This is a genomic window from Arthrobacter sp. E1SS-5 (assembly GCF_057073715.1).
In genome coordinates this window covers 2,668,371-2,899,056 of the sequence record NZ_CP172703.1, presented here as the reverse complement: position 1 = coordinate 2,899,056, position 230,686 = coordinate 2,668,371, and the positions used below count along the sequence as shown (strand labels likewise).

Here is a 230,686-nt window from a genome sequence, read left to right as displayed (position 1 = left end):
GCGTGACCACGATCATGGTCATGCCTTCCTTGGCGAGCTGGACCATGACGTCCAGGACCTCGTTGATCATTTCGGGGTCCAGGGCGGAGGTGGGCTCGTCGAACAGCATGACCTTCGGCTTCATTGCCAAGGCGCGGGCAATCGCGACGCGCTGCTGCTGGCCGCCGGAGAGCTGGGCCGGGAGCTTGGGGGCCTGGTGGCCCACGCCCACCCGTTCCAGGAGTGCCATGGCGTCCTTTTCCGCGGTCCCCTTGGAAACGCCCTTGACCTTGATGGGCCCCAGGGTCACGTTTTCAAGGATGGTTTTGTGCGCGAACAGGTTGAACGACTGGAACACCATTCCGACGTCGGCGCGGAGCTGGGCGAGTTCCTTGCCTTCCTCGGGGAGGACTTTCCCGTCGATGCTGATGGTTCCGCCCTCGATGGTCTCCAGGCGGTTGATGGCCCGGCAGAGGGTGGACTTACCGGAACCGGAGGGTCCGATGACCACAACAACCTCGCCCTTGCGGACCTGCAGGTTGATGTCCTTCAGAACGTGCAGCTGGCCGTAATGCTTATTAACGGCGTTCAGGGAGACGAGAGTATCGCCGGGCACATGAGTAGTCATAGGAAAGAATCTAGCGAACAACCGTGGGTTATGACGCCAATCACCCCAACTTCATGCTGATCGTGATTCAAGAGATACCTGCAGTTGGAGGTTAGCCTAGGTGAATGAGCATCAACGCAGATCCGGCCAAGAATTCCCAGCCGCGCCGCAAGGGGCCCCTTGAGCTGCGCCGCAAGCAGGCGGCAGTGGAAATGTCGGACCAGCATCTGCTTGATACCAAGGGCCCCGGCCAGTTCGTCCACACCGATCCATGGCGTGTGCTGCGGATCCAGAGCGAGTTCGTGGAAGGCTTCGGCGCGCTCGCGGACATTGGAAAAGCGGTCAGCGTCTTCGGTTCAGCCCGCACCAAACCCGGCAGCATCTACTACGAGATGGGTGTGGAAGTGGGCCGCAAGCTCGCCGAGGCCGGAGTCGCCGTAATCACCGGCGGCGGCCCGGGCTCCATGGAGGCGGCCAACCGGGGAACAGTGGAAGGCAACGGGGTGTCAGTGGGCCTGGGCATCGAGCTGCCGTTCGAACAGGGCCTGAACCAGTGGGTGGACCTGGGCATCAACTTCCGCTACTTCTTCGCCCGCAAGACCATGTTCGTCAAATACGCCCAGGGCTTCATCGTGCTCCCCGGCGGGCTGGGGACGTTGGACGAGCTGTTCGAAGCAATGGTCCTGGTGCAGACGCGGAAGGTGACGTCCTTCCCCATCGTGCTCCTCGGCGTCGACTTCTGGGGACCGATGATTGACTGGATCCGGGGCACACTGGTGGCCGAGGGAATGGTTTCCGAAAAGGATCTGGACCTCATCCAGCTGGTGGACGACCCCGCGGAAGCCGTGGACCGCGTCCTGCACGTCGCGGTGGCCCCGGCCATGAACGGCGAGCAGCGCCCGGAGTAGCCTGGCGCAACGGTTCCAGCCGGCGGTCTGGCACGATGGAACCGTGAGCTTCTTCCTCGTTTTCCTCGCCGTCGTGCTGGTGGCGGCGGTCCTTTGGGCCGGCCTGGGCCGGCGTTCCCGCACCACCGGCAACACCGGGCTGCCTGCACTCCTGGACGGCGGATTCGAAGAGCCGCCCGCGAACCTTCCGCCAGTGCTCCTTCCCGAACACGCCGTTCCGGAAGATGTGACCCGGCTGCGCTTCTCGCTGGGCCTGCGCGGCTACCGGATGGACCAGGTGGACCAGGTCCTGGACGAGCTCCGGGACCAGCTGGCTGCAAAGGACGCGGAAATAGCTGAGTTGCGCAGCCGGCCGGAAGCCCCGGAGGACCCCGCGGAACAGGCGTCCGACGCCGGCTCCGCCTCGGGGGATGAGGCAGGGGAAGAGCCGGGCACAGTAAGCGCCGGAGAGGCCGGGCTCCATGACGGCAGTTCGGGGCAGGTCCCTGAGGATGCAACACCGGGGAAGGGCGGCCTGTGAGTACGGTGGCCCGCCGCAACCCGCTGGCGTCCGCCGGCAATGCAGCCCACCGCGTGGCTTCCGCCCTCCGCCGCTGGCCGTCCTGGCTCCAAGTGATGGCCCTGTATGCGGCGGCGAGGCTGGTTTCCGCCTGCATCTTCATGGCAGCGGCTCTCCACCAGGGCCCCAACCCTTGGTTCCCGCCAAAGCCGGACTACTGGAACTTCATCAACATCTGGGACGCGCGCTGGTACGGCCAGGTCATCGCCAACGGCTACCCGTCGGTTCTTCCCACGGACAGCGCCGGCAATGTGCAGGAAAACACCTGGGCCTTCTACCCCCTCTTTCCGGCACTGGCCGGCGGACTCAGCCGCCTCACCGGCCTCAACCCCGCCGCCTCGCTCACGCTGATCGCCACGCTGGCCGGCTTCGGCGCAGCGCTGGCGGTGTACCAACTGTTCCGGCAGAAGGCCGGCCATGCCACCGCCCTGTGGGGTGTTGCGTTCTTCTCGGCCTTCCCCGTCTCCGCCGTCCTCCAGGTGCCCTACGCCGAACCCCTGTCGCTCCTGCTGCTTGCGTGGGCCCTGCTGCTGGTGGTGCGCCGGCAGTACTTGTGGGCCATGCCCGTGGTGGTCCTGCTGTGCCTGTCCCGGCCGGTGGGTGTCCCCTTTGCCGCCATGGTGGGGCTGCTCCTGGTCTTCCGCGCCGCCGCGTTCCTCCGCGCCGGCCCGCAGCGCGGCAGCGACGAGGCAAGCCACACCGGCCGGGACCTTGCGGCACTTACCGGGCTCACCGCCGTAGCGGGCGTCGCCGCCCTTGCCTGGCCCGCAGTGGCGTGGGCGGCCACGGGTGACCCGCAGGCCTATACCAAGACGGAGACGGTGTGGCGAGGCCAGGACCTGGTGCCTTTCAAACCGTGGTTCGACACCGGCGTCGAACTTTTTGGCCCCGTGCTGGGCATCCTTGCCCCCGTGGTGTTCGTGGCACTGTTCGCCGCGATGCTGTTCCTTCGCCCGGTGGTGCGGCTCGGCGTCGAACTGAGGCTGTGGTGCGCCTGCTACATGGGCTACCTGCTGGCCTTCCTCCACCCGCAGACCAGTACTTTCAGGATGCTGCTGCCATTGTTTCCGCTGGCCCTGGGCGCGGTGTTCCTTTCCCGGTCAAGGGCATACCGGGGGACCGTTGTGGTGATGTTCCTGCTGCTGCAGGTCGTGTGGATCGTGTGGCTGTGGGCGTGGGCGCCACTGCCCGGCGGAGGGGATTATCCGCCCTAGCAAAAGATGCTTCTGCGCAGGTCAGGGCGGGAATAACACGCCCAGGAAAATGTCCATCGATTAGCTACGCGCGGGTAATTCCGCGATAATGATAGGTAAGCAAGGACAAAAGCATTCAGAAGACGCGCAGCCTTGGCGGTGGATCCAACACCGACGCCATAGCCGCCTGATCGACATGCGGACACAGCCCGCCCGGGCTGATCAGTCCTGGGACAAAATGGAGGGGAATTCCTCATGGCGGCGATGAAACCACGCACCGGCGACGGCCCAATGGAAGTCACCAAGGAGGGCCGCAGCCTGATCATGCGCGTCCCGCTCGAAGGCGGCGGACGCCTGGTGGTCGAACTGAACGCTGCCGAAGCAGCCAACCTCAAGGAATGCCTGGTCGGCGTTACCGAATAATCGTGCCGGACAGGGTCCGCAGCCTGCGGGCTGCGGACCCTATCCGTCTTCGGGGGATCCCTATTTCTTGACGGCCACCAGCAGGCCGTCCCCGGTGGGAAGCATTGCTGAAGCCAGCCTGTCGTCGTCGCGGATTGCCTTGCCCACCTGACGCAGGGTCACCGTGTTGGGCTCCCGGCCGGCGGGGTTGGCCACCTTGTCCTTGTCCAGGGCGTCGTTGATGACCAGGAGCCCGGAACGCTTGAGCAGCCGGATGGCCTGTTCCACATATCCGGGGAGGCCGGGCTTGTCCGCGTCGATGAACACCAGGTCATAGGCCCCGTCCGTCAGCCGCGGCAGGACATCGCCCGCGCGGCCGGAAATGGTGCGCGTACGGTTGGCCGGGCTGCCGGCCTCGGCGAATGCCTCGCGGGCCGCCCTCAGGTGTTCGACGTCCACGTCGATGGTGGTCAGGACCGCGTGCGGGCTCAGGCCGCGCAGGAGGCACACGCCGGAGACGCCGGCGCCCGTGCCGATTTCAACGGCGGTCTGGGCCTTGGAGGCAGCAGCCAGCACCGTGAGGACGGCGCCCACACCGGGGCTGATGGCGCTGACGCCCAATTCAAACGAACGCTCCCGGGCCCGAAGCATAACCTCATCCTCAGCGGGCAGATCTTCTGCGTAGGACCAGCTGCTGGACTTGTCGGCGCTCATGGATTTCGCTTTCTGGGCGTAAGGGGGGGAATGTCTCCCCAAGCCTACTGTGTCCGGCCGGGCAGGCCGGGGAAGGACCCATTGCGCCCAAGGCTGAAGTTTGCCTGCAGTCAGGAAATTCCCAGCCAAGTTTGACATGATTGGTATCCGCTCATCCAAAAGGTGACCGGCGCCGAATCAGAGATGTCAACAGTATCCGGGCGTTAGCATTCCACGAGGGGAGTGGACGATGTCATCTTCAGTTGTGGCACCTGTCCCTGCAGTCAACAATCCCGACGATGAGTGGGTCCGTCCCACCTGGGAAGAAGTGGTCACCAACCATTCCGCGAAGGTCTACCGGCTGGCCTACCGCCTGACCGGCAACAAGTTCGATGCTGAGGACCTCACCCAGGAAGTGTTCGTCCGCGTCTTCCGTTCCCTGGACAACTTCAAGCCCGGAACGCTCGACGGCTGGCTCCACCGCATCACCACCAACTTGTTCCTTGACCAGGCACGCCGGAAGACCCGCATCCGTTTCGATGCCCTGGCGGAGGACGCAGAGTCCAGGCTGCCGGGCCGCGAGCCCGGACCCGAGCAAAGCTTCGAACTGAACAACCTCGACCTTGACGTGCAGGCCGCGCTGGAGGAACTTCCGCCGGACTTCCGCGCCGCCGTGGTCCTGTGCGACCTCGAGGGGCTGTCCTACGACGAAGTCGCAGAGGCGTTGGGCGTCAAGCTGGGGACCGTCCGCTCGCGCATCCATCGTGGCAGGACCATGCTCCGGGAGAAGCTGGCCCACCGCGACCCGCGCCCGCAGCAGTCCCGCCGCAAGCTCAAGATGCCGCGCATCGCCGGCATCCTCTGAACGGCACATGAGGTCCCAGTTTCCTTTCGGCGGCAGGCATCAGCGCACGGGCAGCCACCTGGAGGCCTGCCAGGAGTGTGCTGCCACCGTTCGCCGGGAACGCCAGTACCTGGAGCGTCTTCGGGACGCTCCCATACCGCCCGCCAGCGATGACCTGACTGCACGGTTGCTGGCGCGCACCTCGGAACTGGCCGCGCAGCCGGCAGCGTCCGTAGACCACAGCAGCACTTCCCGCCTGGCCGCCCGGGCCCTTGCGCTGACCGCCGGCGGAACAGTGGCTGCTGCCGGGGTACTGGCCGTTGGGGCATTCACGGCGGCTGGAGATCCCACGGCCGGCGGGGCGGTGGGCACGGAGGCGGCCTTTTCGCATGTCTCCTCGCAGACACCGGCGGACGGCAGGACGTTGACCACGGCACAGCTTGCAACACTGCGCTTTGAAGGCTGGGCCTGCCCCGACCTGCAGGCCATGGGATTCCACGTGGAATCGGCCAAGGCGCTGGTTGTTGACGGCCAGCCTGCGGTGGAGCTTTGGCTTACCGACGGCGCGCATCACGCCACCGTCACGGAACAGCATCCCGTCACCGGGCAGGCGGCAGCACAGGTTGCCGCTGCCGGAAATGCGCCGGCGGAAGCCGCCGGAGCTGGCGAGAAAGCGGGCCCGTCGCAGGATTGGGCCACGTCACCAAGGGCCGCCACCTACCGTGCGGAAGGCCTCACCATTACCTACCGCTCCGACCTGCCCGCCGCGCAGTCCAACCAAGCCCTGCCCATCCTCAAACGGCTTGCGGACAGCGCCGCAGAAGGTGTGGCGGCTGCCGTTCCGGACAGCTCCGAGGGGCAGGCAGCCGAGCCGCTGGAGGCACGGCTGGAACGCGGGTTCGGCAAGATCGCGGCGCTGTTTACCCAGTGACGCGAACTGTTGCTCCGTCCGCGGGACGGGAATCGTCACTCGCAGCCCGGAAAGGGTAATCTTCCTAAAGTGTTTGGAATCAACGGCCCGGAGTTCATTCTTCTGCTGATCATTGGCGTGCTGGTGATCGGCCCCCAGCGGCTGCCTGAATATACCCAGAAGCTGGCGAACCTGGTCAAGGAAGTCCGCCGCATGGCCAACGGTGCGCGGGAACAGATCAAGGAAGAAGTGGGCATCGACATCGACGATGTCGACTGGAAGAAGTACGATCCGCGCCAGTACGATCCCCGACGCATCATCAAGGAAGCACTGCTCGACGACGACACTAAGCCAGTGAGCGCGGGCGCTCCCGCCGCCGTGGCTGCGGTCTCCGGCGCAGCGGCAGCAGCCGAGTCAGCTCCTGCACGGCCCGAGAGGGTAGTGGAGAGGTTGGCCCCGGGCGAGGTTGCCCCGTTCGACACCGAAGCCACTTGAGGCCTGCCTGCTCAACGGGGCTTACAGCTCAGCGGGGCTGCAGCCCCAGCTTCATCCCGGCCAGGCCGCGGGGTTTGGCCGCCAACTGCCCTGCAATGGCCGCCAGCGCCGCCGCTCCCGCCGAATCCGGCTGGCCCAGGACGATGGGCACCCCGGAGTCCCCGCCTTCCCGCAACTGGATGTCCAGGGGAATCTGGCCCAGCAGCGGCACGTCAGTACCTACCGTGGCGCTGAGGCGTTCGGTGAGGACTGCCCCGCCGCCGCTTCCAAAGAGTTCCATCCGCCCGCCGTCGGGCATTTCCAGGTAGGACATGTTCTCAATGACGCCCGCGATCTTCTGCCCGGTCTGGGTGGCAATCGCGCCGGCCCGCTCTGCGACGTCTGCCGCTGCCGCCTGAGGTGTGGTGACCACCAGGATTTCGGCCTTGGGCAGCAGCTGGGCAACGGAGATGGCAATGTCACCCGTGCCCGGCGGAAGGTCCAGGAACAGGGCATCCAGGTCGCCGAAGTAGACGTCGGTGAGGAACTGTTCCAGGGCGCGGTGCAGCATGGGTCCGCGCCAGGCGACCGGCTTGTTGCCGGTGACGAACATACCGATGGAAATCACCTTCACCCCGTACGCCACCGGGGGAAGGATCATGTCGTCCACCTGGGTGGGTTTTTGCGTGATGCCCATCAATGCCGGGACGGAGAAGCCGTACACATCCGCGTCCACGATGCCCACCCGGAGGCCCTGGGCGGCCAGGGCGCTGGCCAGGTTGACCGTGACGGAGGATTTTCCCACCCCGCCCTTGCCGCTGGCCACCGCGTAGACCTTGGTGAGCGAGCCGGGGTCATTGAACGGGATGCTGCGCTGCCCGCCCGCGCCGCGCAGCTTCTCCTTGAGCGCGTCGCGCTGAGCCTGGTCCATCACCTTAAGTTCGACGTCGACGGCGGTGACACCGGGGACGGCGGAAAGGGCCTTTTGGGAATCGGCGGTAATGGTGTCCCGCAGCGGGCAGCCCGCGATGGTGAGCAGGACCGCCACGGTGACCTTGCCGTCGTCGGACACCTGGACGGAATCCACCATGCCCAGCTCGGTGATGGGGCGGCGAAGTTCGGGATCGATGACCGTGGCCAGGGCGTCATTGACGGCCTGGTGCAGTGGGGCGGCGCTTGCTGTTGCGGGATCGATGGGGGCGCTCATGGGAGGAGCCTCGGCTTTCATGCGGTTGCGGGCCGCCGGAAAGTGGACGGCCTGGCGGTCATTGGGCAGAGTGGCCGGGTTTGACCCGGGGGATCTGCTGGGTACGCGGGCTGCGCTGCCGGTCCCGTTGTTCACGAAGCTTGTCCTTGACCTTGTCCCGCTGTGACTCGTGCGAGCCCGGCCCGGTGTCGTCGTGGGCGCGCAGCTCCTCCTGGGCTTCGAGCAGGTCCTCAAGGAGGGAACGAAGCTCGGCCCGGACGTAGTCGCGGGTGGCTACCTCGCGCAGTGCGATCCGAAGGGAGGCAAGCTCCCGGGTGAGGTACTCGGTATCGGACAGGTTGCGTTCGGCGCGCTGGCGGTCCTGCTGCAGGGAGACGCGGTCGCGGTCATCCTGCCGGTTTTGCGCGAGCAGCAGCAGGGGTGCTGCGTAGGAGGCCTGCAGCGACAGCATCAGGGTCAGCAGCGTGAAACCAAGGTCCCGGGAGTCGAACTGCCACTCCGTGGGCGCCCACGTGTTCCAGCCCAGCCAAAAGATGCAGAACACCGTCATGTACACCAGGAACTGGGGCGTACCCATGAACCGGGCAAAGGCCTCGGTGGCGTGCCCGAACGCATCGGGGTCCGGGCGGAACGTGGGCAGGATCCGTTGCCTGCCGCTCAGGGGTGTGTCGAGGCTGCCTTTTGATTCCGCTTTGGCCAGGTTCCGCTGGTTGGGGTTCTTCGGAGCACTGATATCAGCCAATGCGGCCACCGAGCTTTCTTATCGGGGCTTCGCCATCATGGGCGCGCCAGTCGTCCGGCAACAAATGATCCAATACGTCATCAACAGTCACCGCCCCCACAAGCCGGCCGGCGTCATTGATCACCGGGAGGGAGTTCAGGTTATACGTGGCCAAGGTCCGAGCCACTTCGCTGATGTGCGCCTGGTCGGACAGCGGTTCCAGGTTCTTGTCCACCAGGTTTCCCAGTGCCTCGAACGGCGGGAAACGCAGCAGCTGCTGGATGTGCACCACGCCCAGGAAGCGGCCGGTAGGCGTTTCCAACGGCGGCCGGGCAATGAAGATCGACGACGCCAGCGCGGGGGAGAGCTCCTCGCGCCTGACATGGGCCAGGGCTTCGGCGACGGTGGCTTCCGGGGGGAGGATCACCGGGACGGGGGTCATCAGGCCGCCGGCCGTGTCCTCGTCATATTCGAGCAGGCGGCGGACGTCCTCGGCGCCTTCGGGCTCCATCAGCTGGAGCAGTTCCTCGGCCTGCGCGGAGGGAAGCTCACCGAGGAGGTCGGCGGCGTCGTCCGGGTCCATCTCCTCCAGGACATCGGCTGCGCGCTGGACATCCAGCGCGGAGAGGATCTCCACCTGGTCGTCCTCCGGGAGCTCCTGCAGGACGTCCGCCAGGCGTTCGTCCTGGAGTTCGCTGGCCACCTCGAAGCGGCGCTTGTCGCTCATCTCCTGGAGCGCCTCGGCGAAGTCGGCGGGTTTGAGGTCCTCGTGGTTGGCCACAAACTGCGTGGCGGCCTGCGGCTCGGTCTTCTGGCCCTGCTGGGCGTCCGCCCAGTCGATGATCAGGGTCTCGTTGCGGCGCAGCCGGCTCAGGGGCGACAGCGAGTGCCCGCGCCGGACGAAGAGCTTGCTGACGAACCAGTCGCGGGACCGGTGCTGGTCAATGGCGATGTCTTCGATGGTGGCGTCGCCGCTGCCGTCGCGGAGCGTGACGCGCCGGTCGAACATCTCGGCCACCACCAGGGTCTCCGCCCCGCGCTGTTCAAACCGGCGCAGGTTGACCAGGCCGGTGCAGATGACCTGGGTCTGGTCGATGGAGGTGATGCGGGTCATGGGAACGAAGACGCGCTTCTTGCCCGGAACTTCCACCACGATGCCCACCACGTGCGGGGCACCCTGGGTCCCGCGGGACAGCACAACAACATCGCGCAACCGGCCCAGCCGGTCGCCCAGCGGGTCGAAGACATCGAGGCCCAGAAGGCGCGCCACGAAGACGCGTGCAGGTGTTGTGCTCACCACTACAGGCTACCGAGTCTGCTCTCTTTTAGCTGAATTTACAGGCAGCACCCACCTTGATGGGCAAGAATGGGGTTATGTCGAACTTATTTGGTGCACCCAGGGCCGGCGCCCCGAACGGACCGGACGATGCCCGGGCTGTTCCCACCGGTGACACCGTTGGCTCCTACACCTCCTACCTCGACGCCCAAAAAGCCGTGGACTACCTGGCGGACCAGCAGTTCCCGGTCCAGATGGTCTCCATCGTGGGCAATGAGCTGAAGATGGTGGAGCGGGTGACGGGGCGGCTGAGCTACCCCCGGGTGGCACTTTCCGGGGCATTGAGCGGCATGTGGTTTGGCCTGTTCGTGGGGGTCATGCTGTCCTTCTTCGCGCCTTCCCCCGGATACTTTTCGATCATGACATCGGTGCTGATGGGCGCCGCCTTCTTCATGCTCTTTGGCATCGTTACCTACGCCATGCAGCGCGGCAAGCGCGACTTCACGTCCACTAGCCAGGTGGTGGCAACGAACTACGACGTCATCGTGGCCCCGGAAGCAGCCCACGAGGCCCGGCGCCTGCTCCAGCAGTTGCCGATGTCCCGTTCCGACGCTGCCTCCGGCCACGGCCCCTACACGCAAAACGACTACTACAACCAGCCTTACCAGCAGCAGCATCCGCAGCAGCAGGGGCCTGCGCGTCCAGCCGGCTGGAACGATCCGTACGGCCAGCGGCCTGCCGGCCCTTCCCACGAAGGGCCCGAGCACGGTGCATCGGCCCAGGACGGACAGGCGTATCCGCACGACGCCGGGCAGCAGCAGGGCAATCAGCAGTATGGCGGCGGCCAGCAGCAGCAGCCCGTCCGTTCGGTCCGCTACCCGGACCTGCCGGACGGCCGCCCGCAGTACGGCGTCAGGGTCCCGCAGGGTCCCGCCGCGGATGCCGGGCAACAAGGACCGGGACATAGCCCGGAACATGCTGCGGACCAGCAGGAACACCATGGTGGAGCGCACCGTGCGGAAGAACATTACGGATCCGAGGGCGACCAGCACCAGGGCGAACACCGGCAGTAGCAGCCGGCACGTTTACCGGGCCTGACATCGGGGCGCACAAAGAGCGGGACCGCCGGAAAGAATCCGGCGGTCCCGCTCTTTGTTCATCGCTGCCCTGGATCAGGCTTCTTCGGTCCGGTAGATCCCGGCCATCCAGTCCTCCACGTCTTCCGCATTGCGAGGCAGGGCGGCACTGAGGTTGACGGGGCCATCAGCGGTCATGAGGATGTCGTCCTCGATCCGGACGCCGATGCCGCGGTACTCCTCCGGGATCGCCAGGTCTTCCTTCTTGAAGTACAGGCCAGGCTCGATGGTGAACACCATGCCTTCGGTCAGGACGCCGTCGAGGTAGAGTTCCCGCTTGGCCTGCGCGCAGTCGTGCACGTCCAGTCCCAAATGGTGGCTTGTGCCGTGCGGCATCCAGCGGCGGTGCTGCTGGCCTTCCGGGCTGATCGCCTCCTCAACGCTGACGGGCAGGATTCCCCACTCGGAAAGGCGCTCGGCCAGGACCGTGGTGGCCGCGGTGTGGATGTCGCGGAACTTGGTCCCCGGCTGGGCGGCGGCGAAACCGGCATCGGCTGCATCGAGGACCGCCTGGTAGACCTTGCGCTGGACGTCGCTGAAGGTGCCGCTGGCCGGAAGCGTCCGGGTGATGTCCGCGGTGTAGAGCGAGTCGGCCTCGACTCCGGCGTCCAGGAGCAGGAGTTCGCCGGCGTGGATGCGCCCGGTGTTGCGGGTCCAGTGCAGCACCGTGGCGTTGTTGCCGGACGCTGCGATGGTGTCGTAGCCGAGTTCGTTCCCCACCTCGCGGGCCCTGGCGAAGAATGCTCCTTCAACCACGCGTTCGCCGCGGGCGTGTGTGAGGGCCCGGGGCAGGGCCTTAACAACCTCTTCGAAGCCTTCCACGGTGGCGGACACCGCAATCTTCATCTGCTCAATTTCCCACTCGTCCTTCAACAGGCGCAGTTCGGAGAGGGCCTCGCTGAGCTTCTCGTCCAGGGCATCCAGGACGCCCAGGTCCAGGTTTTCGGGGTCCCTGGCGGTGTTGTAGCGGGCGGTGTCCACCAGGGCGTCGAGGTTCTCGTCGACCTTACGGACCAGGCGGATCGAGATGCCGCCGATTTCCGGGGCGCCCACGTCCTTGGTGATGGCTGTTTCCAGCTGGTCGATGTGTGCGGTGGCCAGGCCCAGGCGGGCCTCGAACTCTTCGAGGGTGGGACGGGCCCCGATCCAGAACTCACCCGAGCGGGAGTCCGCGTAGAACTGTTCGGTGTCCCTGCCGGCCAGCGGCCGGAAGTAAAGCGTGGCGCGGTGGTTCCCGCCGTCGTCGCCTGTTCCCTCTTCCACCGGTTCAAGGATCAGGACCGCGTCCGGCTCGTGGTCCAGGCCGAGACCGGTCAAGTGCGCGAAGCCGGAGTACGGGCGGAAACGGTAGTCGCAGTCGTTGGACCGGACCTTCAACGGCCCTGCGGGGATGACCAGGCGTTCACCTTTGAACAGGGCAGAGATCGCCTTGCGCCGGTTCGCGGCATAGGGGGCCACGGCGTCCAGCTGGGGAAGCTCCTGGCTGGACGGCGCCCAGTTGCTGGCCATGAAGGCCTTGAAGGCGTTGGAACTGGGCCGCTGGGAGCGGTTGTTGACGCGCTCCTCCAACGGCTGGGAAGCAGAGTTTTGGGTGTTTTCGGCATCGTTCACGGCACCATCGTCTCACCAGCGTCCCGGCTAAGCGAACAGGCCTCCCCGGTCTCTTGTTCCCGGTCCACTACGCTGGATAAGTGAGGATTGACCTGCATGCCCACTCCAATGTCTCCGATGGCACCGAGACCCCTGCCGATGTCATGGCCTCTGCTGCCCGTGCGGGGTTAGACGTGGTGGCGCTGACCGACCACGATTCAACGGCAGGCTGGGCGGAGGCTTCCGCCGCCGCTGCAACATACGGGGTGGCCCTGGTACCGGGGATGGAGGTGTCCTGCCGGACGGAGGAGGGCATCAGCGTCCACCTCCTGAGCTACCTGCACGATCCCACCCATCCCGGCCTCCTGGAGGAGATCACCAAGGCCAAGGATTCCCGGCAGACCCGGGCCGAGCGGATGGTGACCATCCTGGCTGAAGACTATCCACTCACGTGGGACGACGTGATCCACCACGTCGCGCCCGGCGCCACCCTGGGACGGCCGCACATCGCTGACGCCCTCGTTGCCGCAGGGGTGGTGGAGGACCGTTCAGAGGCCTTCGCCTCCATCCTTACCTCCCGCTCGCGGTACTTCATTCCGCACTACGCTCCGGACCCTGCCACCGCCGTCGAACTTGTCCGTGCCGCCGGCGGCGTGCCGGTGTTCGCCCACCCCGTGGCCTCTGCGCGGGGGCGGATCGTGGGGGAGCGTACGTACCGCGAGATGATCGACGCCGGCCTGGCAGGGCTGGAAATCGACCACCGGGATAATCCGGAGGAGGGCCGCGCCTTCCTCCGGAGGCTCGCGGCGAAGCACGACCTGCTGGTCACCGGGTCCTCCGACTACCACGGAACCGGGAAGCCCAACCTGCTCGGGGAGAACCTCACGGCACCGGGCATGCTGGCGCGGATCGAGGAACTCGGCACGGGAGCCGTCGTCGTCCGCCCCTAAGACGCAGGCCGGCCCCGAAGGGCCGGCGGGAACTTAGCTGGGCTGGCGGGTCACCAGGGTGGCGTGCGCACCCAGCCGCTTGGCCATGATGTCGATGGCCGGCTGGTTCTGGTCCACGCACACGAACTTCCGGCCCAGCTTCGCGGCCACTGCCCCCAGGGTGCCGGAGCCGGCGAAGAAGTCCAGGCACCAGTCCCCGGGACGGGACGAGGCAGCGACGACGCGCCGGACCAGGCCCTCCGGCTTCTGCGTGGGGTAGCCGGTCTTTTCCTTGCCGGTGGGCGAGACGATGGTGTGCCACCAGACATCCGTGGGCAGCTTTCCCAGCTCCCGCTTGGCCGGGGTTACCAGGCCGGGGGCCATGTAGGGTTCGCGGTCCACCTCGGCGCTGTCGAAGTGGTACTTGGCCGGGTTCTTGACGTACACCAGGATGTTGTCGTGCTTGGTGGGCCACCGGTTTTTTGCGCGGGCGCCGTAGTCGTAGGCCCAGATGATCTCGTTCAGGAAGCATTCCCGGCCAAAGATGGCGTCCAGCATGACCTTGGCGTAGTGCACCTCGCGGTAGTCCAGGTGCAGGTACAGGGTTCCATCGTCGGCAAGGAGCCGCCAGGCTTCCACGAGCCGCGGTTCCAGGAAGGACCAGTAGTCGCTGAACGCGTCGTCGTAGCGGTGCAGGGCGCCCTTGATGGTGTCGTAGGAGCGGCCCTTGAAACCCACCCGGTCCCCGCTGCCTTCAGCGTTGACCACCATGCGGGTTTCCTGGCGCTGCTGCGGCCGGCCGGTGTTGAAGGGCGGGTCCACGTAAATCAGTGTGAAGGCGCCGTCCGGCAGCGTGGGGAGGTACTCCGCGTTGTCCGCGTGCACCACCAGGCTGCCGCCGTCCGGCGCCCAAACAGTGTCAGTCATCGGGGCAGTTAGCCCTCGGAGATGCCAGGCTGCGTGCCCTTGTCGGCGCCCGCCACCACTTCGCCGTTGCGGCGGCGGGTGCGGGTGCGGGTACGGCGGGCGCGCGACGGCTGGCCGCCATCGGCTGCCGGGGCGGCAGCTTCACCGGCAGGTGCGGCTTCCGGGTTGGACGTACGACGGCGGCGCTCGCCTGATTGGCCGGCTGAATCACTGCTGCGGCCTCCTTCGCGGTTGCCGCCCTTGCTGCGTCCGCGTCCGTCCCGGGACCGGGACGAGTCCCGGCCGCCGCGGCTGTTCTTCTTACCGGTCTCGCCAAGGTCCTCGAGGACCTCTGCGTCGACGCCGGCCAGGGTTCGCTTGTCGCGCGGCAGGCGGCCCTTGGTGCCCTCGGGAATGTCCAGGTCCGTGTACAGGTGCGGCGAGGATGAGTAGGTTTCGACGGGTTCGGGCACGTTGAGGCCCAGTGCCTTGTTGATCAGTGCCCAGCGTGGGACATCGTCCCAGTCCACAAACGTGACCGCGGTGCCCTTGTTCCCGGCCCGGCCGGTGCGGCCCACCCGGTGCAGGTAGATCTTCTCGTCTTCCACGCACTGGTAGTTGATCACGTGGGTGACGTCCTCGACGTCGATGCCGCGGGCCGCCACGTCCGTGGCCACCAGAACGTCCACCTTGTTGTTGCGGAAGGCACGCAGCGCTTGTTCACGGGCGCCCTGGCCCAGGTCGCCGTGGAGGGCGGCGGCAGCGAAGCCGCGGTCCACCAGTTCCTCGGCCACCTTGGCGGCGGTGCGCTTGGTCTTGGTGAAGATGATGGTCCGCCCGCGCCCGCGCGCCTGCAGGATGCGTGCCACCACTTCGGTCTTGTCCATGCTGTGCGCACGGTAGATCAGCTGGCGGATGTCCCGCTTGGTCAGGCCCTCGTCCTCCGGATCCGCGGCGCGGATGTGGGTGGGCTGGGTCATGTACCGGCGGGCCATGGCGATGACCGGGCCGGGCATCGTGGCGGAGAACAGCAGTGTCTGGCGGACGGCGGGGGTGGCAGCGATCAGGGTCTCCACGTCCGGCAGGAAGCCGAGGTCCAGCATCTCGTCGGCTTCGTCCAGGACCACGATTTTGACGTTCTTCAGGCTCAGGTGCTTCTGCTTGTAGAGGTCGATCAACCGGCCGGGGGTGCCGACCACTACCTCTACACCCTTCTTCAGGGATTCAATCTGGGGCTCGTACGCCCGGCCGCCGTAGATGGTGGCGATCCTGGCGTTGCGCTTGCGCGACGCGGTCTGAAGGTCGCTGGCCACCTGGACCGCCAGTTCACGGGTGGGAACGATGACCAGGGCCTGCGGGGCTCCCGGCACGGCCAGCTTGGCGTAGCCGGGGTCGTCCTGGCCGATGACGCGCTGGAGCGCCGGAATGCCGAAGCCCAGGGTCTTGCCGGTTCCGGTTTTGGCCTGGCCGATGATGTCGTGGCCGCCCAGGGCTACCGGCAGGGTCATGGCCTGGATGGGAAAGGGGTGGGTAATCCCGGCGTCGGCCAGGGACTCCACGATGTCGTCGCGGACGTTGTAGTCGGCAAAGGACTTTTCGGCGATCTCGTGCGGCGTCTCGTCCGAGATGATGGTCTCTTCCGGTTCGATGGTCTCCGTACCGGACACGTCGCTCAGAAGCTGGTGGGTATGCAATTCACTCACAGGGGAGTTTCCTTATTCATTTAGGCATTGGCGCTGCCTGCTCAACGGGCCGGCCAGGGCTGGCCGCTCCGGAGCACGCTCTGGCGCGCAAGCAATTCCAGTGGAAGCCGATCGCGGGCTATCTAATGCTGGCACTGGGGACCAGCGGGCAATTCTCAAGATCGCGTAGGGGCGGGCTTGTTGGTTTCAAATGGAGGAAATCAACGACCGGGCATCCAGTTCTACTCCTCCAGTCTAGCCGCATGGGTGCAGAAACACGGTTTCGGCCCGCTTGCGGCGTCCGCTGGTTGCTCAGCGGACCAGTTCGAAGTGGATCTCCCGGGTGGTGATGTCAGAGGACACCAGCCGGACCCGGACCTTGGTGCCGGACTCCAATTCGCCGGCGCAGCGAGCGGTCACCGCGGGTTCTGCGATCTGGATGATCCCGGAGCTCCCGTTGCCGTTCTTCCCATTGCCGTTGCCATTCTTCCCGTTGTTGCCGTTGCCGTTCTGCGGCTTGGACCCGGAGATCACGATCGCGTCGAACTCCTGCCCGATGTGGTTCAACAGCAGCGCCGCCTCCACGGTGTCCAGGGCCAGGCGTTCCATCCGGGATGCCAGCTGGTCCGATCCCGCCATGATGCCCGGCAGCAGCGGCAGGGCTTCGCGTGCCCAACCGGGAACATCGCCGCCGTTGCTCAGGGCCTCGCAGATGACCAGAACGAAGCGGTCCACCAAGCGGCGCAGCGGCGCGGTGGTGTGGGCATAGGCCGCGCCGATGGCGGACTGGATTCCGTCCTCGGGGACGGTTCCATCGAAGGCGGTGTAGGACGCTCCGCGGAACAGCATGCCTGCCGAATGCATGATGGCCAGCTGCCTCGGGTCGGTGGGATCCAGGGAGCGCAGGTATTCGCCGTAGCTGACTTCGCCGTCCCACGGCCTGCCCAGCACCTCCGTCTGCAGCCGGAAGTGCCTCAGGGACCGTTCATCCGGTGCCGGCATGGTGCGCAGGATGCCCACCTTGCCCTCAAGCATGAGCTCAGCGGCCGCCATCCCGGTCATCAGCGAAATCTGCGCGTTCCAGTCCTCCACCGGAAGCTGTGGAACCGCGTCAATCCGGTAGCCGCCGTCGGGCAGTTGGACAATCTCCTGCTCGGGCATGTTGAGGCTGGCGCCTTCACGGGCCCGCTCCAGTGCCACCCGCTTCAGGCCCACCTCGCGGAGCAAATGGAGCACGGGGGAGGCCGTCCCGGCGTCGAGGTCTGCCTGGGCGCCCTTGTAGCTGAGCTTGTCGCGGCTGCGGACACGCGCCCGACGGACGCCTACTGCCAGGACGGTTGCTTCGGCGTCGAGAGTGAAGTCCCAGACGAAGGCAGAACACTCCTGGCCGGGAAGCAGGCTCCCGGCCCCTTCGCTGATGACCTCCGGGTGCAGCGGGATCCGGCCGTCCGGGGCGTAGAACGTCTGGCCGCGCCGCCGCGTCTCGGCGTCCAGGGGACCTCCCGGCGCAACGAAGGCCGGAACATCGGCGATCGCATACATCACGCGGTAGCCGTCCCCGTCCAATTCGATGAACACTGCCTGGTCCAGGTCGGTGGAGGACGCCGGATCGATGGTGACGAACTCTACGGCGGTCAGGTCGTAGGACGGAAGCTGCAGCGCGGCCACGGCAGCGAGGGCGTCTTCCACGGCTTCGGCGGGGTATGGACCCGGAAGTTCAAGTTCCGTCCGCAGCAGGCCCAGCGCCTCTTCCAAGGCGTTCTTATGGTCGTGGACGTTGGGGGCCAGCCGATGATGTGACACAAAATTCAGCGTAGCCCCAAGTTCCGGGATTAAGCAGGCTCAGGAGCCGGCGGCGTCCAGCGCGTCGAGGAGGGAGGCAGCAGCGGCGGCGGGATCAGGGGCTTCGGTGATGGCACGGACCACCACGATCCTGCGCGCGCCCGCCTCCGCCACCTGGTGGACGTTGCCGTGGTCGATGCCGCCAATGGCAAACCAGGGCACCGGATCCCCAGCCTGCCGGGACGCCCCGGCTGCATACTTCACCAGGTCGGGACCGACGGCGGCCCTGCCGGGTTTGGTGGGCGTGGCCCAGACCGGACCCACGCAGAAGTAGTCCAGGCCGGAGGGGCCGGCGGTGGCGGCAAGGGCGGCATCCACCTGTTCAGCCGTGTGGCTGGAAAGTCCGATGGCGGCGTTCCCGTTGACCAGCGTGCGTGCTGCCGCCAGCGGCAGGTCCTTCTGGCCAATGTGGAACACAGGGGCCCCGGAAAGCACGGCGATGTCGGCGCGGTCATTAACCGCCCACAGCTTGCCGTGCCGCACCGCCACTTCCTTCAGCACCGCCAAAAGGTCCAGTTCCTCGGCGGCCTCGATGGTCTTGTCCCGCAGCTGGATGATGTCCACGCCGCCGGCAAACGCCGCGTCCACGAACTCCGCAAAGTCGCCGCGGTCCCGCCGCGCATCGGTGCAGAGGTACAGGCGGGCAGCCTTGAGGGCCTCATTGTCCCGGGCGTTGACAACCTCGGCATTGGCGACTCCGCCGGCTGGAGCGTGGGAACCTGCAGGAAAGGATGGGGTGGTCGCATTCATGCCTGCAAGCCTAATTCCTCTAAACTGGGGAGGTACTGCGGGAGCCCGCGGCAGCTGTCACAAAGCGCCGGGCTGAGAGGGCGTCAGAGCCGACCGCTTGACCTGATCCGGTTAATGCCGGCGTAGGGAAGGAACCCACATGCGTACCCCCGGCACTGCCCATCCCGCGTCCGATGATGCGTCCATCCCCTCCACCCTTCCGGCAACACTACGGGCCGACGTCGCCGTCATTGGCGGGGGAGTGGTGGGACACGGCATCGCCTGGGAGGTGCAGCGTTCCGGACGCTCCGTCGTCCTCATTGACGACGCGCCCGGTTCCGGCGCCAGCTGGGCCGCCGCCGGCATGCTGGCCCCGGTGAGCGAACTGCACTACCAGGAGGAAGACCTCCTGGAACTCATGCTGGAGGCATCGTCGCGGTGGCCGGGGTTCGCTGCCGGTCTCGCCGATGCATCGGGCGCGGATTCCGGATACCTGACGACGCCGACACTCGCCGTGGGTGCCGACGCCGCAGACCGCCGCGCGCTGATGGACCTGCGCACGGTCCAGCAGGCCCACGGGCTGGCGGTGGAACCCCTCACCGTGCGGGAGGCGCGCCAACGCGAACCCCTCCTCAGTCCCGCCATCGCCTGCGCCCTCGACACCCCCGCGGACCACCAGGTGGATCCCCGGCGGTTGGTGGCGGCCCTGCGGCTGGCGCTGGCCCGCGCCGCGCAGGAGTTGCCGGGCCCGGCTGTGGCAGGGGCGGTGGACGGGTACGCCGTGCCGGACCGGGCAGCCGGGCTGTTGTGGGACGGCGGAACGGTGGCAGGAGTCCGGCTCGCCGGTGGCGGCACCGTCCTGGCAACGGAAACCGTGGTGGCCAACGGCCTGCAGTCAGGTGCGCTCGCGGACCTTCCCCCCGGCCTCGAACTGCCGCTGCGGCCCGTGCACGGGGACATCCTCCGGCTGGCAGTTCCCCGCCACCTCCAGCCCCTGGTGACAGCTACGGTGCGGGGGCTGGTCCACGGAATTCCGGTGTACATCGTGCCGCGGCAGGACGGGACCGTGGTGATCGGAGCCACCCAGCGCGAGGACGCCCTGTCCGATGCCGTCAGTGCCGGCGGCGTCTACCAGCTGCTGCGCGATGCCCAGGCCCTGGTGCCCGCCGTCGCTGAACTCGAACTCCTGGAGTCCACCGCCCGGGCCCGGCCCGGAACCCCGGACAACGCGCCGCTGCTGGGACGGGTGCCGGTGGGCCCGACCCCAAGGGGCGAAGGGGCCGGAGCGGAAGCGGGCCACGTCCCGGGGCTCATCATCGCCACCGGCTTCTTCCGGCACGGCGTCCTGCTCACCCCTGCCGCAGCAGCTATCTGCACGGGGCTGCTGGACGGAAAACCCGACCCCCGTTGGGCGCCCTTCAGCCCGGAACGGTTCTCCAGGCCGGCAACGGCCACCCAACGCACCGACATCAAGGAGACAGCGTGAACATCACCCTCAACGGAAACCCGCACACGGTGGCGGACGGCGCCTCCATCACCATGCTCGTCAGCGAGGTCACGGGGCGTCCGCTGGCTGACAATGGGCAGGCGACGGACGGCGGGAAGCTGGGCGTCGCCGTCGCACATAACGCCCAGGTGGTGCCGCGCAGCCAATGGTTCGCCACCGCGCTCGCCGAGGGCGACGACATTGAACTCGTTACCGCAGTACAGGGAGGCTGACGCCATGACCGAAACCAGCACCATCAACCCCGCCGGAAACACCGGTGCCGGCGACGCCCTGGTGATCGACGGCGTGGCCCTCGGCTCCCGCCTCATCATGGGCACAGGCGGGGCACCGAGCCTGGACGGCCTGGGCGCAGCGCTCCTGGCCTCCGGCACCGCCCTGACCACGGTGGCCATGCGGCGCTACTCAACCGCGGAAACCGGATCGCTGTTCCAGCTGCTGGTGGACCACGGGATCCGGGTGCTGCCCAACACCGCCGGCTGCTTCACCGCCAGGGACGCGGTCCTCACGGCGGAACTGGCGCGGGAGGCCCTGGAGACCGACTGGGTGAAGCTCGAAGTCATCGCCGACGAACAGACCCTCCTGCCGGACGCCGTGGAACTCGTGGAGGCCACGGAACAGCTGGTCAACCGCGGCTTCAAGGTCTTCGCCTATACCAACGATGATCCCGTTCTTGCGCTGCGGCTCGAAAACCTCGGCGCCACCGCCGTGATGCCCCTGGGTGCGCCCATCGGCACAGGCCTGGGAATCCTGAACCCGCACAACATCGAGCTGATCGTGTCGCGCGCGTCGGTCCCGGTGGTCCTGGACGCCGGCATCGGGACGGCATCCGACGCCGCCCTTGCCATGGAGCTGGGCTGTGACGCAGTACTGCTGGCCACGGCCGTGACGCGCGCGCAGAATCCCGCCCTCATGGGCGAGGCCTTCAAGCACGCTGTGATCGCGGGCAGGATGGCGCGGGCAGCAGGCCGCATTCCCCGCCGGGAGCACGCCCTCGCGTCGTCGGCCATGGAGGGCAGGGCGGAGTTCCTCTGACGTTAAGCAGCTGTGGCCACCACCCGGGCGGGTGGTGGCCACAGCTCGTTTAAGGACGCTTAGCGCCGCAGGATGGCGGTCAGCCGCTCCATGTCGTGGCGGGCGCGCGTGCGGCCCAGGTAGACCACTGCGCCGATGGCGGCAGCAATGCCCAGGACCATGGGCAGGACCCAGGGAAGCCAGGTCAGGCCGGGCAGGTAGCCGAAGCCGGCCGCCATCAGGATGATCCATGCCAGGGCTGCGACACCCACGGCGATACCCGCCGGAAGCACCGCGCCGTACTTGGCGTGGCGCTTGTCATTGGCCCAGACGATGAAACCGCCGGCGGCGGTGGCCAGCACCACGATGGTCAGCGAAAGCATGGATCTCCTCCTACGCGCGGGCTAGAACTGGCCGAAGCCCACGCGGCGGACCTCTTCTGCTCCGATTTCGACGTATGCCAGGGCATTCCCGGGAACGATAATCAGGCGTCCCTTGTCATCCTTGAGGCGCAGCTCATTGCCTTCGCTGATGGCCTCGCCAACAACCTTGGCCACCGTCTCGGCATCCTGGGTCGATTCCAGTACGATTTCGCGGCCAACGTTCTGAACGCCGATCTTAATTTCCAAGGGGGCCTCCCAGCCTGTGAAGTGCTCGTACTTCTCTACGAGGTGTTGTCTTATTTGTAGTCTAGGACTCTTTGGGGAAGCGAGAGATTCCGCGCCAAGCTAAACGGTAGATGAGGTCGCTGGCCACATCGAGGTCCAGGTTGCCATCGGTTTCCAGCCAGTACCGTGCACTGACCTGCGCCATTCCGGCCAGGCCGCGGCCCAGCAGTTCCGCCTCGAGATGGGGGAGCTTGGTGTCCTCGGCGATGACCCGTGCAATGGCATCGGCGAAGGTCCGGTTGAAAGTCTCCAGCCGGGAGCTGACGTCGGGATCGTTGATCAGGTCGGATTCGAAGACCAGCCGGTGGGCCTGGTCGTCGCTGGCGATGAAGTGGAAGTACGCGCGCATGACGGCCTGGACGCGTTCGTCGTTGTCCGTGGTGGAGTTCAGGGCACCGAGCATCAATTCGGTCAGGGATGCCAGGTGGCTTTCGAGCAGGGCGAGGTACAGGTCGCGTTTGGAAGGGAAGTGCTGGTACAGCACCGGTTTGCTCACATGGGCAGTCTCAGCGATCTCGTCCATGGCAGCGCCGTGGTAGCCGTTGGCAACGAACACTTCCTGGGCCGCAGCAAGGAGTTGGGCGCGGCGCTCATCCCGGGGCAGCCGGGCGGACCGTTGGCCTGCGGGGCGGGAGGGAGTTTGCGGTTCGGCGGCGGGCGGGCGGTCGGCCCGTGCTTCAGGGACCACAGTTGTCCTTCTTTCCATTGCAGTTACCCTTCACTTTACTGCGGGGTAATATGACCCGGCGGTATCCCGGGGCATACATTGAAGTATGGCTTCGTCTTTCACCGCAAATGTTTCAACCCTTTCCCTGGATCCGCTGGTGGAACCGGCTGCGGACCTGACCCCGGACGAGGTGGAGCGGTACTCCCGGCACCTGATCATTCCCGAGATCGGAGCACTGGGGCAGCGGCGGCTCAAGAACGCCAAGGTCCTGGTGATCGGGGCCGGCGGGTTGGGCGCCCCGGCACTGCTGTACCTTGCCGCGGCGGGTGTTGGCACCATTGGCATCATTGACGACGACGTGGTGGACCTGAGCAACCTGCAGCGCCAGGTCATCCACGGGGTGAGCGATGTGGGACGGCCCAAAATCGAGTCGGCGCGCGATGCCATCGCCGAGCTGAATCCGCTGGTGGACGTCCGGCTGCACAACGTGCGCCTGGACTCGTCCAACGCCCTTGAGCTGTTCAGCGGATACGACCTCATCCTGGACGGTGCCGACAACTTCGCCACGCGCTACCTGGTCAACGACGCCGCCGCCATCCTGGGCAAGCCCTACGTGTGGGGTTCCATCTTCCGTTTCGATGGCCAGGTCAGCGTCTTCTGGGAAAAGCACGGCCCCACCTACCGCGACCTCTACCCGGAGGCGCCGCCCGCAGGTTCGGTTCCTTCCTGCGGTGAGGGCGGCGTGTTCGGCATGCTGTGCGCTGCCGTGGGGTCGCTGATGGTGACCGAAGCAGTGAAGTTGATTACCGGCGTCGGACGTTCCCTGCTGGGGCGTGTGGCACTGTTCGACGCCCTGGGCGGCAGCTGGCGCGAGATCCGCGTGTCCAAGGACCCTGCGGCGGAACCCATCACCGAACTGACGGACTACGAGGCTTTCTGTGGCATTGCCCCCGCAGCCGAAGCGGACAAGGAACACACGGTCACCGCCACGCAGCTCGCCACCATGCTCGCCTCGCGGAAAGCCGGGCTCAAGGATTTCGAGCTGGTGGACGTCCGGGAAGCAGGGGAGTACGACATCGTGCGGATCGATGGCGCCACGCTCATCCCGCAGGGCCGCATCCTGGCCGGCGAGGCCTGGGATGAACTTCCGCAGGACCGGGACATCGTGTTCCACTGCAAGGCCGGGACCCGTTCCGCCAACGTGCTGGCGGCGGCGCGGCAGGCCGGCTATCAGCGGGTGAGCCATCTCGACGGCGGGATCCTGGCCTGGGTGCGGGACGTGGAACCCGAAAAGCCCGTCTACTAACTGCGTGCTCTATCAGATATGGCTCCCAAACCGATGGTTTGGGAGCCATATCTGATAGAGCAACTTAGGGGTGGGTCAGGCGGTTTCGCGGCCTTTGTGGTCCACCGGGCACTCGGCCTCAGCGGGTGCAGCGGAAGCAGCGGGGGAGGTGGCGGGCTGTTCGACGGTGATGCCGTACAACGCTTCCAGCGCTGCCACGTAGTCGTCCTGCTGGCCGTTGGCGGCGAGTTCGCGGGCGCGCACCGTAGGCACGTGCAGCAACTGCTTGACCATGCGGCGGAGGGCAAACTCCACTTCTTCGGCGGCGGCGGTGCAGCCGTGCCGGGCCCGGACCTTTTCCATTTCCGCGTCCAGCACGTTCATGGTGTGGCGCCGGAGGGCAACGATGGCCGAATCGACGGAGCGGGCTTCGCGTTCCTGCTCAAAGGCCTTCGCCGCACCCTTAACGATGCCGCTGGCCTGGGCGAGCGATTCCGCCTGTTCCTGCGGTGCCGCGAGCCGGACCGATTCGAGGGTCAGCAGCTCCACGCCGTCCAGCTCGCCGACGGCGGGGTCGAAGTCGTGCGTGAGGGCCAGGTCGATGGCGATCAGGGGCTGCGCGGAATCGGCGCGGACCTGCGCCAGTTCATCCGCCTCAACGCGGGTATCCGAACCGCTGCAGCCGATCATGACGTCGGCAGCTGCCACCGCGGGCCGCAGGGAGTCCACGTCCAGGGCCACGCCGCCGCGCGAGGCCACGAAGCCTTCTGCCCGGCCGGATGAGGAAAAGACGGAGATGTCCGTGCAGCCGCGTTCACGCAGGAGTGCCATGGTGGCCCCGGCGTAGGCCCCGGTCCCGAACAGCACAACCTTCTTGGTTGACCAGTCAGGGTTTTCGGAAAGATCGGTGGCCAGGTCCAGTGCCACGGAGACGATGGAAAGGCCGCGGGAACCAAGGGCGGTCTGGGCGCCCACGTCCTTGGCGGTCTTTGAGGCGGCCTGGAACAGCCGGACCAGGCCGGCGCTGGCGGTGCCATCGTGCTGGGCGTTGATCAGCGCCCGCCGCACCTGCCCGGCAATTTCGCGTTCACCCACGACGGCGGAGTCCAGTCCCGCGCTGACGGCGAACAGGTGCTGGGTCACCTCGGGTCCGGTCCGGGTGCTGAAGGAACGGGACACGAGGGGTTCGGCCAGGCCACTGGCCTCGCTGATCCGGGATACGAGGGCTGCCCGGGCCGCTTCGACGTCGTTCGGGTTGGGCGCCTCACCGTAGATTTCGTAGCGGTTGCAGGTGGCAAGGACCACCGCCCCGGCCACGGCAGGGGATTCGGTCAGCGCGGATGCGGCAATCCCGGAGGAACCGTTGCTCAACTGAGCAACGGTTTCAAGATCGATGTCGGCGTGTGTAGCCACCAATGAGAAAAGAACCACAGCAGACCAATCATAGCTTTTTCGTCGCCCGGTAGAACAACCTCCGGAAAGGATAGTCGCCACACGTCGAGGTGATTCGCGCCACCTCACTTGACCCGGCCCTGGCAGCGACAGGTTGTCGTTATCTTTTGCTGCTCTTTTTGGGCACAATCAAAAGCATGACTCCTAGCCCCGCCGTCTCAGCTGCCGGCGCCCTCGCCGCAGACCATCCACTGATGGACGGCCGCACCGCCGACTCCCCGCTGATCACGGCTTACCGCGGGGGCAAGCCGTCCCGCCGTCCCGTGTGGTTCATGCGGCAGGCGGGCCGGTCGCTGCCGGAATACCTGAAGGTGCGCGAGGGCATCGCGATGCTGGACTCCTGCCTCCGTCCTGAGCTGGCCTCCGAGATTACCCTGCAGCCCGTCCGCCGCCACGACGTGGACGCAGGCATCTTCTTCTCCGACATCGTGATCCCCTTGAAGCTGGCGGGCGTTGGAGTGGACATCGTGCCCGGGGTGGGGCCCGTCCTGGAAAAGCCCGTGCGCACCGCGGCCGACGTTGCCGCCCTGCCGCAGCTCACCTGGGAAGCCCTGGAGCCCATCCGCGAAGCCGTCCGGCTGACCGTGGCCGAGCTGGGCAAGACACCCCTGATCGGCTTCGCCGGTGCACCCTTTACCCTTGCCGCCTACATGGTGGAGGGAAAGCCGTCCCGCGACCACCTTGGCCCCCGGACCATGATGCACGCGGACCCGGAGACCTGGGCCGCGTTGGCCAACTGGGCTGCCGACGCCTCCGGCATGTTCCTCCAGGCCCAGCTCGAGGCGGGCGCCTCCGCCGCCCAGCTCTTCGACTCCTGGGCAGGCTCGCTGGGACTGGCCGACTACACCAAATATGTTGCGCCGGCGTCGGCCCGTGCCCTGGACCATGTCCGCCACCTCGGCGCCCCGCTGATCCACTTTGGCACCGGCGCCTCCGAACTCCTCGTGGCCATGCGCGACGTAGGCGTGGACGTGGTGGGCGTTGACTACCGGCTGCCGCTCGACGAGGCGAACCGCCGCCTGGGCGGAACGGTCCCGCTGCAGGGAAACATCGACCCCGCGCTGCTGTCAGCCCCCTGGGAAATCCTCGAAGCCCACGTCCGCGAGGTCATAGCCGCGGGATCGGCAGCTCCGGGCCACGTCCTGAACCTTGGCCATGGCGTACCGCCGGAAACGGACCCCGACGTCCTGACCCGGGTCGTGAAACTCATCCACTCCATTTCACCGGAGTAAACCCGTGGGCAGCTCTCCGGCAGCGCCCGGCACAGCGTTGGTGGTGGGCGGCGGGATCTCCGGGCTCCTGTCCGCCCGGGAACTTGCCGCCGCCGGCCACCAGGTGACAGTCCTTGAAGCGGGGACGTCATGGGGCGGCTGCGTGGGCAGCCACGTGGTGGCCGGACTCACCCTTGACAGCGGCGCCGAGTCGTTCGCCACAAGGTCCGACGCCGTCGCCCGGCTCTGCGCCGAGCTCGGCCTGGGCGGAAAGATCGTTCCCCCGCGGCCCGGCGGTGCCTGGGTGCAGCTTCCGGACGGGCCCCGCGAACTGCCCCGGACCGGAGTCCTGGGCATTCCGGCGAACCCCTGGGATCCTGAGGTCCGCCGCACCCTGGGCACACTCGGCTCGCTGCGCGCCTCCCTGGACCGCTTGCTGCCTTCCTCCGTAGGAGCCGGCGCGGGGGTTACCAGCGTGGCCGCGCTGGTCCGGGCCCGGATGGGTTCACGGGTGCTGGAACGGCTCGTCTCGCCGGTGGTGGGCGGCGTCCACTCAGCCGACCCCGCCCTGCTGGACGTCGACATGGTGGCCCCGGGTCTCCGTGCGGGCCTGCGGAAGCACGGCTCGCTCGCGGCGGCGGTGCTGGCGCAGCGCCGCCGCGCAGGTACGGCGGCAGCCCAACGGGCCCAGCAAGGACAACCAGCGCACCAAGCCCACCCAAACCAGCCAGGTGAGCCTGCCAAGGCAGGCTCCGCCGTCGCCGGCCTCGAAGGCGGCATGCACATCCTGGTGGACGCCCTGGTGGCGGATCTTCAGCGCCTGGGCGTGACGCTGCTGCCGGGCACTCCCGCCACGGCTGTCGCCCGCACCCGGGACGGCTGGCGCGTGGAAGCGGCCGGAACTTCCTATAGCGGTGCCTTGCTGGCCATGGCCGTGGACGGCCCTGCCGCCGTCGAGCTCCTGGAAGGTGCCGTTCCTGCCATCGCAGGGAAGAAGCCGGCCTCCGGGCCGGACGTCAAGCTGGTCACGCTGGTCCTGGACAAACCGGACCTGGACCGAAGGCCCCGGGGAACCGGAATCCTGGTGGCCCCGCAAACGCCGGGGATTCAGGCCAAGGCCCTGACGCATGCCACCGGCAAATGGGACTGGCTGGCTGCTGCCGCCGGTCCCGGGAGGCACGTGGTGCGCCTCTCCTACGGCCGGGTGGATGGCGCTTCCGCCCAGCCTGCGGGGCCGCAAACCGATGAAGAGCTGTTCGCGGCCGCCGTCCGTGACGCGTCCGCCCTGCTCAGCGTCCGCATTGTGGGTGAAGACGTGCGGGGCTGGGACGTGGTCCGGTGGCGCGGAGCCCTGCCGTTCGCGGCGGTGGGGCACCGTGCCCGCGCAGCGGAAATCCGCCGGGCCTGCACTGCTGCCGGCGGCCTGGCCGTCGTTGGCGGCTGGGTGGCGGGGAATGGATTGGCCGCCGTCGTTGCCGACACACGTGAGCAAATCGGCCAACTGGCCGCCGCCTGAGCATCGCTGCTGGTCAGGCGTCTAAGCGCGGTTTCCTAAGCCCGTCCAGCCCACCTCCGCCGGTCTCTCCGGTTTTCAATCGGCCAACCGTTCTGGTTAGGGTCGATGACTATGGTTTCAAACAGGTCCGAGCTTTCACTGTCCCGGACCGGTATCCATGGGGGAATCCGACGCGGCACCGCAGCAGCGGCCGTCGGAGCGGTACTGGTTCTTTCCACCGGCGTCCAGGCAGCCTTGGCTGACGATGCAGTTTCCCCTCCCCAGGACCCGCCGGTGCAGGCTTCCGCGGCAGCATCCGCGGCGGCGTTCGGACTTACCATCGCTTCCGGTCAAGGCATCCCGGGGCAGCAGGAAGCCAGCCGGGGCGATGAAAACGGTGCACCCGGACATCAGGGTGACGCCCCTGCCGGCACCCCTGCAACCCGGGCCCCGGGGGCCCCGTCCCCGTCCATCTCCCTGCCGGGTACCTTGCTTCCGGTGATCACAGGTTCCGCGACTGCAAGTACCACGCCCTCCCCGTCGCCGACGGCCTCCGGGACGCCGCTGGCACCTGCCACCCGGACCACAGACCCCGCGGCTCCAACCGGCACCGGATCCGCCCCGGCCACCGTCCGGCCGGGATCCCCCTCGGCGTCCGGCGCTGCCCCCGCTGCCGGGAACTCCAATGTGGCAGGCGCTCCCGTTCAGTCCCCGGCTCCAGCCAGTGGGATGGGAACAGGAGGTGTTCCGGGACGGGTCGATCCAGCCGCCAGTGCACGGTCCGCCGTGTCGGGTGCCGCCGGAGCGGATAGCTCTGCGGTCCCGGGAATCTTTGCGGCCAACGTCAATGCTGCGGGCCAGGAGGGCACCACGGGCGCAGGGGCAAGCGGTGCAGGGACCAGCGGCGCAGAAGCAACGCCTGGCCCGGCCCTTCCAACTGCGCTGTCCATCAACGCGCGCCAGTCCCTGCCCACCCGCGCGCCACAGGCTGCCGGTGCACCTGCCGGCCCGGGCCGGGCAGTGTCATCCACCGGGCCGCTGCCGGATGTGCCGGATGCCATGGTGTGGCTGGGGGCGGGCCTGGTGGGTGTAGGAGCCGCCGCGGGGCTGGTGTTCCTGCGGATGCGCCGCTTCTAAAAGCCCTACATGAAGATGACCAAAGGCACCCTTGAATGTGACTTTGCACACTTCTACGAGTTGTAGAACTATTCGGTTTCGTCTTGGGGGCAGGGAAGGGGCAAACTTGTAACCATGAGCCACACTTCTGCCGAATCTGTCACTAAAACCGAAGAATCAGCCGAGCAGTTCTTTACCCTTTGGACGGTCTTCAAGCGGTCGGAGTCAGTGGTCCGCAGCGCCAATGCCGCCGCCGACTTCGAGGCGCTGCTGGAGCGGCTCGCCGCTGCCGGCGTGACCCACCGGGGAAGCTACGACGTCTCCGCCATGCGCGCCGACGCCGACGTCATGGTGTGGCTCCACGGTCCCAAGCCGGAAGCCCTGCAGCAGGCCATCCGCGATATCCGCCGCAGCACGCTCTTCGCCGGCACCGAAATCGTCTGGTCCGCCATGGGTGTGCACCGCGAAGCCGAGTTCGCCAAGAACCACACGCCCGCCTACTCACGGGGCGTGGCTCCGGCCGAGTGGCTTTGCGTCTACCCGTTCGTCCGCTCCTACGAGTGGTACCTCCTGCCCGAGGCCGAGCGCGGCAAGATGCTCCGCGACCACGGCCTGCTGGGACGCGACTTCCCGCAGGTCATCTCCAACACCGTGTCCTCCTTCGCCCTGGGCGACTGGGAATGGATCCTGGGCCTGGAAGCGCCGGAACTGGTGGACCTGGTGGACTTGATGCGGCACCTCCGCTCAACCGAGGCACGGAACCATGTCCGTGAAGAAATCCCCTTCTACACCGGACGCCGGATCACCGCCGAGGAAGTTGCCGAGGTGCTGGCATGAGCCCCGAACAGCAGGCCACTGCCGTCAACCCCGTCACCGAAGCAGGACGCATGGCGCCGAAAAATTACGACGCCGTCCTGCTCGCCTCCTTCGGCGGCCCGGAGGGACAGGAGGACGTCATTCCGTTCCTCCGCAACGTCACCCGCGGCCGCGGCATCCCGGACGAACGGCTTGAGGAAGTCTCGCACCACTACCGGGCCAACGGCGGCATCAGCCCCATCAACCAGCAGAACCGCGAGCTCAAGGCAGCGCTGGAAGCCGAACTGGCCGCCCGCGGCATCGAGCTCCCCGTGCTGTGGGGCAACCGCAACTGGGCGCCCTATATCCCGGAGACACTGCAGGAAGCGTACGACGCCGGCCACCGCCGGGTGCTGATGCTCACCACCAGTGCCTACTCCTGCTACTCCAGCTGCCGCCAGTACCGCGAGGACATTGGCATAGCGCTGACGGAGACCGGCCTGGACGGCAAACTCGAGGTGGACAAGGTCCGCCAGTACTTCGACCACCCCGGCTTCGTGGAGCCCTTCGTGGAAGGCACCGCCGACGGCCTGGCGGAGGTCCGCGCCAAGCTGGCCGAAGCCGGAACGCCCGACGCCCCCGTGCACATCCTGTTCGCCACCCACTCCATCCCCACCCGCGACGCCGAAGCAGCGGGCCGGTCCGAGGGTGAGCCGCGGGAGTTCGAGGAAGGGTCCGCCTATGTGGCCCAGCACCTCGCCAATGCCGCTGCCGTCATCGAGCGCGTCCAGGGCGAATCCGGGCTGACCGCACCGTGGTCCCTTGTGTACCAGTCCCGTTCGGGTGCCCCGCACGTGCCGTGGCTGGAACCGGACATTAACGACGCCATCGAGGAGCTGTCAGGCCAGGGCGTCAAGGGCATCGTCATCGTCCCGCTTGGCTTCGTCAGCGACCACATGGAAGTTGTCTGGGACCTGGACACCGAGGCGATGGAAACCTGCGCCAACCTGGGCCTGGCCGCCACCCGTGTCCCCACGCCGGGGACGCACCGTAAGTTCGTCGACGGCCTGGTGGACCTCATCTGCGAACGGACCGTGGCCAACAACATCAGCGACCGCCCGGCCCTGACGGATCTTGGTCCCTGGTACGACGTCTGCCGGCCGGGATGCTGCGCCAACTTCCGCGGCGAAAAGCCCACCATCGCAGGCGCCGACACCACGGTTGGCACCGGCCACGACCCCTACCCGGCCGCTGCTGCCGGGGAAACGGCCCAGCCGTGACAGTCCGCATTGGAACCCGCGCCAGCAAGCTGGCGCTCACCCAGACACAGCAGACCGCAGACCAGCTGGCCGCCGTCGGAGGTTTCCCGGTGGAACTGGTGCACGTCCGCACCGATGGCGACGTCCTCACCGGGTCGTTGTCCCAGATGGGCGGCACGGGCGTCTTCGTCGCTGCCCTGCGTGATGCGCTGCTGCGCAATGAGTGCGACGTAGCGGTTCATTCGCTCAAGGACCTGCCCACCGGGGCCGCAGTCGGACTGAGCCTTGCCGCCACCCCGCGCCGCGTCGACGTCCGCGACGTCCTGTGCGCCCGCGACGGACTCAAGCTGGCAGACCTGCCGGCCGGTGCCCGCGTAGGCACAGGTTCGCCCCGGCGTGCAGCCCAGTTGCGCGCCGCCCGTGCGGACCTGGACATTGTCGATATCCGCGGCAACGTGGACACCCGCCTGGGCCGTGTTCCCGGATTGCCCGGCAACTCCACGAACCAGGTGGTAGCCGGCAAGTCCTGCGACCTCGATGCCGTCGTCCTCGCCGCAGCCGGCCTGGAGCGGATCGACAGGCTGGACGCCGTCACCGAGTACCTCGAAACCGACGTCATGCTGCCCGCCGCCGGCCAGGGATCCCTGGCCATCGAGTGCCGCACCGCCGACGCCCCGCCAAAGCCTGGATCGGACGAAGGATCCCGGGCGGTCCTGGCCCAGGCCCTGGCCGCGCTGGACGACCCCGACACCCGCTTGGCTGTCACCGCCGAACGCGCCCTGCTGGCCCGGCTCGAAGCAGGCTGCGCAGCTCCCGTCGGCGCCTACGCCTACCGGAAGGGCAGCATGCTGCACCTGGAGGCCGTGGTGTGCGCCGTCGACGGTACGGACACGGTGCGGGACAAGCGCGCTACCGACGGGCTGACCGAAGTCGGTGCCACCCTGCTGGGAATCGAACTGGCTGAAGCCCTCCTGGCCGCCGGAGCCGCCGACATCGCAGACCTGCAGGCGTCCTGACCTGGCAATGACGCAGCCATCCAGCAGATCCGGACCGGACGATCCGAACGGCGGCAAGCCGCTCGGCGGGGTCCGGGTCCTGGTCACGCGCAGCCCCGAACGCTCCGCAGCCCTGGTGGCAGCCCTGCGCGATGCCGGTGCCACGCCGGTACTGCTCCCGCTCATCGACTTCGAACGGGCCCCGGACCAGCACGCGCTGGACGTCGCCTGCGATGCCCTCGCGGCGGGCGCCTTCGATTGGCTGGTGGTCAGCAGTGCCACCAGCGTGCACGTCCTGAAGGAAAAGGCGGCTGAACGCGGCCTGCGCCTGGACCGGCTGGTTCCTTCCCGTACCCGGATCGCCGCCGTCGGTCCCGCGACGCACCGGCTGCTGGAGGCAGGCGGACTGGCCGTAACCCTCACCCCGGACGGAGAACAGTCGGCTGCGGGCCTGCTGGCAGTGTGGCCCGGCGGCGGCAGAGTGTTCCTGCCCCAGGCGGACATCGCCGCACCCGCCCTCGCGGAGGGCCTGGCGGCCGCGGGCAGTTCCGTTGACGCGGTGACCGCATACCGCACCGTGGACTACCCTGCGGCAGCGGAGCGACGGCTCGCCGTGCAGCCGGAGGACAGCGACGCCGGCCCGCAACCGCCGTCGTACTCCCTCCTGACGCCGGAAACCGCCGCAGCGGACATCTCCGCCGGACGAATCGCCGCCGTGATCGCAGCCTCCCCGAGCGCCGTTCGCCGGATCGCCGCGCTGGGGCCGCTGGGCGGCTGCCGACTGGTGGCCATAGGACGTACGACGGCGGACCAGGCCGCCGCCGTGGGCCTGGACGTGGCGGCGGTGGCGGTTGAGCCGACGCCGGACGGGCTGGTGGCGGCCGTGGCCAAAGCACTCAACCCGCCCTGACCGGGACCGGCACTTCCCCAAAAAGGCTTTACAACCAATGCGAAGGACAGGATCCATGACTTTCCCCAACCAACGCCCCCGCCGCCTGCGCACCACCCCCGCCATGCGCCGATTGACCGCCGAAACCCGTCTTGCGCCGGCGGAACTCATCCTTCCAGCGTTCATCCGGGAAGGCCTCACCGAACCCAACCCCATCACGTCCATGCCCGGCGTGGTCCAGCACACCACCGACACCCTGAAGCGCGCCGCGGGCGAAGCCGTTGAGCTTGGCCTGGGCGGCATCATGCTCTTCGGTATCCCCGAAACCCGCGACCCCGAAGGCTCGGCAGCGCTTGACCCGGACGGTGTGCTGAACAAGGCCATCCGGGACGTCCGTGCCGAGGTGGGTGACGACCTGGTGATCATGAGCGACGTGTGCCTGGACGAATTCACCGACCACGGCCACTGCGGAGTGCTCGACGCCGACGGGTACGTGGACAACGACCGCACCGTGGAGATCTACGCCCGCATGGCGGTGGCGCAGGCGGAGGCCGGGGCCCACATGCTGGGCCCGTCGGGCATGATGGACGGCCAGATCGCCGCCATCCGCTCGGCCCTGGATGAGGCCGGCCACGTCAACACCTCACTCATCGCCTACGCGGCAAAGTACGCCTCCGCGTTCTACGGCCCGTTCCGTGAAGCGGTGGACTCCCAGCTGAAGGGCGACCGCCGGACCTACCAGATGGATGCCGGCAACCGCACCGAAGCCCTGCGCGAGGTGGAACTGGACCTGGCCGAGGGCGCCGACATCATCATGGTCAAGCCGGCCATGAGCTACCTGGACATTGTGGCGGACGTTGCCGCCATGAGTCCCGTGCCCGTATCCGCCTACCAGATCTCCGGCGAATACGCGATGATCGAGGCCGCGGCCGCCAACGGTTGGATCGACCGCCGGGCCGCCATCACCGAATCAGTGCTGGGCATCCGGCGCGCGGGAGCCCACACCGTCCTCACTTACTGGGCCGCCGAACTGGCCGGCTGGCTCAAGGACTCCCGGTGACGGACGGGACTGCTGCCTCTCCCACCGCACCGGTGGGGGAGGACCGGATCCTCCTGGGCCTGAACACCTTCGGCGACGTTGGTGAGAATCCCGACGGCAACCCGCAGCCGCACGCCCAGGTCCTGCGCCAGCTGCTGGAACAGGCGGAACTGGCGGACTCCGTCGGACTCCACGCCTTTGGCGTGGGGGAGCACCACCGCAAGGACTACGCCGTGTCCGCGCCGGAGGTCTTCCTGGCCGCTGCCGCAGCGCGAACATCCCGCATCCGCCTGGGCTCCGCCGTCACGGTCCTGAGTTCCGACGACCCCATCCGGGTATTCCAACGGTTCGCCACGGTGGACGCCATCTCCAACGGGCGCGCTGAAGTGATGCTGGGCCGCGGATCGTTCATCGAATCCTTCCCGCTGTTCGGGCTGGACCTGGCCGACTACGAGGTCCTGTTCGAGGAGAAACTCGAGCTGTTCCACAAGGTGCGGGCGCAAAAGCCCGTGCGCTGGGAGGGCCGCACCCGGCCGGCACTCGCCGGCCTGAGCGTCTACCCGACGCTGGAACACCACCTCCTGCCCACCTGGATCGGAGTGGGCGGCACGCCGGAATCAGTGCTCCGCTGCGCCCAGTACGGCTACCCGATCATCTTCGCCATCATCGGCGGCCAGCCGCGCGGCTTCAAGCCGCTGGCGGACCTGTACCGTGAGGCGATGGCCAAGTACGGGCACCCCATGCAGCAGGTTGCCACCCACTCACCCGGCCACGTCGCCGATACCGACGAGCAGGCCCGGGAAGAGCTGTTCCCGCACTGGCTCAAGCTGCGCAACAAGCTGGGGGCCGAGCGCGGATGGGGGCCGGCGGGGCGGGGCGAGTTCGATGCCCTGTGCTCCACCGAGGGCGCCCTGTACGTCGGATCGCCGGAAACAGTGGCCCAAAAGATCGTCCGGCTCAAGCGGAACCTGGGCGTGGACCGCTTCGACCTCAAATACAGCAACGGGCCGCTCCCGCACGCGGCCATGATGCGCTCCATCGAACTGATGGGTACGGCGGTGGCGCCCCGCGTGGCGGAGCTGCTCGCCGGCTAACTGTGCCTTCCGGCTAACTGAGAGAATAGGAACCATGACTTCCAGCAATCCTCGCAACGAGGCACTCTTCGACCGCGCCCGCCAGCTGATGCCGGGCGGCGTCAACTCCCCGGTCCGGGCTTTCGGTTCCGTCGGCGGAACGCCGCGCTTCATGGTCTCCGCCAAGGGCCCGTACCTGACGGACGCCGACGGCAAGGAATACGTCGACCTCGTCTGCTCCTGGGGCCCGGCGCTCCTGGGCCACGCCCACCCTGCCGTCCTGGATGCCGTGCACGCCGCCGTCGACCGCGGCCTGTCCTTCGGTGCCTCCACCCCTGACGAGGCCAACCTCGCGGAGATCGTCAAGGAACGCGTCCCCGCCGTCGAACGCCTCCGCATGGTGTCCACCGGCACCGAGGCCACCATGACCGCCGTTCGGCTGGCGCGAGGGTTCACCGGCCGCAACCTCATCATCAAGTTTGCCGGCTGCTACCACGGCCACCTGGACGGTCTCCTGGCCGCGGCGGGCTCCGGCGTGGCCACCCTGGCCCTGCCCGGTTCCGCGGGCGTCACGGAGGCCACGGCCGCCGAGACCCTGGTGCTGCCCTACAACGACCTCACGGCCGTCAAGGAAGCCTTCGCCGCCCACGGCCAGAACATCGCGGCGGTCATCACCGAGGCCGCGCCGGCCAATATGGGCGTCGTCACTCCTGCCGAGGGATTCAACGCCGGGCTGTCCCGGATCACCCGCGAGCACGGCGCACTCCTCATCGTCGATGAGGTCCTCACCGGCTTCCGTACCGGCTACTCCGGCTACTGGGGCCTCACCGGCGGGGCGCCCGACGCCGAGGACCCCTGGACGCCCGACCTGCTTACCTTCGGCAAGGTCATCGGCGGTGGAATGCCGACGGCGGCACTCGGCGGCCGTGCCGACGTCATGGACTACCTGGCCCCCACGGGCCCGGTGTACCAGGCAGGAACCCTGTCCGGAAACCCGGTGGCGATGGCGGCGGGTGTGGCAACGCTGACCCACGCCACCCGCGACGTCTACTCCTTCATCGACGTCCGGTCGCTGGAGCTCTCCTCGGCGCTGTCCAACGCGCTGGATGCCGCGGGTGTGGACCACTCCATCCAGTTTGCCGGGAACCTCTTCTCGGTGGCCTTCGGAACCTCGGCCCACGGCGTGCACAGCTACGCCGACGCCCAGGCCCAGGAGGCGTTCCGCTACGCCCCGTTCTTCCACTCCATGCTGGAATCCGGGGTCTACCTGCCGCCGTCGGTCTTCGAGGCCTGGTTCCTGTCGGCCGCCCACGACGACGCCGCCATGAACCGCATCTACGACGCCCTCCCCGCGGCAGCGAAGGCAGCAGCCGCCGCACAGGGCTGAGCCCGGGCCGAAAGGCGCATCCCGCCGTCGGGTACTAACCGAAAAATCCCCGTCTTCCAGACAAATCCCCGCCTCTTGTGAGGGGGAAATGTCCGGGAGACGGGGATTTCCCGTTGGTTCGCTACAGGACGTCCGAGAGGAAGCCCTTGAGCCGGTCCGTCCTGGGCTCGGTGAAGAGCTGCTCAGGGGACCCGGTTTCCACCACCACGCCGGCATCCATGAAGGTTACCGAGTCCGAAACGTTGCGGGAGAAGCCCATCTCGTGGGTCACCACCACCATGGTCATGCCGCCCTTCGCCAGGTCCGTCATCAACGCCAGAACGCCCTTGACCAGCTCAGGGTCCAGTGCGGAGGTGGCTTCGTCAAAGAACATGACCTCGGGCTTCATGGCAAGCGCCCTTGCGATGGCCACGCGCTGCTGCTGGCCGCCGGAGAGGTTGGCCGGGCGCGAATCCGCCTTGTGCTTCAGGCCCACCAGGTCCAGCTGTTCCAACGCTTCGCTGCGCGCCTGCTCCTTGGAGAGCTTGCGCAGTTTCCGCAGGGCCAGGGAGACGTTTTCCTCCACGGTCTTGTGCGGGAACAGGTTGAACTGCTGGAACACCATGCCGATCCGGCGGCGGAGTTCGTCCGGGTTGTCCTTCAGCACGGAACGGCCATCCAGCAGGATGTCGCCCTGGTCCGGCTCGATCAGCCGGTTCATCACTCTTAGCAGGGTGGACTTGCCCGAGCCCGACGGTCCGATGACGGATGCGGTGGTGCCCTGCGGAACGTGCAGGTCAATGCCCCGCAGGACGTGGTTACTGCCAAAGGAAAGGTGGATGTTCTTGGCGCTCAGGGTTCCTGATGCGAATTCGCTCATGCCTGGGCTCCCTTTCCAACGACGGCTGCGGCGTCGTCCGGTTCTTTCTTTTCGGGCCGCCCGGTACGCAGCCTGGCGTCGATGTAGTTGACCAGGTGGGTGAGCGGAATGGTCATGGCGAGGTAGAAAATCGCCGCTGCCACGTACGGGGACAAGTTCCCGCTGCGGGCGGCGGCGTCCTGGCCGATCTGGAACAGTTCCCGTTCCGTGGCCAGCAAGCCCAAGGTGAAGACCAATGAGGAATCCTTGATCAGCGCAATGAACTGGTTCATGAGGGCAGGAAGCACCCTGCGGATACCCTGGGGAACCACTACGAGCCGCATGGATGCGCCGTAGCCGAACCCCAGGGCGCGCGACGCCTCAAGCTGCCCTTTGTCCACGCTCTGGATGCCGGAACGGAAGATTTCGCCCGTGTACGCGGCGGCCATGAGCGACAGAGCTGCAACTCCCATGGGGTAGGGGCTGTTGCTACCGGTCATCTCGCGGAAGATTGGTCCGAACCCAAGGCCGATGACCAGGATGGTGAGGACGGCCGGGAGTCCACGAAATACGTCTGTGTACACCCGGGCCGCCCATCGTGCCACAGGATTCCGCGAAATTCCCATGAGAGCCAGGATCAAGCCGGCGAAGGCCCCGATAAGTCCCGAAGTGATCGCAAGGACCAGGGTGTTGGGCAGGCCCACAGTGAACATGCTTGGCAGAACCTCGGCGATCTTCTCCCAGTCAAGGAAGGTCTCTCCGAGTCGTGTCAGGAAATCCATATGGCGTCGCTATCTTTTCTGGGTAGCCGGTGTCTAGTTCGCTGGGACCTTGACGGCCTTGCTGCCCGGCTTCCAACCCTCGGGGGTCTGCTCGGCAGCCGTCGGGCGGTCCGTGTACCACTGGGCAGTCAGCTTGGACCAAGTGCCATCGGCAACTATGGCGTCAAGGGCCGAGTTCAGCGCTTCGAGCAGCGCAGGGTTGTCCTTGGCCACGGCGTACGCGGTGAAGTTCTGCGTGTTGAGCTTCTTCTCGGCGATTTTCGTGCCGTCTCCGGGCTTGACCTGGCCGGTGGCCTGCTGGGAAGGAGCCACCCAGGCGTCCACCTGCCCGCTCTTCAGGCTGGCAAAGACGGTGTTGTAGTCAGGGAAGGAAACGGGCTCAATGTTCAGGGTGTTCTTGACGTAGTCTTCCTGGACACTGCCGCTAACGACGCCGATGCGAAGGCCGCTCTTCAGCTCGGCGAACGTCTGAACCTTGGCGTTTTCCTTGGTTACCAGAGCCATGTAGCCGAAATCGTAACCATTGGTGAAGGCAACCGTTTCACGGCGGGCGTCCGTGGTGGAAATCGAGGAGGAGCCGACGTCGAACTGCTTGTTCTTGACCTGGCTGAGAAGCGCCTGGAACTTGGTGGAGGCGAACTCGATCTTGAGCCCCAGCTTGTCGGCCATGGCACGCAGAAGCTCATTGTCGTAGCCGGTGAACTTGCCGGACGCATCAACAAAGATATTCGGCGGGGCGTCTGACAAGGTCCCCACGCGCAGGGTGCCCTCGGTGGCGAGGCCGAGCTTGCTCTTGTCAATCTTGTCGATCGGGGTCACGTTGGCAGTGGTGTACTTGTCCAGCGTCTGCTGGTCACTGCCCTTCAGCGCATCCGTGGGGGTGCCGCTGGGCTGGGAAGATCCGCCGCCGCAGGCTGCGAGGGACACCGCGAGGGCAAGTGCAACGGGAGCGGTAGTGAGCCACTTCATCGCTTTGATTTTCATCAGGTTGTCACTTTCATGTGAGTCGTAAGTCGACCGGGCCGCAAGGCAGCGCTGTGGCGCCTGGCACCTGCCCGGCACGGGTTGGGCTGTCCGGGGCAGGGGTGACCGCAAAACTTTATTGTCTCACCAAGGCGGAACCGGAGCCTGGGCCGAAGCAACCTGCCCTCTGCTGCCACTGATGCCGAATTTTATGCGCTGGATCGGCTTTAGGCGCAGTATTTGGAGCGGAGCGCGCGCATGAAGGCGAACCAGGCTCGGTGGGTAGCGGCCCGTTTGTTTCGCGGCGTGACTGTGACATGCCTCCCACTTGGAGTAGGCCCGGCGGCCTAGAAGCCACCGGCCGTGGCGTCCTGCGGCGGAAGTACGGGCCAGTCTCCTTCGATGACGGCCGCCGGCTTGGTCTTTCGAAGATACCCCTGGAAGTCCGCCGCCTGGCTGACCGCCCAGTCCACCTGCAGCTGGTGCAGCTGGCTGGCGGGCATCATCAGCTTGGGAAACTTTCCCGCCATCGCATCAAGGACGCGGAGGGTTGCCAGGGCATCGGCAGCCGACGTGTGGGCATTGTCCAGGACCACTCCGTACTCCTCGCAAAGCGCGGTGAGTGTGCGTTTGCCCTTGCGGTACCTGTCAACCTGCTTGTTCATGATGTACGGGTCCAGGACGGGGAAGCGGGTGAGCTGCGGGATCCCGTAGCGGGCCGACTCGGCGGCAAGGACCGTGAAATCATAGCTGGCGTTGAAGGCGATCACCGGGGTTCCGGAATCAAAGAGCTCCTGGAGGACGCCCGCCACTTCCCGCGTGACCTCGTGTGCGGGCCGCCCGTCCCGCCTTGCCTGCTCCGTGGTGATGCCGTGGACGTCGCTTGCCTCGGTGGGGATTTCAACGCCGGGATCGGCCAGCCACTCGTGCTCGGTAATGACCTGGCCTTCGTGGTCCACCACGGTGATGGATGCCGTGACGATTCGTGCCGCCCTTGAATTGCGGCCGGTGGTCTCAAGATCGAAGGCTGCGCGGGGGAGCATGTTCCAGGAACTCATGCTTCAACGCTAAGGGGACCCACCGACAATTTCCGGGAGCGCCACTGCGGCTACATTGGATCAATGCGGAATGAGTACGTCCAAGCGGTCCTGGCCGTTGTCAGGCTGGTGCCTGCAGGGTCCGCGGTCTCGTACGGGGACGTCTCCGAGCTCCTGGGGTCAGGAGGTCCCCGCCAGGTGGGTTACGTCATGAGCCACCATGGCGGAGGTGTTCCCTGGTGGCGCGTCCTGAAAGCCAGCGGCCATGCACCGCAGGGCCATGAAGCCGAGGCTCTGCTCCTTTACCTTGACGAAGGAACCCCGCTTCTGGGGGCCTACAGTTCCTACTTGCGCACCGGGGAGGGGCGGTGGCGGGTGGATCTGGGGACCGCGCGATGGGCACCGGCAGACAGTGATTTTGACAGTATTGATGCCGTTGCCGAGGACCTGGAGCGCCGCCTCCACAGATTGTCGGTGGCTGATGATGGAATGAATTTGTGACCGTAACGATTCCTTTGACCGGCCCTTGGGACCCGCACCGGCAAGAGCCTGGGATTGGCCAGGAGCCCGCCGTACCGGGCACAGGGGACTCCGAAAACAGCAGTGGCCTGCCGGAGACCCCCGCCCTTCGGCTGCTCCCGCCACGGCGGGCGCACGCGGACGCGCCCCGGCTCACACCGGACCAGCAGGCGGCGGTTGACGTCGTCCAGGGCTCGGGGCCCGTCCTGGTGCCGGGCGCTCCGGGCACGGGAAAGACCACCGTCCTCGTCGAGGCCGCTGTCCAGCGGGTCTTGCGTGACGGCGTCGATCCCGAACGCATGCTGATCCTTGCGCCCACCCGCCTTGCAGCGGATTTCCTGCGGGACCGTTTCACCGCGCGGCTGGACAGGAGCCTCAGCACCACACCGGCCAGGACATGGGCTTCCTATGCATTCGACCTGATCCGCCGGGCCAAGGCAGAAGGAGTTATTCCGCTGTCCCGGCCGCCGCGCCTGCTCTCAGGCCCTGAGCAGGACCTCATCATCAAGGAACTCCTTGAGGGCCACCGGCTTCCGGGACTGGAACTGCCCTGGCCCGCGGACCTGCACGGTGCCATGGAAACCCGCGGTTTCCGCCAGGAAGTGCGGCAGCTCTTCGACCGCATCATTGAATCAGGCCGCACAGCCGAAGACCTTGCGCAACTCGCGGTTGACTGCGACCGGCCGGACTGGAAGGCCGCAGCAGCCTTGTACGCCGAATACCGGGACGTCCTGGACCTGCGGATGCCGGAGGCCTTCGATCCCGCTGGAATCATTACCGCGGCCCGGCAGATCTTCCAGGACTCACCCGATTTCCTCGCTGCGGAACGCGCCCGGCTGCAGGTTGTCCTGGTCGACGATATCCAGGAAGCGAACCCCGCCATCTTCGAGCTGCTGGCGGACATCACCGCCGGCAAGGACTGCTACGTGACCTCATCCCCGGACACCGTGGTCCAGGGCTTCCGGGGAGCCCGGCCCGATCTGGTGGCTGAACTGCCCCGGCTGCTCGCGGCCACGGGGGCCGTCAGCGAGCGTCCGCTCTGGAATGCCCACGGCCTCACGCCTGCCGTGGCCCAGGCCTGGTTGAACGTCGCAGGCCGCATTTCCCAGCGCGCGGGCGGGCAGCTGGCCCGCCGCCTTGAGCAACCCTCATGGCCTGATAAGCCTGAACATCCCGTACAGCCTGCACGCCAGCCGGTGACGGGCAGGGTGGAGGCCCACTTGGTTCCTACTCCCGTGCATGAGCTGCGGTACGTCGCGCAGCGGATCCTGGACCAGCACATCAACCACAACCGCGACCTTGCTGACATTGCTGTCATCGTGCGCAACGGTGGCCAGGTCAGCGAGCTGCAGCGGTACCTTTCCGGGCAGGGCATTCCCGTACGCGTACCGGTGGCGGAGTCCGCGGTCCGGGATGAGGTGGCTGTGCGTCCGCTTCTGGATGCCTTCGCTGTCGCGCTGGACCCGGCGCTGTTGACACCGGAAGCTGCGGTTTCATTGCTGACCTCCCGCATCGGCGGGGCCACCTCCATCGAGCTGCGCAGGCTGCGCCAGTCGCTGCGGCGGGAGGAACTCCTGGGCGGTGGGGGGCGCGCCAGTGATGCCCTCCTGGTCGAAGCCCTGCTCGAACCCGGCGCGCTGGGTGCGTTGGGTATTGAGGGCCGCGCCGCCCGCCGCACTGCCCGAATGATCCACGCCGGGAGGGAGGCTGCAACCCTGCCCGGAGCCAACGCCGAGACGGTCCTGTGGGCACTGTGGGACTCCACCGGGCTCTCGTCGGCCTGGACGGCGGCGGCACTGGAGGGCGGACCCCACGGGGCCCGTGCTGACCGCGACCTTGACGCGATGATGGCGCTCTTCCAGACGGCGGAGCGCTACGTGGACCAGATGCCCGGCGCCGGCCCTGAACAGTTCCTCGAATACCTCCTGAACCAGGAACTTCCCATGGACACCCTTGCCGCCCGCGCCCAGCTCGATGACGCTGTTGAGCTGATGACCCCTGCAAGTGCTGCAGGCCGGGAATGGCCGGTGGTGATTATCGCCGGGCTGCAGGAAGGTGTATGGCCCAATACGAGGCTCCGGGGCGAGCTTCTCGGAAGCACGCTGTACGCGGACGCTGTGGAGCATGGTCCCGCCTATGCCCTCCAGCGCGATCCCTTGAGCCGGTTGCGCGACATCCGCTACGACGAGCTTCGAAGCTTCTCCACCGCGGTTTCCCGTGCACGGGAGGTGCTGGTGTGTACGGCAGTGTCATCGGAAGACGACCAGCCGTCGTCCTTCCTGGACTTCGTTGCGCCCTTGGGGCCGGGCCAGGAGGGCCGGGCGTTCACCCAGGTGGAACGGCCCATGACGTTGCGCGCGCTGGTTGCTGAACTCCGGCAGTATGCCCAGCTGGATGGGGACCCGGGGCAGGCGCAGGAAGCAGCCACGGTCCTGGCGCACCTGGCCGCAGCGCAGCCCGCGGTTGCGGGCGCACACCCCGACAGCTGGTGGGGGCTGGCGCCCCTGACGTCCTCCGGCGCGGTTGTTCCCCCGGGCGGAACGGTTTCCGTGTCCCCCTCGAAGGTGGAGACGGTGCAAAAGTCGCCGCTGGACTGGTTCGTCCAGGCGGCGGGAGGGGAACCGGCAACCGATTTCGCCCGGAGCCTCGGGACTCTTGTGCACGCGATCGCCCAGGACATGCCGGACGCGTCCGGATCCGAGTACGTTGCTGAACTGGTCCGCCGGTGGCCGGCGCTGGGCATGAAGGACAACTGGGAGGGAAGGCTGGACTTCCAGCGTGCCGAGGCCATGGTGCGGAAGCTGGCGCAATACGTGCTGTCCATGAGGAGCGAAGGCCGCAGCCTGCTGGGCGTGGAACAGGACTTCGAAGTGCCACTTGGCACGGTGCCGGTGGATGAGGCAGCGCCGCGGGAGGCGGTCCTGCGCGGGCAAGTGGACAGGCTGGAGATCGACGGCGAAGGCCGCCTGGTGGTGGTGGACCTCAAGACCGGGAAGCGGCAGCCGGGCAACGGCGAGTTGTCCCGCCATCCGCAGCTTGGTGCCTACCAGGCCGCGGTGCTGGCCGGTGGCTTCGACACCGGGTCCCCGGGGTCCGGCCAGCCCGGCGGAGCGGTGCTGGCGCAGCTCGGGACCACAGCCAAGAGCCCTGCCATCCAGCAGCAGGAACCACTCGATCCGCAGGAGAACTGGGCATTGGACATGGTCAAGAACGCCGCCGCGGTGATGGGCGGCAGCGAGTTCATTGCCCGGCACGACCCCTCAAAAGGCAGCCATGGCGGCCATGGTTGCCGGCTCCCCGAAGTATGCCCCTTATGTGTGCGCGGAAGGCAGGTGACCGAATGAGCGAGGCACTCTCCACGCTGCCTGTGGAGGACGTTACACCGCACGTACGCTTCAGTCCGGAAGAACTTTCCGTGCTCCTCGGAGAAAAGAACACCCCTACACCCGAGCAATCCGCCATCATCTCCTCGCCTTTGGCACCCCGCCTGGTGATCGCGGGCGCGGGCTCGGGAAAGACCGCCACCATGGCGGACAGGGTGGTGTGGCTGGTGGCCAACGGCTGGGTCACCCCGGAGGAGGTCCTAGGCGTGACCTTCACCCGCAAGGCTGCGGGTGAGCTGGCCAGCCGCATCAGAACAAAGCTCCTGGCCCTGCAGCGCCTGGCCGCCAGGGACACCGTGAAGGGGATGTTCCCCAAGGGCCTGCTCAGCAGTGACGCCCTGGAGCCCAAGGTGTCCACCTACCATTCGTTCGCAAGTGGCATTGTTTCGGACTACGGGCTGAGGCTTGGCGTGGAGCGGGACGTGGTACTGCTGGGCGGAGCGCAGGCCTGGCAGCTGGCAAGCGAAGTGGTCGAAGCGTACGACGGCGAATACGCCCACTTCCGGGCCGCGAAATCCACCCTTGTCAAAGCGGTCATCCAGCTGGCGGGAGAGTGCGCAGAGCACCTCCAGGAACCCGAAGACGTCGAAGCGTGGCTTATGGCGCGCCTTTCGGAGTTTGAGTCCCTGCCGTACCTTGCCGGCAAGATGAAGAACCCGCCCAAAGCGGCCGCGGACCTTGCAGGCATGCTGCGGACCCGCGCAAGCGTCGCCGACATGGTGGGCCGTTACGCCGCAGCCAAACGTGCCCGGGGGGCACTCGATTTCGGTGACCTGGTGGCGCTCGCCGCCAAGGTGGCACAGGATGTTCCGCTGGCGGCCCAGATGGAGCGTCAGCGGTACAAGGTGGTTTTGCTGGACGAGTTCCAGGACACGTCCTACGCCCAACTGGTCCTCTTTTCCCGTCTCTTCGGCGACGGCCATGCCGTGACAGCGGTGGGTGACCCCAACCAATCAATCTATGGGTTCCGTGGCGCTTCCGCGGGACAGTTGTTCCATTTCGTCCGTGAGTTTCCCGTCCGCACCGGCCAGGCGGAATCGGGAGGAGGTTGGGCGCCGGCTCCAACCTCCTACCTGACAACGGCGTGGCGGAATGGCCGGTCCATTCTCGCAGCCGCCAATGTCATGTCCCAGTCCCTCGGCAGGGCAGCTGCACAAAACGGACCCGCCGGGGGCAAGGCCGCCGCCGCCGAGGTCCCTCCACTGCAGCCGAGTCCATTTGCCGTGGAGGGGACTGTGGTTGTTGGCCGTTTTGCCAGCGATGTGGAGGAAGCCGCAGCCCTTTCCGACGATGTCCTCAAATATCGGGTCACCGACTTTGAGGTCAGGTCCGACGGCACTGCCGAGCCTCCGGCCATCGCAGTGCTGTGCCGCCGGCGTGCCCAGATGGAGACCGTCCGGCGGCAGTTCGAAGCCCGGGGGATCCCTTACGAAATTGTGGGTCTTGGAGGGCTACTGGACACCCCGGAGATCGTCGACCTTGTGGCTACCTTGCGGGTGCTCGCAGATCCCGGCCGCTCCGACGCCCTGATGCGGCTGCTTGCCGGCGCCCGGTGGCGGATAGGTCCCGCAGACCTCATGGCGTTGCGCGACTGGTCGCATCAGCTGGCCCGGCACCGGGAAAGGGCAGCACAGGGCTTAGACGTTGACAACCCTGACATCGACAGCGATGAGGCAGACGCGCCAATCCTCGAGGGTGACCTGACTGACGGGGCCAGCCTGGTGGAAGCGTTGGACTTCCTGCCCCGGGACGGGTGGACGTCGCCGAATGGCCGTTCCCTCAGCACGGGGGCGCGCAGCCGGTTGTCGCGCTTGTCCACCGAGCTGCGGCAACTGCGGGCCTCTCTGGGTGACGATCTGACCACGCTTGTGGGTGAGGTGGAGAGGGCCATGCTGCTGGATATCGAGGTGGCGGCCCGCCCGGGGATCAGCATCCATCAGGCCCGCCGCAACCTCGATGCTTTTCAGGATGCAGCTGCCGGTTTCCTTCGCACCTCCCAGCGGGTGGACATCCTCGCGTTCCTGTCCTGGCTGGAGGCTGCATCGGCGGAAGAGAACGGGCTGGAAGCGCCCGCCAGCGACGTCAACCGGGAAGCGGTGCAGCTGCTGACCGTGCACGCATCCAAGGGCCTGGAGTGGGATGTGGTGTTTGTCCCCGGAATGAACGCGGGCGCCTTCCCCAGCGACAGGGACTCCCGCTGGAGCAGTGGTGCCGCCGCGCTGCCGTGGCCCCTGCGCGGGGACCGGGCCGACCTGCCGCAGTGGGACCTTGACCAGCCGGACCAAAAAGGCTGGCTGGACGCCGAAAAGGACTACAAGGCCGGCGTACAGGCGCACGGCGAGTCGGAGGAACGGCGCCTGGCCTATGTTGCCTATACCAGGGCCAAGCACGTGCTGTGGGTTTCCAGCGCCGCCTGGGTTGGTTCACGGGCCGTGCGGGCGGAGATGTCACCGTTCCTTGCCGAGCTTGAAACCCTGACGCAGCCGGGGGACGGTGCCTCGCCTCCGAAAGCGGTGGTCCACCCGCTTTCGCTGGAAGAAGCCGCTCTTCCCGAGCAGAGCCCGCTGACCCTCGAAACAGAAGAAGCAGGCTGGCCGTACGATCCACTGGAAGGGCCGGTGGACCCGCGGAGCGGAGAACGCCTGCGCCTGGCCCGCGGACGCCGGACAGCCATGGAAGCAGCCGCCCAACGAGTGCTGGGGATTCTGGAGGCAGGCGCCGGCAGCCAGGTTCCCGGGGAAGTGGCGGGGCAGCACAACATCCCGGGGCAGGGGAGCAACCCACTGCCGGGGGCCCGGCCGGAACTTACGGGCGCCGCGGCAGGCTGGGCCCGTGAAGCGGCCTTACTGCTGGAGCGCAGGGCAAGAAGGTCCAGCGGCCAGGATGTGCACCTGCCCACCCACATCTCCGCTTCAACCCTTGTTGACCTCGGCGATGATCCCCACGCTGTCTTGGGACGGCTGCGCCGGCCCGTGCCGCGTGAACCCGGTATGTCGGCGCGCAAGGGCACCGCCTTCCACGCATGGGTCGAGGAGTACTTTGGAACGGCAGGGATGCTGGACCTCGGTGAAGCGCCGGGTTCAGACGACCACATCGATGCCGCTTACAACCTCGACGAGATGGTGGCCACCTTCAAGGCTTCCCCGTGGGCCGACAGGTCGCCCGCGTTCGTTGAGGTCCCTGTGGAAACGAGGGTGGGCGAGGTGGTGGTCCGCGGCCGGGTGGATGCGGTGTTCCGGGATGCCGACGGCCGCTGGGACCTGGTGGACTGGAAGACCGGACGCCGCCCGTCCGGGGCACAGCTGAAGACCCGTTCGATCCAGCTCGCGGTGTACCGGCTGGCGTGGGCGCGACTGAATAATGTGCCGCTGGAGGATGTGCGGGCCGCGTTCTTCTACGTTGCCGATAACGCCGTGGTCCGGCCGCACGACCTGGGAACGGCCGCCGAGTTGGAAGGAATTGTTGCTGCGGCGCTCAGCCGGCCCTAGCACGGGCAGGCCTGGACCGTCCGGCCGGGACCGGAGCCAAGGCGCGGCGGCCAGCTCCCGGGGCCGGCCCAAGTGCAGCACCCGCGAAGTTCAGCCCTGTTTGACGTTTATGACTGAGATGGCGGCTGTTGACGTGTCGTCCGGACCCTTTTCTTCCTGCTCCTGGCCCGCCAGGGCTTTGCTTTCCCCAGTTGGCGGTTCCGGCGGAATGGGGGCTACATGAACGGCAGGACTGGCGTGCACGACGTGCTCTGCCTGGGCTGCCCCCTGGCCGCCAGCGGCGGGTTGTGCCTTCACGGCCTGTTGGGAAGCCGCAGGGCTGCCGGGGGCGGATTGGGCAGCCGCAGGGCTGGCAGGACCAGTTTGGCCGGGGCCGGCCTGCGCGGGGACGGGGATGACTGTAACGGCAGGTGTGACGGCGGAACTGCCACTCCCGGTTACGTGGGCTGTCACGGAAGCCCCGCCAGCCGCTGCTGCTCCGGACGTCTCCGGCACGTTCTTGGCCGGCAGCGGCTCAACGCTGATCGGCTGCCCGCCGTACTCGGCGATGTCGCTGGCGAGGCTTTCCAGCATCCCCTCCGCCTCGGTGACCATTTCCGCGTCACCAGCGGCCAGCCCCTTGACCAGGTACTGCGCCAGGGCGAACTCCGCGGACAGGGCGGCCCGGCGCAGCAGGTGCTGGTCCGGGACGTCCCGCCGACTGGACGTGTAGGCCGCCAGTACAGTGTCAATGAAGTCCTGCTCATTGGATGCAACCAGCCAGGCAAAGTCGTCGGCAGGGTCGCCGATGCGCAGGTCGGTCCAGCCAGTGACTGCGGTAACCCGTCCGGACTCCACCAGAAGGTTGTCCTCGTGCAGGTCGCCGTGGACCACGCAGGGGTTGAACCGCCACAGGGACACGTCCTCCATGGCGTGTTCCCAGCGGCGCAGCAGCGTGGCAGGAATCCTCCCGGTGGTTGCTGCCTGGTCCAGTTCGTTCAGCCTCCGTTGGCGGAATTCATTGGGGGTGTAGCTGGGAAGATCGGCGTTGCTGACCAGCGACCGCGGCAGGTCATGGACCGCGGCCAGGGCGGAGCCGATCTCGCGGCCCAGGCCAGCAGGGCCCGACGTCAGTTCCTCCACGCTGCGCGTACTGCCGGACAGGTGCGAGTAAACGAAAGTGCTCAGGGTCCCCAAGCGGACACTGCCGGCCACGGTCGGCATGAGGAACGGCAGTTCCGCCCGCACGCCGGGCGCGAAAGCCCGTAGCACCAGGAACTCTGTTTCCAGCCGGGCGCTGGCCTCGGCGTGCCGCGGCGACCGGACCCGCCAGCGCTTTCCCTCGGAGTCAAGGAGCAGGGCTGAGTCGAAGTCCGCGGGATCATCCGGCGCAGAGCTAACGGCCGTCGGGGTCAGTCCGGGGACTGCCGCGGTTGCAATCGCCGCCAGTTCAATCGGTTTTCTTCTCACCGTTCCACGGTAAGTTGCGTGCCGTCCCGGAGCGCGGTCCGGCCGCGGCGAGTCTTGAGATAGCCGCAAATAGACGGGGGACCCACGCAGGCAATTGCCCGGGAAATGTGAAATGTCCGTGGCAGTCAGTACGGTGGAACCATGAGCCATACGGAGTCCGTAACACCCGTCCAGCAGGCCAAGCCCACGCCTCTGCCGGCAAACCACCTTGTGGACACACTGCTCCCTGTCAGGCCGGCCCTGGTGGACCGCGGATCTGCGGTGCGCGGGCGGCCCGGCATGGTGGATGAGTTGCTGGCCGGACCGGAGGCGATGGCCGCAGTCCTGTCCCGGCGCCAGGGACTTGTGCGGGGCAGCAATCTGGTCCTGACCGGGGCCAGAGCCCTCCTTGCGGAACTCACGGAGGCAGGATCCGCGCCGGAGCTCGTCGTGTATCTGGGATCGGCACTGCCCGCTGCTGATCTCCCAGCCGGTACCGAACTGCTCCTGTTCGTACTGCCTGAACCCCCTGATCCCGGCACTGCCGGGATTCCCGCCGACGCAGCCTGGGCCGGGTTCAGGGAGGTCGCGGCAGGATTGACCGCCACTTCCACTGCCCTTTTCGTGGAGTCCAGCGCCATTGCCAACTGGCATGCAGCCCACACCCACTGCCCCCGCTGCGGCACACCCACCCAGGTGGAAGCCGGCGGCTGGGTGCGCCGGTGCCCGGCAGACAACTCCGAGCATTTTCCCCGGACCGACCCCGCCATCATTGTCACGGTGGTAGGCCGGGACGGCCGGCTGCTCCTGGGCGGCGGCGGCCCCTTGGATGCACGGAATTACTCCACCCTGGCCGGATTCGTTGAGCCCGGGGAGTCGCTCGAAGAAGCGGTGGTCCGGGAAATCCAGGAAGAGGTGGGAGTGCGTGTCACCGCCTGCCAGTACTTGGGCTCCCAGTCGTGGCCGTTCCCGGCCTCCCTTATGCTTGGATTTACCGCCGTTACCGAGGACGCTGAGGCAACGCCCGACGGCGTGGAGGTCACCAGGGCCCGCTGGTTCAGCCGGGAGGAACTCCAGGAAGCGGTGCTCAGCGGGGAGATCACCATTTCCACCAGGCTCTCCATCGCCCGCTCCCTGATCGAGCACTGGTACGGCGGCCGGATCCAGGACCTGGCCGACGCCTAAGTTATTCCATCCACCAGACACCAGCACGCGGTAGTCGAGAAACAAAGCAGCAGAAGTGACTACAGAGATTTTTGATGGATCAGGTTCCCTTGAGGACCGAATCCTTGGAGGGCTGGACGACGAACAGCGTGAGGTGGCCAGCACCCTGAACGGGCCGCTGTGCGTGCTGGCCGGGGCGGGAACCGGAAAGACCCGCGCCATCACGCACCGCATCGCCTACGGTGTGCACTCCGGGGTCTATACGCCGCAGCGCCTCCTCGCGGTCACCTTCACCGCCCGCGCCGCCGCCGAGATGCGCAGCCGCCTGCGGGACCTTGGCGCGGGAAATGTGCAGGCACGGACCTTCCACGCTGCCGCCCTGCGCCAGTTGCAGTTCTTTTGGCCACAGGCTGTAGGCGGCACGCTGCCCAACCTGCTGGACCACAAGGCCCAGCTGCTTGCGGAGGCGGCCCGCCGGCTCAGGCTCAGCACCGACCGCGCATCCATCCGGGACCTTGCCTCCGAAATCGAGTGGGCCAAGGTATCAATGCTGACACCTGCCAACTACCTGGAAAACGCCCAGGGGAGGGGCGCGCCCGGCGGGTTCGACCTCACCGCGGTGGCGCGCGTCTTCCAGGCCTATGAGGACGTTAAGACCGACCGCAACGTGATTGACTTCGAGGACGTCCTGCTGATCACGGTGGGCATCCTGCAGGAGGACGAAAGGGTAGCCGCCACCGTCCGCGAACAGTACCGGCACTTCGTGGTGGACGAATACCAGGACGTGTCACCGCTGCAGCAGCGGCTCCTGGAGCTCTGGCTCGGCGGCCGGGACGAACTCTGCGTTGTGGGCGACGCCAGCCAGACCATCTACTCCTTTACCGGCGCATCGCCCCGGCACCTCCTGGGCTTCAAGGCCCGCTATCCGCAGGCCAACGTAGTCAAGCTCATCAGGGACTACCGTTCAACACCGCAGGTGGTGAAACTGGCCAATGACCTGCTGGCCGGCCGCGCCAGCGGAGGGCCCACCGCCGACGCTGCCTGGGCCACACCCCTGCAGCTCGTGGCCCAGCGCCCTGCCGGGCCTGCACCCCAGTTCACCGAGTGCACGGATGACGAAGCGGAAGCCGCCACAGTGGCGCAGAAGATCAAGGCACTGCTCGACGACGGCACTCCGGCCAGCCAGGTTGCTGTCCTTTTCCGCACCAACGGGCAGTCCGAGGCGTACGAGCAGGCGCTGGCAGCGGCGGGCATCGGCTACCAGCTACGGGGCGGGGAACGCTTCTTTGCCCGCAAGGAGGTCCGGGACGCGATCCTGCAGCTGCGCGCAGCCACCAGGGCTGTGTCCGAAACGGATACCCCCGACCCTCTAGGGCAGCTGGTGCGCGACATCGTTTCCTCCCTGGGCTACACCGAATCCGCGCCGCACAGTGGCGGGGCCCTGCGTGAACGCTGGGAGTCGCTGGCGGCCCTGGTGGCGCTGGCCGATGAGCTGGTGCAGAACCGCGGAGCCCAGTTCGGCCTGGCGGACTTCGTCAACGAACTACAGGAACGCTCACTCGCCCAGCATGCGCCCACCGTGCAGGGCGTCACTCTCGCCTCGCTCCACGCCGCCAAGGGCCTGGAATGGGATGCCGTCTTCCTGGTGGGCCTCAGCGAAGGGCTGATGCCCATTTCCTTCGCCGACTCACCTGAATCGGTGGATGAGGAACGCCGCCTGCTGTATGTCGGCATCACCCGCGCACGCGAACACCTGTCCCTGTCATGGAGCACGGCAAGGACTCCCGGAGGCCGGGCCAATCGCAAACCGTCACGGTTTCTCGACGGCCTGCGGCCTGACTCGGTAGCAAGCTCAAGTACCCGGGGGAAGGGAACGGTGCCCCGCCGCAAGGCTGCCGCCCCCGCCGTCTGCCGGGTCTGCGGCAGCATGCTTGCCACCGGAGCCGAACGGAAGGTGGGCCGCTGCAACGCGTGCCCGCCCACCTACGAGGAACAGACCTTCGACGCCCTCCGCAGCTGGCGCCGGGACGTGGCGCAGTCCGCGGACGTTCCGGCGTTCGTGGTGTTCACCGATGCCACCCTCACGGCCATTGCCGAGGCCCGGCCGGCGTCACTGGAGGAACTGTCGGGGCTCGCCGGCGTGGGTCCGTCCAAGCTGGAAAGGTACGGGGAAGACGTCCTCCGGGTCCTGGCCGAAAGCTCCGTCCTGTGAGGCGCAATCCCAACAGCAGCCCCCGGCAGACACCGGCCCGGCAGCCGGCACCCCAGCCGGCCGCGGACCTGGCCACTGCCGACGGTTCCCCCGTGGAGGTGCGGCGGTCTGCCCGGCGGACTCGCACGGTTGCGGCGTTCTGGGAAGACGGGACGGCGGTGGTTGCCATCCCGGCCCGTTTCACTGCTGCGCAGGAGCGGGAGTGGGTTCAGCGCATGCTGGCCAAACTCCACAAACAGGGGGAGCGGCAGGCAGCATCCGGCCGCCGGCGTCCTGCCACCGACGAGGCCCTTGCAGCCCATGCGGCTCAGCTGTCCGCCCAGTACCTGGGCGGCCGGTCACGTCCTGCATCCGTCCGGTGGGTGGGCAACCAGAACTCCCGGTGGGGGTCCGCCACACCTGCCGACGGAACCATCCGCCTGTCGGACAAGCTGCGGCCAATGCCGCAGTGGGTCATCGACTACGTCCTGCTCCACGAACTGGCCCACCTTTTGGTGGCCTCGCACAACGCGGCGTTCTGGAAGCTGCTGGAGGCGTACCCGGAAACCCAGCGGGCCAAGGCGTTCCTCGAGGGCGTCTCGTTTGCCACGTCCCGTGGCCTGGCACCCCAGGGCCTGGATCGAGGGGATTCGGGCGGAAGCCAAGCACCCGCAGGGCAGCTGCCCGGCGAGTGGTTCGGAGACGCGGACTAGACCCTTCCCCGGGGAATCCGGCCTTTGTTCCGGCGGGTTAAACACCCCGGCGGGCCAGGAATTCCTGGCCCGCCGGCTAAGTGTCAGCCCCTGGGCTGGTCGGTTCCGCCGTCGTCGTCCTTGCCCCGCGAGTCCTTGCCCCCGGCGTCCCCGTCCCCACCCTCGGAGCTGTCGGCTTCGGCGGTGTTCTCGAATCCGCCGCTGAGCAGCTTCTGCAGGGCATCATCCACTTCGCTGTCGCTGGCTTCGGCGAGCTTGCGGCGTGAGCTGAAGCCCTTCGGGTCATCCAGGTCCTCGGCGGTGGGCAGCAGGTCGGGGTGGTGCCAGATGGCGTCACGGCCTTCGATGCCGCGCTCTTCCTTCAGGCTGGCCCACAGGGTGGCGGCGTCGCGGAGCCTGCGCGGCCGCAACTCGAGTCCCACCAGGGAAGCAAAGGCGTGTTCCGCCGGGCCGCCGGTTGCCCGCCGGCGCCGCACTGTTTCGCGCAGCGCGCCCGCGGACGGCAGGACCTTTTCGGTGGCAGCAGCGGTCAGTTCATCCACCCAGCCTTCCACCAGGGCCAGCGCCGTCTCGAGCTTCTCCAGGGCCTGTTCCTGGGCGGGGGTCCGCTGCGGCATGAAGACACCCTGGGACAGGGCCTCCTGGATGCCCTCGGGGTTGCTGGGGTCGAGGTCGCGGGCGAGCTCTTCGATGCGTGAGGTGTCGATGTGGATGCCCCGGGCGTATGCCTCAATGGCGCCCAGCAGGTGGCCGCGCAGCCACGGGACCTGCACGAAGAGGCGTGCGTGCGCGGCTTCCCGTACGGCAAGGAACAGCCGGATGTCGTTTTCGGGCAGGGACAGGCCGGCACCGAACGCGGCAACATTTGTGGGCAGGAGCGCCATTTCGAGGTCGGCGAGGGGAACACCGATGTCGGTGGAGCTCACCACGTCCTGGGAGAGGGCGCCGATGGCCTGCCCCAGCTGCATGCCGAAGATCGCGCCGCCCATGTTCTGCAGCATGGACGAGGCCCCGCCCATCATGGCTTTCATTTCCTCGGGCATCTGCTCGGTCATGGCGGAGGACAGGGCGTTGGCGATGCTGTTGGCCACGGGCTCAGTCAGCCGCTTCCAGGTCCCCAAGGTGGCCTCCACCCACTCGGCGCGCGACCAGGCTTTGCCGATCAGGCCGGTGGAGGGCAGGTCGGTGACGGGGTCCAGCCACAGCTCGGCGAGGCGGAGGGCTTCGTCCACGTCCCGCGACTGCTGGGCAGTGACCGACGGATCAGAATTGCTTGCAGCCACGCGCCGGGCGTTGTCGTGGGCCAGCGTCCAGTTAACGGGGCCTTCGGACGGGGCGCTCATCATCGCCTGCACCTGGGAGAACATCTGTGCCAGCAGGTTGGGGTCGTCCGGAAGGCCGGCGGCCTTGGCGAGTTCGGCGGGGTCGAAGTTTTCCATCCCCTTGCCGCCCATCAGGTTCTGCAGCATTTCGGTCAACGGATCCTTGGGATTGTCGTCGCCGTTGGACGGATTGAGTGGGTTGGAGGTCATGGTCCCGCCGATCGATGGTGTGACTGTTGATCAACCTTCACGGTACCCCGGCGTGGGTCGGCTGTCTGCCGTCCGCCGCCGTCGTTCGCTCTAGGCAAAGCGCTCCCCGGCGCGCCGTCACCGCGTAGTGTTGGGGGGTGACTACAACCCGTGGCGGACATCCCTCCGAGGACCACGTTCCCGACGTTTCCCCCTTCTCCACTCCCGCGCCTGTGGGTGCCGGCGGTCCACCGGAAAGCACCGGTGGAAGCGGCACCGAGGGCGCGGGAGGCGGCTCCGGGTATTACGACGGCGGGCGCCCCCGCAGGCGGCTTTCCACCATGATGGTTGCCGGACTGGCGGCGTTGGGTTTGGGGATTGCCGTGGGTACCGTTCCAGTGCCCTATGTCATCGAGTCTCCCGGGCCCACCTACAACACCCTGGGGGAGAGCCAGGGCCATCCGGTGATTAATGTCAGCGGCCATGAAACCTATCCCGCTGCCGGGAGCCTCGATCTGACCACGGTGTACGTTGACGGCGGCCCCACGGGCTCCGTCAGCATCCTCGACGCCTTCTCCGCCTGGCTGGACGGCTCCAAGGCCGTATACCCGGTGGAGTTGATCTATCCGACCGGCACCACCAAGGAAGAGGCCCAGGAACAGAGCGCGGTGGCCATGGCCACGTCGCAGGAGAACGCCGTTGCCTCCGCGCTGAACGAACTCAAGATCCCGTTCGGCCAGCAGCTCCAGGCCGCGGACCTGTCCAAGGACTCGGCGTCCGCAGGCAAGATCCAGCAGGGCGACATCCTCAAGGCCATCAACGGCAAGGACATCACCTCACTGTCCGTTATCCAGGATGAACTGGCCGCGGGCAAGGGGGCGCCGGCAACGGTGACAGTTGAGCGGGCGGGCCAGCCTGTCACGGTCCAGATCACCCCCAAGGACAATGGCCAGGGCCGCTTCATCCTGGGTGTCATGTTGAAATATCTCTTCACTTTCCCGTTCCAGGTGCAAATCTCGCTGGACAAGGTGGGCGGGCCCAGCGCAGGCCTCATGTTCTCGCTGGGCATTATCGACACCGTCACGCCGGGCGACCTCACGGGCGGCAAGCACATCGCCGGCACGGGCACCATATCCCCGGACGGAGCGGTGGGCCCCATCGGTGGCATCGGCCAGAAGATGCGGGGGGCGCGCTCCGCCGGGGCCACCCTCTTCCTGGCGCCTGCCGGCAACTGTGACGAGGTTGCCGGCCACATTCCAGACGGCCTCCAGGTGGTCCGTGTGCAGAATCTGGCCGAGGCACGGCACGCAGTGGAGCTGGCAGGAAGCGGGCAGGACACCTCCGCACTTCCGGCGTGCACGGGCAAATAGCACCGGCGCCAGCACTAGACTGGGCCCAACTAGACTCGACAGGAACTAAGCTTCACCGCCACTCGTGGCACAGATGACGGACGAAACCAGCCGTTTGACCGGTACCGTACGTCGCTCGCACGCTTCGAATCTCGACGACCAGCTATGAGGTACCCAGTTTGTCCCGTCCCGCCAGCACCATGTCCACAGGCAGGCCCCCTTCCCGGCGCGGCGCCCTGACGCCCACCTTGATCGTCGTCGCCCTGGTGGTGGTGGGGTTCATTTTCTTTGCCAACGTCTGGACCGACGTCCTCTGGTACCGGCAGCTGGGCTTCGTCGAAGTCTTCATCACCGAGAACCTCGCAAAGATCGCAACATTCGTGGCCGGCTTCGGCATTATGTTCGCTGCCGTCTTCTTCTCGATCCGCATTGCCTACAACTCCAGGCCCGTCTACGCGCCTGACTCGGAGGTCCGCGACAACCTCAACCGGTACCAGGCGCAGCTGGAGCCTGTTCGCAGGATTGTCATGGTTGGCCTGCCGGTCCTCTTCGGCTTGTTTGCCGGCAGCGCGGCCGCCAGCCAGTGGCAGAAAGTCCTGCTGTTCTTCAACCAGGTGGGCTTCGGCCAGGCCGATCCGCAGTTCAACATGGACATCAGCTTCTACCTGATGACCCTGCCGTTCCTCGGGTTTGTGACCGGATTCCTGATCAGCGTGGTGGTGATTGCGGGCATCGCCGGCATCCTCACCCACTACCTCTACGGCAGCATCCGCCTGATGGAGCGTGGCGTTTTCACCAGCCGCGCCGCGCAGATCCACATCGCCGTCACGGGCGCCGCGTTCCTGGTGCTCCTGGGCGTCAACTTCTGGCTGGACCGCTACTCTTCGGTACAGAGCAACGGCGGCCGCTGGGCCGGTGCCCTCTACACGGACGTGAACGCAGTCATCCCCACCAAGGCCATCCTCGCCGTGGCCGCCGTGCTGGTGGCCATCCTGTTCATCGTGGCTGCCGTAATCGGCCGCTGGCGCCTGCCGGTGATCGGCACTGCCATGCTGATCATCACATCCATCCTGGCCGGCGGTGTCTATCCGTGGGTCATCCAGCAGTTCCAGGTCCGCCCGTCCGAGCAGACGCTGGAAAGCGAATACATCAAGCGCAACATCGAGAACACGCGCAAGGCCTATGGCTTGGACGGCATCCAGGAAACCCGTTACGACGCCACCAATACGGCCAACACCGGCGCCCTGGCCCCGGATGCCCAGACCACGGCCAACATCCGCCTCCTGGACCCGAACCTGATTTCGGACGCTTTTGCGCAGCTGGAACAGTACCGCCCGTACTACCAGTTCCCCAAGGCCCTTAACGTGGACCGCTACGAGGTGGACGGCAAGATCCAGGACACCGTGATCGCGGTACGGGAACTGAACCCCACCAACGTGCAGACCAACCAGCAGGGCTGGCTTAACCAGCACGTGGTGTACACCCACGGCTATGGGGTGGTGGCCGCCAAGGGCAACAAGTTCACGGCTGATGGCAAACCTGAATTCCTGCAGTCCGGCATTCCGTCAACCGGCGTTCTGGGCAATGACAGCACCTACGAACCCAGGATCTACTTCGGCGAGTCCTCACCCGAATACTCCATCGTGGGCGCCCCCGACGGCGCCACGCCCCGTGAGCAGGACCGGCCCTCCGGCAAGGAAGGGGAGGGGGAGACCCAGTACACCTTCAAGGGCAACGGCGGCCCGAACGTGGGCTCGTTCTTTAACAAGATCCTCTATGCCATCAAGTTCCAGTCCTCGGACCTGCTGCTGTCGGACGGCGTGAACCCGCAGTCCCAGATCCTCTATGACCGCAGCCCCCGCGAACGGGTCCAGAAGGTGGCCCCGTACCTGACGGTTGACGGAGGTGCGTATCCGGCGGTGGTGGACGGCCGGGTCAAGTGGATCGTGGACGGCTACACCACCAGCCAGTACTTCCCGTACTCACAGCAGAAGTCATTGTCGGATGCCACCGCTGATTCGCAGACGAGCTCCGGCCGTGCCGTGGCCCTGCCCAACAGCACCGTGAACTACATCCGCAACTCTGTGAAGGCAACGGTGGACGCATATGACGGTTCGGTCACCCTGTATGCCTGGGACGACACGGATCCTGTCCTGAAGGCCTGGCAGAAGGTCTTCCCCTCAACGCTGAAGCCGTATTCAGAGATGTCCGGCGCCCTGATGAGCCACGTCCGGTACCCGGAGGACCTGTTCAAGGTCCAGCGTGAACTGCTGGGGCAGTACCACGTGACGGATCCCACCAGCTTCTACAAGAACAACGACGCGTGGAGCACGCCTGCCGATCCCACCGTGAGCACGGACGTGAAGCAGCCGCCGTTCTACATGTCGCTGCAGATGCCGGACCAGCAGAAGCCTGCCTTCCAGCTGACGTCTTCGTTCATCCCGCAGATCGTCAACGGAAATGCCCGCAACGTCCTGTACGGCTTCCTCGCCGCCGACTCCGATGCAGGAAACCAGCCCGGCGTGAAGGCAGACGGCTACGGCAAGCTGCGGCTGCTGCAGATCCCGCCGGAGACTCAGGTTCCCGGTCCCGGGCAGGCGCAGAACAAGTTCAACTCAGATCCCACAGTGTCCCAGGCGCTTAACCTGCTGCGGCAGGGCGCCTCGGACGTACTGAACGGCAACCTGCTTACCCTGCCCGTGGGCGGCGGCATCCTCTACGTCCAGCCGGTCTACCTCAAGTCAACAGGTGAGACGTCCTACCCAACGCTGCAGCGCGTCCTGGTGGCCTTTGGAGACAAGGTGGGCTTCGCGCCTACCCTGGACGCCGCTCTCAAGCAGCTCTTCGGCGGGGATTCCGGTGCGGCCGCAGGTGACTCCGCCAACAACGGCCAGACGCCGGCTGGTCCCGCGCCCGCCACGCCGGCCGAGGCGGATGCGAAGGCCCAGCTGAAGGCGGCGCTGGATGAGGCGAATTCGGCCATCCAGGCCGGCCAGAGCGCGCTTGCGGCCGGCGACTTCGCTGCCTACGGTGACGCGCAGAAGAAGGTTGCTGCGGCGCTGAAGAAGGCCATGGACGCCGAGGCCAAGATCCCGGCGACTGTTCCGGAGGCCAACCCGGCCCCCGCAGCTTCCGCCTCGCCTTCGGCCACGCCTTCACCGTCCGCGTCAGCGGGGCGGTAGTACGACGGCGGCAGCCCGGCATTCGAACCCTTGGGGGAGCGGGTGCCGGGCTGGCGTAACGGACGTCACGCCGCTCCGATTTGGCCTGGGGTTCACCTCCCGGTAAAGTAGATCTTGCGACGCGGGGTGGAGCAGTTCGGTAGCTCGCTGGGCTCATAACCCAGAGGTCACAGGTTCAAATCCTGTCCCCGCAACTGAGGAAAGGCCCGGACATTGGAAACAATGTCCGGGCCTTTTGCTTTGCCCGCTGGCCATCACGAATGAGTCATCGGCACTTCACGTCAGGCAGAGACCGTGGTCCGGGCAGCGCCAAAAGTAGGGTAGTGTTGATCAAGCGACGCGGGGTGGAGCAGTTCGGTAGCTCGCTGGGCTCATAACCCAGAGGTCACAGGTTCAAATCCTGTCCCCGCAACTTATGAAGGCCCCGACCGGCAGTTACGCCGGCCGGGGTTTTCCGTTTCCTTGGATGCGCCCAGTTCCTAGTATTCTCTTTCGAAGGGCCCCGCGATCTGCGGGCAGCCCCTGTCCTTCCTGAGAGGTATGTTGTTCGATGGCCACACCCACGAAGAAGCCCGGCGCCGCGACGGGCAAGCGGTCCCGGCTTTACTGGGTGGTTCCCGCCGTCCTCGTGGCCGTGGTCCTGGTGGTGCTGATCGCCAAGCTGCTCATGGGGCTTCCGGCGGTGGCTTCCTTCGTCGCCGACTACCCGGGCCAGTCGAAACTGCCAGACAACGCCCCCGTGGGATTCCCCGCCTGGCTGGCGTGGCAGCACTTCCTCAACGCTTTCTTCCTGCTCTTGATCATCCGTACCGGCTGGCAGGTGCGGACCACCACGCGGCCCAGTGGCCACTGGACCAGGAACAACAAGGGCTTGATCCGCACCAGGAACGCGCCCACCAAGATCAGCCTTGAGCTCTGGTTCCACCTGACTCTGGATGCCCTCTGGATCCTGAACGGGCTCATCTTCGCCGTCCTGCTGTTCGCCACAGGGCAATGGATGCGCATCGTTCCCACCAGCTGGGACATTTTCCCCAACGCGCTCTCGGCCGCACTGCAGTACGCCTCCCTGGACTGGCCCACTGAGGACGGCTGGATCAATTACAACGCGCTGCAGCTGATGGCCTACTTCGTGACCGTCTTCATCGCGGCACCGCTGGCGTTCATCACGGGCCTGCGGATGTCCGGCGCCTGGCCCAGGAAGGCTGCGGGCCTGAACAAGGCGTTCCCCATCGAATGGGCCCGCGCCGTCCACTTCCCGGTCATGATCTACTTTGTCGCCTTCATCGTGGTTCACGTCTTCCTGGTGCTTACCACCGGTGCACTGCGGAACCTGAACCATATGTACGGAGGGAGCGACGACGACGGCTGGTTCGGCTTCTGGGTGTTCCTGGCTTCGGTCGCCGTTATGGTGGCCGCCTGGTTCCTTGCCCGCCCCATCTTCCTGCGGCCCATCGCCTCCCTGATGGGCAAGGTCAGCCGCTGACGGCTCCAGGGCCGATGCGAGGGGTCAGGCGCTTTTGATCTTCTGGTAGGCGTCGAGGGCGCGTTCCCGCGATTCGGGCAGGTCCACGAGCGGCTTGGGATATCCTTCCGCTTCAACCGTCCACGGCTCGTGGATGCCCTTGCCCTTGAGGTCCTGGAGCTCCGGAATGAAGGTCCGCAGGTAGCTGCCGTCGGGGTCGAATTTCTTGCTCTGGGTGACGGGATTGAAGATCCGGTAGTAGGGCGAGGCGTCCGCCCCGGACCCGGCCACCCACTGCCAGTTGGCGGGGTTGTTGGCGGCGTCCGCATCCACCAGCGTGTCCCAGAACCATTCCTCCCCGATCCGCCAGTCGGTGAGGAGGTTTTTGACCAGGAACGATGCGGCGGCCATCCGCACCCGGTTGTGCATCCAGCCCGTCTGCCACAACTGCCGCATCCCGGCATCCACCAGCGGGTAGCCCGTGTTGCCCTGCTGCCAGGCGGCGAGCTCTTCACGGTTGGCGGGGGCCCACTGGAAGTTATCGAAGGCCGGACGGAAGTTGCGGGTGGCTAGATCGGGATTGTGGTACAGCAGGTGCCAGTTGAATTCCCGCCAGCCCAGCTCGGCCCGGTAGGTACCGACGTCGGAAGGGACTTTGTGCGGATGCCGGCGCCGGATCTCCCGCCATACCCGGAACGGGCTGACCTCCCCGAACCGGAGGTGCGGTGACAGTCGGCTGGTGCCTTCGGTGCCGGGGAGGTTCCTGCCCGTTCCGTAGTCCTCGATGGGACCGTCCAGGAAGTCTTCCAGGCGCTGCTGGGCGCCCGATTCCCCGGGCTGCCAGGTGGCAGCCAGGCCGCCGCTCCAGTCGGGGGAGGAAGGCAGGAGGTCCCAGCTGCTGAGCGTGTCGCTGGCAGGGAGGCCGCGTCCCGATGGCGCAGGCTCCGGAAGGGTGTCCGGTGCCTCGAAGGGTTCCCGGATGTCGTGTGACGCGAGGCAGGCCCGCCAGAACGGCGAATAGACCTTGTAGGGGCCGCCTGCCCCGGTCTTGACGGTCCACGGCTCGAAGAGGAGGTTCGCCTGGAAGCTTGACGCCTGCATCCCGTGGCTGCCTGCCCACTCCTTGAGGTCGGCGTCGATGGTCCGTTCCGGCTGCCCGTAGCGGCGGTTCCAGAAGAAGTGGCTTGCCTTCGTCTGGATGGCTAGCGTCCTGATTGTTTCTCCGGCAGGGCCACGGCGAAGTACCAAGCGCGATCCCCGGCTTTCGAGGTCCGCAGAGAGTGCTGCCAGGGAATGGTGCAGCCACCACCGGGCGGCGCCACCGAGGGGCCGCACGCCGTGGGACTCATCGTCGAGGATGTAAACGACAGTGAGCGGCAAGCCACGGCCGGCCGCTTCCGACAGTGCGGGGTTATCGTCCAACCGCAAATCATCGCGCAACCAGACCAGGGACGTTCCTTCGGAAGAAGCCATGGCACCACGCTACACACAGCGGACACAACTATGGCCGGGACCGCGGTCCCGGCCATAGCCGTGTATCACCTGGCGACGTACTGCAGGGCCTTTACAGCTTGTCGAAGTCTGCCTCGTCGACCGTCGATTCTGACGACGCCGGGCTTGCTGCACCCAGGGCAGGCTTGGAATTGCCGCCGGCCTTGAGCGCCGCCAGGCGGGCTTCGATCTCGGTCTGCTCACCCAGGTCCTCCAGCTGGTTGAACTGGGCGTCCAGGCTGGAGGCTGCAAGCTCCTGCTGGCCACGGACCTTGGCCTCTTCGCGGCGGATCTTCTCCTCGAAGCGGCCCACTTCGCTGGTGGGGTCCATGATGTCGATGCTCTTGATGGCATCGTGCACCTGGGTCTGCGCGGCTGCGGTCTTGGATCGGGCAACAAGCTCGTTGCGCTTGCTGGTCAGCTGGTTGAGCTTGTTCTTCATCTGGTCAAGGCCGGTTTTCAGCTTGTCCACTACCTCGCGCTGGGAGGCAATGCTCGGCTCTGCGCCCTTGGCTTCGCTTTCGGCGGCCATCTGCCGCTGCAGGGCCACCTTTGCCAGGTTGTCGAACTTCTCGGCGTCGGCTACGTCGCCGCCCGCACGGAACTCGTCTGCCTTGCGGGAGGCGGCAAGCGCCTTGTTTCCCCAGTCGCGCGCGTTCTTGACGTCTTCGTTGTAGTCGTCTTCCAGCATCCGGAGGTTGCCGATGGTCTGCGCCACGGCGGACTCGGCTTCGGCGATGTTGTTGGTGTAGTCGCGGACCATCTGGTCCAGCATCTTCTGCGGGTCCTCGGCGTTGTCCAGCAAAGAGTTGATGTTCGCCTTTGCCAGCTGTGCGATCCGGCCGAAAATGGACTGCTTAACCATGGTGTTTGCCTTTCGTCCTGCTCTTTGTTGACCACTGGAACCGGTGCACAGTGGTGTACTTCGTCTGTCCGCCCGCCGGGATCATCCGGTGTGTCCGGCGGAAGTCTTTAGAAACTGCCGGAGTCTCCGCCGCCGAAATCGCCGCCGCCAAAGTCTCCACCGCCGAAGCCGCCGGAGTCGCCGCCCCAGCCGCCTCCGCCGTCGCCGCCCCAGCCACCTCCGCCGCCCCAGCCGCCGTGGCCGCCGTTAAGGATGGAGTTGATCAGGATGCCGCCCAGAATGGCGCCGCCCAGTCCGCCGCCGCCTCCGCCGCCGAACATGCCCCCGCGCCCGAACCCCTGGTTCGCGTAGCCGTCGAAGTGCTCGACGTCGGCCTGGGCCAGCTGCGCCGCCTGCGCCGCAAGGGCGTGGGCCTGCTGGGCGTAAGTGAGTGCGGTTACCGGATCGGTCCGCGCGATGGACAGCGCGTAGTCGAGGTTCCGCTGGGACTCCGCCAGGCGTGTGCGCGCCTCGGTTCCCACACCGCCGCGGCGGGCGGTGATGTAGTCGGAGGTGGCGCTGATCTGGGCCTGCGCCGACATGATGGTTTGCTGCAGTGATGCCTGGGCGCGCCGTGCCTGCTCCTGCTGGTTGCGGATGCCGGTCAGGGCCTGGTCCAGGGACTGGTGGGCCGTCTCTACCCGTTGAAGGGTGGCGATGGGGTCGATCTTCCCGCCTTGGATCTCCGTCTTCACCTGCGCCAGGGCCGCTTCCACCGCGGCTACCGGTCCTGCGAGTTCGGCATGCGTGCCGGATTGGATCATGGCCTTTGCCTGGGCCAGGTCCTGGGAGGTGTCCACAACTGCGGCTTCGAGCCCGTTGCGGGCCTCGTCGAGGTTGCCGGCTACCTTGGAGATGGCGTCCAGGAGGACGTTGGTCTGGTGCAGGCTCTCCTCGGCTGCGCGGACGGCCACAGCTGCCATGCTGCTTTCGCCCTCACCGAGCTTTTGCTGCGCGGTTTCGGATGCGTTCTGCACAAAGGCCAGGCGTTCCTTGGCCTGGACGATATTGTCCGAGACCTGCACCAGGGCGCTGTCGGCATACTTGGACCGCATGGCCGCCAGGGACTGTTCGGCGCTGGAGATCTTGGCGTCCGCTTCGCGGGCTCCGGCATTGACGGCCGTGAGGGCCTGTGGAGCGTTCTTCTCCAACTCACGCAGGGAGTCAAAGTCAGCCTTTTGCTCCTGGAGCGATTCCAGGGCGGCCTCGGAGCGGCGGATGATCTCGCCCAGCCAGGTCCGCTGCTGTTCTTCCGTATCCGGAATGTGGTCATCGAGCTGCTGCTGCAGCTTAAAGGACTCCGTCATGTGGGCCTTCGCTTCCGCCAGGGCCTTGGTGAAGTTCCCGACGGCGGCGTCCCCGTACTGCGCCTGGGCGAATCCGAGTTCCTGCTCGCTGGACTTGATGGCGTCATCGGCCTCGATCAGCAGCGAACCGCTCTTGCGGCGAAGTTCCTCAACGCTGAGCGACGCCAGCGGGTCCAGCTCGGCACCCTGGGGTCCATAGCTTCCGCTGGAGGCCGCCTGGCCCGCGGCCTTCTTCCGGCGGTTCCGGTAGTACAGGTAGGCCCCGCCACCGGCCACCACCACGCCTGCGCCCACCAGGACACCGGCGCCGGCTCCGTTCCCGGACGAGACGTTGCCGCTGCCGCCGCCGGCAGCGTCGCCCACGGCGGATGCGGTGTCGATGGCGGCCTGGGCATAGTCCTTTTTGCCGCCGGCGAGATTGGCGACTACCGCGTTCTGGGTGATGTTGCTCCGCTTGGAGTAAATGGCGCTGGCCGAGTTGGGGGAGAAGTAGTACTTACCTTGGTCGGTGGCGATGGCAAGGATGACATCGGCCTTGCCCATGCCCTTTGTCTTTGCCACGGCCTGGCTCCAGGCAGTCGGGTCAGAGGGGTTGTCGAACGACTTCACCGTGACCACGTACAGGTTGTACTTGTGGTCCTTCAGCAGCTTCTGGATGGCATCCTGGACTTCGCCTTTCCGGCTGCCCAGCACGTTGGCGTTGTCAACGATGTTGGTCCCCGAGGGGATGGTGACCGGGTCTTCGGCCCATGCGGCGCGGGCGGGTACCGCCAGCAGCCCGGCAAGGCCGATCACGGCGAGGATACGTTTGAACTTTGACCGCATGTGCAACCCTTCAGCACGCCTGACACCGATTCGGGACGAATCAGTCGTCGAATCCAGCAGCGCCCCCACGCTTGGTGTGAAGCCGCAGGTCGCTGTGGCATTTCATCTTGATTCTATGGTGCACCCCACAGGCAGTCCATGCGACCGAATATGCCTCCAGCGAAACGCCTTGCGGGCAAGGAGCCTTGCTCAAAGCGTTCAGGAAGCTCTCAGCAAACATCCGAGCTTGTTCCAGCGGAACGGTTCATAGTTAATGGCAGACGAGGATGAAAGGAAGTCTCATGACTGAGAATCAAACCCCAGGACCGGTCCCTAAGGACAACGGCGCGCAGAGCCGGAACCCGTGGCACCAGCAGGGCGCGGAACAGCCTGGCGGCCGCCAGTCGGAAACTCAGTATGGGAACGCCGGCGGAGCCGGCACCCCTCAAGGCAACCAGGCCTCCCAAAATAACCCCGGCCCACAGAACAACACGGAGCGGCTGGACCGGCCGCAGGCGGGTGACCACCACACCCAGGAATTGCCGGGCGCACCACGCCCCGTCTACCCGCAGCGGCAGCCTTTTTACGGACAGCCCGCAAACTATGGCCAGCAGCACCAGGACGGCCAGCCTGGATACTACGGCCAGCAGCAGCACCAGAATGGCCAGCCCATGCACGGCACCGGCCACGGCACGCCCAACGGGAGCGTCGGCCTGGCGCCCAACCCCAAGGACGCCCCGCGCCGGAAAGCAACGTTCGGCATCGGCACCCTTGTGGCCAGTATCCTCGCAGCAGGCCTGGTGGGCGGCGGAGTGGCGACGGTTGGCGCGGGCGAGCTCTCCGGACACAACGCCTCCAGCACGTCGACCGTTGGCACCAACAGCCAGCCCGGTACTGTCATCGTCAACAACAAGGACGACGTCAACGCCATTACCGCAGCGGCTGTGAAGGCCTCGCCCAGCGTGGTCACCATCAGCGCCACCAGCGGCAGCTCCGGCGGCACCGGTTCCGGCATTGTCCTTGATGACCAAGGGCACATCCTGACCAACACCCACGTGGTGACCCTGGACGGCCAGACCGCCAATGCCACCCTTGAGATCCGCACCAGCGACGGAAAGGTCCTGCCGGCAAAGCTGGTGGGTACCGACCCCCTGTCCGACCTCGCCGTCATCAAGGTGGACGACACCTCCGGCCTCACCCCTGCCACCCTTGGTGACTCTTCCAAGTTGAACGTGGGGGATACTGCCATCGCCATCGGTTCCCCGCTGGGCCTGACCGGAACCGTCACGGACGGCATCGTGTCCACCCTCAACCGGACCATCAGCGTGGCATCGTCGGCAGCGCCCAAGGGCGGTGACAACAGCCAGGGCGGCGACCAGGGATTCCAGTTCGCACCTCCGGGTGGCGGACAGAGCCAGCAGAACTCCAGTGAGGGTTCCATCGCCATCAACGTGATCCAGACGGACGCGGCCATCAATCCCGGCAACTCCGGCGGCGCCCTGGTGAACAGCAAAGGCGAGATCATCGGCGTGAACGTGGCCATCGCGTCCGCCGGCTCAGGCACCTCCACCTCGCAGAGCGGCAATATCGGCGTCGGGTTCAGCATCCCGATCAACCATGCCAAGCGCGTGGCACAGGAAATCATCGACAGCGGCAAGGCCTCCCACGGGCAGCTCGGCGTCAGCGTCAAGGCCAAGACCACCTCCGGCGCTGCCTCCGAGTTCTCCGTTGGCGCCGACGTAGCCACCGTCGATGCCAATTCCGCAGCGGGCAAGGCCGGCATCAAGGCGGGCGACGTCATCACCAAGTTCAACGACCTCACCATCGGCGAGCCGAACCAGTTGACCGCTGCGGTCCGGGAACAGCCGGCAGGATCCAAGGTGAAGATCACCGTGCAGCGCGGCGGCAGTGAACAGACGTTCGATGTCACGCTGGGCGCGGCAGCCAGCTAAGGCAGGACGGCACTGACCCAGGCCATGACGACGGCGGCGTCCCCACCAAAGGGGGCGCCGCCGTCGTCAGTCCCTGCCCGGGAAGCGGCGCTGAAACAGGCGTTAATGGAAGAGGGCGCGGGGACACGCCGATATGGTTAGCTAGGAGCTACCCGCCTGCCGGGCATTCCGCGGCCAAGCCCACCCGGCTGGCTGTCCACAAGCATGGAAGGCTGCTGTAAACACAGTGGAAGAGACATTGAAGATCGTAGTCCTGGTCAAACATGTACCGGACGCCCAGTTCGACCGCCACCTCAACGGGGCGGGCAACACCGCGGACCGCGACGAAAGCATTCTGTCCGAGCTTGACGAATACGCCCTTGAAGCAGCCCTGCAGCTGGCCGAGGCGCGCGGCGGAAGCAAGGCGGGCAACCAGGTCATTGCCCTCAGCATGGGACCGGCCGGAGCCGTCAACGCAGTCAAGAAGTCACTGCAGATGGGCGCCACCGAAGGCGTGCACCTCACGGACGACGCCTTGGCGGGATCCGACGCCGCGGCCACCTCGCTTGCCCTGGCCGCAGCAGTTCGGCACCTGGGCGACGTGGACCTGGTGATCACGGGCATGGCCTCCACCGACGGCGAGACCTCCCTTGTTCCGGCGCAGCTGGCCGAGCGGCTTGGGCTGCCCCAGGTCACGTTCGCGTCCACGCTCCAGGTGGACGGCGGCCGCCTGACCGCCCGCCGCGACGCCGACACATCGTCTGAAACGGTGGAGTCACCGTTGCCCGCAGTCGTGTCCGTCACGGACCAGATCAACGAACCCCGGTACCCCAACTTCAAGGGCATCATCGCCGCAAAGCGCAAGAGCATCACCACCCTGTCCCTGGCCGATATCGGCGTGCAGCCAGCGCAGGTGGGCTTCGCCGGTTCCTGGACCAGCGTGATCAGCGCGGAGCAGCGGCCGCCCAGGACCGCAGGCACCATCATCACCGACGAGGGCGACGCCGGCATCAAGCTGGTTGACTTCCTGGCCGCCCAGAAGCTGCTCTAAGAGGGACACCGACATGGCAAAAGTACTCGTATTCATCGACAACCCCGGCGCGTCGCTCAAGAAGAGCAGCCTCGAACTGCTGACCCTGGCCCGTTCCCTGGGTGAGAGCACAGTGGCGCTCAACGGCGAACTCTCCGACGGCGTCGCTGCCACCTTCGCCGATTACGGTGTGGGCGGCATCCTGCGCCCGTCGGCCCAGGACCTGGATGACTTCCTGGTGGCACCGAAGGCCGCCTATGTTGCCGCCGCCGCTGAAACCACTGGTGCTGGCATCGTCCTGCTGGACAACTCGCCCGAGGGTAAGGAGATCGCAGCCCGGGTGGGCATCCGGTTGAACGCGGGCGTCATCACCGACGTCGTGGCCGTGGACGCGGACGGCACTGCGCACAAATCGGTGCTGGCCGGTTCCTACAACACCGCCTGCAAGGCCAGCACCCCCGTGTCCGTAGTGACCCTGAAGGCCAACAACGTCACCCCGGAGCCCGCGTCTGCCCCCACAACTCCCGGGACTGCCACGGTGGAGGTTCCCGCGGTAGCCGCAGCGGCCCGCATCACCGAGCGGCAGCAGAAGGTGGCCAGCGGCCGGCCCGACCTCACCGACGCGCGGATCGTGGTGGCCGGCGGACGCGGCATGGACGGCGACTTCGGTCCCGTCGAAGAACTGGCCGATGCCCTTGGAGCAGCTGTCGGCGCCTCCCGCGCCGCCACGGACGCGGGCTGGATCAGCCATGACGCCCAGGTGGGGCAGACCGGCAAGACCGTTTCCCCGCAGCTGTACATTTCCGCGGGCATCTCCGGCGCCATCCAGCAGAAGGCCGGCATGCAGACGTCCAAGGTCATCATTGCGGTCAACAAGGATGCAGAATCCCCGGTCTTCGAGATTGCGGACTTCGGCATCATCGGCGACGTCTTCGATGTCCTGCCGCAGGCCGCCGCTGAGATCAAGAAGCGCAAGGGCTGATTCGTTGACTGCCTCCTCGGCGCAGGCAGGGAGCCCGTTCAACCCGGATACGCACCGGGTTGAGCGGGTGCTCTGTTTTGCGGCCCATCCTGACGACATCGACTTTGGCGCTGCAGGAACCGTCGCCGCCTGGACGGCGGCCGGCGTACAGGTCAGCTACTGCATCATGACCGACGGCGACGCGGGCGGCTTCGACCCGGCCCACCGCGCGGACATCATTGCCATGCGCGACGCCGAACAGCGCCGGGCCGCCAAGCTGGTCGGCGTCACCGACATCCACTACCTCCACCAGCGGGACGGATACCTCGAGCCGTCGCACGAGGTGATGAAGGAGGTGGTGCGCCTGATCCGCCAGATCCGTCCCGACGTCGTCCTTGCCATGCATCCGGAACGGAACTGGGAGCGGATCCAGAAGAGCCACCCCGACCATCTGGCCGTGGGGGAAACGGTGACGCGGGCCGTGTATCCGGCACTCGAAAACCCCTTCGCCTACCCGGAACTGGCCGAAGCCGGGCTCGAGGCCTACAAGCTGCCATGGCTGTGGCTCTACGCGGGGCCCGGGGAACGGGAAAACCACTTCGTGGATATCACGGACCATGTGGACGCCAAGCTGGCCGCAATCCACGTCCATGTCAGCCAGCACCCCGACGTCGCGGCGATGGAGGCCACCGTCCGCCGGGGAATGCAGCACAATGCCGCCAGGGCAGGGCTGCAGGAAGGGCGCAGTGCGGAAGCCTTCCACGTGGTGGCCGTCAACGGGCCTGACACCATCGCAGGTTTCTAGGACGGAAAAGCGCCCCCGGTTCTTCCCATAAAGAACCGGGGGCGCTTTCCTGTTGCCGGGACTCGAACCTCAGGCTCCGAGCGGAGCCGCCGCTACGGTAGGCAGCGTGGGGGCCTTGGACCCGCCGGCCGGCTCGACCGTGATGCCCAGCGACGCGGCAGAATGGATGCCCTGGACCACGGCAGGCTTGGAGAGGGCCTGCTCGTCCATCAGCCCCTGCGACACCGGTGCCGAACCGTCCTTGGGGATCAGCCACATTTGGTAGACCTTGCCCGCAGGGGGAGCGGGTACGCCGCTCATCTTCACTACGGCAGCATCCTCGGATGTTGAAATCAGCAGGGTGGCCTTGCCGCCGCCGGCAACGTTCACGGACGCCTCGCGCAAGTCGCTTGCCCTGGCCACCTGGTTGACGGGATCGTTCTGGTCGGCCATGTAGGCGCCCACGCCCACACCGCCGAGCGCGATGGCCGCTGCTGCCGCAACGCCCACCAGCCAACGCCGGGTGCCGGACGGGCCGCGCCGCTCCTCGCGGCGCTTGCGGGCCTGCGCCAGCTCATCCTGTGTACTGGAGCTGGCAGGGGTGCCCTGCGAAGAAGCCTGCGGCGTGCCTCCGGCCGGCGTCGGTGCGTCGCCTGCTGCCGGTTTATCCTGGCTGGGGAGTTGGGCAGGAAGCTGGGCGACGATCCGTTCGAACAGGTCCGACGGCGGTTCCTCCTCCGCCCGGAAAGTTCGGGCCAGCGTCTCCCGGGACTGCCGGACGCGTGCAAGGAAGGCCAGCCGCTCCGGCTCCGGGGCGGTGGAGATGTACCGGTCGATGGCATCGCGTTCCTGCTCCGTGACCGCGTCAAGGGCGTAGAGCTCGGCGAGGTCCACGGCACGGCCTGCGGCAAGATCCATCGCCACAGTGTCACCGAAGGAACTTGACCGGCCGTTGCGGCCTTCATCCATTCCGCTCATCTCAACTCACCCCCAAACATGTCTTCAATCGGATCAGTCCGTCGCGGATGCGGGACTTGATAGTGGGCACTGCCGCATTCAGCCGTTCGGCCACCTCACGGTAAGTAAGGCCGCCGTAGTAGGCCAGGCGGACGGATTCCTGCTGTGTTTCCGTCAGCGTCCCCAGGCAGCGGACCACAGCTTCCGCTTCCAGCCGGCTGCCCACTTCATCGGAAACGGTGTCGTGGTCGATGTCCTGCGTGCTGGCACCGTACCTGGCTTCCCTGTCCGTGGAGGACTGCGACGAGCGCACCTTGTCCACGGCCCGCCGGTGCGAGATGGTCATCAGCCAGGAGAGCGGGCTGCCTGCCTGCGGATCAAACTTCGCGGCGTTCTGCCAGACCTGGAGGAAGACCTCCTGGGTGGTGTCCTCGCTGAGTTCGGGATCGATCAAGACGCGTCGCGCCATGCCGAAAACCCGCCGGGACGTCAGCTGGTAAAACTCGGCAAACGACGCCTGGTCCCCCCGGGCGATGCCCGCCAGCAGGACCGAGAGGCGTTGGCTAAGGTCAGCAGGTGGGTCAGTCACCGCGGCGGAGCCCTCGGAATTCGGCGCGTTGGGAGTTTCCATTACGTCCAAGCATAAGTCTCCGGGCGGCGAATCCTCAGCAGTGCCGTGCCGGCTGCGGCTGTCCGGCCTGGATCCTGCCTCCAGTAGTGTCACCTGCCGCTCCTTGGTCCTGGTCCGCTCGACTGCCTACAGAAGCTGTTCGGAGCTGGGCAGGGCGCGGATGGGACGGCGGGTAAAGATTTTCCGTGATGCGGAGCGGGATCCTAAAGCCTTGCCCCCGCAAATCCCTGCTGGCGCCAGGCCTCATAGACAGCGATGGAGGCGGCATTGGCCAGGTTGAGGGAACGCAGGGCCGGCAACATGGGCAGCCGCACCGTGGCAGTCACGTGGGCATCGTTCTTCAGTTCCGCCGGCAGCCCGACGGATTCGCGGCCAAACATCAGGACGTCGCCCGGGGCGTAGGCGATGTCCGTGTAGCTGGTGGTGCCGTCAGAGGTGAACGCGTAGACGCGCTCGGGCTGGAGGTGCTGCCAGGCGTCCTCGATGGTCTTGTGCACGGTCACGACGGCGAGGTCGTGGTAGTCCAGCCCGGCCCGGCGCAGCTTGGCGTCGGAAAAGTCGAAGCCAAGAGGTTCCACCAGGTGCAGTTCGGCACCCGTGATGGCGGCGAGGCGGATGGCGTTGCCGGTATTGCCGGGAATCTCTGGTTCATGGAAAAGGATGCGGAACACCTCCCCATCCTAGCCACCACCGTCAGTGCATGCCGCGCAGCAGCCTGGCCAGGACTGCGACGTTCACCGTGTTGGGTGCGGGCCCGGAGGCAAGGAAATCCTTCAGGCCCCGCACCATCCCCGCCGCGTTCACGATCTGGACGGTCTCCAGGGCACCGGCCGGTCGCCGGTGGTGGTCGATCACGGGTTCATGGAGGTTTCCGTCCGGACCGTGCACCACCGTCCATCCGGTGACGTTGAGCTCAGGGAAGATTTCCTGCATGGCCCACACCACTCGCGCCAGCTGCGGAGGCGCCACGGAACGGCCGCCATGGTTGAGCGTCCTGCCGTCCCAGGCGTAGGCGCCCCTGGGCAGGAGCATGGAGTTGACCAGGGCCAGCCGGTAGCCGGCGAGGATCGCATGGTCGATGTGGCTGTTGTCCGCCGGGGATTGCAGTCCGTTGATGAGCCGGGCGGCGGGAATGGCCGGCAGCACCTGCCGGGTCAGCAGCTGCACGGTGCGCATTTCCCGCTGGATCCGGGCCTCAGCACCAAAGACGCCGCGTTTCCGCGGCATCCCGTGAACCTGCTGGCGGGCTTGGGCCAGGGGGATGAGGGGAACGTCGTTTCCTTCGTACGGCGGAACGTAGATCGGCGGATCGCCTGCGGTGTTCCTGCCGTTGCCTGGCCTCCGGACGGTCGCCGACGCCCTGCTTCTGGCGGCCGGGGCATCAAAGTGGGCGCCGTCGTCGGGCGCAGCGCCGCGGACTGGACCGGCGCCGTAGGACCGGTCGTAGGCTTTCCGCCGCTGCGGATCGATCAGGGTCTCGTAGGCAGCAGTCACGCGCCGGAAGGTTGCGGCATCACCGCCGTGGTCCGGATGCGCAACCCGGGCCGCGCGGCGGTAGGCCACCTTGATTTCCTTGTCGGTGGCGGTGACGGCCACGCGAAGGACCTGGTAGTGGGAGCTGCTGCTCTCGGTCAAGCATTCTTCCTTTTCGTCATGCGCGGCTTCCGGTTTTCCGTCGGGGAAAACCGGTGCCCGCCCAGTCTAGCCAGCACTTGAGGCGGCCATGCCGTGACAACGAACGCCGGGTGCTTGCGGGTTCCCGGCGGACCGGAGTCTAGACTCGTGCCTGCGCGGCTGAACGGGGACCCGCGGCCGGAAGGAAACAAACAGGGGTGGAAATGGAAATGCCGACGACGGCTGGGCGGCCCGGCAGGGCACGGCATAGGGGAGTGCCGCTCGCCTTCGCATGCCTCTGCGCTGTGCTCTTGGGCGGCTGCAGCGTAGGTGTTCCGGATCCTTCCGTACCGGCCGCAAAGTCAGACACTCCGGTGCTGGCCACTCCCACCATCACCCCTGGATACGACGCCGCCGCCGTAGCGGCGCGGGACCTGCCCTTCGCTGCCGGCGGGACGCTCGCGCCCGGAGTGCCGGTGGGCATCTCTGATGAGCTGAAAGGCGCGCCGGGCTGGAAGCTCGAAAAGGAAAACGTGGCCGGTGCCAGCCAATACGCAAAGACGGATGGCTGCGTTGTCGCGGCCCGTGTCAGTACAGGCCAGGCTCCGCTGGCGCGGGGCGGGGACAGGGACTCCACCATTGCGCTTTTCCAGTACCTGGACGGCACCATCCAGCCCTCGTATTTGAAGACGGAAACATTGCAGTGGGGCGGCACCCCGGATGCTCCGGGCAAGAACGTCGAAGTGCTGGTGCTGGAGCAGGCGGCCCCGGGCGGACGGTTCACTGCGGTGCTGGCGAGGGTTTTTGGTATGGCGGATTCGTCGGCCTATATATCGGTGTCCTGCCCGGATGCGGCGGCGTTGGCATCAGCGCGCAACGACGTCCGCCGCTACATGCCGCTGCTTCCTCCCGGTGCTTGACGTGGCCAGTTGGCAGGTCGGCCAGCCGGCACAAGGCCGCCGGCGGCTGGAGGGCACAGCTGCCGGCGGATTCTTTGCACGGAACACCCGCTTCCGCGGACAGAACGGGCTACACGGCGGACCGACTGGTCTCCGCTGACAGCCGGTTGAGGGCCAGGGCGCCTACCAGGAGCCCGAAGTCCCGCAGGGCAACGTCGTAGAAGCTTCCCAGCAGCAGCAGGTTGATGATGATTCCAGCCAGCCAGGCGGCCACCAGCAGTGAGCCGTACTTTGGCCGCACCGCCACAACCACGCCAGCGATGATCTCCACCACCCCGACGACATACATGAAGGTCTGGGGAGGCAGCGGCACCACCGCGGTGGCCTGGGGCGCCAGGTAGACGGTCCACTGGGTGAGGATGTTCGTGAACTTGTCCAGGCCGAAAAGGATGGGTGCAACGGTAAAGACGGTGCGCAGCAGCAGGAAGGCCTGCCGTGCCGCCGGCATGGTGGCGAGTGCATGCTGGGTGCGCACTGCCGATGCTGATTTCATGGTGTACTCCTTCTAAAAGTAGGTATCGTAATTTTAGAAAGCTCCTGTTCTATAATCAATAGATCTTGTATTTGGATTTGGAGGCACCATGTACCGACTTCCCTGGGCGGACAGGATCGCCGCAGTCGCTTCACTCACGGATGACAAGAGGTTGCAGCTGTTCGAGCTGGTGGCGGCGTCACGCCGGCCCATGGGGCGGGATGAAGTGGCCGAGGCGGCAGGCATGGCGCGGAGCACCGTTTCCTTCCACCTCGACAGGCTGGTCCAGGATGGACTGCTGGCCGTGGAGTTCCATAAGCCCGCGGGCAGGACGGGGCCAGGGTCGGGACGTCCGGCCAAGATGTACCGGCCGGTGGGCGGTGAAGTGGGAGCCTCCGTGCCGGACCGGAACTATGACCTTGCCGGCGAACTGATGGCGGCTGCCATCGAGTCTTCGCAGGCCGAAGGCGGGCCAGTGGGGGAGTCACTGCGCCACATCGCGTTCCGGAAGGGCCGGGAGCTCGCAGAAGCGGCCGGCGGGCTGGAGGATTTCCTGTCGGAAGCGGGCTACCAGCCACAGCCTGATGGTGAGGGCGGCTACCTGCTGCCCAACTGCCCCTTCCATAGGCTTTCGCGGGCCCACGCAACAGTGGTGTGCGACATGAACGGTGCCTTCCTGCGGGGGGCGGCGGTTGGCTGCGGCAGTCCCGAGGACCGGGTTGCCGGGGCCTCCGGACCCGGTCATTGCTGTGCCCGGATCAAGGGCGCCGGCTAACGGCGCCCCCCGGAGCCGGGGCGCGGGACGATAGAATTGGAGGATGCCCGCCTACCTCGATCATGCCGCCACCACGCCGCTTTCCGGTGCCGCGCTCGCCGCCTTGACCCGGGAACTCGCGCGGACCGGCAACCCCTCATCGCTGCATGGGTCCGGCCGGCGTGCCCGCCGCGCCGTGGAGGATGCGCGGGAGGCCATTGCCGCGGCGGCGGGAGCCCACCCCTCGGAGGTGATCTTCACCTCGGGAGGCACCGAGTCGGACAATCTCGCGGTGAAGGGCATGTACTGGTCCCGGGTGGCAGAAGACCCCCGACGGCGGCGCATCCTTTGTTCCGCCGTCGAACACCACGCGGTCCTTGACACCGTGGAATGGCTTGAGCGCCACGAAGGCGCCCAGGTGACCTGGCTGCCGGTGGACGGCGAAGGGGTGCTGGACCTCAACGCGATCGAAACTGAACTTGCGCGCGACCCGGGCAGCGTGGCGCTGGTGACCGTCATGTGGGCCAACAATGAGGTGGGCACCATCCAGCCGGTCCGGCACATCGTTGAACTGGCCCATGGTGCGGGCGTCCCGGTGCATTCCGATGCAGTCCAGGCGTTCGGCTCGGTGCCGGTGCACTTCAAGGATTCCGGCCTGGACGCCATGTCCATCTCCGGGCACAAAATCGGGGGTCCCGTCGGGGTGGGGGCACTCCTGCTGGGACGGGCGGTGAAATTGACGCCCGTGCAGCATGGCGGCGGGCAGGAACGCGACGTCCGCTCCGGCACCCTGGACACCGCTTCCATTGCTGCCTTCGCTGCAGCCGCGGAAGCTGTCACGGCAGCGCTTCCCACGGAGTCGGCACGGATCGCCGCGCTGCGGGACAGGCTGATCGACGGCGTCCGTGAACGGGTGCCGGAAGCAGTCCTTCGCGGTGCGCCCGGCGGCGGCCGGCTTCCCGGCAACGCCCATTTCACGTTTCCCGGCTGCGAAGGGGACTCGCTGCTGTTCCTGCTTGACCTGGCGGGCATCGAATCGTCCACCGGGTCGGCGTGCACGGCCGGCGTGCCCCGGCCCTCCCACGTGCTGCTGGCCATGGGGCTGGACGAGGAAACGGCGCGCGGAGCCCAGCGCTTCAGCCTGGGGCACGCTTCCACCGAAGCCGACGTCGACGCCCTGCTTGCGGCTCTGCCTGAAGCTTATGCCCGTGCGCGCCAGGCGGGCATGGCTGGGCATGAGTCCTCGATCCAGACCGCAGGGACCGTGGCACGGCAGGTGCCGGGCGGGGCGTGACCTTCACCCATACTTTTTCCGGCCGATTTGCCTGCAGCCGTAGAATGGATAGTCGAAGATCGTTTCCGCCGCCGCTGCGGCCGATTCATTGCGGCCCCGGAGAGCAAGCATCCCCCAACAGAAAGCCAGCATGCGAGTACTAGCAGCCATGAGCGGCGGAGTTGACTCCGCTGTTGCCGCCGCCCGCGCGGTGGAGGCCGGGCACGACGTCGTCGGCGTCCACCTGGCCCTGTCGCGCATGCCCGGAACCCTGCGCACCGGCAGCCGCGGATGCTGCACCATCGAGGACTCCCGCGACGCGTGGCGTGCCTGCGACGTGCTCGGCATTCCCTACTACGTGTGGGATTTTTCCGAGCGCTTCAAGGAAGACGTCGTCCAGGACTTCATCGACGAATACGCGGCCGGCAGAACGCCCAACCCCTGCATGCGCTGCAACGAGCGCATCAAGTTCGCCGCCCTGCTGGAGAAGGCCATCGCCCTGGGCTTCGACGCCGTCTGCACCGGGCACTACGCAAAGGTCATCGAGGACGCCGACGGCAACCGGGAACTGCACCGCGCTGCCGACTGGGCCAAGGACCAGAGCTACGTCCTGGGCGTCCTCACACACGAACAGCTCAAGCACTCCATGTTCCCGCTGGCGGACACCCCCTCAAAGGCCGAGGTGCGGGCCGAAGCGGAGCGGCGCGGCCTGTCGGTGGCCAACAAGCCGGACAGCCACGACATCTGCTTCATCCCCGACGGCGACACCGCGGGCTGGCTTGCCGAAAAGATCGACATGACCAGCGGCGACATCGTGGATGAGACAGGAGCCAAGGTGGGGGAGCACCCGGGTGCCAACGCGTTCACTGTCGGCCAGCGGCGCGGACTCAAGCTGGGGACTCCTGCTGCTGACGGCAAGCCCCGCTTCGTGCTGGAAATCCGGCCCAAGGAAAACAAGGTAGTGGTGGGCCCCGCAGCGCTGCTGGCCATCGATGAGATCCGCGGCATCAAGGTGTCCTGGGCAGGCCTTCCCATCGCAGAAGTGGAAACCGGAGCCGAATTCGACTGCTACGCACAGGTGCGGGCCCATGGGGATCCGGTGCCGGCGACGGCGTGGATGGAGCCCGCCGCGGACGGCACTGCGGCAAGCCAGTTGGTGGTCCGGGTGGTGACACCGCTGCGGGGCGTGGCTCCCGGCCAGACCGTGGTCCTGTACCAGGGCACCAGGGTGCTGGGCCAGGCAACCATTGACGCTGCGCGCTCGCTCCAGCGGGCCGCCCTGTAACTTGTTCGATCCAAGGCACTGTTCCGGGTATCACCGGGGCAGTGCCTTGCCGTCCCCGGAACTTTATGCGGGCCGGCGCCAGCAGGCTCTGTCCGGCCAGTGGGCAACAGTACCAATGAGATAAATTTTGTGTTTCAAGTCACGGAATTGGCGGTCTTGAGGGCTGACTCTCTGATTGAATCAGGGGATCAGCACTGCCCGCCGGGGCAGGGGTACAACATTGCCCGTGTCTCCGGTGGGCGCGTACTCATCGGACAGAAAGTTCACAGATGATCAAGAGCACAACTGGCCTGCACCGCGCCATCGCGCTGGCAGGCATTTCCGCCCTGGCCCTGACAGCCTGCACCGGGCCATCGGGCGGCGGCGGTGGAACGTCGAGCGGCGGAAGCGCCGGTGGCGGTGCCATCACTTTTGGAACGACCGACAAGGTCGTCACCCTCGACCCCGCCGGCTCCTATGACGCCGGGTCCTTCCTGGTGATGAACCAGGTCTACCCCTTCCTGATGAACTCCAAGCCCGGCTCAGCTGAAGTCAGCCCGGACATCGCTGAGTCCGCGTCCTTTACCTCGCCGACGGAGTTCACGGTGAAGCTTAAGCCCAACCTGAAGTTCGCCAACGGGCACGCCCTGACCGCCTCGGATGTGAAATTCTCCTACGACCGCGTGGTGAAGATTGACGATCCCAACGGTCCCGCCTCCCTGCTGTCCAACCTCAAGTCGGTTGAAGCCAAGGATGACACCACGGTGGTGTTCACCCTCAAGGCCGGCAATGACCAGGTGTTCCCCAGCGTCCTGGGTACCAACACCGGGCCGATCGTGGACGAGGAAGTCTTCCCGGCCGACAAAGTGATGAGCGATGAAGACATCGTCGCCGGCAAGCCCTTCGCAGGCCCCTACACCATCGATTCCTACAAGAAGAACGAACTTGTCAGCCTCAAGAGCAACCCGGACTACAACGGACTGCTGGGCAAGCCCGCCAACGACAGCGCCGTCATCAAGTACTACGCGGACTCCAACAACCTGAAGCTGGACGTCCAGGGTGGCAACATCGACGTTGCCGGCCGCAGCCTGACCGCAACCGACGCCGCGGACCTGGACAAGGACTCCAAGGTTAAGGTCTACAAGGGCCCGGGTGGTGAGCTCCGCTACATCGTCTTCAACTTCGACACCATGCCCTTCGGCGCCAAGACGCCGGAAGCCAACCCAGCCAAGGCCCTGGCGGTCCGCCAGGCCATGGCTGACATCGTGGACCGCCAGGCCATCTCCGACCAGGTCTACAAGGGAACCTACGTTCCCGCGTACTCAGTGGTCGCTGACGGCCTGCCGGGTGCAACCCAGCCCATGAAGGAGATGTACGGCGACGGCAGCGGCAAGCCGAGCCTGGACAAGGCCAAGAAGACCCTGTCCGATGCCGGCATCACCGGTCCGGTCAACATCAAGCTGCAGTACAACCCGGACCACTACGGCAAGTCCTCCGGCGACGAGTACGCCATGGTGAAAGAGCAGCTGGAGAAGTCAGGCCTGTTCACCGTGGACCTGCAGTCCACCGAGTGGGTGACCTACTCCAAGGCACGCACCGCCGACGCCTACCCGGTGTACCAGCTGGGGTGGTTCCCGGACTACTCCGATGCTGACAACTACCTCACGCCGTTCTTCATCCCCGGCAACTTCCTGAAGAACCACTACGAGAACCCGACCGTCACGGACCTGGTGCAGAAGCAGCTCACCACCCCGGACAAGACCGAGCGCCAGAAGCTGATCGGCGATGTCCAGACGGCTGTGGCCAAGGACCTTTCCACCCTGCCGCTTCTCCAGGGCTCGCAGCTGCTGGTGGCGGGGAAAGATGTCAAGGGCGTCGAAAAGACCCTTGATCCTTCCTTCAAGACCCGCCTTGGCGTCCTGTCCAAGTAGGCACTCCACCCCCATCGGGCTCTGACAGGCCAGAGGCGGGACGCCGCAACGGTGTCCCGCCTTTTGCCGGTCATCAGCCAGCACCGAGGGGACTGCTGGCTCCCGGTCACCACGAATCCAGGTACCGATGACAACTTTGATTGACGCGCCACCCAGTGACGCGGACGCACTCCTTCCGCCCAAGAAAAAGCAGGCAGGCGGAGGGCTGGGCCAGTACATCCTGGTCCGCTTCCTTCTGATTTTCCCAACCATCCTCATTCTCGTCACGATGGTCTTCTTCCTCATGCGGATCACCGGGGACCCCATCACGGCCGCCATGGGCGGCCGGCTGCCCCCGGACCAGCTGCAGGAACGGATCCACGCCGCCGGCTATGACCGGCCGCTGATCGTGCAGTACTTCGAATACCTGGGCCAGCTGGTCACAGGAAACTTCGGCACAACGCTCTCGGACAACCGCCAGGTCACCGAGATGCTGACCACCTACGGCTCGGCCACACTGGAGTTGGCCATCAACGCCCTCATCGTCGCCCTGCTGGTGGGAATCCCGCTCGGCATGGTGGCCGCGCACCGGCGTGACCACCTCCCGGACGCCGTGCTCCGGATCCTGGCCATCCTCTTCTACGCCACCCCGGTTTTCTTCGCCGGCATGCTGCTCAAGCTGGTGTTCTCGGTGTGGCTGGGCTGGCTTCCCGTCGCCGGCCGAGCCGGCACCAGGACCGAGCTGTCCCTCACCGCACTGGAAGCTCCTACCGGCATCTACTGGCTGGACGCCCTGCGCAGCGGCAACATGGCCGCCTTCAGCGATGTGATGTCCCACGCCGTCCTTCCCGCGCTGGCTCTGGGATTCCTGACGGCCGGCGTCTTCCTGCGCCTGGTCCGGACCAACGTCATCGGCACGCTCGGAAAGGACTACGTTGAAGCCGGCCGCTCACGCGGCGTCAGCGAGTTCCGCCTGGTCACCAAGCATGCCTACAAACCGGCCCTGATTCCGATCATCACGGTCATGGGCCTGCAGATCGCTGTCCTCCTCGGGGGAGCGGTGCTGACCGAGACCACCTTCGAATGGAAAGGCCTTGGTTTCCAGCTGGCCAACTACCTCACGGCGCGCGACTTCGTGGCCGTCCAGGGCATTGTGGTGCTGCTGGCCGTCATCGTCGCCGTCACCAACTTCATCGTGGACATCATCGCCGCGCTGATCGACCCCCGCGTGAGGTACTAAGAATGTCTGCCAATGCAACCCTCGAACCCGTCGCCAATCCGCGGACTTCCATGTTCCGGCGGCTGCCGGTTGTTTCGCACTTCAACAAGAGCGTCGGCCTGCAGCGCTTCATGCTGGTGGTGGGCCTGGTCCTCACCGGCATCTTCCTGATCACCGCGCTGGCCGCACCACTGCTGGCGCCCTACGGCTTCGCGCAGCTGTCCGACGCTGACGGCAGCTTCCCCACCCAGCAGGCCCCAGGGGGCAAACACCTCCTGGGCACCACGGTAGGCGGCTACGACGTCCTCTCGCGGGTCATTTGGGGAACTCAGACGGCTCTCCTGGTCATCATCGTGGCCGTGGTCCTCTCCATTTTCGCCGGCGTCATCCTCGGTTTGGTGAGCGGTTACATCGGCGGGTGGCTGGACCGTGTCCTCGTGGTGGTGGCCGACGCGATCTATGCGTTCCCGTCACTGCTGGTTGCCATCGTGATGGCCATCGTCATTAGCGGTGGACAGTCCAGCCTGTTCGGCGGGATCCTGGCCGCTGCCATCTCCATCACGGTGGTGTTCATCCCGCAGTACTTCAGGGTGATCAGGGCAGAGACCATCCGCCTCAAGGCGGAACCCTTCGTCGAGTCCGCCAAAGTGGTGGGCGCGTCGAACATCCGCATCATGACCCGGCACATCTACCGCAACGCCACCCGCACCTTGCCGCTGATCTTCACCCTCAACGCGTCCGAAGCCATCCTGACGCTGGCCGGGCTGGGCTTCCTGGGCTTCGGCATCGAACCGAGCTCTGCAGCGGAATGGGGCTTTGACCTGAACAAGGCGCTCGCGGACACCACATCGGGCATCTGGTGGACGGGCCTTTTCCCAGGCCTGGCCATCGTCTGGACAGTCCTTGGGTTGACGCTGGTGGGCGAAAGCATCAACGACCTCAACGATCCGCGCCTCCGCGGCCGCAGACGCAGCGGCCGCAAGGGCATCGGCGCTACGCCGGCCGCTCCCGCTGCAACCGCTGCTTCCGGCGGATCCGGCCCCGAAACAGAATTGAGCAACCCGTGAGCGAAAACCTCGGTTCACTGTCTGACCAGCAGGACCAGGACCGTAAAACAGTCCTGGACATCGACCACCTGAAAGTCACGTTCGCCACGGACGGCGGTGACGTGCGCGCCGTCAAGGATGTCAGCCTGGAGGTCAGGGCCGGCGAGGTGCTGGCCATCGTTGGCGAGTCCGGCTCCGGTAAAACGGTGACCGCGAAAACCATCCTGGGCCTGCTTCCGGAAACTGCCGTGAGTTCGGGCGCGGTGCTGATCAACGGCGCCAACGTCATCAGCCTCAGCCCGGGGCGGCTGCGCCAGATCCGCGGCCGCGACGTGGCCATGGTGTTCCAGGAACCGTCCACCGCCCTGAACCCCGTGTTTACGGTGGGGTGGCAGATCGCCGAAGGCATCCGTGCCCATGCGGGAGCGAACGGCGGGGGACGGGTGTCCGCGAAGGAAGCCAAAGCCCGCGGCATCGAGGCCCTGCGCAAGGTGGGCATCCCCGATCCCGAACACCGTGTCAACTACTACCCGCACCAGTTCTCCGGCGGGCAGAAGCAGCGGGTGGTGATCGCCGCGGCGCTGGCGCTGAACCCCGGCCTCATTGTTGCCGACGAACCCACCACCGCCCTGGATGTCACCGTCCAGGCCGAAATCCTGGAACTCCTCCGGGACCTGCGGGACAAGTACGGCACCTCGATCGTATTGATCACGCACAACATGGGCGTGGTGGCGGACCTGGCGGACCGTGTGGTGGTGATGTACCAGGGCGACGTCGTGGAGGAAGCTCCTGCGAAGACGCTGTTCGCCGAACCAAGGCAGGAATACACCCGCAACCTCCTTGCCGCGGTGCCGCACCTGGGCCGCAACTCGGCGTCGGCGGGCCTGACCGAACGCCGCCACCAGGATGAGGAAGTGCTGGTGGCTGCCGACAACCTGGAGATCGAGTACCCGGGGCGGCTTGGGGCGCCCGCCTTCAAAGCCGTGGATGGTGTCAGTTTCACCCTGTCCAAGGGCGAGGTGTTTGGCCTCGTGGGGGAGTCAGGGTCCGGAAAGACCACCATCGGCCGCGCCATCGCCGGGCTCAACCGCACCACCGGCGGGAGCCTCAAGGTGCTGGGCTACGAGATGCTGAACCTTCGCGAGCGCACTTTCAAGCCGCTGCGCAAGGATATTGGCTTCGTGTTCCAGGACCCGGCCGCCTCCTTCAACCCGCAGCTGACCATTGGCGAGTGCATTGCAGAGCCGATGCTCATCCACACGAGGCCAAGCGATGCCCAGGCGCGCAAGCGCGTTGGTGAGCTGCTCGAATCAGTCCAGCTGCCGGCGTCGTACGCGGGGCGTTACCCGCACGAGCTGTCCGGCGGCCAGCGGCAGCGGGCATCACTGGCGCGTGCCCTGAGCCTGAACCCCCGGCTGCTGATAGCGGATGAGCCGACGTCGGCCCTGGACGTTTCGGTGCAGGCGAAGGTCCTGGAGCTGTTCAGGGACATTCAGGAGGAGTTTGGGTTCGGCTGCCTCTTCATCAGCCACGATCTTGCGGTGGTGGACATCCTGTCCTCCTGGGTTGGCGTGTTGTACAAGGGCAAGCTGGTGGAGCAGGGTATCGGCAGCCAGGTGATGGGCAACCCGCAGCATGACTACACGCGGCGGCTGATTGCATCCCTGCCCGTTCCTGACCCGGCCGAACAGGCGAAACGCCGGGAGGAGCACCGGGCGCTCCTGGGCATCTGACCTGCAGTGCGTCACGCAGTGAAGCGCCGGTGCCGGCAGGCTGCCGGCACCGGCGCTTCACACCCCGCGGTGATTCCGTCGGCTCCCATAGACTGGAGCCATGACGCAGCACAACCCCATTCCTCCTGGCTCCGATGATTTCGATCCCACCGCCAGTTCCCTGGCAGGCCACGTGGACGAATCGGTGATGGCTGAACTGCTGTCCATCCGTTCCAGCATTGACAACATTGATGCCACCTTGGTGTATCTCCTGGCTGAACGCTTCAAAGCCACTCAAAAGGTGGGTTTCCTCAAGGCTGCACACCGCCTGCCCGCCGGTGACCCAGGGCGGGAAGCTGCCCAGATCGCACGCCTGCGCCGCCTTGCCGAGGACGCGCACCTTGACCCGGCATTTGCCGAAAAATTCCTCAACTTCATCATCGGTGAGGTGATCCGCCACCACGAGGCCATCGCCGAGGACCACCAGGCCTCCTCCGGCCAACAGTCCCAGACCTCCGCACTGGCGTGAGCCGGGAACAGTACCAAGGTGGGTCCGCCCAGCTTCCCGCTGATGCGGCGGCCCCTTCACACAAAGCCACGGAGGTCACGGCAACGGCACTGAGTCCGTGGCCGGGCGACGACCCTCTCGAGGCAACCCGTATTATCCGGGGCGAGCTCGGCAGCCCACACCTGCCGTACCTGCCCGAGCTTCCGGACCGCGGTGTCGGTTCCGACGCCCTGGGCCGTACCGCCTCCCTCCTGGAGGAACTCGCGGTGGATGTCCAGCCCCATGGGTGGCGCCTCGTGGACCGGCCCGGCAGGGACATGCGGCGCGCCGCATCGGCGCTATCCACCGACCTGAACGTGCTCGCGGATGTGGCGGGGGCGGAAGACGTTTCCGCTGCCGAATTCAAGGTGCAGTTGGTGGGCCCGCTGAGCCTTGCCGCAGGCCTGTACCTGCACAACGGTGAGCGCGCGCTGCTGGACCACGGCGCCCGGCGGGATCTGGCCGCTTCCCTCGCAGCCGGAGTGGGCGGTTACCTCACGCGGGTGGCGGCAGCCGTTCCGGGTGCCCGCTTGGTGGTGCAGGTGGATGAGCCCGCCATCGCCTCCGTGCTGGCGGGAACCATTCCAACCGCCAGCGGCTACCGCACGCTCCGGGCGGTACCTGCGTCGGAAGCGCGCGAGTCCTGGCGCCTGGTGCTGGATGCCCTGCGCGCAGCCGGTGCCGCTGACGTGGTGGTGTCGTTTCCGGAGATCGAGGCGCCGATCGAGCTGGCCCTGGCCGCGGGTGCTGACGGCGTTGCGTTGCCGCTGAGGGCGTTGACCAACCGCCAGTGGGAGCAGGTGGCCGGAGCAGTGGAGGCCGGGAAACAGTTCTGGGCAGGCGCCCTGGAGGTTTCGGGCGGCCCGCTGCCCAAGGTTGCCGACTGCGTGGAGTCCGTGTGGCGTCCCTGGCGCCAGCTGGGCCTTCCGGCTTCGCTGCTGGCCGCCACCAGGGTGACGCCCTCGGCAGGACTGGCCGGTCTCACGCCCGCACAGGCCACAGCGGTCCTGGGCAGGCTGACCCAGGTGGCTGACGGCCTCAACCAGCAGGTACTGGGGTAGGCGCTAGACCCTGTTTTCCCAGCGGTCCGGTTGGGCATAGCGGGGAAGAAAGCTCTGCGCGGAGCTGCCCCCGCTGTAGGGCCGCAGCCGGTAGTCGAAGGCACCCGCGTACACCAGGACCAAGCCGATCTGTGGCTGGATAACTTTCACCTGGATGCGGTGCCGTCCGTTGCTGCCCTCCGCCGGGTCCCACCACTGTTCGGCATAGGCCTTGGCGTCCAGGGCTGCCGGAAGGGGTACCCGGAGCGGGCCCAGGAAGAGCCGGGAAGCTTCTGATACGCCGCGCAGCCTTCCTTCCAGGGTGACGCTGAGGTTCAAGTCAGTTACCAGGCGCCGGTACCGTCCCACGTAGTCCACCAGCTGGGTGGCACCGGCCCGGGTGGTGGCGCTTGTGGTGTCCTGGAAAAGCCGGGTGCGTTCCGCGAAGCGTATTTCGCGCCGGGCGGTGAGGCTGGAGCGGCCGAACGGATCCTGGTGCGCGTGGTTCTCGATCCGGAACGGGATGTTCTCACCGTACTCGGGAAAGAAGGCTTCTTCGCCCCCGGTGAGCCGGAGCAAGGGGCGCAGCCACCGCTGGCGGCAGCCTACGACGTCGAACGTACCTTCCCCCACGCCGTAGTGCCCGGATCCCGGCGCCAGCGAGAAATACTCCTGCAGCTCGGGCTGCAGCCGGGAGAACGCCGTACCCAGGGCCTGCCGGTAGATGGGGACGTTCATGTAGTGGACCTCCGTTTGCCGGTGACGTTGTGCCAAAAGGGGCTGATTGTCTTTCGGGTTCACAATCTACCGGCAGCCTTGAGCCGGATGTACATGTCCGCCAGCCGGGGCGGCAGTTCGTGGGGCTCGGCGTCCACCACCTCCACTCCATAGCGCCGCAGCTCCGCGGTCACCGCCGCACGCTGCAGGAGTGCCCGCTCAGCCGCTGCCGCGCGGAAGACTCCAGTGGCGTCGTTTCGTTCCCTGAGCATGGCACCCAGTTGGGGGTCGCGGACGGCCGCCACTACCACCACATGCTGGCTGGCCAGCCGCTCGGCCACCGGCAGCAGGCCCTCTTCCGGCGCTCCACCGTCCAGTGACGTCAGCAGCACCACGAGGGACCGGTGCGTGGATACGGCCCGGACCTGCGCAGGGACGGCGGGCCAGTCCATCTCGATCAGTTCGGCGTCAAGGGGCGCCATGGCCTGGACCATCCGGCCCAGGATGGTGCCCTGCCCGGCAGAGCCTGCCCGCGCCCGCGTCCTGCGGTCGAAGGCCACGAAGTCCACCCGGTCTCCGCCCCGTTCGGCCAGTACCCCCAGGAGGAGTGCCGCCTCGATCCCGGTGTCCAGACGCGTTTCGTCACCAATCCTGGCCGCGGACGTGCGGGACGTGTCGAGGACCATCACCACCCGCCGGTCCCGTTCCGGGCGCCACGTCCGGACCACCACTGCGGAGCGCCTGGCCGTGGCGCGCCAGTCGATGGAGCGGACGTCATCGCCGCGGACGTAGTCGCGCAGGGAGTCGAACTCGGTGCCGGCGCCGCGGATCTGGACGGCGGCCTTCCCGTCGAGTTCGCGCAGTTTCAGCAGTTTCGAGGGCAGGTGCCGCCTGGAATGGAAGGGCGGCAATACCCGCACTGAGCCGGGGCATTCGATGGTGCGCTGGCGGGCGGCCAGGCGCAGGGGCCCGAACGAGCGAAGCGTCACGTGCGGCGCTGCCAGGTCACCCCTTCGGACCGGCAGCAGCCGGACATCGTAGCGCCTGCCTTCCCCGGCCGGTACGTCGACGTCCTGGACCGGGTTCTGTGCCCCGGCGGACGGTTGCCAGCCATCCCGCAGCGATCCCCGGAGCGCGCGGCTGCCGCTGTTTCGGACCGTGAGGACGGCGTCCACCGACCTGTTAAGCGTCACGTTTTCCGGCTCCGCGCGCACCACGCTGACCCGGCGGAGGGAGGCCGCGAAGACCAGGTCCGCCACCAACAGGGCCGCAAGCACGGCGGCGGTGGCAAGCACGGTCAGCCACCCCGGGGACAGCAGCACCGGCACCAGGCCAAGCAGCACCAGCGCAACGAAGCGTCCCGAGACGGCCATCAGCGTGGGACGGGGACGGACGCCAGGATGCTGCCCAGGACATCGTCCACCCGGACGCCGTCCATCTGGGCTTCGGGCTGCAGGGCCACCCGGTGCCGCAGGCACGGCAGGGCCAGTGCCTTAACGTCGTCAGGGGTGACGAACGGGCGGCCGGAGAGCCATGCCCAGGACCGTGAGGTGTTGAGGAGTGCAGTGGCACCGCGGGGTGATACGCCCAGCTGGAATGAAGGGGCGGCCCGGGTTGCCCGCACCAGGTCGACGATGTACGCGATGATTTCCGGTTCCACGGCCACCCGCGTCACTGCCTCCCGCGCCCGTTCCAGGTCCTCCGCGCCGGCCACCGCCCGGACGCCGGCTGCTGCCAGGTCCCGGGGATCGAACCCGGCGGCATGGCGGCGGATGACTTCAATTTCGTCCCCGCGCTCAGGCAGCGGCATGGTGAGCTTGAGCAGGAACCTGTCCAGTTGCGCCTCCGGCAGGGCGTAGGTCCCCTCGTACTCCACCGGATTCTGCGTGGCCGCCACAAGGAAGGGCGCCGGCAGCCGCCGGGAGGCGCCGTCCACCGATACCTGCCGCTCTTCCATGGCTTCGAGGAGCGAAGCCTGGGTCTTTGGAGGGGTGCGGTTGATCTCATCAGCCAACAGCAGGTTGGTGAAAACAGGTCCCTCCCGGAAACTGAATTCGGAAGTGTGGGAGTCGTAAACCAGAGAACCGGTGACATCGCCTGGCATGAGGTCGGGGGTGAACTGCACGCGCTTGGTGTCCAGGCTCAAGGCGGAAGAGAGCGCCCGGACCAGCAGGGTCTTGGCAACTCCGGGTACACCCTCCAGCAGCACGTGCCCCTGCGACAGCAGGGCAATCAAGAGGCCGGTGACGGTGGCGTCCTGTCCCACCACTGCCTTTGCCACTTCCCGACGGACAGCAAGCAATGCCTGCCGCGCGCCGTCGTCGCCCATGTAGCTGCCGGAGTCCATGGCATTAAGGGTTCCCGGGCCACTGCTCTGTTCGCTCATCGGGTCATGACCTCTTTCTCGAGTTTGTTCAGCGACTGTGACCAGGCCACCAGCCGGGCTTCGGTTGCGGGGTGTTCGTTTATCAGCGCGCGGATGACGGTAGCGTCCATGCCGAGGAACCTGGCTGCCGCGGCTATGGTGTCCTCGGCAGTGGCGCCTGGGCCCAGGCGGAGCTTTCCGGAGAGCCGCACCAGCAGCCCGGCCCGCAGGTTGTCCCGGGCCTGCCCGATGGAGCGGGAATCCTGGTAGAGCCGGGCGCGCCCTTCCGCCGTCTCAACAGCCTTGACCACCACCGGCAGCGGCTCGAACACCAGCGGGCCGTGGCGGCGCCCCCGCCACAGGACTGCGGCCAGTGCCACCAGGACCAGCCAGGGGCCCAGGAAGCGGGCCCAGTCCGGTGCAAGGTCATCGAGTGTTTTCCCGGATCCGGTCACCGCTACGTCCTCCAGCGAGGGCAGGTACCAGACAAGGTCCGGCGACTTACCGAGCATCCGGACCGCGAGCGCGGCGTTGCCAAGTTCATCCAGCTCGTCGTTGCCCAGCACGGCCCTGTTGCCCAGCACGGCCAGGCGTCCGTCGTTGCTGACGGCGAGCATCCCGGCGGTCCCCGCTGCCCGGTAACAGGACGTCCCGCCGTCGTACACGAAGCCACCTTGGCCCGTGACTTGTCCTGCTGCCTCCGCGTCCGGGTGCGTGCATCCGGGCTCCAGGACCGGGAAGCCATCGGGAATCACACCGGCCTGGCGGATCCCGCTGTCAAGGGCCGTGAGGGTTTCCAGCCTGGGGGAAACCACCACCACTTTGTCAGCGGCCGACATCAGGGCAGCCAGTTGCGGCTCACCAAGGATGCCGTTCCTGTCGTACAGCAGGAGGGTAGGGGAGGAGCCGGAGCGCAGGTCCTCCAGCGCTGCGTCGAAGCGGGCGGGCGTGTGGACGGAGACTCCGTGCCGCCCCAGGATTTCGCCCAACGCCCTGGCCCCGTCCGGCCCGGCATTGTGGACGGAGAGGGGAATGGTGTCGCCCTTGGGAGCTAGTTGCGTGCCGATCACCAGTGCCAATGCAGCAGCCACCAAAACACCCGCTGCCGTTAGTCCACGGTGCTGCCGCAGCCACGCGAGGAACTTCCCGGCCCGCAAGGTGGACTGCTGGGGAGCGGCTTCCGAAGTGTCTGCCAGGCTGCCGTCCGGCCCGGGCCGCCTGGTATCAGTAGCGGACCCGCTCATGGCAGCCGTACCGCGCTGCCGGCTGGAACCGGTTTCATGGCGTCCAAGGCGGAGTCCAGACCCGTCATCTCCTGGTAGTCGGCCCTGCCTGCTGCCCTGTTCCCATACCGGATGCCATCAAAGACGGCCGCCGCCCGCAGCAATCGCCCCGATTCAGTACTGAAAGGTATGGACAGTGCCCGCGCCGCTTCATCCGCGGTACGGCCCGGCTGCGGGTCCAGTACAGTGCGGTCTTCAGCGCTGCGGACCACCGCCCGGAAACGGTCGACGACGGCGTCCCCCCACTTTCCGGCCGCGGCTGCGGTGTCTGCCCGGTTCCGGTAGTCCGCGGCTGACATGGAGGCCTCGCTTTCGAAGACGTCCCTGGCTTTCCGCGCGCGGGCGTTCAGCCGGGGGCGGGCGAGGATGATGGCGGCTGCGATGATGGCCGCAATGACGAGGGCGATGACCGGGCTGGGCACCGCTGCCGGGTCCCCGGAGGAGCCGCCCAGAGACTGCAGCCAGTCGAGGAAGTTCCGCCAGAGGGTGTCCAGCCAGGACGGGGCGGCGTCCCGGTATTCCGGTTTGGCCAGCTCCTCCACCGCCCAGCGCCGTGCTTCCGCCGAATCAGGGAGCACCGGAGGTTCAGCGGCCATACGGCCATGCCCCCGGCGACCCTGGTGCCGTCCCGTATCCGGGGTGCGGCGTGCTGCCGCCTGCCTGCGTTCCCCGGCCCGGGATGCCGTCAGGATCAGCGCCGGTCTCCAGCTGGCGCAGCAGGGCGATGTCCAGGCCGTCCTTGCGCATCCGCAGGTCCATGTAAAGCAGCGCCATAACGGACGTTTGGTATGCGTAGGCCACGGCGCCCACCAAGGCACCGATCACTGCCGTGACGAGGCCCATGACGACGCCCATTGTGGCGTCCTGTCCGCTGCCGCCGTGCGGCGAGACAACACCGGAAACGAACGCGGGCAGGATGCTTACCGGAATCAGTACCACCTGCGTGACCACGCCAACCAGGATGGCCACCACCAGGCTGATGCCCAGGATTCGCCACCAGTTGGCCCGCGTTAAATCCCAGGAGCGCCGGATGCCGGCAAGGGCCCCGACTTCCTCGATAACGACGGCGGCAGGCGCCACCATGACCTTCACCGCCACCCATGCAACGGCGACACCAAAAGCAAGCATGAGGGGGAGGACCAGCAGTACGGCCGCGCCCCGGACGCTGGAGAACAGGAAAACAATGATGGCGAAGAAGAGCGCCGTGGTGACCAGAACCGCCGCCACCAGCAAAGCCGCCAACCTGGCGAGCGCGCCGAAGCTTGGACGCGCCAGCGACAGCATGCTGCGGAAGCCGGTGGGCCGGTTCAGGATGGAACGCGCCACGGGCACCACCATGGCGCCCTGCACGATGGCGGAAATGAACACCGACAAGAGGGACATGACGGCAAATCCGGCCGTCAGCCCGAACCCCAGGGAAGTGAGCTCGGCGCTGCTGGCCGTTTCAGCCCAGCCCTCGACGGACCCCGCGGAGGTGGCAAGGAGCGCTGTGACCACCGCAGCGAGGATGGCGGACAGTGATTGCGCGAGCAAACCGGCTCCGAGCATTGCCTTGGCATTGCGCCTGATGGCCTGGAACGATCCGTCCAGGACTTCCCCGAACATCAGGGGCCGCAAGGGAATGATCCCCGGCTTGGGTGGGGCCACATACCGCGGCTGCCCGGCCGGTGAAGCTCCGTAAGGTGATGCTCCATAGGGAGAGGCTCCATAAGGCGCAGATGGATACGACGCAGATGGATACGGCGAGCCCGTGTACCGAGACCCGTTGTCCGGTGAGGCATTCTGGGGCTGACCGCCGTATGCCTGGCCGCCGTAGGCGTTGCCGCCGTATGCCTGCGCCCCGGAGGTGGACGCGCCGGGGTACGGCCCGCCCGCGTACGGGCTATTCCCGGACGGCTGCTGGCCGGCCGGTTGCCGCCATTGCTGCGGCTGCGTTTGCGACTGCTGCTGCCATGGCTGCCGGCGCTCCCAGGGTGATTGCTGCCCGGGCCCTGGTTGCTGGCCTTCGCGTGGCAGGTGTCCCGGTGCCGCCCACGGCTGGTCCCAGACACCCTCGCCTGGTCTGTGCGTCTCCTGTCCGGCCATCCCCGGTCCAGGCGTGCCTGCCGGCGCAGCCGGGCTGCCGTCCGGTGCGTCGCCCGGCTGATCCTGCCCGGGATCCCCGGCCCCTGACTCCTGTGGTGACACTGATTCCTCCCCCAATACCAGTCCGCCTGCCACGCGCCGGAACGTGCGCACCGGCAGCACAGCACATGACCCCAAGACTATAGTTCCGGCGTCGGACGGCCTAGTACTCCCGCCATGCCGGAAGCCGCTCAATAGGACAAACCCATTTCGATAAGGGAATATATAGCTATGAAGGCACGCATTCTGGTGGTAGACGATGACGAAGCGCTGGCCGAGATGATTGGAATTGTCCTCCGTAATGACGGCTTTGAGCCGGTTTTCTGCGCCGACGGCGCCCAGGCGCTGGACATCTTCCGGTCATCGCGGCCGGACCTGGTCCTGCTCGACCTCATGCTTCCCGGCATGGACGGCATCGAGGTCTGCCGGCAGATCCGCGGTGAGTCGGACGTGCCCATCGTGATGCTCACCGCCAAATCGGACACCTCCGACGTCGTCCGCGGCCTGGAGTCCGGTGCTGACGACTACGTGCCCAAACCCTTCAAACCCGCTGAGCTGGTGGCACGCGTGCGGGCCCGCCTTCGCCCCGGGGACCAGAAGGCGCCCGAGACTCTTCGCATCGCCGACATCACCATCGATGTCGCCGGCCACACCGTCAGCCGCGGCAGTGAGCGGATCTCCCTCACCCCGCTGGAATTCGATCTCCTGGTGGCACTGGCCCGTAAACCCTGGCAGGTATTCACGCGGGAGCTGCTGCTGGAGCAGGTCTGGGGATACCGCCACGCTGCCGACACCAGATTGGTCAACGTCCATGTCCAGCGGCTGCGGTCCAAGATCGAACAGGACCCGGAAGCCCCGGAAGTTGTATTGACGGTGCGTGGTGTCGGCTACAAAGCAGGGGTCTGACCCCGCTGCGCAGGGCGGGGAACCGGACCAGCGCACAACCCCGCCCAATGAGGTTGGCGGCCCGAACGGGACCACCGCGGGCCAGGACGACGCCGCGGGGGACATCACCCAACGCCAGGGCGCCGCAAGCGAGGCCGCCGCACAGGGCGCGCCCGGCCCTGGGGACGGCATCGCTCCCGTCCTCAGGCATGTGGCATTCCGGGCAAGGATTTGGCAGCGGCGTGCCCTGATCGTCGCCCTGCGCGTGGCACGCCTGGTCCGCACCGGCGTCCGCCGCTTCCTTCCCGGCCTGAGGTACCTTGGCCGCGCCCTGCAGCAGCGCTGGCGCCGGTCCCTGCAGTTCCGTACGGTCCTCACCACCCTGATGCTGGCTGTGACCTCGTTCGCCGTTGTCGGCGCATACCTGTCCAACCAGATCGCCAACAACCTGTTCCAGGAGCGGCTGACGCAGGCGGAGTCGGAGACCCGGTACAACGTCAAGCAGGTGCAGGACACGTTCGACGGCGCCCAGGTCACCGACCAGTCCAGCGTCATCACCTTGGTTTCGGACACGCTGAGCGCCGTGGAAGGCCGGGGTTCGGTCATCCAGCGACGCTACGTCTTCGAAGCGATGCCAAACCAGACCAAACCCCGGAACCGCTGGGTGGAGTCAAGAGCCTCGGACCAGCTGACCGTCAGTGTCATTCCGGCGGACCTGCGGAAGGCAGTCCAGGACTCCGGCAAAGACCAGTACTGGGCCTCCACGGTCATCCCGGTGGGCACCGAGGACCGCCCGGGAATCGCCGTGGGGAACAAAGTGACCTTCAACGGCACGGTTTATGAGCTTTACCTGATCTATGACCTGAATACCGCCCAGCAGACCCTCAACGAAATCCAAAGCGTCCTGTGGGCCGGCGGTGCGGTGCTTGTCCTCCTGATCGGCGCCGTAGCCTGGTACGTCACCCGCAACGTGGTCAGCCCGGTCAGCCACGCCGCCATGGTGTCCGAGAAACTGGCAGCCGGGCAGCTGCAGGAGCGCATGGTAGTCAGGGGCGAGGACGAAGTGGCCCGCCTTGGCGCTTCCTTCAACCACATGGCAGCCAGCCTGCAGGAGCAGATCACCCAACTTGCAACGCTTTCGCAGATGCAGCAGCGATTTGTCTCCGACGTCTCGCACGAATTGCGGACGCCGTTGACCACCGTCCGCATGGCAGCAGAAGTCCTCTACGACGCGCGGGATGACTTCGATCCCATCAACAAGCGGTCCGCGGAGCTGCTCTACAACCAGGTGGAACGGTTCCAGTCCCTCCTCTCCGACCTTCTTGAAATCAGCCGCTTCGACGCGGGCGTGGCAATGCTTGATGCTGAGCCGGAGGACCTGCTCCAGGTGATCGCCCACGTCATTGAAGGAGCGGCACCCGTGGCCGCGGAGTATGGCTCCGAAATCATCTTCGCTGCCCCCGAAGGTTCCATGATCGTGGAAATGGACGCCCGGCGGATTGACAGGATTTTGCGGAACCTGATCCTGAACGCGGTGGAGCACGGTGAGGGTAAACCGGTCACGGTCACGGTGGCGGCCAATGAAACTGCCGTGGGCGTCGCCGTCCGGGACCATGGCATCGGCATGGACCAGGCACAGGCTGCCCGGGTTTTCGACAGGTTCTGGCGTGCCGATCCCGCCCGCGCCCGCACCACCGGCGGCAGCGGCCTGGGATTGTCCATCGCCATGGAAGACACAAAACTGCACCATGGCTGGCTGCAGGCCTGGGGACGGAAGGGCGACGGCGCCAACTTCCGGCTCACCCTTCCACTGCGCCAGGATGTCGTGATCGCCGAATCGCCCGTGCAGCTGGAACCGAAGGACGTGACCTTTCCGGGGGCACCGGGAAGTATCCCGGCAGAACAGGACTACAAAAACATGCTGGTGCTGCAGACAGCCAACCCCAGGCCTGCTCCGCCGCGGGCTCCCGAGGAGACACCATGAGGCCGGCGGTGTCCCACGCGAAGTACCCGGCGGCGTTGCTGGCACTGCTGATGGTCCTGCTGTCGGGGTGCGCGCGGATTCCCACGTCCGGCCCTGTGGGGAAGAGCAGCGAAAGCAGCGCAGGAAACGTCAGCGCACCGGTGTTCCTTCCCGCAGCGCCGCAACCGGGCGCATCACCGGAAACCATCATCGACTACTTTTACCGTGCCGGCAGCGGCTACGAGGACGACTATGCGGTGGCCCGGCAGTACCTCACGCAGGCATCGGCAGTGTCCTGGAAACCGGACAAGCGCGCGCTGGTGTACCGGGAGGCACGCGTTGTTCCCACGGGCACCGAGAACGTCTTCAACTATGAACTCGACGTCTCCTACTCCGTGAACGCGGATGGCATCGCCACACAATCGCCGCCCGGAACAGTGGAGCGCATTCCCGTGACGGTGACGCAGGTGGACGGGGAGTGGCGGATCTCCGCGATTCCGGATGGGACCGCCATCGCGGAGGAGACGTTCAAGGTGATCTACGGTGCCTACCCCATCTACTTCTACGACCCCACCTTCACCTACGCCGTTCCCGACGTCCGCTGGTTCCTGAAGAACAAGACGGTCAAGGCCATGACCAGCGCACTGCTGGCCGGCCCTGCTCCATACCTGCGCGGCGCCGTCGCCAGCGCCTTTCCCTCGGGCATCAAGCTCGCCCGTGAATCAGTGCCCGTGGTGTCCGGGGCGGCACAGGTGGACCTGACGGCCAAGGAATTGACGGAAACGTCAGCCGAGGACCGGCTGCGCATGCAGATGCAGCTGACGCTCACGTTCCGAAGCCAGCCCGATGTGGTCAACGTTGAGCTGCGTGCCAACCAGGACCTGGTCCGGGTGGAGGACAACGGGAGTGTTCTTCCCCCGGTGCTGGACAAGACCGTGCCGTCGCGGCAGATCGCCATCAGTGGCAATGAGCTGGTGCGGTACGAGAACAACAGGGTGTCGCCGCTTCCCGACATGCAGCCGGTTTCCGCGCTCAATCCCCGGTATCCCGCCGAGTCCCCGGTCTCGCAGACTGCGGCCTTCCTCAACGACGGCCGGACCACCCTGTACAGCATCAGCCCAGGGCAACCGGCGCGTGCGCTGACCACCAGGACCACTCTCAGCCGCCCGTCCATCAACCTCAACGACTGGGTATGGACAGCGGGGCCGGGCGCCACCGGTGCCACTGAGGTAGTGGCGTTCCACCCCGCCGGCGTGGCGGAAGGAGCGGCAGTTCCGTCCGTAACGCTGGCACCAGCATGGCTGGCCGGCCGCACGGTGAAGGAGCTCCGCATCTCGCGCGACGGCGTGCGCGCCCTGGTCATCTCCGAACAAAACGGCAAGTCCAAAGTGCAAATAGCTGGCGTGATCCGGGCGGGGGACGGCACTCCCCGGGAGCTGACGGCGCCCATCACCCTGGTGGCTTCCAGTGATCCCGACCAGGGTGTTTGGGTGAACGGCACCACCGTTGCGGTGATGAAGGGGGCGGCAGGTACGAATGTGACGCCGGAACTGCTGTCCCTGACTTCCGGGCAGCCGCAGCAGCTGGCTCCCTGGCCGGGCGTGGTGGCCATCAGCGCCGGAAACGGCGCCGACGACCTCTACATACAATCCGGGGAAGGGATCTTCCAGCGCCTCGGCAATGGTTGGTCGCCGCAAATCAAAGGCCCTATCGATCCTGCGTTCCCGGGCTGACCCGCTCCTGCCCGCAACTGCAGGCAGCGCAGCGCTTCGCCGCGTTGGTGGCCTTGTCCACATAGCCGCCGCGCGGCTGCCCGCCGGCTCGGGATCTGGGCCAGGGTGAAATGGTGAACACCCTGACCCCAAAGACGGACTCCGATGATCGCGGCCGCAACAGAACCAGGGCAATGGATCCGGATCTTGCCCCGCACCCGCCCTCGGCGGCACTGCACCGCGCTGAACACCACGCCGCCTCCCTGCGACTTCTCGACTGGGTGGCTGGTGCTGCGGAAGACCTCCTCGCTTTGGCGGTCCCGGTGGACTGCGTCTGCTGCGGATCAGAAGACCACAGTCTTTGCCCATCCTGCGCCGGCCGCCTCCGGCAGCTGACCAGGCAGCCCTTCCGTGCGGAAAGGGGGGCACCTGCCCTGATGGACGTCGCGGGGACAGCCATATTGCCAGTGGTGGCGGCAGGAGTGTACCGGGACGAACTGGCGCAGGGGCTGCTGTCGTTCAAACGGCACGGGCAGCACCAGCTCGGCAAAAGCCTTGGCCGCGCGCTGGCCTCGGCAGTCAGGGCGGCAGCCCGTGACGGCGCCGGGTTCCTGCTGGTACCGGTGCCCACCAGCACGTCGGCATACCTCAGCCGGGGGTTCAGCCCCGTCCACCTGTTGCTGAAGCAAGCGGCACGGCAGTTGCCGGGGTTCGATGTCGCCGATGTCCTGCGTAAGACCCCGGCGCCCGGGGGTCGGTTCCCGGACAGGTACAAGGGGCTTGTAAGCCGGAAGGCTTTGGCGGGTCAAAAGGGCCTGGGCAGGGGAGCCCGGTCACGACGGGTCCGGGGATCCATGCAGGTCAAGTCCAGCGTCCGGGCAAAGGTCGCAGGGCGCCCCTGCATCCTCATCGACGACGTCCTGACCACCGGCGCCACCCTTGGCGAAGCAGCCCGGGCGCTGCACCTCGCCGGCGCCCAGGTGAGGGGCGCCGTCGTCCTGGCGGCGACACGCCCGCCCGACGCACCTGACCCGGACGCGGCACTCGCAGGGCCGCCACGGAACCACCATGACTTAGAAAAAAATAAACCGGGAAAGGATGAATAACGGGTGGCTATGAACTAACGTCTGAGGTGGGTACCAAGAACAGAATGTACCTTTCGATGGCGGCTCGGAGAGGGGCTCGACTGTCAGGCAGCAGGGCCCAGGGAAGTGCCGCCGTCGTGTCACCGAAGTCATTTGGAGGGCACCATGGAGTTTATGATCAGCGGACGAAATCTGACAGTTTCAGACCGGTTCCGCGAATACGCCGGGGAAAAGATCGCAAAAATCGAATCGCTGGGTGACAAGATCCAGCGTGTCGATACGAAAGTCTCCAAGGAGACCAATGCCCGGCAAACCGGCGACCAGTTGACGGTCGAGGTGACAGTCCTGGGCCGGGGTCCTGTAATCCGCGCCGAAGCGAGCGCCCCAGACAAATTTGCCGCCTTTGACCTTGCCTACAACAAGCTGCTTGAGCGGCTCCGTCGGGCCAAGGACCGCAAGAAGGTCCACCATGGCCGCCACACTCCCAAGGCTGTCCGTGAAGCAACAGCCACCCTTGAACCAGCCAGCGCGCACGAACCGCTGTACCTTGAAGCCAACCGCAGGAGCGAATCCTCGCCGGCACCGGAAGAAAAATCCCCCTACGACGTTGAAAATGACATTCCGGCCGGGAACTCACCGGTACTGATCCGGCGCAAGGTCTTCCCCGCTGCTTCAATGACGCTCGACGATGCCGTGGACAACATGGAGCTCGTCGGCCATGACTTCTATCTTTTCGTGGACAAGGCGACCAACACGCCGTCCGTCGTGTACCGCCGCCGCGGCTGGACCTACGGAGTCATCACCCTGGACCACGAATGCGAGCCAGGGGACACTGCCGTGGAGGAAAAGGTCCTGGCGTACCGCTCCGATGACGCCGCCGCCAACGCTTAAGGTGGACAAAACCACCGCCAGAGAGGACTGAATTGTCAGCAACGCTGAGCCTTGACCAGGCCCGGCGGATCGCACTGGCAGCACAGGGACTTCATAAAGGACGGCCCGCCGGCCCCGTGACAGCACGGACGGTGGGCCGTACTTTTGCCCGGCTTCAGCTCGTCCAGATCGACTCCGTCAACGTTTTGGTCCGGAGCCACTTCCTGCCCTTCTATTCCCGGCTTGGCGATTACGACCGCGAGATCCTGCAACGCATGTCAGCCAGCCATCCGCGCCGAATGCTGGAGTACTGGGCCCACGAAGCCAGCTACATCCGGCCGGAGCATTACCAGGACCTGCTTCCATGGCAGAAGCGGTCCTGGGTAGGCGCCTCCCGGCTTGACCCCGGTATCCGTGCTGACTTCGCCGGCAGGATCCTGGCAGTCCTCGCCCGGTCCCGGCCCCTGACCGCCTCGGAACTGACAGCGCGGCTTGGCCATGTGGAGGAAAAACAGTCGAACAACTGGGGATGGAACTGGAATGCGGTTAAACGCGTGCTGGAAGATCTCTTTGAAGAGGGTCTGGTATCGGCGGCTTCCAGGACCGGGCAATTCGAGCGCAGGTACACCCTGACAACGAAGGTCCTGCCGTACCCGGCTCCTGAAGTGCGGGAAGTGGACCCAACTGCTGCACTCCAACGGCTCACCGACGCGGCCGCGCTGGCACATGGAATCGGAAGTATCCGCTGCTTCGCCGATTACTTCCGGACGCCGGTCAAGGCAACCGCCCAGGCCGTGGAGCACCTCGTGCAGCAAGGCCGGCTTGAACCTGTCAAAGTGGCTGGTTGGGGGCGGGCCGTCTTTCGGCATGTGGAAGCATCACTGCCACGGCGTGCCACCGGTCGTGCCCTGTTGAGCCCCTTCGATTCCCTGGTTTTCGAACGCCGGCGCCTGTGGGAACTGTTCGGGTTCCATTACCGGATCGAGATCTACACGCCGGCGCCAAAACGGCGTTTCGGGTACTACGTCCTGCCTTTCCTGCTTCGCGACCGGATTGTGGCACGGGTGGACCTGAAAGCGGACAGGGCGGGCGGCCGGCTGCTGGTGAGGTCCGCTTTTGCCGAGCCGGACGCGCCGGTGGACACCGCCGTCGAACTCGCTGCGGAGCTGAAGCTGATGGCCCAATGGCTTGGCCTGCCGGAGGTGGAAGTAGAGGAGGCAGGTGACCTCGCGGCGGGTCTGTCCCAAGAGCTGGCACGCCTGTAGGGAGTATCCGCTCTTAGGGAAAAGGGGCACCGGCCGCGTGTCTCTCCCGTAGACTGAACACGCCAGAATTCGGCGGCATCAGACTGGGAGCATCTTCACGTGGCATCACTTATCGAAAAAATTCTCCGCACGGGTGACAAAAAAACACTCCGGCAGCTGCGGAACTATGCCGATTCCATCAACGCCCTCGAAGATTCGTTCAAGACCTTTACCGACGCCGAGCTGCGCGAGGAGACCGACCGTCTCCGCGAACGCCACCGGGACGGTGAAAAACTCGACGACCTGCTTCCGGAGGCCTTTGCCGCCGTGCGCGAAGCCTCCTCAAGAACGCTGGGGATGCGCCACTTCGATGTCCAGCTGATGGGCGGCGCCGCCCTGCACCTGGGCAATATTGCCGAAATGAAGACCGGTGAAGGCAAGACCCTGGTGGCGACCGCTCCCGCCTACCTGAACGCCCTCACCGGCAAGGGCGTGCACGTGGTCACCGTCAACGACTACCTGGCCGAATACCAGTCCGAGCTTATGGGCCGCGTGTACCGCTTCCTCGGGCTGACCAGCGGCGTTATCCTCGCCAACCAGGATCCTGCCGTGCGCCGCCAGCAGTACGCCGCGGACATCACCTACGGAACCAACAACGAGTTCGGGTTCGACTACCTGCGCGACAACATGGCGTGGGACCGCAATGAACTGGTCCAGCGCGGCCACAACTTCGCCATCGTCGACGAAGTCGACTCCATCCTGATTGACGAGGCGCGGACGCCGCTGATCATCTCCGGTCCGGCCCAGGGCGACACCAACCGCTGGTACAGCGAGTTCGCAAAAGTCGTGCTCCGGCTGCAGCCTGAGAAGGACTACGAAGTCGACGAAAAGAAGCGCACGGTTGGCGTCCTGGAGAGCGGGATCGAGAAGGTCGAGGACTACCTCGGCATCACCAACCTGTACGAATCCGCCAACACCCCGCTGATCGGATTCCTGAACAACGCCATCAAGGCCAAGGAACTGTTCAAGCGGGACAAGGACTACGTCATCCTGGACGGCGAAGTCCTGATCGTCGACGAGCACACCGGCCGCATCCTTGCGGGACGCCGCTACAACGAAGGCATGCACCAGGCGATCGAGGCCAAGGAAGGCGTCGAGATCAAGGCCGAGAACCAGACGCTGGCCACCGTGACGCTGCAGAACTACTTCCGCATGTACAGCAAGCTTTCGGGCATGACGGGCACCGCCGAAACTGAGGCCGCTGAGTTCATGAGCACCTACAAGCTGGGTGTTGTGGCCATCCCCACCAACCGGGACATGCAGCGGATCGACCAGTCCGACCTTGTGTTCAAGAACGAAGTTGTAAAGTTCGACGCCGTGGTCCGCGATATCGCCGAACGGCACGAAAAAGGCCAGCCCGTCCTTGTTGGCACCACCAGCGTGGAGAAGAGCGAATACCTGTCCAAGCTCCTGGCCAAGGAGGGCATCCGGCACGAGGTCCTGAACGCCAAGAACCATGCACGTGAAGCCGCCATCGTGGCCCAGGCAGGCCGGAAGGGCGCCGTCACCGTGGCCACCAACATGGCCGGCCGCGGTACCGACATCATGCTGGGCGGCAACGCCGAATTCACTGCCGTCGCCGAGCTCGCCAAACGTGGGCTGGACCCGGAGGAGAACTCCGAAGAGTACGAGGCCGCGTGGCCCGCTGCCCTTGAAGAAGCCAGGCAGTCCGTAAAGGATGAACACGAGGAAGTTTTGAACCTCGGAGGACTCTACGTCCTGGGCACCGAACGCCACGAGTCACGCCGCATCGACAACCAGCTCCGCGGCCGGTCCGGCCGACAGGGCGACCCCGGCGAATCACGGTTCTACCTCTCGCTGACCGATGACCTGATGCGGCTCTTCAACTCCGGTGCCGCAGAGCGCTTGATGAACAGCTCCGTCCCGGATGACGTGGCACTGGAATCCAAGCTCGTCTCGCGCGCCATCGCTTCCGCCCAGGGACAGGTGGAAGGCCGCAACGCCGAGCAGCGCAAGAATGTGCTGAAGTACGACGACGTCCTCAACCGCCAGCGTGAGGCCATCTACAGCGACCGCCGGCGCATCCTTGAGGGCGACGACCTGCACGAAAAGGTGCAGTTCTTCGTCGAGGACACCATCACCGCACTCATCGACGCCGCAACCGCCGAAGGAAACGGCGACGACTGGGACTTCCACCAGCTGTGGACAAACCTCAAGACGCTCTACCCTGTCAGCGTTACCGCCGAAGACATCATCGATGAGGCCGGCGGCAAGTCCAGGGTCACCGTGGAGATGCTGAAGGAGGAAATCCTTTCCGATGCCCGCCTGGTGTACCAGGCCCGGGAAGAGGTCATTGGTTCCGAAAGCATGCGGGAGCTTGAGCGCCGCGTGGTGCTTTCCGTCATCGGCCGAAAGTGGCAGGAACACCTCTACGAGATGGACTACCTCAAGGAAGGCATCGGCCTCCGGGCCATGGCACAACGCGATCCGCTGGTGGAGTACCAGCGCGAAGGTTTTGCGATGTTCCAAAGCATGATGGAAGCCATCCGGGAGGAAAGCGTTGGTTTCCTCTTCAACCTTGAGGTGGAAGTCACCCCTGCCCAGGATGTGGTTGTGCAGGACGCTGCCGGGGGCCACACCGAGCATATGGACCCCCAGGTGCACGCTGCCGGCCTGGAAGCTCCGGAGAAGCCGGCTCAGCTGCAGTACACCGCTCCCAGTGAGGGCGGTGGAACCCAGACCCGGGTGGAAACCCGGTCCGGGGGCGGACGCTCCGGAAATCCTGCCAAGGCAGCAGCCCAGGACGCAGCGAAACGGCCCGCGAAGAAGAAGAAGCGTTAGCAACACCGCCGGAAAGTATGGCAGGAAGGGCAGGGACGGAAGCGTCGCTGCCCTTCTTGCTGCCTGCCTTGTTACATCTCCCCGCCAACCGTCCCTCAACGGATCAGCCGATGACGAGTTCAACTATCCGCCATACCTGCTTGCTGCGCTCAAGCCGGACAGCAACAGCACGGGCGCGTACATCGTCCACCACCACAGCGCTCGCCTCATAGATACCGTCGGCCACCTCACATACCCGCACCGAGCGGACCACGGAGTTCCGGTGCAGCCGGGCCAGAGCAGGATTTCCCGTTCTCGTCAGTTCGCGCCTGATCAACGCCGCGCGGTGCTGCAGGGACGCCAGGCACCGGGGGTCAAGGCGCCGGGCCAACTGGTGGACGGGACGGATTCCGGCCAGGACTTCCATGGAGGCCTGAATCGTACCCCGCGTGATCGCCCTGACTTCCGCTGCCTCATTGACCGGCTGCAGAGGCGGCTTCGCCCCGGGCGGCTGGGCCATCGGTACCGGCACAGGGCGCGTTTTTGCCGTGCCCCTCCCACCGTTACCCTTAGTGGCGGGCAGCCCCTGGATGGTCCGGACAGGTGTCGCTGCAGTCATTCTGTTCCCCTAGCTTCAAATCGTCTGATGGATTGTGTGGCAGGCTGGACCCGTCGGGCGGCCGGCCGGAATTCGCGGGAGACACCCTGGCTCGGGTGGCCCTCGCTATGACGCCGCAGGCGCCTGAAGTATTTGGCCGGGAAGCAGGACGTCAGGGCTTCCACCGATCAGGGCGCGGTTTGCTGCGTACCACCGCGGCCATTCGAGGGCTACGTCCACGTCCGATGCCTCCGGCCCCAGGTAGGTCGCCACGATGTCCCATAATGTGTCGCCGGCCAGGACGGTTACTGCAGTTGCCTGGCCACCCGAGGCTGGACCGGAGGCACCTCTCGTCTGCGGTCCGGTCAACAACCCGGGTTCCACCACCGGGGGAGCGGGCTGCCAACCGGGGTGCAGCGTGGCGTCAGGGAGATCGCTGCCTAAACTCCGCCCCATTGCAGGACCTTCTTGCACGTCCTTCGCAGCAACCGTTGGCGTTGTGACCTCCGTACCCCCGGCGCCACTGCTCCTGGCTCCCTCCCCAACAGGGCCCACGGCCGCAAGGGGTGATGGCACTGACACCGCATATGCCTGTGTTGGTGCCCACTCAGGCCCTGGCGCGGCCGGCGCGGCATTCGCTGCGGCTCCTGCCACTAACTGCAGCGACAGAGCGGCAACCACTGCCCGCCGCATGAAGGCCGGAGACAGATTGCGGGCGGACGCCGCGGCACGGCGTCGCCCGAGGCGTTCCAGCAGGACAGAGGCGCCTGCGGTCAGGATCGAAAAGACCCACCACAGCAAGATGCCCATGCCGGCTGCCGCTGCTGCCGCCCCCAGAAGAACACCCACAGGTGCGTCCAGGTTGCGGGCTGCGGAGTCCTGCCACTGTCTCAGCAGGCCGGCCCCCAGGAAGCAAAGCAGGACACCCAATGCCAGAACAGCCAGAGCCATGACGGCGTCGGACCACTTTGCCTCTTCGGAGGGTCCCATTACTTCTCCTTTGATGGTGTTTGATGCTGTTTGATAGCGCTTGACCTAGTCTGAGCGCACGCATCCGGATTTGTCCATACGTTGGAGAGGAAAAGGTGAGGCCGTTGACTGGCCGGGCAGGGCAACTTACGCTGACGGGATGCGCTGGGATGCTCTCTTCGATGACATGGAAAGCCAGTTCGCAGAGGCTGACCGTTTGGCGCTCGACAGCGAGATCAATGAGCGGGCCCGGGCTGAGATGGTCAGTCTGCCACTCGAGCACCGGCTGCGTGCGGCCGTTGGATGTCGCATCACTGTTTACCTGCTTTGCGGAGAATCAGCGCGCGGGGAACTCAGGCATGCCGGAGCGGACGCGCTTGTTCTTGATGAAGGGCAGCACCAAGTGCTCATCCCCTACGCGGCTGCGGCGCGTTACGTCGGCCTCGGCAGGCACGCGTTGCCGGAGAACTCACAGGTTCGCCGCTCAATCGGGCTCGCCCACTCCCTCCGGGGCCTTGCCCGCGACCGTGCGGAATTGTCCGTGACGATCGCAGGGGGAGCCGGCCCACAGCGGCTGGCCGGCGTTATCGACCGTGTCGGCCGGGACTATGTAGACCTGGCCTCGGTCACTCCCGGGGAGGTGCGGAGGAGCCGGAGTGTCGGTGACGTGTCAGCTATCCCATTCACTGCCTTGGCCATGATCAGGTCGCCCAAGGCCGGCTGACTCCGGCTGGGGAACCGTGAAGGGTGTACGGCGTCAAACAGACTTGGAGCGTGATTCCTGGATCATGCGGCTGGCCTCGGCGTAGCGTTCCTCGATGTACTGCTCCAGCATCTTCTCCTCCACCCGCCATTGCCCGCGGCCGCCCACCTGGATGGCCTTCAGTTCGCCGCTGCGGACCAAGGCGTATGCGGCAGGGGAGTTTATCTGGAGCTGCTCTGCTACATCGGCAAGCGTGAGGAACCTTGGCATGCATCCATTTTGCCATCAAGTGGCCCCTCATGTGCCTGTTATCCACAGTTTGGCCGTATTTGGATAATTGACTTTTGTTCGCGTGGCCTTGCGGTAACAATGAGGAGTCCGGCCAGAGCGGGCAGGTTCGGTATACCTAGGGGGAGAACGGTATGGTTCCTGATTCAAGCGCCACAGCGGCGCGGCTAAAGCGCCCTTCGTGGAAGGACCCTCGGCTGTTGGTGGGCATCCTCCTGGTCCTGGCATCCATAGCGGGGGTCATCTTCCTGGTTGGCAGTGCAGACCGCGCCACTGAGGTCTATGCGGCGCGGGAGGGCATCGCTGTGGGCGAGCGCCTGACGCGGGAGAATGTGGTGGCCGCCAAGGTCCGGCTGGGGGATACGGAACAGCACTACATCACAGTGGAGGCCGGCCTGCCCCAGGATGTCGTCGCTATGCAGAGGATTGGAAAAGACCAGCTTGTCCCCAGGGCGAGCCTTGGTGCAGTGGACCAGTTGGACCGGAAGCCCGTTGCCCTCAATGTCGAGCAGACCCTGCCATCGCAGGCGGTCGCCGGCGCCCGTGTGGACGTCTGGGTGGCCCAGCCCGACGCGAAAAACGGATTCAGCGAGCCCAAGCTCATCCTTCCCGGAGCGGAGATTGCAGAGGTTGCGAATGGGTCCACCGCCCTAGGGTCATCGAAAACCACCGTGCTCATGGTCCTGGTCGAGGACAAGCAGATGCCTGCCTTGCTGGGTGCCCAGGCAAATGAGGCAAAGATCTCCGTCGTGTGGAACCCGGGTGGTGCCCGATGAACATCCCCGTCGTCACCGTCGGCCAAAGCCGTGAGGATTTGGTTGGCGGCCTTGAACGACTGCACGGTCCGGTCACGGTGGTGCGCCGGTGCGCGGAACTTGCCGAACTGCTGGCGGCCTGCCAGAGCGGACTGGCCCGGGCAGCCGTGGTTGCCGATGGGTCCGAGGGATTGACTGCTTCCCTGGTGGACCGCCTGGGAGCAGTCGGCGTCGCGGTCATCGCGCTGACCGACAGTGCAGAGGAGGCGGCGCGGCTCCGGAAAATTGGTGTCGCCTCGGCGTTGGCGGGGGTCGAATCGGCGGAGCTTTCGGGCAGGATTGCCGACGCCGTCGCCCAGCTTACGGGTGCGGGCCGTCCGGCCAGCCTCAGCGCAGCCGCTGATCCCGGAGCTGCGCTGGCAACCGATCCCGCGGAGCCGGAGCAGGCGGCGGAAGGGCGTGGAAGCGGACGGCTCATCGTCGTCTGGGGGCCGGCGGGGTCTCCGGGAAGGACCACCGTGGCGGTGAACATCGCCGGGGAGATGGCCGCCGACGGGCAGGACGTCCTCCTGGTCGACGCCGACACATACGGCGCAAGCGTAGCCGCAGTACTTGGTCTCCTGGACGAGTCAGCCGGCCTGGCCCAGGCGTGCAGGCTCGCCGATCAGGGGCAGCTGGATACGGATGCACTCCGAAAGATCGCTGCTACGGTCGCTACGGCATCAGGGCAGTTCCGGGTGCTGACGGGAATTACCCGTGCGGACCGATGGACGGAAATCCGTGCCACAGCCCTGGCGCTGGTCCTTGAGCGGGCCCGGGAGATCGCCGATGTGCTGGTAGTTGATACCGGCTTCTGCCTGGAAGCCGATGAGGAACTGAGCTTCGACACCATGGCGCCGCGCCGGAACGCGGCCACACTGCGGCCGCTGGAGCTGGCAGACACTGTCTATGCCGTCGGCGCAGCTGATCCCGTGGGTGTACCCCGGCTGGTGCGTGCGCTCGCCGAGCTTGAAGACGCGGTTCCGCAGGCGTCACCTACTGTCCTGATGAACAAAGTGCGTTCCTCCTCCGTGGGGAGGGATCCTGAGCGCCAATTGCGGGATGCATGGGAAAGGTACGGGCCGGCGCCGGAACTGAAGGCATTCCTGCCCCATGATCCGCGCGCCGCCGATGCCGCCCTCCTGGGAGGATCCCTGCTGCTGGAGGCTGCCCCGGAGTCGGACTTACGCCGGGCGATTCGCGGGCTCGTTTGTGCACCAGACCAGCGAAAGCGCAAATCCTCTGTATTTTCTTCCACACCACGGGGCAGGGCGAAGGACTAGGCTCGCCATAAGAGCTGCAAAGGTGCGGCGAATATCTCTGATGGAGGCGTTGTCGATGTCGTCTGGATCCAGTGTGGAGGACCAGCCCCTCTCCATTGAAGGCCTTGAGGGTTTCATGGGGGACTACTACCAGCACCTGGCTGAGGAGGATGCGCGCACCTACCCGCGCGATGTGCTGGAAACCCGGGCTGAAGAGCACCGCCGCGCAGCTTCAGTGCGGCAACCCGGACAGGCGAGGATCTCGATTGCCGACGAGGAAGACAGCAGCGTCATCTTTGTCGTTACCGACGACATGCCATTCCTGGTGGATTCGGTAAACGCCGAACTTGTCCGGCAGCACGCAGCCATCAAGCTCGTCGTCCACCCGCTTTTCGTGGCTACCCGCAACCGGGAAAGCGGTGAGCTGGTCAAGGTCAACAGGGTTCCGGCACACCTCGGGATTTCCAGCGGCGACACCGCCGCGATGCCCAACCTTTCCCACCTGATCGCCCAGGGTGAGAACGCCTCCCACATGGAGTCGTGGATCGCCGTCGAAATCCAGCGCGTCCCGGACGAAACGAAGACGTCGCTGCTCGAGGGCCTTACCCGCGTGCTGAACGATGTCCGGGCCGCCGTGGAGGACTGGCCCAGGATGCGCCAGAAGGCGCTGGAAATCGCCGAAAGCCTGGACCGGGTGGCAAATTCTGTACAGATTGCCGAACTCCGGCAGGCAAAGGACCTGTTGCGGTGGCTGGACGATGGGAACTTCACGTTCCTCGGCTATCGCGAATACGACCTGCTCAACGTGGACGGGGAAGACGTCCTCGAATTGCGCGAGGACAGCGGACTCGGGCTGCTGCGCGCCGCCGCGGACTCCCCGCACATTCAGCACCTGACCGACACCGGCCGCAAAAAGGCACGGGAAAAGCGTGCGCTCGTCATCACCAAAGCCAACTCGCGTTCCACCGTTCACCGGTCCGCCTACCTGGACTACATCGGCGTCAAAAGCTTTGATGCTGCGGGGAACGTCAACGGCGAGCGGCGCTTCATCGGACTCTTCGCCACCAGCGCCTACGCCGGTTCCGTCCGCGACATTCCCATTGTCCGGGAGAAGGTGGACGCCGTGTTGCAGAACGCGGGTTTCCCGCCGGATTCGCACTCCGGCAAGGACCTGCTGGGAATTTTGGAAACCTATCCCCGCGACGAGCTGTTCCAGATCGAAGTCCCAGACCTTGCCGCCACCGCCCTGGGAATCCAAAAGCTGCAGGAACGGCGGCGCACCCGCCTGTTCCTGAGGCCCGACATCTACGGCCGCTTCATGTCCGCGGTCGTCTACCTGCCCCGCGACCGCTACACCACCAACGTCAGACTCCGCATCGAACAGGAACTGCGGGAAACGTTCCAGGCAGTCTCGATCGACTACGAAGCGCGGATGACCGAATCGGCCCTCGCGCGGCTCTTCTTCCGTATCCGCTTGCCCAAGGACGCCGACGTCAGCCATGTCAACAGCGATGAGCTGGAAAAGCGGCTGGTCCGGGCGGCAAGGTCGTGGAGCGAAGGCATCGCGGAAGTCCTGCGTGAAGGGCGTGACCCGGCCGAAGCCAAGGAACTTGCCGCCGTCTGGGCCGAGGCGTTCCCAGCCAGCTACCGGGTGGACTACGAAGTAGAGGACGCGCTGGAGGATATTGCCCGCTTTGAGAAGTACGGGGCTGCGGCCGAGCGGAGCACCGGCGCACAGCAGGACCGGCCCGGCGTGCATGTGTACCTTCCCGAAGGTGCCGGTGCCACGCTGGAGGAGGATGCCCGGGTCAAGCTATACATGCTGGAGCCCAAGAGCCTGAGCCAGATCCTGCCGTACTTCCACAACCTTGGACTTGAAGTCCTGGACGAGCGCCCGTTTGAAATCGAAACGGCGGACCACCGGGACTTCTTCCTTTATGACCTGGGCCTCAAGTACCCGGGAGCAGTGGACCCGATGTCCACGGGCGAGTTGCTGGCTGAGTCCTTTGGCGCGGCCGTCACCGGTGCCGCGGAATCGGACAGCTTTGACCGGCTGGTGCTTCGGGAAGGCCTGCACTGGCGGCAGATCACCGTGCTGCGGGCCTACGCCCGCTACATGCGCCAGATGGGCAACAGCAGCTCCTTCGGCTTCATGGCGGACACGCTCCTTGCCAATCCGGACGTGACCAGGGGCCTGACCGCGCTCTTTGCGGCCCGCTTTGACCCGGCACTGGGTGAAGACAGCCGTGCAGAGGCCCAGGGATCCGTGCGGCAGGAACTGGCAGCCTCCATCGAAAAGGTTGCAACGCTCGATGCCGACCGCGTGCTGCGGACCTTCGTCAACCTGATTGAGGCGACCCTCCGCACCAACTTCTACCAGGACAAGCCGCACCTCAGCTTCAAGCTGGATCCGGCGCAGATCGAAGGGCTGCCTTTCCCGCGGCCGATGTTCGAAATCTGGGTGTACGCTCCCCGGGTGGAAGGTGTGCACCTTCGGTTTGGCAAGGTGGCGCGCGGCGGGCTCCGCTGGTCGGACCGGCGGGAGGATTTCCGGACCGAAATCCTTGGCTTGGTCAAGGCGCAAACCGTCAAGAACGCCGTGATCGTGCCCACGGGGGCAAAGGGCGGCTTCTTCGCCAAGCAACTCCCGGATCCGTCCACGGACCGTGCCGCCTGGATGGCTGAAGGCGTCGAAAGCTACAAGACGTTCATCCGGGGGCTGCTGGACCTTACCGACAACCTCCTGACCGAAGGTGACGGCCAGCGGCTTGTGCCGCCGTCGAACGTTGTCAGGCATGACGACGACGACTCCTACCTTGTAGTTGCCGCGGACAAGGGTACGGCTACTTTCTCTGACATCGCCAACGGCCTGTCAGCGGAGTACGGCTTCTGGCTGGGCGACGCCTTCGCCTCGGGCGGCTCCGTGGGCTACGACCACAAAGCCATGGGCATCACGGCGCGCGGCGCCTGGGAATCGGTGAAGCGGCACTTCAGCGAGCTGGACCTGGATACCCAGACGGAACCGTTCACCGTGGTGGGGGTGGGTGACATGTCCGGGGATGTCTTCGGAAACGGAATGCTCCTGTCCCGGCACATCCGTCTGCTTGCCGCATTCGACCACCGGCACATCTTCCTGGATCCGGATCCGGATGAGGAATCCTCTTTTGCGGAGCGGCAGCGGCTGTTCGAGCTGCCCCGGTCCTCCTGGGACGACTATGACAAGTCGCTGATCAGCGAAGGCGGCGGGATCTTTGCCCGCCAGGCCAAGTCCATCCCGGTATCCGCGCAGGTGCGCACCGCCCTGGGGTTGCCGGCGGACACCACTGAACTCAGCCCGCCGGAACTCCTGCGTGCCATCCTGCTGGCACCGGCCGACCTGCTGTACAACGGCGGAATCGGGACCTACGTCAAGGCAAGCTCAGAGTCCAACGCCTCTGTGGGGGACAAGGCCAACGACGCGATCCGCGTCAACGGCCGCGACCTGCGGGTCAAGGTGGTAGGCGAGGGTGGGAACCTGGGTATGACGCAGCGCGGCCGCATCGAGGCAGCCCTGCAGGGTGTCATCCTCAACACGGATGCCATTGACAACTCCGCGGGCGTGGACTGCTCGGACCACGAGGTCAACATCAAGATCTTCGTGGACCGGATGGTCGCTGCCGGCAAGCTGCCCGCCGATGAACGGGCGGACTTCCTGGCCTCGATGACCGACGAGGTGGGCCGTCTGGTCCTGGAAGACAACATCGACCAGAACATCCTGCTCCTGAACGACCGCACCCGGGTGGCGGAGTGGAGCCCCAGCTATGAACGGCTCATGGACTGGCTGGAGAAAACCGCGGACCTGAACCGGGACCTGGAGGCACTGCCAACCACGGAAGCCCTTCGGGAGCGGCTGCAGCAAGGCCAGGGACTGACCTCTCCGGAGCTGTCGGTGCTGGCCGCCTACGCCAAGATCGAGCTGGCGTCGGCCCTGCGGGACAGCGACCTCGCGGACGATCCGTGGTTCCGTGGGACGCTGCGTTCCTACTTCCCGCACCAGGTGCGCGAACGATTCGACGCCGAGCTGGACACGCATCCGCTGCGCCGCGAAATCATCGCCACCGTGGTGGCGAACGACATGATCAACCTCGGCGGCATCACCTTCGCCTTCCGGGTCATGGAGGAAACATCGGCCAGCGAAGTGGCGGTGGCCAAGGCTTTCGTAGCCCTGCGCGAGGTGTACGAACTCGACGCGATGGTGTCGGAACTGAACAGCCTGCCCGCTTCGTTCCCCACCGAGCACTGGAGCGCCGTCCACCTGGACATCCGCCGGCTCCTGGACCGGGCAGTCCGCTGGCTGCTCAGCCAGGAAAGTGTCTCGCGCCCCATCGCCGAGGTGGTGTCCGAGTTCAAGCCGCTGATGGATCCGATGCGGGCCCGGCTGCTCGACTATCTGCGCGGCGATGACCGCGAGCGGGTGGCGGCATGGCTGGCCAAGGGCCGCGAGTGGCAGCTTCCCGAAGACCTTGCCCTGCGCTGGGCCGAGCTGTTCGAGAGCTTCGTGCTGCTGGACATCGCCAAGATCGGCCGCTCCCGGAAGGACCCCGTCGAGGAGATTGCGGCTGTTTATTACACAGTATTCAACCGCTTCCACGCGGACTCGCTGCTGGAACGGATCAGCAGCCTGCCCCGGCAGGACAGGTGGCAGGCCCTGGCCCGGGCTGCCTTGCGCGATGACCTCTACTCGACAGTGTCGGATATGACGACGGCGGTGCTGGACGCCACGTCCGCCGCTGAGTCGCCCGACGCGCGGCTCAAGGATTGGGAGGCCCAGAACGCCGAGCAGCTGGGCCGGGCCAAGAGCATGTTCGATGAGGTGAACGCCCTGGAGGCCGACGACATGGCCTCACTGTCGGTAGCATTGAGGCTCTTGAGGTCAATCGTCCGACGCTAGCAAGCCGGCGTCGCAAATGGAGGTGCAGTGGCAATCTTTACGGACCCCATCAGGGAACACGCTGATTTCGGGCCGGGCGATGCCGAATGGCTGCACCTCCTGGTGGGGGACTGGCAGATGGTGGCGGACCTGGCGTTCGCCGACCTGGCGCTGTGGTTCCCCCACCCGGAGCTTGGCTACATTGCCCTGGCACACGTGCGGCCCTCCACCACCCACACCGCGTTCCACAGCGACTTTGTGGGCGAAGGCATCAGGTCCGATCTGCAACCACTTGTGGACAAGGCGTGGAACAGCAGGACCATCGAGCGTTCCAGCGAAACGAACTGGAACAGCGAGATGGCCCTGCGGGTGGAAGCCGTCCCCATGGTCCGCAACGGCAGGACACTTGCGGTGGTCACCACGCACATGGACTTGTCCAGCTCCCGGATGCCGTCCCGGCTGGAACTGACCTACCGCCAGTGCGCGTACGACCTCCTGCGGATGGGAACCCTGGGCCTGTGGCCGGACTTCGCTTCGCCCACGGGGTCACGCCGGGGTGCTCCCCGCGTGGGGGACGGGCTGATCAGGCTGGATGCCGACGGCGTGGTGCAGTACGCCAGCCCCAATGGTGTGTCGGCCTTTCGGCGGTTGGGTGACGGCGAGTCTTTGGAGGGCCGGTCGCTCGCGGAGGTTACGGCCGGCCTGCTGAAGGACCGCCGGATGGTCGATGAAACCCTGCCGCTGGTGGTGACCGGGCGCATGCCGTGGCGCAGCGAAATTGAGTCCCGGGGGGTGAGCCTGTCCCTGCGGGCCATTCCGCTCCGTGATGAGCAGCAGCGGTTTGGCGCGCTGGTGCTCTGCCGCGACGTCTCCGAACTGCGTCGTCGTGAGATGGAGTTGGTGACCAAGGACGCCACCATCCGGGAAATCCACCACCGGGTCAAGAACAATCTCCAGACGGTGGCTGCGCTCCTGCGGATGCAGTCCCGCCGCATGGTGAGCGACGAGGCAAAGCAGGGCTTGGAACAGGCGATGCGGCGTGTTGCCACCATTGCGCTGGTTCACGAGACCTTGTCGCAGGGCCTCACCCAGAGTGTGGATTTTGACGAGCTGATCGGGCGCCAGTTCCGGCTGTCCGCAGAGGTGGCGTCTCCCTCCCAGCAGGTCCGGACCGAACGGGCGGGCACATTTGGCGAACTTCCCAGCGATCTCGCAACCCCGCTTGCCCTGGTCATCAACGAACTGGTGACCAACGCCGTGGAGCACGGGCTTGAGGGAAGGGCGGGAACAGTTTGGCTTGTTGCCGACCGGTCCGAAGGCGAGGACGGCGAGGAGCTGACGGTAACCATTGCCGACGACGGCGTGGGACTTCCCGAAACCCCGCACGTTGAGGGACTGGGCCTGCAGATCGTGCGGACTTTGGTCACCAGCGAACTGGGCGGCACCATCACGTGGCAGCGCCGCGGGGGCGGCGGAACCGAAGTCAAGATCCGGCTGAGCCTGGCCGGCAAGTAGGGCACGGCCTCCCTGCCAGCGCACGCCGGCAGGAAGGCCATCACCGGCAAAAGAACAGACAAAGGCCCCGGGACAATCCAATGCGGATAGTCCCGGGGCCTCTGTCTTAGCTATTCTGGGCTCTTGCCCTGCCGTTGGGGGCCTTACTAGGAGGCGCGGCGTGCACGGGCAGCGCGCCGTTTCAGGGCGCGGCGCTCATCTTCGCTCATGCCGCCCCAGACACCGGCATCCTGGCCGGATTCCAGCGCCCACTGCAGGCACGTGTCCACGACGGGGCACCGCCGGCAGACGCTCTTGGCTTCCTCAATCTGCAGGAGGGCCGGCCCTGTATTCCCGACGGGGAAGAACAGTTCCGGGTCCTTGTCGAGGCACGCTGCGCGATTACGCCAATCCATGCTGATCAGTTGCTCCATTTCTGGGGATTGCCTTTGTGAAATTATTCACTAGTGGCTACAAAGGAAAAGGGCCCTCTGGGCCCCCTTGGTCATCTGCATCAAGCCTGTCATGTTAACGCTGTGTAAACAAGGGGTAATAACGCCCGAAATCCCACGAAACCTGAGCGATGCATCACAGTGTCGGCCGGCGCCTTCACCAGTGTCCGACTATGTCCGGTAGGGTGCCAGTGTGTCAAGACCCCCGGTGAACCCAGCAGGTACCCCCTCTTCTCCCGATAACTCCAGCGGAGGCACCGATCGCCCGGCGACGGTGCCGGGCGGGGCCAAGGTGGTAGCGATTGTGGCAGCTGCCGAGGCTTCCGCGCTCCTGGTGGCAGCGGGGTGGTACGCCTACGAGTTGCTGTCCGGGAGCCCCGTCCTGTCCTTCTGGGGCGCGGTCTTCACCTTGGGCCTCCTGCTGGCCTTCTCCGCCTGGCTCTATGCCGTGGCTGTCTTTCTCTACCGGGGCTTCCGCTGGACCAGGGCGGCCGCCCTGGTGGCCCAACTGTTCGTGCTGACCATCGGAGTACCGGCAATAACCAGCGGCCTGGTCGTCGCAGGGCTCGCAATGGTGGTTCCGGCGGTCATCGCCATCGTTCTCCTGTTCTCCAACAGGGTGATAAACCATGCCTCCCGCACAGGGACCGCGCCGCCCACCCTCTGACCTGCTGCCTTCGCCTTCCCAATCCGTGGCTTTCATGTTTAGGGGTGGTGAAGCCCGCTCTCACGTTCCCGCCCAGGCCACCTGAAGGGGGCAGGACCGGCCGCCTGAGATCAGCACGCCGCGGCCGGGCGGGGGATTCGGCTCGCTTTCGAAGCGGGTCCCGAACAGGTCGCCGTCAGCTGGTGAGCGCGGACAGAGCAGCAGCCCAATGCCCGATGCCCTGGAGTCCATGACCAGCGGAACGCGCTGGAGGAGCGCCGGGCTGAAAGCGGCGGTGACCACGGCTGGGTAGCCGAGGGCATTCAGGCGGCCGAGGTCGCGTACTGCGGGTGGGGTAAGCAAATCCACATCATCAACAAGGAGAATTGACCCTCGGGGCATCTTTCCTGCCTCGGCCTGCACCAGCAGCCCAGCCCAAAAACTTCCGGCCGCGTCCGGCGGGTCGGGACAGGTGCACCAGGACAGCTCCGGGTTGAGCGCCTTGAGTGCGTGCAAGGCATTGGTCTTGCCGCTTCCGGTGCTGCCGAGGATCGCCATGGCACCGCCGCGGGGCAGCCGAAAAGACAGCGGAGCAACTTCGTCCCCGGATACTCCGAGGAGGATCCCGCGCCGGCGTCGGTCGCTTCCGGAGGGCGCTGTTCCTGCCAACGCGGAACGGGGCCCTCTGTCAACCCCTTCCTGGCCTCCGTCAACCCCATCTTGGCTTGGTGATGACTGTTCGGGGACATGACCAACCCGCGTTGACTCTCCCAACGCTGCAACCTGCCTGACCGTGATTGTCGCCGGGAGGGGTTCCACCCGGAATGGGGGCGATGCGGCAGGCAGGTTATTGGGGATGCCGGCGATGCCTGGGGCAGAGGTGCGGTAAAACTGGCACGCTGCGGGGCCTCCGCCGGAGACAGGGCCAAAGACTGCTGCCCGGCCCTGGACGGCCGGGACCGAGGGCAGCCGTGGCCACATCCCCCGGCTTTCTTCCGTGGAACCGGCCGGAAAATAGAAGCGGTTGGGAAGGGTGCCAAAGAACCTGGCCATTACCAGTTCGCGCTCGCCGGAGAGCAGCAGCGTGATTCCTGCCCTGGCGCCGTCACGAACGAGGTCGTGGACCAGGTCCTCAGCCCAGGCCAACGGTCCCGACCGGAAGGCTGAAACCCAGGATCCCCAACCGGAGATGACGAGGACCAGGGGTGTAGGGCTGCCGGATGGACTGCTCAGCCGCTGCCTAAGTTCCCGCGCCAGCCGCTCCAGGATGCGTACTCCCCGCCGCAGCTCATGCAGTCCAGCATGAGCGCCCGTCCTGGCTGCCCGGGCCAGCGGCAGAAAGCCTCCCGCGGCGTCCAGCAGATAAAAGTGTGTTTCAGCAGGGGTGAGCATCAGTTTGTGGACGGCCAGTTCCAGGCCTTCTCCGGCGCCGGATGCGGCACTGCCGATGAATGCAACGTGACCGTGGTGGGCGGGGCTCCACACCAGGGCCTCTACTTTCTGCTTTTCAGGTCGATCCATCAAGCCCAGCGGTACCCGGCGGGCCGACGGCAGAGGTTCCACCCCGCTGGGGTTGGTGGTTGCCGGGCCCCGGAAGGGGAAGGGGTCACCCGGAGCTGGTTCTTCCAGTTGCTCCGGCAAGGGCGGAGCTACAGGCCTCCGTGGCAGGGCCTTTTCCTGGCCGGCCCACAGGTTCCGCACCATGGTTGTCAGCGGTTCCACCACCCCCGCGGGGGTTGGCACAGCGGCTGGCCCAGGGCCGGGTTCGTCGCCGTGGGCGCCGAGGTAGTCAGTTGTCCGGTGGACTGCAACGGCGGCGGGACGGGTCACCCCGGCAGGTGGGGCCAGGGAAGCTGCCTGGAACTCCTCTGCCGCCTCCGCTCCGCGGGTCAGGAAGGCGCGGCCCGGCGAGTCGACACTGATGGCAGCGGCGGCCTTCGAGTTGACGATATCCACCGACTCCATCTCCGACTGCACGCGAAGGGCAATGCTCGAGGTGACGTTGGCACGGATGTCCGCCGTCAGGGCGCCCTGCGGTCGCTGCGTTGCCATCACCAAGTGGATGCCGAGCGACCGCCCGATGGCTGCAATCCGCAGCAGTTCACGCAGTGCTTCCGGGGCGTCGTCAACCAGCATCCGGAACTCGTCGATGACAATAACCAGATGGGGGAGGACAAAGTCCCGGGCCGCAGGTGTGGAGCGGTAGGCGGAAATGTCCGGGACGCGGGCGGCTGAAAGGCAACTCTCCCGAAGTCGCACTTCGGCGCGGAGTGACGTCAGCGTCCGGTCCATTTCGCCATTGGAAAGGTCCGTCTGCAAGCCGACACAGTGCACAAGGTTGCCCAGCGGGCCCAGTCCTGAACCGCCCTTGAAATCGATGAAGAAGAAGTTGACCCGTTCCGGCGGGTGGCTCAGGGCGAGGGCAAGGGTGAGGCTCCGGAGCAGTTCCGACTTTCCCGAACCGGTGGTTCCTGCGACCAGAAGGTGGGGTCCGTCGGCATGGAGGTCGATGTACTTCGTTCCGGCTGCACTCAGTCCCAGTGGTGCAGCCAGCCCGTCATCCTGTTCGCTGGAGTTCCAGCGGTCGGCGGTGGCCTCCGGAGTGAGGGTCAGGACCTGTTCGAGGCTGCACGCAGCCGGCACACCCGTGCCCGGTTCCCTGCCCCGGGAGTGTTCGCCTGCCAGTCGCCGGCAAAAACGGGTGAACACTTCTTCCGGCACCAGGTCAGGGACGAAGACCGTCTCGCGGAGGTCCAACAGTGCCACCGAGTGTCGTTCGGATAGAAGGACATCGGGTGCGGGCCGTTCCCCTGCGTCCGGAAGGAAATGCAGAACCTGCCACCCGTGCCGGAGTGCTGCTTCGCGGACCCGGTTTTCAGCCTCAAGGGTGGAGGTTTCTCCCCGAATCAACAGAACCCCGCGCTCGCAGCCCGACGGATGGTTGCTGGTCACGACCCTGAGCCCGGCACTGGCTGTTGCCGTGAGCGTCACCCGGGAAAGGTACCGGGCAGCGAGTGGAAGGGTTCCCGCCATCCCGTGGACGACGACGTGGGTGGTGCACGCGCGCGGGTACCCCGCCAGTTGCATGAGGAGGGCGCGGATGACCCCGTCGGTGGCAAACCGCGGGCCGCCCACCGTGGTGAGCGGGCGGCCCGGGTCGAGCAGGAAAGGCGCTGTTCCAGCCGATGGAACCACTTGGGCAGCGCCAATCGGATCGACCCGGACGTTCGGTGCCTGCTCTGCCTGGCCCACCCGCAGCCAGATGCCATCCGTGCCCGAACCGTCACAGGGCATCTCCTTTCCCCGGTCCCCTGCCAACGCTACGAGCGACAGGGGAGGGGCGCACCGCCGTCGGCGTTCTCTGTCTTCCTCGACAGCAGCATCCACGGCGTCGGACAGTTCCCGCTTCTGCCGCCTTCCGGTGAGTGCGGTAACCAGGACTGGGAACGCGGACGCCAGGGAAAAGGCGAGGAACATCCACATGCCGGTGAGCGTAGCGAGCAGCACCCCGATTGCCAGGGGCAGAACTGCGGTGACAAGGACTACAGGACGGTTACCGGCGTCGACCCGGCCCGCTACCACGATCGGGTCAGCCACCGACTTTCCAGCATCTGCCAGGACCCGGACAGGCAGTTCTGCAAAGACCAGTGACAGGTTCGACTGCCCACACCTGATGCTGGAGTCCGTGGAGATGACCGTGCTGCGGATCCGCTCTCCGTTGACGTATGTCCCGTTGGCACTGTCCAGGTCGACCAACATAATGTCCGTCTCCGTAACGACCACGCGGGCGTGTTCGCGGGAAAGCTCCGGATCCGGAATGACTATCCTCGTGCCGCTGCGGCCAATGCTGTAGCTGCCACGCTGGAGCCGGACAATCGTCCCCGCTGCCGCGCCGCTGTCAACCGTGAGGGCCAGCGGAGCCGAAGGACCGCCGCCCCGTGGACGTTGAGGCCGAAGCCTCAAAGGTGCGGTGCCGCCATCGACAAGGATGGCCGCCTCCACCAGCGGTGGTACGCCCAGCACCAGGGAGCATAGATCTTTCCCGTCCACAGTGACAGCGCCTGTGCCGAACTTGCGTACCAACTGCTGGTGAATCACGGAGCCGGACGTGCCAAACGGGGCATGGATGGATAGTTCCACAGGTGGCTGGACCTCCGGTGATCCCGGGGCGCCAACCAGCGTGCAGTTGAATGTCATGGTGGGGATCCTTCATGTATTTACCCACACGCTAGCCACGGCCGGTATGACGGGGCAGGCACTTCACGTGCTATGTGGATAAACGTGTGGTTTCCGGTCTCCCCGTAACGTGAGAGGGCGGTTAAGATCGCTACACCCTGGACCTGGCCACCGCGGTCCGAGAGCTGCGAAGGAGTCCCCTTGACCACGATCGCTGACAGCGCGGATGTTGATGCCGGAGCCCGTATCGGGGCAGGCAGCAAGGTGTGGCATCTGGCACAAGTGCGGGAGGCAGCACGCCTGGGGGAGAACTGCGTCATCGGCCGCGGCGCTTATATCGGGCCTGGGGTGGTCCTGGGGGAGAACTGCAAGGTCCAGAATTACGCGCTGGTGTACGAGCCCGCAGTCCTGGAAGCAGGTGTCTTTATTGGTCCGGCAGCGGTGCTGACCAACGATGTCTTTCCCCGCGCTGTTACCCCCCAGGGCGCCCTCAAGACCGAGGACGACTGGAACAAAGTGGGTGTTACCATCCGGCAGGGGGCCGCTATCGGGGCGCGGGCAGTCTGCATAGCACCCCTTACCATTGGCGCGTGGGCCACGGTGGCGGCAGGCGCCGTCGTCACCAAGGACGTGCCGGACTTTGCGCTCGTTGCCGGGGTACCCGCGCGTCGTATTGGCTGGGTGGGGAGGGCCGGCCAGCCGCTCCGGCAGGAGGGCGGGCAGTGGATCTGCCCCGGGACGGGGGAGGCCTACATCGAAGACGACGGGACACTGCGCCTTGCCTGACGGACGGCTGTGTCCCGGCTCACAGCCGACGGGCTGATTCGACGGCCTGTGCAGTCCCTCGGGTAGGCTAGAGCAGCAGACAATGCGCACCATTGCGCTGCCCGCATTCGAACCAGGAGATTTTGTGACCGCTGACCTCGTCATCGTAGGGTCCGGCTTTTTTGGCCTGACAATCGCAGAACAGGCCGCCACTGAGCTCGGCCTGAAGGTCGTCGTCATCGACCGTCGCCATCACATCGGCGGAAACGCGTACAGCGAAAAGGAAGAGCAGACCGGGATTGAAATCCACCGGTATGGCGCCCATCTTTTCCACACCTCCAACGAGCGGGTGTGGGAGTACGTCAACAGGTTTACCACCTTCACTGACTACGTCCATAAGGTCTATGGCGTCCACAAGGGCGAGGTCTATTCGCTGCCGATCAACCTGGCCACAATCAACCAGTTCTTCCGGGCCAACCTCACCCCCGGCGAGGCCAGGGACCTCATCAAGGAACAGGCCGGCGAACTGGCCGGAACGGACCCGCAAAATCTGAATGACAAGGGCATCCAGCTCATTGGCCGCCCGTTGTACGAAGCGTTCATCAAGCACTACACCGGCAAGCAGTGGCAGACGGACCCCAAAGACCTTCCGGCGGGCATAATCTCCCGGTTGCCCGTCCGTTACAACTACGACAACCGGTACTTCAACGACAAGTACGAGGGCCTGCCGACCAACGGCTACACCGCATGGATCGAAAAGATGGCGGAGCACCCCAACATCGAGGTGCGGCTCAACACGGACTTCTTCGACGAATCCCACGAGTACAGCAAGAACAAGGTTGTGGGCAACATCCCGGTCGTCTACACCGGCCCTGTTGACCGCTACTTCGACTACGCCGAGGGCGACCTGTCCTGGCGCACCATCGACTTCGAGGAAGAAGTCCTGGAGATGGGTGACTTCCAGGGCACGTCCGTTGTGAACTACAACGACGCCGATGTTCCCTACACCCGCATCATCGAACCCCGCCACTTCCACCCGGAGCGCGACTACCAGACCGAAAAGACGGTCATCATGCGCGAGTTCTCCCGTTTTGCCGAAAAGGGCGACGAGCCCTACTACCCTGTCAACACCTCCGCGGACAGGGAGCGCCTGCTCAAGTACCGCGACCTGGCAGCGGCAGAGAAGGATGTTCTGTTCGGTGGCCGGTTGGGCACCTACAAGTACCTGGACATGCACATGGCCATCGGAGCCGCGTTGAGCATGTTCGATAACAAGATCAGGCCGCACTTCGAAAGCGGCGTACAGCTTGAAAGCGGGGGAGTCGACGCATGAGCGTCCCTACCGACAACAAGACGAAGAAGTCCGTGAAGTCTGACCGGGCGGGAAGCCCGCAGGCGTGGCAGACGCTTCAACGCGTGATCCTGCCCAGTGCAAGCCAGATGGATACGGTTCCCCTGTACATGGACATGGGCACCGCTACCGGTATCCAACTGCCTACTGCCGGGGACCGTGACGGGAAGGCCAGCAAGGCCCGGACCATCAGCAGCCCCACCAAGGAAGCCCACGTGGAAGACTTCCTTTCACGCCACTCAACGTCTGTCCGCTCAGGCGAGCGGGTGTCCTTCGGTTCCTACTTCAATGCATTCCCGGCCAGCTATTGGCGGCGGTGGACCACCGTGGACAAGGTCAGGCTGCAGGTCCGGACCCAAGGGACCGGCTCCGTCATCGTGTACAAGTCGAATGCGCGCGGGTCCCTGCAGCGGGTGGACACCCGCAGGGTTGAAGGCACGGCGGAAAGCACCTTTGAGCTTTCGCTCGCACCCTTCGGTGATGGCGGATGGTACTGGTTTGACTTGCTCGCTGGTACAGAGCCGTTGATCATGCTCGACGCCGAGTGGCAGGGAGCAGCGGTTGAAACAACTCCGGGGTCCGTCACGCTCCAAATCACCACGCTGAACAAGACGGACTTCTGCCTGAACAACCTGCGCCTCCTTGCGGAAAGCGAAGAAGCACTTGCCCACGTGCAGGAAATTCTGATTGTGGACCAGGGGACGCAGAAGCTTGCCGACGCAGAAGGCTTCGACGAAGTTAAGCGGTCCCTCAACGGCAAGCTGCGCATCATCAACCAGTCCAATCTGGGTGGCTCGGGCGGGTTCGCCCGCGGCATGTTTGAAGCCGTAGAGAACGGCAGCGACTACGCCCTGTTGATGGATGATGACGTGGTTGTCGAACCGGAGAGCATCATTCGACTGCTGACTTTCGCGGATCGGTGCAAGACGCCGACTCTCGTCGGCGGTCATATGTTCGACCTCTACAACCGCACCGTGCTGCACACCTTCGGCGAGGTGGTCAATCCTTACAGGTTCCAGCCATCGCTCCCCAGCGAGGACATGATCCTGGGTCACGACTTCCTGTCGTCCAACCTTCGCCAGACCCCCTGGCTGCACCGGCGTTGCGACGTCGATTACAACGGCTGGTGGATGTGCCTCATCCCCACCCAGGTAATCCGCGAAATCGGACTGTCACTCCCGCTGTTCATCAAGTGGGACGATTCCGAGTACGGGCTGCGGGCCAAGGCCGCCGGCTACCCGACAGTGTCCTTGCCCGGCTCGGCTGTCTGGCATGTTTCATGGATCGACAAGGACGACCTTGTTGGCTGGCAGGCCTACTTCCACGCCCGCAACAGGGTGGTCGCCGCGCTCCTTCACAGCCCCTACGAGTTCGGCGGCAGGGTCATCAAGGAGTCGCAGTACGCCGACGTCAAGCACCTCGTCTCAATGCAGTACGCCACTGCGCAGGGCCGGCAGTGGGCGTTGGAAGATGTGCTGAAGGGCCCGGATGCCCTGCCAGGGCTGCTGTCTGCCAAGCTGCCGCAGATCCGCGACATGATGTCTGCACACTCTGACGCTGTTTTCCGGCCAGACCCGGAGGACTTCCCTGCGCCGAAGATGGATAAGCCGCCACGCCGCGGCCACGGCCCCTCCCAGCCGGGCAAGCTGACGCTCCTTCCCTGGGCCGCAAAGACCGTTGTCAGGCAACTGGCGAGCCCGGTCAAGGGCACCAGCGCCGAGCGCCCGCAAACGACAATTGCGCACCAGGACAACCGGTGGTGGCGGATGGCACAGTATGACAGTGCCGTGGTGTCCAATGCCGAGGGGACAGGGGCCTCCTGGTACCGGCGTGATCCCCAGCGGCTGCGGAAGATGCTGGCCGAAAGCGCCAAGCTCCACTCTGCCCTGCTGAAGGAGTGGCCTGCTCTCAGTAAGAAGTACAAAGCCGCCGTTTCCGAGCTGACCTCCATGGAGTCCTGGAGGAAGACGTTCGAGCAACACACCCAGAACGAGATCAAGTGAGCGCAATCGCATCCGGGGAGTTGACCACTCCCGGGCTGGGCGGTGGGCTGCGCGACATCAGGCAGTCCGGGTTCCTGCTCAAGCTGCTGGTCCGCAAGGAACTCAAGGTGCGTTACCGGGGCTCTGTGCTGGGCCTTCTCTGGTCGTACGTGAAGCCAGGGGTGCAGTTCATTGTTTTCTATGTGGCCTTGGGGGTTTTCCTCGGCCTTGAGCGGAGCGCGCGGAACCCGGAAGGGCTTTCAAACTATGCGGTCTACCTGTTCTCCGGCATTGTTCTCATCAACTTCTTCACCGAGGCCCTGGGCAACGCTGCGCGGTCGATAGTCAATAACGGAAACCTCATCAAGAAGATCTACCTTCCGCGCGAGCTCTTCCCCGTTGCTTCGGTCTGGGTGTCGGCTGTGCACTTCTTCCCACAGCTGGTGGTGCTGGTCATCGGGTGTGTCCTGGCCGGCTGGCATCCCAACCTCATTCAATTGCTGGCTGCGGTTGCGGGTTTCGTTATCGTCGCTCTGCTCGCCACTGGACTTGGTCTCCTGTTCGGGGCGGCCAACGTCTACTTCCGGGATTCGGAGAACCTGGTGGACATGCTCCTGATGGTCGCCACCTGGGCTTCCCCCGTGATGTATGCATGGTCCATGGTCCAGGCCAAGCTTGGTGCCGGGTGGTTCGCCGTCTACCAGGCAAACCCGATCACTATCGGGGTGGAGCTTTTTCATTATGCGTTCTGGTTCCCCACAACGGACGGATCCGTGGCCATGCCGCCGAATCTCTTCAGTCTCTGGCTCTTTGTGGGACTGGGCGTGGCGCTGGTCATCCTCCTCTTGGGCCAATTCACCTTTCGGCGCCTTGAGGGCCGTTTCGCGCAGGAGCTCTAAGTGGTCAAGGCAATTGAAGTTTCGGATATCAGCAAGCAGTTTGTCCTGCGCCACACACGGTCTATCAAGGAAGCCGTCGTTTGGCTGATAAAAGGGCGCAAGGGGGATCTTTCCGAAAAGTTCCATGCCCTGAAAAACGTATCTCTTGACGTCGAGGCAGGGGAGACTGTGGCGCTCCTGGGCCTGAACGGTTCAGGCAAATCCACTCTCCTCAAGCATATTTCGGGAGTAATGCTTCCCGACACCGGAACGGTGAAGACGCGGGGCCGGGTTGCCGGACTCATCGAAGTAGGTGCCGGCTTCCACCCCGACCTCTCCGGGCGGGACAACGTGTTCCTTAACGGTGCCATCCTGGGAATGACCGAGCAGCAGATCAAGGAGAGGTTCGACGATATTGTCGAATTTTCCGAGATCGGCCAGTTCATCGATACCGAGGTCAAGTTCTATTCTTCCGGGATGTACCTGCGCCTGGCTTTTTCGGTTGCTGTGCACACAGACCCGGAAGTCTTCCTGATCGACGAGATCCTCGCGGTGGGTGACGAGCCTTTCCAGCGCAAATGCATCGATAAGATCCAGGAACTGGCGCACGAGGGAAAGACGCTGGTTGTGGTAAGCCATGACTTGGACCTCGTTTCCCGCATTTGTGACCGGGGAATCCTGATGGAGCACGGTAACGTGAAATTCGATGGACCCATCCATGAGGCCGTCTCGATTCTGAGGGCCTGACGGGCGTTGTCCGCAGCAGGGCAACGGTTGCGTTCACTTTTTGATTGACCACAGCGGCACGAGGTGCCGCTTCGGCTGGCGTGCCGACAACTTTTCGGAGGATTTTTGTCCTGGTTTGACGCAGTACCGCAGTTTCTCCTTGCAGTGGCTCTGCTATTCATTCCGGGACTTGCCGTTGGCTTGGCTGCGCGGCTTGGCACACCGCGGGCGGTCGCGGCAGCTCCGGGCGTTAGCGTCTCTGTCATCGGTGTGGCTGCCATCGCCGCACCCTTTGTTGGAGTCACGTGGTCGCTGTTGCCGGTGGTGGCGGTAACCATCGGGATGGCCGCAGTAGCCTTTGCAGCTTCCGTTTTGCTTCGAAAGAGAGCCAAACCGGTTGAGTTTGCTGCTGACGACAGGCCGCGCCACTGGATCGTCGCATCTTTAGCGGCAGCAGCCTTGGCAGCATTCCTGATAGGGCGCAGGCTCCTGAACGCCATCGGGTCGCCTGAGTCGTTCTCGCAGACCTTCGATAACGTCTTCCACTTGAATGCGGTACGGTACATTCTCGATACTGGGTCCGGTTCCTCCCTCACCCTCAACGCCATGACAGGTGCGGGGTCGTATCCCGCCGCATGGCACGACGTGGTGTCCCTGCTCGTGAGCGCCGGTGGTGGGGAAATTACGTCGGCGGTGAATGCCGTCAACATCATCGTCGCTGCCCTGGTGTGGCCGCTTGGATGCATTTATCTCGCGCAGACGTTCTGGGGACGCCGTCCCGCGGTCAGCATCACGGCAGGTGTGCTGTCTGCCGCCTTTGGCGCGTTCCCCATCTCCCTCCTGGATTTCGGAGTCCTCTACCCGAATTTCCTGGCGGTGGCCCTGCTGCCCCTGGTGTTGGCCCTGGGAGTGGACGCCCTTGGCTTGTCCGCCGTGTCCTACGGTTCCAGGATTATGAGCCTGCTTCTGTTGCTGGCTGTTCTTCCCGGTATGGCCCTCGCCCATCCCAGCGCCGCCATGGCCTGGCTTGCGTTGATGTTGCCTCCCGCCTTTTACGTCTACGTCCGCGTCTTCGCGGAAACCATCAGGTCCCGGAGGGGCAGGGGGCGGCTGATGGTGTCGGCCGCCTTGGGGCTGGCTCTCATTGCCGCCGTCGTACTGATCCGCCTTCTGTGGGACGTCGTGCGTCCCCCTGCGGAGGCTGCCTTCTGGCCACCGGTGGAGACGACGGGCCAGGCCCTCGGGGAACTGATTGCCAGCTCAGCGATCGGGCGCCCTGTTGCATGGGCCGTCATGGCGCTGACGCTCCTTGGCGTCTACCTGATCATCCGTTCCGGCCGCAAGGTATGGCTGCTGGGAACTTACCTTGTCGCGGCAGCTCTCTTCGTCGTCGTCAGTTCCTTTCCTGCGGACGACTTCCGGCTGTCTCTCACCGGTATCTGGTACAACGACCCGCCACGCCTGGCCGCACTCCTGCCATTGGTGACCATCCCGCTGGCCTGCAGGGGCGCCGTCGAGGTCTGGTGCTGGTTGTCCTCCGCCCTGGCGCTGGCTGCCGGCTTCCTGAACAAGAGGCGGCCAAGCCAAACCTTAGAGGGGGCAACCACGAGGAACAGGCTGCGTCCCGCGGTTCTCCTCACCGCTGCGGGGATCGTCATGGTTGTGGCTTTGGCAGCGGCCACTCAACGCGGCAACGTCAGCCAGGCGCAAGCTTCGATGGCAGGATCCTATCGGTTGTCGGAGAATTCGCCGCTGGTCTCCACTGATGAGCTGGCGCTCATCAAACGCCTGCCCGGAGAAGTACCCAAAGATGCCCTCATGGTCGGGAATCCCTGGAATGGCAGCTCGCTCGCCTACGCCTTCGCTGACCGCAAGCTCGTCCAGCTGCACATCCTAAGTGCTGTTCCGCAAGGCGCAGCGCCGCTACTCAACGGGCCTGTCCCTTCCAAGGACGATCCTGCCGTGTGCCCCACGGTAGAAAGCCTGAAGATCGAGTACATCCTCGACTTCGGGCACCGTGAAGTACACGGCCGGGACAGTGGCTACAAAGGACTGGACGCTCTCATAGCTGCAGGTTTGGCCACGCTCGAGGACTCACAGGGTGAAGCCAAGCTCTACAGGCTTGACCTGTGCCCTGCTCCTTAGTGCTGGCAGCGGAAGTTTGAGGATTGGTCCTCAAAGTAGCGTTCCGGCCCACTGTTTGAGGCCTTCCCGGACCATGGGTGGGGCGCCACTTGTCGCTATCTACGAAGATAACGCTGGAGTACATAAACCTGGAATGCGGCAACCGCCACTTCCGAAACTGCCATTCCCCAGATCACTCCGGCCACACCAAAGTTTGCTGCCCCCAACAGGATTAATGGGGTGCCAAGAACGGCCCCAACCAAAGTTGACCTCGCCAACTCCCTGGCCTTGCCAATGGGTACCAGGCATGCAAGCCCAATGACTTGTGACACGGCAACGGCTGCAAAACTCATACCAACGGGAACACTCAGGTTAAAGCCGAAATTGTTTGGTCCAGGAACCAAGAGCTGAGCGGCCCAGGGTCCTGCCGCCGCGAGAACAGAACCACCGACAATCCCCAGTACTGGGGCAAGTTGCGCCGCCCGTCTGATCCTATGGGTCGTGGAGCCAGTACCCGCCTCCGGAATCCAACCTTGAACGAACTGCAGAACCGGGGAGAAAGCCGTGACCGAGAAGCGAAAAAGACGATCTGCGATGGCGTAGCTCGCCAATTGCGCGGGAATTACCATATTCACCGCCACCATGGGCAGGTTGACGTAGAAGCTTCCAGTGGCTGCCGTGATGACCCCGTGCCGCTGCTGCGCCATTTGGTGGAAAGAGTTCCGCGGGGAAAAGTTGGGCACCAGTTGGCCGCGACCATCCCGAAGTATCACACTGGAACTGATCACAACAGCGCAAATGTTGAAGACCAATTGCGTGATGACCAGTAACGTGAAATCCCCGGTCATCACCAGAACGCCCACGCCTGCCACCGTACCGAGCAGCTGGGGAAGGGCATCAAAGAGGAACAGCCTCATGGGCCTGCCCTCGCCGACAAAGTACCAGGAAGCTCCGACGAATGGCATGAGGTAGGCGGCTGAAGCGATGGAAACAAACACAGCTTCCCGGGGGCGCAGCACTGCCAGGACGACCATCATGACAGGAGCCACCGCGAGCAGGAGGTAGGTGCGGGTAATGAGCGAGTCCAAAAAAAGCTGAGGCCGATCCTTGCGGTCATGGGAGGCTACAAGACCTGGACCTATTGTTCCCCAGCCGAAAGCAACGATGACACCAAACAGGGTTGCGAGCGTCTGCACGAGAACCTGCACCGCCCACGCATCGGCACCCACCACCCTCGTGATGATTGGAATCGCGAGAAGACCGACGACAGTTCCTGCTCCAACGGTGAGAGCGAAGGTACCCATGCGAAACAGGGCGGCCATGATTGCCTTCATGACGCTTAGACCAACCTTTCGATCCCAGGCGCAGGTTAAGCGCCAAAGTCTCCAGCTTAGAGCAGCGAGGGCTCTGCCGCTCCGCAAGCCCACGCCGGTCCACTAAGCTGTATTGGTAACTCGCACCGCAAAGTCAGGATGGTCCATGTCCGTAGCAGCCGTAGTTGTGTCCTTCAATAGACTGGATTATCTGAAGAAGTGCCTCACGGCATTGGAGGAGCAAACTCGGCCACTGGATGAGATCATCGTGGTCGAAAATGGCTCCACTGACGGCAGTGCCGATTACGTACGGCAAAACCACCCAGGCATCACACTCTTTGAAACCGGGGCGAATCTGGGTGGGGCCGGCGGATTCGCTTGGGGTCTTGAGCTTGCCTTGAAGCATGGGCACAGTCTCGCCTGGTTGATGGACGACGACGCCGAGCCCAGAAGGGATGCATTGGCGCCCCTCGTTGCTGCGATGGAGAGCGAACCGCGGCCAGGATTTGCCGCGCCGCTTGTTGAAGACGAGACCGGAGCGGTTGTCCAAGGGAACCTTCCAGCAGTGTCGACAGACGCGAATGCTCAGCTTGTCGCCCGGAAGCTGGGGGGCATTGCGCTGACGCACACCACGTTTGTAGGAGCCCTTGTCGATCTCAAGCTTTCGGCGGCGATGCCCCTTCCCTATGCAGACTTCTTCATTTGGTTTGACGACGTTGAATACACCAAGCGCTTGGCCCGTACCTCCTTCGGCATCCACATAGTCGAGGCGCGCATGAAGCACCCCAATAACGCCGGTAAAAAGGACATGGGCGGGCGCCTTTACTACTACCTGCGAAACCAGTTGTGGATCACCCGCCTCAACCCTCGGCCGTGGTCGCTTACTCAGCGTCCGCTCTTCAGGCTTGCGGAGTTGTCAGTACTGGCGCTCCATCAGTTCAAGATTGCTGGAAACAAGCGGCTCTGGGTCTCGAGCACCGCACGGGGCCTCGCCCATGGGATGGTCCGCATGCCCGAAGCGCTCCAGCCGGGCGACCTGTTCGCCACCCTGCCGCCCGAGAAACAGAAGCAGTTCAGTTCCCGGCCCTAGCGGCACCAAGGCCGGACAACGGTGCCGAGCAGGATCTCCAGGACCCTCATCATGGGTACGTTCCTGCGACGCCAACCGCCGGCCAGAAGCTGCACAAGCCGTATGCTGCGGGGCTTGGCATATACATCCAAGGCTTCGGTCAGGTCGGCCGGGAAGGGTTGCCCCGCTGGCTGACCACGCTGCAGGAGCGTACGGGCCATTAGCGTCCGCCAGCCCAGCCCCGTCTTGTAAATGATCCTGCAAATACTCCGGGGGGAGGCCTTGCCTTCGTAGCGGCGGACGAACCGGAAGGTGTTCCGGACCGAGCCGACAAGGCTCTGGCTGGATTCCCCGACTACGTTGCCGCCATGTTGGACGTAATCCTGCAGCACGGAGTCTTGGATCCGGATGCCATTTCCGGCCATGGCGCAAAGTGCGATCCAGTGGTCGTGGTACTGGGACGGCGCAGCCAGGGACGGAAAAGGCAGCGCCAAGTCGAGGACTTCGCGGCGAAAGGCACACAGCGAGCCGGTGACTTGATTGTTGGCGAAAAGATCGGCTGCGCCAACATTCTTCCGGTCTGTCAACTCGCCTTTGGCTGGGTCGGGATCCGTCATTGAAATTTCCGCTGACACTACCCGCGCCTGACAGGTCACAAGCGCGCAATCGTCCAGGTACGGCAATAGCTTGGTCAGCTTCTGGGGATACCAGTAGTCATCCTGGTCGCTGAGGGCAACCCAGCGGGCTTCCGCCGGAACTTTCTGCAGCGCCCGCTCAAAGTTGTGATGGAACCCGAGCCTGTTGTCGTAACCGAGTACGCGGAAACGGTCATCGTCGCCGCACGTGCGCTTCACGATGTCCTGAACCCGTTCGAAGTTGCCGTCAACTGAGATAAGGCATACGAACTCTTTATGCGTCTGTGCCTGGATGGACAGAAGTTGGCGCGCGAACATCGCTTCATCAGGCTCGTAGGCGGCTAGAGCCACCGCTCCGTATGATCCCGCAAAGGTTTGGGCAGACAAGGGCGGAGTTGAAGGCAAACCGGTCATTTGGTCTGGAGCTTTCGACTTAGGGCAACGAAGAAGGCACGGAGCAGCATGATCCTTGCCCGGATAATAACGGAAACCGGCCGCCGCGATTTGGGGGTGGTATTTTGCTCGTGCAAACGGCGTGCCACGGTGGCGGATTCCACGTGTGCCATTTCCCGGTTGAGGTTCGCCACGATTGCTATCCACTGGTCATGCGTTTCCGTCAAGAACGGCGGGAAAGGAAGGATGAGCCGTTTTGCGTCGGCGCGGAAAGCCATGGTGCAGCCGTAGTAGGGCCGGATGCCGATCCACGTGGTGACCAGGTTGGATAGCCACCGCCGGCTGTCGGCCTCCTTCAATTGCACTTTCTGCAGTTTGTTGGCAGGGCCGCCGAACACGGTGAAGTTGCTTGCCGCGAATGCCTTGGTTTGCAGGGATTTCAGCAGTTTGTCCAGCCGCCCGGGTATCCAGACGTCGTCCTGGTCAGAGAGCATGATGTAGGCGCCTCTGCTCGCCGCGATAGCCTTCTCGAAGCTGGCAACATAGCCCTGGTTTTCCCGGCTCGGAAGGAGCACTATGCGCGGATCATTGATGCTGCGGACGACGTCGGTCGTTGCATCCTTGGAGGCATCGTCAACGATGATGAGTTCATCCTCCGGCGAGAGTTGGTCGAGGATGGACGCTATTTGCTCCCCAACGTAGTCCTGGCCATTGTAGGTGGCCATGCAGACAGATACCCTGACAGCCTCTTTTGTGCTCATGAACTGATCCGTTCCTGCAGCGAAGGATCGATTTTCCCAAGCCGTCCCGTCCAGCCATCCCAGCAACCCCGGGCGAGCGCGCGCAGTTGGCCTTTGCGGTTGGCGCCGTACAGCAGCCTGAAGATGTCGCTTTCCAATTGGAAGCGGAGCCGGCGAACGAGCCAGCCCGGAAAGCGTGCACCGTATTGGCGCCACAGGTAAATGCTGTTCCGGGTTATGTAATAGACCCGGAACGGCGCATGCGAGTGGACGTGCCGTTTGATGCCCAAAACCGTTACGTGCCACCCGAACAACATCATCGGCTGTGCGTGCCCCAGTGAGTGGGTCATATTGCAGCCTTTTCCTATTAAAGTCGCAAGGCCATGCGACCGTACGCGCAGGTTGAATTCCGAGTCCACGCAGTCGATGAAGAGCCGCTCGTCCATCATGCCAACGGACTTAAGGGTGGAGACGGGTATCAGGGCGCCGGACTGCAGGGGATCGAACGCCTCGGGAAACTCCGCCCTTCGGGTGAGCAGGGGAACGTTGAGTCCATTGTGCGACTGGGCGCTGATGAGCCCCGGCTCGATTCCCTTGGCCTTGGCTTCTGCAAAGGTCTCCAGTGCCGCAGCGACGTAGCCGGGATCCAGCGCGGAATCCTGGTCCAGGGTCAACACAAAGTCGGGGGACCAGTTCTTGAGCGCCAGATCGATCCCGGCGTTGAGGGCGGCGGCAATGCCGACATTTCCTGGCATCCGGATTACCGAGCAGCCCATCCCTTCGAGCTCCTGCAATACGGGGCTGGAGCGGTTTACGTCGGAACCATCGTCCACCACCACGGTCTGTGCCACTTGCTTGTTGAGCTCCAGAACCCTTTCGGGCAGGTCCTCAGGGGGGTGGAATGCTGAAATAATGGCCACCACTCGGGCGTCACTCTGGAGCGTCACGTCTCACTGTTCCTTTTCGCTTATCCGGATTGACCGACCCGCATGCGAGGGGACTGTCAGGCAGCACGGCCCAGTCTATCGTTGGCTGGTAGAGCCCTTCCATTCGCCCCCGCTGACCGTGGTCTGTCCAGACGCCCGACGAGGGTGACAAGCGGTGACGGGGTAGCATTATCGGGGTGCTCATTACCGGGCAGACAGATCCCACCTGTGTTGATTCAAGAAAAGGACCTACCTGGCACATGGCCATTGACGTATTGCTTCCCTACTATGGGGATGTCGACCTGATGAAACTTGCTGCCCAGAGTGTCATGAGCCAGCAGTTTGAAGACTGGCGCCTCATAGTGGTGGATGACGGGTTTCCAAGCCCGGAACCCCAGCGTTGGTTCGAATCCATCTCCGATCCCCGGGTGACGTACCAGAAGAACGAAACGAACCTCGGTGCCAACGGCAATTACCGCAAGGCGCTGGAATTGGCGGATGCGCCGATCGTGGTTGTTATGGGTGCTGACGACATCATGCTGCCCAACTACTTGTCCGTCGTTTCCAAGGCATTCGAGGCCTTCCCGCAAGCCAGCGTGGTCCAGCCCGGCGTGCAAGTGATTGACGAGAAAGGCCGTGCCTGCTCGCCCCTGGTCGACATCGTAAAAAAGGTCTACGCGCCTACCACCAAGGAACCGGTTCTCCTCCAGGGCGAAAAGATGGCCACCAGCCTCGTGCGCGCTGACTGGGCTTACTTCCCGTCTCTCGCCTGGCGAACGGACGTGATCCGACGCATCGGCTTCACGGAAGGACTGCACGTCGTGCAGGACCTCGCACTGCTGCTCGACATCGCCGCCGAAAACGGCTCGATGGTGGTTGACCCCACCCTCGCATTCCTTTACCGGCGCCACTCGGCGTCAGACTCCTCCGTGAAAGCCCTGGACGGGCGGCGCTTTGATGAGGAGCGGGCATTCTTTGAAGGGCAGGCGCGCCGCTTCCGTGAGCTCGGCTGGCAGCGGACAGCACGGGCTGCGGCTTTCCACACGACCTCACGGCTTAACGCTGCCACCCTCGTCGCCCGTTCACTGGCTGTCGGTAAAACAGACTCCCTGCCCCGGCTGCTGAAGCACGTGGTCTCGTAGGAGGCTTTAAATCAGTCAGGTGGCTGCCGGCTTAGGCCGGCAGCCACCTGACGTGTTTTAAGCCGTGGTTTCGGGCGGTTTCCCGACACTACCAGCATCACTGCCCGGAGCAGGTTGGTCCCTTGTTGCACGGGTCTCCAACTCCTGCATCTTGAGGCGGAGAATACCTACTTCCTCGGCCAGGACCCGAATCTCGTCCTCCGCCTGGGACTGTTCGAAGGACAGGTGAAGGCAGACCAACACGAGCAGCAGCAGCGCCATCGTGAAAAGGAGATTGGAAGGTACCTGGACGCCAAGCAGTCCACTGGCCCAGAACAGGAGCTGTGGGAAGGCAACCAGGACGAGCACTCCGACGCCGATGATGATCCATAGGACGGCATACTTTTCCCGCAGGTGCCGGCGGCGGAGCATCTCGAAAATGATCAGCAGGATGCCCAGCACAAAGATAAAGCCAACGAGGGTGGCCATGGAAACTCCTAGTTGGATGACGGGTCGTTCTTCTTGCGCGTCAAAGCGAAGAGAAGGGCAAAAGCTGAGCGGCCCAGGTAGATGGCAGCCTTCAAGGGGTCATGGCTTGGTGTTCCGCCCTGCCGTTCCCGCATGGAGACTCCAACCTGGCGCACCGTGCATCCGGAGCGGATAGCAACCACCAGGGAATCGATGGTGTCGCCGAGGTACTCAGCCGGGTAGTGGTCCACATACTGCCGGATTGCTTTTGCGTTGGCAGCGCGGAAGCCCGAGGTTACATCGGTAAGCGTGGTCCCGGCGATCCTGGAAATGGTCCAGGCAAGGACGTTCATGGCCCACTTACGCGGTCCACGGACGGTGTAATTGCCTTTGTCTGCGAAGCGGGCACCGATGACGATATCTGCTTCGTTAAGGCCGTCAAGAACGGCCTTAATATCGCGGGGATCATGCTGGCCGTCCGAGTCGACCTGGATGACCTGGTCATATCCGTGCATCTTGGCGTACTTGAACCCGGTCCGCATGGCGCCGCCCACCCCCATATTGAAGGGAAGCTGTACGACCAGTGCGCCGGCGTCGCGGGCCACCTGTGCTGTGTTGTCCCGTGAACCGTCGTCCACTACGAGCACATCGCAGGCAGGCCCAAATTCAAAGACCTCACGGACAGTGTTGCCGATGGCCTCCGATTCGTTCCAGGCCGGCATGATGACAAGAGTGCGCTTGGCTGGCTCTGCAGGTGTCATGCCTTATCGTTTTCCAATTTGAGGTATGTTGCCAGCCGCTGATCGGCGTCGACAACTTCGAAGCCCGTCGACCGTACCTTCGTCAGGTCAAGGCCACTGTTAAGTGGACGGGGAGCCGCCGCTTTGTCCTTGAAGTACTCGGCGGTCGTGATGCCGGTGACGTCAGCCCGGGCTGCTCCGGATTGCTCGTAGACGTCTCCTGCGATATCCGCCCAGCTTTTCACCGGGCCGCCATTGCTGAAGTTGTACGTCCCATGGGCCGCGTCCCCATCCAGCAGGTGTCGAATGAAGGCCGCGATGTCTTCTGTGAAACTCAGCCGGCCCTTTTGGTCGTTGACCACTGAGGGTTTGACGCCCTTGCGCGCGAGGCTGGCCATGGTGCGGACAAAGTTATTGCCTTCCCCAATGACCCAGCTCGTCCTGACGATGTAGTGGCGCGGAACGACGCTGACCACCGCGTCGCCGGCGGCCTTGGTCTGCCCATAGACGCCCAGGGGCGTGAAGGACTCATCCTCGTCGTGGCTGTCCGAAGTTCCGTCGAAGACATAGTCCGAGGAGACATGCACCAGAGTGAGGTTATGCTCGACGGCGGTGCGCGCCAGGTGCGCCACGGCGGCAACGTTGATTGACCAGGAGGCGCTGCGACCCTCTGCCGTTTCTGCAGCGTCGACGGCAGTGTAGGCGGCAGCGTTGATGATGGTGGAGTAGTTCTTCCAGTTCCTGCCCGTGTAACTGGCCTCGCTGGTGAGGTCAAACTCTGCCCGGCTTGCGAACTCAACCGTTGCGTCGCCGTCGTACGTCCTGCGCAGGGCTTTGCCCAGCTGCCCGTCCGCACCCACCACAAGGATCTTCCTCGCGGGCATCGGTGCGACGTCAGCCATCCGTGGGTGTGCCTTGTCCTTGTCGGAGAGCTCGGCCTGGGCAAGTGGAATCGGCCACTCGATTGCCGCTGTCTCATCCGCGAGGTTGAGGAAGGTGTACTGACCCTGTGCGTCCGCGGACCAGTGGTCATTTACCAGGTAGGTGTACGCCGTGTTGTCCTCAAGTGTCTGGAAGGCGTTGCCGACCCCCCGTGGAATGAAGATGGCCTGGCTTGGATCAAGCTCTGCCGTGTAGACAGCCCCAAAGGAGGGCCCTTCACGCAGATCGACCCATGCCCCGAAAATACGGCCGGTGGCAACAGAGATGAACTTGTCCCAAGGTTCGGCGTGGATCCCGCGGGTGGTGCCGGCTTTTTCGTTGTAGGAAATGTTGTTCTGGACCGGCCGGAAATCGGGCAGCCCGAGGGCCACCATCTTTTCCCGCTGCCAGTTCTCCTTGAACCATCCCCGGTTGTCGCCGTGCACCGGAAGGTCGTAGAGGACGACGCCGGGAATCGGGGTTTGGTGGGCAGCAAGCTTCTTTGAGAACTCCAGGGACATTTGTTACTGGCCCTGTTCCTTGTACTTGGCCTCGGTGGCAGCTTTCTGTGGACGCCACCAAGCCTCGTTTTCCCGGTACCACGCGATGGTGTTTTCGATTCCCTCATCGAAATTGGAGAACCTGGGCTCCCAGCCGAGCTCATTGCGGAGCTTGGTGGAGTCAATGGCATACCGCAGGTCGTGTCCGGGGCGGTCAATCACGTGGTCGTACGCGTCAGGGGACTGGCCCATGTGCTTAAGGATCAGTTCGACAACTTCTTTGTTGTTCTTTTCGCCGTCGGCCCCGATCAGGTACGTTTCGCCGATGGTTCCCTTGGCGATGATGGCAAGTACGGCCGAGGAATGGTCGTTGGCGTGGATCCAGTCCCTGACGTTCTCGCCCTTGCCGTAGAGCTTGGGGCGGATTCCGTCGATTACGTTGGTGATCTGCCGGGGGATGAACTTCTCCACGTGCTGATACGGACCGTAGTTGTTGGAGCAGTTGCTGATGGTGGCCTGCAGGCCGAAGGACCGTACCCATGCCCGAACCAGAAGGTCGGATCCGGCCTTGGTGGAGGAGTAGGGGCTGGATGGATTGTAGGGAGTTTGCTCCGTGAAGCGCTCCGGGGCATCCAGTTCCAGGTCTCCGTAGACCTCGTCAGTAGAAATATGGTGGAAGCGCTTGCTGTGCTTTCGGGCTGCTTCAATCAGCGTGTAGGTGCCGACAATGTTGGTGTCCAGGAACGGGCGGGGGTCGTGGAGGGAGTTGTCGTTGTGGGACTCAGCAGCATAGTGGACAACTACATCGGCGTCGGCAACCAGGCCATCTACAAGCGCCGCGTCTGCGATGTCTCCCTGTACGAAGTTGAAGCGTTCCTGCGGAAGGCCCTTCAGCGACTCAAGGTTGCCCGCGTAGGTCAGCTTGTCCAGAACAGTGACATGGTCTTCGGTGTTTTCGATAACGTAGTGGACAAAGTTTGAGCCGATAAAGCCGGCTCCGCCGGTCACTAGAAGTCGCTGCATAATTCCCTAGACTACCGGATTTGCTGCTGCCCTAAGCGAAGGGAAAGATGGGGGCATGCGCGGAATAATACTTGCCGGCGGAACCGGCTCCAGGCTTCATCCCATCACGCTGGGTGTCAGCAAGCAGTTGGTACCGGTCTACGACAAGCCAATGATCTACTACCCGCTGTCAACGTTGATCCTTGCAGGTATCCGGGACATCCTCATCATCACGACGCCGCACGACGCGGAGCAGTTTGAACGCTTGCTGGGGGATGGCTCACGGTTCGGCGTTTCAATCACCTATAAGCAGCAGCCTTCGCCCGATGGATTGGCCCAGGCCTTTGTCCTCGGTGCCGACCACATTGGCGATGACAGCGTGGCACTGGTGCTGGGCGACAACATCTTCTACGGCCAGGGCATGGGGACCCAGCTGCGCCGCTTCAAGACCATCGACGGTGGGGCCGTCTTCGGGTACTGGGTCAAAGATCCCTCCGCTTACGGTGTGGTGGAATTCGACGACAATGGCAAGGCCCTCTCGCTGGAGGAGAAGCCGGCGGCTCCGAAGAGCCATTACGCGGTTCCTGGCCTGTATTTTTATGACAACAATGTGGTTGATATCGCCAAGAACCTGAAGCCCTCTGCCCGGGGGGAACTGGAAATCACCGACGTAAACCGCATCTACCTGGAAGCCGGGAAGCTGCAGGTCGAGATTCTGCCTCGTGGAACTGCCTGGCTCGATACCGGTACCTTCAATGACCTCAACGATGCCTCCAACTTTATTCGGACCGTCGAAAACAGGCAGGGCCTGAAAATTGGTGCCCCGGAGGAGATTTCGTGGCGGCTGGGCTTCCTGACTGACGACGAACTCCGTGAACGGGCCGAGCCGTTGGTCAAGAGCGGTTACGGCGCTTACCTGTTGGAGCTCCTGGCTGGCAAGTAGTCCCTAGGGCCCGGACACGAATAAGGGGGGTGAAGCCGCGGCTTCACCCCCCTTATTCGTGTCCTAGTAGGTCAACGTGCGGCATCCTAACTGGGAGTTGTACGCAGCAAATATTGAGACCGCAACCCCGTAAGTGCAGACGCGGTATTGGCCGCGGGCGGTGATGGGGACCGATGTCGAATAGCCGTGGTCACCGACTGTCTGCAGGGCGCTGTTGACATCCGGCCGCTTCAAATTCGCGGTGAACGCGTAGCCTTTAGTGCTTCCGTCAGGATAGGTGATGTAGGCGTGTACCGGATTGGAAATGGCGGGCAAGGCAGGGTCCAGGGTCCAGCCTTGCGTTACGACGGCAGTCTGTCCATTGGACACCTGGATGCCGGCGCTGTCGAGGAAACCCATGGTGGGCGGCGTAGAACTGACCGTGAAGTTCTTGCAACCAAGCAAGGTGGGCCCGTTGGAGACGGGTGCCACGCCCACAGCCTGGGCACAGACCGAATACGTGCCGGTTGCGGTGATGGGGAGCCCGGCTTGGAAACCATGATCACCCACTGTCCCCAAGGCGGAGTTCACATCCGGCCTTTTCAGGTTTGCCGTGACGTTCAAGGGCGCAGGAGTCGTCACGGTTGTTCCGTCTTTGGCGGAAATGTACACGTTGACCGGAATGCTCGTGGCGGGCTGGGTGGGATCCAGAGCCCAGCCAGTGACCTGAAGGGCCGCAGAGTTGGCCGCCTGGGATATGGACAGGGTGTCGTAACTTCCTATGGGCGATGGATTGGCGTCGATGCTTACAGTCCTGCACCCCAAGGGAGTGTTTGCATTCTGCCCTATCGCATATGTGCAGACCTTGTAAGACCCCGGCGCTGTTACGGGGACCTGATAGTCAAAGCCGTGGTTGGAGCCCAGTCCCGTCGCTGATTGCACGTCTGGCCGGGAGGTGTTTGCCGTCATGCGGTAACCGGTAGTTGTCCCATTCGGTGCCGTTACGTAGGCGTCTGCGTACGACGACGCGGATGGATTGGCCTGGTCGACTGCCCAACCTTTGAGTTGCAGTGTGACTTTGTCGACCGCAACGACGCTTGTGAGGCTGTCAAAGCTGCCTACAGGCACACCGATCCCTGTAGCGGTGACGCTCTTGCAGCCAAGGGGCGTATTGCCAAAGGTGCCAATCGAATAGGCGCATGCAGTGTATGTGCCCGAGCGGCTGATAGGGATAGATCCGTCGAAACCGTGGTTCGGTCCATAGCCCAGGGCCTGGTCGACATCGGGTCTGTAGGCATTGGCCGTCCACGCATAACCCGTGGTGGTGCCATCCGGCGACGTGACGTACACGTGTGTCTGGTTTGAAGCGGCGGTGTTGGCAAGATCAACCGACCAGCCACGCGCACGCAGCGAAAACTGGGTTCCGCTGCCTGTTATCGACAGGGAATCGAAGCTTCCCGTGGGAAGCGCTGACCCTGCCAGCCGCTGCAGCGATGGATAGTCACCGTTCCAGACGTTCGAGTCGCCCGCGAACGGTCCAGTGCTGCTGTACTGCCAAATGCTGTAGGTGCTCCAACTGCCTGTTGGAATCGGCCCGGCATCGTTAGTAGGCGCCCCGGGGTAAGCGGCAACCCACAGAGGATAGTCACCGAAGCCCGACGGGTTGCCGAGGCACTGGTTCCACCAGCTTGTGTTTGTGTAAATTGCCGGAAGCCGGCCGGTCAAGGACTTCATGGTGTTTCCAAAGTCCTGGACCCAGGAGGTCAGCTGCCCGGGCGTCATGTTGTAGCAGGTATTTCCGAAGTAGAAACCGTTGATGGTCCGGCCCTCATACGGATTGAACTCGAAGTCCAGGACGGGCGGCATGGTGTAACCGTCCGCTGACCAGCCACCGCCATTCGCTACGAAATACCGTGCCTGGTCGGCTCCTGACGACCAGTTCGGAATCGCAAAGTGGTAGGCGCCGCGAATCATTCCGACGTTCCGGGAGCCCTGGTACTGCGCGCTGAACTGGTCGTTGGTCATGTAATTGCCCTCGCTGGCCTTTACATATGCAAATCTCGCACCCATGTTCCACTGCTGCTGCCAGTCGACGTTGGGCTGGTAGCCACTGACGTCGAGTCCCTGGACCCCGAATGTGGGCATCCATGTTCCTTGGGTTGAGAGGGACTCCAAACTCGGGCTTTTTTTGGCGGTAGTAGCGGATGAAGCTGTCACCCTGGCGGAACGTTGGCCCATTTCAGCGCCGCGACCGACGGCTTCGGCCATGGTTTGCGTTGCCGACGCGGACGGGGTCGGGGTGGAGGGAGCTGACGGGGTGGGCGCTGGGACCGGGGCAGCGGTTCCAGCGGTAACGGAAGGACTGGGGCTGGGGGTCGCCGCGGTTGCATTACCCGGCACGGCACTTTGAGATGATGACGGCGACGGAGAGGGCGTTGGCTCTACTGCGGCCGCAAGCCCGGTAAGACCTGGACCCGTCAGCAGGGAGGTGGCGAGTACGACGATCCCGATGGATTTCAGGGCTTGGTGACGGGACTGAGACAGGTTCCGCTTCATATGTGCTCCGGAGACAAACAAGCGCTCCGCTGAGCGCTCATTCTTGATTACTGCTCAGGTGCTTCCCCCCCAGGGAAGACACGTGGGACAGGTGGTGCCGATAATTAACGCGCTCACCATAGCATCGCGGGGTGCCATGTAACCAGTGGTTCTGATGTTGCCCCTGTGACTCAGGAGCTCAAGCGTTGAAGGTAGACCTGGAAAACAGGGCTGCGAAGACGCCGGGAAGTGTGCTCCAAAAACAGAAAGTCCAGGAGCGGTGGCCCAGCCCTGCCGGGGGGGAGTCTAGGCGCGGGACTTCTCCAAGGGCGCTACCTTGTTCTTGAAGATCCATTCCCTGTAAAGGAAATAGTTCCAGACTGTGGTGAGCACGGTCGAGGTTCCCTTGCCGATGATGTAGTACCACCCCAGCGCGTCAAAGCCAGTGACGATGAAATCGCTTACAACGACATTGAATATCACCAGGGAGATGTACTTTGCGGCACTAATACCGTGATGATTGGTGGCCTGGAAGGTGAAGATGCGCTGCAGAAAGTAGTTGAAGACCAGGCTTACCAGGAAGGCGATTGGGGTCGCTATGACGAGATCTACGCCGACCACCTCGTGAAGGAGTACAAGAAGCCCCAAATCCAAAGCAAAGGAGAGCCCGCCTACAAAGAGGAATCTGAGCACGGAGTTCTGGTACAACTTGCGGACCCGGGTGCGCAGGACACTACTTTGCCCGGGTGTTCTGCTGGCTGGTGGTGTGGTTCTTGAAAATCGCACGCGCCTTGGTGTCCTCCCCGGCATAACGGAGACTCCAGACGTTACGAGCTGACCTCCTAGTAACATCAAATTATCATGCCAAGAACCCATTCAAAACGACTCGCCATCCCCGGACCAGCCTCTGCCGGCCGCCCGGAACGCCCTTCTCCCGTCAAAGTGCTGGTTGTCGCTTGGCTGTTGATCGGACTGCTGGGCACTGTCTGGTGCTTCGCTTCCCCTTTGATGTCCGCACCTGACGAGCCGGCCCACACTGTGAAAGCCGCGGCGGTGGCACGGGGACAGTTCACCGGCAGCTCCACCGGTGTCCAGGGCGAGCGTCTCGCGGTTCAAGTCCCGGGCTACATCGCGAAACTGGAAAGCAACCTTTGCTTCGCGCACCATCCGGAAGTAACGGCAGACTGCACCCTGCCTATTGATGCCGCTGATCGGGGTACAACAACCGCATTTACATCAGCAGGTAACTACAACCCCGTCTACTACGGGATTGTCGGGCTGGCAAGCCGTGGATTGAGTGGCGAAACAGCTCTCTATGCCATGCGGCTGGTAAGCACCTGGGTGTGCGCCTTTTTCCTTGCCACCATGTTTTGGGCGGCCTCCAGTCTTCGGCGCTTCGTTTGGCCTTCGCTCGCGGCAGCCGTCGCCATAACGCCCGCGGTACTCTTCCTGTCGGCGAGCATCAATCCCACCGCCCTGGAAATCAGCACGGCTGCCAGCGTCTTTATGTGCCTTTGCTCTTTGCTGGAGCGGAGCCGCGCGCTGCAGGACTCGCACGCGAAAATTTGGTGCCTGGCTGTTGCGGGAGCACTTCTTGCCAACACACGACCAGTCTCATTGCTGTGGTTGGCTGTGGTGGTAGCTGCTGCTGTCCTCGCCTACAACCTGAAGGCGCTCGGACGGGTCTTCCGTTATCGTCCAAGCTGGGCTCCGGTGGCCTTTCTCGGGGCGGCCTGTGTCTTTGCACTTGGCTGGGTCGTAGGCTCCAACAGCTTTGACAGCCTCCTTGCCGGAACACCCGTTCCCAGCGATGTGGCAGCGGTGACCATGATGGACCACACCTTTATTTACGTCCCGGAATACGTGGGGGTCCTTGGCTGGCTGGATACTCCTCCACCACCTGCCGTGGTGTATGCGTGGGTCCTGGCCATGGGCGTTGTTCTGATTGTCGGCATGACGGCCAGGCCCCTGCGGGCTAGGTGGTCTGTAGCTCTGCTGACCGTGGTTGTGCTGGTGGCGCCTGTGGCGCTGCAAGCGTCGTCAAGCGAGAAGGTGGGGTGGATCTGGCAGGGTCGCTACATCCTGGCGGTGCTGGTGGTCCTGCTTCTGGCATGTGGAGTCGCGGGACGTTTCGCTGCATTCCGAACTTCGACGCGTACTTTGTCGATAGTCAGGTGGGGTCTCGTGGCCGGAGCACTTGCCCATACTTACCTTTTGCTTCAAGGGTTGAGGCGCTACACGGTCGGAATTGCGGAGGGACACGTCAACTGGACTGAAATGTTCGCCCCCCACTGGCAGCCGCCCTTTTCATGGCAAGGGCTGACACTTGCATACATTGTTGTTTTGGGTATAGCCGGATACTGCCTCTACCAGTTGCTGGCTTCGCCGCAGGGAAACGGCAGGGGCACTGTGCTTAAACAGGCAAATCATAGTCCGTCGGTGCTGAGCCGGTAGGTCCCGACGCCGCGTCAGCTCAACACCAGTAAGCCGTAAGGTCTGCGACCCGCCAACGTGGTGACGGGCAGCTGTGCGTAGTGCTGATAGAATTCCCGCTGGCCGCTGCCAACCATTTCGGTTTTGGTGATGCCGGTCATATTGGGGACAACGGCTTATGCGCAACAACCCCAATCTCCAGCTGCCACTCCTTTGGGTCGGCCAAGTCAGTGAAAGGGTGTTATGCCAACAAGAAGCATATCTACAGGCATTCGTCCCCTTGGCGGCACGCTGTACTCGCTATTCGATCCTCATCGGAATTCGCTGAACGCAATCCGCCTGCTTCTGGCAGCCTCCGTAATTGTTTCTCATTCGTTGGTGATTGGAAACCTTGGGGCAGAACCGGAGGCTGGCGGGGAACACCTCGGTACGTGGGCGGTCCTCGGGTTTTTTGCTGTGTCCGGTTACCTTATTACCCGTAGCCGGCTCAACGGGCAGTCGCAGTGGTCCTTCTACACTGCGCGCTTCCTTAGGATTTATCCTGGGTTCCTTGTCTGCTTGCTTGCTGTCGCCTTTGTTTTTGCCCCCCTGTCTTTGCTGGTTGGATCTTCGGGCACATTTACTCTCCTCGACTCGCTGAGTTACCTGGCGCGCAATTTCCTTCTGTACCCCCCATTCATAAGTCAAACCAACATCGGTACGACTGTGCCAAACGTGCCAGTGCCGGGTATCTGGAACGGCTCCCTCTGGACGCTTTTCTGGGAGGCTTCCTGCTACGTCGGCGTGGGAACGGTTTGCTATATCAAAAATGAGAAACTCCGAGCGGGGCTGATCGGTGCTGGATTCCTCGCTGCCAGTGCCGTTTCGGCGGCAAAGCTGGAGGGATGGATTCCCGCCAGTCTGTACACTCTTGTGGCACCACTTGTTGCAGCATTTTGCGCCGGAGCCCTGCTGTTCCAGTACTCCGACAGGGTCCGTGTTCGGCCTGCTGTTGCACTGTCCGCGGCTCTACTTGTGTTGGGCATCTTCACGGAGACCGCTTCTGTTTTGGCCCCACTGCCGTTGGCCGTGATCATCATGGCTCTGGGCTCCGTTCTGCCCTTCCAATCGATAGGCGCCAAAACGGATCTTTCGTATGGGGTTTATATTTACGGCGTCCCAGTTCAGAACATTCTGGAAATAGGAAGGCCTGACCTTCCCTTGATCCCGTACATATTGCTGAGCCTTGGTCTGACATTGCCTTTGGCCTGGCTCAGCTTCCGTTTCGTAGAAGCCCCGGCACTTGCCTTAAAGTCCCGGCTGAGGAATAACCCGTTCAAGTCAGATGTAGCGACAGGATCAAAATAACTAGTGGACGCAGAATTCCCGTAACGTAGCCAAGGCTGTACCTGCGCTCCCACGGGGCCGCTTCTGCTGACCACTTGTTGCGCGGCAGCGGAGACGGACCCGATAAGCATAACGAGCAGGGATCAGCTAAACGGTCTGATGCCGGCGGAACTCCTTTGTCCACAGCTTTATCCGTATGACTTGGCAGCCTGTTCCCTGCTCTTTAGGCTGGACCTCAGTCGCACTGCCTCCGCCGGGGGCGGCAGTTGTATGGGGGAACATATGGACGCGCTGGGAATAGTCGAGGACGAAGTCCGCGAGCTCATTCGCCGCCGCGGGCTGGACCCGCTCAGGCAGGCGGGCGAGGTCCGTCGATTGGTCGAAGCCGCGGTCACCGACTACGACGAACGGGCCCTGATGGGACCCCTTCCGCCCCTTGGTCCCCTTGACGCGGCCCGTCGGTTCCTTTTCGATGCGGTCGCAGGGTTCGGTGTACTCCAACCCCTCCTTGATGATCCATCCATTGAGGAGATCTGGCTCAACGCCCCCAACGAAATCTATGTGGCGCGCAACGGTGAGTCAGAGCTGACGTCGATAAGCCTTTCGGAGCAGCAGGTGCGGGACCTGGTGGAGCGCATGCTCAAGAGCTCCGGCAGAAGGCTGGACATGTCTTCCCCTTTTGTCGACGCCGCTTTACCTGACGGTTCCAGGCTGCATGTTGTTATTCCGGACGTGACCCGCCGCCACTGGGCGGTGAACATCCGCAAGTTCGTTGTGAAAGCAAGCCGTCTCGAACATCTGGTGGAGTTGGGGACGCTGACGCCACAGGCCGCACGGTTTCTCGGCGCGGCGGTCTCCAGCGGCCTCAATATCCTCGTTTCCGGGGCGACACAGGCAGGTAAGACAACCATGCTGAACTGCCTGGCGGCCAGCATCGGAAGCCGGGAGCGCGTCATCACTGTTGAGGAAATATTCGAGCTTCAGTTCCCGCTCCGGGACGTCGTAGGACTGCAGTGCAGGCAGCCGAACCTCGAAGGCGAGGGGGAAATTCCACTTCGTCGGCTGGTGAAGGAGGCTCTGCGGATGCGTCCGGACCGGTTGGTGGTGGGGGAGGTGCGGGAAGCCGAGAGCCTGGACATGCTGATCGCTCTCAATAGCGGCCTCCCGGATGTCGCACAAAACGCAGCGCACGATAGGCTGGCGGGATGGAGCACTCGAGAGCGGCGATCTACGCTCGGATATCTGACGACAAAAAGGGCGAGGGGCTCGGCGTGCAGCGCCAAACCGAAGACTGCCAGGCGCTTGCGGAGTCGCTGGGCTTCAAGGTCGTGGCCGTCTTCAGTGACAACGACGTCAGCGCCTACTCAGGCAAGCCGCGACCGGGATACCGAAGGCTGCTGGCGTCCATAAAGGAGGGGCTACTGGATGTGGTCATTTATTGGCACTCGGACCGATTGCACCGTAGCCCGATAGAGCTTGAAGAGTACATAGCGCTAACGAAGCAGCACTCGATAAAGAATTACGCCGTGAAGGGTGGAGAGGTTGACCTCACCACACCGGAAGGAATTCTCAGGGCTGGTCTGCTCGGGCAGGTGGCGCGATATGAATCAGCACACAAGGCCGACAGGGTGCGCAGGGCGCAGGAGCAAAATGCGCTGGAAGGTAAGTGGCTCGGCGGGCAACGGCCGTTCGGATGGCAAATTGTTGGCGGCGTCCCAACGCTGGATGACGAAGAAGCCCAGGTGGTCAGGGACGCGCACTCCCACGTTCTTGCTGGCTTGTCCCTGGGTTCTTTCATTCAAAGCCTTGCGGAGGTGGGTGTTAAGACCACGCGTGGCGGGGCCTGGTCCTACGCCACTCTCCGTCAGATGCTATTGCGACCCCGGAACGCCGGTCTCGCGGAGTGGAAGGGCGACATAGTGGGGGATTCGCAGTTTCCGCCCATCGTGGAGCGTCATATCTGGGAAGCGACGAAGTCCGTGTTGACCGATCCGTCCCGTCGGCGGTCACAAACAAACAAGGTCAAGCACCTGCTGGCGGGCATTGCGCTATGCGAGTGCCTGCGCCCTATGAAGTCTGGGCAGATCGTAGACCGTAAAGGTGTTAAGCACATGATTTACCGGTGCGCTGAAAGCGGGCCGGGGCATGTCAACAAGCGCATGTCATACGTGGACGAGCACGTGGAGCGTCAAGTCCTTTTCTTCCTCGCAATGGCTGCACACAGGGCGTCTAATGCGCCAGTGGACCCGGCTGTGATTCAGAGTCTGCGGACGGAAGAGGTTGCCCACCGTGAGAACCTGAATCATGCTGCCCGCCTCTTCGGAGAGGGCGTCATTGACGCTGAGCAACTGACCGTAATGTCTCGAATCAGTAAGCAGAAGCTGTCCGACATTCAGGCGAAATTGGCAGAACTGGATGAAGAGCGGGCACGTCGGCAAGAGGTTGAATTGTCCGATGAAGTTGACTGGTCTGATACTTCCTCTGCCGAAGCGTGGTACGGCCTGCACGTGGAGCGCAAGCGTGCATGGATTAGGGATCACTTCATCGTGATACTGCACCGTCATTCCCGGGGGAGCGCTAGAGTCTTTGACCCCGGAAGCGTGCAGATCGTGGTGAAGTCAGGGGCAGCGCTTCACGCGACGGCTGAGATGGTGGAGCAGTGGAAGGCGGAAGCGGGGTCCTGGGACAAACCCATGCCCTACGGCTTCATGATTCAGCCCGTGCTTGGACCGGACCGTCCGACGAATGTTGAACCGGCAGGATAAGGCTGCCTTCCGACAGCGATGTAGCAGGAAGGTCTAGGAGGCGCTAAAAGCTGACTCAGGCAAGTTAGTGCCACCCAACCCCTGTTAGGCCCTCCCAGGCCGTCAGGGGGCGGTGGATACAGGTGCCTCGTGGGGTTGCCCTGGCCGTTCACTCCTAAGCGAGGGCGCGTGCCACGTCGTAACCCGCAGCCTTAGCCAAGGTGCCCCGCGCCCGGTCATAGCGGCGAGTGGTCCGGGGATCAGCATGGCCCATGCTGTCCTGAAGGTCATGCAAGGTGGTTCCCGCGTCCAGTGCCAGCGTTGCGAACGTGTGCCGCAGGGAGTGGGGACTGATCTTCCCCTCCACACCAGCCACTTTTGCCAGCCGCTGCACGGTACGGAATGCCTCCGACGCCGCCCAGCGTTTCCCGGTAGCCGTGGTGAACAACGGCAGGCCCGTGCCTTCCGTGCCTGTCACCAGCTCACGGCCAGACGTTCCCAGGTAGGCATTCAGCGCCTCCACAGCAGGGGCCGGCACGGCCACCTTCCCATCCTTGCCACCCTTGCGCCGGATGCTCAGCGTCCGGTGGCCGGTGTCGTGGCCGTAGTCCGTTGTGCTGGCATTCAGAGCCTCACTGAGGCGGACGCCGGTGAACAGCAACAGCGACACAAGAGCGTGGGAGCGCGGGCCGTCAGCCCGTGCCGCCGCCAGCAGTGCCCGTGCCTGGTCTTTCGTCATGCCCTCAGTGCTGGAGTGGTCAGCGTCCACCGTGGGACGCTTCACCAGCTCCACCGGATTACCGCCCGTAATCACGTCAGCCGATACTGCGTAACGATAGAAGCTGGACAGCGCCGCCAGCTTGGCCGCGACGGTGGCCGGGCTACCGGCCAACGTGTGGCGGTAGCCGTCGATAATGGGACGCTTCACTGTCAGGAGGTCCATTGCCCTGGCATCCAGCCAGGAACAGAAGTCCGTCATGCTCTTGCTGTACGCACGCAGCGTGTGGGGTGAAGTCTGCGCCAGCTTCCAAGCCGCAATGATGTGGCCGTGCCGTTGCTCATTGCCCGCTGGGTGAGTGATCGGTTCAAGTTCCATACCCACATGATAACTGACATTATCGTGTGTCCCTTCGGGCATCATCGCCGTCAAATGCCAGGTGCCCCACCTTTACAGATTGGTACGTGACCAGCCCATCCACTGGCGGGCCCGCCCTGAGGCGCCCGTCGGGGGCCTGGACGCATAGAGAAGGGTGAGCGGCCGGGCATGAGCCTGGCCCGGCCGTCCTGTCACGTCAACCGAAAGCAGTGGAACCAGTAGTGATAAAGAAAGACCTTGCCGAAACGGTGGCCGCTCTCGCCGCCCTTGCAACGCTCCCCGAGATGAACGGGTACCAGTTTTTCTGTTTGGTGGTACTGGTGGTACTGCTCCGCAGCAAGGACGACCCAACCAACAAAGTGAAGTAGACACACCCCCCGGGGGGGTGACCCCCAAAGCGATCTCGACCTCTCCCCGGTCGTCTCAGCGTCTCAGGTCGCGTACATGTTGGGGAGTGACGGGTCCGGGATTTGAAGGCTCATTGGGGCCCGGCTGTATCCCAGGACGAGCGACAGCTAATCAGGGCTGTCGTGCCGTCGGGAGGCTGCGATCAGCGGGAGCGCGAGCCCCGGTGTCCATAGCCCCCCTCCGTCTGTACGGGATACCGCTTATCGCCTCAGTAGGTGATCCGGCGTTTCTTCAGCGTGGATTCTTCGGTGTTCAGCTTCGGTAACCATAAGGAGGTGGTCAACGTTGACGCAGGGCGGCACCCAGCAATCGTGGTGGAGGTCGTGGCCTGCTGGGACAGGGCCACGCTTGGCAATCCAAACGACACGATGTGCGGCGATCCCCGTGTACCACGGATGCAACCTGCCATAATCGACGCGGTATTCGTCCGAATCGAAGAAGAACAAGCAACCCGTGATGGGGTGTTCGAGGACGTGGGGGAGTATGTCACGGTTGGCAATGACCTCGTACGGCTCCATGCCCAACCGCTCACGGTTCATCTCCTGCTCACTAAGGTGTTGCATCTCCTGCACACGTCGTTGTCGTGGTCGGAAGCGTCCTTCCAGGCCGCTCAAGTGATCAAGGATCACTGCTTCCACCTCAGGTGTGAGTTCGTCGAACACCCATAGCTTCCGCTGGCGGTGGGAAGGATCGGGCTGGCTCGAGACCAGGGGAATGGGGAGGGACTCCAACTTCATCAACTGGCCAACCACTCCACCGCGAGAGCGGGTTACACCCAGTTCCATAATCTCGCCCACCGTCAGGGCGGTACCTTTGGGGGCTTGCTCATACAAGCGCCCAGCGCCATACAAATCCTGGCTCCTGAACACGTCGCGAACGCCCTCAAAGCCTGGTTCGGGGCTCCTATTGTTGTCAGGGTTTTGTATAGGTTCTTGTCGGGGTTGGAGCACGCGATAGCGGGCACTCTGTATGCCTCGTGAGGACCTCACAACTTCGATATGTCCGCTTCGGACAAGTCTCCCCAGAGACCTTGCTGCTGTTTCTCTGCTCCGGCCGATGTGCTCAGCCAGCCTCCTGGCTGAGATTGCTATGCCGTCGCTTTGGGCCAAGGCATTAAGTGTCTCCAGGGTTGCCTGGTCGGTTGGGTTCACAGAGGATCTTTCAGGAGTAGGGCGCGGAGCCTAAGCGGAGCGGCCAGGTAGTCAGGGCGCACGTGGCCTTGCCAGCATTTAACCTTATCCAGAAAGCTCGGCCATCGAGTTCTACCAGTGCTGGTGAGGTTCGGCAGGCACCATAAAGTGCCTCCACCCCTGGTCACTTCCTGGGCCACCAGAAGGTATGTCTGGGCCGTCATACTCCCAACGATCATTTGGAGCCTCCATGGCTCCAATGCCGAATACCCATCCCGTTATCGTTTGTCGCCAGGCCCACCATTGTTGCCCATCATCTGAAACCTTCATGGTTAGCAGCGCCCCTTCGGGCAGCCCTTTCTGGGCAAAGGTGTCTGATCCTATGATGTCGAGAAGGTCTATCCTGTACCGCCCCCCGCTACGGTAGTGACCCGCCTGGCACATGTGAAGGTAGCGCAGAGCTTCTTTGGTGCCCTCGAACTCCCTCTGATCCAGGCGTTGGCCGTCCGGGCCAGCGCCTGGTAGACCAGCATTGTCGATGAGTCGCTGCTGCTTGTCCCTCAACTCCTGCTGGCGGGCACTCTCTAAAGCCCTGCCCTCGTCAAATGCTTCCGATGCTGCGCGCCAAGACGAAGTTTCGGCCATGAGCATCCGGGTGCGGGGCGTTACCTCTGCGATTCGTCGCACGCTGAACCGTGTCTTCGTAACAAGGGCGATCATCGGCCACTTGAGGGAAGTTCCTGGTGGTCTTACCCGCTGCATGTGCTTTGCAGCCGCCTGGTATGAGGCGTACAAAGTGAGTCCATACAGAAATGGCACGAACAGGAGCGTCATGACGATGGGGACAGCGAACTTAGCTCCTTCGCCTGCGAAGTCGATGCGTGACCAGTTGGTCACTATCTGAATGACACTGTTGGCTGCGACCACCAATCCGGTTCCGTAGACGACGAACTCAAGGACGCGCCTGACGCTGCGGTATTCAGGCATTGCCACAGCAAAGCCAAGTAACACTCCAAGAACCAGGAGAGCGCCCTGAAGGACGATCTCAACCGGTAGGGAGAATGGGTACAAATCCACAAGGAACTGAACAGTCGGAGGAAGGCTGACGGCCTCCAGCAAGACCTTCCGGAAGTAGCGCCTTTCTTTCATGGCCCGGTTCAGCTGGAAAAACGACACCACGGCTACGGTTGCGAACCAAACAATCGTCGGCGTCGCGAGCTTGAGATTCCAAAGCTGTGCCTGCCAGGCGAACGTTACGAGGGCAGCGACGTACAGAACCATAACCGCAAAGGGCACCAGTATGTAGCGGGTGCGAAGTGCCTCCAGCACTGGCGCAGCAAGCCTACGGGCAGCGGGAATTAGGATGACTGCCGCCAAGGCAGCAGCCCCCCAGAACGCTAGGGCCCACTCCCTATTGTTCACATCCATCGAAGCACTTCCTTAGCAATGCGACTGGCGGGATGGACTCAGGACTACACAGAACCTGGGTCAACCACCGGGTCGAGTTGCGCCTCAAGCGACAACTCCCACTGTTTGTCCAAACCCTTTGTTGACCTGGCCGAACGAAGATCAATCGTCTATAGGGATTCCTTCTTCAGCCCTGCGATACCTTTCTCGGCGTCGGATTACGTCCGCCTCTAGGTCTTCCGCAAAGCGTCGCCACGAAACGATCTTTTCACTTGACGGGGCGGGGGTGATTAGGAGTGATTTGGCTACCAGCCGGCCCTTGTCCGTCAGGACGTATTTCGGCTGGCTGCTCCAGCTGACGCGTTTCCGCCGGACTAGTCCCGCTTTGTGCAGAACGGCATCACCGTTTATCGCACCCATGCCTGCTTGCCCCGCTCGGCCTGCTTGTTCGGCAGACAACAAGTCCTGTCCGAGTCGGTACAGGCCCATGATGGGAAGGAGGTTTGACCTGGTTGGCCCAAGGTCAAGTGACTCCACCAAGCGCTCGACCTCTTCGACCTCGGCTTGAGTTAGCGGCCTGTCGATGAGCGGCTTAGCGGGCGGCTCATTCGATGGGGTCAAGGGAGACGGCGAGACGTTTGCGTTCCCTGTTGTCGTTGAAGGAGGCGTTCCGTCAGTGCTCTTGTCTTCGATAATTCCCTTCGCCATCGCTAGTACCTTGAGGGCTGGCTGAGGGGTGCTCGAGGACTCGGCCTCGAGGCTTGCCTTAGTAAACGCGAACTCGAATAGGCGGTCGTTCATCTTATTCACCGTTTCACGAGTACCCTCAGACTTTGCCTCGATGGTGGCCAATGCCCTGAGCGTCTGAGCGTTGAGCGCCGCCGCGTCCGCCGCCTGCTGAGAGGCGGCGTTGCCTTGGACGATGAACACGATGATCTGCACAACAAAGGCCAGGACGGCGAGAGCTAGCGCGACGACTGACAGAGTGTCCGCCTGTGTGATTGTGGCGACTATCGCAAGCGCTGTCAGAGAGACGAGTGCGAAGGTGACGGCCCATAGGGCGAGAGTCTTCCACTGAAAGCGAGCCTCGCCCGGGTCGCTGGTGGGGGCTGGGGAGTCACTCATGCTTGCCATTCCTTGCGCTCGATTCCATTGGGGCGGATCCCCAGGCAACAAAAGGAAATGCTACGTCTAAGCGGGCTGCCACCAGCTTCATGTCAAGACCGTGTTGCCTGAGGCAAAGGAAGGGGGTGCGCGAGTGAGTTGCGTTTCAAGTAAACCGGGGCTTCCTGGCATGTGTACCGTCCACGCCAATTCGGCACACGATGCAGTAACCAAAATCTGCACGCTCCCGTTGCTTGCCGGAGAGAACATTTCCAGCGCTTTCGTCGTCCCCACTGTTGCGTCTTGCATAGACCTCGTGGTGCATTGCAGCCGGCACGCCGACGGGCGGCGGCAGGTAACCCAAGTCCTGTCATTGGGACGCCGCGTTGAAAACGGAATTATCGAATCGTCTCTGGTCTTTGCCCTGGAAAACGGAGTCCTGCAGCCGCGTGCCAACGCCATGCCCGCAGCGGAGAAGTTTTCGAAGGCAGGGTACGACGTCGCCGCGCTGCTGGATCCGCGATGATCGCGGCGATGGTGGGAACCGCGGCAGGGGTTGGCTTCTTCCTGATTTGGTGGTCCTGCTGGGATACGCCGGACCATGGAAAGCGGGAGCGGAAGCCGGGCCGGCTCGCAGACCTGCTCGCGGGCGCCGGAGTAGATAAAGTCTCACCCCGCGGTTTCGTTGGGACTTGCCTCGGGCTCGGGGTATTCGTGGCCCTGGTCTTCTATGGTCTCAGCCGCTCCTGGCCTATCGCCTGTTGCTTCGCCCTTTTCGGCGGCTGGCTGCCAGTCACCCTCCTCCGGTGGAGGGCTAAAAAGAGGACGGCTATGCTGCGTCAACTCTGGCCAGACGTTGTTGATCACCTTCGCTCCGCAATCCGCGCAGGCCTGCCCTTGCCTGAAGCCCTTATCCAGCTTGGTGACAAAGGGCCCGAGGACCTGCGGCCAATCTTCCGGGAGTTCGGGGCTGACTACCGGGCCGGTGGCCAATTCGACGGTTCTCTCAACAAGCTGAAACAGCGGCTTGCCGATCCCGTGGCTGACCGCATCATCGAAGCACTCCGGCTGACACGGGAAGTGGGCGGGGCAGACCTGGGAAAGCTTCTGGGGACCTTGGCAGAATTCCTGCGCGAAAATGCCCGCACCCGCAGTGAACTTGAGGCACGCCAGTCCTGGACCATTAATGCGGCCCGGCTCGCCGTTGCTGCCCCCTGGATTGTCATGATTCTGCTGGCCACCAGACCGGAAGCAATTCAGGCCTACAACACGCCCGCGGGCGCCGCCGTGCTGCTCGGTGGGCTGGTGGTTTCCCTGGTTTGCTACACAGTGATGTTGAAAATCGGGGCACTGCCGCAGGACGAAAGGGTGCTGCGTTGATGACTGTTTCCCCTGCCGCCGTAATCTGTGGGATTGCCTTGGGCCTCGGATTATGGCTGGTTATCTTCCGGTCTCCTCCCATGCGCCCCATAACGTTGTCTGAACGGATCGAGCCGCAGCTGAAGTCCCAGAACCTGGAGTCGCGGCTCCTGCGCGCCGGGGAGCAGAACCTCACTCCGTTCGGCCCGCTTGAACGGATTCTCCGGCCGGTCTTCCGGGACTGGCTCACCACCTTGGGAAAGCTCAACCCTTCGCCCGGGGCCACCGGTAGGCGACTCGCCCAAGCGGGAATCAACAAATCTCCCCTTGATTTCCGCGCAGAGCAATTGCTGTGGGCTGCGGCCGGTTTTGTCGTCTCACTGATCGTCGTCCTGATCGGAGCATCAGCCGGCAGGTTCAATCCGTTTTTTGCGGCGGCGGTGATCATCGGCAGTGCTGCAGCAGGTTTCGTGCTGCGGGACTACTGGCTTGGCGCCCAGGTTCGCCGGCGGGAAACACGGATAATGGCGGAGTTTCCCAGTCTTGCCGAATTGATGGCCCTGGCCGTTGGCGCCGGTGAGAGCGCCACGGGCGGTCTGGACCGTGTGTGCAGGAGTGCGAAGGGTGAACTGTCCAAGGAGTTTTCAAAGATCCTCGCGGAGACAAGAGCCGGCAAGCCCTTGGTGGCGGCCCTCCAGGAGTTTTCTGCACGAACGGACCTTGCACCGCTGGTCAGGTTCGTCGACGGGATCATTGTGGCGGTGGAAAGAGGAACGCCGTTGGCGGACGTGCTTCGCGCGCAGGCGCAGGACGTACGCGATTCAGCGAAGCGCGACCTTATGGAAGCTGCCGGGAAAAAGGAGATCGCGATGATGGTGCCCCTGGTTTTCGGGGTGCTTCCCCTAACCGTCGTCTTCGCGGTATTTCCCGGCATCGCCGCCATCAACCTGGGCTTCTGATGGTCGCCAAACGCGATACCGCCCTCCAGCAACAACTGCATGTCCCCTCTAGGAAACAGGAATAGGACGCAAGATGAAAACCATGGGAACCCGCTTCGTGATGCTGCTTCTTGGCCTTGCGGCCTTGCTCCAGTTAGAGGTGAAACGGACGGCCCGGCCGGGCCGTCTTGGGGGTGGACAATGCCGCGATGAACAGGATAACGGCGACTTGACCGCGACGAACCCAGGCGATGATCCTGAACGCGGTGACGTTCCGGGCTGGGTGATGATAACCCTGATGTCCGCCGTCCTGGTCGCAGCCCTGCTGGCGCTCGCAGGCCCCGCGCTGGAGGCGATGTTCAACCAGGCAATGGACAAGGTGGGGAACTGAACCATGAGGGCGTCCGCTCCCGGGCCGGCTGTGCAGCCTGAGTTGTCCCGGCACGGTGAGCGGGGTTCGGCCGTTGTGGACTTTGTCCTGGTCGGCGCGCTGCTGACAATGTTCTTCCTGGCGATCATCCAACTGACGCTGGTATTGCACGTCAGGAATACCCTCATTGACGCGGCTGCATCGGGGGCGCGGTATGGAACCCTTGCTGACCGCACCGCTTCCGACGCGGAGGAGCGAACCCGCAGCCTCATAAGCATGGCGTTGAACCAAGGCTTCGCGGAGCAGATCAATACCCGGGAAGTAAACGTGCAAGGGATGCGCACACTGGAGGTGACGGTCCGGTCTCCAATGCCCGTTATCGGTCTGATCGGACCGCGGGACATGCTGGAGGTGAAAGGGCATGCGGCCATTCAGCCCTGATGCGTCCTGTTCCACATCATCGCGCGGGGCCACAGTCCGGTCCTGTTCCAACGTCCACCTGCGCTTTTGGGCGCGGTTGGCAATAGCGCTGTGCCTGCAGAGACGGGCAGAATACGAGACGGGTTGCGCCTTTCAAGGGCCTGGGCAGGGCGCCGTATCCAAACTTTCCCTACGGGCCCACGGTGCCCGACAAACGGGCCGCCCGCATGAACACGGAAGCGCGGTAGTCGAGTTCACCTTCCTTGCACTCCTGTTGATGGTCCCGCTCGTGTACTTCGTGATTACGGTTGGCCAGATCCAGGGAGGCTCTTTTGCGGTGGTGGGCGCCGCGGACCAGGCTGCGAAGGTTTTTGTCGCGCAGCCCGATTCCTCGACGGCGCAGGCCGCCGCAGAGCAGGCGGTGGCCCTTGCCCTTTCCGACTTCGGGCACCAACCGGACCGCGCCACCGTGACCACCGCCTGCAATCCCGCAGACTGCCAGGCGGCGGGTACTGCGGTAACAGTGACTGTCAGCCTGAATGTGCCCTTGCCGTTCATGCCGTTTGCCGAAGGGTTGTCCGCAACAGAGGTGGAAGCGTCTTCCACCCAGCTCGTAGGTCGGTACCGGTGACCCGCGGGGAAGCGGACGAAAGCGGACAGCTGATGGTGATGATCCTCGGCTATGTGCTCCTGGCGCTCTTGGTAGCTACGGTGGTCATCGGCATAACGGGGGTGTCCCTGGAGCACAAGCGCCTCCTGTCCTTGGCCGACGGGGCCTCGCTGGCGGCGGCCGACAGCTATACACTGGGCGAAGTCTCAGCAGATGGCGGAAGCCCGTCCGCTATCCTCAATTCGGCCCGGGTCCGAAATGTGGCCGCAGATTTCGTCGCCAGGAGCCCCGCCTCCCAGCGCTTTTCCGGCCTTGCCGTCGCCGGGGCAACGGGCACACCGGACGGTTCCACCGCCGTCGTGGTGCTCACTGCCGCCGTGCACCCGCCCGTAGTGAATTTCCTGGTTCCTGACGGCATCCGCATCGAGGCGACCTCCACCGCGCGTTCACGCCTTACCCGCTAAGAACGACCCGGTGAAGCTTTGTCCGGCCAACCGTCACGACAACGGGCATAGAAGCAGCTCACGCGCCGAGCCGGGCGGTATGCCCCGATAGCGTAGGCTTAAACCACCATGGCCAATATTGATTTTTCCGCTGAAATCCGCGCGCTCCGCGCCACCTACGAGTCCATTGAACGCGTTACCGACGTGGAGGCACTCAAGGAAGACATCGCCGAACTCAGCGAGCGGGCAGGGGAGCCGGACCTTTGGGACGACCCCGCGGCCGCGCAGAAAATCACCTCGCGGCTCTCCCACCGGCAGTCGGAACTGGAACGCCTCACCAATCTTGCCGCCCGGATCGATGATCTGGAGGTCCTGGTTGAACTCGGACAGGATGAGGACGACGCCGACTCGATGGGGGAGGCCGCGGCCGAACTTGAGTCCATCAAGAAAGCCCTCAAGGACCTGGAAGTCGTGACGCTGCTCTCGGGCGAGTACGACGAGCGCGAAGCCGTGGTTTCCATCCGCGCGGGCGCGGGCGGCGTGGATGCCGCAGACTTCGCGGAGATGCTCATGCGCATGTACCTCCGGTGGGCGGAACGGCATGGCTATCCCACTACTGTCATGGATACCTCCTATGCGGAGGAGGCCGGGCTCAAGTCCGCCACCTTCGAGGTGAAGGCGCCCTACGCGTACGGGACCCTCAGTGTGGAAGCCGGGACGCACCGCCTTGTCAGGATCAGCCCGTTTGATAACCAGGGCCGCCGGCAGACCTCCTTCGCTGCTGTTGAAGTCATCCCGCTGATCGAACAGACCGACTCGATCGACATCCCCGACAACGAAATCAGGGTGGATGTGTTCCGTTCGTCCGGGCCCGGCGGCCAGTCGGTGAACACCACCGACTCCGCTGTCCGGCTTACCCATATCCCCACGGGCACCGTGGTGTCCATGCAGAACGAAAAGTCGCAGCTGCAGAACCGTGCAGCTGCCATGCGCGTGCTGCAGTCCCGCCTCCTGCTCTTGAAAAAGGAGCAGGAGGATGCGGAAAAGAAGGCGCTGGCGGGGGACGTCAAGGCGTCCTGGGGCGACCAGATGCGCTCCTACGTGCTGAACCCGTACCAAATGGTGAAAGACCTGCGCACCGAGCACGAGGTGGGCAACACCGCCGCAGTGTTCGACGGCGAAATAGACGACTTTATCGACGCGGGCATCCGCTGGCGTACTGACAACCGGAACGCCGAAAAGTAGCCTCGGCTCCAAGGCGGGGGGAGCGCTGATCCGGCGACACGCCCCACAAGCCCGGCCAACCACCGGACGTTTTGCGTATAGTCAAGGGGCCGGGGCCCTACTTTCCCCCAAACGAAGACCCGTGCACCGGCTGCAGAACTGGGCTGCATCAGAAGAATCAGCCATGCCCTGCAGGGTACTTAGGGCCATGATCCGATTCGAAAATGTCACCAAGGTTTACGACCAGAAAGCCCGACCGGCGCTGGACTCCGTCACCCTTGAGATTGATCGCGGCGAATTCGCCTTCCTCGTCGGTGCGTCCGGCTCCGGAAAGTCCACCTTCCTCCGGCTCGTGCTCAAGGAAGACCGCGCCACCTCCGGCGCCGTCTATGTCGCCGGCCAGAACGTAGCCAGGATTTCCAGCTGGCGCGTTCCGCGCCTTCGCCGGGGCATCGGCGTGGTCTTCCAGGACTTCCGCCTCCTGCCCCAAAAGAACGTGTTCGCCAACGTTGCCTTCGCCATGCAGGTCATCGGCAAGAGCCGCAGCGTCATCCGCGATACGGTCCCCGAGGTCCTCAAAACGGTAGGACTTGAGGGCAAGGAACACCGCATGCCGCACGAGCTCTCCGGCGGCGAGCAGCAGCGCGTCGCCATCGCCCGCGCCGTGGTCAACCGCCCCGGGATCCTCCTCGCCGACGAACCTACCGGAAACCTGGACCCCACCACCTCCATGGGCATCATGGGTGTGCTGGACAAGATCAACCAGAACGGAACCACCGTGGTGATGGCCACGCACGACGACGACATCGTCAACGAGATGCGCAAGCGGGTGGTCGAGCTCAAGAACGGCGTGGTGATCCGCGACGAAGCCAAGGCCCTGTACACCTCGATGATTCCCGTCGTCGGCCAGTCCCGGCGCCTGAAGGACGCCAGCGGCAGGGAGACGCCCGACGGCGCCCTGCCGGGCAAGAGCGACGAAGGCGAGGCCCAGCGATGAGGCTCGCGTTTATTCTGTCCGAGATCGGCAGCGGCCTGCGCCGCAACCTTTCCATGGTGGTCTCGGTCATCCTGGTGACGTTCGTTTCCCTCACCTTCGTGGGCGCTGCAGGCATGCTGCAGATGCAGATCAACCAGATGAAAGGCTACTGGTACGACAAAGTCCAGGTAGCCATCTTCCTGTGCAGCGAAGGTTCGACGGCGCCCGGTTGCGCGTCCGGGCCGGTCACCCCCGAGCAGCAACAGGGCCTCAACGCACTCCTGGAGTCCCCGGCCGTGGCGCAGTACATCAACGACTTCCAGTTCGAGTCCAAGGATGAGGCGTACAAGCACTTCAAGGACCAGTTCTCCAATTCGCCCATCGTCGATTCTGTGACGCCGGACCAGCTGCCGGCATCGTTCCGGATCAACATGAAGGACCCGGAAAAATACCAGATCATCAGTGAGACGTTCTCGTCCCAGCCTGGCGTTGAAACGGTGATTGACCAGCGCCAACTGCTTGAACGCCTGTTCTCGGTGATGAACGGGGCCTCCCTGGTGGCCGTGGGCATCGCAGGCGTCATGATCGTCTGCGCCATCCTGCTGATCGCCACCACCATCAGGCTCTCCGCGTTCAGCCGGCGCCGGGAAACCGGAATTATGCGGCTCGTCGGGGCCTCCAAAACCGTGATCCAGCTGCCGTTCATCCTGGAAGGCGTCATCGCAGCAGTCATCGGCGCCGCCCTTGCGTCGGCCACGCTCTGGGCGGTGGCGCGGTTCTTCCTGGGCGACTACATGTCGCGCCAGTACCCCGATACGGCCTTCATCTCCTCCGGCCAGACGCTGATCCTCGCTCCGGCGCTGCTGGTCCTTGGCGGATCCTTGGCAGGAATTTCGTCTCTCTTGACCTTACGTAGATATTTGCGCGTTTAGGCTGTGCACACCGACCAAGGAATGCCCATGAACGTAACTGATCAAACCTTGCCCCGTCCACGGCACAGCCGGGGGCGGGCCGCTACGCGCCGCTTGGGGATCGTCAGCGGCGTGCTCACCGTCATGCTCTCCGCCGGCATGGCCGTTGCCACGCCCGTCGCCTTCGCCGACGACCTCGAGGACCGCAAAGCCGCGCTCGAAGCAGAAGCCGCACGCGTGCAGGCTTCCCTCGAATTTGTCGATTCCCGGATTGCCAAGGCCGCCGGCGACCTGGTGATCTACCAGGGCCAGTTGCCGGGTGCCCAGCAGGCGCTGCTCGACGCGCAGGGCCGCGTGGCCAGCGCGGTCAAGGAGTCTGAGGCACTGGCCGCGCGTGTGGACATGGCCCAGCAGAACAAGGCCAAGATTACCCAGCAGCTGGAAACGGACAAACAGAAGATCGCCGACACCAAGAAACTGATCGGCCAGATCGCCACGCAGGCCTACAAATCCGGCGGCGTTCCCTCCAACCTGTCACTGTTCTTCGGTTCCAACAGCGGCAGCAGCCTGACTGAAACCATGGACCTGGCGGACCAGGCCATGCGCAGCCAGAACGCAGCCATGGACAAGCTCAACCAGCAGAACGCCACCAACGTCAACTCCGAAGCCCGCCTCCAGGCCGTGGAAGCGGAGATCAAGGACCTCAAGGCCAAAGCCGACGCCGCGCTGGAACGGGAAAAGGCCGCGCGCGACGAAGCAGCGGCCAAGAAGGCCCAAGTGGACCAACTGATCGCAGACACCACGCGCCTTGACGCTGAGCTCCAGGCCGCCAAGCCGGGAATCCAGGCCCAACTGGCCGGTGTCCAGGCCAACCAGAACCAAGTGGCCAACGAGATCGCAGAACGCGACCGCAAAGCCCGGGAGGCGTGGGAAGCGGAGCAGCGCCGGCAGGCAGAGGCTGCGGCTGCGGCTGCCGCTGCCGCTGCCGCTGCGGCCGCGGCAGCGAACCGCCCGGCCCCGCCCGTCCAGCCGTACGTACCGCCGGCGGTAGGGTCGCCGTCGGCCTTTGGCCTTCGCCACCCCTTCGACGGCAGCATCCCCATCACCTCGGGCTTTGGTTACCGCACCACCCCGCCGGGAACGATCGACTTCTACGGCACCGGCGGCTACATGCACACCGGAATCGACTTCGGTGCCGCCTGCGGCACCCCCGTATATGCGGCCGCGGCGGGGGAGGTCTTCAGCTCCGGCTGGAACTCCGCCGATGGCGGCGGGTGGCGCGTCAAGATCGATCATGGCCTGGTGCAGGGGAACACCCTGACCACCATCTACTACCACAACTCCAGCATCGTCGTCTCGAACGGGCAGCACGTTTCCCAGGGCCAGCTCATTGCCTACTCCGGCAGCACCGGCAACTCCACCGGCTGCCACGCCCACTTCGAAACCTGGCTCAACGGCAAGGCCGTAGACCCTATGGGCCTGCTGTAGGGCAGAACAGCGCTGCCGTAGACTGGGATAGCTCCGCGCCGCCAGGCGGGGAGCTGCCAACCTGAACTTGAGGAGTTTTTCCGTGCCTAAAGAAAGTGGCCGTAAGGTGGTGGCCACCAACCGCAAGGCCCGGCACGACTACCACGTGCTGGACACTTACGAGGCCGGCATCGCGCTGATGGGTACCGAGGTGAAGTCCCTGCGCGAGGGCCACGCCTCGATGGTGGACGGATTCTGCACGTTTTACAACGACGAACTGTGGATGGAAGCCGTCCACATTCCCGAGTACAACCAGGGCAGCTGGACCAATCATGCTGCCCGCCGGCGCCGCAAGCTGCTGCTGCACCGCGAGGAGCTCATCAAGATCTCCCGCAAGGTTCAGGAAGCCGGCTACACCATCGTGCCGCTGCAGCTCTACTTCGTGGACGGCCGCGCCAAGGTGGAAATCGCTGTTGCCCGCGGTAAACGCGAGTACGACAAGCGGCAGACACTGCGGGAGCAGCAGGACAACCGCGAGGCTCAGCGCGAGATGCGCGAACGCAACCGGCGCCGGTAGGAATTATTTCGCCGGGGCATGCGTTAGTATGGATAGTCCGGCAGGCTTGCCAGCCGGTTTGGTAACAAAATACGGGGATGATCGGTTTCGACGGTGTTAGTCGCGACAGGTGAAGCGGGCCGAGGATGCAGAATTATCTCGTAAACGCTTTCTGCAAACCAATAAGTGCCGAATCTAAGCGCACTGACTTCGCTCTCGCTGCCTAAGCAGTAAGACAGTCCGTCAGCCCGGGGTTGCTATCGCCCCGGATCCTGGCGTCATTTAGATAGCCACTGCTGTTTGCTCCCGTCATCGGAGTAAACGGGACTTTTAGATGACTGGGCCCGGATCAGCCAGCTGTTTGCAGCATGGCTGGGGCCGAGAAAATCCGACGCAAACTGCGCCCGGAGAAGCCCTGACAACACGACATCGGACGGGGGTTCAATTCCCCCCATCTCCACCCCACGGTTCGGGCCATCCTCTACGGATCGCCCGACGCTCGAAAGCACCCCGGACTTCGGACCGGGGTGCTTTTTCTTTGCCCTGCACCGGTGATCGCGTGCCGGGAGTGTGCACGGAAACGCGGCTCCTCGGCTGGGACGAAATGCTCTAGCATTCGGGCCGGAGCGCCGCTATTTTCGGATCATGCACAATGACGCGCCGCAAACGCCCACCGAAGTCCTGGATGCCGGAACATGCTGGGACCTCCTCCGGGGAGTGTCCGTCGGCCACTTGGCGGTACTGGTGGACGGGTATCCGGAAGTCTTTCCGGTCAACTTCAAGGTGGACCAACAGTCTGTTCTTTTTCGCACCGGGGAAGGAACCAAGCTGCGTGCAGCCGGGGGACCACTCGCCGTCGCGCTCGAAGCCGACGGCCATGACACGTCCCGGGCGTGGAGCGTACTGGTCAAAGGCAGGGCCGTCATCCTGGATCCTTCGGAGGAACTCCTCTCCGGGGCCGGACTGACCCTCTTTCCCTGGCAGGCGGGCGAAAAGGATCACTTCGTCCGAATTGTCCCCACCTCCGTCAGCGGCAGGCGCTTCACCATCACGTCGCCGCTGACGTGGTGGAACCATGTGGGACACGCCGCAAGCCGAGGCACTGCGTAGCCGGCGCCGGGCCCATCGGCCCTTTCCGTAACGCAGGCTTGCTGGTACCACTGTCCTATGATCGGGTCGCCCACCGCCGCTGCCGCCAAGCCACCATTCGACGCCGTCATTTTCGACCTCGATGGTGTGGTCACCAACACGGCGCTGGTCCACCAGGCTGCGTGGAAGGATGCGTTTGACCGGATCCTGCACGATCCACGGGTTCCGGCGGGCGCCAACCGTGCCACCCTCAGCAGGGCGGACTATCTCACCTTCCTTGACGGGATGCCGCGTGAGGAAGGGGTGGTGAGGTTCCTGGCCGCCCGCGGAGTGCGGGTCGAAAAGGGAAAAGAGACCGACGAGGCCGGAGCCTGGACCGGATTCGGCTTGGGCGCGTGGAAGAACGAATACTTCCTGCAGCACCTCCGGGACGACGGCGTCCAGAGCTATCCCGGGACGCTCGAACTGCTGCAACGGCTTGCGGGCGCGGCGGTTCCAACCGCCGTGGTCACCTCAAGCCGCAACGCCGCATTGGTCCTGCAAACGGCAGGCATCCACGATCTGTTCCACGTAGTGATGGATGGAACGACGGCGGCCGGGCTGGGCCTGCGCGGAAAGCCTGCACCGGACGTGTTTCTCGCGGCCGCATCTCGACTCGGGGTGGCCCCGGCACACGCCGTGGTGGTGGAGGATTCGGCGGCGGGGGTTGAAGCCGGCCGGCGGGGCGGGTTCGGCCTTGTGGTGGGAATCGACCGCACGGGCAACCGCCGCCAGCTCGAAGCAGCCGGAGCCGGAATCGTCCTCAACGACGTGAGAGAGCTGGACCTGGGGCAAGTCATCGGCAACGCATGGCACCTCGTCTACGAAGGGTTCGACGCGGCGCATGAGGGACACCGGGAAGCCCTGACCACCCTGGGCAACGGCTACATGGGCGTGCGGGGTGCGGCACCAGAGGGCGGCCCCTTCAGCTACGCCGGAATGTACCTTGCGGGCGTGTACAACAGGGTCCTGGCCAAGGCAGCCGGTGAGACGCTGCTGGAAGAACACATGGTCAACGCACCCGACTGCCTGCCGCTTGATCTGCGCCTGCCCGGCCAACCGTGGTGGTCAGAGGGAGGGATGACCGCAGTCCGGGAGCGCCGTGTCCTGGACCTTAAGAAAGCGCTGCTTGAGCGCAGGCTGCTGTTGGAGGGTGCGGACCACCGGCGGCTGGAAGTGGTGCAAACCCGCTTTGTATCCATGGCCGAACCCCACCTGCTGGTCCTCGAAACGGTGATCACCGCGCTGGGCTGGACCGGTGACCTGGAGGTCCGTAGCGGCATCAACGCCGCAGTGCGTAATGCCAACCTGCCTGAACGCGCCATGGGCTCCGACGTCCATCTCGCCGACAGGACTGCGCCGCGTGGCTCCGGCCCGGAGGTGCCACCCGCCACCACCTCCGTCGTGGAAGTGGAAACGACCCAAAGCCTGATCCGCATCGCCGCAGCCCACCGAACAATCGTGTCCCAGGAGGCGGCCGGAATCGAGGAGGGCAGCAAAGGGGCGTACCACTTCCACATCCTCCTGCTTCCCCTTGAGGCGGGCAAGGCGGCACGGATCACCAAGACAGTGGCAGTGGTGACCTCCCGGGACCGCGCCATCTCCTCCCCGGAGACGGGGGCCAGGGCCGTGCTGGAGCGCATGGGCGGAGACTATGATGCGTTGCTGGCGGCGCATGAGGAGGCCTGGCGGCGCGAACTCCGGCCATTCCTGGTGGACATAGACGCCCCGGTCCAGGTGCAACTGGTTCTCAACCTGCACATCTTCCACCTGCTGCAGACATTGACGCACCATACGGCCGAACTCGATGCCGGCGTCACCGCACGCGGCCTGCACGGCGAAGGCTACCGCGGCCACGTCTTTTGGGATGAGCTGTTCGTCCTGCCGGTACTCACCTCAAGGACGCCCGACATTGCCCGCTCCGTGCTCGATTACCGGTGGCGGCGGCTTCCCGCTGCCCGGCACGCTGCAGTGGTGGCCGGGCTGGCGGGGGCCAAGTTCCCATGGCAGAGCGGCAGTGACGGGACCGAGGAGACCCCGAAATGGTTGTTCAACGAAAGATCCGGAAGGTGGGTGAAAGACCACTCCCATCTGCAGGTCCACTCTGGCCTGGCCGTTGCCTTCAACGCCTGGCAGTACTTCCAGGCCACCGGCAACAAGATTTGGCTCCTGCAAAAAGGGGCTGAGTTGGTCATCGAGGTTGCCAGGTTCTTCCGTTCCCTGGCCTGCTACGACGAGCAGGGCGGCCGGTACCACCTGTGTGGCGTGGTGGGACCGGACGAATACCACACAGGCTACCCTGGCCGGGACAAACCAGGCCTGGACGATAATGCCTACACCAACGTTATGGCGGCGTGGGTCTGCTCCCAGGCGGTGGGCATCACGTCCTTCCTCCATGGCAGCGAGCGTGCCGGACTCATGGAACGCCTGGGTGTCACCGATGAGGAAACAGCCGGGTGGGCGCACATGGCAAGCGCGATGTACGTCCCCTTTCACAGTGACGGCGTCATCAGCCAGTTCGAGGGCTACGGGGACTTGAAGGAGCTTGATTGGGAACATTACCGGGACGAGTACGGCGACATTGAACGCCTGGACCTGATCCTGGAAGCCGAAAACGATGCGACCAACTGCTACAAACTGGCAAAACAGGCGGATGTCCTCATGCTGCCCTACCTGCTGGGCCACGAAGGACTGGTCACCATCCTCCAGCGGCTGCATTACGGATTTTCCCAGGAACAACTCAACCGGACCATCGAGTACTATCTGGCCAGGACTGCCCACGGATCCACGCTGAGCAGGGTTGCGCACGCATCTGTCCTGGCAGGCCTGGACGCGGACAGGGCCTGGGACAGCTTCCGGGAAGCGCTCGACGCCGATCTGGACGACACCCAGCACGGCACCACGCGCGCGGGGATCCATTTGGGTGCAATGGGCGGCACGATCGACGTGGTCCAGCGCAGCTTCGCGGGCCTGCGGTTCAGCGGGGAGACTATTGTGTTCGCGCCCAACCTGCCCACGGGTCTTCGCGCGGTGGCCTTTGAGGTCCTGTACAGAGGCCACCGGCTTCGGGTGCACCTCAAGGACGGCCGGATGAGCATTGCCTCCGCCCCCGGCGACGCCGGCCCCATCAAAGTGCATGTGTACGGCACCGATGTTGTCTTGCCTCCCGGCCGGACCCGGCACTTTCCGATGCCTGCCCGGGCCCCTGGATTGGCGGCGTCGTGAAGCGGCTGGGGATCCTCACCAGTGGTGGTGACTGCCCGGGGGTCAACGCCGTCATCCGGGGAGCGGTACTGGGTGGGGATGTCGCCCACGGGTACGAATTCGTTGGATTCAGGGACGGGTGGCGGGGTGTCCTGGAACAGGACGCCGTTCCCTTGCCCCGGACGGGCGTCCGTGGGATCTCACGCCTGGGCGGGACCATCCTGGGAACGTCCCGGACCAACCCGCTGGTGGGCAAGGGAATCGACGGGGTACGGGCCTGTTTTCGGCGCAACGGACTGGAAGGCCTGATCGCCATCGGGGAGAGGGGACGCTGGCGGCTGCCCGGGAACTGTGCGCCCAAGGCATCAATGTGGTGGGGGTGCCCAAGACCATCGACAACGACCTCGGCGCCACGGATTACACCTTTGGCTTTGACACCGCAGTCCAAACTGCTACGGAAGCAATAGACCGCCTGCGGACCACGGGAGAATCCCATCACCGCTGTATGGTTGCCGAAGTGATGGGCCGCAACGCCGGATGGATAGCGCTGCATTCCGGGATGGCTTCTGGCGCGCACGCCATCCTGATACCGGAACATCCCGTATCCCTGGACCAGGTCTGTTCGTGGGTGCTGTCCGCCCGTGACCGCGGCAGGGCGCCCCTTGTGGTGGTGGCCGAAGCCTTCGCACCCGAGGGGCACGCGGCGCCTTACGCCCCCCGCGGCCTGGATACTTTTGGCAGGCCACGCCTGGGCGGCATTGGACTGCTGCTTGAAGGTGAACTTCAGATCAGGACCGGCATCGAAACCCGGGCCACGGTCCTGGGCCACATCCAGCGCGGCGGCGAACCCACGGCCTTCGACCGTGTCCTTGCCACCCGCCTGGGCCTGGCCGCCGTCGAATCCGCAGCGGCGGGGAGATGGGGAACTATGGTGTCGCTGCGTGGCACGGACATCGTGAATGTCGGGCTGGAGGAGGCGCTGGGGGAACTGAAAGTGGTGCCGGAGGCGCGCTACCAGGAAGCCGCCGTCCTGTTCGGCTGAAGTGCCCCAGTGACGGGAAGCGCGCGGGTTCCTGGGCGGGCCTTCCCGGGTGCGCGGATTCCTTGGTTTGAGCGCCCTGCAAAACTATCGGGCATCATGTTCCGATCGGACCCGCAGGACCGCCGATCCGGTAACCCTGTCCGCTGCCAGGTCTTCCAGAGCTTTGTCCGCGGCGTCAAACGGGTAGACCGTGGTGGTGAGGGCCAGCGAAAGCCGGGCTGCGAGGGTCAGGAACTCATGCCCGTCCTTCCTGGTGTTGGCAGTCACGCTCCGCACTTGCCGTTCGAAAAAGAGTTCCCTGGCGTAATTCAGGGCCGGGATGTCGCTAAGGTGGATCCCGGCAATGGCCAGCGTCCCGCCACGGTCCAAGGCACGCAGCGCGACGGGAACCAGGTCGCCTGCCGGGGCAAACAGGATGGCGGAATCGAGAGGTACCGGCGGTTCGGCGTACGCGTCGCCGGCATACTCCGCTCCCAACTCCAGTGCCAGTGACCGCGCGCTCGCCGAACGCGTCATCACGAACACGGAGGCGCCCTGTTTGAGCGCCAACTGGGCCGTGATATGGGCTGAACTGCCAAACCCGTAGATGCCCAGGCGTCCGCCGACCGGCAGCGCGGCGCGTTTCAGGGCGCGGTACCCAATGATTCCGGAACACAGCAAGGGTGCAGCCTGTTCGTCGGTGAACGAGGCAGGCAGAGGATAGGCGAAGTCCTCCGCCACCGTGAGGTGCTCCGCGTAGCCGCCGTCCCGGTCCCAACCGGTGAAGACCGGTGACGTGCAGAGATTCTCCTCACCTCGGCTGCAGTAGGGACACTTGCCGCAGGTCCCGCCGAGCCAGGCCACCCCAACCCTGTCTCCTGGCCTGAAGCGGGAGCAGTCCGTCCCTGTTTCAACGACGACGCCGACTGCTTCGTGGCCGGGCACCACGTGCGGATGCTGCGGTGCCAGGTCTCCTTCAGCGAGATGGAGGTCTGTGCGGCAGAGGCCGCAGACGGTAACTTCCACCAGGAGTTCGCGGGCGGCCGGCCTGGGGGTGGCCCTGTGTCCCAGCACCAGGGGATGGGTGGATATGGGCCCGGGCTCGTTCACCCACCATGCGCGCACAGCGCCTCCTGCCCCGGTGCCTCCGCCCCCCGGCCGTTTATTCGAAGCCCGCCCGGGTTGCGTCATCCAGCGGGGTCTGCCAAAGCAGCGGCGCGCTTACGGTAAAGCGCCTCCCCGTGATGGACTCCGGCGTGATGCGGATGAAGTGCTCCTGCCCGACGCCCTGCCACGGAAACAGGGCACGGCGGATGTCATCCAGGTCAGGGCCTGTGGGCGTCGTCTCCTGTGCCTTGCCCTTGATGACAACGCTCCAGGCAAGGCCGAACTGTGAGCTGACCGCATCGGCTTCCAGTGCAACAACGGCATTCGATTGGATCGCCTGCTGCTTGGTGCCGCTGCCCGTGCGGAAAACCAGCGATTGGCCGTCCACCTTGTAGTTGACGGGGAAGACGTCGGGATGGCCGTCGGCGATGACGGCCAGCCGTCCCACCCCGGTCTGGGAGAGGAGTGCCCAGCATTCCTCCGCGTCAAGGATTTCCGGCGCCGGTACGTTCGTGTTGTCAGTCATACGCCACAGCGTAGGCAACCCTCCTGCCTCCGAAAAGGGCACAAAGGCCCGGCCTGAAGGGAAGGACCTAAGGCCCTTGGAGGCCGGGAGGGCCGATGGGACGCTGGGGAGGCAACGCGGGAACCGGATCTTCCCTGCGAAAGGTGGCCATGCTGGTGAACCTGCGGCGGGGGGCTGGTTACGCCCCTGTTCGGGGCAGCGCCAAACGGGGCGGAGTTCCTGCAGGCGCTTGCCCTCTCGGCGCTGCGCCGGCCCTCACACTAAGGAGAAGCCCATGAAAGCCCTCGTCTACGGCGGACCCGGCGAGAAGTCCTGGACCGACGTCCCCGACCCACGCATCCAGCAACCCGGCGACGCAATCGTCAAAGTCGATACCACCACCATCTGCGGTACCGACCTCCACATCCTCAAAGGTGACGTGCCCGCCGTACAGCAAGGGCGGATATTGGGGCACGAGGGAGTGGGCACGGTCGTGGAGACCGGACCCTCTGTGGCCGGCCTCAAGGTGAACGACCGCGTCATCATCTCCTGCATCAAATCCTGCGGACACTGCGCCAACTGCAAGTCGGGCCTGTACTCACACTGCCTTGGAGCAGAAGGCCAGCAGGGCACCGGATGGATCTTCGGCCACCTGATCGACGGCACCCAGGCCGAATACGTCCGCGTGCCCTACGCTGACAACTCTCTGCACCTGTTGCCTGCGGGCGTGAGCGATGAACAGGCTGTCATGCTCTCGGACATCCTTCCCACCGGATTCGAAATCGGGGTCCAGTACGGCAGGGTCAAGCCCGGCGACAGCGTGGCGGTGGTGGGTGCAGGGCCGGTGGGTCTGGCGGCTATCACCACGGCAGGGCTTTATGGCGCCGCCACTGTGGTGGCCATCGACTTGGACGCCAACCGCCTCCACAAGGCGAAGGAGTTCGGGGCCACGGACACGGTCCTCTCCGGCAGCGCTGACTGGAAGGAACAGGTCCTGGCCCTCACAGGCGGACACGGCGTCGACGTGGCCATCGAAGCGGTGGGCGTACCGGCAACGTTTGCGATGTGCACCGACATTGTCCGGCCGGGCGGTTCGGTGGCCAACGTAGGAGTGCACGGAAAACTGGTGGAACTGCACCTCGAGGATCTTTGGATCCGGAACATCAACATCAGCATGGGACTGGTGAATACCAACACCACGCCCATGCTGCTCAAGCTGGTGTCACAGGGAAAAATCCGGGCGGAAAAGTTCGCCACACACCATTTTGGCTTCGATCAGTTCCTCGACGCCTACGACACCTTCTCACGCGCCGCCGAGACCAAGGCACTCAAGGTGGTCCTCCAACCCTGAAGCGCCCAGTAAAACCGAAGCGTGAGTGACAAAGCAGGCCGGCGACGAAGGTCAATCCCTATAGCCAGTCGGCGGAAAAATCCACCGGCGGCCACCACCGGGTGCGCGATCTGACCGCGAACCTGCGCCCGGTGAGGTCCGTCGGCGTGAGGGCCACCAGGTGGTCCTTGATACCGGGCTGCCACGGTTCGCGGTCTGCGTCACCGTCCGGCAGGGACATCCGGGTCTCGTCAAAGGGTTCGGGCCTGCCCTTCGCAACCACGCTCCAGACTTCCGTGGCATAGGGATTAAGCCCGTCCACCTCGAAGGCGGCAACCGCACCGCTGAGCAGTGCGCGAAGCTTGGTGCCCGGCGCGGTTCGGAATATCAAAGTTTCCCCGATCACGGAGAAATTCACGGGAAAGATCTCCGGAATGTCGCCGTTGATGACCGCCAGCCTGCCGATGTAGGAGGACCGAAGATACTTCCAGCACTCATCGGCGGGCAGGATGTCCGTTTGGGACCCTGCAGGGGAATCAGTCATGGTACCGATCCTAGAGCCTGGTCAGCAGGCGCGCACGGGTGGAGACCCCGCCCGGGGCCGCGCCGGGACGCTGGAAGAGGAAGGCGAGCCCGCACTTCCTGAGGAGGTATTCGCAGCCTACGCAGGCTGCGATGACTCCGCACGTCAGCACCAGGGGGTACAGCAGGGCGATGGGCACAGAGCTTGAGATGGCCGGCGCAACCGGTGACAAGGGCCCATGGAAAGCCAGGACCAGGAAGTCCATGATCGGCGTGTGCAGGAGGTAAATGCCAAGGGTCCGGCGGCCCACCCACGACCCTGCCGCGGCAATGGGCCGGTACCTGGTGACGGCACTGATGAAGGCCACAAGTGCCGCGGCCGCCGCCAATCCCTGCAGGATATAGACGGCCTGGTCGATGCCGGGATGTATCTCCGGCAGCGCCATCAGGGCGACGAAGACTGGGGCCGCCACAGCGAAGCAGAGCACCCTGCGCGCCTCGGCAATGTGCAGGAAGAGCTTCTTCCCGTACACACCTGCCGCGAAGAAAACGGCCAGCTCCGGCACCTTGCCCCACTGCCCCGCGGTGCTGTCCATAACCAGGGCAGTGAGGACGCTCAGGACGGCAAGGGCGGCCAGAACCACCGACGGCGGGAGCTTCCGGCAGAAGGTCAGCAGTGGTACGTAGACGGCCAAGGCGAAAATAAACCACAGCGGAGTATCCGGAGCTATCAGCTGCAGGAAGAAGTCACCGACGGATACCACCCGCTGGGGCCGCGGGGAACCTGCCAGGACGATGCTGAGAAGCGCATAGACAAGCAGCCAGACAGCGTACAGGTAGTAGTTGCTCAGGCTGGAGCTCCACGCCTTTCCGTTGCCGAACCCGTGGCGGACCTTGGAAGCGGCAAGGATCCCGGAAACCGCAAGAAGGAGCGGCATCCGCACGGATCCAAGTCCTGTTGCCACCGCGTCCCAGAACGTGAAGGCCACACTGCTGTCGTGCTCAAACTTCAGGAAATGCCACAGCCCTACGTGGAAAAGGACCACCGCTGCGACGCAAAGCCCGCGTGCCGCGTCGATCCACTCGATGCGGGCTTTTTCTGCGTGCTTAACCGGCGCCGAACCGTGACTTCCCCGTGACATTGCATCAAGCTAGCAGCGCCGGCATAGCCAATTCCTCAACTTGATGGAATTTTGAGGCTGGAAGACAACCGCTCGTGAAGTTTGCGTTCACCCAAGGCGTAGCGAAGGCGGGACTGGGCGGGTCTCGGCCGTCGTTGTTTTTCATAAGGCCCCTCAGGGGCAAACCGCCGCCCCGGCTGACTATGGCGGAACAGGGCGGAACGCAGGCAGGAGGTGCGCCATGGAAGCGGCGCCGGAGTTCCAGCAACCGGAGGACGACGACGTCCTGGACGCCTACTCCCGGACCGTCATGCGGGTAGCGGCAGCGGTGACCCCGCACGTGGCGGCCATCGAGATGACTGCCCAGCGCCGCAACGGCCGGGTCAGGGTGGGAGCCGGCTCGGCGGTGCTCTTCACTGAGGACGGCTACCTGCTCACTAATTCGCACGTCGTGGCCGGTACGCGGCAGGGCTATGCGGTCTTTGGCGACGGCAGCAAGATGGAACTCGAGCTGGTGGGCGCAGACCCACTGTCCGACCTCGCAGTAGTCCACGGTTCCCGGCCCAAAGTCCGGCCTGCCGAGTTCGGTGCGGCGGAGTCCCTGCGCGTGGGACAGCTGGTGGTGGCGGTGGGGAACCCGCTGGGGCTTGCGGGCTCCGTAACCGCGGGGGTGGTCAGCGGCCTGGGCCGTGCCATCCCTGTCTGGTCAGGGGGTAACAGGCGCGTCATCGAGGATGTCATCCAGACGGACGCGGCCCTAAACCCCGGAAACTCCGGCGGTGCGCTGGCAGACACGCATGCCAGGATCGTGGGCATCAACACCGCGGTGGCGGGCGCCGGACTGGGACTGGCTATCCCCATCAACGCCACCACGCGCAGGATCATCTCCGCGCTCCTGGCGGACGGTCGGGTGCGCCGCGCCTACCTTGGCCTGGTCAGCACGCCGATCCAGCTTACGCCCAGCGCGGTGATCTGGACCGGGCTGCGCGAAGGGCTTCGCGTGGTGGAGGTGCTGCCCGGTTCACCCGCGGACAAGGCGGGCCTGTCGGCAAGGGACATCATCGTCACAGCCGGGGGCCGCGCTGTAAACAACGCCGAGAGCCTGCAGCGGCTCCTGTTTGCGGACGCCATCGGGCAGCCGCTCGAGGTGGCAGTGCTGCGCGACGGCGCGGAACTGCACCTCACCGCTGTTCCGGAGGAAATGACAGCCAGCGGCACGGCTTAGGGTTCGACGGCGGACCGGCATCTTGCGCAGACATGCCCGGTGACCTATTGGCGAACCGGTGGCGCTTCCACGTCCGCAATGCCCACGAAACGCGTCCCCACGCCGTCGTACTCGCTGCGGACGCAGCCGGCGCGGACGGGCGGGATGTCTGCCGGGGGGTGGTGTCCGCACACCACGTACGTGAAGTCGGGCCACCACTTCTTGGGGCGCGCCGCTTCCTCATAGCCGCAGACGGCGCATTCCAGGTGGACCCATACCGGCCGCTTCCCCGTCCGGTTGGCGCGCGACTGCACCAGCCAGGGCGGGGGATTGTCCAGAATGCTGCGGAGTTCGGCCTCCGTCATCCACTTGGGCAGGCCGTGGCGCTGTGCCATTTCAAGGGGAACATCAAGGGTAATTGCCGCGTCGCGTCTGCTGATCATCACCTTCAACCATACGGGAGGCGGCCAAATCGCCGGGCTGGAGCCGGGTGGCATCGCAGGGTCAGGGTTTGTCCAGGAGGCAGCCCGGGTGGGGGGTGTCGCTGGAGACCCACAGCGCTGAGGCGATTTCATCGGCAAGGTCGAAGTCCCGGGGTGCGTCGGACCTGCCGATCCGGACCACCAGGGCGCCGCCGAACGGGCGCCGTCCCAGCACTTCCACGTCAGCGTCGAGGTCGATGTCCTGGGCGGCGAGGTACCGCAGCAGCTCAGGGTTGTCATCGCTGATCCGGGTGATTCGGCCGCTGTGGCCTTCGTCCAGTTCGGCGAGCAGGTGGGCGCGCGGCATCAGCACCTGGCCGTCGGCAGTGGGGATGGGATCGCCGTGCGGGTCCCGCTTCGGGTCTCCGAGCTTGGCCGCGACGCGTTCAATGAACGTGTCAGAGACCGCGTGCTCCAGCTGTTCAGCTTCATCGTGGACCTCGTCCCAGCTGTAGCCGAGGCGCTGGACAAGGTAGGTCTCGATCAGCCGGTGGCGGCGGACCATGGCCAGGGCCAGCCGCAGTCCGGCGTCGGTGAGGGTGACGGCGCTGTACGGTTTGTGGTCCACCAGGCCCTGGTCCTTGAGCTTGCGGACCATCTCGGAAACCGAGGAATTGGCCACTCCCAGCCGCTGTGCCAGCTGCGAGGACGTGATGGGCTTGTCCTGCCATTCAGTGAACGAATAGATGACCTTGACGTAATCCTCGATCGAGGAGGAGGGCGCGCTGGTCTTCACAGGTCCAAGCCTACCGGTTGAGCCGCAGCGGCAGCATGTGCTGCGCCGGTCACGCCTTGACGGCGCGCCAGGCCAACGTGAGGTAGGGGAGTTCCAGCTGCTGGTCGGGGGCGTACGCAAGGTGCTCGTGCAGGTACCAGTCCAGGTTTCCCAGGACTTTCGCCCGTGTGGCCTCATTGGCACGCAGGTAGTAGCTGCGGGACTTGGTGAGCTCCATCAGGTCCGTGGTGGTCACCGTGTCCAGCCAGTGGGTGACATGTCCTTCGAGCCCGTGGAATTCAGGCCCCACCGCGGGTTTGTGGCCCGGCCGGTACACGTCACCTGCGTGCATAATGCGCGAGAGCCGGTGTACCCAGGGCACCGAGGTGTCCAGCTGGTTCCAGACCAGGCCCAGGGTTCCGTGCGGACGCAGTACCCGGGCGAGTTCGGTGCTTGCGGCCAGCGGGTCGCACCAGTGCCAGGCCTGGGCAACGGTGACGACGTCGAAGCATGAATCGGCCAGGCCGGTCGCCTCGGCGGTTCCCACCACAGCCCTGGCGCCAGGGCAGTGGGCCTTCAGCTGGGCAAACATGTCGGCGGAGGGGTCGACGGCGGTGACGTCCAGGCCCTGGTCCAGCAGCAACGCGGTGAACTTCCCGGTACCGGCACCGACGTCCAGTGCGTCGTGGGCATCGGTGGGCACCAGCCAGCGGACCGATTCCTCCGGGTATCCCGGGCGGATGCGATGGTACTGCCTGCCGCCGTCCTGGAAGCTCTGCCCGAGCTCCCGGCGCCGCCCGTGATCGAGCCTGGGGCCACCCCGAACCACGCGTGGCCTCCTTCTGTTGCTGCCGGTGATCTCCCTTCGAATTTACCGCACAGACGGTCACCGGTGGCTGCCTGGAAGGGTGGCCCCTTCCCTGAAGCTGCCTAGTCGTCGATGCAGGGGGCGGCGCCGGCCGTTCCCGGGGTGTTGGGTGCCCAGTGCGGGTAGGTGCGGGCGTCGTTGGCCGGCACCCACCGGCCGGCGTCCACCACGTAGTCCCAGCCCAGCCCCTTGCTGCGCAGCGCGCGGATGCCCGCGAGCAGGCGTTCGGCATCCTCCAGCCGGGATCCGACGCCGAAGCTGGCCCGAAGCGAGCCGGACGGCAGGCCGAGGCGCTTCAGCAGGGGATGGGCGCAGAAGCGTCCATCGCGCAGGCCCACGCCGTGCTCGGCGGCGAGGTAGGCAGCCACCAGTCCTGCGTCGTAGCCCTCGACGGAGAAGTTGACCACGCCGATGGTGTCCGTTTCCGGGTTGCTGTCCTTAAAGATCTGGTGGACCGTGACCCCGTTGATGTTTTGCAGGCCCTCCACGAGGAAGGAGCGGATGGCCGATTCGTGGGCGTGCCACCGGTCCTGGTCCAGCCCCGCGAGGACCTGTGTGGCGCGGGCCAGGGTGGCGGCTCCGAGGACGTTCGGTGAGCCCCCCTCGTGGCGTGCCGGCCCGCTGGCCCAGCTGACGCCGTCGAGCCTTGCTTCCTTCACCGCGCCGCCGCCGGCAAGGTGCGGGACGCCCGCGTCCAACCAGTCAGGGCGTCCCACCAGGACGCCGGCGCCGAACGGTGCGTACAGCTTGTGGCCGGAAAACGCGAGGTAGTCGATGCCGTCGGCGCTGATGTCCACCCGGCGGTGCGGTGCGAGTTGGGCAGCATCCACCACGATCCGTGCCCCGTGCTGGTGGGCCAGCGCGGCCAGGGCCCGGATGGGAAGGATCTCGCCGGTGACGTTTGAAGCGCCGGTGACTGCCAGCAGGCTGACCCCGCCCTGCTCCAGCTCCGCGCGGACGGCGTCAACGGTGCCAGCGACCGTCTCTGCCGCCACGATGCTCCGGTGCGGTACGCCCTGCCAGGGCAGCAGGTTGGCGTGGTGTTCGATGTCCAGGTAGAGCACATCGCCGGCGGGCCGGCCATCTCTGATGGGAAGACAACCTGCCAGCAGGTTGAGCGAATCCGTGGTGTTGCGCGTGAAGATGACCGAGTCGTCCGGGCGGCCCCCAACGAAATCGCGGACAATGCTGCGCGCGTTCTCGTAAACCGAGGTGCTGATCTGGGAGGCGTACCCTGCCCCGCGGTGGACGCTGGCGTAGTAGGGCAGGATCTCGTTCAGGTAGGCGGACACCACGGAGAGCGCCGGGGCGGATGCGCCATAGTCAAGGTTCGCGTAGCGCACGTGGCCGCCGGTAATGAGCGGCGCCTGGATTTCCGCGCCGGTGACCGCCGCGAGGGGCCGTCCGGCAACGGCGTGGCGTTCAGCAGCAACGGCCGATTCGGTGGTGGCGGGCTGGGGGGAGACGGTGGCAGTTGTCACAGAGACCTCACTTGAATACAGGACTCCGGCATAGTGGAATCCGCGCTTGCCGCATCCGCTCCGGACCGGCCTGGTCGTCACCCGGGGCACCCCACCGCGAATGGAGGGTTGCCGGCCAGCAAACCGGGGTTTAGCGCTGGCACTCGTGACCTGGATAAAAGCGTAGGACATGCGGCGGCCAAGGCTGAACCTGCAGCGATTGTTAAGCCCTTTGTTACGCGCTGCCGAATAAACGACGGCGGCCACCTCCTTTGGGAGGTGCCCGCCGTCGCTTTATTCGTTTTCCCGTAGAAAAGTCAACCGTTACAGCAAATCATCCAGGTAAGGGTTCAGGCGGTGCAGCACCTCTGAGTGCAGGATGGAGTTGGTGGCCAGGGCGTTCCCGCCAAAGGGGCCGTCCTCGCCTTCCAGGGACGTGAAACGGCCGCCGGCCTCCACCACGATCGGCACCAGGGCGGCCATGTCGTAGAGGTTCAGCTCCGGTTCACAGGCAATGTCCACGGAGCCCTCGGCCACCATGCAGTACGACCAAAAATCGCCATAGGCGCGTGTCCGCCACACGTCTTCGGTGAGGCCCAGGAACTCGTCGAGGTTTCCCCGTTCCTTCCAGCCGGTGAGGCTGGAGTAGGAGAGGGAGGCATCGGCGAGGCTGGAGACGTTGGAGACGCGGAGCCGTGTGGCAGCCGCCAGGGACCTGCCCATGTACGCGCCCATCCCCTTCGCCGCCCACCAGCGCTTGCCCAGGGCCGGGGCGCTGACCACGCCCACCGCCGGCTCTCCCTCGTCAACCAGGGCGATCAGGGTAGCCCAGACCGGAACGCCGCGGACAAAGTTCTTGGTCCCGTCGATGGGGTCGATGATCCAGCGCCGCGAACCGTGGCCAGTGCTGCCGAACTCTTCGCCCAGGACCGCGTCACGGGGGCGGGAACGCGAGAGCTGCCCGCGGATCGCTTCCTCGGCGGCCTTGTCCGCATCGGTGACCGGCGTCAGGTCCGGCTTGGTCTCAACGTGGAGGTCCAGGGCCTTGAAGCGGCTCATGGTCTGGTCATCCACGGAGTCGGCCAGGACATGTGCCAGGCGCAGGTCATCGTTGTAGCTCGAAGCGGGTTGGATCATGGTTCCAAACTACCGTCTGCCCACGCTTCTTCCGGGGAGAACGCGTCAGTTGACGCTGCCGAGCTCCTTGGTTTCCTGTGCTTCCATCCTCGGATCGGTGCCGAGCAGCCGCCGCAGCGACGCGAGCCGTGCGGGACCAGTGGGACCTGCGTGTCCGTCCGCCACCCAGTCGTCGAGGCCGCAGTCCACTGCAGTTGCCGTGTGCTTGCAGCCCCGTTCGCAGTTCTCGATGCCGGGGGAGAGGTCCGGGAACGAGCGCAGGATCCGGTCAGGGTCCACGTGGGCCAGGCCGAAGGATCTGATGCCCGGGGTATCGATGATCCAGCTGCCGGCCGGCGCGTCCGCCAGCCGCAGCGCCAGGGCCGACGACGACGTGTGCCGGCCCCGGCCGGTCACCGCGTTGACTCCGCCGGTGGCCCGCTCGGCCCCGGTCAGCGCGTTGACCATGGTGGACTTGCCCACGCCCGAGTGTCCGAGCATCACCGTGACCTGGCCGTCCAGGTGCGCGCGAAGCTCGGCAACGGCGGCGCTGTCCAGCCGGGCCGAAAGGCCGTCGTCGGAGCGCGCGTCGATGCCCGAGGCCTGGGCGTCAGCAGTCCGGCTGATGATCACCGGGAAGTCCAGGTGGGTGTAGTTGGACAATAGATCCGCGGGGTCCTTGACGTCGGCCTTGGTGACCAGCAGGATCGGTTCGATTCCGGCATCGTACGCGGCCACCAGGGCACGATCGATGAATCCGGTCCGCGGCTCCGGATTGGCCGCCGCCACCACAATCACCAGCTGGTCCGCGTTGGCCACCACGGCCCGTTCGATCGGGTCCGTGTCGTCCGCGCTGCGGCGCAGGAGCGTTTTGCGGTCCTGGATCTTCACCAGGCGGGCCAGCGTGTCCGGCGCTCCCGACACGTCTCCCACAAGCGAGACGAAGTCACCGGCAACCACCGGCGAGCGGCGAAGTTCTCGGGCGCGTGCCGCTATGACCACGCGTTCGTTCTTCGAGTCCTCACCCACCACTGCCGTGTACCGGCCACGGTCCACGGTGATGATCCGTCCGGTGACGGCGTCGTCGTGGCTGGGCCTGTCCTTGGTGCGGGGCCTGGAACCCTTTTTGTTGGGCCGGATACGGACGTCTGATTCGTCCCAGGAGTCAGTGCGCCGCGCCACCGCTGGGCTCCTCCGGTCCGGATGCCGCTGCGGCGTCCTGGGCCAGCATGCCTGCCCACAGCTGGGGAAAATCAGGCATGGTCTTGGCGGTGGTGGCAATGTCCTCCACCTGCACGCCCTTCACTGCCAGGCCCAGGATGGCGCCGGCAGTTGCCATGCGGTGGTCGGCGTAACTGCGGACGACGCCGGCATGCAGACGGGCGGGGCGGATGACCAGGCCGTCGCTGGTTTCCTCTGCGTCTCCGCCAAGCCGGTTGATTTCCGCCACCAGCGCCGCGAGCCGGTCCGTCTCGTGTCCGCGCAGGTGGGCGATGCCCGTGAGCCGGGAGGGACCGGTGGCGAGCGCGCACAGGGCTGCGACGGTGGGGGCCAGCTCACTGGTGTCGGCAAAGTTGCCGCCCTTGATCTCCTGGCCGCCGGTGACGGTCAGGACGCCGTCGGCCAGGGTGACGTGTGCGCCCATTTCCGCGAGGATGTCGCGCCACAGGTCTCCCACCTGCTGGGTTTCCGCCGGCCAGTTGGGAATCCGCACCGTACCCTTCGAAGCCAGTGCGGCCGCCAGGAACGGACCGGCGTTGGACAGGTCCTGCTCGATCCGCTGGTCGAAGGCACGGATGGGCCCGGGCGCCACCACCCAATGGTTGGGAACGGAATCGTCAACGGACACGCCCGCACCTCGCAGGACAGCCACGGTCATGTTGATGTGGTCCAGGCTGGGCACCGGCTTACCCACATGTTCCAGGTGCAGCCCTTCGTCAAACCTCGCCCCCACCAGGAGGAGGGCGGAAACGAACTGGGACGAGGCGCTGGCGTCGATCACCAGATGGCCGCCCCGCACCGTGCCCTTGCCTTCCACCACGAACGGGAGCGACGACGCCGCGGAGCCGTCCTCGGACGCAACAGCCACGCCCAGCGCCTTGAGGGCCTCGATGATGGTGCCCATGGGACGCTTCCGGGCGTGCGGGTCGCCGTCGAACACGCTGGTTCCGTTGCGCAGCGCCGCCAGCGGCGGAACGAACCGCATGACGGTGCCGGCCAGCCCACAGTCGATCCTGGTGAGGGATGCCCCGGCGGCTGCCGGCAGCGGAACCACCTCCAGGTCAGGGCCAAAGTCGCCGTCCCCGGGCACCTCGGTAATGGTGGCACCAAGCTGCCGGAGCGCGTCGATCATCAGTGCGGAATCCCTGGAGTGCAGGGGTGCCCGCAGCCGGGATGGACCCTCTGCCAGGGCGGCCAGGACCAAGTACCTGTTGGTCAGGGACTTGGATCCAGGCACCGTCACGGTGGCATCGACGGGCCGGGACGCAAAGGGGGCGGCCCAGTGCTCCACAGGTGTTCCTGACCCGTCCCGGGTGGCAGCTGTTGCGGTCATTCGTGCTTATGCTCCCGTGGCGTGTACTGCACGGCGTACAACTTTGTCCGCCTTGTCCAGCTTCTTGGTGGTGGTGCGGCGCGCATCGGCAGCAAGGTGCGAGGCGTTCCTGCGGGCATCGGCGGCCAAGTGCTCGGCACGCCAGGCCAGGCCCGGCTTGCCGGCGGTGTCCACGGAAGCCAGCAACGCCCCGCCGCTCAGCGAGAGGTTCTTAAGCAGCTGGTTCCGGCGGTTCTCGCGCCCTTCCTTGCTGCTGATGTCCGCACTGCGCCACTCAACAAAGGTATTGAGGAGCGAGACCACGGTCAGAAGGCCCGCCGAGAGCCGGGAGAACTTGCCAAGGCCGAACAGGACGCCGGCTCCCACCTGGGTACCACCGATCACGCGCGCCAGGGTCTTCTCACTCGCCTGGAAGGGGAGTGAGGCCGCCGCCTTGCGCAGGAGCGGCGAGAGCTGCCGGGCAGTGTCGTCGGAGTTCTTGAGCTTGTCCAGTCCGGCAAGAACGAAACTGGAGGCAAGCATGGGGCGGGCGAGCGTGCGGACAAAGGACATGGATTTCCTCCTGGATGGACGAGCCGCGGCGAGCGGCGGAGTCGGTCCTAGTCTTGCACTTTTGGGGAATATTTGCCCGCGGGGGGCGGTTATCGATGTCGGGTTCGTGACAGGGGCCCAGGCGATCATTCACCCGATACGGAGCGGAGTTGGGCCTTGGGGAAGGTGTTGGACGGAACCAGACCGGCGGGGCCGGTGGCAGTGGATAGTCTTGCCGCGGAGCCGCTGGAGTACGGCATGCCCCGGGCGGGAAGCCGGACAGTAGACTTGAAGGCAATGAGCACCTTGGATCCGGCCGTCGCGGCCATGTATGAGGCTACCCCCGCCGAAGTGAACGGAAAGGCGGGAGCCGCGCCCCTGCCGTCCGGCCAGGGCGGTCCTGGTTCGGAGACCGCCGAAGCCGGCCCGAATGACGGCTCCGGACTGGATGTCTCCACGGAGACCATGGAGGAGCGCCGCCTGCGCTTCGAGCGGGACGCCATGCAGTATGTGGACCAGTTGTACTCGGCCGCCATGCGCATGGCCCGGAACCCGTCGGACGCGGAGGACCTGGTCCAGGAGGCCTACACCAAGGCCTTCTCGGCGTTCCACCAGTACAAGCCGGGAACCAACCTGAAGGCCTGGCTGTACCGGATCCTTACCAACACGTACATCAACCTGTACCGCAAACGGCAGCGCGAGCCGTTGCAGTCCAATTCGGACAGCATTGAGGACTGGCAGCTGGCACGGGCGGAGTCGCATACGTCGAGCGGACTGCGTTCGGCTGAGGCCGAGGCCTTGGACCACCTTCCGGATTCTGACGTGAAGCGGGCCCTGCAGGATATCCCTGAAGAGTTCCGCCTGGCGGTGTATTTCGCCGACGTGGAGGGCTTCGCCTACAAGGAAATTTCAGACATCATGAACACCCCCATCGGCACCGTGATGTCCCGGCTGCACCGCGGCCGGCGAATGTTGCGGGACATGCTCGCGGAATACGCTGCCGAGCGGGGATTCAAAACAGCCGCGGATTCGTCGGAAGCGGCAGGAAGCAAAGCACAGGAGAACAGGAAATGAGCGACTGCCAGGGATTGGGCGATTGCGACGACACCCGGATGCAACGCATCTACGAATACCTTGACGGGGCGTTGACCCGTGAGGACCTGACCGAGATCAAGAACCACTTGGATGAGTGCCCTGAGTGCACGCAGCAGTATGACCTCGAGTGCGTCATCCGCAACATGGTCAAGCGCTCGTGCACCGAGTCCGCGCCGGACAACCTGAAGAACGCCATCCTGGACAGGATTCACACGATCCGCCCCGTGGAGGCGTAGGCATATAGCTTCAGTGTGCGGACCTGGGCCGCAGACAGCAAAGGACCCCGCAAGCCGAGTGGCTTGCGGGGTCCTTCGCTTGAACCGTAGTTCCTGGCATGTGCCTAGGTGTTGGGGCGCTTCCCGTGGTTCGCGCCGCCACGCTTACGGTCACGACGCTTGCGTGCACGCTTGCTCATAGCTGGCCTCCTTACTGTTGGTACTCAAAAGAGCTGCCCTCCAGTCTCCCACATGATCTGGCGCCCCGCGAACCGGGAAACGGCGGATGACCTGCGGCAGTGCGTTCGGCCCCTGCCCCCTAGCGGCGCAGGGTGCTGTGGATGGCTGCCCGGGCGTCTTCCAGGACTGCACGGACGGTTTCCAGGGTCGCCGGGCCTATGGGCCCGCGCAGGGCGTACCGGCTCAGCTCTGCACGGAGGTCCTCACTGAACTGCTGCAGCATCAATTCAACGTCACGGCGTTGCATTGAGGCTGCGATGCCGTTCTCCACGCCCGCCACGTCGTCCCGGCGCCGGTCCAGCTCTGCGAGGCCCGCTGCGGTGATGCGGTAGTTGGTGCGCCGCCCTGCCGGTTCGGTGGACACCAGGCCGTCCTCCTCGAGTTTGCCCAGCCTTGGGTAGATGGTTCCGGCGCTGGGCGCATAGGTTCCGCCAAACCGGTCCTTGAGCGCCTTGATGAGCTCGTAACCGTGTTTGGGCCCGCCTTCGAGGAGGGCCAGGAGGTAGAGGCGCAACGCTCCATGTGCGAAGACGGGCGGCATCAGCGTTCCGCTTTGCCGCCGTCAACGGGTGCGGGAGCGTGGAAGATCGAGGTCTTGCCGGACACGGAGTTGGTCCGCACCAGCATCAGTTGCCCATCCGGCCCGGCAATGGTCTCCACCTTGCCGTTGGCCAAGAGGCACTGCTGGCCGTCAAGGACCACCGCACCGCCGGCCGACTTGGCCACAATGTCCACGCCTACGTCATGGGGCAGTCGGATGGTGAGGTCGCCGGATACCGAATTCGAGCCAAAGTCGCGGGTGAAATCGAGCAGGTCGAAGCTGAGGTGGCCGCTGACGGTGTTGGTGCGCACATTGGTGAAGTGGCCGGACGCCGTAACCTCCCCGGAGACGCTCTTCGCGGTGAGTACGCCGCGGTGGTCCCGGACGGCCACGCTTCCGCTGACGGTGTTGACCTGCAGTTCGCCGGACGTACCTTCTGCGGCGACCGTCCCGGAGACGGTGTTGAGGCGCACGTGGGCGGAAGTGCCGGACACCAGTCCGTCCCCGCTCACAGTTCCCGCTTCCACCTCGACGTTGCCTGGAACTGCAATGGTGATGACGGCGGAGTTCCCGCTGTTGTGGTTGACCGTCTCCATCAGGTTCTTGAACCAGCCCTGGGCACCGTGCAGTTGGTGCCGGACCTCCAGCCTGCCGCCGCTGAGGGAGACGGCCACCGGGTCCCCGTGGACCTCGGACACCTCGAGCCGGACCACGGGTTCGGCGTGCGCGACGACGTGGAAGCTGCCGCGGACCATCCCCAGCTTGAGGGACGCCACGTCCGCTATGACGATGGTCTGCGGGTTCTCAACAGTCCAGGTTTCCTCGGTCACGGTCCCCTCCAAAAGGCGATATATCGCGTTGCCACTTCAACCTATCGGCGCCGCCGGGCAGGGTCAAGATATATCTCGAAAGCCTACTGCGGTGCCTCCAGGCCCAGCCACTGGAACCACCCGCGGTGCAGCACCAGCCAAGCCATGAGGCCGTAACCGGCCTGGCCCGGTGTACCGCCGTTGGCGGCGAGGTCCTGGCGCCACTGCTCGTGGTTCAGGAGGGGTGAGAAGGTATCGACGTAAAGGTGCTTGCGCCGCGTGGTGACATCCGCGAAGGCGGTATTCAACTCGTCAAGCCGCCGGTTTTGGGCTGGATCGAGCGTGGGGGGCGGTCCCACTACGAAAACCTCGATGCGGTTCTGGGAAGCCGAGTCCAGGATGTTGGCCAGGTTCAGCCTGCTCCGTGCGGTGGACAGGCCGAACTCGATGTCACGTCCGGACAGGCCGATCACCAGCCGGTTCTCCGCCTGGGCGCTGAAACGGCGGCCCGCTTCGTCGAGCCAGCGTGCCGCCAGTCCCTCGGTGCCTTCCTGCGGGCAGGGGAGCGCATAGCTTTCCAGCAGCATGCCGTCCTGGGGAGTGCGGGCCAGCACCCGGCCCAGCCAGCCAAGCGCCCGGGGATCGCCCAGTCCGGCCAGCAATTCATCTCCTACAGCTGCGATCCGCAGCTTCCTGTCTTCCACGCGTTCCTCTTTACTTCGGTACGGGTCTACTTCGGACGGCCGCTGCCACCGCCGCCGCGGCTGCGGAGGTTGAAGGCGGCGCTGTCAGTCCATTAAACAGAACTGCCCGGCCGGAGTCTGGTATTTCGACGTCCGGCCGGGCAGCCTTACTGCTTACTTCCGTTCAAATGCCTGCTTCAGGAGGGCATCCTGTTCCGCAGCGTGGCGCTTCATGGAACCGGCGGCGGTGGAGGCGGATGCCGGCCGGGACACCAGCCGCACGCGCCGGTCAAGGATCTCCGGCAGGTGCAGGCCGACGAACGGCCACGGTCCCTGGTTTGCGGGCTCGTCCTGTGCCCACACCACTTCGGCGTTGGGGTACTTGGCGAGTTCCGCTGCGATCTCCTGGTGCGGCAGCGGGTACAGCTGCTCCACGCGGACGATGGCAGTGGTCTGGTCGCCGGTCTTCTGCCGGGTGGACAGGAGATCGTAGTACAGGCGGCCGGAGACCAGGAGCACGCGTTCGACGGCGGTGGCCGGCAGCTGCTCATGCTCACCAATGACCGGGCGGAACGTGCCGCTGGTGAAGTCCTCCACGGACGAGGCGGCGGCCTTCAGGCGAAGCAGCTGCTTGGGCGTGAAGATGATCAGCGGCTTGCGGGGGCGGCTGTACGCCTGGCGGCGCAGCAGGTGGAAGTGCGAGGCGGCTGTGGTGGGGTTGGCCACGATCATGTTGTCCTCCGCGCACAGCTGCAGGAAGCGCTCGATCCTTGCCGAGGAGTGGTCCGGACCCTGGCCTTCGTAGCCGTGCGGAAGCATCAGGACCAGCGAAGAGCGCTGTCCCCACTTCTGCTCTGCCGAGGAAATGAACTCATCGATGATGGTCTGTGCACCGTTGACGAAGTCACCGAACTGGGCCTCCCAGAGGACCAGGGCATCCGGGCGCTCCACGGAGTAGCCGTACTCGAAGCCCATGGCCGCGTATTCGGACAGCAGGGAGTCGTAGATCCACAGCTTGGCCTGGCCGTCAGAGAGGTTGCCGAGGGGCAGCCATTCCTTGCCGTTGGCGCGGTCGTGGAAGACAGCGTGGCGCTGGACGAACGTACCGCGGCGGGAGTCCTGGCCGGCCAGGCGTACGGGGACGCCTTCCATGATCAGCGAGCCGAAGGCAGCGATCTCGCCGAAGCCCCAGTCGATGCCGCCCTGGCGGGACATCTGCTCGCGCTTTTCGAGCAGCTGCTTCAGCTTGGGGTGGACCGTGAAGCCCTCGGGGATCTCCACGTGGGCCTTACCGATTCGGGCCAGCGTTTCGGCGCTGATGGCCGTGGAGGCCGGCGCGCTGACGCTGGAATCGGACTGCTGGGACTTTGGCCGTTCAATATCGGACACGGCGGCGGAATCCGCGGTCACGATCGGAATCGGTGAGGTCTGGGCGGCGTGGGTCTCGGCGAAGACCCGCTCCAGCCGTTCCTGGTAGTCGCGGAGCAGCTGCTCGGCTTCTTCCTCGGTGATGTCTCCGCGGCCGATGAGCGACTCGGTGTACAGCTTGCGGACGGAGCGCTTGGCTTCGATCAGGTTGTACATCAGCGGCTGGGTCATCGAGGGGTCGTCACCCTCGTTGTGGCCCCGGCGGCGGTAGCACACCATGTCGATGACGACGTCCTTGTGGAAACGCTGCCGGAACTCGTAGGCCAACTGGCCGATGCGGACAACGGCTTCAGGGTCGTCGCCGTTCACGTGGAATACGGGCGCCTGGATCATCTTGGCAACGTCCGTGGAGTACGTGGACGAACGCGACGACGACGGGGCGGTGGTGAAGCCCACCTGGTTGTTGACCACGATGTGGATGGTGCCACCGGTGCGGTAGCCGCGGAGCTGGGACAGGTTGAGGGTCTCGGCCACCACACCCTGTCCGGCGAAGGCTGCGTCACCGTGCACCATGATGGGCAGGACGGGGAACGATTCGCCCTGGTCCAAGCGGTCCTGCTTGGCCCGGACGATGCCCTCAAGGACGGAGTCCACGGCTTCCAGGTGCGACGGGTTGGCGGCGAGGTAGACCTTGGTTTCCTTGCCGTTGTCCGAGGTGAACGTGCCTTCGGTGCCCAGGTGGTACTTGACGTCGCCGGATCCCTGGACGGAGCGGGGATCCTGCGTACCCTCGAATTCGCGGAACACCTGGGCGTAGGTCTTGCCGGCGATGTTGGTCAGGACGTTGAGGCGGCCACGGTGGGCCATGCCGATGGCAACCTCGTCCAGGCCGTCGTCGGCGGCATCGGACATGATCGCGTCCAGCAGCGGGATCAGGGACTCGCCGCCCTCGAGGGAGAAGCGCTTCTGGCCCACGAACTTGGTCTGCAGGAAGGTTTCGAATGCCTCGGCAGCGTTCAGCTTGGAGACGATCCGCAGCTGCTCTTCCCGGCTGGGCTTGGAGTAGGGGTGTTCCAGCTGGTCCTGGAACCACTTGCGCTCGGCAGGTTCCTGGATGTGCATGTACTCGATGCCCGTGGTGCGGCAGTAGGCATCGCGGAGGACGCCAAGGATGTCGCGGAACTTCAGCATCGGCTTGCCGCCGAAGCCGCCGGTGGGCCATTCGCGGTCCAGGTCCCAGAGGGTCAGGCCGTAGGTGAGGACGTCAAGGTCCGGGTGCTTGCGCTGCACGTATTCCAGCGGATCGGTGTCAGCCATGAGGTGGCCGCGAACGCGGAAGGAGTGGATCAGCTGCTGGATCCGGGCCACCTTGTTGATCTCGTCGGCCGGGTCCACCTGCAGGTCGGGGCTCCAGCGGACGGGCTCGTAGGGGATGCGCAGTGCTTCAAAAATCTCGTCGTAGAAGTTCTGTGCACCCAGCAGGAGCTGGTGGACCAGCTTCAGGAACTCGCCGCTGCCGGCGCCCTGGATGACGCGGTGGTCGTAGGTCGAGGTCAGGGTGAGGACCTTGCTGATGGCGTTCTGGGCGATGATCTTCTCGCTGGCGCCCTGGAACTCAGCGGGGTAGTCGAGGGCGCCGACGCCGATGATGGCTGCCTGGCCCTTGGAAAGGCGCGGCACCGAGTGCACGGTTCCGATGCCGCCGGGGTTGGTCAGGGACACAGTGGTGCCCTGGTGGTCCTCAGCGGTGAGCTTGCCGTTGCGGGCCCGCTTGATGAGGTCCTCGTAGGTATGCCAGAACTCGGCGAAGTTGAGGGTCTCGGCCTTCTTGATGTTCGGGACCATGAGGAGGCGGGTGCCGTCGGGCTTAGGCATATCGATGGCGATGCCGAAGTTGACGTGTGCCGGCTGGACCGCGACGGGCTTGCCGTCCACCTCGTCGTAGTACACGTTCATCGACGGGAACTGGGACAACGCCCGGATCACGGCATAGCCGATGAGGTGCGTGAAGGACACCTTGCCGCCGCGGGCGCGGGCCAGGTTGGAGTTGATGACCACGCGGTTGTCGATGAGCAGCTTTGCGGGAATGGCGCGCACGCTGGTGGCCGTGGGCACCTGGAGGCTGGTGACCATGTTGGTGGCGATGGCCTTGGCCGGGCCGCGGAGGACGGAGACGACGTCTTCCTCCGGGGCGGTGGGGGCCTTGACGTTCTTGGGCAGCTGGGCCGGGATGGGCTGCGAGCCGGTGGCCGCTTCAGTCTTCTTGCCGCCGTCGCGGGCCTCGGTTGCCGGGGCCTTCTTGACGGGCGCGGGGGCTGCTGCAGGGGTGGCCGGGGCAGCGGCAGGCGGCGCCGCCGGGGGAGTTGCAGGGGCAGCTGCCGGCGACGGTGCCGGAGCCGGTTTCACGACGGGGAGTTCCCTGGTGGGAGGGTTGGCAGTGTGCGCGGAATTTCCGTTGGAAGAAGAACCGTTGCCCGAGTCGAAGGATTCAAACAGCGGCCACCACTTGGCATCCACCGCGTTCTTGTCCTGCTGGTACTGCTCGTACAGTTCGTCAACGAGCCACTCGTTCCCGCCAAATTCCTCTGGTAGACGGTGGCTTGGCTGCTCTGGCACTTGAAATACGCCTCTTCCATGAGTTTGATTTCTCTTTGGCCCCCCGGTGCTTCAGCACTACGTTCGAACCAGTCTCTGTCCTCTGAACCCGGACCTTTGCAAGTCTAGTGAGCATTCCGTGTTAACTGCCAATAAGGGTGACCCAAATCATGACGCGGCGTACGGGGCCGGAAATATACCGGCCATTCCGGCTCCGCCGGCGACCCCCGGCCACCACCGCAACGGCTCCCGCAGGCCGGAAGCAGGGCGCTTTCCACCGCAGTGCCGCCCCTCCGGCAGAGGGGTGCTCCTGTAGACTGAAATTCTTATGGACAGTAAATCTAGGTGCCGGCCTGGGCGCTGTCAGCGCAGCGTGAACAGAAGCGCCGCGCAGTCCGCCCACAGAGCCGGCAAACCCCGACAACGCGCCCATCACCAGCCAACGGCCCAGCTTGCCGCCACCCGCACGGACCAGGCATCGGTATCTGCCGACCATCCTCCGCCGGGACGTAACAGCTTCCCAACCTTCCTATTGAGCACGCTTGAGGCAGCTTCCGCACGTCGGGCGGGATGCTGAATGGAGTGGCTTCTCCTTGCAGCAGGCTTGCTGCTGATCGCCGGCACAGGGTTCTTTGTTGCCGTCGAATTCTCCCTCATCGCACTGGACCAGCCCACGGTCCAGCGCGCAATCGACGACGGCGACACGGGGGCAGTGCCCCTGCTCACCTGCCTTAAGTCGCTGTCAACCCAGTTGTCCAGTTGCCAGCTCGGCATCACCTTGACCACGCTGCTCACCGGTTACGTCATGGAACCGTCCGTGGGCCGCCTCCTTGAGGCGCCGCTGGCCGCCGTCGGACTTCCCGCTGTGGCGGTGCAGTCCGTCTCACTCATCCTGGCAATGGTCCTGGCGACGCTGCTGTCCATGCTCCTGGGTGAGCTGGTGCCGAAAAATATGGCGATCGCGCTGGCCTTCCCCGTGGGCCGGGCCCTGGCGGGGCCGCAGCTGGTCTTCACCACGATCTTCAAGCCGGCCATCCTGGTCCTCAACGGTTTCTCCAACCGGATCCTTCACATCTTTGGGCTGGAAGCCAAAGAGGAGATTTCGGGTGCGCGGACGCCGGCAGAGCTTGCCTCGCTGGTCCGCAGGTCCGCGGCGATGGGAACGCTCGACGCCGGGACTGCCAACTTCATTGCCCGAACCTTGAATTTCTCCTCACGGACAGCGGCGGACGTGATGACGCCGCGCATCCGGCTGGAGACGATCGACGCCGACCAGCCGGTGTCCGACGTGGTGGACGCGGCACGCCGGACCGGGTACTCGCGGTTCCCCGTCATCGGTGACTCCGCCGACGACATCCGCGGCCTGGTGCACGTCAAGAAAGCCGTTGCCGTTCCGTGGGAACGCCGGCAGAACCTCGAAGCCGGCGCCATCATGACCGAGGTACTGCGCGTTCCGGAGACCATCCACCTGGATGCGCTGCTGGCCGAACTGCGGGAAGGCAACCTGCAGTTGGCTGTGGTGCTGGACGAGTACGGCGGAACCGCCGGAATCGCCACCCTGGAGGACCTGGTGGAGGAGATCGTGGGGGAGGTGGCGGACGAACACGACAAGGTCCGCCCGGGACTCCTGCAAAGCGCCTCCGGCGACTGGTATTTCCCCGGGCTCCTCCGGCCCGACGAATTGTCCGAGCAGATCCCGGGCCTGAGTGTTCCGGATGAGGCGGCCTACGAAACCGTGGGCGGCTATGTGATGAGCAAACTGGGCAGGATCGCCCTCGTCGGCGACACAGTGGACGTCAACGGCGGAACACTCAGCGTCACCAGGATGGACGGCCGCAGGATTGACCGCATCTGCTTCCACCCAATGGCGGAACCGGCTGCGCATGATGCCAATGACAGGAGCAAGCCATGAGCGACTGGGCCGGAATTTTCTGGCTGGGGTTCCTCCTGCTGGGCAACGCCTTTTTTGTGGCCGCTGAATTCGCCATCATGTCAGCGCGCCGCAGCCAGATCGAGCCTCTCGCCGACACCGGATCCAAGCGCGCCCAGACCACCCTGCGGGCCATGGAAAACGTCTCCCTGATGCTGGCCTGCGCACAGTTGGGGATCACTGTCTGTTCGCTGCTGATCCTGCTGGTGGCCGAGCCGGCAATCCACCACCTGCTGGCTGTCCCCATGGAGACCGTGGGCCTGCCGGCGGAAGCGGCCGACGTTGCGGCCTTCGCCGTGGCCCTGATGGTGGTGACGTTCCTGCACGTAACGTTCGGCGAGATGGTGCCCAAGAACATCTCGGTGTCCGTGGCCGACAAGGCGGCCCTGTTCCTGGCCCCGCCACTGCTGTTCATCTCACGCCTGGTCCACCCTGTGATTTCAGCACTCAACTGGTCCGCCAACCACATCCTGAAGCTGATGCGGATCGAGCCCAAGGACGAGGTCACATCCTCCTTCACGCTGGAAGAGGTGCAGTCGATCGTGCAGGAGTCCACCCGCCACGGACTGGTGGACGACGACGCCGGGCTGATCACCGGTGCACTCGAGTTCTCTGAGCACACGGCGGAGGACATCATGGTGCCGCTCGAGAAGCTCGTCATGCTGGGGGCTTCGACCACGCCGGTGGAGTTTGAGAAGGCCGTCAGCAGAACCGGCTTCTCGCGGTTCCCCATGCTGGATGACGAGGACATGCTGTACGGCTACCTCCACGTGAAGGATGTGCTGTCCATTCCGGAGTCGGGCTACGAGCTGCCGATTGCCGAGAGCCGCATCCGCTCGCTGGCCAACCTTTCCCTGGGCGACGAGATCGAAAAGGCCATGTCCGTCATGCAGCGGACAGGATCCCACCTGGCGCGGGTCATCGGCCCCGATGGCAACACCAGGGGTGTCCTTTTCCTGGAGGACGTCATCGAACAGCTCGTCGGCGAGATCCGGGACGCAACCCAGGCCACCGGAATCCGCCGGCTGGGACAGCCGAACGGGAGCTGACATCCCGTGGCCCCTCCGCTGTGCAGAGGGGCCACGGGCCACCCGACCCCGTTCCAGAATCTAAATAGGAATCATTCGCATTTAGGTATAGGCTTGGCTGTGTTGCCTTTCCTTTCTGTGTGAACTGAGGTTTTCCGTGCGCCGTACAGCCACCGCCAGCTCCTTCCTTGCTGCCCTGACAGGCGTCGGGCTCCTGCTCAGCGCATGCAGCCCCCAGCCGTCGCAGGCCCCGGACGCGGCGCAGGGCATCAACGTGGTGGCGTCAACGAACGTATACGGGGACATCGCACGGACCGTAGGCGGTGACAGGGTCAGGGTCACCTCGATCATCAACAATGCCGGGCAGGATCCGCACTCCTACGAGGCGAACGCCCAGGACCGGCTGGCCGTGTCCAAGTCGAAGTTGGTCATTGAGAACGGGGGCGGCTACGACGACTTCATCCATACCCTGGTGGAGAGCAGCAAAATTGACAGCGCAAACGTGTTGACCGCCGTCGAGATTTCCGGCCTTGCCCACCCGGAGGAAGCCACGGCCGGTGCGTCGGCAACAGCCGCAGAGGGAGCCGGCGGCCACGACGAACACGATCACGGCGGCCTGAATGAGCATGTCTGGTACAGCCTGCCGGCCATGGAGCGAGTGGCCGACGCCATTGCGGGTAAGTTGGCGTCGCTGGATCCTGCCTCGGCTGCCTCCTTTACTGCCAATGCGGACTCCTTCAAGTCCTCCCTGTCGCAGCTTCAGTCCAAGGTGGAGGCCATGAAGACGGCCGCGCCGGGCAGCCGTGTTGCAGTCACGGAACCTGTCCCGCTGTACCTGTTGGAAGAGGCGGGACTGGTGAACGCCACGCCTGGGCAATACACCGCTGCCATCGAAGAGGGCAGCGACGTTCCTCCCGCAGTGCTGAAGGAGGCCACGGACCTGGTTGGCTCGAAGTCCGTCCGCTTCCTGGCCTACAACGCCCAAACGGAAGGCCCGCAGACGGAGGCATTGAAAAAGGCGGCCGAATCCGCAGGTGTTCCGGTTGTCGATTTCACTGAGACCCTGCCTGAGGGCAAGACCTACCTGCAGTGGATGACGGACAATGTGAACAACATCAGCAAGGTTTTGGAGACAAACTAGGTGAAATCCGTCGTAAGCCTAAAAGGGGCGTGCCTCGCATTCGGCCAGCGCATACTTTGGGAGGACCTGGACCTGGACATCAGGCCCGGGGAGTTTTTCGCCGTGCTGGGCCCCAACGGCAGCGGCAAGACAAGTTTCCTTAAGGTCCTGCTGGGCCTGCAAAAGCTGCAGTCCGGACAGGCAACACTGGACGGTCATCCGGTGGAACGCGGCAGCAGCCTGATCGGCTACATTCCCCAGCAGAAGTCGTTTGCCCCGGATACCCCTATGCGCGCCCGTGACCTGGTGGCCCTCGGGGTGGACGGCCACAAGTTCGGGATCCGGCTTTCAGCCCGCAAAACCAACCGCAGGGTGGACGAGTTGCTGGAACTGGTGGGAGCCTCTGACTACGCCAAAGTCCCGGTCGGCCAGCTCTCCGGCGGAGAGCAGCAGCGGCTCAGGGTGGCACAGGCGCTGGCGACGGATCCCAAGGTGCTGCTCTGCGACGAACCGTTGCTGTCCCTTGACCTCCACCACCAGCAGGCAGTCAGTGCCCTGATCCACCAGCAAAGCCGGGAACACGACAGTGCCGTCGTCTTCGTTACTCACGAAATCAATCCGATCATCGACTACGTGGACCGGGTGCTCTACCTGGCGGGGGGACGTTTCCGGGTCGGGGCGCCGGAAGAGGTCATGACCACGGAAGTACTTTCAGACCTTTACGGCAGCCACGTGGAGGTAATCCATGCCAACGGCAGGATCGTCGTGGTCGGCCTGCCGGACGCCACCACCCACCACCACCACGACGCAGACTCGCTGGCAGGGGAGGTGGCCTGATGGACGCCAACAGCATTTTGGGTGCCATCTTCAATTTCGACAACTATGGCGAACTGTTGGTCCTGGTCCAGAACTCGATCTGGGCAGGGGCCATTTTGGGCCTCCTCGGCGGCCTGGTGGGAACGTTCGTCATGAAGCGGGACCTCGCCTTCGCGGTCCACGGCATCTCCGAACTTTCCTTCGCCGGGGCCGCCTTCGCCCTGCTGGTTGGCGCGGACGTGGTATTTGGCTCGCTCATCGGATCGGTGGCGGCTGCCCTGCTGCTGGGCCTGATGGGGGTCCGGGCCAGGGATAAGAACTCGATCATCGGCGTCATCATGCCGTTCGGCCTGGGACTTGGAATCCTCTTCCTATCCCTGTACCAGGGCCGTGCCGCAAACAAATTCGGCCTGCTGACCGGCCAGATCGTCTCCGTGGACACCGTCCAGCTGCAGGCGCTGGCGGGGACCGCCGTCGTGGTTGTGCTTGTGCTGGTGGCCGTCTGGCGCCCGCTGAACTTCGCCAGCGTGGACCCCGAGCTCGCCGAAGCCAGGGGAGTCCCAGTCCGCACGCTGGGGCTCGTGTTCATGATTGTCCTGGGCGTCAGTGTGGCCCTGTCCATCCAGGTTGTGGGGGCCCTGCTGGTACTTGCCCTGCTGATTACGCCCGCAGCAGCAGCGCTGCGGGTCACGTCATCACCGGTACCGGTGGTAGTCCTGAGCGTGGTGTTCGCCGTGACAGCGACCGTTGGCGGCATCCTGCTGGCGCTGGGTGGACGGATCCCGATCAGCCCGTACGTCACCACATTGTCGTTCCTGATTTATGTGGTGTGCCGCATCATCGGCTCTGTGCGCGACGCCCGCGGCATCAACGGCCGGGTCCTTACAGTTTCCCGGCAGCCCTAAGGGCAGTGCAGTCCGGGCAGAGGCCGAAAATTTCCACGGTGTGGTCCACTTCGGTAAACCCGTGTTCAGCCGCCATGCGCACCGCCCACGTTTCCACGGCCGGTGCTTCCACCTCCACTGCCTTTCCGCAGTTCCTGCACAGCAGGTGATGGTGGTGGCCGGTCACGGCGCAGCGCCGGTACACAGCCTCACCGTCGCCGTTGCGCAGCACGTCCACCAGGCCTTCGTCCGCCAGTGACTGCAGGATCCGGTAGGCAGTGGCCAGTGAAACGGAGACGCCCTGGTTCTGCAGGATCCGGTACAGCTCCTGCGTGCTGACAAAGTCATCGAGGCTGTCCAGGGCTGCGCTGACGGCTTTCCGCTGTTTGGTAACGCGCTGTTCCTTGCCGCCTCCTGCCGGGGATGGGGCGGCGGAATCAGCCTTGACGCCGATCGGCATGGACGAACTCGCTTCCGTGGGGGGCAGACATCAAGATTACCAGCCGGCGTCCTGCAGCCGGATTTGCCGGCCGCGTTCGTGGACACCCTTCCGGAACGGACCCTAGGCTGGCGCTATGAAGCTGACCAAATACACCCATGCCTGTATCCGGCTCGAGAAGGAAGGCGGCGTCCTGGTCCTTGATCCGGGCACATTCTCCGAATCCGCCGAGGCACTGGCAGGAGCCCAGGCCGTCCTGGTAACCCACGAACACGCAGACCACCTTGACACCAAGGCGGTGGTGGAAGCGCTGGAAAGGGATAATGACCTGGAGCTGTACGCGCCCGAGGGCGTCGCCGGCCAGCTGCGCGGGGAAGCTCCGGACGCAGCGGACAGGATCCATACCGTGGAACCGGGATCGTCGTTCCAGGCTGCCGGCTTCGACATCCGCAGCTTCGGCGGCCAGCATGCCCTGATCCACCCCCAGATTCCCATGGTGGCCAACATCGGGTTCCTGGTGGACGGCAACGTGTACCACCCGGGGGACTCGTTCATCATCCCTGACGGTCTGGAGGTCCAAACCCTCCTGGTCCCGCTGCACGCACCGTGGAGCAAGTCCGCGGAAGTAGTGGACTTCGTGATTGGAGTGCGGGCGCCGCGCGCGTTCCAGATCCACGACGGGCTGCTCAATGACAACGGCCTGGGCATCGTTGAAGGGCACGTCAAGCGGATCGGTGCCAAGTACGGCACGGAGTACCGGCACCTGGCCCCGCGGGAGTCCGTGGAAGTCTAGCCCGGCGCGCCGGTCCATTCCCCGGTGTCCAGGAAGCGCGCGATTGCCGCTTCGTAAGGCGCCGGATCCAACCCCTGGGAAGCAAGCCACTCCTGGTTCCAGTGCGTGCCCGCATACCGGTCGCCGCCGTCGCACATCAACGAAACGACGCTGCCCTGCCGGCCTTCGGACAGAAGTTGGGCTACGGTTTCCCACACGCCCCAGAGATTGGTGCCCGTTGACGGGCCGGCATGCAGGCCCGCGTAGGAGTCCAGGTGCCGCATCGCGGCAACCGAAGCCGCGTCCGGTACCCGGACCATCCGGTCGATAACGGTGGGGATGAAGCTCGGCTCCATCCGGGTCCGGCCAATGCCTTCGATCCGCGACGGCAGGCCGGTGGGCTGCCCGTCCGCCCCACCCAGCCAGCCGGGGTAAAACGCGGAGTTTTCGGGGTCCACCACCAGCAGCTTGGTGGGATGCGAGTGGTAGCGCAGGTACCGGCCGATGGTGGCGCTGGTTCCGCCCGTGCCCGCGCCCACCACCACCCACTCCGGCACGGGGTGCGGTTCCTGGCTGAGCTGGCCGAAGATCGATTCGGCAATGTTGTTGTTCCCGCGCCAGTCGGTGGCCCGCTCCGCGTACGTGAACTGGTCCATGTAATGCCCGTTGCAGGTGGCGGCTACGTCTTCTGCCACGGCATACACGTCCGATGCGTTCTCCACCAGGAGGCAGGAGCCGCCAAACTGCTCAATCAGGGCGATTTTTTCCTGGCTGGTGGTGCGGGCCATGACGGCGATGAAGGGAAGTCCCAGGAGCTGGGCAAAATACGCTTCCGACACCGCAGTGCTGCCGCTGGAAGCCTCGACGATGGTGGTGTCCTGCCGGATCCAGCCATTGACCAGCCCAAACAGGAAAAGTGACCTTGCCAGCCGGTGCTTGAGGCTGCCGGAACGGTGCGTCGACTCGTCCTTGAGGTACAGCTGGATACCCCAGTGCTCCGGCAGCGGCACCGCGTAAAGGTGGGTGTCCGCGGACCGGTTGTTCTCCGCTTTGATGGTGCGGATGGCGCTGTCAGCCCACTCCCGGTCTGTTCCGTTGCTGCTGTTGCCGGCCCTGCCCTCGATCGTCACCAATCAAGCCTACCCGCGGCCCACGGGCCATCCGTCTAGAGTGGGACCCGTTGGCAGTACTGCCCTCAGTGGCAGTACTTAAGCGTGGTTCGCAGTACAAGGCGTAGGGAGTCCAATGAAGCCGTTGATCGACGTAGCGGAACTCGAGGCCAGGCTTGCCGCCGGGCACCGGACGGTGCTGCTGGACGTGCGCTGGGCTCTGGGTGATCCGCACGGCCGTGAACACTACCTCGCGGAACACCTGCCGGGCGCGGTCTTCGTCGACCTGGCCACTGAACTTTCTGATCCGGCGGTTCCGGACCACGGGCGGCATCCCCTGCCGACGCCGGAACAGTTCCAGGAGACGGCCCGGCGCTGGGGAATCCGGAACGGCGACGCGGTGGTTGGCTACGATGACAGCGGCAACATGGCAGCAGCGAGGCTGTGGTGGATGCTGCGTGACGCCGGCCTTTCCAATGTCAGCCTGCTCGACGGCGGTTTGGCAGCTTGGCGGGCGGCCGGACTCCCGCTCCAGTCGGGCCCGGTCCAGCCCAAGCCCGGTGACGTGGAGCTGGGCAGTGGGCACATGCCCGTGGCCGACGCCGGTGCTGCCGCCGGCTGGGCGCGCAGCGGCCTGTTGCTCGACGCGAGGGCAGGGGAGAGGTACCGGGGCGAGATTGAGCCCGTGGATCCGCGCGCCGGCCACATTCCCGGTGCGGTTAGTGCCCCCACGACGGACAACGTGGATGCCGCCGGGCGGTTCCTGCCGGCGGCGGAGTTGCGGCGGAGGTTTGAGGATCTCGGGGTCCAGGAGGGAACGCCGGTGGCGGTTTACTGCGGGTCGGGAGTCACTGCAGCCCATGAGGTTGCTGCGTTGGAACTTGCCGGGTTCCGGGCGGCGTTGTATCCCGGCTCTTTCTCGGAATGGTCCAACCGCCCGGAACTGCCGGTTGCCGTCGGCCCGGAACCGGCCGGCGGGACGGATGCCGGGGCGGGCAGGTCGCCGGCTGGAAACTCCGCAGGAGCCGGGGGTAGCGTCGCACTATGACACCAGGACGCCCCGTACCACCGCCCCTTGCCAAACCCATTGTTCCTGCCCCCAAAGCCGGTGCCGCAGCGGAAGCCGGCACCCTTGCCGCGGCCTGCGGTGCAGTATCCGGAGACAGCGGATTGGTCCCACTGACCGTGGCGAGGCGCGCGCCCAAACCGGACGACGTTGAGATCGGCATCGATTTCTGCGGGCTCTGCCACTCCGATGTGCACGCGACCCGGGGCGAATGGGGCGGCCAGACCTACCCGCTGGTACCAGGCCACGAAATCGTGGGAACAGTCAGCAGGATCGGGTCCGACGTCACCGACTTTGCCGTGGGCGACAGGGTGGGCGTGGGCTGCATGGTGGACTCCTGCCGCGAGTGCGACAGCTGCCTGGACGGCCTGGAGCAGTACTGCGAAAAGGGAATGACCGGAACGTACGGTGCGAAGGACCGCAGGAACGGCGACGCCATCACCCAAGGCGGCTACTCCTCGTCCATCGTGGTGGACCGCCGCTATGTCCTGCGCGTTCCGGACTCACTGGACCCGGCCGCCGCCGCGCCCCTCCTGTGCGCGGGCGTCACGACGTTTTCCCCGCTGCGGCACTTCGACGTCGAAGAAGGCGACGTGGTGGGCGTGGTGGGCCTCGGCGGACTGGGCCACATGGCCGTCAAGCTGGCCAAGGCAATGGGCGCGAAGGTGGTGGTCTTCACCACCTCGGAGTCCAAGGTTGCCGCTGCGCTGGAGTTGGGGGCCGACGAGGTGGTCCTCTCCCGGGACGAAACCGCGATGGCTGCCGCGGAGCGCACCATCGACATCATCATCGACACCGTTGCCGCCCCGCACGACCTGAACCCGTTCTTCCGCACCCTGCGCGTGGATGGCGCCCTGTTCCAGCTGGGCCTGCCGTCGGAAGCCATGCCACCGGTCAACCCGGGCTCGCTGATCCGCCGCAGGATCGCCTACGCGGGATCGCTGATCGGCGGCATCGCCGAAACCCAGGAGATGCTGGATTTCTGCGCGGAGCACGGGGTGGTGGCCGATATCGAGATGGTGTCCGCCGGACAGCTGAATGAGGCCTACGACCGGATGGTCGCTGGAGACGTAAAGTACCGGTTCGTGCTGGATACCAGCACACTGCCGGCAGCCGCCGAGGAGGCAAACGCATGAGCACGCTGTTCACGAAGATCCTGAAGGGTGAGATTCCCGGCCGGTTCGTCTGGCGCGAGGACGACGTGTCCGCGTTCCTGACCACCGGCCCGCTCGCCGACGGCCACACCCTGGTGGTTCCCACCGAGGAAGTGGACCGCTGGACTGATGCGTCGCCGGAAACCCTTGCCAGGGTCATGGAGGTGGCGCGACGCATCGGGGCGGTCCAGGTGGACATCTTCGGGGCCCGACGGGCCGGGCTGATCGTGGCAGGCTATGAGGTGGACCACCTGCACGTCCACGTGTGGCCGTCGCGCAGCATGGCCGACTTCGACTTTGGCTCAGCGGACCAGAACCCGGCCCCCGAGGTCTTGGACACCAACGCGGAGAAGCTGCGCGAAGGCCTCCGCGCGGCCGGCTACGGCGAGTTCGTTCCGGCGTCCTGACCAGTTCCGTGCCCGCTGCTGCTGTGGCGGGCACGGGCGGCGCGGGCGTATACAGTTTTAGTGCCCGCGCGGCGTCATGGCCACCATGCCCGCGTACGTGAATCCGCCGCCAAATCCAAACAGCAGCGCGGGAACGTCCGCCGGGATCTTCCCGGCGTGCCACCATTTGCTCAACCCCAGCGGCACGCTGGCGGCGGAGGTGTTCCCCGACTCCGTCACGTCGGTGATGACGATCCTGTCCGTCAGGCCCAGGGCTTCCGCGAGCGGTTCGATGATGCGCAGGTTGGCCTGGTGGGCGGCGAGGACCTGGATGTCGTCCAGCTCCAGCCCGGCGCGGGCTACGGTTTCGCGGGCGCGTTCCGGGGCCCTGGTGAGGGCCCAGCGCAGCACTTCACGGCCGTTTTGTGAAAAGCGGCCCGAGGGCGGGGAGATGGTGACAGCGTCAGCCATGCCGCCCTCCGAGCCCCAAACCACTGGACCGATGCGGGCAGTGTCGGAGGGGCGCACGACGGCGGCGCCGGCACCGTCGGCGGTCAGCACCGCCGTCGCGCGGTCCGTCCAGTCGGTCACGGCTGAGAGGGTCTCCGCGCCGACCACGATTGCGTGGGACGCGCTTCCGCAGCGAATGGCCTGGTCCGCCACGCCCAGGGCGTACTCGAACCCGGAGCAGGCTGTGTTGACGTCCATGATCGCGGGTCCCCGGCCGTCCCTGCCCAGGCAGAGCGCCTGGGCCACCCGGCCCGCAGTATTCGGGGACCGCTCGGCCGCCGTCGTCGTGGCCACCACCACCAGGTCAATGTCCTGCGCAGTGACTCCCGAATCGGCCAGCGCCATCCGGGCGGCGGGAATCGCGAGGTCCACCACGGTTTCGCCCTCGCCGGCGATGTGCCTGGTGACGATGCCGGTCCGTTGGCGGATCCACTCATCGCTCGTGTCCATCATGCCTTCGAGCTCATGGTTGTCCATGATGCGTGCCGGCTGGGCATGGCCGAGCCCGGCAATTTCCGTCCCTGCAGGTCCTTGGGCAAGCGTGAGCTTCATGTGTTCCTCTCGTAGGGGCCGCTGCTAGGCCGGTGCCAGCGCCTTGTTGAGTACGGCGCGGATGCGTTTCTCGGAGACCGAATAGGCCGTGCCGAGTTCGACGGCGAACAGGCTCACCCGGAGTTCCTCGATCATCCAGCGCACCTGGGTTAACTCCCGTCCGGCACCCCGTCCCGGCAGCAGCGCCGAAACAGCGTCGTCGTAATCATCTTCGAGCCGCTGCACCACCGCCATGTTCAGGGCATCCCGCTGCACGTTTCCGGGGAGGCGCTCCAGCCGCTTCTCTATAGCAGCCAGGTAACGCGGCAGCTGGCTTAATTGCGCGTAGCCCGTCCGTGCTACAAAGCCGGGATACACCAGCTGCTCAAGCTGGCTTTTGATGTCGTTCAGTGCGCTGATCAGGGCCAGGCTGGTGGTGCCCTTGAGCTGCTTTTCGATCCGCCGGGTGCTGGACAGGATGCGCTCCACGACGGCAGTGACCGAAAAGACCGTGTCGATCAGTTCCGCGCGCACCACCTCGTACAACGCATCGAAAGCCTTGCGGTCCCACGGCAGTTCCACGGGCGTGAGCTTGTCGATGGCCGCCAGCGCGCAGTCCGCGATGAGGGCGGACACCGAACCATGAGGGTTCTGGCTGAAGGTGAGCTTCTCGGTGTTGCTCAGGTGCTCCAGGACGTACCGGTCAGGTGCCGGAACACGAAGGGCCAGCAGCCGGATCACGCCGCCGCGCATTGCATCGAGCTGCTCTTCGGCGGTCTGGAACACACGCAGGGACACGGACTTGCCCTGGTCCACCAGGGCCGGATAACCGGTGACAGTGTGGCCCTTGACCATGCTGCTCACCCGGCGCTCGATGGTGCCGACAGCCCATTCCGTCAGCCCTTCCTGCTCCACGAACCCGGCCCCGGCAGGGGCTGCCGGCACCCTGGCACCCTGCTGGCGTGCGGCCGGTCCGCCGTCGGACACCTTGCCGTTGTGCCGCTTGGACGTGCCGGCAGCTGCGGAGGCCGGGGTAGCGCCGAGCGATTCGGCGATGGCGCGGCGGGTGGCGGGGGCAAGCCGCTCCTGCAGTTCCGCCAGGTCCTTGCCTTCGCCCAGGACTTCGCCCTTGCTGTCCACCACTTTGAAACTCACCCGCAGGTGAGGGGGCACGGCGTCCCAGTTCCAGGAACCGGGCGGGATGATGGCGCCGCGAATCCGCCGCAGCGCAAGTTCCAGCGACGGTTCCAGCTCGTCCCTGGCAGGATCGAAGTCCGATTCGAGGAGGGCCACCGCCTGCCGTGCAACATCGGGCGCGGGAACAAAATTCTTCCGGACCTGCTTGGGCAGCGACTTGATCAGGGCGGTTACCAGCTCCACACGCTGGCCTGGAATCAGCCAGCGGAACGGCGCGTCATCCAGCTGGTTCAGGAACAGGACCGGCACTTCGGCCGTGACGCCGTCCGACGGGTCGGGGGCAGAACCCGGCGCCACCGGATGGAATTCGTACGTCAGCGGGAGCTCGAAGCCCTTGTGCAGCCAGGTCTTCGGGTACTTGGATTCGTCCAGGTCGTCAGCGTCCCCGCTCAGGAGCAGCGACTTGTCGTAATCCAGGAGGTCCGGGTTTTCCCGACGGGCATCTTTCCACCATTTGTCGAAGTGCCGCTCGGAGACGACGTCCGGACCGATCCTGGCGTCGTAGAACTCGAACAGCGTCTCGTCATCCACCAGCAGGTCCCTGCGGCGCATGCGGGCCTCAAGTTCCTCGACCTCATGCAGGAGGGCGCGGTTGCGGTGGAAGAATTTGTGGTGGGTACGCCAATCGCCTTCCACCAGGGCATGCCTGATGAAGAGTTCACGGGCCACCACCGGATCCACGCGGCCGTAATTGATGCGACGCTGCGCGATGATCGGAACGCCGTAAAGGGTGACCTTTTCGTAGGCCATCACGGCGCCCTGCTTGGTGGACCAGTGCGGTTCGCTGTAGCTGCGCTTGACCAGGTCCGGAGCCACCTGTTCGGCCCACAGGGGATCGAACTTTGCGGCCACCCGGGCCCAGAGCCTGCTTGTTTCCACCAGCTCCGCCACCATGACGAACGTGGGGGACTTCTTGAACAGCGCGGACCCCGGGAAGATGGCGAACCGGCTGCCCCGGGCGCCGGCATATTCGCGCTTGCGCTCATCCAGGATGCCGATATGGCTCAGGAGCCCGGAGAGCAGGCTGATATGGATGCCGTCATGGTTGCCCACGGGGTCGGCCAGGCGCTTGTTGTCCAGCGTGATGCCCAGCGGCCGGGCGAGCTGGCGCAGCTGGGTAAAGAGGTCCTGCCATTCCCGCACGCGCAGGTAGTTGATGAATTCGGCACGGCACAACCTGCGGAAGGCTGACGACGACAGTTCCTGCTGCTTCTCCTGCAGGTAGTTCCAGAGATTGAGGTAGCCGGTGAAGTCGGAATTCTCATCGCGGAAGCGGTTGTGCTTTTCCGCTGCCAGCTGCTGCTTGTCCGTGGGCCGTTCGCGCGGGTCCTGGATGGTGAGGGCGGCAGCCAGGACCATGACTTCCCGGACGCACCCCCGTTTTCCGGCTTCCACGATCATGCGGCCAAGGCGCGGATCCACGGGCAGTTGGGCGAGTTTCTGTCCGACGGCGGTTAGGCCGCCACCCCTTTGCCCGCCCCGGCCTTCGGCTGCTTCGGTCCTGCCGCCTTTGCCCTGGGGGCGCGGCGGGGCGAGGGCGCCCAGCTCGCGAAGGAGGGTGACGCCGTCGTTGATGGCCCGGGTTTCCGGCGGTTCGACGAAGGGGAATTCCTCAACATCCTTGGGGCCTTTCGCCACGCCCATCGCCGTCATCTGGAGGATGACGGCGGCCAGGTTGGTGCGCAGGATTTCCGGATCCGTAAACCGGGGCCGGGACTCGAAGTCTTCCTCGGAGTACAGCCGGATCGCGATGCCGTCGGACACACGGCCGCAGCGGCCTGAGCGCTGGTTGGCCGATGCCTGCGAGACGCGTTCAATGGGCAGGCGCTGGACCTTGGTGCGGTGCGAATACCGCGAGATGCGCGCCGTACCGGTATCGATGACGTACTTGATGCCCGGCACGGTCAGGGATGTTTCCGCCACGTTGGTGGCCAGCACGATCCTGCGCTTGCTGCCCGGGTGGAACACCTTGTGCTGCTCCTGCAGGCTCAGCCGGGCGAACAGGGGGAGGATCTCCGTGTTGGCCAGCCTCCGGTTGGACTGGATCCGGGACTGCAGGGCGTCGGCGGCGTCGCGGATCTCCCGTTCGCCCGAAAAGAACACCAGGATGTCCCCGGGCGCTTCCGCTGCCAGTTCGTCCACCGCGTCGCAGACGGCATCCAGGGGATCGCGGTCCTCTTCGAGCTCATCGTCAGAGGCCTCCTCATCGTCTGCGGCCGCCTGCGTGAGGGGGCGGTAGCGGATCTCCACCGGGTAGGTCCGGCCGGAGACTTCGATAATGGGTGCCGGATTTTCCGGGGTACCGAAGTGGTTGGCGAACCGTTCCGGATCGATGGTGGCCGAGGTGATGATGACCTTCAGGTCCGGCCGCTGCGGCAGGATCCGCTTGAGGTATCCCAGGATGAAGTCGATGTTGAGGCTGCGTTCGTGCGCCTCGTCAATGATGATGGTGCTGTACTTGCGCAGCAGTTTGTCCCGCTGGATCTCGGCGAGCAGGATGCCGTCGGTCATCAGCTTGACCTTGGTCGCCTTGCTGACCTCACCCGTGAACCGGACCTGGAAGCCGATTTCCTGGCCGATCTCGACGCCGAGCTCCTCCGCGATGCGCTCGGCCACCGTCCGGGCCGCCAGCCGCCGGGGCTGCGTGTGCCCGATGAGGCCCTTCTCGCCCAGGCCCAGCTCCAGGCACATCTTGGGGATCTGGGTGGTTTTCCCGGAGCCGGTCTCGCCGGCGATGATGGTCACCTGGTTGGCGGCTATGGCGGCCATCAGGTCCTCGCGGCGCTCGGAAACCGGCAGCTCGGCGGGATAGGAGATATGAAAAGTCATGGCTGCAGACCAGTCTACTGCCGTCGCCAACGGGCCTTTATGCGACGTCTGCGTGCGGCCGGCCCTTCAGCTTGGGCTGCCGTCCCCCGCATCATCGTCCGGCCCGGGACGGTGCGCACCGGCAGACCCCTCAGAGGCAGCCCGTGCGGTGTCCACCAGGATGCGCCACGGGCCTGTGACGGCCTGTTCGGGGAGGGCAGCCCTCCGCTGCCCGGCCGTGATGGAGTAGATGAAGCGGTCCGGCTGCGGCGCCTCGAAGGCGGCCGCCGCTGCCCGCGCGGTGCTGGGAACCGCATCCCATGGGCAGGCCTCCAGAATGGGCTGCCATTGGCTCAGGTCGCTGTCCGTGCGGGCGTCAACCGTCCACACCCTCGTCATCGCCGCGATCCCGCCGGTGCGCTCCACCTTGATCTTCATGGCTTGGCCCCTGGGCTTCCAATTGGCCCCGCTGCCACGGACGGGCAGCAGGGCAGTGGTTAAACCTTGACCTTTACAGTTTCCCACGCAGCCCTTACGGCGTCATGCTCCGGGGAGGCGGCGCCGAAAAGGTCTGCGGCGGCACGCACCGTGGCGCGGGCAAAGACCGTGAAGGTGGCCGCGGCGGGCAGTGAGCCGTTGGTCAGGGTCTCGTACCAGATCCGGCCCGGTGCCTCCCAGGCGCAGCCGCCCAGGGCATCGGCCACGAGGTAAAAGGCGCGGTTGGGGATGCCGGAGTTGATGTGGACGCCGCCGTTGTCTGCACTGGTCCGCACATACGAGTCCATGGAGTCCGGCTGCGGGTCCTTGCCCAGCACGTCGTCGTCGTACGCCGTTCCGGGCGCTTTCATGGACCGAAGGGCGAGTCCCTGCACCTTGGCCGTGAAGAGGCCTTCCCCAATAAGCCAGCTCGCCTCGGCGGCGGACTGGTTCTTCACGAACTGTTCCACGAGGGCACCGAAGACATCCGACATTGATTCGTTCAAGGCACCCGCCTGGTTCCGGTACGCAAGTCCCGCCGAGTACTGGGTTACCCCGTGTGCCAGTTCGTGTCCAATGACGCTGACCGACTTTGTGAAGCGCTGGAAGACGTCTCCGTCGCCGTCGCCGAATACCATCTGGCTGCCGTTCCAGAAGGCGTTGTCATAAAGCTTGCCGAAATGCACCGTGGCGTCCAGCTTCAGTCCGCGCCCGTCCACGGAATCGCGTCCGAACGCGTCAGCGTAGAGTCGGTGCGTGTTCCCCAGCCCGTCGTAGGCTTCATCCGCTGCGGCGTCACCGGTGGCCTTCCCGCCTTCGTCCCGGACCAGCCTGCCGGGGAGCGTTTCCTCGCCGGCAGCATCGTAGATGGTGCGGCTGACTGGTCCTGGTTTCACCTGCCGGAGGCCGGGCGGGAGGGCCGGTACAGCCTGGGCCCGCGCGGCCTGGAATGATTCGACGTGGCCCAAGGCCTTCCTGGCGGCGCTCGCCGCCGAAGAGAATCCGGGCGCATCCTGCTGCGCGAGGCGCCGCAGCAGGTAGGGCGGAACGATGGAACAGAACTGGACGTTCATGGCGTACTCCCTCAGCTAGGTGGTTTCAGCCTAGGAGCGGGCACTGACAATCGCCGGGAACCCGCCGCAGGAATTGTGCACCCTCCCGGGTGCTGTTGCCGGTCCTGGTGGGTACGGTAACGGCATGGCTGAAACCGAAAAGCGAGAAAAGTCCGGCTCCACCCTGTTCACGGTCATCATCGCCTTCGCCGCGAACACCCTGGTGGCAACTGCGAAGTCGGTAGCGGCCGTCCTTACGGGCTCAGCCTCAATGGCCGCGGAGGCCGCCCATTCCTGGGCGGATACCGGAAACCAGGTGTTCCTTTTCCTTGCGGAGCGGCGCTCCGCCCGGCCCCGGGACAAGAGCCACCCGATGGGCTACGGCCGTGAAGCCTACGTATGGTCGATGTTCGCCGCTTTCGGTCTCTTCACCGCCGGCGCCGTGGTGTCCATCATGCACGGCGTCCAGGAAATCATTGATCCGCAGCCGGCAGCTGACTTCGCGGTGGCGTACGTGGTCCTGGCCGTGGCCTTTGTCCTGGAAGGGATTTCCTTTGTCCAGGCCTTTCGGCAAACACGGAAGGCGGCCCATGAGCTGGAACGGCACACGCTCGAACAGGTCCTCATCAGCTCCGACCCCACCCTGCGCGCCGTCTTCGCCGAGGACGCGGCAGCGCTGATCGGCCTCGTCGTGGCGTTCGCGGGCGTGTTCCTGCACCAGGTCACCGGATCACCGCTGCCGGACGCGATCGGTTCGATCGTCGTCGGCGTGCTGCTCGCCGTCGTCGCCGTCGTCCTGATCGACCGCAACAGGCGCTTCCTGGTGGGGCAGGGCGTCACACCTGATATTGAGCGGTCCATGGCCCGCCGGGTACTGGAGCACCAGGACATCGCCCGGCTCACCTACCTGCACCTGGAATTCGTGGGCCCGCGCAAGCTGTACCTCGTAGCGGCCGTGGATCTCCAGGGGAACCATCCGGAGCACGAGGTCGCGGTGGTGCTGCGGCGGATCGAGCGTGAGCTGGAGGACCACGAAACGGTGGAGGAAGCCGTGCTTACCCTGGCCACGATGGACGAGGCAGCGTTGCGTTTCTGACGGCATGCCCCGGACGGCAAACGAAAAACCCCGCCGCTTCACTGAAGCGGCGGGGTTTTTCTTTGTGCCCTCGGTAGGATTCGAACCTACGGCCTTCTGCTCCGGAGGCAGACGCTCTATCCCCTGAGCTACGAGGGCAATCCGGATATCCTGCCGTTCCCGGCGGGACGTCCTAGAGCTTAGCAGGAAGGTGGCCCGCAAGGGAAAACCGTCGCCGGGACCCACCCCGAACGGGGCAGAGCGGCCTCAGTTCGGGCGCAGCCGCTGCCGCCAAATTCTTTGCTGTCACTGGCCCCCGGTAGGCTAGAGGGGTGACTCCCGAAGAACTTTCCCTCGCCATATCCGCCTGCCTCAAGGACGCCGTCGCCGCCGGCGATATTGCCCTTGCTGTGTCAGCTATTCCGGCCGACGTGCGCGTAGAGCGACCCAAGAACCGGGAGCACGGCGACTGGGCCACCAACATTGCCCTGCAGCTCGCCAAGCAGGCGGGAACCAACCCGCGGGAGTTCGCCTCCATCCTTAGCAGCCGGCTCAAGGCCATCGACGGTGTTTCTGCCGTTGACATCGCCGGCCCGGGCTTCCTGAACATCACCGTGGACGCCGCAGCCGCCGGTGCCCTCGCCAAGGCCATTGTTGAGGCGGGCACGGAGTACGGCACCAACACCGCGCTCGCCGGGCACACGGTCAACATGGAGTTCGTCTCCGCCAACCCCACCGGGCCGCTGCACATCGGGCACACCCGCTGGGCCGCACTGGGCGACTCCATTGCGCGCGTGCTGCGCGCCTCCGGCGCCGACGTCACGGCGGAGTACTACATCAACGACGCCGGCTCGCAGATGAACACCTTCGCCAACTCCGTGTACTCCCGGCTGCACGGCCTTCCCGTGCCCGACGGCGGCTACCCCGGCCAGTACATCGCCGACCTGGGCCATGAGGTACTTTCGGCGCATCCGGACATCCGGGAACTCACCGAGGTTGCCGCCCTGCCGGTGATCCGCGCCGCCGCCTACGAAGCCCAGATGAAGGACATCAAGGCCACCCTGGCAGACTTTGGCGTTGAGTTCGACGTCTTCTTTTCCGAGCAGGAACTGCACGACGCCGGCGCCATCGAAAGTGCCGTGGCGCGCCTGCGCGAACAGGGCCACGTGTTCGACGACGGCGGGGCGGTCTGGCTGCGGACCACGGACTTTGGCGATGACAAGGACCGCGTGATGATCCGCGCCAACGGCGAGCCCACCTACTTCGCCGCCGACGCCGCCTACTACCTGTCCAAGAAGGACCGCGGGTTTACGGAAAAGATCTACCTCCTGGGTGCCGACCACCACGGCTACATCAACCGGCTGAAGGCCATCGCCGCCGCCGCCGGCGACGATCCCGAAGTCAACATCGAGGTGCTCATTGGCCAGCTGGTGTCCGTCAACGGCGCCAAGCTGTCCAAGCGGGCCGGCAACATCATTGAGCTCAAGGACCTGATCAACTGGCTTGGCAAGGACGCGGTGCGCTACTCGCTGGCACGGTTCCCCGCCGATTCGCCGCTGACGCTCGATCCGGAACTGCTGAAGAAGCACAGCAACGAGAACCCGGTGTTTTACGTCCAGTACGCCCATGCGCGCTCCCGCGGCGCAGCCCGCAACGCCGTGGCTGCCGGCGTCGAACGGCAGATGGATGGCCAGGACAGCTTTGACGCTGCGCTCCTGGACCATGCAACCGAAAACGAACTGCTGTCCCACCTGGGCAGCTACCCGTCGATTGTGGCCAAGGCCGCGGAACTGCGTGAACCGCACCGGGTGGCACGGCACCTTGAGGCCATCGCCGGTGCTTACCACCGCTGGTACGACGCCTGCCGGATCGCCCCCATGGGTGAAGAACCCGTCACCGACCTCAACCGCACCCGGCTGTGGCTCAACGACGCCACCAGCCAGGTACTGGCCAACGGCCTTGACTTGCTCGGCGTGTCCGCGCCGGAACGGATGTAAGCACCATGACTGCACAGGACACCAGCACTGCCGCCTCCCCGCTTGCCCCGGAATGGCTTGCGGTCCCGAAGGACCTGAATGCCCTTCAGGAACCGATGTGGGCCGAGACCGTGAAGCGGAACGACGACGGCGCACTCGCCGTCGGGGGAGTTTCCGTCGATGCCCTTAAGCAGCAGTTCGGCACGCCCCTGTTCGTCATGGACGAGGCCGACTTCCGGGCGCGTGCCCGCGCCTTTAAGGACTCTTTCGGCGCTGCCTTCGCCGATATCTGCGGCGGCGTGGACGTCTATTACGCCGGAAAGTCCTTCCTCTGCACCGCCGTGGTGAAGTGGGTGGAGGAGGAAGGGCTGCGCCTGGACACCGCCTCCGGCGGCGAACTGGCGGTGGCAGCACGCGCCGGCATCGCGGGGGAGCGCGTTGCGCTGCACGGCAACAACAAGTCCGACGCCGAAATCAACCGGGCGCTCGACATGAGGCTGGGCCGCATCGTGGTGGACAGCCTGGACGAACTCGCGCGTGTTGGTGCCCTGGCGCAGGCCCGCGGGGAGCAGGCGAAGGTCATGCTGCGGCTCACCCCCGGCGTCCACGCCCACACGCACGAATTCATCGCCACAGCCCACGAGGACCAGAAGTTTGGCCTCTCCATGGCAGCGGACACCACGGACGAGGCTGGGGTCTCCGCCGCCGAGGAAGCGGTGGCAGCGGCAGCGGCGCACCCCGGCATCGATCTGCTGGGCCTGCACTGCCACATCGGCTCACAGATTTTCGAGCCGGACGGCTTCGCCATGGCCGCCGAGAAGCTGCTGCGCTTCCTGGCCGCCATGCAGGAAAAGTACTCCATCACCATGCCGGAACTGGACCTCGGCGGCGGCTACGGCATTGCCTACACCCCCGTGGACACGCCCCGGCCCGCAGCCGAGATCGCGAACGCCATGGCCGCCGTCGTGCGTTCCACCTGCGCCGAGCTGGGCATCGGCGCGCCGCGCATCTCCATCGAGCCCGGACGCGCCATCGTGGGCAGCACCACGTTCACCCTCTATGAAGTGGGCACCCTGAAGACCGTCCGCGTGGACGCTCCCGGGGCTTCCGGCGACGGTGACGCGGGCAACAACGTTACGTATCCCCGCCGCTATGTTTCGGTGGACGGCGGTATGAGCGACAACGCCCGTCCGGTGCTGTACGACGCGGATTATTCGGCTGTCCTGGCTTCCCGCGCCTCAGGCGCGGCCCCGCAGCTGTCCCGCGTGGTGGGCAAACATTGCGAGAGCGGCGACATAGTTGTTAGAGATGTATATCTGCCCGAGGACGTGGCAGCCGGTGATCTGCTCGCTGTCCCGGGAACCGGCGCCTACTGCTGGGCCCTCTCGAGCAACTACAACTATCTGGCCCGGCCGGGCGTTGTCGCGGTGCGCGATGGATCTGCCCGGCTGATTGTCCGCGGGGAAACCGAAGAAGATTTGCTGAGCCGCGACATGGGAGCCTGAATGACGGAAATGCGAACGCTGAAAGTAGCCCTGCTGGGCTGTGGCAACGTTGGGGCCCAGGTTGCGCGGATCCTGATTGAGGACGCTGATGCCCTTGCCGCCCGCACCGGAGCCCGACTCCAGCTCAGCGGGATTGCAGTGCGCAACGTCAACGCCCCCCGCGACGTGGACCTGCCCCAGGAGCTCTTCACCACCGACGCCGACACCCTGGTTAAGGACGCCGACCTGGTCATCGAGCTGATGGGCGGCATCGAACCGGCCCGCACGCTGATCCTCTCCGCACTGCGCAATGGTGCCTGCGTGGTCACCGGCAACAAGGCGCTCCTGGCCCAGGACGGCCCCACGCTTTACGAAGAGGCCGACAAAGCAGGCGTCCAGCTGTCCTACGAGGCCGCCGTCGCCGGAGCTATCCCCATCCTCCGGCCCATCCGCGACAGCCTCTCCGGCGACCGGATTACCCGGGTGCTGGGCATCGTCAACGGCACCACCAACTTCATCCTTGACCAGATGGACACCACCGGCGCACAGTTTGCCGACGCCCTCGCCGAAGCCCAGCGGCTTGGCTACGCGGAGGCGGACCCCACCGCCGACGTCGAAGGCCACGACGCCGCCGCGAAGGCTGCCATCCTCGCCTCGCTGTCCTTCCACACCCGCTTCTCCCTGGACGATGTCCACTGCGAAGGCATTACGTCCGTCAGCGCCTCCGACATCGCCGCGGCCAAGGACGCCGGCTTCGTCATCAAGCTGCTGGCCATCGCGGAGAAACTCGTTGATGCAGACGGCAAGGAAGGCGTGTCCGTCCGCGTGCACCCCACCCTCCTGCCCCGTGAACATCCCCTCGCTGCAGTCCGTGGTGCATTCAATGCTGTGTTCATCGAGGCTGAGAACGCCGGTGAACTGATGTTCTACGGCCAGGGCGCCGGAGGAACCCCCACCGCCTCCGCCGTCCTGGGCGACCTTGTCTCCGCAGCGCGCCGGCTGGTCCTGGGCGGTCCCGGGAGAACCGAAACCACTACGGGCCACGTCCCCGCCCTGCCCATCGATGCAGCCACCACCAGCTACTACATCGGCCTGGATGTCGCGGACCAGCCCGGCGTGCTGGCCAAAATCGCGCAGCTCTTCGCCGAGCACGGCGTCTCCATTGAAATCATGCGGCAGACCATCCACCGCGATGCCGGTTCCAAGGTGGAATCGGCCGAACTGCGGATCGTCACCCACCGCGCGTCAGAGGCTGCCCTTGCAGCCACCGTCGAGGCCGTGAAGGGCCTGGACGTCATCAATTCAGTTACATCCGTTTTGCGGGTAGAAGGAGTCTAAGTGGCTCACCAATGGCGCGGTGTCATCCGCGAATACGCTGACCGTCTGCCCGTGACGGAGTCCACCAGGGTCATCACCCTGGGCGAGGGCGGCACCCCGCTGGTGCACGCACAAAAGCTCTCTGAACTGACCGGTTCCGAGGTCTACCTCAAGGTGGAAGGCATGAACCCCACCGGCTCCTTCAAGGACCGCGGCATGACCATGGCCATGACTGCAGCCGTCGCTTCAGGGGCCAAGGCAGTGGTGTGTGCTTCCACCGGCAACACGTCCGCATCCGCCGCCGCCTACGCAACCGCTGCCGGCCTGAAGTGCGCCGTCCTGGTGCCGGAAGGCAAGATCTCCATGGGCAAGCTCAGCCAGGCGATCGCCCACGGCGCCACCCTTCTGCAGGTGGACGGCAACTTTGACAACTGCCTGGACATCGCCCGCAAGCTGGGGGAGTCCTACCCCGTTTTCCTGGTGAACTCCGTCAACCCTGCCCGCATCCAGGGCCAGAAGACAGGCGCCTTCGAAGTGGTGGACGCCCTGGGCGACGCACCCGACATCCACGTCCTGCCCGTCGGGAACGCCGGCAACATCACCGCGTACTGGAAGGGCTACAAGGAATACTCTGCTCCCTTCGAGTCCGACACCGCCGGCACCCTGCCCGCGGTGTCCACCAAGACCCCCGCCATGTGGGGCTTCCAGGCCGCCGGGGCTGCACCCTTTGTTGCGGGCCACCCCATCACCGAACCGGATACCATCGCCACCGCCATCCGCATCGGAAACCCCGCCTCCTGGGACGGGGCGGTGGGCGCCCGTGACGAATCGGGCGGGCTCATCGATGCCGTTACCGATGAAGAGATCCTGAATGCCCACCGCTGGCTGTCATCGAAGGAAGGCGTCTTCGTGGAGCCCGGTTCCGCCGCCGGCGTGGCAGGCCTGCTCAAGAAGCATGCCGCCGGCGAGGTTCCCAGCGGAAAGAAGATCGTCATCACCGTTACCGGGCACGGACTCAAGGACCCCCAGTGGGCCCTCCGTACCGAAGACGGCAGTGACGTCCAGCCGGTCAAGGTTCCGAACGACGTCGTCACCGTAGCCGCTGAGCTGGGACTGGAAGAAAAATAGCCTTGGACACCACCTCGCAGGCCGCCGTCGGACTGCAACTGATTGAGCCGGGCCAGCGCGTCACCGTCCGCGTTCCCGCTACCACGGCCAACCTTGGGCCCGGCTACGACAGCCTTGGGCTGGCGCTGGCACTGCACGACACACTGACGGTGGAAAGCCTGGATACGGACGAACTCGTGTTCGAGCTCAGCGGCGAGGGTGCCGACACCCTGCCGCGGGACGCCAGCCACCTGGTCATCAGGGCCATGGACGCGGCGTTTGAGCGGCTGGGCTACCGCCACGGCGGCCTGAAGGTGACGGCCCGGAACGTCAACCCGCACGGCCGTGGGTTGGGCTCCTCCGCGTCGGCCGTGGTGGCCGCAGTCTCGGCTGCCAACGCCATGGTGCCCGCGGAAAGCCGCCGCGGAAAGGACTGGATCCTCCAGCTCACCAGCGAACTGGAAGGCCACCCGGACAACGTCGCACCCGCGATTTTCGGCGGACTGGCGCTGTCATGGCAGGACAGTGAGCAGTACAGCAGCACCAGTGCCACGGTTGCCGGGTCCGTCATCCCCGTCGTGGCGGTGCCGGACTTCGAGCTCTCCACCGAAGCCGCCAGGGCACTGCTGCCGGCCTCGGTGGGACACCACGCCGCGGCAATGAATTCCGGCAGGGCAGCGCTGCTGATCCACGCACTCACACAGCAGCCGGAATTCCTGCTGCCGGGCACGGAAGACTACCTGCACCAGAGCTACCGCGCGGAGGCCATGCGGCCCAGTGCGGCACTGATTGCCGCCCTCCGCAAGGCAGGCTATGCCGCAGTGGTTTCCGGTGCCGGGCCAACCGTCCTGGTGCTTGCCAACGGAGAGGCGCAGGCCACGGACGCTGTGGCCTTCATCGAAGCCTTCACGGCGGAGAACACGCCGGACATCGGCTGGCGCGTGCTGAAGCTCGCAGTGGACGTCGAAGGTGCTAAGGTGGACTTGCACCGGCGGTAATTCCGCCTACCTGATCTGCTCCTGCATTCAGTTGCTGTTTGATCTACCACTGTGAATGTATTCCGGTGCCGCCTGCTTGGTCTGTCGCAGGAATTTGCAGCATCCAACTGCCCCTGAACCGTCAGCCCGGCGTTGTGCCATGGGCGCAGCGCAAGGTGAATCAGTATCCGGCCCTGCTGGCCGAAATCCAACCGGCAAGGCCGAACAATACCGGCTGCAGATCTGAACTGCAGCCCAGATCAAATCATCGCGTCCAGCTCCCAGTCTGGACGCCGTCGAGGGGGAAGGATCCTTCGTGACCGAAACCACTGAGCTGTCACCAGCTGTGGAACACACAACTTCTGCTGCCGAATCAACGGCCGCACCCGCCAAGAGCAGCGGCCTCGCCGGCCTGAAGCTCGCCCAGCTGCAGGCCCTTGCCAGCCAGCTCGGTATCTCCGGCGGATCCCGCATGCGCAAGGGGGACCTGGTCTCGGCCATCTCCGCCCATCGCGCAGGGACCCTCACCGCCAAGGCCCCCGCGAAGTCAGCGGAAAAGGCTCCGGAAAGCACTGTGGCTCCGGCTGCTACCGCACCTGTTTCCGCTTCGGAGGCCCCTGCCGCAGAAGCTCCTGCAGCGGAAGGCACCCGTGCACGTGGACGCGGCCGCAGCCGCCGCGCCGTCAGCGACGGCGTGGTTGCCCCGGCAGCCGAAGCTCCCGTTGTGGAGACCGCCGCACCCGCCGCCGCAACTGTCGAGGCGCCGTCGGCCGCTCCTGCCGAAGCACCCGAGGCAACGGAAGGTGCTGCTGAGCGCCGCCAGCCGCGCACCCGCAACCGCCGCCGCAGCGAAGCCGCTGCCGCCTCCGTCCAGGAAGCCCCGGTGGAGACCCCGGCAGAGCAGCCGTCCGCGGAACAGCGTTCCGGCGAGCAGCGCACCGAAGCCCCCGCAACTGAAGCAGGCGACGCCGGCCAGCGCACCGAACGCCGCGAAGGCGGCCGTACCCGCGGCCGCGACCGCGACTCCGACGGCGGCCGCGACAACCAGGGCAGCCGCGAGGCAGGCCAGCGCGAAGGCGGCCGGGACAACCGCGACAACGACGATTCAGACGGCGGAAGCCGCCGCAACCGCCGCAACCGCCGCGACCGGAACGACCGCTCCGGCGGCCAGGACCGGGACAACTCGCGCAACGACCGCTTCCGCGACCGCAACGACCGCCGCCGCGGCCGCAACCAGGGCCCGGACGTGGACGACGTCGAGGTCACCGAAGACGACGTCCTGCTGCCGGTTGCCGGCATCCTGGACGTCCTGGAGAACTACGCATTCATCCGCACCTCCGGCTACCTGCCCGGCCCCAACGACGTTTACGTCTCCCTCGCCCAGGTCAAGAAGTACAACCTGCGCAAGGGCGACGCCGTAGTCGGCGCCATCCGTGCACCCCGGGAAGGCGAGGACCGCAACCAGCAGTCCAACCGCCAGAAGTTTAACGCCCTGGTCCGCGTCACCTCCGTCAACGGCAAGACGCCCGAAGAGCTGAAGGATCGCGTCGAGTTCGCCAAGCTCGTTCCGCTGTACCCGTCCGAGCGCCTGCGCCTGGAGACCGACCCCAAAAAAATCGGTCCCCGCGTCATCGACCTTGTGGCCCCGATCGGCAAGGGCCAGCGCGGCCTGATCGTCTCCCCGCCCAAGGCCGGCAAGACGCTCATCCTGCAGTCCATTGCCAACGCAATCACCACCAACAACCCTGAGGTCCACCTCATGATGGTGCTGGTTGACGAACGCCCCGAAGAAGTCACGGACATGCAGCGCACCGTCAAGGGCGAGGTCATTGCCTCCACCTTCGACCGTCCCGCCGACGACCACACCACCGTGGCCGAACTTTCCATCGAACGCGCCAAGCGCCTCGTGGAGATGGGCATGGACGTGGTGGTCCTCCTCGACTCCATGACCCGCCTGGGCCGTGCCTACAACCTGGCAGCCCCGGCCTCCGGCCGCATCCTGTCCGGTGGCGTCGATTCCGCAGCCCTCTACCCGCCCAAGCGCTTCTTCGGCGCCGCCCGCAACATCGAGAACGGCGGCTCGCTCACCATCCTGGCCACCGCCCTCGTCGAGACCGGTTCCAAGATGGACGAGGTCATCTTCGAAGAGTTCAAGGGCACCGGCAACATGGAGCTCCGCCTGTCCCGCCAGCTGGCCGACAAGCGCATCTTCCCCGCCGTGGACGTCAACGCGTCCGGCACCCGCCGCGAGGAAAACCTGCTCTCGCCCGAAGAAGTCAAGATCATGTGGAAGCTGCGCCGCGTCCTCTCCGGACTCGAAACCCAGCAGAGCCTTGAACTGCTCACCAACAAGATCCGGGAAACCCAGAGCAACGTCGAGTTCCTCATGCAGGTGCAGAAGACGACGCTTGGTGCGAAGTCGGATAACGACAAGTAACGCATCGGGGAGCGGCTGATCTGCTGCCCCGGTGCTGACGCCGCACGGATTTTTCCGCCCCCGCCCCTACGCTGGGAGGCTTTCGATCTTCGATCGTCAGCCTCCCAGCTTCGGCAGGCCCGATGCCACTCCCGGGGCGGAAAAATCCGTGCGGCTTCCTCGTTAAGTCACCAGCCGCTTTCCCGTTTTTGTTTGTCATTAGACTTGTACAAGTCGAAAGAGGTTTATAGATGTTTGAGTCCGTACAGGGCCTGCTTGATGAGCATGACTCCATTCAGGCGCAGCTCGGGGATCCTGCTGTTTATGCTGACCAGCGGCTGGCCCGGAAGCTTGGGCGGCGGTCGGCTCAGCTTAATGGCATTGTTGAGGCCTACCACAAGTGGGAGGGCCTTCGGGATGACCTTGCCGCTGCCAAGGAGATGGCTGCCGAGGATCCCGAGTTCGCTGCCGAGGTGCCCGAGCTGGAGGCCTCACTCGAGACCGCCGCGGCCAAGCTTCGCCGCCTCCTCATTCCGCGCGACCCTGACGATGCCCGCAACGTGATCCTTGAGGTCAAGGGCGGTGAAGGCGGCGACGAAGCTGCCCTGTTCGCCGGCGACCTGCTGCGCATGTACACCCGCTACGCGGAGTCCCGCGGCTGGAAGACCGAAATCATCTCCGCCACCGAATCCGACCTTGGCGGGTACAAGGACGTCCAGGTGGCCGTCAAGGGCAACTCCAACGACCCCGCCGAAGGTGTTTACGCCCGGCTCAAGTTCGAAGGCGGCGTGCACCGCGTCCAGCGCGTGCCCGTGACCGAATCGCAGGGGCGCATCCACACGTCCGCCGCAGGCGTGCTGGTCCTGCCCGAAGTGGACGAGCCCGAAGAACTCGAGATCAACCAGAACGACCTCAAGATCGACGTGTACCGGTCCTCGGGTCCGGGCGGGCAGTCCGTGAACACGACGGACTCCGCCGTCCGCATCACGCACCTTCCCACCGGCATCGTGGTGGCCATGCAGAACGAGAAGTCGCAGCTGCAGAACCGCGAAGCCGGCATGCGCGTCCTGCGGGCACGCATCCTGGCGCACCAACAGGAGCAGATCGACGCCGAAAACTCGGCCCAGCGCAAGTCGCAGATCCGCACCATGGACCGCTCGGAGCGCATCCGTACCTACAACTACCCCGAAAACCGGATCGCGGACCACCGCACCGGCTACAAGGCGTACAACCTGGACCAGGTCATGAACGGCGACCTGGAACCGGTCATCCAGTCCGCCATCGAGATGGACGAGCAGGCCCGCCTGGACGCCATCGGCGACTGACCGGATCCATGCCCATGACCGAGCCCACCTCCGCGGCGCCGTCCCGGACCCTGGCAGCGGCTGTCCGGGAGGCGGCGGCGCTCCTGGCGGAAGCCGGCGTCCCCAGCCCCCGGGCCGATGCAGAGCTGCTGGCGGACCACCTGCTCAACGTCGGGCTGGGGCGCCTTCGCTCTTTGATGCTGGGTGACACTCCCGAGCCGGAGGGTTATACCGAACTCGTGGCCGACCGTGCCCGCCGCATCCCGCTGCAGCACATCACCGGGGTGGCGCATTTCCGCTACCTGGAGCTGGCCGTGGGACCCGGCGTGTTCATTCCGCGGCCAGAGACAGAAACCGTGGTGCAACTGGCCATTGACCATGTCAAGGGAATGCCGCAGCCACGCATCGTAGACCTGGGGACCGGGTCCGGCGCCATCGCGGGCTCCATGGCCCACGAAATACCCGGCGCAGAGGTCCACGCCGTCGAGTACAGCCCCTTCGCGCACGCCTGGGCGTCGAAAAACCTGGCGCCGTTGGGGGTCAACCTCATCCTGGGGGACCTGCGCGACGCTTTCGCGGAACTCAACGGAACCGTCGACGTCGTCATTTCCAACCCGCCGTACATCCCCGCCGAGGCCATCCCGAATGAACCCGAGGTAGCCCTGCACGATCCTCCCGAGGCCTTGTACGGCGGGGGAGCGGACGGCATGGAACTTCCGACGGCGGCGGCCGCCTCCGCTGCCCGGCTGCTGCGGCCCGGGGGCTACTTCGTGATGGAACACGCCGAAGTCCAGGCCGGCTGGATTGCCGCCATGCTTGGCAGGAGCGGAACTTGGACAGCCATCACCACGCACCTGGACCTGAACGGCAAGGAGCGCGCCACCAGTGCCGTGCTCGCGGACCAGTCCACACGGAAATGAAAGAATGGGCCAGTGACCACAACTTATGACTGCACCAGTGACGACGAGCGGGCCCGGGGCCTGGAACACGCCCAGCGTGCCATCAGCGAAAAGAAGTGCGTCGTGCTCCCCACGGACACGGTTTACGGCATCGGCGCGGACGCATTCTCGCCGCAGGCCGTCACCATGCTGCTGGTATCGAAGGGACGCAGCCGCACCATGCCGCCGCCCGTCCTGATCCCGCGCATCAACGCACTGGACGGCCTGGCCACCGAGGTTTCGGCGGACGCCCGCAAGCTGGCCGAGGCATTCTGGCCCGGCGGCCTGACCCTCATCCTGCACGCGCAGCCGTCGCTGGACTGGGACCTTGGCGAAACCAAGGGAACCGTTGCGCTGCGGATGCCCGCCGACGAAGTTGCCCTGGAACTGCTGACCCTGACCGGTCCGCTTGCGGTTTCCTCCGCCAACCGCACCGGCCAGGCCCCTGCCGGGACGGCCGCGGGCGCGCGGGAACAGCTCGCCGACTCGGTGGAGGTGTACCTGGAAGGCGGCCAGCGCCCGCTGGAAGGCGAAGCCGGCGTGCCCTCAACCATCGTGGACGCCACGGGACCCGTCCTGCGCGTGGTCCGCAACGGCGCCGTGAGCCTGGACCGGCTGCGCGAACACGTCCCGGGAATCCTGGGCCTGGGTGAGATCGCCATGGCCGAAGAGGAACCCGCGCCGGAGCAGGCGGGCGCGGGGGAGGCGGTGGACGACGCCGGTCACGCACCTGCCGCCTCTGGCTCCACCGCTGTCCCGGCTGCCGACGCAGAGCCCACCGCGCCGGCCGGGAACCAGCAGCCTTGATGGCGCTGGACCGGCAGCAGATTCCCGTCCTGGACGTCCACGCGACACCCCTGCGCGTTCCCGAGTTGGTCGAGGAACTCAACCGGTTCATCGAGGACGGGTCCACCCGGACAGTCCTGGGCCATAACCTGCACAGCGTCACGCTCACCTTGTCCGACGACGGCTTCCGCCGGCTGTACGAGGAAAGCGACATCGTGCTCCTGGACGGCGCCCCGGTGCTGTGGCTCTGGGGGAGGACCGGCAACGCCGAGGGCCCGGTGATGGATTACCGGCTTGGTTCAACCGACTGGCTGCCTGCACTTCACCAGGTGCGCGGCCTTGAACGGATTGCCGTGATCGGCGCCGGCGCCGATGCCAATGCAGGCGCTGTGAGCAGGCTGAAGGACATCGTTCCGAGCGCCCATGTCGCCGGCTTCCCGGGGGAGGGCTGGGGTGCTGCCCTTGAGGACGCCGCCGTGGCTTGGCTGCACCGCGAACAGCCGCAGCTTGTCCTGCTCGGCCTGGGCATGCCGCTCCAGGAGGAAGTGCTGCAGCGGCGGCTGGGCGACATGCCCCCCGCTGTCTACTGCGCCGTGGGCGGGGCCATCGAACAGTTGGCGGGAGTCCAGAAACTCGCTCCGCGCTGGCTGGGCCGGATGGGGCTGGAGTGGGCCTGGCGTTTGCTCCTGCATCCACGCCGTGTTGCCTACCGCGTGTTGGGGGAACCCTGGGTCCTGCTGTGGCTCCTGGTTGCCCGGCGGATCAAAGACCGGGGCCCGGCCTAGAACTTCTGGTCCTCCAGCGGGGCAAAGCCCTTGCCGCGCAGGCCGGTGGTGAACGAACGCGCCCAGCCCAACAAGCCCCGCAGGTCACGGCGCTGCAGGAAGTAGCCCAGGTAGCCGCCCACGTCGGCCACGAACGAGCGCACCCGGAAGTACCGGCGGATCAGGTAACCGCGGTTCCGGTAGTAGTAGAACCGCTTGAAGGCGGAGTCCGGAACGATCACATGCCAGCGGGCGCCGTAGACATGCTGGGTTTCCGAAAAGGCATGCGGGTGCGTAATGGCGGTGGTGGTCACCGTGCCGAAACGGATCCCCGCCTTGCGGAGCCGAATGGTGAAATCCACCTCGTCGCCGCGGATGAACAGCCGCATATCCGGCAGGCCCACTTTGAAGAACACGTCCGACCGGATCAGCGCGCCGTTGAAAAAGTGCCCGTCGTTGGGCAGGAAGCCGAGCTTTTCAACCTCCGCGCGGTCGTGGGTGACCTTGCCGTCAAGGCGGAAGAAAAAGGACAGCCGGTCGGGATGGCCCGGTGCTGTCACCAAGGGGACCACGGCTTCCAGGTCGCGGGCCTCGGCCTCACGAAGCAGCGTGGCGAGGCATTCCGGATCGGCCGGCTCGGCGTCGTCGTCCATCATCCAAACCCAGCGGGCGCCGCTGGCGACCGCCTTTAGCGCTGCCAGCGCAAACCCCCCGGCGCCGCCCAGGTTGGCCTCGGAGCGTACATACTCAACGTTCGGGTGCGCCGCCGCAACCTCCGCGGCAGGGGTTGTGCCGCTGTCCACAAGGCAAATGGTGTCCACCTGCCGGCTCTGCGCGTTGATCGAATCCAGCAGGACCGACAGTTCCTTGGGCCGGTCAAACGTCACGGCGGCAACCGCAATGCGGGGGGTCATGGGGGTCCTTTCCGCATGGCCGCCAGGGAGTTCCCCACCTGTTGTGCGCCCGTGTGGCGCGGAGCCATGGTGCCGATGGCACTAGTATCTTTGACTAGAGTCCACTGTAATACAGCCCTGTAAGGCGCTGCGCGTAAGTCTGGCGCACTGCCTGCTGCGCGCTCGGCGACGGAGAAGTTTCATTTATCGAAGAACAGATTCCCGGCCAGTGAGCCCTTCCACCATGGACCGGCTGCCGGCGCAGCTGAACGGCTTCGACAGCATTACTCCCCGGACGGTGCCTGCCGCATGATCATGTACCTGCTTATGGGGCTGACGGCTGCCATCGTGTCCTACGCCGCCACATGGGGCGCCCGGGTGGTCGGCCACAGGCTCGAGCTGCACCTGCCAATCCGCAGCCGGGACATGCACTCCATCCCCGTCTCCAGGTTGGGCGGCGTCGCGATCTTCCTGGGCATCATGGTGGCGCTGGTTGTGGCCAGCCAGTCGTTCTTCGTCAAGGACATTTACCGGAACAATTTCTCACCCTGGGGCGTCCTGGCCGGCGCCGCCGTGATCGTCCTGGTGGGCGTGGCGGATGACCTGCTGGACATCCGGTGGTGGGTCAAGCTGATCGGCCAAAGCGCGGCCGGCCTGACCGTGGCCCTCTGGGGTGTCCGGATGACCATCGTTCCCTGGATTCCGGAGCCCATCTACCTGCAAAACGAAACGCTCCGGGTGGTGCTGACAGCGGGACTGATCGTGACCACCATGAATGCCTTCAACTTCATCGACGGACTGGACGGCCTCGCCGCCGGGGTGGCCATTATCGGCGGCACGGCATTCTTCTTCACCGCCTACTGGGTGCACCGGAACGCGGTACTGCTGGACTACTCGGACCTGGCAACCCTCATCACGGCCGTGCTGGTGGGCGGCTGCCTGGGGTTCCTGCCGCACAACTGGTTTCCGTCAAAGATCTTCATGGGCGATTCCGGCGCCATGTTGATCGGACTGCTCATGGCCTCGGCCGGCGTCGTCTCCACGGGGCAGATCTCCTCGGGCCTCTACGACCGCGCCAACGGCATCTCAACGGTGATCCCCATCCTGCTTCCGTTCGCCGTCCTGTTCCTTCCACTGCTGGACCTGGGGCTTGCCGTAGTGCGCAGGACGGCCCGTGGACGTTCGCCGTGGTCTGCGGACCGCGGCCACCTGCACCATAAGCTCCTGGACATCGGCTACTCCCACCGCACCGCCGTGATCCTGATGTACCTGTGGACGGCAGTGCTGTCCTTCGGCGGCCTCGCGTTCGCAATCTTCCCCTGGCAAATCGTGCTAGCGGTCGATATCTTTGCCACGTTGGTCATGGGACTGGTCACGGCGTGGCCCTACCTGTCGCGCGGCAACGGGGAGACGACGGCGTAACGCCGGTTCTGAATTATTTCTATCTCGTGTAGAATTTAGGGGCAGCCCAAGCTGCCACTCCACCCCCTGCCTCCTGGCCATTTGCCACGTGGTGCCGACGATTGGGATCGAATGACCTCCAACGCCGAATCCGGACCTGCCTCCGGCAATGGTCCTGTTGGCGCTTCCGGTCCCACGCCCTCACTGTGGCTGAACCTGCTCAAGCGCAGTTCCATCGCCGCAGCGGCGGGACTTGTGTTGTGTGCCATCCCGGCCGCACTCCTAAACGGGTTCACCGGCGCCGTATCGAGCGTCCTCGGTGGCCTGCTGGTGATGCTTTTCTTTGGCATCAGCCTGTTGGTGGGGCACTTCGTGGGACGCAGCAACCCGTCGGGGGCGATTGGCATGTTTGTCGCCACCTACTTCATCAAGGTGGTGGGCTTTGCCGTGGTCCTGTTCGCCATCGGTGCTCCGGAATGGCTCCACGGCCGGTGGTTCATCATTGGCGCGGTGGTTGCCGTCGTCCTTTGGCAGGTTGCAGAGATCCATGGCTTCAGCCGGGCCCGCCTCCAGATCTACAACGATCCAGAAGACAGGGGAGCAACTGATGCGTGACCCGAAGAAGTCCGCAGGCGCCGCCCACGGCAAACGGGGATCCAAAGCCTCCGCGCCCGCTGCTTCCGACGCTTCCACCGATGGCGGCTACAACGCTGGAATGGCTGTATTCAGCTACATCATTGGCGGAATCATCGTCTGGAGTTTGATAGGGTGGGGACTGGATTATCTGTGGGGAACGCGCTGGATTGTGCTCGCAGGCGCTCTGCTCGGAGCCGTCGGAGGTTTCTACCTTTCCCACATGCACGGCCTCACCAGTTCCCGTAAAAATGCTGATGAGCGCCATGCTCCCAGCGCACCGTCCCAGGACGGAGAAGATAATGCCAAATAATTTCACAGGGGGAACAGCAGGCTGTCAGGCTGCCGGACCCCGCCCAACGCCCAATGATGGACACTGCAGAGAGGAAACGCGTTGATCGCGCTTGCGCTCCCGGCCCAAGATTCAGGAGAGTTCACTCCTCCTGGTATTAACGAAATGCATTTGCCGGCAATCCTGCCGTGGGGTGCCGCAGAAGGATTCTCCAAGCAGATGCTGCTGGTCCTCCTCTCTGTCGTCTTTATCGCCGTCTTCTTCGTGCTGGCCGCACGCAAGCAGCAGCTGGTACCCGGCAAGCTCCAGTTCGCCGGCGAGGCCGCCTACGGCTTCGTCCGCAACGGCATCGCCAAGGACATCATCGGCGGCAGGGACTTCATCAAGTACGTCCCGCTGCTCTTCAGCCTGTTCTTCTTCATCCTGGTCAACAACATCTACGGCGCCATCCCGGTGTTCCAGCTCCCCACTTTCTCGCACGTGGGTGGAGCGTACGTGCTGGCCGGACTGGTCTACGTCACCTGGATCGCCATCGGCATCAAGAAGAACGGCCTGCGCTACTTCAAGCTGGCCACCGTCCCCTCGGGTGTTCCGTGGTACATCCTGCCGATCGTCATCCCCATTGAGATCATCTCGAACTTCGTGGTCCGGCCCGTAACGCACAGCCTCCGTCTGTTCGCCACCATGCTCGCCGGCCACCTGATCGTGATGATCGCCGGCTCCGGCATCGAGTACCTCATCATGCAGGAGAACGTCCTGCTGAAGGGCACCTCGGTCCTGGTCCTGGCAGGTGCCATCGCCATGTACATGCTCGAAGCCCTGATCATGGTCCTGCAGGCCTACGTCTTCACGCTGCTGACCGCGATCTACATCGAAGGCGCGCTGCACGCCGACAGCCACTAGGCACCCCGCCGGGGGAGCCATGCTCCGCCGGCACACCACAGTCTTCCCCTCGCGGGGATGAAGCAACCCAAACAACCTGCCGCACAAAGCGGCATCTTGAAAGGAAAAAAAATGGAAGGCTCCATCAACGGCTCCCTCAACCTCATCGGCTATGGCCTCTCGGCTATCGGCGGTGGTATCGGTGTGGGTCTCGTGTTCGCTGCCTACATCAACGGCGTTGCACGCCAGCCGGAAGCCCAGCGCGTCCTGCAGCCGATCGCATTCCTTGGCCTGGCGCTGACCGAAGCACTCGCCATCCTGGGCCTGGTCTTCGCTTTCGTTCTCAAGTAAACCTTCAGAACGTCAGCGAACATTCAGAACCGAGTAGATAAGGACGGGTGAAATATGCATCAGCTGATCATCTCAGCCGCCGCTGAAGGCGACGTCAACCCCCTTGTTCCCAATGCCTGGGAAATGCTGGTTGTCTTCGTGGGCTTTGCCATCCTCTTCTTCATCGTGGTCAAGTACGTTGTCCCGATGTTCGAGAAGACCTTCGCCGAGCGTGCCGAGGCCATTGAAGGCGGCATCGCCAAGGCTGAAAAGGCCCAGGCTGAGGCGTCTGCTGCACTCGAAGAGTACAAGCAGCAGCTGACCGACGCCCGCACCGAAGCCAACCGCATCCGTGAGGAAGCCCGCGCCGAAGGTGCCCAGATCCTCGCGGATCTCAAGGAGAAGGCGGCAGCAGAGTCTGCCCGCATCACCGCACAGGCCCACGCGCAGATCGAATCCGAGCGCCAGGCGGCAGTTGTGTCCCTGCGCTCTGAGGTAGGCACCCTGGCCACCACCCTTGCCGGCCGCATCGTGGGCGAGTCCCTCGACGACGACGCACGGGCAGCACGGGTAGTGGACCGCTTCCTGGCAGATCTGGAGTCCCAGAACGCAGGTGCAGCTAAGTAATGGCAGGCGTATCGAGCGAATCGCTGGCAACAGCCCTGGCCGCGTTGGAAGCAAAGCTTCCTACGGCGTCGCTGCAGCTGGCAAAGGAACTCTTCGGAATTCTGGGAATGGTGGACAGCTCGGCTGGCTTGCGCCGGGCCCTGACTGACCCCTCCCGCAGCGGCGATGAAAAGTCGGCGCTGGTCAGGCAGCTGGTTGGCGGAAAAGTCTCCGCTGATGCTGCTGAGATCGCGGGCGGACTGGCCAGCTCACGCTGGGCATCGGCGCGTGACATCGGCGATGCACTCGAGACTCTTGCCGCAACGGTGGTCATTTCCGTTGCTGAAAACAAGTCGGCCGTTTCTGCCTCCGGAATCACTGGCCTGGAAGAACTGGAAAACGATCTGTTTTCCTTCAACCAGGCTGTTGCCTCCAGCCACGAGGTACAACGTGCTCTGTCCGAACCGCAGGCAAGCGCAGCGGCCAAGTGCGCCCTTGCCGGGAAGCTGGTGCCCGGCGTCAGTGAGGAAGCCAAAGTCCTCATCACGCAGGCAGTCAGCCAGCCCCGCGGGATCAAGCCCACCCGGCTTGTGGAACGGTTTGCCGAACTGGCGGCCAAGCGGCAGCAGCGCTGGATTGCAACGGTCAGTGTGACCCGTCCTTTGTCGCAGTCGCAGCTGGCACGCCTCCAGGCAGGCCTGAACAATCTGTACGGGCGGGAACTGAAGGTCAACATCAACGTTGACCCGGCGCTCATTGGCGGCATCCGTGTCCAGGTAGGTGACGAGGTGCTCGACGCTTCGGTCCTCACCCGGCTGGGCGAACTGCAACGCCAGCTGGCCGGCTAGCCGGACAAGCACAACACAACTGATAGAAACCCCGGTCACCGTTTGCGGTGATCACAAACAGGAGAGCAGGGACTGCAGATGGCCGAATTGACCATCAACGCCGACGACGTCCGTAATGCGCTGAACGAGTTCGCGGCGTCCTACGAACCCGGGAACGCAGAGCGCGTAGAGGTCGGCCGCGTAACCACCGCTAGTGACGGCATCGCCCGTGTTGAGGGCCTTCCCTCGGTCATGGCGAACGAGCTGCTGCGCTTTGAGGACGGCACCCTGGGCCTGGCCCAGAACCTCGACGTCCGCGAAATCGGCGTCATCGTCCTCGGCGACTTCACCGGCATCGAAGAAGGCCAGGAAGTCCACCGGACCGGACAGGTTCTGTCCGTTCCCGTTGGCGATGCCTTCCTTGGCCGCGTTGTCGACCCGCTGGGCGTGCCCATCGACGACCTCGGCGAGATCAAGGCCGAGACCACCCGCGCACTGGAGCTTCAGGCCCCCGGCGTGACCCAGCGCAAGTCGGTCCACGAGCCGATGCAGACCGGCCTCAAGGCCATCGACGCGATGATCCCGATCGGCCGCGGCCAGCGCCAGCTGATCATTGGCGACCGCCAGACGGGCAAGTCCGCCATCGCGATCGACACCATCATCAACCAGAAGGCCAACTGGGCCTCGGGCGATGTCAACAAGCAGGTCCGCTGCATCTACGTCGCCATCGGCCAGAAGGCGTCCACCATTGCCGCCATCCGCCAGACTCTTGAGGACAACGGCGCGCTGGAGTACACCACCATCGTGGCTTCTCCCGCGTCCGACCCCGCAGGCTTCAAGTACCTGGCACCGTACGCCGGCTCGGCCATCGGCCAGCACTGGATGTACGGCGGCAAGCACGTCCTGATCGTGTTCGATGACCTGTCCAAGCAGGCCGAAGCCTACCGCGCCGTGTCGCTGCTGCTGCGCCGCCCGCCGGGACGCGAAGCCTACCCGGGCGACGTCTTCTACCTGCACTCCCGCCTGCTGGAGCGTTGTGCCAAGCTCTCCGACGAGCTCGGTGCCGGCTCCATGACGGGCCTGCCGCTGATCGAGACCAAGGCGAACGACGTGTCCGCCTACATCCCGACCAACGTCATCTCCATCACCGACGGCCAGATCTTCCTGCAGTCCGACCTCTTCAACGCCAACCAGCGTCCCGCTGTTGACGTGGGTGTGTCCGTGTCGCGCGTTGGCGGTGCCGCCCAGGTGAAGTCCATGAAGAAGGTCTCCGGTACCTTGAAGCTGGACCTGGCACAGTACCGCGACATGCAGGCGTTCGCGATGTTCGCGTCCGACCTGGATGCTGCGTCCCGCCAGCAGCTGACCCGTGGTGCCCGCCTGATGGAACTGCTCAAGCAGGGCCAGTACTCGCCGTTCCCGGTCGAGGACCAGGTCGTCTCCATCTGGGCCGGCACCAACGGCTACCTGGATGACGTTCCCGTCGAGGACATCAGCCGCTTCGAAGCCGAGTTCCTGGAGCACCTGCGCCACAAGTCCTCGATCCTGACCACGCTGGCCCAGACCAATGTGCTGGACGACGACACCGTTGCCGCTCTGAAGTCCTCCATCGTGGACTTCAAGAAGGGCTTCTTCGGCGAGGGTGACAACCACCTGGTAGGCGCCGGCCACGAGGAGCATGACGCTATCTCCGAGGGCGAAGTCGACCAGGAAAAGATCGTCAAGCAGAAGCGCTAGTTCCGCACCGCCGGTGTGCCGGGCCCCAGGGCCCGGCACACCGGCTACGGAATGTTAGGAAAGGATAAGTATGGGAGCCCAGATCCGGGTCTACCGCCAGAAGATCAGCTCGACCACGTCGATGCGCAAGATCTTCAAGGCGATGGAACTGATCGCTACGTCGCGCATCGGGAAGGCCCGTGCGCGCGTAGCAGCTTCACTGCCTTACGCGAACGCGATCACGCGCGCCGTTTCTGCTGTCGCCAGCCAAAGCGAAATCGACCACCCGCTGACCACTGAGCCGGAGCAGATCCGCCGTGCCGCCGTCCTGGTAATTACCTCGGACCGCGGCCTGGCTGGGTCCTACTCTGCCGGTGTCCTCAAGCAGGCGGAAGGTCTCAACGAGCTGCTCCACGCCGAAGGCAAGGAAGTCAAGACCTACCTCGTGGGCCGCAAGGCCCAGGCCTACTTCGATTTCCGGAACCGCGAGTATGCGCGGGTCTGGACCGGAGGAACCGACGCCCCCGAGTTCAGCACCGCCCGTGAAATCGGCGCGGCACTGCTCAACGATTTTGCCACGGACTTCGCTGAGGGCGGCGTGGACGAGATCCATGTTGTGTACACGCGCTTCAAGTCGATGGTTACTCAGGAGCCCACGGTTATCCGCCTCCTGCCGCTGGAGGTAGTGGAAGAGCAAGCCGCCTCCGAATCGGAGCTGCTGCCGCTGTACGAGTTCGAGCCGGAAACCGAGCGGGTCCTTGACGCACTGCTGCCGCGCTACATCGAATCGCGGCTGTTTGCCGCGATGCTGCAGGCCGCAGCATCGGAGCTGGCTGCCCGCCAGCGGGCGATGAAGTCGGCAGGCGACAACGCAACGGAACTGATCAAGAAGTACACGCGTCTGCGCAACACGGCCCGCCAGGCCGAAATCACGCAGGAACTCTCCGAGATTGTTGCCGGTGCCGACGCCCTTGCGTCGTAGCCTCCAACGCCCCGGTTTACGCGGAACCAGCACCACCACAGATAAACTTAACCCCACGCCATCTACTGAGTGAAGTGAGAGAGATGACTGCCACTGCTACCGAACGCGTAGCCGCAACGGCCGGTGCCACCGGCCGTATTGCGCGCGTAATCGGCCCGGTTGTCGACGTCGAATTCCCGGCTGACGCAATCCCGTCGATCTACAACGCCCTCACCACCGAGATTACTCTCAACGGTGAGACCAAGACCATCACGTTCGAGACCTCCCAGCACCTGGGTGACAACCTCGTCCGCGCCATCTCCCTGCAGGCAACCGACGGCCTTGTCCGCGGCACCTCCGTGGTGGACACCGGCGCGCCCATCTCCGTTCCCGTCGGTGACGGCGTCAAGGGCCACATCTTCAACGTGCTGGGCCAGCCCCTGGACGTTGCCGAGTCGGAGCTGGAGGTCAGCGAACGCTGGCCCATCCACCGCAAGGCCCCCAACTTCGCTTCGCTCGAAGGTTCCACCGAGATGCTGGAGACCGGCATCAAGGTCATCGACCTCCTCACCCCGTACATCAAGGGTGGAAAGATCGGCCTCTTCGGCGGCGCCGGCGTGGGCAAGACCGTTCTGATCCAGGAAATGATCACCCGTGTTGCCCGCAACTTCGGTGGTACCTCCGTGTTCGCCGGTGTTGGGGAGCGTACCCGTGAGGGCAACGACCTCTGGGTTGAAATGGAAGAGGCAGGCGTCCTCAAGGACACCGCCCTTGTCTTCGGCCAGATGGACGAGCCGCCGGGAACGCGCCTCCGCGTGGCCCTGTCCGCGCTGACCATGGCGGAGTACTTCCGCGATGTGCAGAACCAGGACGTGCTGCTCTTCATCGACAACATCTTCCGGTTCACCCAGGCAGGTTCCGAGGTCTCCACCCTCCTCGGCCGTATGCCTTCGGCCGTGGGTTACCAGCCCAACCTGGCGGACGAGATGGGCCTCCTGCAGGAGCGCATCACCTCCACCAAGGGGCACTCCATCACCTCGATGCAGGCCATCTACGTTCCCGCAGATGACTACACCGACCCCGCCCCGGCCACCACCTTCGCGCACCTGGATGCCACCACGGAACTTTCCCGTGAAATCGCCTCCCGTGGCCTCTACCCGGCCGTTGACCCGCTGACGTCCACTTCCCGCATCCTGGATCCCCAGTACATCGGCAAGGACCACTACAACACGGCCGTCCGGGTGAAGCAGATCCTGCAGAAGAACAAGGAACTCCAGGACATCATCGCCATCCTCGGTGTCGATGAACTCTCCGAAGAGGACAAGATCGTCGTGTCGCGTGCACGCCGCATCCAGCAGTTCCTCTCGCAGAACACCTACACCGCCAAGCAGTTCACCGGTGTTGAAGGCTCCACGGTTTCCATCAAGGACACCGTTGAAGGCTTCGCGGCGATCTGCGACGGCGAACTGGACCACATCGCGGAGCAGGCGTTCTTCAACGTCGGCGGCCTCGATGATGTCGAGCGCCAGTGGGCCAAGATCCAGGAACAGACCAAGTAATATGGCTGAGCTTGAGGTTGAGATTGTCGCAGCGGACCACTTTGTGTGGTCCGGAGCGGCCAAGATGGTCAAGGCCCGCACCAGCGATGGTGAAATCGGAATCCTGCCCGGCCACTCGCCCCTGCTGGCGATCCTGGCCGAGGGTGAACTGGCGATCCAGCCGGTTTCCGGGGACCGTATTGCGGTGGACGTCGACGGCGGGTTCTTCTCCGTCGACAACAACCGCGTGGTGATCGTTGCTGACAATGCCCAGTTGGGCGGCTCGGCTACCGCTGGGATCCGCTAGCAAGACCTTGATGGACGCACCGGGTATTTCGTTCATCGCACTGGCAATCGCGTTCGGATTGCTGATTTTTGCACTGTGCCTTTCGGGGGTGCGCCGCTTCAACCTGCGGCGTGCCCTCGGCACGGTGGACGCCTCCATTTGCGTAGCTGGAAACAGCTGGCAGATGGGGGTTTGTCGTTATCAGGACAATGACCTTGAATGGTTCAGGCTCATCTCCTTGAGCGTCCGCCCCAAGTACACATTCAAACGCAGCTCGCTGGAGCTGCTGGGCCGCCGGAAGCCTACCGAAGCGGAGGCGGTGAAGGTCCAGCCGGACGTGGTGATCGTCGAACTCCGCTACGAGGGGCAGGACCTGCACCTGGCCATGAAATTCGACGCCTACACGGGACTGTCATCCTGGCTGGAAGCAGGTCCCGTCATTGGTGTGGGGACCTGGCGCTAGCCAACGTGGACTGGCTTTTAGACATCCGGCTCACCGACGGTCCGCTCTATGGAACCGTGCTGGTATTGGGAATGGGCGGCGCCGCCTATCTCCTGGTGCCACCCTGGCGCGCCGCCGTGGTTCCGGTCCACCGCGTCCGGGCATGGGCTGTCCGCATCCTCATCGCCGCTGCAGCCGCATTTGCCCTGGTTGGTACCGTGCACTGGGCGCTCATCAACATCTTCACCATCTTTCCTGAGGACCTGCCCGACCCCGTCCTGCTGTGGCTGGTGCCGGGTGTGGCGGCACTGCTCCTGTGCCTGCTCCGGCTGCCCCGGACCAGCTGGGGCGGCCGCGGAGGAGGGCTCCTCGCCGCGCTGCTGGTGATGCTGCTGTCTGCGATCCAGATCAACGCCTACTTTGGCCTGAACAGGACCGTCAGCGACCTGCTGGGCACGGCACTGGCCCGCATTCCCGCGCCGGAGCAGGACCTCATGCGCCACCCCGGGGAAGCCGACGGCCTGCCGCTGCAGGGCTGGAAGCCGCAGGCTGAGCTGCCGGCCGGAGGTGAACTGCGCAAGGCCGCGATTCCCGGAACGATGTCAGGGATGAACACCCGCGATGCCTACATCTACCTTCCGCCGGCCTACTTTGCCACCAACCGGCCCGCCCTGCCCGTGCTGGTCCTGGTGGCCGGGCAGCCCGGCGGTCCCGCCGACTGGCTCACCGGCGGCGCCATCCGCGGCCATATGGATTCCTTTGCCGCCGCCCACGGCGGGGTGTCACCCGTGGTGGTCATCCCGGATCCCAACGGCTCACAGTCCGCCAACACCATGTGCATGGACAGCCGCATCGCCAAAGCGGATACCTACCTTTCACAGGACGTGCCACAGTGGATCGGATCCACCCTGGCGGTGGACACCAACCACAGCCACTGGGCCATTGGCGGCTTCTCCTTCGGCGGCACCTGCGCGGTGCAAATGGGAACCAGGCACCCTGACATCTACGCCGACGTGCTGGCCTTCTCCAGCGAAGCGGAGCCGGCAATCGCCAAGGAACGGCAGAAGACCATCGACGCAGCCTTCCCCGGAAACCCCGATGATTTCACGCGGCAGACTCCACTGGAGATTATGAAACACCAACGGTTCGAGTCCCACGGGATGTACCTCACGGCAGGCCAGAACGATCCGGAGTTCGTGGCAAATCTCCAGACGCTGGCCGCGGCAGCGGAGGGCGCCGGCTTCACGGTGCAGGCGCACGTAGTGGAACATACCGGCCACTCCTGGGACACCTCATCCAAGCGCTTTGCCGACGCCCTGCAGTTCCTCGGCAGCCAGTGGGGGATGCAGTGGTGACCGCCAGGAACCCCAACCGCACGGCCGCCCTGATGTGGGCCGCCGTCGGACGCCCCGCGGTGCAGCAGGCGCTGAGCACGCTGAGGTCCATGCCGTTCACTCTCGGGGTGGTTATTGCCTTCCTCGCCACCGCCGCCCTGACCGGAAGCTTCCTGGACGGGCCGCCGGAGCAGCTCCTGGGGCTCGCCTCCGTCAGTGGCCCCGGCCTGCGCGGCGGG

The 230,686-nt window shown here is 65.1% G+C and carries 200 protein-coding genes, 3 tRNA genes, 1 other RNA gene, 3 pseudogenes and 2 riboswitches (2 of these 209 only partly in view); of the genes and pseudogenes, 129 read left to right on the top strand and 78 right to left on the bottom strand.

Translation table 11 applies throughout. The annotated features are described in order from the left end of the window. Positions 1-607, bottom strand: the 5' portion of a protein-coding gene (locus tag ACIGJD_RS13415) for an amino acid ABC transporter ATP-binding protein (protein ID WP_483686608.1). Its footprint begins 149 nt before the window's first position; only the first 607 of its 756 coding nucleotides appear in the window; the start codon lies at positions 605-607; the stop codon falls past the left edge of the window. Between the two features lie 104 nt (positions 608-711). On the opposite strand from ACIGJD_RS13415, the gene ACIGJD_RS13410 reads away from it, so the two are divergent. The 4 genes from ACIGJD_RS13410 (at position 712) to ACIGJD_RS13395 (ending at position 3,669) form a co-directional block, all read left to right on the top strand. Then, the gene (locus ACIGJD_RS13410) at positions 712-1,494 is read left to right on the top strand and encodes an LOG family protein (protein WP_483686607.1); all 783 of its coding nucleotides are present in this window, start codon (positions 712-714) and stop codon (positions 1,492-1,494) included. A gap of 43 nt (positions 1,495-1,537) precedes the next feature. After that, positions 1,538-2,014 (top strand): DivIVA domain-containing protein, encoded by a 477-nt coding sequence (locus ACIGJD_RS13405; RefSeq protein ID WP_483686606.1) that lies wholly within the window; start codon positions 1,538-1,540, stop codon positions 2,012-2,014. Next, a complete protein-coding gene (locus tag ACIGJD_RS13400; RefSeq protein WP_483686605.1) occupies positions 2,011-3,267 on the top strand; it encodes a hypothetical protein in 1,257 nt (418 codons plus the stop codon). Before ACIGJD_RS13405 ends, ACIGJD_RS13400 begins: the two co-directional genes overlap by 4 nt. Positions 3,268-3,501: 234 nt before the next feature. Continuing rightward, positions 3,502-3,669: a DUF3117 domain-containing protein gene (locus tag ACIGJD_RS13395; RefSeq protein WP_009357720.1), complete on the top strand. Its 168-nt coding sequence runs from the start codon at positions 3,502-3,504 to the stop codon at positions 3,667-3,669. A 60-nt stretch (positions 3,670-3,729) separates the two neighbouring features. Here the strand turns inward: ACIGJD_RS13395 and ACIGJD_RS13390 are convergent, their stop codons facing one another. Further along, positions 3,730-4,362 (bottom strand): O-methyltransferase, encoded by a 633-nt coding sequence (locus ACIGJD_RS13390; protein WP_142133214.1) that lies wholly within the window; start codon positions 4,360-4,362, stop codon positions 3,730-3,732. A 229-nt stretch (positions 4,363-4,591) separates the two neighbouring features. Here ACIGJD_RS13390 and sigE point away from each other — a divergent pair, with 229 nt between their 5' ends. The 3 genes from sigE to ACIGJD_RS13375 all read left to right on the top strand — a co-directional run bounded on the left by sigE (position 4,592) and on the right by ACIGJD_RS13375 (position 6,590). Then, on the top strand, positions 4,592-5,206 hold the full coding sequence (sigE, locus tag ACIGJD_RS13385; protein ID WP_286398004.1) for an RNA polymerase sigma factor SigE: 615 nt from the start codon (positions 4,592-4,594) through the stop codon (positions 5,204-5,206). Positions 5,207-5,213: 7 nt separating this feature from the next. After that, entirely contained in the window at positions 5,214-6,116 is a 903-nt protein-coding gene (locus tag ACIGJD_RS13380) for an anti-sigma factor (RefSeq protein ID WP_483686604.1), read from the top strand. Positions 6,117-6,185: 69 nt separating this feature from the next. After that, positions 6,186-6,590 (top strand): twin-arginine translocase TatA/TatE family subunit, encoded by a 405-nt coding sequence (locus ACIGJD_RS13375; protein WP_142133217.1) that lies wholly within the window; start codon positions 6,186-6,188, stop codon positions 6,588-6,590. 28 nt (positions 6,591-6,618) lie between these two features. On the opposite strand, the gene ACIGJD_RS13370 is transcribed toward ACIGJD_RS13375, so the two are convergent. From ACIGJD_RS13370 to ACIGJD_RS13360, 3 genes are read right to left on the bottom strand one after another with little or no spacing between them, the layout of a single operon-like run. After that, entirely contained in the window at positions 6,619-7,776 is a 1,158-nt protein-coding gene (locus tag ACIGJD_RS13370) for an Mrp/NBP35 family ATP-binding protein (protein ID WP_483686603.1), read from the bottom strand. Positions 7,777-7,834: 58 nt separating this feature from the next. Then, positions 7,835-8,527, bottom strand: coding sequence for a DUF1003 domain-containing protein (locus tag ACIGJD_RS13365; RefSeq protein WP_483686602.1), 693 nt, complete (start codon positions 8,525-8,527; stop codon positions 7,835-7,837). Then, the gene (locus tag ACIGJD_RS13360) at positions 8,511-9,794 is read right to left on the bottom strand and encodes a magnesium transporter MgtE N-terminal domain-containing protein (protein ID WP_483686601.1); all 1,284 of its coding nucleotides are present in this window, start codon (positions 9,792-9,794) and stop codon (positions 8,511-8,513) included. The genes ACIGJD_RS13365 and ACIGJD_RS13360 overlap by 17 nt, the downstream gene beginning before the upstream one ends. 77 nt (positions 9,795-9,871) lie before the next feature. Here ACIGJD_RS13360 and ACIGJD_RS13355 point away from each other — a divergent pair, with 77 nt between their 5' ends. Next, a complete protein-coding gene (locus ACIGJD_RS13355) occupies positions 9,872-10,846 on the top strand; it encodes a YflT domain-containing protein (protein WP_483686600.1) in 975 nt (324 codons plus the stop codon). A 99-nt stretch (positions 10,847-10,945) separates the two neighbouring features. Here the strand turns inward: ACIGJD_RS13355 and ACIGJD_RS13350 are convergent, their stop codons facing one another. Beyond that, the gene (locus ACIGJD_RS13350) at positions 10,946-12,520 is read right to left on the bottom strand and encodes an aminopeptidase P family protein (RefSeq protein WP_483686599.1); all 1,575 of its coding nucleotides are present in this window, start codon (positions 12,518-12,520) and stop codon (positions 10,946-10,948) included. Positions 12,521-12,600: 80 nt separating this feature from the next. Here ACIGJD_RS13350 and ACIGJD_RS13345 point away from each other — a divergent pair, with 80 nt between their 5' ends. Further along, positions 12,601-13,449: a PHP domain-containing protein gene (locus ACIGJD_RS13345; protein WP_483686598.1), complete on the top strand. Its 849-nt coding sequence runs from the start codon at positions 12,601-12,603 to the stop codon at positions 13,447-13,449. Between the two features lie 33 nt (positions 13,450-13,482). Here the strand turns inward: ACIGJD_RS13345 and ACIGJD_RS13340 are convergent, their stop codons facing one another. The 4 genes from ACIGJD_RS13340 to thiE form a co-directional block, all read right to left on the bottom strand. Further along, the gene (locus tag ACIGJD_RS13340) at positions 13,483-14,355 is read right to left on the bottom strand and encodes a DNA-methyltransferase (protein ID WP_142133224.1); all 873 of its coding nucleotides are present in this window, start codon (positions 14,353-14,355) and stop codon (positions 13,483-13,485) included. Between the two features lie 8 nt (positions 14,356-14,363). After that, entirely contained in the window at positions 14,364-16,037 is a 1,674-nt protein-coding gene (locus tag ACIGJD_RS13335; protein ID WP_483686597.1) for a DEAD/DEAH box helicase, read from the bottom strand. Positions 16,038-16,328: 291 nt separating this feature from the next. Continuing rightward, entirely contained in the window at positions 16,329-17,819 is a 1,491-nt protein-coding gene (locus ACIGJD_RS13330) for an RNB domain-containing ribonuclease (protein ID WP_483686596.1), read from the bottom strand. Between the two features lie 39 nt (positions 17,820-17,858). Continuing rightward, the gene (gene thiE / locus ACIGJD_RS13325) at positions 17,859-18,608 is read right to left on the bottom strand and encodes a thiamine phosphate synthase (protein WP_483686595.1); all 750 of its coding nucleotides are present in this window, start codon (positions 18,606-18,608) and stop codon (positions 17,859-17,861) included. A gap of 27 nt (positions 18,609-18,635) precedes the next feature. Continuing rightward, positions 18,636-18,754: riboswitch (TPP riboswitch) on the top strand. Between thiE and thiO the strand changes: the two genes are divergently transcribed. The 3 genes from thiO (at position 18,748) to ACIGJD_RS13310 (ending at position 21,126) form a co-directional block, all read left to right on the top strand. Further along, positions 18,748-20,073, top strand: coding sequence for a glycine oxidase ThiO (gene thiO, locus ACIGJD_RS13320; protein ID WP_483686594.1), 1,326 nt, complete (start codon positions 18,748-18,750; stop codon positions 20,071-20,073). Its footprint overlaps the riboswitch before it by 7 nt. Next, entirely contained in the window at positions 20,070-20,306 is a 237-nt protein-coding gene (gene thiS, locus ACIGJD_RS13315) for a sulfur carrier protein ThiS (RefSeq protein ID WP_142133229.1), read from the top strand. The genes thiO and thiS overlap by 4 nt, the downstream gene beginning before the upstream one ends. A 4-nt stretch (positions 20,307-20,310) precedes the next feature. Next, positions 20,311-21,126: a thiazole synthase gene (locus ACIGJD_RS13310; protein WP_483686593.1), complete on the top strand. Its 816-nt coding sequence runs from the start codon at positions 20,311-20,313 to the stop codon at positions 21,124-21,126. A gap of 59 nt (positions 21,127-21,185) precedes the next feature. On the opposite strand, the gene ACIGJD_RS13305 is transcribed toward ACIGJD_RS13310, so the two are convergent. From ACIGJD_RS13305 to ACIGJD_RS13295, 3 genes are all read right to left on the bottom strand, one after another. Then, the gene (locus tag ACIGJD_RS13305; RefSeq protein ID WP_483686592.1) at positions 21,186-21,488 is read right to left on the bottom strand and encodes a hypothetical protein; all 303 of its coding nucleotides are present in this window, start codon (positions 21,486-21,488) and stop codon (positions 21,186-21,188) included. 21 nt (positions 21,489-21,509) lie between these two features. Then, entirely contained in the window at positions 21,510-21,734 is a 225-nt protein-coding gene (locus ACIGJD_RS13300; RefSeq protein ID WP_142133232.1) for a DUF3107 domain-containing protein, read from the bottom strand. A 61-nt stretch (positions 21,735-21,795) separates the two neighbouring features. Further along, positions 21,796-22,461, bottom strand: coding sequence for a TetR/AcrR family transcriptional regulator (locus ACIGJD_RS13295; RefSeq protein ID WP_236798967.1), 666 nt, complete (start codon positions 22,459-22,461; stop codon positions 21,796-21,798). 85 nt (positions 22,462-22,546) lie between these two features. On the opposite strand from ACIGJD_RS13295, the gene moeB reads away from it, so the two are divergent. Continuing rightward, the gene (gene moeB, locus ACIGJD_RS13290) at positions 22,547-23,746 is read left to right on the top strand and encodes a molybdopterin-synthase adenylyltransferase MoeB (protein WP_483686591.1); all 1,200 of its coding nucleotides are present in this window, start codon (positions 22,547-22,549) and stop codon (positions 23,744-23,746) included. Positions 23,747-23,821: 75 nt separating this feature from the next. On the opposite strand, the gene ACIGJD_RS13285 is transcribed toward moeB, so the two are convergent. Next, positions 23,822-25,156 carry a glutamyl-tRNA reductase gene (locus tag ACIGJD_RS13285; RefSeq protein WP_483686590.1) on the bottom strand — a complete coding sequence of 445 codons (1,335 nt, stop codon included), beginning with the start codon at positions 25,154-25,156 and terminating at the stop codon, positions 23,822-23,824. Between the two features lie 158 nt (positions 25,157-25,314). On the opposite strand from ACIGJD_RS13285, the gene hemE reads away from it, so the two are divergent. The 10 genes from hemE (at position 25,315) to hemL (ending at position 36,436) form a co-directional block, all read left to right on the top strand. Next, positions 25,315-26,409: a uroporphyrinogen decarboxylase gene (gene hemE / locus ACIGJD_RS13280; protein WP_483686589.1), complete on the top strand. Its 1,095-nt coding sequence runs from the start codon at positions 25,315-25,317 to the stop codon at positions 26,407-26,409. Between the two features lie 4 nt (positions 26,410-26,413). Then, a complete protein-coding gene (gene hemG, locus ACIGJD_RS13275) occupies positions 26,414-27,904 on the top strand; it encodes a protoporphyrinogen oxidase (protein ID WP_483686588.1) in 1,491 nt (496 codons plus the stop codon). A 105-nt stretch (positions 27,905-28,009) separates the two neighbouring features. Then, entirely contained in the window at positions 28,010-29,020 is a 1,011-nt protein-coding gene (locus tag ACIGJD_RS13270) for a hypothetical protein (protein WP_483686587.1), read from the top strand. A 114-nt stretch (positions 29,021-29,134) separates the two neighbouring features. After that, positions 29,135-29,836: a hydrogen peroxide-dependent heme synthase gene (gene hemQ, locus ACIGJD_RS13265; RefSeq protein ID WP_483686586.1), complete on the top strand. Its 702-nt coding sequence runs from the start codon at positions 29,135-29,137 to the stop codon at positions 29,834-29,836. Then, a complete protein-coding gene (locus ACIGJD_RS13260; protein WP_483686585.1) occupies positions 29,833-31,074 on the top strand; it encodes a ferrochelatase in 1,242 nt (413 codons plus the stop codon). Before hemQ ends, ACIGJD_RS13260 begins: the two co-directional genes overlap by 4 nt. Then, positions 31,071-32,069, top strand: coding sequence for a hydroxymethylbilane synthase (gene hemC, locus ACIGJD_RS13255; RefSeq protein ID WP_483686584.1), 999 nt, complete (start codon positions 31,071-31,073; stop codon positions 32,067-32,069). The genes ACIGJD_RS13260 and hemC overlap by 4 nt, the downstream gene beginning before the upstream one ends. Before the next feature lie 7 nt (positions 32,070-32,076). Continuing rightward, on the top strand, positions 32,077-32,958 hold the full coding sequence (locus tag ACIGJD_RS13250; RefSeq protein WP_483686583.1) for a uroporphyrinogen-III synthase: 882 nt from the start codon (positions 32,077-32,079) through the stop codon (positions 32,956-32,958). Between the two features lie 55 nt (positions 32,959-33,013). After that, a complete protein-coding gene (hemB, locus tag ACIGJD_RS13245) occupies positions 33,014-33,997 on the top strand; it encodes a porphobilinogen synthase (RefSeq protein WP_483686582.1) in 984 nt (327 codons plus the stop codon). Further along, positions 33,994-35,070: an LLM class flavin-dependent oxidoreductase gene (locus ACIGJD_RS13240; RefSeq protein WP_483686581.1), complete on the top strand. Its 1,077-nt coding sequence runs from the start codon at positions 33,994-33,996 to the stop codon at positions 35,068-35,070. Before hemB ends, ACIGJD_RS13240 begins: the two co-directional genes overlap by 4 nt. A 34-nt stretch (positions 35,071-35,104) precedes the next feature. After that, positions 35,105-36,436, top strand: a complete 1,332-nt coding sequence (gene hemL, locus ACIGJD_RS13235; protein ID WP_483686580.1) for a glutamate-1-semialdehyde 2,1-aminomutase — start codon at positions 35,105-35,107, stop codon at positions 36,434-36,436. 121 nt (positions 36,437-36,557) lie between these two features. Here hemL and ACIGJD_RS13230 read toward each other — a convergent pair whose 3' ends face one another. The 4 genes from ACIGJD_RS13230 to ACIGJD_RS13215 all read right to left on the bottom strand — a co-directional run bounded on the left by ACIGJD_RS13230 (position 36,558) and on the right by ACIGJD_RS13215 (position 40,077). Continuing rightward, entirely contained in the window at positions 36,558-37,295 is a 738-nt protein-coding gene (locus ACIGJD_RS13230) for an amino acid ABC transporter ATP-binding protein (protein WP_483686579.1), read from the bottom strand. Next, positions 37,292-38,056, bottom strand: coding sequence for an amino acid ABC transporter permease (locus ACIGJD_RS13225; RefSeq protein WP_483686577.1), 765 nt, complete (start codon positions 38,054-38,056; stop codon positions 37,292-37,294). The genes ACIGJD_RS13230 and ACIGJD_RS13225 overlap by 4 nt, the downstream gene beginning before the upstream one ends. Positions 38,057-38,089: 33 nt before the next feature. Then, a complete protein-coding gene (locus ACIGJD_RS13220; RefSeq protein ID WP_286397969.1) occupies positions 38,090-39,040 on the bottom strand; it encodes a substrate-binding periplasmic protein in 951 nt (316 codons plus the stop codon). Positions 39,041-39,366: 326 nt separating this feature from the next. Further along, positions 39,367-40,077 carry an exonuclease domain-containing protein gene (locus ACIGJD_RS13215; RefSeq protein WP_483686576.1) on the bottom strand — a complete coding sequence of 237 codons (711 nt, stop codon included), beginning with the start codon at positions 40,075-40,077 and terminating at the stop codon, positions 39,367-39,369. A 63-nt stretch (positions 40,078-40,140) separates the two neighbouring features. On the opposite strand from ACIGJD_RS13215, the gene ACIGJD_RS13210 reads away from it, so the two are divergent. The 3 genes from ACIGJD_RS13210 (at position 40,141) to ACIGJD_RS13200 (ending at position 47,446) form a co-directional block, all read left to right on the top strand. Next, the gene (locus ACIGJD_RS13210; RefSeq protein ID WP_483686575.1) at positions 40,141-40,557 is read left to right on the top strand and encodes an MGMT family protein; all 417 of its coding nucleotides are present in this window, start codon (positions 40,141-40,143) and stop codon (positions 40,555-40,557) included. Positions 40,558-40,664: 107 nt separating this feature from the next. After that, on the top strand, positions 40,665-43,919 hold the full coding sequence (locus ACIGJD_RS13205; RefSeq protein WP_483689499.1) for an ATP-dependent helicase: 3,255 nt from the start codon (positions 40,665-40,667) through the stop codon (positions 43,917-43,919). Further along, positions 43,916-47,446 (top strand): ATP-dependent helicase, encoded by a 3,531-nt coding sequence (locus ACIGJD_RS13200; RefSeq protein ID WP_483686574.1) that lies wholly within the window; start codon positions 43,916-43,918, stop codon positions 47,444-47,446. Before ACIGJD_RS13205 ends, ACIGJD_RS13200 begins: the two co-directional genes overlap by 4 nt. A gap of 90 nt (positions 47,447-47,536) precedes the next feature. Here the strand turns inward: ACIGJD_RS13200 and ACIGJD_RS13195 are convergent, their stop codons facing one another. Next, positions 47,537-48,895 carry a macrolide 2'-phosphotransferase gene (locus tag ACIGJD_RS13195; RefSeq protein ID WP_483686573.1) on the bottom strand — a complete coding sequence of 453 codons (1,359 nt, stop codon included), beginning with the start codon at positions 48,893-48,895 and terminating at the stop codon, positions 47,537-47,539. Positions 48,896-49,036: 141 nt separating this feature from the next. Here ACIGJD_RS13195 and nudC point away from each other — a divergent pair, with 141 nt between their 5' ends. From nudC to ACIGJD_RS13180, 3 genes are all read left to right on the top strand, one after another. Beyond that, positions 49,037-50,059, top strand: a complete 1,023-nt coding sequence (gene nudC / locus ACIGJD_RS13190) for an NAD(+) diphosphatase (RefSeq protein ID WP_483686572.1) — start codon at positions 49,037-49,039, stop codon at positions 50,057-50,059. 55 nt (positions 50,060-50,114) lie between these two features. Next, a complete protein-coding gene (locus ACIGJD_RS13185) occupies positions 50,115-52,250 on the top strand; it encodes an ATP-dependent helicase (RefSeq protein ID WP_483686571.1) in 2,136 nt (711 codons plus the stop codon). Between the two features lie 68 nt (positions 52,251-52,318). Continuing rightward, a complete protein-coding gene (locus ACIGJD_RS13180; RefSeq protein WP_483689498.1) occupies positions 52,319-52,942 on the top strand; it encodes a YgjP-like metallopeptidase domain-containing protein in 624 nt (207 codons plus the stop codon). Between the two features lie 83 nt (positions 52,943-53,025). Here ACIGJD_RS13180 and ACIGJD_RS13175 read toward each other — a convergent pair whose 3' ends face one another. Beyond that, positions 53,026-54,474: a zinc-dependent metalloprotease gene (locus ACIGJD_RS13175; RefSeq protein WP_483686570.1), complete on the bottom strand. Its 1,449-nt coding sequence runs from the start codon at positions 54,472-54,474 to the stop codon at positions 53,026-53,028. A gap of 137 nt (positions 54,475-54,611) precedes the next feature. On the opposite strand from ACIGJD_RS13175, the gene ACIGJD_RS13170 reads away from it, so the two are divergent. From ACIGJD_RS13170 to ACIGJD_RS13150, 5 genes are all read left to right on the top strand, one after another. Then, complete coding sequence (locus tag ACIGJD_RS13170; protein ID WP_483686569.1) at positions 54,612-55,823, top strand: YlbL family protein; 1,212 nt, start codon at positions 54,612-54,614, stop codon at positions 55,821-55,823. 179 nt (positions 55,824-56,002) lie between these two features. Continuing rightward, on the top strand, positions 56,003-58,984 hold the full coding sequence (locus ACIGJD_RS13165) for a UPF0182 family membrane protein (protein WP_483689497.1): 2,982 nt from the start codon (positions 56,003-56,005) through the stop codon (positions 58,982-58,984). A 120-nt stretch (positions 58,985-59,104) separates the two neighbouring features. Further along, positions 59,105-59,178, top strand: a tRNA-Met gene (locus ACIGJD_RS13160). Between the two features lie 144 nt (positions 59,179-59,322). Next, positions 59,323-59,396: transfer RNA gene (locus ACIGJD_RS13155), tRNA-Met, on the top strand. Between the two features lie 138 nt (positions 59,397-59,534). Continuing rightward, the gene (locus ACIGJD_RS13150) at positions 59,535-60,467 is read left to right on the top strand and encodes a cytochrome b/b6 domain-containing protein (protein ID WP_483686568.1); all 933 of its coding nucleotides are present in this window, start codon (positions 59,535-59,537) and stop codon (positions 60,465-60,467) included. Positions 60,468-60,491: 24 nt separating this feature from the next. Here ACIGJD_RS13150 and ACIGJD_RS13145 read toward each other — a convergent pair whose 3' ends face one another. The 3 genes from ACIGJD_RS13145 to ACIGJD_RS13135 form a co-directional block, all read right to left on the bottom strand. Beyond that, positions 60,492-61,919 carry a cryptochrome/photolyase family protein gene (locus ACIGJD_RS13145; RefSeq protein ID WP_483686567.1) on the bottom strand — a complete coding sequence of 476 codons (1,428 nt, stop codon included), beginning with the start codon at positions 61,917-61,919 and terminating at the stop codon, positions 60,492-60,494. Positions 61,920-62,010: 91 nt separating this feature from the next. After that, a complete protein-coding gene (locus ACIGJD_RS13140; RefSeq protein ID WP_483686566.1) occupies positions 62,011-62,802 on the bottom strand; it encodes a PspA/IM30 family protein in 792 nt (263 codons plus the stop codon). Between the two features lie 107 nt (positions 62,803-62,909). After that, complete coding sequence (locus ACIGJD_RS13135) at positions 62,910-64,973, bottom strand: TPM domain-containing protein (RefSeq protein WP_483686564.1); 2,064 nt, start codon at positions 64,971-64,973, stop codon at positions 62,910-62,912. A gap of 281 nt (positions 64,974-65,254) precedes the next feature. Between ACIGJD_RS13135 and ACIGJD_RS13130 the strand changes: the two genes are divergently transcribed. The 4 genes from ACIGJD_RS13130 to ACIGJD_RS13115 all read left to right on the top strand — a co-directional run bounded on the left by ACIGJD_RS13130 (position 65,255) and on the right by ACIGJD_RS13115 (position 69,679). Then, the gene (locus tag ACIGJD_RS13130) at positions 65,255-66,904 is read left to right on the top strand and encodes a S1C family serine protease (protein ID WP_483686563.1); all 1,650 of its coding nucleotides are present in this window, start codon (positions 65,255-65,257) and stop codon (positions 66,902-66,904) included. A gap of 238 nt (positions 66,905-67,142) precedes the next feature. After that, positions 67,143-67,934, top strand: coding sequence for an electron transfer flavoprotein subunit beta/FixA family protein (locus ACIGJD_RS13125; RefSeq protein ID WP_483686562.1), 792 nt, complete (start codon positions 67,143-67,145; stop codon positions 67,932-67,934). A 13-nt stretch (positions 67,935-67,947) separates the two neighbouring features. Further along, positions 67,948-68,895: an electron transfer flavoprotein subunit alpha/FixB family protein gene (locus ACIGJD_RS13120; RefSeq protein ID WP_483686561.1), complete on the top strand. Its 948-nt coding sequence runs from the start codon at positions 67,948-67,950 to the stop codon at positions 68,893-68,895. A 4-nt stretch (positions 68,896-68,899) separates the two neighbouring features. Next, positions 68,900-69,679, top strand: a complete 780-nt coding sequence (locus ACIGJD_RS13115) for a PIG-L deacetylase family protein (protein WP_483686560.1) — start codon at positions 68,900-68,902, stop codon at positions 69,677-69,679. A gap of 69 nt (positions 69,680-69,748) precedes the next feature. Here ACIGJD_RS13115 and ACIGJD_RS13110 read toward each other — a convergent pair whose 3' ends face one another. The 4 genes from ACIGJD_RS13110 to ACIGJD_RS13095 form a co-directional block, all read right to left on the bottom strand. After that, positions 69,749-70,627, bottom strand: a complete 879-nt coding sequence (locus ACIGJD_RS13110; RefSeq protein ID WP_483689496.1) for an anti-sigma factor — start codon at positions 70,625-70,627, stop codon at positions 69,749-69,751. A 10-nt stretch (positions 70,628-70,637) separates the two neighbouring features. Next, positions 70,638-71,246 (bottom strand): sigma-70 family RNA polymerase sigma factor, encoded by a 609-nt coding sequence (locus tag ACIGJD_RS13105; protein WP_483686559.1) that lies wholly within the window; start codon positions 71,244-71,246, stop codon positions 70,638-70,640. A 203-nt stretch (positions 71,247-71,449) separates the two neighbouring features. Continuing rightward, positions 71,450-71,917: a tRNA (cytidine(34)-2'-O)-methyltransferase gene (locus tag ACIGJD_RS13100; RefSeq protein WP_483686558.1), complete on the bottom strand. Its 468-nt coding sequence runs from the start codon at positions 71,915-71,917 to the stop codon at positions 71,450-71,452. Between the two features lie 22 nt (positions 71,918-71,939). Beyond that, positions 71,940-72,881, bottom strand: a complete 942-nt coding sequence (locus tag ACIGJD_RS13095) for a J domain-containing protein (RefSeq protein WP_483686557.1) — start codon at positions 72,879-72,881, stop codon at positions 71,940-71,942. Between the two features lie 353 nt (positions 72,882-73,234). On the opposite strand from ACIGJD_RS13095, the gene ACIGJD_RS13090 reads away from it, so the two are divergent. Next, positions 73,235-73,780: a hypothetical protein gene (locus ACIGJD_RS13090; protein WP_483686556.1), complete on the top strand. Its 546-nt coding sequence runs from the start codon at positions 73,235-73,237 to the stop codon at positions 73,778-73,780. A gap of 109 nt (positions 73,781-73,889) precedes the next feature. Here the strand turns inward: ACIGJD_RS13090 and ACIGJD_RS13085 are convergent, their stop codons facing one another. Then, a complete protein-coding gene (locus ACIGJD_RS13085; RefSeq protein ID WP_483686555.1) occupies positions 73,890-74,312 on the bottom strand; it encodes a hypothetical protein in 423 nt (140 codons plus the stop codon). An 88-nt stretch (positions 74,313-74,400) separates the two neighbouring features. Here ACIGJD_RS13085 and ACIGJD_RS13080 point away from each other — a divergent pair, with 88 nt between their 5' ends. The 9 genes from ACIGJD_RS13080 (at position 74,401) to ACIGJD_RS13040 (ending at position 85,077) form a co-directional block, all read left to right on the top strand. Further along, the gene (locus ACIGJD_RS13080; protein ID WP_483686554.1) at positions 74,401-75,066 is read left to right on the top strand and encodes a helix-turn-helix transcriptional regulator; all 666 of its coding nucleotides are present in this window, start codon (positions 74,401-74,403) and stop codon (positions 75,064-75,066) included. 43 nt (positions 75,067-75,109) lie between these two features. Further along, on the top strand, positions 75,110-76,339 hold the full coding sequence (locus tag ACIGJD_RS13075; protein ID WP_483686553.1) for a cysteine desulfurase family protein: 1,230 nt from the start codon (positions 75,110-75,112) through the stop codon (positions 76,337-76,339). A gap of 130 nt (positions 76,340-76,469) precedes the next feature. Beyond that, positions 76,470-77,603 (top strand): tRNA 2-thiouridine(34) synthase MnmA, encoded by a 1,134-nt coding sequence (gene mnmA / locus ACIGJD_RS13070; RefSeq protein WP_483686552.1) that lies wholly within the window; start codon positions 76,470-76,472, stop codon positions 77,601-77,603. A gap of 269 nt (positions 77,604-77,872) precedes the next feature. Next, entirely contained in the window at positions 77,873-79,513 is a 1,641-nt protein-coding gene (locus ACIGJD_RS13065; RefSeq protein WP_142133274.1) for an ABC transporter substrate-binding protein, read from the top strand. 127 nt (positions 79,514-79,640) lie between these two features. Next, the gene (locus tag ACIGJD_RS13060; protein WP_483686551.1) at positions 79,641-80,732 is read left to right on the top strand and encodes an ABC transporter permease; all 1,092 of its coding nucleotides are present in this window, start codon (positions 79,641-79,643) and stop codon (positions 80,730-80,732) included. A 2-nt stretch (positions 80,733-80,734) separates the two neighbouring features. Further along, the gene (locus ACIGJD_RS13055; RefSeq protein ID WP_483686550.1) at positions 80,735-81,778 is read left to right on the top strand and encodes an ABC transporter permease; all 1,044 of its coding nucleotides are present in this window, start codon (positions 80,735-80,737) and stop codon (positions 81,776-81,778) included. Next, positions 81,775-83,490 carry an ABC transporter ATP-binding protein gene (locus tag ACIGJD_RS13050; RefSeq protein WP_483686549.1) on the top strand — a complete coding sequence of 572 codons (1,716 nt, stop codon included), beginning with the start codon at positions 81,775-81,777 and terminating at the stop codon, positions 83,488-83,490. Before ACIGJD_RS13055 ends, ACIGJD_RS13050 begins: the two co-directional genes overlap by 4 nt. Positions 83,491-83,590: 100 nt before the next feature. Next, a complete protein-coding gene (locus tag ACIGJD_RS13045; RefSeq protein WP_483686548.1) occupies positions 83,591-83,998 on the top strand; it encodes a chorismate mutase in 408 nt (135 codons plus the stop codon). 89 nt (positions 83,999-84,087) lie between these two features. Beyond that, positions 84,088-85,077 (top strand): uroporphyrinogen decarboxylase/cobalamine-independent methonine synthase family protein, encoded by a 990-nt coding sequence (locus ACIGJD_RS13040; protein ID WP_483689495.1) that lies wholly within the window; start codon positions 84,088-84,090, stop codon positions 85,075-85,077. A 3-nt stretch (positions 85,078-85,080) separates the two neighbouring features. On the opposite strand, the gene ACIGJD_RS13035 is transcribed toward ACIGJD_RS13040, so the two are convergent. Genes ACIGJD_RS13035 through ACIGJD_RS13010 form a run of 6 tightly spaced genes read right to left on the bottom strand, consistent with a single transcriptional unit; the run spans position 85,081 to position 91,068 of the window. Continuing rightward, a complete protein-coding gene (locus ACIGJD_RS13035) occupies positions 85,081-85,794 on the bottom strand; it encodes a DUF4166 domain-containing protein (protein ID WP_483686547.1) in 714 nt (237 codons plus the stop codon). Positions 85,795-85,853: 59 nt separating this feature from the next. Then, the gene (locus ACIGJD_RS13030) at positions 85,854-87,146 is read right to left on the bottom strand and encodes a DUF58 domain-containing protein (protein ID WP_483686546.1); all 1,293 of its coding nucleotides are present in this window, start codon (positions 87,144-87,146) and stop codon (positions 85,854-85,856) included. After that, the gene (locus ACIGJD_RS13025) at positions 87,146-88,159 is read right to left on the bottom strand and encodes an AAA family ATPase (RefSeq protein WP_483686545.1); all 1,014 of its coding nucleotides are present in this window, start codon (positions 88,157-88,159) and stop codon (positions 87,146-87,148) included. The genes ACIGJD_RS13030 and ACIGJD_RS13025 overlap by 1 nt, the downstream gene beginning before the upstream one ends. After that, on the bottom strand, positions 88,156-89,382 hold the full coding sequence (locus ACIGJD_RS13020; RefSeq protein ID WP_483686544.1) for a DUF4350 domain-containing protein: 1,227 nt from the start codon (positions 89,380-89,382) through the stop codon (positions 88,156-88,158). The genes ACIGJD_RS13025 and ACIGJD_RS13020 overlap by 4 nt, the downstream gene beginning before the upstream one ends. Beyond that, a complete protein-coding gene (locus ACIGJD_RS13015; RefSeq protein WP_483686543.1) occupies positions 89,379-90,017 on the bottom strand; it encodes a DUF4129 domain-containing protein in 639 nt (212 codons plus the stop codon). Before ACIGJD_RS13015 ends, ACIGJD_RS13020 begins: the two co-directional genes overlap by 4 nt. Continuing rightward, a complete protein-coding gene (locus ACIGJD_RS13010; RefSeq protein ID WP_483686542.1) occupies positions 90,007-91,068 on the bottom strand; it encodes a DUF7847 domain-containing protein in 1,062 nt (353 codons plus the stop codon). The genes ACIGJD_RS13015 and ACIGJD_RS13010 overlap by 11 nt, the downstream gene beginning before the upstream one ends. A gap of 708 nt (positions 91,069-91,776) precedes the next feature. Between ACIGJD_RS13010 and mtrA the strand changes: the two genes are divergently transcribed. From mtrA to secA, 7 genes are all read left to right on the top strand, one after another. Further along, positions 91,777-92,451: an MtrAB system response regulator MtrA gene (gene mtrA / locus ACIGJD_RS13005; protein WP_483686541.1), complete on the top strand. Its 675-nt coding sequence runs from the start codon at positions 91,777-91,779 to the stop codon at positions 92,449-92,451. A gap of 190 nt (positions 92,452-92,641) precedes the next feature. Beyond that, entirely contained in the window at positions 92,642-94,414 is a 1,773-nt protein-coding gene (gene mtrB / locus ACIGJD_RS13000; RefSeq protein ID WP_483689494.1) for an MtrAB system histidine kinase MtrB, read from the top strand. Further along, the gene (locus tag ACIGJD_RS12995) at positions 94,411-96,126 is read left to right on the top strand and encodes an LpqB family beta-propeller domain-containing protein (RefSeq protein ID WP_483686540.1); all 1,716 of its coding nucleotides are present in this window, start codon (positions 94,411-94,413) and stop codon (positions 96,124-96,126) included. Before mtrB ends, ACIGJD_RS12995 begins: the two co-directional genes overlap by 4 nt. Positions 96,127-96,299: 173 nt before the next feature. After that, positions 96,300-97,211: a ComF family protein gene (locus ACIGJD_RS12990; RefSeq protein ID WP_483686539.1), complete on the top strand. Its 912-nt coding sequence runs from the start codon at positions 96,300-96,302 to the stop codon at positions 97,209-97,211. Between the two features lie 144 nt (positions 97,212-97,355). Beyond that, entirely contained in the window at positions 97,356-98,081 is a 726-nt protein-coding gene (hpf, locus tag ACIGJD_RS12985) for a ribosome hibernation-promoting factor, HPF/YfiA family (protein WP_483686538.1), read from the top strand. 32 nt (positions 98,082-98,113) lie between these two features. After that, positions 98,114-99,325, top strand: coding sequence for a winged helix-turn-helix domain-containing protein (locus ACIGJD_RS12980; RefSeq protein WP_483686537.1), 1,212 nt, complete (start codon positions 98,114-98,116; stop codon positions 99,323-99,325). A 99-nt stretch (positions 99,326-99,424) separates the two neighbouring features. After that, a complete protein-coding gene (gene secA / locus ACIGJD_RS12975) occupies positions 99,425-102,166 on the top strand; it encodes a preprotein translocase subunit SecA (RefSeq protein ID WP_483686536.1) in 2,742 nt (913 codons plus the stop codon). Positions 102,167-102,269: 103 nt separating this feature from the next. Here secA and ACIGJD_RS12970 read toward each other — a convergent pair whose 3' ends face one another. Beyond that, the gene (locus ACIGJD_RS12970; protein WP_483686535.1) at positions 102,270-102,764 is read right to left on the bottom strand and encodes an Rv3235 family protein; all 495 of its coding nucleotides are present in this window, start codon (positions 102,762-102,764) and stop codon (positions 102,270-102,272) included. Between the two features lie 105 nt (positions 102,765-102,869). After that, a complete protein-coding gene (locus ACIGJD_RS12965; protein WP_483686534.1) occupies positions 102,870-103,016 on the bottom strand; it encodes a hypothetical protein in 147 nt (48 codons plus the stop codon). 856 nt (positions 103,017-103,872) lie between these two features. On the opposite strand from ACIGJD_RS12965, the gene ACIGJD_RS12960 reads away from it, so the two are divergent. Beyond that, positions 103,873-104,436, top strand: coding sequence for a hypothetical protein (locus ACIGJD_RS12960; protein ID WP_483686533.1), 564 nt, complete (start codon positions 103,873-103,875; stop codon positions 104,434-104,436). A gap of 33 nt (positions 104,437-104,469) precedes the next feature. On the opposite strand, the gene ACIGJD_RS12955 is transcribed toward ACIGJD_RS12960, so the two are convergent. After that, positions 104,470-104,685, bottom strand: coding sequence for a helix-turn-helix domain-containing protein (locus ACIGJD_RS12955; protein WP_018768505.1), 216 nt, complete (start codon positions 104,683-104,685; stop codon positions 104,470-104,472). Positions 104,686-104,837: 152 nt separating this feature from the next. On the opposite strand from ACIGJD_RS12955, the gene ACIGJD_RS12950 reads away from it, so the two are divergent. The 4 genes from ACIGJD_RS12950 to ACIGJD_RS12935 are packed head-to-tail and all read left to right on the top strand — an operon-like array spanning position 104,838 to position 113,183. After that, entirely contained in the window at positions 104,838-105,479 is a 642-nt protein-coding gene (locus ACIGJD_RS12950; RefSeq protein ID WP_483686532.1) for a hypothetical protein, read from the top strand. Further along, positions 105,476-106,780, top strand: coding sequence for a CpaE/TadZ family protein (locus ACIGJD_RS12945; protein ID WP_483686531.1), 1,305 nt, complete (start codon positions 105,476-105,478; stop codon positions 106,778-106,780). The genes ACIGJD_RS12950 and ACIGJD_RS12945 overlap by 4 nt, the downstream gene beginning before the upstream one ends. Before the next feature lie 55 nt (positions 106,781-106,835). Continuing rightward, positions 106,836-111,689: an NAD-glutamate dehydrogenase gene (locus tag ACIGJD_RS12940; protein WP_483686530.1), complete on the top strand. Its 4,854-nt coding sequence runs from the start codon at positions 106,836-106,838 to the stop codon at positions 111,687-111,689. 27 nt (positions 111,690-111,716) lie between these two features. Continuing rightward, positions 111,717-113,183: a sensor histidine kinase gene (locus ACIGJD_RS12935; RefSeq protein WP_483686529.1), complete on the top strand. Its 1,467-nt coding sequence runs from the start codon at positions 111,717-111,719 to the stop codon at positions 113,181-113,183. Positions 113,184-113,329: 146 nt separating this feature from the next. Here ACIGJD_RS12935 and ACIGJD_RS12930 read toward each other — a convergent pair whose 3' ends face one another. After that, the gene (locus ACIGJD_RS12930) at positions 113,330-113,578 is read right to left on the bottom strand and encodes a WhiB family transcriptional regulator (protein WP_003804966.1); all 249 of its coding nucleotides are present in this window, start codon (positions 113,576-113,578) and stop codon (positions 113,330-113,332) included. Positions 113,579-113,807: 229 nt separating this feature from the next. On the opposite strand from ACIGJD_RS12930, the gene ACIGJD_RS12925 reads away from it, so the two are divergent. Beyond that, the gene (locus ACIGJD_RS12925; RefSeq protein ID WP_483686528.1) at positions 113,808-114,281 is read left to right on the top strand and encodes a hypothetical protein; all 474 of its coding nucleotides are present in this window, start codon (positions 113,808-113,810) and stop codon (positions 114,279-114,281) included. Positions 114,282-114,341: 60 nt separating this feature from the next. Here the strand turns inward: ACIGJD_RS12925 and ACIGJD_RS12920 are convergent, their stop codons facing one another. After that, positions 114,342-118,457, bottom strand: coding sequence for an FtsK/SpoIIIE domain-containing protein (locus tag ACIGJD_RS12920; protein ID WP_483686527.1), 4,116 nt, complete (start codon positions 118,455-118,457; stop codon positions 114,342-114,344). A 180-nt stretch (positions 118,458-118,637) separates the two neighbouring features. On the opposite strand from ACIGJD_RS12920, the gene ACIGJD_RS12915 reads away from it, so the two are divergent. The 6 genes from ACIGJD_RS12915 (at position 118,638) to ACIGJD_RS12890 (ending at position 126,283) form a co-directional block, all read left to right on the top strand. Beyond that, the gene (locus ACIGJD_RS12915; RefSeq protein WP_483686526.1) at positions 118,638-119,222 is read left to right on the top strand and encodes an acyltransferase; all 585 of its coding nucleotides are present in this window, start codon (positions 118,638-118,640) and stop codon (positions 119,220-119,222) included. Positions 119,223-119,346: 124 nt separating this feature from the next. Next, the gene (glf, locus tag ACIGJD_RS12910; RefSeq protein WP_483686525.1) at positions 119,347-120,534 is read left to right on the top strand and encodes a UDP-galactopyranose mutase; all 1,188 of its coding nucleotides are present in this window, start codon (positions 119,347-119,349) and stop codon (positions 120,532-120,534) included. After that, positions 120,531-122,555 (top strand): glycosyltransferase, encoded by a 2,025-nt coding sequence (locus tag ACIGJD_RS12905; RefSeq protein WP_483686524.1) that lies wholly within the window; start codon positions 120,531-120,533, stop codon positions 122,553-122,555. Before glf ends, ACIGJD_RS12905 begins: the two co-directional genes overlap by 4 nt. Continuing rightward, complete coding sequence (locus tag ACIGJD_RS12900; protein ID WP_483686523.1) at positions 122,552-123,433, top strand: ABC transporter permease; 882 nt, start codon at positions 122,552-122,554, stop codon at positions 123,431-123,433. Before ACIGJD_RS12905 ends, ACIGJD_RS12900 begins: the two co-directional genes overlap by 4 nt. After that, a complete protein-coding gene (locus tag ACIGJD_RS12895; RefSeq protein ID WP_142133299.1) occupies positions 123,434-124,159 on the top strand; it encodes an ABC transporter ATP-binding protein in 726 nt (241 codons plus the stop codon). 63 nt (positions 124,160-124,222) lie between these two features. Then, positions 124,223-126,283 (top strand): DUF6541 family protein, encoded by a 2,061-nt coding sequence (locus ACIGJD_RS12890; protein ID WP_483686522.1) that lies wholly within the window; start codon positions 124,223-124,225, stop codon positions 126,281-126,283. Between the two features lie 95 nt (positions 126,284-126,378). Here ACIGJD_RS12890 and ACIGJD_RS12885 read toward each other — a convergent pair whose 3' ends face one another. Continuing rightward, positions 126,379-127,596 (bottom strand): lipopolysaccharide biosynthesis protein, encoded by a 1,218-nt coding sequence (locus ACIGJD_RS12885; RefSeq protein WP_483686521.1) that lies wholly within the window; start codon positions 127,594-127,596, stop codon positions 126,379-126,381. 145 nt (positions 127,597-127,741) lie between these two features. Here ACIGJD_RS12885 and ACIGJD_RS12880 point away from each other — a divergent pair, with 145 nt between their 5' ends. Next, positions 127,742-128,665, top strand: coding sequence for a glycosyltransferase family 2 protein (locus ACIGJD_RS12880; protein ID WP_483686520.1), 924 nt, complete (start codon positions 127,742-127,744; stop codon positions 128,663-128,665). Here ACIGJD_RS12880 and ACIGJD_RS12875 read toward each other — a convergent pair. Genes ACIGJD_RS12875 through ACIGJD_RS12865 form a run of 3 tightly spaced genes read right to left on the bottom strand, consistent with a single transcriptional unit; the run spans position 128,662 to position 131,359 of the window. Continuing rightward, entirely contained in the window at positions 128,662-129,666 is a 1,005-nt protein-coding gene (locus tag ACIGJD_RS12875; RefSeq protein ID WP_483686519.1) for a glycosyltransferase, read from the bottom strand. The two genes, ACIGJD_RS12880 and ACIGJD_RS12875, sit on opposite strands and share 4 nt — an antisense overlap. Before the next feature lie 23 nt (positions 129,667-129,689). Next, on the bottom strand, positions 129,690-130,433 hold the full coding sequence (locus tag ACIGJD_RS12870; RefSeq protein WP_483686518.1) for a glycosyltransferase: 744 nt from the start codon (positions 130,431-130,433) through the stop codon (positions 129,690-129,692). Then, positions 130,430-131,359, bottom strand: coding sequence for a glycosyltransferase (locus tag ACIGJD_RS12865; RefSeq protein ID WP_483686517.1), 930 nt, complete (start codon positions 131,357-131,359; stop codon positions 130,430-130,432). The genes ACIGJD_RS12870 and ACIGJD_RS12865 overlap by 4 nt, the downstream gene beginning before the upstream one ends. A 239-nt stretch (positions 131,360-131,598) precedes the next feature. On the opposite strand from ACIGJD_RS12865, the gene ACIGJD_RS12860 reads away from it, so the two are divergent. Beyond that, on the top strand, positions 131,599-132,480 hold the full coding sequence (locus ACIGJD_RS12860) for a glycosyltransferase family 2 protein (protein ID WP_483686516.1): 882 nt from the start codon (positions 131,599-131,601) through the stop codon (positions 132,478-132,480). 57 nt (positions 132,481-132,537) lie between these two features. Here ACIGJD_RS12860 and ACIGJD_RS12855 read toward each other — a convergent pair whose 3' ends face one another. From ACIGJD_RS12855 to rfbB, 4 genes are read right to left on the bottom strand one after another with little or no spacing between them, the layout of a single operon-like run. Next, entirely contained in the window at positions 132,538-132,948 is a 411-nt protein-coding gene (locus ACIGJD_RS12855; RefSeq protein ID WP_483686515.1) for a DUF2304 domain-containing protein, read from the bottom strand. A gap of 8 nt (positions 132,949-132,956) precedes the next feature. Further along, entirely contained in the window at positions 132,957-133,688 is a 732-nt protein-coding gene (locus ACIGJD_RS12850; protein WP_483686514.1) for a glycosyltransferase family 2 protein, read from the bottom strand. Further along, positions 133,685-135,109 carry a sugar nucleotide-binding protein gene (locus ACIGJD_RS12845; RefSeq protein ID WP_483686513.1) on the bottom strand — a complete coding sequence of 475 codons (1,425 nt, stop codon included), beginning with the start codon at positions 135,107-135,109 and terminating at the stop codon, positions 133,685-133,687. The genes ACIGJD_RS12850 and ACIGJD_RS12845 overlap by 4 nt, the downstream gene beginning before the upstream one ends. Positions 135,110-135,112: 3 nt before the next feature. Then, on the bottom strand, positions 135,113-136,111 hold the full coding sequence (rfbB, locus tag ACIGJD_RS12840) for a dTDP-glucose 4,6-dehydratase (RefSeq protein ID WP_483686512.1): 999 nt from the start codon (positions 136,109-136,111) through the stop codon (positions 135,113-135,115). Between the two features lie 55 nt (positions 136,112-136,166). On the opposite strand from rfbB, the gene rfbA reads away from it, so the two are divergent. Then, complete coding sequence (rfbA, locus tag ACIGJD_RS12835) at positions 136,167-137,033, top strand: glucose-1-phosphate thymidylyltransferase RfbA (protein WP_483686511.1); 867 nt, start codon at positions 136,167-136,169, stop codon at positions 137,031-137,033. Positions 137,034-137,096: 63 nt separating this feature from the next. On the opposite strand, the gene ACIGJD_RS12830 is transcribed toward rfbA, so the two are convergent. Next, the gene (locus ACIGJD_RS12830) at positions 137,097-139,157 is read right to left on the bottom strand and encodes a lysozyme (protein WP_483686510.1); all 2,061 of its coding nucleotides are present in this window, start codon (positions 139,155-139,157) and stop codon (positions 137,097-137,099) included. A 696-nt stretch (positions 139,158-139,853) separates the two neighbouring features. Next, entirely contained in the window at positions 139,854-140,240 is a 387-nt protein-coding gene (locus tag ACIGJD_RS12825) for a GtrA family protein (RefSeq protein ID WP_483686509.1), read from the bottom strand. Between the two features lie 168 nt (positions 140,241-140,408). Between ACIGJD_RS12825 and ACIGJD_RS12820 the strand changes: the two genes are divergently transcribed. From ACIGJD_RS12820 to ACIGJD_RS12805, 4 genes and pseudogenes are all read left to right on the top strand, one after another. Continuing rightward, on the top strand, positions 140,409-142,001 hold the full coding sequence (locus ACIGJD_RS12820) for a DUF2142 domain-containing protein (protein WP_483686508.1): 1,593 nt from the start codon (positions 140,409-140,411) through the stop codon (positions 141,999-142,001). Between the two features lie 222 nt (positions 142,002-142,223). Continuing rightward, positions 142,224-143,327 (top strand): acyltransferase family protein, encoded by a 1,104-nt coding sequence (locus tag ACIGJD_RS12815; RefSeq protein ID WP_483686507.1) that lies wholly within the window; start codon positions 142,224-142,226, stop codon positions 143,325-143,327. 261 nt (positions 143,328-143,588) lie between these two features. Beyond that, positions 143,589-144,500, top strand: a pseudogene (locus ACIGJD_RS12810) (TadA family conjugal transfer-associated ATPase); the annotation flags it as partial. 77 nt (positions 144,501-144,577) lie between these two features. Then, positions 144,578-146,071, top strand: coding sequence for a recombinase family protein (locus tag ACIGJD_RS12805; RefSeq protein ID WP_483686506.1), 1,494 nt, complete (start codon positions 144,578-144,580; stop codon positions 146,069-146,071). 154 nt (positions 146,072-146,225) lie between these two features. On the opposite strand, the gene ACIGJD_RS12800 is transcribed toward ACIGJD_RS12805, so the two are convergent. Then, positions 146,226-147,146, bottom strand: coding sequence for a tyrosine-type recombinase/integrase (locus ACIGJD_RS12800; protein ID WP_483686505.1), 921 nt, complete (start codon positions 147,144-147,146; stop codon positions 146,226-146,228). 221 nt (positions 147,147-147,367) lie between these two features. Between ACIGJD_RS12800 and ACIGJD_RS12795 the strand changes: the two genes are divergently transcribed. Beyond that, the gene (locus ACIGJD_RS12795) at positions 147,368-147,514 is read left to right on the top strand and encodes a hypothetical protein (RefSeq protein WP_483686504.1); all 147 of its coding nucleotides are present in this window, start codon (positions 147,368-147,370) and stop codon (positions 147,512-147,514) included. A 240-nt stretch (positions 147,515-147,754) separates the two neighbouring features. On the opposite strand, the gene ACIGJD_RS12790 is transcribed toward ACIGJD_RS12795, so the two are convergent. From ACIGJD_RS12790 to ACIGJD_RS12780, 3 genes are all read right to left on the bottom strand, one after another. Next, entirely contained in the window at positions 147,755-148,387 is a 633-nt protein-coding gene (locus ACIGJD_RS12790; protein ID WP_483686503.1) for an HNH endonuclease signature motif containing protein, read from the bottom strand. Between the two features lie 429 nt (positions 148,388-148,816). After that, positions 148,817-150,112, bottom strand: coding sequence for a hypothetical protein (locus ACIGJD_RS12785; protein WP_483686502.1), 1,296 nt, complete (start codon positions 150,110-150,112; stop codon positions 148,817-148,819). Between the two features lie 141 nt (positions 150,113-150,253). After that, positions 150,254-151,216, bottom strand: coding sequence for a hypothetical protein (locus ACIGJD_RS12780; protein WP_483686501.1), 963 nt, complete (start codon positions 151,214-151,216; stop codon positions 150,254-150,256). 154 nt (positions 151,217-151,370) lie between these two features. Here ACIGJD_RS12780 and ACIGJD_RS12775 point away from each other — a divergent pair. From ACIGJD_RS12775 to ACIGJD_RS12700, 16 genes and pseudogenes are all read left to right on the top strand, one after another. Next, positions 151,371-151,721, top strand: a pseudogene (locus ACIGJD_RS12775) (CpaF family protein); the annotation flags it as partial. Continuing rightward, entirely contained in the window at positions 151,718-152,575 is an 858-nt protein-coding gene (locus ACIGJD_RS12770; protein WP_483686500.1) for a type II secretion system F family protein, read from the top strand. The pseudogene ACIGJD_RS12775 and the gene ACIGJD_RS12770, both read left to right, overlap by 4 nt. Next, positions 152,575-153,513, top strand: coding sequence for a type II secretion system F family protein (locus ACIGJD_RS12765; RefSeq protein ID WP_483686499.1), 939 nt, complete (start codon positions 152,575-152,577; stop codon positions 153,511-153,513). Before ACIGJD_RS12770 ends, ACIGJD_RS12765 begins: the two co-directional genes overlap by 1 nt. 73 nt (positions 153,514-153,586) lie before the next feature. Next, positions 153,587-153,883, top strand: a complete 297-nt coding sequence (locus ACIGJD_RS12760) for a hypothetical protein (protein WP_483686498.1) — start codon at positions 153,587-153,589, stop codon at positions 153,881-153,883. Between the two features lie 3 nt (positions 153,884-153,886). Further along, positions 153,887-154,303 (top strand): TadE family protein, encoded by a 417-nt coding sequence (locus tag ACIGJD_RS12755; RefSeq protein WP_483686497.1) that lies wholly within the window; start codon positions 153,887-153,889, stop codon positions 154,301-154,303. A 256-nt stretch (positions 154,304-154,559) separates the two neighbouring features. Then, a complete protein-coding gene (locus ACIGJD_RS12750) occupies positions 154,560-154,913 on the top strand; it encodes a hypothetical protein (RefSeq protein WP_483686496.1) in 354 nt (117 codons plus the stop codon). After that, the gene (locus ACIGJD_RS12745) at positions 154,910-155,356 is read left to right on the top strand and encodes a pilus assembly protein TadG-related protein (RefSeq protein WP_483686495.1); all 447 of its coding nucleotides are present in this window, start codon (positions 154,910-154,912) and stop codon (positions 155,354-155,356) included. Before ACIGJD_RS12750 ends, ACIGJD_RS12745 begins: the two co-directional genes overlap by 4 nt. Before the next feature lie 108 nt (positions 155,357-155,464). Next, positions 155,465-156,580 (top strand): peptide chain release factor 2, encoded by a 1,116-nt coding sequence (gene prfB / locus ACIGJD_RS12740; protein WP_142133318.1) that lies wholly within the window; start codon positions 155,465-155,467, stop codon positions 156,578-156,580. A 187-nt stretch (positions 156,581-156,767) separates the two neighbouring features. After that, positions 156,768-157,556, top strand: coding sequence for a cell division ATP-binding protein FtsE (gene ftsE / locus ACIGJD_RS12735; protein ID WP_483686494.1), 789 nt, complete (start codon positions 156,768-156,770; stop codon positions 157,554-157,556). Continuing rightward, positions 157,553-158,467: a permease-like cell division protein FtsX gene (gene ftsX, locus ACIGJD_RS12730; RefSeq protein ID WP_142133320.1), complete on the top strand. Its 915-nt coding sequence runs from the start codon at positions 157,553-157,555 to the stop codon at positions 158,465-158,467. Before ftsE ends, ftsX begins: the two co-directional genes overlap by 4 nt. 27 nt (positions 158,468-158,494) lie before the next feature. Then, positions 158,495-159,934, top strand: a complete 1,440-nt coding sequence (locus ACIGJD_RS12725; protein ID WP_483686493.1) for a peptidoglycan DD-metalloendopeptidase family protein — start codon at positions 158,495-158,497, stop codon at positions 159,932-159,934. An 82-nt stretch (positions 159,935-160,016) separates the two neighbouring features. Next, positions 160,017-160,490, top strand: a complete 474-nt coding sequence (gene smpB / locus ACIGJD_RS12720) for an SsrA-binding protein SmpB (protein WP_483686492.1) — start codon at positions 160,017-160,019, stop codon at positions 160,488-160,490. 73 nt (positions 160,491-160,563) lie between these two features. Further along, positions 160,564-160,932, top strand: a transfer-messenger RNA (tmRNA) gene (gene ssrA / locus ACIGJD_RS12715). Positions 160,933-161,114: 182 nt separating this feature from the next. Next, a complete protein-coding gene (locus ACIGJD_RS12710) occupies positions 161,115-161,579 on the top strand; it encodes a pyridoxamine 5'-phosphate oxidase family protein (RefSeq protein WP_483686491.1) in 465 nt (154 codons plus the stop codon). A 57-nt stretch (positions 161,580-161,636) separates the two neighbouring features. Continuing rightward, positions 161,637-164,822, top strand: coding sequence for an HAD-IA family hydrolase (locus ACIGJD_RS12705; protein WP_483686490.1), 3,186 nt, complete (start codon positions 161,637-161,639; stop codon positions 164,820-164,822). Further along, positions 164,819-165,843: pseudogene (locus ACIGJD_RS12700) on the top strand (ATP-dependent 6-phosphofructokinase). The gene ACIGJD_RS12705 and the pseudogene ACIGJD_RS12700 overlap by 4 nt, the downstream one beginning before the upstream one ends. Before the next feature lie 84 nt (positions 165,844-165,927). Here ACIGJD_RS12700 and ACIGJD_RS12695 read toward each other — a convergent pair. Both ACIGJD_RS12695 and ACIGJD_RS12690 read right to left on the bottom strand, forming a co-directional pair. Further along, entirely contained in the window at positions 165,928-166,947 is a 1,020-nt protein-coding gene (locus tag ACIGJD_RS12695; RefSeq protein WP_483686489.1) for a zinc-dependent alcohol dehydrogenase family protein, read from the bottom strand. Between the two features lie 37 nt (positions 166,948-166,984). Next, a complete protein-coding gene (locus ACIGJD_RS12690) occupies positions 166,985-167,455 on the bottom strand; it encodes a pyridoxamine 5'-phosphate oxidase family protein (RefSeq protein WP_483686488.1) in 471 nt (156 codons plus the stop codon). 274 nt (positions 167,456-167,729) lie between these two features. Between ACIGJD_RS12690 and ACIGJD_RS12685 the strand changes: the two genes are divergently transcribed. Next, a complete protein-coding gene (locus ACIGJD_RS12685; protein ID WP_483686487.1) occupies positions 167,730-168,785 on the top strand; it encodes a zinc-dependent alcohol dehydrogenase family protein in 1,056 nt (351 codons plus the stop codon). Between the two features lie 58 nt (positions 168,786-168,843). Here ACIGJD_RS12685 and ACIGJD_RS12680 read toward each other — a convergent pair whose 3' ends face one another. Both ACIGJD_RS12680 and ACIGJD_RS12675 read right to left on the bottom strand, forming a co-directional pair. Further along, the gene (locus tag ACIGJD_RS12680; RefSeq protein WP_483686486.1) at positions 168,844-169,308 is read right to left on the bottom strand and encodes a pyridoxamine 5'-phosphate oxidase family protein; all 465 of its coding nucleotides are present in this window, start codon (positions 169,306-169,308) and stop codon (positions 168,844-168,846) included. 10 nt (positions 169,309-169,318) lie between these two features. Further along, positions 169,319-170,428 (bottom strand): acyltransferase family protein, encoded by a 1,110-nt coding sequence (locus ACIGJD_RS12675; RefSeq protein WP_483686485.1) that lies wholly within the window; start codon positions 170,426-170,428, stop codon positions 169,319-169,321. A gap of 220 nt (positions 170,429-170,648) precedes the next feature. Here ACIGJD_RS12675 and ACIGJD_RS12670 point away from each other — a divergent pair, with 220 nt between their 5' ends. Further along, a complete protein-coding gene (locus ACIGJD_RS12670) occupies positions 170,649-171,632 on the top strand; it encodes a S1C family serine protease (protein ID WP_483686484.1) in 984 nt (327 codons plus the stop codon). A 44-nt stretch (positions 171,633-171,676) separates the two neighbouring features. On the opposite strand, the gene ACIGJD_RS12665 is transcribed toward ACIGJD_RS12670, so the two are convergent. The 8 genes from ACIGJD_RS12665 to ACIGJD_RS12630 form a co-directional block, all read right to left on the bottom strand. Continuing rightward, positions 171,677-172,054 (bottom strand): hypothetical protein, encoded by a 378-nt coding sequence (locus tag ACIGJD_RS12665; protein WP_483686483.1) that lies wholly within the window; start codon positions 172,052-172,054, stop codon positions 171,677-171,679. Positions 172,055-172,115: 61 nt separating this feature from the next. Beyond that, positions 172,116-172,829, bottom strand: coding sequence for a metal-dependent transcriptional regulator (locus ACIGJD_RS12660; RefSeq protein WP_483686482.1), 714 nt, complete (start codon positions 172,827-172,829; stop codon positions 172,116-172,118). Between the two features lie 49 nt (positions 172,830-172,878). Further along, positions 172,879-173,637: a class I SAM-dependent methyltransferase gene (locus tag ACIGJD_RS12655; protein WP_483686481.1), complete on the bottom strand. Its 759-nt coding sequence runs from the start codon at positions 173,635-173,637 to the stop codon at positions 172,879-172,881. 101 nt (positions 173,638-173,738) lie between these two features. Then, a complete protein-coding gene (locus tag ACIGJD_RS12650; protein WP_483686480.1) occupies positions 173,739-175,157 on the bottom strand; it encodes an aminotransferase class V-fold PLP-dependent enzyme in 1,419 nt (472 codons plus the stop codon). A gap of 37 nt (positions 175,158-175,194) precedes the next feature. Continuing rightward, positions 175,195-175,308, bottom strand: a riboswitch (SAM riboswitch). Positions 175,309-175,460: 152 nt separating this feature from the next. Continuing rightward, positions 175,461-176,273 (bottom strand): histidinol-phosphatase, encoded by an 813-nt coding sequence (hisN, locus tag ACIGJD_RS12645; protein WP_483686479.1) that lies wholly within the window; start codon positions 176,271-176,273, stop codon positions 175,461-175,463. A 45-nt stretch (positions 176,274-176,318) separates the two neighbouring features. Continuing rightward, positions 176,319-177,434: a ribosome small subunit-dependent GTPase A gene (gene rsgA, locus ACIGJD_RS12640; protein ID WP_483686478.1), complete on the bottom strand. Its 1,116-nt coding sequence runs from the start codon at positions 177,432-177,434 to the stop codon at positions 176,319-176,321. Further along, positions 177,418-178,806: a 3-phosphoshikimate 1-carboxyvinyltransferase gene (gene aroA / locus ACIGJD_RS12635; protein WP_483686477.1), complete on the bottom strand. Its 1,389-nt coding sequence runs from the start codon at positions 178,804-178,806 to the stop codon at positions 177,418-177,420. Before aroA ends, rsgA begins: the two co-directional genes overlap by 17 nt. A 6-nt stretch (positions 178,807-178,812) precedes the next feature. Further along, positions 178,813-179,358, bottom strand: a complete 546-nt coding sequence (locus ACIGJD_RS12630) for a DoxX family protein (RefSeq protein ID WP_483686476.1) — start codon at positions 179,356-179,358, stop codon at positions 178,813-178,815. A gap of 237 nt (positions 179,359-179,595) precedes the next feature. Between ACIGJD_RS12630 and ACIGJD_RS12625 the strand changes: the two genes are divergently transcribed. Together ACIGJD_RS12625 and rsrA are read left to right on the top strand one after the other, a co-directional pair. Beyond that, on the top strand, positions 179,596-180,411 hold the full coding sequence (locus ACIGJD_RS12625) for a sigma-70 family RNA polymerase sigma factor (protein WP_483689493.1): 816 nt from the start codon (positions 179,596-179,598) through the stop codon (positions 180,409-180,411). After that, a complete protein-coding gene (gene rsrA, locus ACIGJD_RS12620; RefSeq protein WP_483686475.1) occupies positions 180,408-180,668 on the top strand; it encodes a mycothiol system anti-sigma-R factor in 261 nt (86 codons plus the stop codon). Before ACIGJD_RS12625 ends, rsrA begins: the two co-directional genes overlap by 4 nt. Positions 180,669-180,772: 104 nt before the next feature. On the opposite strand, the gene ACIGJD_RS12615 is transcribed toward rsrA, so the two are convergent. The 5 genes from ACIGJD_RS12615 to ACIGJD_RS12595 form a co-directional block, all read right to left on the bottom strand. Then, the gene (locus ACIGJD_RS12615; RefSeq protein WP_369299106.1) at positions 180,773-180,847 is read right to left on the bottom strand and encodes a 50S ribosomal protein bL37; all 75 of its coding nucleotides are present in this window, start codon (positions 180,845-180,847) and stop codon (positions 180,773-180,775) included. A gap of 119 nt (positions 180,848-180,966) precedes the next feature. Continuing rightward, on the bottom strand, positions 180,967-181,428 hold the full coding sequence (locus tag ACIGJD_RS12610) for a PadR family transcriptional regulator (protein WP_483686474.1): 462 nt from the start codon (positions 181,426-181,428) through the stop codon (positions 180,967-180,969). Next, positions 181,428-182,258, bottom strand: coding sequence for a DUF4097 family beta strand repeat-containing protein (locus ACIGJD_RS12605; RefSeq protein ID WP_483686473.1), 831 nt, complete (start codon positions 182,256-182,258; stop codon positions 181,428-181,430). Before ACIGJD_RS12605 ends, ACIGJD_RS12610 begins: the two co-directional genes overlap by 1 nt. An 83-nt stretch (positions 182,259-182,341) precedes the next feature. Beyond that, on the bottom strand, positions 182,342-182,941 hold the full coding sequence (locus ACIGJD_RS12600) for a GDSL-type esterase/lipase family protein (RefSeq protein WP_236798827.1): 600 nt from the start codon (positions 182,939-182,941) through the stop codon (positions 182,342-182,344). A gap of 153 nt (positions 182,942-183,094) precedes the next feature. Further along, positions 183,095-186,904 carry a multifunctional oxoglutarate decarboxylase/oxoglutarate dehydrogenase thiamine pyrophosphate-binding subunit/dihydrolipoyllysine-residue succinyltransferase subunit gene (locus ACIGJD_RS12595; protein ID WP_483686472.1) on the bottom strand — a complete coding sequence of 1,270 codons (3,810 nt, stop codon included), beginning with the start codon at positions 186,902-186,904 and terminating at the stop codon, positions 183,095-183,097. 556 nt (positions 186,905-187,460) lie between these two features. On the opposite strand from ACIGJD_RS12595, the gene ACIGJD_RS12590 reads away from it, so the two are divergent. From ACIGJD_RS12590 to ACIGJD_RS12570, 5 genes are all read left to right on the top strand, one after another. Then, on the top strand, positions 187,461-188,795 hold the full coding sequence (locus ACIGJD_RS12590) for a hemolysin family protein (protein WP_483686471.1): 1,335 nt from the start codon (positions 187,461-187,463) through the stop codon (positions 188,793-188,795). Next, entirely contained in the window at positions 188,792-189,862 is a 1,071-nt protein-coding gene (locus ACIGJD_RS12585; protein WP_483686470.1) for a hemolysin family protein, read from the top strand. Before ACIGJD_RS12590 ends, ACIGJD_RS12585 begins: the two co-directional genes overlap by 4 nt. A 136-nt stretch (positions 189,863-189,998) precedes the next feature. Beyond that, entirely contained in the window at positions 189,999-190,982 is a 984-nt protein-coding gene (locus tag ACIGJD_RS12580; RefSeq protein WP_483686469.1) for a metal ABC transporter solute-binding protein, Zn/Mn family, read from the top strand. Beyond that, positions 190,983-191,798: a metal ABC transporter ATP-binding protein gene (locus ACIGJD_RS12575; RefSeq protein ID WP_483686468.1), complete on the top strand. Its 816-nt coding sequence runs from the start codon at positions 190,983-190,985 to the stop codon at positions 191,796-191,798. It abuts the gene before it with no gap. Next, positions 191,798-192,682 carry a metal ABC transporter permease gene (locus tag ACIGJD_RS12570; protein ID WP_483686467.1) on the top strand — a complete coding sequence of 295 codons (885 nt, stop codon included), beginning with the start codon at positions 191,798-191,800 and terminating at the stop codon, positions 192,680-192,682. Before ACIGJD_RS12575 ends, ACIGJD_RS12570 begins: the two co-directional genes overlap by 1 nt. Here the strand turns inward: ACIGJD_RS12570 and ACIGJD_RS12565 are convergent. Further along, complete coding sequence (locus ACIGJD_RS12565; protein WP_483686466.1) at positions 192,660-193,121, bottom strand: Fur family transcriptional regulator; 462 nt, start codon at positions 193,119-193,121, stop codon at positions 192,660-192,662. The two genes, ACIGJD_RS12570 and ACIGJD_RS12565, sit on opposite strands and share 23 nt — an antisense overlap. A gap of 115 nt (positions 193,122-193,236) precedes the next feature. Here ACIGJD_RS12565 and ACIGJD_RS12560 point away from each other — a divergent pair, with 115 nt between their 5' ends. Next, positions 193,237-193,893 (top strand): MBL fold metallo-hydrolase, encoded by a 657-nt coding sequence (locus ACIGJD_RS12560; RefSeq protein ID WP_483686465.1) that lies wholly within the window; start codon positions 193,237-193,239, stop codon positions 193,891-193,893. Here the strand turns inward: ACIGJD_RS12560 and ACIGJD_RS12555 are convergent. Further along, the gene (locus ACIGJD_RS12555) at positions 193,890-195,002 is read right to left on the bottom strand and encodes a PLP-dependent cysteine synthase family protein (protein ID WP_483686464.1); all 1,113 of its coding nucleotides are present in this window, start codon (positions 195,000-195,002) and stop codon (positions 193,890-193,892) included. The genes ACIGJD_RS12560 and ACIGJD_RS12555 overlap by 4 nt on opposite strands. Before the next feature lie 115 nt (positions 195,003-195,117). Here ACIGJD_RS12555 and ACIGJD_RS12550 point away from each other — a divergent pair, with 115 nt between their 5' ends. The 3 genes from ACIGJD_RS12550 to ACIGJD_RS12540 are packed head-to-tail and all read left to right on the top strand — an operon-like array spanning position 195,118 to position 197,608. After that, the gene (locus ACIGJD_RS12550; protein ID WP_483686463.1) at positions 195,118-196,029 is read left to right on the top strand and encodes a sulfurtransferase; all 912 of its coding nucleotides are present in this window, start codon (positions 195,118-195,120) and stop codon (positions 196,027-196,029) included. Continuing rightward, a complete protein-coding gene (locus ACIGJD_RS12545; protein WP_483686462.1) occupies positions 196,026-197,183 on the top strand; it encodes an NAD(P)-dependent alcohol dehydrogenase in 1,158 nt (385 codons plus the stop codon). The genes ACIGJD_RS12550 and ACIGJD_RS12545 overlap by 4 nt, the downstream gene beginning before the upstream one ends. Next, entirely contained in the window at positions 197,180-197,608 is a 429-nt protein-coding gene (locus ACIGJD_RS12540; RefSeq protein WP_483686461.1) for an HIT family protein, read from the top strand. Before ACIGJD_RS12545 ends, ACIGJD_RS12540 begins: the two co-directional genes overlap by 4 nt. A gap of 57 nt (positions 197,609-197,665) precedes the next feature. Here the strand turns inward: ACIGJD_RS12540 and ACIGJD_RS12535 are convergent, their stop codons facing one another. From ACIGJD_RS12535 to ACIGJD_RS12520, 4 genes are all read right to left on the bottom strand, one after another. Further along, a complete protein-coding gene (locus ACIGJD_RS12535) occupies positions 197,666-198,649 on the bottom strand; it encodes a beta-ketoacyl-ACP synthase III (RefSeq protein ID WP_483686460.1) in 984 nt (327 codons plus the stop codon). 24 nt (positions 198,650-198,673) lie between these two features. Beyond that, positions 198,674-202,654, bottom strand: a complete 3,981-nt coding sequence (gene hrpA, locus ACIGJD_RS12530; protein ID WP_483686459.1) for an ATP-dependent RNA helicase HrpA — start codon at positions 202,652-202,654, stop codon at positions 198,674-198,676. A gap of 66 nt (positions 202,655-202,720) precedes the next feature. Continuing rightward, complete coding sequence (locus tag ACIGJD_RS12525; protein WP_483686458.1) at positions 202,721-203,071, bottom strand: protealysin inhibitor emfourin; 351 nt, start codon at positions 203,069-203,071, stop codon at positions 202,721-202,723. A gap of 59 nt (positions 203,072-203,130) precedes the next feature. Beyond that, on the bottom strand, positions 203,131-204,183 hold the full coding sequence (locus tag ACIGJD_RS12520; RefSeq protein ID WP_483686457.1) for a M4 family metallopeptidase: 1,053 nt from the start codon (positions 204,181-204,183) through the stop codon (positions 203,131-203,133). A 124-nt stretch (positions 204,184-204,307) separates the two neighbouring features. On the opposite strand from ACIGJD_RS12520, the gene ACIGJD_RS12515 reads away from it, so the two are divergent. Next, a complete protein-coding gene (locus tag ACIGJD_RS12515; protein ID WP_483686456.1) occupies positions 204,308-205,258 on the top strand; it encodes a cation diffusion facilitator family transporter in 951 nt (316 codons plus the stop codon). A 65-nt stretch (positions 205,259-205,323) separates the two neighbouring features. Here the strand turns inward: ACIGJD_RS12515 and ACIGJD_RS12510 are convergent. Further along, positions 205,324-205,396: transfer RNA gene (locus tag ACIGJD_RS12510), tRNA-Arg, on the bottom strand. Positions 205,397-205,569: 173 nt separating this feature from the next. Between ACIGJD_RS12510 and argS the strand changes: the two genes are divergently transcribed. The 10 genes from argS to ACIGJD_RS12460 all read left to right on the top strand — a co-directional run bounded on the left by argS (position 205,570) and on the right by ACIGJD_RS12460 (position 218,327). Continuing rightward, entirely contained in the window at positions 205,570-207,234 is a 1,665-nt protein-coding gene (gene argS / locus ACIGJD_RS12505) for an arginine--tRNA ligase (protein WP_483686455.1), read from the top strand. 5 nt (positions 207,235-207,239) lie between these two features. Continuing rightward, positions 207,240-208,718, top strand: coding sequence for a diaminopimelate decarboxylase (gene lysA, locus ACIGJD_RS12500; protein WP_483686454.1), 1,479 nt, complete (start codon positions 207,240-207,242; stop codon positions 208,716-208,718). Further along, on the top strand, positions 208,719-210,035 hold the full coding sequence (locus ACIGJD_RS12495; RefSeq protein ID WP_142133417.1) for a homoserine dehydrogenase: 1,317 nt from the start codon (positions 208,719-208,721) through the stop codon (positions 210,033-210,035). After that, a complete protein-coding gene (gene thrC / locus ACIGJD_RS12490) occupies positions 210,036-211,142 on the top strand; it encodes a threonine synthase (protein ID WP_142133418.1) in 1,107 nt (368 codons plus the stop codon). It begins immediately after the preceding gene. Positions 211,143-211,144: 2 nt separating this feature from the next. After that, positions 211,145-212,119, top strand: a complete 975-nt coding sequence (gene thrB / locus ACIGJD_RS12485; protein ID WP_483686453.1) for a homoserine kinase — start codon at positions 211,145-211,147, stop codon at positions 212,117-212,119. Positions 212,120-212,414: 295 nt separating this feature from the next. Further along, positions 212,415-214,535 carry a transcription termination factor Rho gene (gene rho / locus ACIGJD_RS12480; RefSeq protein WP_483686452.1) on the top strand — a complete coding sequence of 707 codons (2,121 nt, stop codon included), beginning with the start codon at positions 212,415-212,417 and terminating at the stop codon, positions 214,533-214,535. A 230-nt stretch (positions 214,536-214,765) separates the two neighbouring features. After that, complete coding sequence (prfA, locus tag ACIGJD_RS12475; RefSeq protein ID WP_286397780.1) at positions 214,766-215,839, top strand: peptide chain release factor 1; 1,074 nt, start codon at positions 214,766-214,768, stop codon at positions 215,837-215,839. A gap of 14 nt (positions 215,840-215,853) precedes the next feature. Continuing rightward, positions 215,854-216,738, top strand: a complete 885-nt coding sequence (prmC, locus tag ACIGJD_RS12470; RefSeq protein WP_483686451.1) for a peptide chain release factor N(5)-glutamine methyltransferase — start codon at positions 215,854-215,856, stop codon at positions 216,736-216,738. A 12-nt stretch (positions 216,739-216,750) separates the two neighbouring features. Then, entirely contained in the window at positions 216,751-217,563 is an 813-nt protein-coding gene (locus tag ACIGJD_RS12465) for an L-threonylcarbamoyladenylate synthase (RefSeq protein ID WP_483686450.1), read from the top strand. Continuing rightward, complete coding sequence (locus tag ACIGJD_RS12460; RefSeq protein ID WP_483686449.1) at positions 217,563-218,327, top strand: WecB/TagA/CpsF family glycosyltransferase; 765 nt, start codon at positions 217,563-217,565, stop codon at positions 218,325-218,327. Before ACIGJD_RS12465 ends, ACIGJD_RS12460 begins: the two co-directional genes overlap by 1 nt. On the opposite strand, the gene ACIGJD_RS12455 is transcribed toward ACIGJD_RS12460, so the two are convergent. After that, positions 218,324-219,220 (bottom strand): glycosyltransferase, encoded by an 897-nt coding sequence (locus ACIGJD_RS12455; protein WP_483686448.1) that lies wholly within the window; start codon positions 219,218-219,220, stop codon positions 218,324-218,326. The genes ACIGJD_RS12460 and ACIGJD_RS12455 overlap by 4 nt on opposite strands. Positions 219,221-219,508: 288 nt before the next feature. On the opposite strand from ACIGJD_RS12455, the gene ACIGJD_RS12450 reads away from it, so the two are divergent. The 14 genes from ACIGJD_RS12450 to ACIGJD_RS12385 all read left to right on the top strand — a co-directional run. Continuing rightward, entirely contained in the window at positions 219,509-220,621 is a 1,113-nt protein-coding gene (locus ACIGJD_RS12450) for an MraY family glycosyltransferase (RefSeq protein ID WP_483686447.1), read from the top strand. 111 nt (positions 220,622-220,732) lie between these two features. Then, complete coding sequence (locus ACIGJD_RS12445; RefSeq protein WP_483686446.1) at positions 220,733-221,215, top strand: Cg1360 family ATP-synthase-associated protein; 483 nt, start codon at positions 220,733-220,735, stop codon at positions 221,213-221,215. Further along, positions 221,208-221,546: an AtpZ/AtpI family protein gene (locus ACIGJD_RS12440; RefSeq protein WP_483686445.1), complete on the top strand. Its 339-nt coding sequence runs from the start codon at positions 221,208-221,210 to the stop codon at positions 221,544-221,546. The genes ACIGJD_RS12445 and ACIGJD_RS12440 overlap by 8 nt, the downstream gene beginning before the upstream one ends. A gap of 81 nt (positions 221,547-221,627) precedes the next feature. Next, positions 221,628-222,428: a F0F1 ATP synthase subunit A gene (gene atpB / locus ACIGJD_RS12435; protein ID WP_483686444.1), complete on the top strand. Its 801-nt coding sequence runs from the start codon at positions 221,628-221,630 to the stop codon at positions 222,426-222,428. Positions 222,429-222,539: 111 nt separating this feature from the next. Continuing rightward, complete coding sequence (gene atpE, locus ACIGJD_RS12430; RefSeq protein ID WP_003804776.1) at positions 222,540-222,758, top strand: ATP synthase F0 subunit C; 219 nt, start codon at positions 222,540-222,542, stop codon at positions 222,756-222,758. Positions 222,759-222,812: 54 nt separating this feature from the next. After that, on the top strand, positions 222,813-223,364 hold the full coding sequence (locus tag ACIGJD_RS12425; RefSeq protein ID WP_142133430.1) for a F0F1 ATP synthase subunit B: 552 nt from the start codon (positions 222,813-222,815) through the stop codon (positions 223,362-223,364). Next, positions 223,364-224,191 (top strand): F0F1 ATP synthase subunit delta, encoded by an 828-nt coding sequence (locus ACIGJD_RS12420; RefSeq protein WP_483686443.1) that lies wholly within the window; start codon positions 223,364-223,366, stop codon positions 224,189-224,191. Before ACIGJD_RS12425 ends, ACIGJD_RS12420 begins: the two co-directional genes overlap by 1 nt. A gap of 78 nt (positions 224,192-224,269) precedes the next feature. Then, complete coding sequence (atpA, locus tag ACIGJD_RS12415) at positions 224,270-225,907, top strand: F0F1 ATP synthase subunit alpha (protein WP_142133432.1); 1,638 nt, start codon at positions 224,270-224,272, stop codon at positions 225,905-225,907. Between the two features lie 70 nt (positions 225,908-225,977). Next, on the top strand, positions 225,978-226,868 hold the full coding sequence (locus ACIGJD_RS12410; protein WP_483686442.1) for a F0F1 ATP synthase subunit gamma: 891 nt from the start codon (positions 225,978-225,980) through the stop codon (positions 226,866-226,868). Positions 226,869-226,951: 83 nt separating this feature from the next. Then, the gene (atpD, locus tag ACIGJD_RS12405) at positions 226,952-228,406 is read left to right on the top strand and encodes a F0F1 ATP synthase subunit beta (protein ID WP_483686441.1); all 1,455 of its coding nucleotides are present in this window, start codon (positions 226,952-226,954) and stop codon (positions 228,404-228,406) included. Position 228,407: 1 nt separating this feature from the next. Further along, positions 228,408-228,692: a F0F1 ATP synthase subunit epsilon gene (locus tag ACIGJD_RS12400; protein WP_018760117.1), complete on the top strand. Its 285-nt coding sequence runs from the start codon at positions 228,408-228,410 to the stop codon at positions 228,690-228,692. A gap of 10 nt (positions 228,693-228,702) precedes the next feature. Beyond that, positions 228,703-229,134 carry a DUF2550 domain-containing protein gene (locus tag ACIGJD_RS12395; RefSeq protein WP_142133435.1) on the top strand — a complete coding sequence of 144 codons (432 nt, stop codon included), beginning with the start codon at positions 228,703-228,705 and terminating at the stop codon, positions 229,132-229,134. Between the two features lie 5 nt (positions 229,135-229,139). Next, positions 229,140-230,468: an alpha/beta hydrolase gene (locus tag ACIGJD_RS12390; protein WP_483686440.1), complete on the top strand. Its 1,329-nt coding sequence runs from the start codon at positions 229,140-229,142 to the stop codon at positions 230,466-230,468. A 32-nt stretch (positions 230,469-230,500) separates the two neighbouring features. Further along, positions 230,501-230,686: the beginning of a phosphatidylglycerol lysyltransferase domain-containing protein gene (locus ACIGJD_RS12385; RefSeq protein WP_483689492.1), read on the top strand. The gene runs 2,373 nt beyond the window's last position; the window shows 186 of its 2,559 coding nt (coding positions 1-186); its start codon is at positions 230,501-230,503; the stop codon falls past the right edge of the window.

Coding starts and splice junctions, on each gene's coding strand:
- ACIGJD_RS13410 (WP_483686607.1), top strand. CDS start 712: ATGAGCATCAACGCAGATCCGGCCAAGAATTCCCAGCCGCGCCGCAAG.
- ACIGJD_RS13395 (WP_009357720.1), top strand. CDS start 3,502: ATGGCGGCGATGAAACCACGCACCGGCGACGGCCCAATGGAAGTCACC.
- ACIGJD_RS13390 (WP_142133214.1), bottom strand. CDS start 4,362: ATGAGCGCCGACAAGTCCAGCAGCTGGTCCTACGCAGAAGATCTGCCC.
- sigE (WP_286398004.1), top strand. CDS start 4,592: ATGTCATCTTCAGTTGTGGCACCTGTCCCTGCAGTCAACAATCCCGAC.
- ACIGJD_RS13380 (WP_483686604.1), top strand. CDS start 5,214: ATGAGGTCCCAGTTTCCTTTCGGCGGCAGGCATCAGCGCACGGGCAGC.
- ACIGJD_RS13370 (WP_483686603.1), bottom strand. CDS start 7,776: ATGAGCGCCCCCATCGATCCCGCAACAGCAAGCGCCGCCCCACTGCAC.
- ACIGJD_RS13355 (WP_483686600.1), top strand. CDS start 9,872: ATGTCGAACTTATTTGGTGCACCCAGGGCCGGCGCCCCGAACGGACCG.
- ACIGJD_RS13340 (WP_142133224.1), bottom strand. CDS start 14,355: ATGACTGACACTGTTTGGGCGCCGGACGGCGGCAGCCTGGTGGTGCAC.
- thiE (WP_483686595.1), bottom strand. CDS start 18,608: ATGAATGCGACCACCCCATCCTTTCCTGCAGGTTCCCACGCTCCAGCC.
- thiO (WP_483686594.1), top strand. CDS start 18,748: ATGCGTACCCCCGGCACTGCCCATCCCGCGTCCGATGATGCGTCCATC.
- ACIGJD_RS13310 (WP_483686593.1), top strand. CDS start 20,311: ATGACCGAAACCAGCACCATCAACCCCGCCGGAAACACCGGTGCCGGC.
- ACIGJD_RS13305 (WP_483686592.1), bottom strand. CDS start 21,488: ATGCTTTCGCTGACCATCGTGGTGCTGGCCACCGCCGCCGGCGGTTTC.
- moeB (WP_483686591.1), top strand. CDS start 22,547: ATGGCTTCGTCTTTCACCGCAAATGTTTCAACCCTTTCCCTGGATCCG.
- hemE (WP_483686589.1), top strand. CDS start 25,315: ATGACTCCTAGCCCCGCCGTCTCAGCTGCCGGCGCCCTCGCCGCAGAC.
- ACIGJD_RS13270 (WP_483686587.1), top strand. CDS start 28,010: ATGACTATGGTTTCAAACAGGTCCGAGCTTTCACTGTCCCGGACCGGT.
- hemQ (WP_483686586.1), top strand. CDS start 29,135: ATGAGCCACACTTCTGCCGAATCTGTCACTAAAACCGAAGAATCAGCC.
- ACIGJD_RS13260 (WP_483686585.1), top strand. CDS start 29,833: ATGAGCCCCGAACAGCAGGCCACTGCCGTCAACCCCGTCACCGAAGCA.
- ACIGJD_RS13250 (WP_483686583.1), top strand. CDS start 32,077: ATGACGCAGCCATCCAGCAGATCCGGACCGGACGATCCGAACGGCGGC.
- hemB (WP_483686582.1), top strand. CDS start 33,014: ATGACTTTCCCCAACCAACGCCCCCGCCGCCTGCGCACCACCCCCGCC.
- hemL (WP_483686580.1), top strand. CDS start 35,105: ATGACTTCCAGCAATCCTCGCAACGAGGCACTCTTCGACCGCGCCCGC.
- ACIGJD_RS13230 (WP_483686579.1), bottom strand. CDS start 37,295: ATGAGCGAATTCGCATCAGGAACCCTGAGCGCCAAGAACATCCACCTT.
- ACIGJD_RS13225 (WP_483686577.1), bottom strand. CDS start 38,056: ATGGATTTCCTGACACGACTCGGAGAGACCTTCCTTGACTGGGAGAAG.
- ACIGJD_RS13220 (WP_286397969.1), bottom strand. CDS start 39,040: ATGAAAATCAAAGCGATGAAGTGGCTCACTACCGCTCCCGTTGCACTT.
- ACIGJD_RS13215 (WP_483686576.1), bottom strand. CDS start 40,077: ATGAGTTCCTGGAACATGCTCCCCCGCGCAGCCTTCGATCTTGAGACC.
- ACIGJD_RS13210 (WP_483686575.1), top strand. CDS start 40,141: ATGCGGAATGAGTACGTCCAAGCGGTCCTGGCCGTTGTCAGGCTGGTG.
- ACIGJD_RS13200 (WP_483686574.1), top strand. CDS start 43,916: ATGAGCGAGGCACTCTCCACGCTGCCTGTGGAGGACGTTACACCGCAC.
- nudC (WP_483686572.1), top strand. CDS start 49,037: ATGAGCCATACGGAGTCCGTAACACCCGTCCAGCAGGCCAAGCCCACG.
- ACIGJD_RS13175 (WP_483686570.1), bottom strand. CDS start 54,474: ATGACCTCCAACCCACTCAATCCGTCCAACGGCGACGACAATCCCAAG.
- ACIGJD_RS13165 (WP_483689497.1), top strand. CDS start 56,003: ATGTCCACAGGCAGGCCCCCTTCCCGGCGCGGCGCCCTGACGCCCACC.
- ACIGJD_RS13150 (WP_483686568.1), top strand. CDS start 59,535: ATGGCCACACCCACGAAGAAGCCCGGCGCCGCGACGGGCAAGCGGTCC.
- ACIGJD_RS13145 (WP_483686567.1), bottom strand. CDS start 61,919: ATGGCTTCTTCCGAAGGAACGTCCCTGGTCTGGTTGCGCGATGATTTG.
- ACIGJD_RS13140 (WP_483686566.1), bottom strand. CDS start 62,802: ATGGTTAAGCAGTCCATTTTCGGCCGGATCGCACAGCTGGCAAAGGCG.
- ACIGJD_RS13135 (WP_483686564.1), bottom strand. CDS start 64,973: ATGCGGTCAAAGTTCAAACGTATCCTCGCCGTGATCGGCCTTGCCGGG.
- ACIGJD_RS13130 (WP_483686563.1), top strand. CDS start 65,255: ATGACTGAGAATCAAACCCCAGGACCGGTCCCTAAGGACAACGGCGCG.
- ACIGJD_RS13120 (WP_483686561.1), top strand. CDS start 67,948: ATGGCAAAAGTACTCGTATTCATCGACAACCCCGGCGCGTCGCTCAAG.
- ACIGJD_RS13110 (WP_483689496.1), bottom strand. CDS start 70,627: ATGGATGAAGGCCGCAACGGCCGGTCAAGTTCCTTCGGTGACACTGTG.
- ACIGJD_RS13105 (WP_483686559.1), bottom strand. CDS start 71,246: ATGGAAACTCCCAACGCGCCGAATTCCGAGGGCTCCGCCGCGGTGACT.
- ACIGJD_RS13085 (WP_483686555.1), bottom strand. CDS start 74,312: ATGAAATCAGCATCGGCAGTGCGCACCCAGCATGCACTCGCCACCATG.
- ACIGJD_RS13080 (WP_483686554.1), top strand. CDS start 74,401: ATGTACCGACTTCCCTGGGCGGACAGGATCGCCGCAGTCGCTTCACTC.
- ACIGJD_RS13075 (WP_483686553.1), top strand. CDS start 75,110: ATGCCCGCCTACCTCGATCATGCCGCCACCACGCCGCTTTCCGGTGCC.
- mnmA (WP_483686552.1), top strand. CDS start 76,470: ATGCGAGTACTAGCAGCCATGAGCGGCGGAGTTGACTCCGCTGTTGCC.
- ACIGJD_RS13065 (WP_142133274.1), top strand. CDS start 77,873: ATGATCAAGAGCACAACTGGCCTGCACCGCGCCATCGCGCTGGCAGGC.
- ACIGJD_RS13060 (WP_483686551.1), top strand. CDS start 79,641: ATGACAACTTTGATTGACGCGCCACCCAGTGACGCGGACGCACTCCTT.
- ACIGJD_RS13055 (WP_483686550.1), top strand. CDS start 80,735: ATGTCTGCCAATGCAACCCTCGAACCCGTCGCCAATCCGCGGACTTCC.
- ACIGJD_RS13045 (WP_483686548.1), top strand. CDS start 83,591: ATGACGCAGCACAACCCCATTCCTCCTGGCTCCGATGATTTCGATCCC.
- ACIGJD_RS13035 (WP_483686547.1), bottom strand. CDS start 85,794: ATGAACGTCCCCATCTACCGGCAGGCCCTGGGTACGGCGTTCTCCCGG.
- ACIGJD_RS13030 (WP_483686546.1), bottom strand. CDS start 87,146: ATGGCCGTCTCGGGACGCTTCGTTGCGCTGGTGCTGCTTGGCCTGGTG.
- ACIGJD_RS13025 (WP_483686545.1), bottom strand. CDS start 88,159: ATGAGCGAACAGAGCAGTGGCCCGGGAACCCTTAATGCCATGGACTCC.
- ACIGJD_RS13020 (WP_483686544.1), bottom strand. CDS start 89,382: ATGAGCGGGTCCGCTACTGATACCAGGCGGCCCGGGCCGGACGGCAGC.
- ACIGJD_RS13015 (WP_483686543.1), bottom strand. CDS start 90,017: ATGGCCGCTGAACCTCCGGTGCTCCCTGATTCGGCGGAAGCACGGCGC.
- mtrA (WP_483686541.1), top strand. CDS start 91,777: ATGAAGGCACGCATTCTGGTGGTAGACGATGACGAAGCGCTGGCCGAG.
- ACIGJD_RS12995 (WP_483686540.1), top strand. CDS start 94,411: ATGAGGCCGGCGGTGTCCCACGCGAAGTACCCGGCGGCGTTGCTGGCA.
- ACIGJD_RS12990 (WP_483686539.1), top strand. CDS start 96,300: ATGGATCCGGATCTTGCCCCGCACCCGCCCTCGGCGGCACTGCACCGC.
- hpf (WP_483686538.1), top strand. CDS start 97,356: ATGGAGTTTATGATCAGCGGACGAAATCTGACAGTTTCAGACCGGTTC.
- ACIGJD_RS12970 (WP_483686535.1), bottom strand. CDS start 102,764: ATGACTGCAGCGACACCTGTCCGGACCATCCAGGGGCTGCCCGCCACT.
- ACIGJD_RS12960 (WP_483686533.1), top strand. CDS start 103,873: ATGCGCTGGGATGCTCTCTTCGATGACATGGAAAGCCAGTTCGCAGAG.
- ACIGJD_RS12955 (WP_018768505.1), bottom strand. CDS start 104,685: ATGCCAAGGTTCCTCACGCTTGCCGATGTAGCAGAGCAGCTCCAGATA.
- ACIGJD_RS12950 (WP_483686532.1), top strand. CDS start 104,838: ATGGTTCCTGATTCAAGCGCCACAGCGGCGCGGCTAAAGCGCCCTTCG.
- ACIGJD_RS12945 (WP_483686531.1), top strand. CDS start 105,476: ATGAACATCCCCGTCGTCACCGTCGGCCAAAGCCGTGAGGATTTGGTT.
- ACIGJD_RS12940 (WP_483686530.1), top strand. CDS start 106,836: ATGTCGTCTGGATCCAGTGTGGAGGACCAGCCCCTCTCCATTGAAGGC.
- ACIGJD_RS12930 (WP_003804966.1), bottom strand. CDS start 113,578: ATGGATTGGCGTAATCGCGCAGCGTGCCTCGACAAGGACCCGGAACTG.
- ACIGJD_RS12920 (WP_483686527.1), bottom strand. CDS start 118,457: ATGACATTCAACTGCACGCTGGTTGGCGCCCCGGGATCACCGGAGGTC.
- ACIGJD_RS12905 (WP_483686524.1), top strand. CDS start 120,531: ATGAGCGTCCCTACCGACAACAAGACGAAGAAGTCCGTGAAGTCTGAC.
- ACIGJD_RS12885 (WP_483686521.1), bottom strand. CDS start 127,596: ATGAAGGCAATCATGGCCGCCCTGTTTCGCATGGGTACCTTCGCTCTC.
- ACIGJD_RS12880 (WP_483686520.1), top strand. CDS start 127,742: ATGTCCGTAGCAGCCGTAGTTGTGTCCTTCAATAGACTGGATTATCTG.
- ACIGJD_RS12870 (WP_483686518.1), bottom strand. CDS start 130,433: ATGAGCACAAAAGAGGCTGTCAGGGTATCTGTCTGCATGGCCACCTAC.
- ACIGJD_RS12860 (WP_483686516.1), top strand. CDS start 131,599: ATGGCCATTGACGTATTGCTTCCCTACTATGGGGATGTCGACCTGATG.
- ACIGJD_RS12855 (WP_483686515.1), bottom strand. CDS start 132,948: ATGGCCACCCTCGTTGGCTTTATCTTTGTGCTGGGCATCCTGCTGATC.
- ACIGJD_RS12850 (WP_483686514.1), bottom strand. CDS start 133,688: ATGACACCTGCAGAGCCAGCCAAGCGCACTCTTGTCATCATGCCGGCC.
- ACIGJD_RS12845 (WP_483686513.1), bottom strand. CDS start 135,109: ATGTCCCTGGAGTTCTCAAAGAAGCTTGCTGCCCACCAAACCCCGATT.
- rfbB (WP_483686512.1), bottom strand. CDS start 136,111: ATGCAGCGACTTCTAGTGACCGGCGGAGCCGGCTTTATCGGCTCAAAC.
- rfbA (WP_483686511.1), top strand. CDS start 136,167: ATGCGCGGAATAATACTTGCCGGCGGAACCGGCTCCAGGCTTCATCCC.
- ACIGJD_RS12830 (WP_483686510.1), bottom strand. CDS start 139,157: ATGCCCACATTCGGGGTCCAGGGACTCGACGTCAGTGGCTACCAGCCC.
- ACIGJD_RS12820 (WP_483686508.1), top strand. CDS start 140,409: ATGCCAAGAACCCATTCAAAACGACTCGCCATCCCCGGACCAGCCTCT.
- ACIGJD_RS12815 (WP_483686507.1), top strand. CDS start 142,224: ATGCCAACAAGAAGCATATCTACAGGCATTCGTCCCCTTGGCGGCACG.
- ACIGJD_RS12800 (WP_483686505.1), bottom strand. CDS start 147,146: ATGGAACTTGAACCGATCACTCACCCAGCGGGCAATGAGCAACGGCAC.
- ACIGJD_RS12785 (WP_483686502.1), bottom strand. CDS start 150,112: ATGGATGTGAACAATAGGGAGTGGGCCCTAGCGTTCTGGGGGGCTGCT.
- ACIGJD_RS12780 (WP_483686501.1), bottom strand. CDS start 151,216: ATGAGTGACTCCCCAGCCCCCACCAGCGACCCGGGCGAGGCTCGCTTT.
- ACIGJD_RS12770 (WP_483686500.1), top strand. CDS start 151,718: ATGATCGCGGCGATGGTGGGAACCGCGGCAGGGGTTGGCTTCTTCCTG.
- ACIGJD_RS12765 (WP_483686499.1), top strand. CDS start 152,575: ATGACTGTTTCCCCTGCCGCCGTAATCTGTGGGATTGCCTTGGGCCTC.
- ACIGJD_RS12760 (WP_483686498.1), top strand. CDS start 153,587: ATGAAAACCATGGGAACCCGCTTCGTGATGCTGCTTCTTGGCCTTGCG.
- ACIGJD_RS12755 (WP_483686497.1), top strand. CDS start 153,887: ATGAGGGCGTCCGCTCCCGGGCCGGCTGTGCAGCCTGAGTTGTCCCGG.
- ACIGJD_RS12750 (WP_483686496.1), top strand. CDS start 154,560: ATGGTCCCGCTCGTGTACTTCGTGATTACGGTTGGCCAGATCCAGGGA.
- prfB (WP_142133318.1), top strand. CDS start 155,465: ATGGCCAATATTGATTTTTCCGCTGAAATCCGCGCGCTCCGCGCCACC.
- ftsE (WP_483686494.1), top strand. CDS start 156,768: ATGATCCGATTCGAAAATGTCACCAAGGTTTACGACCAGAAAGCCCGA.
- ftsX (WP_142133320.1), top strand. CDS start 157,553: ATGAGGCTCGCGTTTATTCTGTCCGAGATCGGCAGCGGCCTGCGCCGC.
- ACIGJD_RS12725 (WP_483686493.1), top strand. CDS start 158,495: ATGAACGTAACTGATCAAACCTTGCCCCGTCCACGGCACAGCCGGGGG.
- ACIGJD_RS12710 (WP_483686491.1), top strand. CDS start 161,115: ATGCACAATGACGCGCCGCAAACGCCCACCGAAGTCCTGGATGCCGGA.
- ACIGJD_RS12705 (WP_483686490.1), top strand. CDS start 161,637: ATGATCGGGTCGCCCACCGCCGCTGCCGCCAAGCCACCATTCGACGCC.
- ACIGJD_RS12690 (WP_483686488.1), bottom strand. CDS start 167,455: ATGACTGACAACACGAACGTACCGGCGCCGGAAATCCTTGACGCGGAG.
- ACIGJD_RS12685 (WP_483686487.1), top strand. CDS start 167,730: ATGAAAGCCCTCGTCTACGGCGGACCCGGCGAGAAGTCCTGGACCGAC.
- ACIGJD_RS12680 (WP_483686486.1), bottom strand. CDS start 169,308: ATGACTGATTCCCCTGCAGGGTCCCAAACGGACATCCTGCCCGCCGAT.
- ACIGJD_RS12675 (WP_483686485.1), bottom strand. CDS start 170,428: ATGTCACGGGGAAGTCACGGTTCGGCGCCGGTTAAGCACGCAGAAAAA.
- ACIGJD_RS12670 (WP_483686484.1), top strand. CDS start 170,649: ATGGAAGCGGCGCCGGAGTTCCAGCAACCGGAGGACGACGACGTCCTG.
- ACIGJD_RS12665 (WP_483686483.1), bottom strand. CDS start 172,054: ATGATCAGCAGACGCGACGCGGCAATTACCCTTGATGTTCCCCTTGAA.
- hisN (WP_483686479.1), bottom strand. CDS start 176,273: ATGATCCAACCCGCTTCGAGCTACAACGATGACCTGCGCCTGGCACAT.
- aroA (WP_483686477.1), bottom strand. CDS start 178,806: ATGACCGCAACAGCTGCCACCCGGGACGGGTCAGGAACACCTGTGGAG.
- ACIGJD_RS12630 (WP_483686476.1), bottom strand. CDS start 179,358: ATGTCCTTTGTCCGCACGCTCGCCCGCCCCATGCTTGCCTCCAGTTTC.
- ACIGJD_RS12625 (WP_483689493.1), top strand. CDS start 179,596: ATGCCCCGGGCGGGAAGCCGGACAGTAGACTTGAAGGCAATGAGCACC.
- rsrA (WP_483686475.1), top strand. CDS start 180,408: ATGAGCGACTGCCAGGGATTGGGCGATTGCGACGACACCCGGATGCAA.
- ACIGJD_RS12610 (WP_483686474.1), bottom strand. CDS start 181,428: ATGCCGCCCGTCTTCGCACATGGAGCGTTGCGCCTCTACCTCCTGGCC.
- ACIGJD_RS12590 (WP_483686471.1), top strand. CDS start 187,461: ATGGAGTGGCTTCTCCTTGCAGCAGGCTTGCTGCTGATCGCCGGCACA.
- ACIGJD_RS12585 (WP_483686470.1), top strand. CDS start 188,792: ATGAGCGACTGGGCCGGAATTTTCTGGCTGGGGTTCCTCCTGCTGGGC.
- ACIGJD_RS12570 (WP_483686467.1), top strand. CDS start 191,798: ATGGACGCCAACAGCATTTTGGGTGCCATCTTCAATTTCGACAACTAT.
- ACIGJD_RS12565 (WP_483686466.1), bottom strand. CDS start 193,121: ATGCCGATCGGCGTCAAGGCTGATTCCGCCGCCCCATCCCCGGCAGGA.
- ACIGJD_RS12560 (WP_483686465.1), top strand. CDS start 193,237: ATGAAGCTGACCAAATACACCCATGCCTGTATCCGGCTCGAGAAGGAA.
- ACIGJD_RS12550 (WP_483686463.1), top strand. CDS start 195,118: ATGAAGCCGTTGATCGACGTAGCGGAACTCGAGGCCAGGCTTGCCGCC.
- ACIGJD_RS12545 (WP_483686462.1), top strand. CDS start 196,026: ATGACACCAGGACGCCCCGTACCACCGCCCCTTGCCAAACCCATTGTT.
- ACIGJD_RS12540 (WP_483686461.1), top strand. CDS start 197,180: ATGAGCACGCTGTTCACGAAGATCCTGAAGGGTGAGATTCCCGGCCGG.
- ACIGJD_RS12535 (WP_483686460.1), bottom strand. CDS start 198,649: ATGAAGCTCACGCTTGCCCAAGGACCTGCAGGGACGGAAATTGCCGGG.
- hrpA (WP_483686459.1), bottom strand. CDS start 202,654: ATGACTTTTCATATCTCCTATCCCGCCGAGCTGCCGGTTTCCGAGCGC.
- ACIGJD_RS12525 (WP_483686458.1), bottom strand. CDS start 203,071: ATGAAGATCAAGGTGGAGCGCACCGGCGGGATCGCGGCGATGACGAGG.
- ACIGJD_RS12520 (WP_483686457.1), bottom strand. CDS start 204,183: ATGAACGTCCAGTTCTGTTCCATCGTTCCGCCCTACCTGCTGCGGCGC.
- ACIGJD_RS12515 (WP_483686456.1), top strand. CDS start 204,308: ATGGCTGAAACCGAAAAGCGAGAAAAGTCCGGCTCCACCCTGTTCACG.
- lysA (WP_483686454.1), top strand. CDS start 207,240: ATGACTGCACAGGACACCAGCACTGCCGCCTCCCCGCTTGCCCCGGAA.
- ACIGJD_RS12495 (WP_142133417.1), top strand. CDS start 208,719: ATGACGGAAATGCGAACGCTGAAAGTAGCCCTGCTGGGCTGTGGCAAC.
- prfA (WP_286397780.1), top strand. CDS start 214,766: ATGTTTGAGTCCGTACAGGGCCTGCTTGATGAGCATGACTCCATTCAG.
- prmC (WP_483686451.1), top strand. CDS start 215,854: ATGACCGAGCCCACCTCCGCGGCGCCGTCCCGGACCCTGGCAGCGGCT.
- ACIGJD_RS12460 (WP_483686449.1), top strand. CDS start 217,563: ATGGCGCTGGACCGGCAGCAGATTCCCGTCCTGGACGTCCACGCGACA.
- ACIGJD_RS12455 (WP_483686448.1), bottom strand. CDS start 219,220: ATGACCCCCCGCATTGCGGTTGCCGCCGTGACGTTTGACCGGCCCAAG.
- ACIGJD_RS12450 (WP_483686447.1), top strand. CDS start 219,509: ATGATCATGTACCTGCTTATGGGGCTGACGGCTGCCATCGTGTCCTAC.
- ACIGJD_RS12445 (WP_483686446.1), top strand. CDS start 220,733: ATGACCTCCAACGCCGAATCCGGACCTGCCTCCGGCAATGGTCCTGTT.
- ACIGJD_RS12440 (WP_483686445.1), top strand. CDS start 221,208: ATGCGTGACCCGAAGAAGTCCGCAGGCGCCGCCCACGGCAAACGGGGA.
- atpE (WP_003804776.1), top strand. CDS start 222,540: ATGGAAGGCTCCATCAACGGCTCCCTCAACCTCATCGGCTATGGCCTC.
- ACIGJD_RS12425 (WP_142133430.1), top strand. CDS start 222,813: ATGCATCAGCTGATCATCTCAGCCGCCGCTGAAGGCGACGTCAACCCC.
- ACIGJD_RS12420 (WP_483686443.1), top strand. CDS start 223,364: ATGGCAGGCGTATCGAGCGAATCGCTGGCAACAGCCCTGGCCGCGTTG.
- atpA (WP_142133432.1), top strand. CDS start 224,270: ATGGCCGAATTGACCATCAACGCCGACGACGTCCGTAATGCGCTGAAC.
- ACIGJD_RS12410 (WP_483686442.1), top strand. CDS start 225,978: ATGGGAGCCCAGATCCGGGTCTACCGCCAGAAGATCAGCTCGACCACG.
- atpD (WP_483686441.1), top strand. CDS start 226,952: ATGACTGCCACTGCTACCGAACGCGTAGCCGCAACGGCCGGTGCCACC.
- ACIGJD_RS12400 (WP_018760117.1), top strand. CDS start 228,408: ATGGCTGAGCTTGAGGTTGAGATTGTCGCAGCGGACCACTTTGTGTGG.
- ACIGJD_RS12395 (WP_142133435.1), top strand. CDS start 228,703: ATGGACGCACCGGGTATTTCGTTCATCGCACTGGCAATCGCGTTCGGA.